This is a genomic window from Variovorax ureilyticus, from assembly GCF_037889935.1.
In the GTDB taxonomy this organism is placed as follows: domain Bacteria; phylum Pseudomonadota; class Gammaproteobacteria; order Burkholderiales; family Burkholderiaceae_C; genus Variovorax; species Variovorax ureilyticus.
Genome location: NZ_JBBKZU010000001.1, coordinates 617,914 through 841,735, shown reverse-complemented (window position 1 = coordinate 841,735; position 223,822 = coordinate 617,914). Strand labels below are relative to the sequence as shown.

The window sequence follows — 223,822 nt, the reverse complement described above, 5'->3', positions numbered from 1 at the left end:
TGGCTGGACGAACAGCACGTGCAACTGCACACCCGCGCCTATGTGCCGACTCGCAGCGCCTCCGACAAGCTGGGCATTCTGGGCCGTGACGTGCCCGAGCTCATCGCCACCATCGACCACAACATCGAGCACGGCGCCGGCGACGCGCGATTCCAGCGCAAGGTGATGTACGACGCCATCCCCCGAAGCGACCTGCCGGCCTTCCGCAAACTGAGCGCCACCCAGGCGCAGGCGCTGCTGGAGCGGATGGATCGCTGGCTTCAGGTGCGACACAGGGTCGCCGCTGCCGGCAACGACGCCGAAGCCGCCGCAACGCCGCGCAGGCGCGTGGGCCTGGGCATCTACTACTTCGAGGAGCCGGCGGCTCCCCCATCTCAAGGAGAAACACGATGAAGATTCAGAGTTTCCTGGCCGCGGGCGTTGCCACGTGTGCCTTGCTCCTCGCCGCCTGCGGTGGCGGTGGTGGCGGCGGCGCGGGCGTCGTGGGTGGCGGCGGCATCGGCGGGTCGGGCGTGACGGCCGACAAGGGCACCATGCGCGTCTCGATGACGGATGCGCCGGCCTGCGGCTACGACGCGGTCAACGTCACCATCGACAAGGTGCGCGTGAACCAGAGCAGCGATGCCGCGGACACCGCCAGCGGCTGGGTGGACATCCCGCTGGCAAGCCCCCGGCGCGTGGACCTGCTCACGCTGACCAACGGCGTGCTCTTTCCGCTGGGCGAGGCGCCGCTTCCGGCCGGCAAGTACCAGCAGATGCGCCTCGTCCTGGCGGACAACACGCAGGCCAATCCTCTGGCGAATTCCGTCAAGCCCACGGGGGGCAGCGAGACGCCGCTGGATACTCCCAGCGCCCAGCAAAGCGGCCTGAAGCTCAACATGAACGTCGATGTGCCGGCCGGACAGGTGGTGGACGTGGTGCTGGACTTCGACGCCTGCAAGTCCGTGGTGAAGCGCGGCAACTCGGGCCGCTACAACCTCAAGCCGGTGATCACCGTGGTGCCTTTCGTCAACAGCGGCGGACAACGCGTCGAGGGCTGGGTCGATACGTCGCTGGCTGGCAGCACCACCCTTGTGTCGCTTCAGTCCCAAGGGGTCCCGGTCAAGAGCAGCATCCCGGACAGCCTCGGCCGCTTCGCTCTCTTTCCGGTTCCGACAGGCAACTTCGACCTGGTGGTGACATCGGCGGACCGTGCCACGGCGGTGATCACGGCCGTGCCGGTCAGCGCCACTGCAGTCACCAGTGTGGGTAGCGAGAGCGTGCGAATCAACCCGCCGGGCACGTCCATGCGATCGGTGCTCGGCACGGTGAACCCGGCCAGTGCAACGGTGCGCGCATTGCAGAACCTCACCGGTGGGCCCGCCATCGAAGTGGCGTCACCGCCGGTGGATGCATCGAGCGGCGGGTTCGGCATGAACCTGCCCATCGGAGCGCCGGTGCGTGCGCCGTTCGTGGCCAATGCGTCCTCGTTCGGGTTCTCGGCCGACGCAGCGGTCGCAGGCCTTTACACCGTGCAGGCGAATTCCAACGGCAATCTGCAGAACACGGCCGTCAATGCCAACAACCCGGTGCCACCCCTGAGTTTCAACCTGCCCTGAACCGGCCTTCGCGCAAGCGCTGGTGGGCAGGGTCTTCCCATGCAATGGGTTGCTGATTCTTCGCCCGCAGATAGTGGTGGGTGAAGACCGCGAGATAGGCCTCCAGCGTTTGCCCGGCAATGCGTTCGCCTGCCAGGTGCATGCACAGGGCGGCCACCTCGCTGGTGCAGAAATGGTCGTCGCGGCCGGAGCGGCGCAGCGTGTATTGCGAGGCCTGCTCGGGCTCCAGGCTCAGCACCGGGAACGGATCGAGGTAAGGACTTCGGCGAAACATCTTGCGAGCCTCGGTCCATGTCGCGTCCAGAAGGATGAACAGCGGCCGCTTACCGCCATCGCCATGAAGGCTGCCCGGCGGCTGCACGGTGTGCACGACTCGCTCGGGCGCGACGTACTGGCCCGGAAACACGACATACGGTTGCCACTGCGGGTCGGCCAGCAGGGCCAGGAGAGCGGGGTCGGCTTGGGTGCGCGACCAGCCGAAGGCAAAGGTATCGGGCACCACGTCGGCGACCAGCCAGCCGGTGTTGGTCGGCTTGAGCGGCTCGATGTCGGCCATGATCAGGCACACCCCTGCGCGCGTGGTCAGCGAGGGGCGCAGGGCACACATGCAGTGGCTGGGAACCAGCCTGCAGCCCGCGCAGCGCTCGCGCTTGAAGCCGCCACGGGCGAGAAAGGGTTTGGCGCTGCGCGCGAGACGCGCGGCGCGCAGGCGGGATACGGCATGCGGCATCCAGGGATTCTCGGGCAGGCCCGCCATCCGGCAGCCAGACGGTCGAGTACGCTCGGCTCCGATCAATTTCCCTGAAAACATGCTTTCTGCCGATTCCAGCCGCCGCGGCTTTCTCCTCCAATCTTCAGCGCACGGAGCCGTCGCGCTGCTGGCGACAGTGTCCGGCTTCGCGCACGCTGCAGCCGAGAAGAGCGGCCGGGCCGCGGCCCGCATGCCCACGATCTTCATCGGCCACGGCAGCCCGATGAACGCGCTGCGGGACAACGAGTTCACGCGCCGACTGGTTGCGTGGGGGAAGGCTTTGCCGGCCCCGACGGCCATCCTGAGCGTCTCGGCGCACTGGCTCACGCAGGGGGTGACCGGCGTGGGCATCCAGGAGCGGCCCAAGACCATCCACGACTTCGGGGGCTTTCCGCAGGCCCTGTTCGACATCGAGTACCCGGCGCCCGGTCACCCGGCCATCGCGCGCCTCGCTGCCGGCCTGGTGACCCAGGGCCGCGTCGTCACCACGCAGCAGTGGGGCCTGGACCACGGCACGTGGACTGTTCTCAAATACCTCTACCCCAAGGCGGACGTGCCGGTCTTCCAGCTCTCGGTCGACTACGACAGGCCGGCCGCCTTCCACTACGCCGTGGGCCGCGAGCTTGCAGCGTTGCGGGACAAGGGGGTTCTCATCCTCGGCAGCGGAAACATCGTGCACAACCTGCGTGCGACGGACCGGGGCGTTCCCGATGCCCCGTCCGCGAGCCGCCCCTGGGCTCAGTCTTTCGACGATGCGGTGAAGTCCGCCCTGCGCGGACGGGATGACAAGGCGCTCATCGACTTCGACAAGCTCGAAGGCGCTTCGGTGGCCGTTGCGACGCCCGACCACTACTACCCCTTCCTGTACCCCCTGGGCGCCGCGGGCAGTGGGGAGCGTGCGCAGACCATCTACGAAGGCTTCCAGTCTGGAACGCTCAGCATGCGCTGCGTCCAGTTCGGATAGGGCGTCAACGGGCGGCCCACCACACCCACGTACCGTAGGCAATCGCCAGCCAGATGAGCACGATGACCACGGCTCCTGCCTTGCTGGACGGCTTCTGCCCCTGCGTCGCGAGCCACTCCTCCGCTCGCAGGCGGCTGTCCGCGGTGACGGAGGCCGGGAGCAACCAAACCGCCAGCCAGATCAGGCCAGGCAGGAGCAACACATCGTCGACGTAGCCCAGGACGGGGATGAAGTCCGGGATGAGGTCGATCGGGCTGAGTGCATAGGCAACCACGAACACGCACAGAGCCTTCACGGCCCAAGGCGTGCGCGGGTCGCGACAGGCGAACCAGAGAGCGACGGCGTCGCGCTTGACCCGGCGGGCCCAGCTCTTGATTTCGGCAAACATGTTCAAGTGGGAAGGCTTACAGCAGGAAAGGCACGAAACGCCGTGTACGGCCCATGTAGCAGCGATAGGCATCGCCGAAATGCGCCAGGCATTCCTGCTCCTCGCGGTGGGCGGTGACGAAGAGCAGCGCGGTCGACGCCAGCACCAGCAGCAAGGCGAGCCAGGTGAAGCGCTGCAGGAAGACACCCCAGGCCAGGCACATCAGCGCCGCGTACATCGGGTGGCGGATGTACCTGAAGGCCCCGGTCGTCACCAGCCGGGTGGTCTTCTCGAATCCGAGCAGCGCCTCGTCCTGGCGAATGCCGCCCGGCTGACCCACCCGCCTCAACCGGCGCACCGCGTGCAGCGGCAGCCACGCCGAGGTGGCGAGCAGCACGAGCGCCAGCGACTGGCTCGGCGACAGCGCGGGATCGTCGCCCCAGACCGGCAGGTTGATCCAGATCAGGCCGAAGATGCACTCCACCGCGAAGAAGCGATAGAAGCCATGCGAGCGCGGCCGCGTGATCGCGCCGCGCGAGAAGTAGAGCACGATCGAACTGGCGATGACGAAGGTGGCGGGATAGGCCTGGACGGGCAGAAGCATCGGGCAACCTGCATGCAGGGGCGTTCCGCGCGGGCGCTAGTAGAACAGGCGGGTCATCGCGTCGAGGCGATCGCTGATCTTGGCGCAGGTCAGTGCGGCGGGCTCGCCGATCAGCGCGCGCAGCTGCCCCTCGGTCGTGACGAGCCGTGAAGTGAGCGGGTGTGCTGGAGTGATGGCGGTCATCTGTTCCTCTGGCGGCTTGATCGGGACCGGCCATTGTGCAGGCCCCATGGCCAGCGCGCCTGCAGTCGCCTAGGCATGCGCCGTTCGATCGGAACGAAGCGGCAGCTCGATCGAGCCTGAAAGCGGGACTTCGTCGATTCGCGTCGCGCTTGCGACGACGATGGCCCGGTCGGTCCCCTCGGCAAGCGAGGCGAGCGAGCCCCACAGGAAGCGGATCGATGCGGCGTCGAGTGCGGCGGCGGGTTCGTCGAGCAAGGTGAGCGCACGGCCCGATGCAAGCGCCGCCGCGAGCCAGACCTTGCGCTTGGAACCCGTCGAAAGCATGTACATCGGCTTGTTGAGATGGGGCGTCAGGGAGAAGCCCTCGACGAAGGTGCGCCAGCCCGCTTCGCTGAAGTGCGCATCGCCGGCGCGGAGCGATGCCGTGCACTCGATCGCGGTGACCTTGTCGAACGCGTCGGTCTCCGGATCGCAGAAGAAGACGTTGCGCCGATAGGCGTCGGGCTCGCGATCGTTGCCTGCGCCCGCGACCCTCAGGCGACCCCTGGCGGGCAGCTGGCCTGCGATCAATCTAAGAAGCGTCGACTTTCCGCTGCCGGTGTCGCCGTACAGCAGCGTGACCCCGGCGCCGATGGAGGCGCTCCATCCAGCCGCGAGCGCCGGCTGCCCGGGGTGCGCGAAGTGCAGGTCCGTGACGTCGAGGATGGGAGAGGGTGCCGCAGGGTTCATGCCGCAACCCTACAGCAACCTGCCGCAGCGGCCGGGGTTGACCGCACTGATCGGCCATCGCATATTTGCGCAGGCATCGAGGGAGACCAAGCGCCGGATCCATGCACCGGCTCGCGCAGGAGGAACCCGCGATGTGCAGCGTTTCGTTAGGCGCACAAGCGTGCGAGGCTCGCCATGACGACTGAGCGCGTCGAAACCCTGGTGATCGGCGGTGGTCAGGCAGGCCTGGCGATGAGCTACCACCTGGGGCGGCTGGGCGGCGAGCACCTCGTGCTCGAGCGCGGCGAGGTCGCGGAACGCTGGCGCAGCGAGCGCTGGGATTCGTTGCATTTCCAGTCGCCGAACTGGAACATGAATCTTCCGGGTTGGCCGCGCATGGCAGCCGATCCGCACGCGGACCCGGACGCCTTTTCTCCACTGCGCGAGGTCACCGGCTACCTCGAACGCTATGCGGCGGCCATTCGCGCTCCCGTGCGCACCCGGTGCGCCGCGCTTTCGGTCCGGCGCAGGCCGGGATCGCGCGAACTGCAGGTGCAGACCGACGGCACGCTCTACGTCGCCAACAACGTCGTCGTGGCGACGGGCCCGTACCAGGTGCCGCGCGCGGCACCTTCTTTGGGCGCGGGCGTGTTCGCGCTGCATTCGACCCAGTATCGCCATCCGATGCAGCTGCCGGGCGGCGCCGTGCTCGTGGTCGGCACCGGCAACTCCGGCGTGCAGATCGCCGAGGAGCTTTGCCGCGCGGGGCGGCGCGTGTTCCTGTCGGTCAGCTCGCACGAGCGGATCCGGCGTCGCTATCGCGGCAAGGACTGCATCTATTGGCTGATCGCGACGGGCTCGGCCGATTCGACGCTCCGGGAGTGGAAGGGCGCGCGCCTGTCCCGCCTGATGACCGGCGTGAACGGCGGGCACGACATCGACCTGCGCCGGCTGGCGGCCGAGGGGATCGTGCTGACCGGCCGCGTCAAGGCGGCCGAGAACGGCCGGATCGCCATCGCCGACGATCTCGCCGCCAGCATCGCGCACGGCGATGAATCGCTGAAGGCGTTCGACCGTCGATGCGACGACACGGTGCGCGCGCAGCAGCTGGATCTGCCTCCGGCGGATCCGCCCGAGGACCCGTTGCCCGACCCGCCGGCGCTCGACACGCCCCTCCGTACCCTCGATCTCGCCCGCGAGGGCATCGCGTCGGTGATCTGGGCCAACGGCGCCCACGCGGACTTCGGCTGGATCGACTTGCCCGTGTTCGGCCCGTCACCGGAATCGAAGAGGGCGCCCGTGCACGAGCGCGGCGTGACCTCCGAAGCCGGCCTGTATTTCCTGGGCCTGCCCTGGCTGCACAAATGGAAGTCGGCCTTCCTGTTTGGGGCCGACGAGGACGCGGCCTACCTCGCGGCGCATATCGTGGCGCAGCGGCGCTGATCGGCCGGCGGGCGCCGGACCCTCGAACGGAGAGGCCGGCTGCGGCTTGCAGAATTTGCCGCTGGCGGGGAAGCCGCGCCCTGATGGCGCTCGCGCAATCGCGAAATTCCCGAAAAAAACCTCACAAACCGGATGAACGGTGGCCGATAGGCGCCAAACGGCATCTGACAGTGCCGGATCCAATGTGAGAAAGTCACATTTGCAATATATAGTTACGACTATTGCAAGCCGCTCGCCCTGTCGAGCGGGCCAACAAGGGTCCATGGAGCGAGGTTTTGAAAAAGCCATCCCGTTTTTCGGTCGCGCCCAGCCGTCAGGCAAAGGGCTTCACGCTGGTCGAACTGATGATCGTGGTCGCGGTCGTCGCGATCCTGGCCGCCATTGCCTATCCCTCCTACACGTCGTACGTCCGCAAGGGAAAGCGGGCGACCGCGCAGGCCGCATTGATGGACCTGGCCGGCAAGCAGCAAACCTATCTGCTCGACCGGCGCGTGTACACGACCGTGCAGACGGACATCGGTTTTGCGGTACCCGCCGAGATCCAGGGGGCCTATACGTTCACGATCACTTGCTCTCCGTCGGACTGCACGGGCTTCTCGGCGACGGCCGCGCCGGCCGGGGGTCAGGCAGTGTCGAGCGAGCAGTCGCTGACGATCGACAACACGGGCGCCAAGACGCCGGCGAACACCTCGGGCTACTGGGGCAAGTGACGCAATGGACAACCAGGAGGCATTGACCCAATCACAGCGCGCGCAGGGGCGTGCTCGGCATGGCGGCTTCACGGCCGTCGAATTGATGGTCACCCTGGCGGTGGTCGCCGTCCTGGTGGCGCTGGCTGCGCCCGCATTCCAGAACCTGATCGCCACTCAGCGCATCAAGTCCGTCGCCTCGGCGCTGAACGAATCGCTGTGGGTCGCTCGCAGCGAAGCGCTCAAGCGCAACGACAAGGTGTCCTTCAGGTTCGTGAATTCGGGAGGCGGCACCGTCGTCGGGGACTGGAAGGTCACCCAGAGCAGCGACGGAAGCGGTACCGCGATCCTCCAGCAGATGGGCTCCCCCGCCGTCGTTTCGACGACCTCGACGGGGGGCAATCTGCTGTTCACCTTCAACTCCTCGGGCCGGCTGACTTCCGGCGGCCAGTCCTCGATCCAGCTCAGCTCTGCCAACGTCAATCGTTGGGTCTGCATCTCCGCCAGTGGCCGGGCCATCACCCAATCGACTTCAACATGCCCTCCCTAGCTGACCTTCGTCGATGCCGGACGCGAGCGACCGGCGAGCGCGGCTTCACGCTGATCGAAGTGCTGGTGACGATCGTCATCATGCTTCTCGGCATTCTGGGTGTGATCGGAATGCAGGCCAGGTCCACCGTCGTCGAATTCGAGTCGTACCAGCGCGGCGAGGCGCTCTCGCTGGTCCGCGAAATGCAAGGCCGACTGACCGATTCGCGAACCATCATCAGCGGGTATCTCGATCCCGCGGTCAGTTCCACCGTCGGCTCCCAGGGTGCGAGCGTCTACGTGGGTTCGGGTACGAGTGCCAAGGACTTCAGCGCCAGTTCCGCATGCGTCCCGGGAGCAGGTGTCCCGCTGGCGGAAGCGAAGTACGAGATGTGCCAGTGGGGGCAGACGCTGCAGGGTGCGGCATCCCTGGAGGGCAGCTCAAAGGTCGGCGCCATGATCGGCGCGCGGGGTTGCCTGATCCGGGTCGTCCCGGCGGAAGGCAATGCGCTGGCCGACATCTACGTCACGGTGGTGTGGCAAGGCAGATCGAAGGGCGCCGAACCCGATCCGGATTCTCCAGCAGGCCAGAACAACTGTGCCGGCGATGTGAACTTCGGCAACGGGTTGCGGCGCGGCGTATCGGTCCGCGTCCTGGTCCCGAACCTCACCAAGTCATCTTGAGGACCGACATGGACCGCCGAGCACGCGCGCCGATTTCACGAACCCCTCGCAGTCGCCAACGAGGGCTCACCATCATCGAGTTGATGATCGCGCTCGCCATCGGCCTGCTGATCATCGCGGCGGTGAGCATTCTTTTCGCCAGCAGCAGCCGGTCCCGCCAGGAGATCGAATCCAGCGCGGAGGTGAACGAGAACGGGCGCTATGCGCTGGACGTCCTGACCCGCGAGTTGTCGCAGACCGGGTTCTATGGATCGCTGGTCACGCCGACAGCCGCCGCCACCGCGATTCCAAGCGGCACCATGACCGTGGCGAACGCCATGTGCCTGACCGGGCTCGCGAACCTTGCCGCCTGGCAGGATTCGTTGACGTACTACGTCCTGGGGCTGGCCAGCGCAGCAGGCGCCAATGTCGATGTCGATCCGACTTGCATTGCACGCAAGGCCGGAACCGATGCGATCTTCATCCAGCGGGCGAGCACGTGTGCCGTCGGCGACACGGATTGCCCGGCCGAGGCGAATGCAGACGCCTATTTGCAGGTGTCCGAGTGCGGCAGCGAATACAGCGCGACGCCCATCGTGCTCGCACAGGGCGGGGCATCGACCTTCACCCTCCAGACCAAGACCTGCGCCGGTACGGCGGCACCGAAGCGCAAGCTCGTTCGCCGCATCTACTTCATCAGCGCGGCGAATGCGCTGAGCTATCAGGACATCCCGCTCACCGGCGCGCTCCCGGACCCGGTGGTGCTGGCCGAGAACATCGAGCAGATGCAGATCGAATACGCGTTCGACACCGGCGCGGACGGAACGCCCGACGTGTTCGCGGCTGCGCCCAACCCGCCGCCGGCCCCGGCGCCCAACACGGATTGGACGCAAGTCATCGGCGCGCGGATCTGGCTGCTGGCCCGCTCCACCGATCCGAGCCAGAACACCAGGAACGCCGCGACTTTCGTACTCGGCGCCGACACCACCGTCAGCGTTGCCGCCAATGCCGCTGGCAATCCGAAGCGGCGCGTGTACAGCACCTACATCTCGTTCGTCACTCCGAAGGCACGCCGCGAATCATGAAGTCAGGAAAAGTCCGTGGAGCGCGCAGCGACCAGGCCGGCGCGGTGCTGTTGATCGGCATGGTGATGCTGCTGATGGTCAGCCTCATCGCGGTCAGCGTGATCCGGCTTTCCACTCGTCATACGCAGGTCGTCAGCAACGAGCAGGTGCGAAGCGAGGCGGTGGCCGCCGCGAACTACGCACTCGACGTGGTGTTGAACCAGCCCTACACCACCTGGGACCCCTACAAGGCGGCGGGCACGACCACCAGCGTCAATCTGGGCACGAGCAAGGCCGACGACAGCGCCGCCGATAGCGCTTCCGGTTCGATGAACGTCAAGGTCGACAACCTCACCTGCAAGCGGGGCCGCGTGCTCAAGAACTCGGAACTGCTGCACCAGAATGCGGCCGGCATCTACTACGTGTCCGCCACGGACACATCCTGCTTCGGCGGACCGGGCCCGGCCGGTCTGACGATCGTCGATCCGACGAAGGTGGGTTCGCCGTCCGACGATTCGCTGTGTGCAACCGTGCTGTACGACCTTCAAGCGCAAGCAAACGATCCGAAGCTGCTGAATGCCGCTCCGGTCGTCCAGCAAGGCGTGGAGGTTCGTACCGACATCACGGCGCTCGCCGGAAGCTGCTCCTGATCGCGAAACAGCCAGAAAGAACATCGATGAACTCCCTTGCCTTTCGACTTTTCCTGGCGATCCTTGCCGCTCTCGTGCTGCATTCGCGCGCTGCGGCCGAAGACATCGACCTGTACGCGGGCAGCGGGGCAGGGGGAGCGCCCAATGTTCTCTTCTATCTCGACAACAGCTCGAACTGGTCGAACAACGCCCAGGCTTGGAGCTATTCGACCGTCTACGGGAAATGCACCACCAACTACAGCGGCTCGACGCGAACGACCTGCCAGAGCTATGTGAACCAGGTCTTCTGCGGCTCCACGTCGGCCTGCAGCGGGAATCCGAGCCTGGTGCAAGGGCAGGTCGAAGTCCGTGCACTGAAGCTCGTACTGAATCAGCTGGTCTGCAGCCCTCCGAGCGGAACCCCCGCACTGGACATCAATGCCGGCCTGATGATGTTCAACACGAGCGTCGGATCGGTGGACGGCCCCAGCGTCATGCCGGGCTACATCCGCCATGAAATCAAGCCACTGAGCGTGCAGTGCACCGACACCAACGTGGCCACGTCGATCCTGGCCGATCTGACCAACATCGACACCAAGATCACCACCCCCGACTTCAAGGGCGCTTCTTCCGCCGAATACGGCGCGGGCCTGTACGAAGCCTTCAAGTATTTCGGTGGCTGGTCTCGGCCGGACCTCGTGGTTTCGGGCTCCGGCGGTACGGCCGGATCGCCCACGGGTGCCACCGGTTTCGGTCCCACCCGCTACAGCACGGCCACGAGCCTGGAGGATGTCAATGCCTTCACCGACGCTTCGAAGACGACCTACAAGAGTCCGATCACGGGCGCGAACACCTGCGGCAAGAATTTCATCATCCTGATCGGCAACACCTGGCCGAACCAGGAATACGGAACCAATACGAATTCGTCGCCGAATCCCACGAACACCCTGATGTCGCGGCTCGGCTACAACCCGGGCCCGCAGATCTACCCGGTGCCTTTGCCCAATAGTCAGAAGTCCAACGTCCGGTTCGCCGACGAATGGGCCGGGTTCCTCTACAGCACGGACGTGAGCTCCATGGACGGCCAGCAGAACGTCCAGACCTTCACGATCGACGTCTACAACCAATCGCAGGACGCCAAGCAGGCGAAGCTGCTTCAGACCATGGCGGCGGTCGGCCGGGGACAGGCACCCGACAACTACGCCGGCGGGTACTACTCCGTCGGGGGCGATCTGCTGGCGCTGATCAACGCGCTGAAGGAAACCTTGACGCAGATCGCATCGGTGAACAGCGTGTTCGCGTCCGCTTCGCTGCCGGTGAGCGTGAATGCCCAGGGCACGTACCTGAACCAGGTGTTCATGGGCGTCTTTCGCCCGCAGGAAAACGCCTACCAGCGCTGGGCCGGCAACATGAAGCAGTACCAGTTCGCGCTCAATGGCAACTCGCTCTACCTCGCCGACGCCACGAAAGCGCCGGCAGTCGACACCTCGAGCGGCTTCATCCTGAATTGCGCGGCGAGCTTCTGGTCGCATGACAGCGGGACGTATTGGCAAAGCGTGACCGGGACCGCGTCGAGTTGCGGAAGCGACACCTATTCTTCCTACAGCAAGTTCTCCGATCTGCCCGACGGCCCGCTCGTCGAACGGGGGGCCAGCGGCCAGAAGCTGCGCGATCTCGGGTACGCCGCGCGCAACATCCGGACCTGCACGGACACGACCTGCAGTTCCGTCGTGGACTTCAACACGACGAACGTGACGATCCCCAGCACGGGCCTGAGCAAGGGCACCACCAGCGCGAACCTGGTCAACTGGGCGCGGGGCCAGAACGTCGGCGATGGCAACAATACCTTCGACTCGTCGAACGGCAATCTGGTCACCACGACCTACTCGACGACGGACAGCGCGGGCGCCACGGTCGCGGGCCCCACCACCCGCCCGACAGTGCATGGCGAAGTGGTTCATTCACGGCCGCTCGCGGTGAACTACGGCTCGGGCAGCACGAACGACGTCGTGGTGTTCTACGGTGCCGGCGACGGAATGTTGCATGCGGTGAGCGGCAACCAGACCGGCACCGGGGCCGGCAACGAACTCTGGGCCTTCATCGCGCCCGAGCATTGGAGCGGCACCGACAGCACGAACTCCTGGAATCTGCTCGATCGCGTGCATTCGAACTATCCGCTGATCAGCTTTCCCGGCGTGACGGCGACGGGCGCCGCACCGAAGACCTACTTCTTCGACGGTTCCATCGGCGGCTACCAGGAAGTGTCCGGCGGCGCGCTGAGCAAGCTGTGGATCTACCCGACCATGCGCCGCGGCGGTCGCGCGATCTATGCATTCGATGCAAGCAGGAAGCCCGGCACCGGCGGCAATCAACCGACGCTGATGTGGAAGTTCAGCAGCACCGACAGCAGCAGCCTGGGGCAGACCTGGTCCACGCCGGTCGCCATCCGCGTGAAGATCGGAACGGCCACCAACACGCTGGTCGCCTTCGGTGCCGGCTACGACAGCTGCGAGGACGGCATCGCCACCGCCTGCGATACGGTCACTCAGGGGCGCGGCATCTTCGTGATGGACGCCGCAAACGGCAAAACCGCAAACTATCGATTCTTCGATCCGGGTACGACGGCAGGACGCTTCGTCGCCGACCTCACGGCGGTGGACGTCAATGGCGACGGCATCGTCGACCTGCTGTATGCGGTGGACACGCGCGGCAACATCTGGCGCATCAACACTTCCGACCCGAACAACGGCTACTCGAGCTACGCCACCATCGCAAGCTGGCCGATCAACAAGATCGCGACGGTGAGCGACTGGAGCATCGCCTCGGAACAGCGCAAGTTCATGTACGCACCGAGCGTGGTCATGCTCGGCAAGCAGGCCACCATCCTGGTGGGCACGGGCGACCGTGAAAAGCCGCTGGCTTCGGGCGCTGCCGCATCGGTCAACAACCGCTTCTATGGCATTCGCGACGACATCACCAAGACCGGCGCAACGGTGTCTACCACGCCCACGGTCGTGAACGGCTACGGGTCCGATGCATCGCTGGCCATTGCCAATCAATTGACCAACGTCACCAACGTCACCACGACGCTCGACCCGACCGCGCTGGCGGCAAAGGGTTGGTACATGAATCTGTACACCACGAGCACGCCGTACGAGCAGGTCGTCACTGCGCCGCTGACCATCGGCGGCCAGACCTACTTCAGCACCTTCCAGCCGAAATCGAGCACCACCAGTTCCAATCAGTGTTCGAACCTCGGCACAGGACGCGCCTACGCGGTGGACTTCCAGACGGGTGTGATGACGCCGAACTCGAATGGGGTCTACGCACCGAACACGTTCAGCTCCCAAGGCATCCCTCCGTCGCCCGTGGGCGGCCTTGTTTCCATCGACGGGAAGACCGTTCCGTTCTGTATCGGATGTTCGGGTCCGACCGTCCTGTCACCGAACAAGATCACGCCCAAGGTCAAACCTGATCGCAAGCCCGTCTACCGGTTTCAGAAGATCGACAGCTGAGTGTGCGACGCCGGACGCTTGACGCCCCGGAGGTCTGCATGGACGAAATCCAATGTCACGCTTGTTACATTAGCGCCTGATCCATTCATCGCACCACCCAACGCGTCACACCATGGACAACCGACTTGCATGGGCCCAGGCCGCCTGCGCACGCATCATGCGTCCGGTGGTCAGGCTCGCGTTGGCCATGGGGCTCAAGCATCCTCAAATGGAGGAGCTGCTTCGCGATCTGCTGCTGGACGAGGCGCACCGCCTGTGGCGCGGCCAGGGCGTGGCCGAGCCCAACATCAGCCAGCTGTCGATCACGACGGGCCTGAACCGCAAGGCGGTGACCAGCAGGGTGCGCGAACCCGCGGACGCGCTGCCCGGCACCGAGAGCTCGGCTGCGGCCAGGACCTTCACCTCCTGGCTGCAGATGCAAACCGACGATCCGGCGCTGCGCCGACTGCCGGTGGTCGCCAACGGGGATGCGGTGAGCTTCGAGACGCTGGCGCGCGCCGCCGGCCGGGGCAACTGGCATCACCGGTCGATCCTCGACGAGCTGGTGCGCCTGAAGCTGGTGAACGAAGAGGACGGCCATGCCGAACTGACCGCCGAGGCCTTCGTGCCGCAGGCGGACCTGCGCTCCATGCTGGCCTTCCTGGGCGACAACGCACGCGACCATCTGCAAGCCGCCGTGTCCAACGTGACCGGCGAGCGGGCGCCGATGCTCGAGCGCGCCGTGTTTGCCAAAGGGCTGTCGCTGGAGGACTGCGAGGCCATCCAGGCGCTGGTGCGCCAGCGCTGGACCGCGCTGCACCATGAACTGACCGGCCACATGACCCGCGCGGTGGAGGCCGCCGACGGCGCCGCCTCCGGGCGCATCCGCGTGGGCATCTACACCTATATCGAGGACGCGGGCGAGAGTGCCCGCGATCCGACCCCACGATGACCATCCACAAGCTCTTGCGCCTGGCGCTCGTGCCGCTTTCGCTGGCGCTTCTACTTTCTTGCGGCGGCGGGAGCAGCACGCCGGACGGCATGTCCGTCGCGGGCGGCGCCGGCATCGGCACCACCGGCGCGCCTGGTTCGGGGGCCAGCAGTGATGCCTCCCCGGCCGGTGACGGCTCCACGAGCGCGTCTTCCGGCAGCGGCGACGACGGCTCGACGAGCACGGCGTCCAACGGCAATGGCGATTCCGGCGTGGGCTCGGGCGGCACGGGCGTGAGCACCGCCGACGCCGGGACCAGCGTGGGCAGCGTGGACGGCATCGGCAGCATCTTCGTGGGAGACCTGCGCTACGACACCGATCAGGCGCAGCTCGACCTGCGCGACGCGACGCAATTGCAGATCGGCATGACCGTCGTGGTCACCGGCCCCGTGAATGCGAGCTTCACCAGCGGCACCGCGCGGCAGGTGAGCTCGATGGCCCAGATGCGCGGCGTGGTGGATTCGGTCGATGTCGCCGCAAGCACTTTCCAGATGCTGGGCAGCACGGTCAGCGTGGACGACGATACGGCCTGGGCCGACCTGCCCGGCCTGCCGGCCCTCTCGGCGGGCATGCAGGTGCAGGTGTGGGCGCTGCCGATCGGTTCAGGGGCACTGCGCGCCACGCGCATCCAGTCCCAGGCCGTGGTCGCGACACCGCTGGTCACGGGCGTGGTGTCCCAGCTCGATGCCGCCAGCAGCACCTTCCAGCTCGGCAGCCTCGTGGTCGACTATCGCTTGGCCACCTTACCGGCAGGCGGGCTGGCCAACGGCCGCATCGTGCGCGTGTCAGGCGCGCTGCCGCCCGTGGCGGGCCGCCTGGACGCGAGCCAGATCGACGGCTGGTATGCCCTCTCCAGCGTCAAGGGCGCGCCGGTTCAGCTCGAAGGCGTGATCGGCAACTTTGCGTCGACGGCAAGCTTCAGCCTGATGGGCACGCCGATCGACGCCTCGGCGGCGCAGGTCACCGGCGGGCAGGCGCAGAAGCTGGGCAATGGCGTCACGGTCGTTGCCAGCGGCACGCTTTCCGACGCGGGCGTGCTGGTGGCGAGCAAGCTCAAGATCCGGCACATCCCGGGAGGTGGCGCGCTGCCATCGTTCAGCCTGATCGGGCCCATCACCAACTTCAACTCGCTGGCGGACATGACGGTCAAGGGCCAGCGGGTCGACGCGAGTGCGGCCACCATCGTCGGCACCGGACAACCGGCCAACGGCGTCACGGTGTCGGTGCAGGGCTCGCAAGTGGTGGGCGGCGTGCTGTTGGCGACCCAGCTGGCGTTCCAGTAGCGTCGCTGTCAGCTTCGCGTCGCCTGAACGCTCGCCAGCCGCTCCAGCGTCGCAAGCTGCCAGGACTTCTCCGGAACGAACGATTCCGGGTCGGAGACCGCGCCGTATCCGCCTTCTCCGTAGACGATCGCATAGGCGGCGTAGTCGGCCGCCTGAACCGCACGGCCGGCCAGGGCGTTCGCCACCGCATAGCTCGCCGACACCGCCGCATGACCCACGCCGTCCAGCGAACGGGAGCCCGGGTGCCGATTGGCCAGCGCGGCGGCGTCGGATGCGGCGCGATGGAGAGCCTCCCGATCGACCCGACCCGCGACGTAGCCGGCCAGCGTGTCGAGGCACCGGACCACAGGTTCATCCTCGAGCAGGTGGCGAACCCGCTCGACGCAGGCGCATGCGAAAGCAAATCGCAGCGCGGCGGACGCCGCCAGCCGCTCCTCGTAGTCGGCAAGGGTCGAAGACAAGGGACCGATGCGCTACGCGAGCGGCAGTTCACGCATCAGATTGCTGCGCACCCACGTGAACGCACCCGCCTGCACATTCGCCGCCTGCCACTTCCTGAACTCGGGGTCGGCGGACAGCGGATCGGTCACCTTGGCGTATTCAGTGGCGTTGTCGAAGCGCAGTTCGAGGACGTAGTTGCCCAGTTCGCCGGCCGCGACGACCCACAGCCGCGCGCTGGTGGCGCCGTGCCGTTTCCAGAGCGCTGCGCCCCGCTGTATCGCTTCCATGACGACGCCGAGGTCGGCGCCCGGATTCGGTCTGAAGACATATCGGGCTTCGTAGGCCATGACATCCTCCTGGCGTGGTGAAGAAGCAGGGCCGCTATTCAAGCACCACGGCAGGCAAGTGGCAATCGGGCCGGGTAGGCGCTTTCCGGCAAGGAATTTGGTCGCCCGCCGGGTGGCCGGGCGAGCGGGCCGGATCTAGTCTGCCTGTACGGATTCGGCAAGACCCCAAAGGTAATCCGAGACCGCGAAGGCCCTCCGATCAGACGCACGTCGTCGGAGGGTCTTTGTCACTGCATGGTCCCCTGATGCGACGAATGAAACATGCGCATGGCGCACATCATCAATGCTGCACCGCCGGCCGCTGCGATCAGCGTGGCGCGTACCGGCTGCTCCGCGATGTTCGCCTTGGTGCGAGCGGTGTAGACATCCAGCGTATGCCTCAATCCGTCCGGCGAGCGCTCGTTCCGCTGTGCCAGGGGTACGGTTGCCTCGAGTGCCGCCACATCGGCGTCGGTCAATGGCGGGGTGAGTGGTTGAATAGCCAATTTGGTCTCCTGATGCGGTGCGAAAAGCATCTCAGCAGGGCGCGCTGCCCGGATGTCGTCGACTTGTCGGGTTTGCTGTAGGAGGAGGAGAGGGGTCATGATCCGCACCCCTGACGAAGAATCGTCGATTCCCGTTGTCCGTGATCCGAGTTTGAACAGGAGAACCCAATTGGCCAGCAAGAACACGATCTGCCTCTGGTACGACGGCACTGCCCTGGAAGCCGCCGAGTTCTACGCAAAGACATTTCCTGACAGCGCCGTGAAGGCCGTGCACCATGCGCCGGGCGACTATCCCTCCGGCAAGCAGGGGAATGTGCTGACGGTGGAGTTCACCGTCATGGGCATTCCGTGCATCGGCCTGAACGGGGGGCCGGCGTTCAAGCACAGCGAGGCCTTCTCGTTCCAGGTCGCGACCGATGACCAGGCCGAGACCGATCGGTTGTGGAATGCGATCGTCGGCAACGGTGGACAGGAGAGCGCCTGCGGCTGGTGCAAGGACAAGTGGGGCCTGTCGTGGCAGATCACGCCTCGCGTGCTGATCGATGCCGTCTCCGACCCGGATCCGGCGGCGGCCAAGCGGGCGTTCGAAGCCATGATGCAGATGCGCAAGATCGACATCGCGACCATCGAGGCGGCGCGCCGGGGCTGAACCCCGCGCTTCTCAGGGCGCCGTGAGCGCAGAGACGGCGCCCGCAGCGACCACCCGCGGCACCTTGCCGCTGCGGCCGGCAAGGCCGGGCTCGCCCGCGCGGCATTCGATCTGCACGCCCGTGACGCCCTGCGAGCGCAGGAAATCGCAGAGCGCGCGGTGCGCCTTGCGCAGCGCCTGCTCTCCCTCGCCGCCCTGCAGTCCGGTGCGCATCAGCAGCTCGCGCGGTCCCTGCTGCACCAGCTGGAAATCGAAGAGGCCGGCGCCATCCTCGATCGCCGTGCTCAACGCGAGCGGAAGCAGCTGGACCGAAGCGGCGCCGTCGCCCTCGATGCGAAGCGTGTCTTCGCAGCGGCCTTCCACTTCGATGACCGGAAGTCGCGAACCGCATGCGCAGTCCCGCGCGCGCAAGGTCACCCGGTCGCCGAGGTCGTAGCGGATCAGCGGCTGCAGGTGGTTGGCCAGGTTGGTCAGCAGCACCGTCGCGCCGGGCTCGCCGCGCGGCACCGGACGCTGGCGCTCATCCACGGTTTCGAGGATGGCCCAGTCGCTGTTGAGGTGGAGGGAGCCCCGCTCGCATTCGAACGCAAGGGACAGGAACTCGGAGGCGCCGTAGCTGTCGGCCACCGCGCAATGGAAAGCCTGCCGGATGAACGCGCGCATGGCGGGATCCAGGTTCTCTCCGCCGGTCCACACCTCGCGAGGCACCGTGCGCATGCGTCCATGCTGGCGCTCTTCGGCCAGCAGGACGGCGGCGCTGGGATAGGTCGCGATGACGCTCGGGGCCATCGCATCGATCGCCGCGACCATCGCTTCCACCGGCTGCATGAACGAAATGCAGCGCACGCGCTGCGCGAGCGCAGGATTGAGCCGCCGGAGCCGCTCGATCGACACCGTGCTCGCGAAGTGGCCGCCGGTCGCGCCGACGAAGGCGATCTGCTCGCCCCAGCCCCACGGGTCGAACAGCCGCCGTGCCGGACGCAGCATCGGCCGGCGTATCGCCTCGAGCGCGTCGAAGACGGCCAGCGAGAGATCGTCCTGGACGAAGATGCCGGGCTCGCCGCTGCTGCCGGAGCTTTCCCAGACGACATAGCTGCCGAGGTAGGGCTCGGCGATGCGGCGCGGGTCGGCCACGAAGCGGCGCAACTCGCCCAGGCGGATCGCCGGATCGGCGACCCACTCGTCGAAGTGATGCATCAGCTCGGCCTTGTGGACGACCGGCAGGTCGCCGAGGCGGACATGGTCGCAGTCGCAGTCTTGCAGCACGCGGCCATAGAACGGCGATCGTTCCTTCGCGGAGGCGAGCAGTCGCGCAAGCCGCTGCCTCTGGCGCGCCGCCAGTGCGTCGCCATCGGCGTACGAAGCCACCGCCACGTCCGTGGCCACGGTGCCCCAGAGCCAGCCATCGGGCGTCATGCGGCGATCCTGGTCCTTGGCCGCCGTGGGAAGGTCAGGACTCGTCGGTCAGGCGCATCACCACCCGGCCTTCGATGCTGCCTTCCCGCATCCGGTCGAGGATCGGATTGATGTTCTCGATCCGGTCTTCGGTGAACACGGTGTGCACCTTGCCTTCGCCGGCGAAGGCCAGTGCTTCCTGCAGATCCTTGCGCGTGCCGACGATCGATCCGCGCACGGTCTTGGCATTGAGAACCACATCGAAGATCGGCAGCCCGAAGTCGCCCGGCGGCAGGCCAACCATCGACATGGTGCCGCGCTTGTGGAGCATGCCCAGGCCCTGCGCGAAGGCGCTGCGCGCGACGGCCGTCACCAGCACGCCGTGTGCGCCCTTGAGCTCGCGCTGCAGCCGCTTCACCGGATCGTCCTTGGCGGCGTTCACCACCATGTCGGCGCCGACTTCCTGCGCCAACTGGAGCTTGGCGTCGTCCACATCCACCGCCGCCACGTGGAAGCCCATCGCCTTGGCATATTGCACCGCCAGATGCCCGAGGCCGCCCACGCCGGAGATCGCCACCCAGTTGCCCGGCGCGCAATCGAGCATCTTGAGTCCCTTGTAGACGGTGACGCCCGCGCACAGGATCGGCGCGATCGCGGAGAAGCCGATGTTGGCGGGCAGGTGGCCCACGTAGCCCGGGTCGGCCAGCACGTATTCCGCGTAGCCGCCATTGACCGTGTAGCCGGTCATCTGCTGCGAATCGCACAGCGTCTCCCAGCCGGTGATGCAGTGCTCGCAATGACCGCAGGACGTGTGCAGCCACGGGACGCCGACGCGGTCGCCTTCCTTCACGTGCCTGACCCCGGCGCCCACGGCGGCCACATGGCCCACACCCTCGTGGCCGGGAATGAAGGGCAGCGAGGGCTTGACCGGCCAGTCGCCTTCGGCGGCGTGCAGGTCGGTGTGGCAGACGCCCGAGGCGGCCACCTTCACCAGGACCTGGCCCGGCGTGACCTCCGGCACCGGCACCTCCTCGATCTTCAGCGGCTTGCCGAACTCGTGCACCACTGCAGCCTTCATCGTCTTCATGGTCGCTCCGTCGTTGCGAGGGGAGGCCATTGTGGGGATGCGCGCGCCGTGCGGGGAAGGAACGTTTCACGCCGATACAGACTGCCCAGGCAAGGCGCGGCACGCCGCCGCCGTCAGGTGTCGGTTCGCGCCGAGGCATGATCGGCGCTCCCGGCGCGGTTCGCGCGCATGCCTCGACACCTTCCGCCTCCATGACTTCGCAGCCTCTCGCTTCCCGGTCTTCGTCACACGCCAACGGCCGTGCCATCGCCACGATGGTCGGCGCCATGGGCTGCTTCGTGTTCAACGATGCGACGGTCAAGCACGTCAGCCAGTCGCTGCCTTCGGCACAGCTCATCTTCGTGCGGGGCGTGATCGCCACGGTGCTCGTGCTGCTGGTCGCGTACCGGTTGGGCGCGCTGCGGCAGGTGGGTGCGGTGCTGCATCCGCGCGTGGCGCTTCGCGGTGCGGTCGATGCGTGCGCGACGATGCTGTACCTGCTGTCGCTGTTCCAGCTACCGATCGCCAACGCGACGGCCATCAACCTCGCGGCACCGCTCTTCATGACGGTGTTCGCGGTGCTGTTCCTCGGAGAGCGCGCGAGCCGGGCGCGCTGGATCGCCGTGGTCCTGGGGTTCGCGGGCGTGGTGTGCATCGTACGGCCCAGCGCAGAAGGCTTGAACGCCTGGGCGCTGCTGTGCCTGCTCGGCACGCTGTTCCACGCCACCCGCGACCTGATGACGCGGCGCATCGATTCCTCGATCCCGTCGATCATCATCACGCTGGCGACCGCGTTGTCGGTGACCTTGCTGTCCGGCGCGCTGACGCTGGCGAGCGGCTGGAAGCCGTTCGCACTGCGCGAGCTGGGCCTGCTGGGCGTGGCGGCGGCGTTTCTCGCGTCGGGATACTTCCTCCTGGTGCAATGCATGCGCGCGGGGGAGGTGTCGCTGACGGCGCCGTTCCGCTATACGGCGGTGCTCTTCGCCACGCTCCTCGGCTACACGATCTGGGACGAAGTGCCGGCCCTGTCGGCATGGGTCGGGATCGCGCTGCTGGTCGGCTCCGGGCTGTACATGCTGCACGACGAGCGCGGGCGCCGCCGCGTGGAGGTGCTGGATGCGCAGCCGGAGTGAGCCGGCAGGATCCCGGCGTCGGCCGCCCTCGAACCCCTCGCCGACTTGGCTTGCCCGCGATGTGCTACTTTCGTCGATGTAAGTGGCGCGCATCGCGCCTTGGAGTCACCCCCATGAAAGCAACCTGGAACGGCGTCACCCTCGCCGAAAGCGACGACACCGTGCTCGTCGAAGGAAATCACTACTTTCCGGCCGCATCGCTCAATCGCGAGCACGTGAGCTTCAGCAACCACAAGACCACCTGCCCCTGGAAGGGCACTGCGAGCTACTACTCTCTGCTGGTCAACGGCGAGCTCAATCCCGACGCGGTCTGGTACTACGCGGACCCGAAGCCCGAAGCCGAGATGGTTCGCGACCGCGTCGCCTTCTGGAAGGGCGTGAAGGTGACCGAGTGAGCGCGGCCTTCAGCCCACCCTTCACACCTCCGGATCGGCTCGTCCCCACCTTGCGCCAGGACGGCTATGCCGTGCTGAGTCCGGAGGGTGTGTCCGAGTGGCTCGGCGTGCCGCTTTCGGAACTCGACGCCTTGCACGCCGACTGGTTCAACCTGCCGCCCGACGACTACCTGAAGGACGGCGGCCGCTACCGCACGCGGCGGCATGCCTGCTTCACCGTCGATGGCGCCGAACTCGTGCAGGTGCCGCATCGTGCGCACTGGCAGCCGGTCGAGTACAACGCGCTGCACGGCGGCATGCAGCGCTGGTTCGCACCGATGCAGGAAGCCACCGTGGCGCAGCCCGTGTGGCAGCGGCTGATGCATGCGCTCGCGGATGCGGCGAGCGGCCTGCGCGGCGCGCAGCGCTGGTACGTCGAGGCGCACCAGTTCCGCATCGACACCGCCGACGGCATCGGTCGCCCGACGCCCGAAGGCGCCCATCGCGATGGCGTGGACCTCGTGGCGGTCGCGCTCGTCGGCCGGCACAACATCAAGGGCGGCGAGACGCGCGTCTTCGAGGCCGCCGGCCGGCGCGGCGAGCGCTTCACGTTGACGGAACCGTGGTCGCTGCTCTTGCTCGACGACGCGCGCGTGATCCACGAATCGACGCCCATCCAGCCGCTGATCGAAGGCGAAGGAGGCTGGCGCGACACGCTCGTCGTGACTTGCCGCGCAGGCGAATTCCAGGGCGAGTGAAGCTCCCGGCGGACCGTAGACGTCCTACATCCGCACGCCTTGCCTTGGATGTACATTCGGGGCCGGTTCGCCCGCGAACCTGGAGTCTGTACGCTTCGATCAAGAGGTCTGCCATGTTCAATCACATCCTGGTGCCCATCGACGGTTCCGAAACCTCGATGCTGGCGGTCAGCAAGGCCAGCGGGCTGGCACTTGCTTTCGGCAGTCGCATCACGCTCATCCATGTGGTGGATAACTATCCGTTCATCGGGGTGGGCGCGGACTACGCGCTCGGCCAGAACGAATACCTCGCCGCCGCCACCAGCAGCGCCAATGCGGCGCTCGCGCGCGGCGTCGCCGCACTGGCGGCCGAAGGCCTGCACAGCGACCAGCGCGTGATCGACGGCCATGTGGTGCACGAAGGCATCGTCGACACCGCGATCGCCGTCGGCGCGGACCTCATCGTGATGGGCTCGCACGGGCGCACGGGCATCGAGAAACTGCTGCTCGGCAGCGTCACCCAGCGCGTGCTGCAGGATGCGAAGTGCCCGGTGCTTGTGGTGAAGGGACCGCTCTAGTCAGGCTGCATCGAAGGGCGGCGCACTCTCGAAACGGCACACGCGCCCGTCGGCCGGGTGCGCGAATTCGAGCAGCGTCGCATGCAGCAGCAGCCTTGGTGCGCGCTCGCGCACGTCGTCGGTGCCATAGAGCGCATCGCCGAGGATCGGATGTCCGATCGACAGCAGGTGCACCCGAAGCTGGTGGCTGCGACCGGTGAGCGGTTCCAGCCACACATGCGTGGCGTTGCGCTCGGGCAGCAATGCCTTCACGCGCCAGCGCGTCTGGCTCGGTTTGCCCGCGGCATCGATCTTCTGCAGTGGGCGACGCGGCCAGTCGGCCATCAATGGCGCGTCGATCAGGGACCATTCTTCGCGCACGGGCATCGATCCGTCGACGATGGCTTCGTAGCGCTTGTTCACCTGCCGGCCGGCGAACAGATCGCCCAGCGCGCGCTGCATCGAGAGGCTGCGCGCCATCAGCACGAGGCCGCTGGTCGCCATGTCGAGCCGGTGCACGACGAGCGCATCGGGCCAGCGCCGCTGCGCGCGTGCGCTGAGGCAGTCCTGCTTGTCCTCGCCCCGACCGGGCACGCACAGCAGGCCCGCGGGCTTGTCGAGCACGAGCAGGTGAGGGTCTTCGTGGACCACGTGCAGGTCAGTCATCGGGCACCGAGTCTAGAAGACCTCGCTCGGCTATCCTCGACCGAATGTCCGTCGCCGCCGCTCCCGATCGAAGTTCCAGCTTTTCAGACCTGACGCGCGAACGGCCCTTCATGCGATTGTGGTTCGCGCGCCTGTGCGGCACGGCGGCGAGCCAGATGCTCCTGGTGGCGATCGGCTGGCACATGTACGACCTCACGCACAGTGCGTGGGACCTGGGGCTCGTCGGGCTCTACCAGTTCGTGCCGGCGCTGCTGCTGGCACTGTGGGCGGGGCACGTGGTCGACAACCATCATCGCGGCCGCATCGTCGCGGCCTGTTTCGCGGTGCAGGGCGCGGTCGCGCTCGTGCTTCTTCTCTCGGTCCAGGGTGGCGAGGGTTCGCGTGCGCTGCTGCTGGGGCTCTCGCTGGTGCTCGGCGGGGTGCGTGCGTTCCAGATGCCGGCCCAGCAGGCGCTGACGCCGCTGCTGGTGTCGCCGATGATGCTGCCGCGTGCGATGGCGTTCAGCTCCGCCGGCATGCAGGGCGCGATCATCGGCGGGCCGGCGCTCGGCGGCATGCTGTTCGTGGCCGGCATGGGCGTGGTGTACGGCGCGGCCTTGCTCTTCTTCGTGCTTGCGTCCGCGCTCGTGGTGCAACTGAAGTACAGCTTCACGATCACGCCGCGCGAGCCCGTGACCGCGAAGACGCTGCTGGCTGGCGTCGAGTTCATCTGGAAGCGCAAGCCGGTGCTCGGCGCAGTGTCGCTCGATCTGTTCGCGGTGCTGCTCGGCGGCGCGGTGGCGCTGCTGCCGATCTATGCCAAGGACATCCTCCACACCGGTCCGTGGGGCCTCGGGCTGCTGCGCGGCGCGCCGGCGGTGGGCGCGCTGGTCATGTCGATCTATCTCACGCGCCACCCGGTCGAGCGTCGCATCGGCCGCACGCTGCTGCTGGCGGTGGCGATGTTCGGCGTGTGCATGATCGTCTTCGGCCTCTCGCGCACTTTCGCCGTGTCGCTGGTTGCGCTCGCGGTGTCGGGCGGCGCGGACATGGTCAACGTGGTGATCCGCCAGACGCTGGTGCAACTCGAAACGCCGGATGCCATGCGCGGCCGGGTGAGCGCGGTGAACTCGATCTTCATCGGCGCGAGCAACCAGCTGGGCGAATTCGAGTCCGGGGCGACCGCCGCGCTGCTCGGTCCGGTCGGCTCGGTGGTGGCCGGCGGGATCGGCACGGTGCTGGTGGCGGCGTGCTGGTTCCGGCTGTTCCCGTCGCTGGCGCAGCGCGACCGGCTCGCGAAGGCCCACGAGGCCTAGAACACCGCGAAGGCGTAGGGGACGTCGAGCGTGACGTCGCCCTCCGGCTCGGCCACGCAGGGCAGGATCCAGCCCTCGGCCTTTTCCTCTGCGCTGACGCCGGGCCATTCGATGCGATAGCGGATCCGGCCCGACACCAGCTTGCACAGGCAGGTGCGGCAGGTGCCGTTGCGGCACGAGCTCGGCAGCTCGATGCCGCCGGCTTCGGCGGACTGGAGGAGGGTGCGGTCGGCTTCGATCTCGAAGTGGAAACCGCCGGGTTGAACGATCGCTTTCATCGGCAGCGACAATACGCCCCTTTACCGTTCGTTTCTCTCCCTGCATTCATGTCCGATTTCGAAGTTCGCCCCGCCACCCTGCGCGACGCCAAGGCCGTCGCCGAAGTCCACGCCGCCTCCGCACAGGCTGCTTACGCGGGCATCCTCCCCGACGACCAGCTGCGCGCACTGACGCCCGCCACCCGCGAGGCCAAGTGGCGCGAGGCGATCGAATACGCCGAACCGCAGGTGCATGTGGTCGAGCTCGGCGGCGAAGTGGTCGGCTTCGTCGGCTTCGACCGTTCGCGCGACCCCAAGACGCCGTCCACCACTGGCGAGATCTGGTCGCTCTACGTCAAGCCCGAGCATTGGGACAAGGGCCTCGGCGTCGCGCTGTGGGACGCCGCGCGCGAGGGCCTCGAGGAAGAGGGCTGCACCGTCGTCACCATCTGGGTGCCGCTGCGCAACGACCGCGCGATCCGCTTCTGCGAACTCGCCGGCTTCAAGCGCGAGATGAAGACCGCCAAGACCACCGCGATCGGGACGGTGAAGATCGAGGAAATCCGCTTGAAGCGAAATGTTTGAGCTCGCCCCCAGTCTTGCCCACTTCGTGTGGCCGCCCACCCCCGACCGGGGTTTGGCCTGGGGCTCCCCAAATCGATAGGTCGATCAACAAGAGATGGCCACCAGCCTCCTGCTGCTTCTCGATGACATCGCGACGGTGCTCGACGATGTGTCGGTGCTCACCAAGGTGGCGGCCAAGAAGACGGCCGGGGTGCTCGGCGACGATCTCGCGCTGAATGCGCAGCAGGTCGCCGGCGTGCGCGCCAGCCGCGAGCTGCCGGTGGTCTGGGCGGTGTGCAAGGGATCGTTCGTCAACAAGGCGATCCTGGTGCCGGCGGCCCTGCTCATCGGCACCTGGCTGCCGTGGCTGGTCACGCCGCTCCTGATGGTGGGCGGCGCGTTCCTGTGCTTCGAGGGCTTCGAGAAGCTCGCGCACCGCTTCCTGCACAAGGCCGAGCACGCGATCGAGACGCAACGCCACGAGCAGGCGGTCGCCAACGAGGCGATCGACCTCGTCGCGGCGGAGAAGGCCAAGGTCAAGGGTGCGGTGCGCACCGATTTCATCCTGTCCGCCGAGATCATCGCGATCACGCTCGGCACGGTGCAGGGTCAGCCATTCCTCACGCAGCTCACCGTGCTGGCGGGCATCGCGATCGTGATGACCATCGGCGTCTACGGCCTGGTCGCCGGCATCGTGCGGCTCGACGACATGGGCTTCTATCTCAGCCAGCGCGACAACGCCGCGGTACAGGCGCTGGGCCGCGCGATGGTCGACGCGGCGCCTTGGCTCATGAAGGCGCTGTCCGTTCTCGGCACGGTCGCGATGTTCCTCGTCGGCGGGGGCATCCTCGTGCATGGCGTGCCGGCTGTCGGGCATGCGATCGAGGCATGGGGCCCGCTGGCCTCGCAGGTCGGCAACGCAGGCGTCGGCGTGATCGCGGGCGCGGTCGTGTTGGCGGCGGTCGAGGGCTTCAGGCGGCTTCGCCTGCGGCGCTGAAGCGCCGCCGCGTTCAGCGCCGTCCGCCGGAACGGACGCGCCCGACCAGATCCACCACCACCAGGGCCACCCCCAGCACCAGGGCGAACCAGCCGACCAGATAGGCACCGCCGATCGTCTCGCGCCACGTGGGCGAATCCAGGAAATGCGGCGAAATCAGCACCGCCGCGCCGATCAGGATGCACAGGATGCCGCGTTCGATCATGCGCGGTGCTCGGTTCGGTCGGGAGGGCATCGGCCGAGTTTACGGCCGCCGCTGCCTCGGCCGGCTATGCACCGATCCGGGGCGGACAGCACTGAGATCCAGCTTAGTTTTGTAACGTTTTCGTTGCAAAACTGCGATTACGCACCGATTCCGTGACTTTCTCCCAACGGAAATGAATACAAGAGCATTACAGTCGTAAGTATTCATTTTCATCGTTCGGGTCCGTCGAAGGGAGCACAAGCTCGTGAATCGCGTTTTCAGGGTGGTTTGGAATTCGTCGCAACAAACGTGGGCAGTGGCCTCCGAACTGGCCGCGACCGCCGGCAAATCGACCGGCCGGGCCGTTTCCACCGGAACGGCGCTGCTCGTGCTTTCTGGCGCGGCGTCGGCCGCCTGCTCGCTGACGGGCACTGACTACGTCTGCACGAGCGGCGGGGGAGCCCAGACCGCCACGATCGGCTCGGGTTACGGCACCGCCCCGGGAACGACGGTCGACGTGAAGCAGAACGCGGTCATCAGCACCGGCGGCGACCCGGCGATCAGTCTGCTGAGCAACGGCAGCATCACCGTGCGCAGCGGCGCGACGGTCGAGAACAACGCGGTCGGCCTGACCAACGGCCTGTACGGCACCGGCGCCAACACGGTGGAGTTCCTGCACAACAACACGCTGACGATCGAGCAGGGCGCACAGGTGCTCTCCAGGGGCACGGCAGGCGACGCGGAGGCGGTCAATCCGATCGGCGCCGGCAACACCATCATCAACAACGGGACCATCGACTCGCAGGCCGGGGGCGGGGCGATATGGTTCCAATCGACGAGCGGCGGCAACACCGTGGTCAATGGCGACACCGGCGTGATCCGCTACAAGGACGGCACCAACGGCAACATCATCGGTGTCGCCGGGACGATGGCGCTCAACTTCACGAACAAGGGGCAGATCCTCGGTTCGCTGAACTTCGCCGACGGCGACGACACGCTCAACCTGTACGAGCACGGCACGATCTCCGGGGCCATCAACGGCGGCGCCGGCCACAACCTGCTGACGCTCAACGGCACCGGCACGGCCACCTTCAACCACGCGATCTCGAACTTCCAGTCGCTGGTGAAGAACGACAGCGGCAGCTGGAACCTGGGCATCTCGCTGCAGGATTCGGGCTTTACCAGTGCGCGCGTCGCCGGCGGCACGCTGGTGCTCGCGACGGACACCAGCAACTACACCGGCAGCATGACGGTCGATCCGGCCGGCACATTGCAGACCCCCGCCGAGTTCGCGCCGCTGGCCGTGACGGACAACGGCCTCGTGCGTTTCGCGCAGCCGACGGATGCGACGTACAGCGGGCTGCTGAGCGGCACCGGCGGCCTCGAAAAGACCGGCGCCGGCACGCTGACCCTTGCGAAGGCGCAGGCGATCACCGGCACGACCACGGTCAGTGCCGGCACGCTGAAAGCCGGCGCGGCCGACACCTTCAGCGCGGGCTCGGCGCATGTGGTCGCGGCGAGCGCGACGCTCGACACCGCCGGCTTCAACCAGACCGTCGCGTCGCTCCGGAACGCGGGCACGGTGAGCCTGCTGAGCGCCGTGCCGGGCAGCACGCTGACGGTCAACGGCGCCTACGTCGGCCAGAACGGCGTGCTCAGCCTGGGCACGGTGCTCGGCGGCAGCAACAGCCTGAGCGACCGGCTGGTGCTGAACGGCCCCGCCGCGAGCGCGAGCGGCACCACCACGATCCGGATCAGCAATCTCGGCGGCCTCGGCGCGCAGACCAACGGCAACGGCATCGAAGTGGTGAGCGCGCAGGATGGCGCGACGACCACCGCGCAGACCACGAAGAGCGCCTTCACGCTGGCCAATGGCCATGTCGATGCCGGCGCCTTCGAGTACCGGCTCTACGCGGCCGATGCCCAGGGTGCGGGCGAGAACTGGTATTTGCGCACCGATGTGCCGGTCACGCCGCCCGCCAACCCCGAGACGATCCCGAAGCTGCCGACGGCGACGACGCCCGTCCCGACGCTGCCTGCCTATCGCGCGGAAGTGCCCCTCTTCGCCGCGCTGCCGGCGCAACTGCGCCAGGCGGACTTCGCGATGCTCGGCAACCTGCATCGCCGCGTGGGCGACGAAGCCGCACCGTCCGCGGCGGTCGCGGGCTCGGGGGACGCGGGCCGCCAGGCCTGGGCGCGCGCTGTCTATGCCGATCTCGACATCCACCAGGACGGCGTGGCCGACGCCGCCAGCAAGGGCCACGTCAGCGGCCTGCAGGCGGGAACCGACCTGTTCGTGGCGGGCAACTGGCGCGGCGGCATCTACGTGGGCTACCTTGACGGCGGCGCCGACGTGGGCGGCAATGCGCGCGGCACCATCGGCCGCGTCGGCAACAACGATCTGCAGTCGCGCTACGTCGGCGGCTATGCGACCTGGATGGACGGCAGCGGCTGGTACGCCGATGCGGTGCTACAGGGCGGCAGCCATCGCTACACGGTGCGCCCGGACCTGAACCCGAGCGCCTCGGGCAAGGCCGACAGCCTCACGGCATCGATCGAGACGGGCAAGGCCTTCGCGCTGACCGAGCGCTGGACCATCGAGCCGCAGGCCCAACTCGCCTGGCAGCGCAGTAGCTTCGACAACGTGCTCATCAGCGGCGCCTCGGTGCGCCAGGATGCCGACAGCGGCTGGATCGGCCGCCTCGGCGTTCGCGTCAAGGGCGACTTCGCGACCAGCGCCGGCCGCCTGCAGCCCTACGGCCGGGTGAACCTGTACCGCGCGGGTTCCGGCACCGACGTGGCGACGTTCATCGCCCCCGCGGCGAGCACGCCGATCGCCAGCGCCACCGGCTACACCTCGGCCGAAGTGGCCGGCGGCGCCACGCTGGCCCTGTCGCCATCGACCACGCTGTACGGCGAAGTCGGGCATGTCTTCGACGTCGGTGGCGATGCGCGGGTGAAGTCGTCGGTGCAGGGCTCGGTCGGCGTGCGCCTGAGCTGGTAGGGGGCCGGCTTTCGGTTCAAATAGGGGGTTGTCGCGGACCGCGAGGGCGCGGCAGCTGCCACCTGACGTCACACACGAAAGCCCATGGAATTTGTCCGCCACCGCGTCCTTCCGTTCACCGCGCGCGCCATTGCGCCGCTGCTGCTGGCCCTGTCCGCGTCCGGCGCGCTCGCCCAGGACGCACGCGAATTCCCAGGTGCCGCGATGCGCTTCCTGAACGTCGAACTGCCGCAGATGGAAAACGCGATCAAGGAGCGCGATCGCGACTACTTCGAGAGCGCGATGTCGCGCATGCTCGATTTCTCGGACCAGTGGGGCTTCAAGGTGCGCGACAACCCGCAGCTCGCGCGCTACCCGATGTGCACCGACGCGGTGTCGGATTTCCTCGTCGTCGGCATGTGCCGCATCATGACCACCGCAGCCGCCTGCGAACCGGGAATGCAGCAGCGCTTCGACACCAACCTGCAGAAGTGCCGCGAGCTCGCGCAGTAGGCGCGCCCCCGGCCTGGCCGGTCCCCGAGGCCGGAGTCGCGCACGTTCTGATACAGGCTGTTCTGCGGTAACGTCGGGGCCATGTCACTCCCACCGATCGAAATCGAAACCGGCCCGAATCCCAAGGCCGCCATCATCCTCATGCACGGCCTCGGCGCCGACGGCAACGACTTCGTGCCGATCGCCAACGAGCTCGACCTGTCGCCGGTGGGCCCGGTACGTTTCGTGTTCCCCAACGCGCCGGTGATTCCGGTCACCATCAATGGCGGCTACCGCATGCCGGCCTGGTACGACATCCTCGGTCCGGGCAACCCGGAAGACGAGGCGGGGCTGCGGCGCTCGCAGGCCGCCATCGAGGCGCTGATCGCCAATGAAAAGGCGCGCGGCATACCGGCCGGCCGCATCGTGATCGCCGGTTTTTCGCAGGGCTGCGCGTTGACTTTCATGACCGCGCTGCGCCATCCCGAGCGGCTCGCGGGCATCGTCGGCCTCTCGGGCTATCTGCCGGTGGCGCAGACCGTCGCCGCCGAGCGCCATCCCGCCAACCAGGGGACGCCGATCTTCCAGGCCCACGGCACGCGCGACGGCGTGATCACGATCGCCCGCGCGGTCCAGAGCCGCGATGCGCTGGCGGCCCTGGGCTTCCAGGTCGAATGGCATGAATACCCCATGGAACATTCCGTCTGCATGGAGGAAATCGCCGACCTCAACCGCTATCTGCTGAAGGTGCTCGCATAGCGCCTGTGTGAACAGGGCCTAGCATCCGGCCACGCATTCATGTGGGTTGCCGGCGAATTGAGCCGCCGGCGCCGGGGACAACCGTCCGCGGCCAGCAACAGTCTTTTCGGCGTGCTACCTTCCTGCCCCACGAAAAAAGATGGGTCATATCCATATGAATAATTTGAAGGAGCGCATCGAAGCGCTCTCGGCTGCGCGGCTGAGGGGCGTGCGGCGGGGGGTCGAGAAGGAAAGCCTGCGTGCCCAGCCCGATGGCAAGCTCGCACTGACGCCGCATCCGGGCGCCCTGGGATCGGCATTGACGCATCCGCACATCACCACCGATTTCAGCGAGTCGCAGGTCGAGCTGATCACCGGCGCGCACAAGGACGTCGAGACGGTGCTCCAGGAACTGGTGCAGATCCACCAGTTCACCTATCACGTGATGGATGAAGCCGGCGACGAGCGCCTCTGGGTGTCGAGCATGCCCTGTGGCCTGCCGACCGATGAAACCATCCCGATCGGGCGCTACGGTTCCTCCAACGTCGGCCGTGCCAAGAGCGTCTATCGCATGGGCCTGAGCCATCGCTACGGCCGCCGCATGCAGACCATCTCGGGCATCCACTACAACTGGTCGCTGCCGGAGGTGTCCAGCGAGCAGTACTTCGCGCTGATCCGCAACTTCCGCCGCCATGCCTTCCTGCTCCTGTACCTGTTCGGCGCCTCGCCGGCCTTGTGTTCGAGCTTCGTCGACGGCCGGCCGCACGAGCTGCTGCCGCTCGGCGAAGGCAGCATGCACATGCCCCACGGCACCTCGCTGCGCATGGGCCGCCTGGGCTACCAGAGCGAAGCGCAGGCATCGCTCGCGGTGAGCTACAACAGCCTCGACGGCTATGCCGCCTCGCTGCAGGACGCGCTGACTCGCCCCTGGCCTGCCTACGAAGCGATCGGCATCCGCAACCTCGGCGGCGACTACAACCAGCTCGCCACCACGCTGCTGCAGATCGAGAACGAGTTCTACGGGACCATCCGTCCCAAGCGCGTGATCTACCCTGGCGAGCGTCCGCTGCATGCGCTGCGCGAGCGCGGGGTGGAATACGTCGAAGTGCGGCTCATGGACCTCGACCCGTTCGAGACGGTCGGCATCAATGCGCAGACCATGCGCTTCCTCGATGTGTTCCTGCTGCATTGCCTGCTGACCGACAGCCCGCCGGATACGCGCGAGGAGATCGCCGATCTCGCGCACAACCAGCACCTTACCGCCGCGCGCGGCCGCGAACCGGGCCTGCAGTTGCGCCGCGCCGCACAGCCGGTGCTGCTCGCCGACTGGGGTGCCGAACTGCTCCAGGAGTTCGCGCCGGTCGCCGACGCGCTCGATGCGGCATACGGTGGCTCCAGGCATGGCGAGGCGGTCCAGGCCGCTGCTGCGGCACTGAAGGACCCTTCGACCCTGCCTTCCGCCCGCGTGCTGGCGGCGATGAAGGCGTCGCACAACGATTCCTTCGTGAGCTTCGTGCGCGCGCAGTCCGCACAGACGCGCGAAACCCTGCTGGCCCTGCCGTTCCCGGCCGAACAGCGGGCCGGATTCGAGCGCCTCACGCGTGAATCGCTGGACGAGCAGAAGCGGATCGAGGCCAGCGACACCATGCCGTTCGAGATCTACCGTGAACAGTACGTGTCGCCTGCCCGACTCGGCTTCAAGAACCATTGGCCGGAATTGGCGACCGGGCCGGTGAGCCAGAGCGCGGCGCTCTGAGCGCCACGGCCGTCATGGCTGGGTAGGTTCCTGCCTACCCGAATTGGCCGCCAAGGCTCACCCGGTTGCGGCATGCGGTGGGGAAGATCGCCATCAAGGCGGTGGAACCGCCACCCTCTACAACCGACTGCCCATGCATGCCATGCCCTTCAAGACCTATCTGGTCGAAGACAACCCCGTCATTCGCGAGAACCTGACCGGGTTCCTCGAGGACATCGCCGACGCCGTGGTGGTCGCCCACGCGAGCGGCGAGGACGAGGCGGTCCGCTGGCTAGAGGGGCACCGTGACGCCTGGGACGTCGCCATCGTCGACCTGTTCCTGGGCCAGGGCAACGGGCTCGGCGTGATCGACGCCTGCCGGCAGCGGCGCGCGGACCAGAAGGTGGTGGTGTTGAGCAACTACGCCACGCCGGACATGCGTGCCCGCTCCAAGGCCCTGGGCGCCGACGCCTTCTTCGACAAGTCGGCCGAGATCGAACAGCTGCTGGACTACTGCGAGCGATTGAGTCACACACACGACTGAGCCGGGGATGTCACCGGGCCGGGCCGTCCGCTTTCTGGGGTAAAACGCACCGCGTCAACGACTTCCTCCGAAAGCATTTCCAGCATGAGCAATCTCGATTTCAAGGGCCGCGTCGCCATCGTCACGGGCGCTGGCAACGGTCTGGGCCGCCAGCATGCGCTGGCCCTCGCGGCGCGCGGCGCCAAGGTTCTGGTCAACGACCTCGGCGGTGCGCGCGACGGCTCCGGCGGCTCCGCGAGCGCGGCGCAGGCCGTGGTCGACGAGATCAAGGCCGCGGGCGGCGAGGCGATCGCCAACGGCGCCTCGGTGACGGACTTCGAGGCGGTGCAGGCCATGGTGCGGCAGGCGCTCGACGCCTGGGGCCGCGTCGACATCCTGGTGAACAACGCCGGCATCCTGCGCGACAAGAGCTTCGCCAAGATGGACCTCGCCGATTTCCGCCTCGTGATGGATGTCCACCTCATGGGGGCGGTGCATTGCACCAAGGCCGTCTGGCCGATCATGAACGAGCAGAAGTACGGCCGCATCGTGATGACGACGTCGTCCTCGGGCCTGTACGGCAACTTCGGGCAGAGCAACTACGGCGCCGCCAAGCTTGCGCTGGTGGGCCTCATGCAGACCCTGAGCCTCGAAGGCGCCAGGAACGACATCCGCGTCAACTGCCTGGCCCCGACGGCGGCCACGCGCATGACCGAGGACCTGATGCCGCAGGAAGTGCTCGATGCGCTCAAGCCCGAGGCGGTGGTGCCGGCGATGCTGGTGCTTGCCGCACAGGATGCGCCCACCCGCCAGATCCTCTGCGCAGGTGCCGGCGTCTTCGAGGCCGCGCACATCACGCTCACGCAGGGCGCATGGATCGGCTTCGGCGCCGATGCGCCCGAGCAGCTTGCGGAGCGTCTCGCTGAAGTGACGGACCGCAGCGGCGAGATCGTTCCGCAAAGCGGCGCGGCGCAGGGCAGCAACGAAGTGGGCAAGGCGATGGCGAACTCGCGCCGGGGCTGAGGCCGGCGCGCGCGGTGAGCGCGGCCGGCGCAATCTTGACGCTGGCCGGGATGTCGCCGACCATCCGCTGCAGAGGGAGAGCCCTTCGACCGATTGAGGGAGCCCGGCATCCAACTCGAGCAGCTTGTCACGCGGGTATTGAAGCGGTCACCCTTCTCCGGGCTGGTGCAAAGGGTGGCGGGCGTTCGCGCCTCCGTGCACACCAAGCTGCTGCTCGCTTTCCTGATCATCACGCTGCTGTTCATCGCGATGGTGGTGGCCAGCCTGATGATGCTCGTCAACACCACCGAACAGAGCCGCCTGCTCGACGAGGCGCACGAGCGGGTCAACTGGTCGCAGCAGAGCCAGCACGCGCTCGACCGTCAGATGCACTTCACGGCGCTCGCGATGCTCTCGAAGGACGAGGCGGCGATCGAGCGCATCCTGCGCGAGAACAACCGATTCAATGAATCGCTGGCCAGGCTCGACACCGCGACCGGTTCGGGGCAGAAGGGCCTGATCGACCGCATCCGTGCCTCGCAGGACGATGCCATGGGCGTGGTGGCCGACATCGCGAATGCAATCCGCGACGGCAACCTGGAGCCCATCGCGTCCGATCTGCTCCGGCGCCAGGAGCGGCTCGACGAGCAGATCGCGCTCTACATGGGCCAGCTCGTGGAGGCCGAGCAGGACCGCATGGGTCGCCTGCGCGAGAGCGTGAGCGCGGCGAACCGCCGATCGCTGATCCTGACCTCGGTCTTCGCGGTGAGCGCGGTGCTGCTCGCATGGCTGTGCGGGTTCGTGATCTCGTGGTCCTTCATCCTGCCGGTGCGCGCCGCGCACGTGTTCCTCGACGATGTCGCGGCTGGCAACTTCGGGCGCAAAATCTCGGTGCCCAACCGTGACGAGTTCGGTGTGCTCGCCGACCGGATGAATCACATGAGCCAGCAGCTGCAGCGCTTCGACCAGTCGCAGCGGCAGGCTGCCGCCGAGCTCGTCGACCTCAACGAGCAGTTGTCCAGCGCGAGCAAGGCCAAGTCGGAGTTCCTCGCGAACATGAGCCACGAACTGCGCACCCCGATGAACGCGATCCTCGGGTTCAGCGAGATGATGATGGACGGCATCTACGGCGACGTGCCCTCCGAGCTGAAGGAGCCGCTGGCGGACATCCAGGTGAACGGGCGCAATCTGCTGCGCCTCATCAACGACGTGCTCGATCTCTCGAAGATCGAGGCCGGGCGCATGGATCTCGCGCTCGAGGAGTACGTGGTGAGCGACGTGGTCCACACGGTGCGCACCGCGTTGCGATCGATCGCCGCCGAGAAGGGGCTGGCGTTCGATGCGCATGTGCCGGACGACCTGCCCACGGCCTACGGCGACAGCGGGCGGCTCACGCAGTGCCTCACCAACCTCGCGGGCAATGCGCTGAAGTTCACCCGCAAGGGCAGGGTGGACATCGCCGTCGAACTCGCGGGCGACGAGCTGATCTACAGCGTCTCCGACACCGGCATCGGCATCGCGCAGGACGAGCTCGAGAACATCTTCACCGAGTTCAGGCAGGTGGACACCACCATCACGCGCGAGTTCGGTGGAACCGGCCTCGGCCTGAGCATTTCGAAGAAGTTCGTGGAGCGCCTCGGCGGCCGCATCTGGGTCGAAAGCGAACTGGGGAAGGGCTCGACCTTCCGGTTTTCCGTGCCCCTGCGCGCGGGCGGGGCATCGCGATGAGCCTCCGCCCGGCCGCTCCGAAGGGGGCTCGCACCGCAGTGCAACGCACGGAGGTTGCCAGCCCCCGCCCGGCCGTTCCGAAGGGGGCTCGCACCGCAGTGCAACGCACGGAGGTTGTCAAATGAGCGAACGCAAGATCCTCTACGTCGAGGACAACGAGTACAACCGCAAGATCGTCCGGCAGCTGCTCAGCCGGTCGGCCTGCAAGCTGTACGAGGCGGCCGATGGCGAAACCGGTGTGGCGCTCGCGCGCAGCGAACTGCCCGACCTGATCCTGATGGACGTGCAGCTGCCGAAGATGTCGGGCCTCGATGCGACGAAGCTGCTGACCACGGAAGCGGATACGCGCCACATCCCGGTGATCGTCATCACGTCGTATGCATTGAGTGGTGATCGCGACAAGGCGATGCAGGCCGGCGCATCGAGCTACATGGCCAAGCCTTACAGCCCGAGCGAGCTGCTGAAGATGGTCAAGCAATTTCTCCCGGATCTATGAACACCCCCAGCCTCGCCCACTTCGTGTGGCTCTGTACCCCCTTGCAGGGGGCAATCCCGGCGGCCCGGCAAAGCCGGTTCCTCGGGATTTCTGGCCTTCGCGCGGTCGCAGCGGCCCTGGCCGTTGCGATGGGGCTCGGGGCGGGCGTTGCCGCGCATGGCGAAGAAGACCAGGCCCAGCAGTTCACACCGGAGTTCCGCGAACTGCACAAGGGCTTCGACGGCAAGCACACGCCGAAGATCACGGCGCCCGACAGCGTCAAGCGCGGCGCGTGGTTCACCGTGACCGTCAGCATCGGCGCCGATTCGATGCACCCGTCGCTGCAGGAGCATTTCGTGCGTTACATCGCGCTGTACAAGGATTCGGTGGAGATCGCGCGCGCCTACCTGCATCCCGTGTATTCCGCGCCGACGGTGACCTTCACCGTGGCGCTGGACGAGGGCGGGTTGCTGCGCGCGATCGCCGAGCCGACGCATTCCGCCGCCTGGGAGGCGTCGAAGAAGATCGCCGTCGTTCCCTGAGGCTGTTCGCGCGATCGCAGGGGCTTCAGCGCATCTTCATCTCGACACTGACCTGCGCCGGTTGCTGCTCGCCCACGGTGACGTTCGCCGGCATGGTGCCGAGCCGTTCGTGCCAGATCTGCAGCCTGTATTGCCCCGGCGGCAGGTCATCGAAGGAGAAGCCGCCGTCCGGCCCCGTGACCGCATAGAAGCGGTGCGCCGCCACCACCACCCAGGCGGTCATCCACGAATGCAGGTCGCAGTTGATTCGGACGATCTCCGGCTGCGCGAAGGTGATCGGGATCGTGCGGCCCATCGGCTGGGTGCGGTTGAACGACACGTTGGCCTTGGGCGTCGCATGGATGTTGTGGAGAAGCCGGTCGCTGTTGAGGAAATCGACCGTGCCGCCCGCCGGCACCACCACGACGCGCGGCACGAAGGTGCAGCCCTTCTGGTCCACCTCCACCTTCTGCGCGGCCGCGGGCGCGGCTTCGGCCGGCGCGTTCTCGATCCACACGACCGCGTTGCGGATCTCGCGCGCGGACGAAACCTGCAGGTCGTCCGCAGGCTTCTCGTGGCCGCAGAGGTACTGGTCGATGGTCACCGGGACCTTCGCGCCGGCGGGCGCGGGGCCGGCGATCATCACCTTGCCTTTGATGCTGCCCGCGAACGCGCCGCCCGCCAGGCCGCAGCCCAGCAGCAGCCAAGCCAGCGCCGCCGCTACTTGGAACGCGCGCGGCGCCTGCCTGGCGAGCCTCAAGGGGCGTTCCCCTCGTCGCCCGCCTCCTCGGCACCCGTGCGGATCGAATCGCGGTCGCGATGGTTGTAGAGCCGGCCGAGCGCGTTGTCGAGCGATCGCCTGAGCTTGTCCGACGCGCCGCGGAAGGCCTCGTCGAGGCTGGCGGCGTGCTGGGTCACGGCCAGGGGCTCATGATGGGCAAGGCGCGCTTCCATCACGCAGCGCTTGTCCATGCCGCCGCCCTTGGTGTGGTTCTCGTCGCTGAGATGGACCTCGACGCGCGTCACCGTGTCGGCGAAGCGGACGAGGCTCTGCCGCAGCTGGCCGTCGGCCCATCGTTCCAGTTTTTCCTTGTTCTCGACGCCGTTGCTCGTGTTGACCTGGATCTGCATGGTGTGCGCCTTTCGCTGCGGGTGGGCAAGCCAATAGCATGCGTGTTGCGGCGCCCGGGTTCAAATGCCCACAATGGCGGTGCTTCCATTGGGCAGTGCCTGCGGCGGAGCGCGGCGCGGCAACCCGAAGAGCGGGCGCAGCCAGCCGAGGCGTCGGATCAGCACATCCGTCAGCGCCCAGCATCCGCCGGCCGTCAGGGCGACGATGGCAGCGGTTTCGAGCACCGGCCCCAGCCGCATCGGCGCCAGTGCGACAGCCGCCACGATGATCAGCGTCTGGTGCAGCATGTGCCAGGGATAGACCGACTCGTTGGCCCAGCGCAGCCAAGGCCAGGGCCGGTTGAGGTGACGGTGCGCGAATCCGAGGATCGCGACGATCGCCGTCCAGAGATACGCGGCGCGCAGGGCATGGGCGACCCAGGCGGGCGCAGCCGCACCGAAGCCGAAGAGGCGCAGCGAGAGGTAGGCGGCTATGCACGACGCCGCGAGCGCCAGCGCCGGACGGCGAAGCCGCTCCAGCTCGCGCCAGATCTCCTCATGGACGCCCATCCAGTACCCATAGAGGAACACGGTGAAGTACAGCGCGTGCAGATACCAGTCATGGACCATGTCGTGCGTCGCGGGGAAGCGCGGGGACAGCCAGAGCGTGGACAGCAGGAGGGGCACCGTCGGCACGGCGATCAGCCGCCAGCCGCGAAGGCGCAGAAACGCCGAACGCAGCCGGAGCCCGGCCGAAGAGCGCAGCACCGGCAGCAGCAAGGCCAGGATCGCCGTGTAGACGAAGAGGTAGGCCAGATACCAGAGATGATTCCAGGTCATCGGAAAGTCCGACCCGTCGAAGGCACCCTTCGGCCATGGGCCGCCCGAGAGGTAGCGCAGCATGAAGGCACCGAAGCCCGGTGCCACCAACCCGTTCGCGACGCCCTGGGCGTAGGCCTGGTAGGGCACGACAACGGCCATCCCGAAGACGAGCGGCAGCAGAAGCCGGACCGTCCGATGGCCGATCAACGACATCGGCCCGCGGCCGCGGCTCAGGAAGCCGAAGGCGACGCCGGAGATCAGGAACACCAGGTCCATCCGCCAGACATTGACGACCACCATCGGCCAGCGAAGCCATTCCGCCGCGTGCGGGCTCTTGATGTGCCAGGGCCAGCCGGCCACGTAATACATGCCCACGTGATAGAGGATGAGCAGGGCGAAGGCCAGGGCCCGCAGTGCATCGATGTCGTGTCGTCGTTCGGTTGTCATGGGGTCGCTCCTTGGTTCGACCGGATGGTGTGAGCACGCACCGGGCAGGGGAGGACCGAGGGGACGACCCGCGGCCGTTTTGTGACGAGCGGCGGCCGGGAGGGATGAAAAAAGCCGCCGCCCGGCCGGATTCGTGAGAATCCGGGCGATGTCCGATCCCGCGCAGAACCTCTTCGAGCGCTACCAGCCCTACCGGCGATGGGCCGAGGCTGGCTTCTGGGTCGTGGTCATGGCGGTTCAGGCGGCGATCAGCACCGTGATCGCGGTGATCGACGTCCGCCAGTCCGGCCGCGACATCGCCACCTGGCAGCCGGTGGCCTGGGAACTGAGCAGCCACCTCGCGCTGCTGGCGCTGGTGCCGGCGGTGGTGGCCTTCGAGCGGCGGTTTCCCCTCAGGCGAGGCGCCTGGCGGCGCAACCTCGGCTGGCATGTGCTGGGCAGCGTTGCATTCAGCCTGCTCCATGTGGCGCTGATGGTCGGCCTGCGGCACCTTGTGTATTTCTGGGCCGGCACGCGCTACGACTTCGGCGACTGGCCGTCGAAGTGGCCCTACGAGTACCTGAAGGACGCGCGGACCTATGTGCTGATCCTCATTGCGCTCTGGAGCTACCGGGTCTTCATGCTGCGGCTGCAGGGCGAGGCGCGGGTGCTGGATCCGCCTGAAGGCCCGCCGGAGCCCGAGCCGGACGCGGAGCCGTCGCCTGACGCGCCCGGCCCACCGCCGCAGCGGCCCGACCGCTTCCTCGTGCGCAAGCTGCGCCGCGAATTCCTGATCGCGGCCGCCGACATCGACTGGCTGCAGGCGCAGGGCAACTACGTCGGCCTGCGCGTGAACGGCCACGACTACCTTCTGCGTGCGACGCTGACGGACTTCCTCACCCAACTCGATCCGGCGCGCTTCGTGCGCGTGCACCGGAGCTACGCGGCCAACCTGGACCGCATCGCGGAAATCGAGCCCCTGGACGGCGGCGAGGCCCGGCTGCATATGCGCGACGGCACCCACATCCCGTGCAGCCGGCGCTACCGGCCCGCTCTCAGGGCCTGACCGGGGGCGCGACAATCCGCGGTCCGTTCACCGACAAGAGAGAAAGACATTCGCGATGGCCATCCAGTGGTTCCCCGGTCACATGCACTTGACCAAGAAAGCCATCGCCGAGCGCATCAAGGAGATCGACGTCGTCATCGAGCTGCTCGATGCGCGGCTGCCCGGCTCCAGCGCCAATCCGATGCTGGCCGATCTCACCGGACACAAGCCAGGTCTCAAGATCCTCAACAAGCAGGACCTCGCCGATCCGGCGCAGACGCAAGCCTGGCTGGCGCACTACAACGCCCAGCCCGCCACCCGTGCGATCGGCCTCGATGCGAGCCAGACCGCGCCGGCGCGCCAGCTCATCGACGCCTGCCACGCGCTCGCGCCGAACCGCGGCGGCATGGCCAAGCCGATGCGGGTGCTGATCTGCGGCATCCCCAACGTCGGCAAGTCGACGCTCATCAATACGCTGACCGGCGCGCGCAAGGCGAAGACCGGTGACGAGGCCGGCATCACCAAGCTCGAGCAGCGCATCGTGCTGGCCGACGACTTCTACCTGTGGGACACGCCCGGCATGCTGTGGCCGCGCATCATCGTCGCCAAGAGCGGCTACAACCTGGCCGCGAGCGGCGCCGTCGGGCGCAATGCCTTCGACGAGGAACTGGTGGCGCTGGAGCTGCTTTCGTACCTGAAGGACCACTACGCCGCGCTTGTCGAGGCGCGCTTCAGGATCGACCCGATCGCGGGTCTCGCCGACGACGAAGTGCTCGACGCGATCGGCCGCAAGCGCGGCGCGCTGCTCGGCAAGGGCAAGGTCAACATGCAGAAGGCCGCCGAGATCGTGATGCATGAATTCCGCAGCGGCAACATGGGTCGCATCACCCTGGAGACGCCCGAGGAGTTCGCGCAATGGCTCGCGGAAGGGCAGCGGCTGGATGCTGAGCGGCAGGCGAAGAAGGATGCCCGCGCTGCGCGCAAGAAGGGCGCGAAGCCGGCGGAGGGCAAGGCGCCTTCCGAGGCGCCGTAGCCGATTGTCATCGGCGCAAGGACTCGACTGCGAAGGTGCTGAGGACGGCGATGCTAGTGCAGCCCCGCCGCCTGTACCGCGTCGCCTTGCCCCGCACCGCGCGCAATGTCGAAGGCCGTGAGGCCGCGGTCATCGCGCATGTCGGCCTTCGCGCCGCGCGCGAGCAGCAGACGCACCGTGTCCGCATGCCCTTGCCCCGCGGCCCACATCAGGAGCGTGAGGTTGTGCTCGTAGGTCGCGTTCACGTCGACGCCCGCGCCGAGCAGCGCATCGAGGGCCGCCGTGTTGCCCTGGGCGGCGGCGTACACCGGCGCTGACTTGTTCATGCGGTCCACCGGATCGGTGCGCGCGCCGGCGGCGAGCAGGCGCTTCACGAGTTCGGCTTCGCCGCTGTAGCTGGCTGCCATCAACGGTGTGACGTGTGCGGTCGATGCGAGATTGACGTCGGCGTTGGCCTCGATCAGCACCAGGCCGAGCGCGGTATTGCCTTTCTCGCAGGCGATGAAAAGAGGGGTCTTGCCCACGGGGTTGCGGGCGTTGACCGAAGCGCCGTTGGCGAGCAGCTCCTTCACACGCTCGACCTTGCCTTGTCGGGCCGCGACGAGCAGCTGCGCATGGGGACTGGGGTCGGACTCGGCCTGCGCGGCGGCATCGCCGGGCGATGCGCAGAGCGCGATCGCGAAGGCCCAGGTCAACAGTGAATGCAGCGCGTGGCGGAGCAGTGAGGCGGATCGATTCATGGCTGTTTCTCCAGTCGTCGAATGCTGCGGTGCACCGAAAGAATCCGCTATTCAGTGGACCTGAATGTGGCTACGCTTGCAAGCGAGGCGAGGCAGGACCGCCATCTCCGAGCGGTTGCAGCCTCTCGCGGGCGCGCATCCACCGGCGCCCCGCATGCGCCTTGCGACGCCGGCTCCCGGGTCGCCGCGGTGGCCAAAGAGGCTCGTCACAAGCCTGAGGAGACCCGCGATGAAGAAGACCAGGTTCCCGCATCATCTCCTGCGCCGTACGCTCGTTGCCGGGCCGGTGCTCGGCTTCGTCTCCCTCGGCGCCTTCGGCCAGGGCGAAGTGCCGAACCAGGGCGCGACCGGCTCGCCCGTGCCCAAGGCGATCTCGGTGCCGCAGTCGAAGCTCGACGCCGCGGACAAGGACGCGAACAACTTCCTGCACTCGAACATGAGCTATGCGCAGACCCGGTTCCATCCGGCGAAGCAGATCAACACGGCCAATGTCTCCAAGCTGCATCCGGTCTTCACCTTCCAGACCGAAGTGATCGAGTCGATGGAAACGGCGCCGATCGTCGTGGACGGCGTGATGTTCCTCACCACCTCGTACAACCACGTCTACGCGATCGATGCGGTCACGGGCAAGGAGTTCTGGCACTACAAGCACAAGATGGGACCGGTCACGACCTTCTGCTGCGGACCGAACAACCGCGGCGTCGCCGTCATGGGCGACAAGCTCTACATGGGCACGCTCGATTCCAAGCTGGTCGCCCTCGAGGCGAAGACCGGCAAGGTGCTCTGGTCCTCGCAGATCGCGGATCCCGAGCAAGGCTACTCGGAGACCATGGCGCCGGTGGCGGTCGACGGCAAGGTACTCATCGGCACCAACGGCGGCGAGTACGGCGTGCGCGGCTTCGTGAAGGCCTTCGATGCGAACGACGGCAAACTGCTGTGGACCTTCAACACCATTCCCGAGAAGGGGCACGAAGGCGTGTGGGCGCAGAACGATGCGACGCAGCGCAACATGCTGCGCGATATCGCGGCCGAGAAGGCGCAGTTCGAGAAGGCGGGCGGCGATTTCTACAAGACGCTGGGCGGCGGCGTGTGGATGGCGCCCGCGATCGACAAGGAAACCAACTCGGTGATCTTCGTGGTGGGCAATCCGAGTCCTGATCTCTACGGCGCCGAGCGGCCCGGGGACAACCTCTATACCGACTCGATCGTGGCGATCGATCTCAACTCCGGTGCCTACAAGTGGCACTACCAGTACGTGCCGCACGACGTGTGGGACCTCGACGCGGCATCGCCCGTGATCCTGACGGAGGCGAAGGGCAAGGACGGCAAGATCCGCAAGGTCGCGATCCACGGCGGCAAGACGGGGCACGTCTATGTGCACGACCGCGCCACCGGCGAGCTGATCCGCTACAGCGAAGCGATGGTGCCGCAGGAGAACATGTGGGTGCTCCCGACCAAGGACGGCGCGCGCATGCTGCCCGGCGCGAACGGCGGTGTCGAGTGGAGCCCGATGGCGATCAACCCGAACCTGCGCATCGCCTACGCGGCGAACCTGCATCAGCCGATGACCTACCACGTCGAGGAAGCCAAGTACCCCGGCGGCAGCAAGCTGTGGCTCGGCGGCGCGTTCAAGGTGATTCCTTCCGAGAAGCAATGGGGGCGGCTCGCCGCCGTGAATCTCGACACCGGCAAGCTGGCGTGGAAGTTCGACACCGAGCAACCCCTGATCGGCGGCGTGCTCGCGACCGGCGGCAACCTGGTCTTCAACGGCGAAGGCAACGGCCTGTTCCGTGCCTTCGACGCGAAGACCGGCAAGAAGCTCTGGGAGTACCAGTGCGGCGCGGGCGTGAATGCACCGGCGGTGTCGTACACCGTGAACGGCAAGCAGTACATCGCGGTGGCGGCGGGTGGCAACACGCAGCTCGACTTCAAACGCGGCAACTCCGTGGTCGTGTTCGGAATGTAGATGAGAACACCCCCAGCCTCGTCCCCTTCGTGTGACTCGGACACCCCCTCGAGGGGGCGCACCCAGCGGCCCGGCGGAGCCGGATCCGCGGGTGCCCCCGGTTTCACGGCGCTGGTTCTTGGGGCTTGGATGGTCTTCGCTGGCGTTCCTGTCAGGGCACAACAACCGGCGGTGCCCGCGAAGGCGGCGGCGTGTGCGGCATGCCATGGGGCTGACGGGCAGCCGATCATGCCGGTCTATCCGATCATTGCGGGGCAGACCTCGCGCTACATCTATCTGCAGTTGCGCGACTTCCAGGAAGGGCGGCGGACCAACGAAGTCATGTTGCACACCGCCATGAGCCGGGACGACATGCATGAGCTCGCCAGCTACTTCTCGGCGCAGAAGCCGCCGCGCCAGAAGTTCGTTCCCAATGCCGACAAGGCGAAGCTCGGCAAGCTCAAGGCCGAAGAGACGCTCTGCACCATGTGCCACCTCGGCGGCTTCGCCGGGCAGAACGAGATTCCGCGCGTGGCGGGGCAGAACTACGACTACATCGTCAAGCAGCTCGGCGATTTCAAGGCCAGGAGGCGCACCAACGACGCCGGCAACATGACCAGCGTGGCGAACACGCTGAACGCGCAGGACATCGAGAACCTCGCGCACTTCCTGACGGGTCTCTGAGATGCATGGGCATGTCGATTCAAAGGCACGGTATATCATCAATATCGATCAAGACTCCGCAGGTGCGGTCCTCCGCGCGCTATACGCGTACCGCCGTATGGCTGCACTGGCTGCTGGCTGCGGCGCTGCTTGGACAGATCGCCTTCGGCTTCCTGCTGGACGAGATCGCGCCGCGCGCCACGCCGGCGCGTTCCGGCGTGGTCAACCTGCACAAGTCCTTCGGAATCGTGCTGGGCCTGCTGATTGCCGCACGCCTCGGCTGGCGGATCTCGCATGCACCGCCGCCCTGGCCCGCAACGATGAGGGAGGTCGAGCGACGGGCTGCGCGATCGGTGCATGTGGCGCTCTACGTCTGCATGGCGGTGATGCCGCTGTCGGGCTATGTGGCGTCGAACTTCAGCCGCTTCGGCATTACCTTCTTCGGCATCGCGTGGCCGCCATGGGGGCCGCCGCTGCCCTCGGTGTATGCGTTCTTCCACGGCGTGCACGTGACGACGGCATGGATTTTCTGCGCGCTCATCGCGGGGCACGTGCTCGCGGCGCTCAAGCATGCGGTGGTGGATCGCGACGGCGTCTTTGCGCGCATGCTGAACTAGCGTGCGCATCTAGAGGGGAGGAGGTCGCATGAAGTTCAGGTTCTCGTGGCAACCGTGGCTTGCCTGTGTTTTCGCCGCACCGCTCCTGGCCGCAGCGGCTCCGTTCGCCTATGTACCCAACGAGGGATCGGGCACGCTGAGCGTGATCGACACGGCCACCGACAAGGTGGTTGCCGACATTGCCGCGGGCAAGAAGCCGCGCGGGACGGCCATCAGTGCGGATGGGCGCACCGCCTACGTGAGCGACCAGCCGAACAACCGGCTGGTGCTGATCGACCTCGCCGGCCGGCGGATGACCGGAAGCATCGATCTGGGCGAATCGCCGGAGGGCGTCGGCATCTCGCCGGATGGCCGCTGGGTGGCGGCGGCGGTAGAGGAGTCGAACGACGTCGCCTTCGTCGACACGCGCAACAACCGCAAGGCATTCATCGTGAAGGTGCGCGGCAAGAACCCCGAGCACGCTGTCTTCTCGCCCGACGGCAAGATCGTATTCGTGAGTGCGGAAGACGGGGGGGCGGTCGACATCGTCGATGTGCAGAAGCGCCAGCAGGTCGCGCAGGTGCCCGTGGGCGCGCGGCCGCGCGGCATCGGCTTCTCGCCGGACGGTCGGCGCGCATACGTCGCCGCGGAGAATTCCAACGAGGTCTTCGTCATCGACGCGATCACGTTCGGCGTGCTGAAGAAGATCGGCGCCGGCCTGCGCAGCAACGGCATCGCGGTGCATCCGAACGGCAGGCGCGTCTTCGTGTCGAACGGCGGCGACGCCAGCGTGTCGGTGATCGACACCGCCACCGACACGGTCGTCGCGACCATCCCGGTGGGGCAGCGGCCCTGGAACATGGCGCTCACGCCCGATGGCCGCAAGCTCTACGTGGCCTGCGGCCGCTCGGGCAGTGTGTCGGTCATCGATACGGGAACGAACACCAGGATCGCGGACGTGCCCGTCGGCAAGCTGCCCTGGGGCGTGGCGGTCCGCTGATCGCCTCCGCGCCCGAGATTCAGCGCGCCAGCACCCACCCTGCCTCCTGCGCGATGTAGGGCACGTAGCGATAGTCGCGAATGGCGATCAGCAGCCCATCGCGCCATTGGAGCTCGATGAAGTAGCCGGGCCGCGCCGCCGCGGGGTCGCGCATCACTGCCAGCACCTCGCGGCCGTCGAGGTGGGCCGGCACCAGGTGCCAGTCGCTCACCCGGCCATCGTTACCGAAATAGAGGCTGACCTCGCGCCGACCGGCGGCCTTGCGCCGCGAGACCAGATCGAGACGCACGTCGTCCGCCAGCATCGCGCGCACGCCGTCCCAGTCGTGCGCGTTGAAGAGCGTCGCATAACGTGCCAGTTCAGGCGAGACGGATGGCTGTGCCGGTGGCGACTCGGTTGCGGGCGGCGACAGCGCGCGCAGGAGCCGCCGGCCGCGATGCAGCGCGGCCTTGACCGCCTGCACGCTCAACTGGAGCTCGTCGGCGATCTCCTCCAGCGAGTGGTCGAGCACGTCCTTCAGGATCACGCAGCCGCGCTGTGCCGGCGCGAGTTGCAGGAAGCAGGAGAGCGCCGCATGCACCGCCTGGTTGCGCGCGAGCGCCTGGTCGGGCTCCTGGTCTTCGCGATCGGCGAGGTCCAACGCGAGATCGATCGGCTCCGAATTTCGATGCGCTTCATGCCGGATGTGGTCGATGGCGCGGTTGTGCGCGATGCGGAACAGCCAGGGCCGCAGCGGCGGCAGCTCCTTGAGCTCGGGCAGCTGGTAGTAGGCGCGCGCGAGCGTGTCCTGCACCACGTCTTCGCCGTCGGCGACCGAGCCGGTCATTCGCGTGCAGTAGCGATGCAGCTCGGGGCGGATGTCGCCGACCAGCGCCAGGAAGCGCCGGCGAGCCCCGTCGAGCGCCGCGATGATCGAGTCCGGTTCATCGTTCGAAGAAGCCATAGGAGCCGATCTCCTTCAATTCGGTAGTGACCGGCGGATCTTCGCAGCGATCGCGAACGCCTGCCGTGAAGGCCTTGAACGACGGGAGCGATGTCAGGACGTCGGGCGCGGTGTTCTCGTCGTATGACACGAGGTGGACGAAGCTCACGCCATCGTCGAGCCGGAAGGTGGCGTAGCGCAGGCCTGCGGGCCTGACGTGCCGCAGCTCGTCGTACACGGCAGCGGCCAGGTGCTCGTTCTCCGTCACGCGGTCGGCCTTGAGACGGTATCGGATCATGCGCTTCATGGGGGTTCCTTTCTCCGGCCGCGCCGGATGGGTGCATGTGACATCCACATGACGATCCAGACCTCCGAAAGGATGCGGTCGCCCGCCTGCAGGATTCCGCGCGGCCGCCTATGCTGGCGGGTTCGCTTCAAGGAGATCCTTTCCATGCGTTACCTACCACTGGGCCGCAGCGGCCTCTTCGTGTCCGAACTCTGCCTGGGCACCATGACCTTCGGCGGCGGCGAGGGCATCTGGTCCCAGATCGGCGATCTGCAGCAGGCGGATGCCGAGCGGCTGGTCGGCTCCGCGCTCGACGCCGGCATCAATTTCATCGACACCGCCGACGTCTATTCGAGCGGCCTGTCTGAGCAGATCACCGGTCAGGCATTGAAGAACCTCAAGGTGCCGCGCGAGAACGTGATCGTCGCGACCAAGGTCTTCAGCGAAATGGGCCCGGGCCCGAACGCGCGCGGCGCTTCGCGCGGGCACATCATGGACGGCGTGAAGGCGAGCCTCGCGCGCCTGCAGCTCGATCACATCGACCTCTACCAGATCCACGGCTTCGACCCGGCCACGCCGATCGAGGAGACCGTGCGTGCGCTCGACCAGCTCGTGCGGCAGGGCCAAGTGCGCTACGTCGGCGTTTCGAACTGGGCCGCCTGGCAGATCGCGAAGGCGCTGGGCGTGGCCGAGCGGCTGGGTCTCTCGCGCTTCGAATCGCTGCAGGCCTACTACACGATCGCGGGCCGCGATCTCGAACGCGAACTGGTGCCGATGCTCGCGAGCGAAGGCGTCGGCCTGATGGTGTGGAGCCCGCTGGCGGGCGGCCTGCTCAGCGGCAAGTACGGACGCGAGCAGCAGGCGGAGCAGGGCAGCCGCCGCACCACCTTCGACTTTCCCCCGGTGAACAAGGAGCGCGCGTTCGATTGCGTCGATGCGATGCGCCCGATCGCCGAGGCGCATGGCGTGTCGGTCGCGCAGATCGCGCTGTCGTGGTTGCTCCATCAGCCGCAGGTGACGAGCGTCATCATCGGCGCGAAGCGACCCGACCAGCTTGCCGACAACATCGCGGCGACGAAGGTGGCGTTGAGCGCCGCCGAACTCGAAACGCTCGATGCGGTGAGCCAGCTTCCGCCCGAATACCCCGGCTGGATGTTCACGCGGCAGGGCGAGTACCGGCGCAAGCAGCTCGCGGAAGCGAAGCATAGATTTTCACAATGAGACTGGAATTCCGAATCGAGAGTTCGTTCTTGTAATGAGATTTTTGTCTCATTCCGGGCGATCAGCCGAAGAACTTCGCCAGCAACGAAGCCAGCGTGGCTTCCGCGTTGGAGATCATCTGCGCCTCGATCCCCCTGGCCGATGCGGTGAAGTCGGCATAGCGTGCGAAGGGGGACTGCCTTTCCAGGGGCGGCAGCATGATCGGCACCGTCTTCAGGTCCGTCTGGTTCAGGCTCGCCTGGTTCACCGCGCGCTTGGCGTTCCGCAGGAAGTGCTGTCGCGTGCGCGTCGTCTGCAGCGCCGATGCGACATATTGCGGAAGCGCCCGCTCCGGATCGACGACCAGCCGCATCATGTTCGACTCGAACACCGTCGGCTCCGGCAGCGCGCGGATCAGCACGCTCTTGCCCAGATGCTCCGCGCTGTTGACGCGGTTGACCAGGATGTCCCCTTCGGAGAGCGTGTACTGCCGCGCCTCGCTGTCGTCGAGGCGAAGGCGCTTCAGGCGCGCCGGTTCGCAGAGGTCTGCGTCGCGGAAGCTGTCGATCCGCACGATCGGAGTGCCGTCGCCGTAGGTCGACCTGTGCTTGTACAGCCCGTTCTGCGGCGGCGTCTTGAGCAGGCTCTCGAGCGGCACCACCGGCCATCCCTTGGGATTGGCGAGCGAGTCGCCGAAGGTGCTGGCATACAGCGCTGGCATCAGTCGCTTCGTCCGTTCCCGTATGTCGCGGCGCAGGCGCAGCGCGCGCTGCGAACACAGCAGCATGTCGGCGATGCGGCGCTGCTGGTCGATCGACGGTAGCGGCATCGCCTGGTCGAACACGCACGCTTCGGTCACGGCCGGGTACAGCGCGCCTTTCGCGAGCCGTTCCAGGCCGCCGACGAAGCTCGCCGACTGGACGAAGAAGTAGAGGTACTCGGGCAGCACCCGCGGCGTCGCACGCAGCACGCAGAAGGCGGTGCTCGCCACTTCGCCGTCGAGCGATTGGGGTACCAGCGCCACCGCGTTGAGGGCGGGTCGTACGGTGGAGACCAGCACGTCGCCGGTGCGCAGCAGCCTGCGCGCGCGGCTCGGCGCTTCGGCACCGCGCATCGTCCGCGCGCCGGTGATGGTCTTGGTCCTGTTGTCGACGGCCGTGACGTCGATGTAGGTGACCGGATCGTCGGGCCAGGCGGACGGGTTCATGGTGCCCGTCTTCGCCTCGACCACCTCCCGCAGCGCAATCCGGGGCGCTCTCACGCCCTGTACTCCCTGACCATGTCCCGCAGCGTCTCCATCACCTTGACCAGTTCGAGTTCCCTCGCGATCACGTCGTCGAGCAGTTCGAGGAAGTCTTCGTGTTCGGCTTCGCTGCTGCCCAGCGGGCGATAGCGGCTCGCCGTGAGGTTGTAGCTGTTGTCGCGCAGCGCGGCTGCATCGGCGAACCACCACTTCTCGTGCCAGTCGGCGTCGCTCTCGCGAGCCTCCCAGCGCGAGAGCGAGGCCTCGCGCTGCGCGTATGCCGCGGCCAGACGCGGCAGATCGTCGTCCTCGTTGGGCGTGTCGTGATTGGCGTCGAACTGATAACCGTCTTCGTCGACATGGAGGTAGAGCACTTCCCGTGTGGTCCCGCCCTTGCGGAAGAAGAGCACCGAGGTCTTCACCCCCGAGTAGGGCTGGAAGACGCCGCCGGGCAGGCTGAGGACGGCATCGACCTGGTTGTTCTCGACGAGCTGCCGCCGCAGCTCCAGGTGCGCGCTCGACGAGCCGAACAGCACCCCTTCGGGCACCACGACCGCTGCGCGGCCCCCGTCGCGAAGGCTGTCCTGCAGGTATTTGAGGAACAGAAGTTCGGTGCTGCTGGTGTTGCCCACACGCACCGAGTCGACGATGCGCTCCTTGTCGACGCGGCCGGAGAAGGGTGGGTTCGCCAGCACGATGTCATAGCCTTCGGTCGGCAGGCCGAGTTCCTCCTTGCTGGCGTCGTCGAGGACCGAGGTCAGCACGTTGCGCTGCAGGATGCGCACGTTGTCCAGTCCGCGCAGGCGGAGATTCATCGTGGCGAGCCGCACCATCTTCGGGTCGACGTCGTTGCCGTAGAAGGTCCTGTTGCGCAGGACGTCGAGGTCCTCGGGCGCGAGCAGGTCGCCGAGTCCGCGCCGCTGGGACTTGCCATCCACATCGACCTCGACGATCTGACCGGGCGAAGAATGCGCAAGCCGGATGTGGTTGTAGGCCGCCACCAGAAAGCCCGCGGTGCCCGCGGCCGGGTCGTAGATGGTCTCGCCGATGGTCGGGTCCACCATCTCGACGATGCGCCGGATGATGTGGCGCGGCGTGCGGAACTGGCCGAGCTCGCCGGCCTGCTTGATCTGCCGCAGCACGTGCTCGAAGAGATCGCCCTTGGTGTCGGAATCGGCATCGGCCAGGCCCAGCCCGTCTACGAGCCGCACGACCTGCGTGAGCACCGTCGGGTCCTGGATGCCCAGGCGCGCGCCGCGCATGAAGTCGTGTGCGCCGGCCGCGCCGATCTCGGCGAAGAAGGGGAAGACCTGGTCACCCACGAAGTCCACGAGTGCCTGGCCTCCCATCTCGCGGGCCCAGAGCGTCCAGCGGAAGCGGCTGCGCGGGATCGTCCGGGAGGCGGTTCGCAGGACGGTCGCCATGCGGCTGCCCTCGCGCGCGGAAGTCTCGGCGCTGCGGAGCGTCCATTCGCCATCGAAGATGCTCCGGAAAGGCTCCTGCAGGACCTCGGCGCGCTTCCGGTTCTCGTCGTCGATGGTCTCGAGCAGGAAGAAGAAAAAGAGAAACGACAACTGCTCCGCATTGCTGACGGGATCGGGATAGCCGCCGCCGAAGAGGTAGTCGCGAATCTGGTCGATCGACCGTCGCATGTCAGCGGTCAGGGGCATGGATGGATTTTTGGATGCGGGTTCTCATGGATGGCCCGCGAGTCTACGACCCAAGATGGCCGTCCGGCCGCCCGTCTGCGCGCGGTCGCAAGGTGTAGCAAACTGGCGCTCCCGGCGACGCTGCCGTTCCTCATCCGAGAAGACCGAATCAATGACACAGACTCCCGATCTCGAAGTGCTCCCGCGCGACATTTCGGCCTACCGCCAAGGCAATACCGGCATCGACTACGTCCACCGTTTCGAATCCGGCAAGCCGGGGCCGCATGTACTGATCAACGCGTTGACCCACGGCAACGAGATCTGCGGGATGGTGGCTGCGACCCATCTGCTCGACACGGGTGTCCGGCCCCTCATCGGCACGCTCACCGTGAGCTTTGCGCATGTGGAGGCCTACAACGCCTTCGATCCGGCCAAGCCCTTCGACAACCGGCAGATCGTGCACAACCTCAATCGCGTCTGGTCCGACGAATGGCTCGACGGGCCGGAGGACAGCCCCGAGCTGCGCCGTGCGCGCGAGATGCGCCCGGTGGTGGCGGCGGCGGACCATATCCTCGACATCCATTCGACCAGCCAGGACGTCGTGCCGTTCTGGGTGTACCCGGCATACGAACGCAATGCGAAGGTGGCGATGGCGATCGGCCTGCCGCCGGTGCATCTGGTGATGCCGGCCGGGCTTGGCTCGGGCACGCCGCTGATCCAGCACGGGCTGCACGCGGGCGCGGATGCACCGGGCGCGGCGGTGGTGGTCGAGTGCGGCCAGCACTTCAAGCAGTCGGCGGCCGAACTCGCGACCGAGGTGACGCTGCGCTTCCTCGCGCATTTCGGATTGATCGAACGGGCGCCCGTGGCGCCGCCTGCGCCGCAGCAGCGCTACGAGCTGCTGCAGACTCACGTCATCCAGTCGGAGGACTTCCGCTTCGTGCGGCCGCTCATCGGCTTCGAGACCTTTGCCAAGGGCGAACTCATCGCCAACAACGGCCCGGACGAGATTCGCGCGCCGTGCGACGACTGCACCGTGTTCATGCCGGCGCAGCGCGTGATCGTCGGGCGCGAAGCGGTCTATCTCACGAAACCCCTCTGAAGAGGCGAGGGGCAGCGGCCGTCTATTTGCCCCAGCTGTCGCGCATGCCGGCGGCGCGGTTGAACACGCGCTGGCCGTTCGCGCCCACGTGCGAATCCAGCACGAAGTAGCCGTGCCGCTCGAACTGGTACGGCGCGCCTTGCACGGCGGTGGCCAGTGACGGCTCGGCGTAGCCCTGCGTCACGACGAGGCTGTCGCGGTTGAGCTCGTCGATCAGTTCGCCGGTGCCGGGCTGCGCTGCCGCGAAGAGGCGCTCGTAGAGCCGCACCTCGGCCGGCAACGCATCGGCGACCGCGACCCAGGTGATGTTGCCCTTGACCTTGATCGCATCGGCGCCGGGCGTGCCGCTCTTGGTGTCGGGCACCAGCCTGGCCTGCACTTCGACCAGTTGGCCGTCGGCATCGCGCGTCGCGCCGGTGCATTCGATCACGTGGCCGTACTTGAGGCGCACCTTGTTGCCGGGGAAGAGGCGGAAGAATCCCTTGGGTTGAACGTCTTCGTAATCGGTGCGCTCGATCCAGACTTCGCGGCCGAGCTTGAAGCTGCGCCGGCCCATCTCGGCGTGGTGCGGGTGCACGGGCGCCGTGCATTCGTCGAGCACGTCGTCGCCGCCCATCAGCTCGCCCCAGTTGGTGATGACGAGCTTCACCGGATCGAGCACCACCATCGCGCGCGGCGCAATCGGGTCGAGCGTGTCGCGCAGGGCGGCTTCGAGGCTCGCGTAGTCGATCCAGCCGCCGGACTTGGTCACGCCGGAGCGCTCGCAGAAGAGCTTGAGCGCCTCGGGCGTGTAGCCGCGGCGGCGCAGGCCGGCGAGGGTGGGCATGCGCGGATCGTCCCAACCGTCGACGTGGCCGTCTTCCACCAGTTGCCGCAGCTTGCGCTTGCTGGTGATGACGTGCGTGACGTTGAGCCGCGCGAATTCGTACTGGCGCGGATGCGGCGAGGCGATCAGGCCGCCTTCGGCGAGGCGGTCGAGCAGCCAGTCGTAGAACGGGCGCTGGTCCTCGAATTCCAGCGTGCAGATGCTGTGGGTGATCTGCTCGAGCGCGTCCTCGATCGGATGCGCGAAGGTGTACATCGGATAGATGCACCACTTGTCGCCGGTGTTGTGGTGCGTCGCGCGGCGGATCCGGTAGAGCGCCGGGTCGCGCATGTTGATGTTGGGGCTCGCCATGTCGATCTTCGCGCGCAGCACCGCGGCGCCGTCGGCGAGCTTGCCGTCGCGCATTTCGCGAAAGCGCGCGAGGTTCTCGTCGGGCGTGCGGGCGCGGAAGGGGCTGTCGGTGCCCGGCGTGTTGAAGTCGCCGCGGTTGGCGCGGATTTCTTCCGCGCTCTGCTCGTCGACGTAGGCATGACCGGCCGTGATCAGGTATTCGGCCGCGCGGTACATGAAGTCGAAATAGTTGCTCGCGAAGTAGACGTGGTCGTTGCGCGCACCCGGATGCGCAGGGTCGTCGGCCATCACGGGCTCGTAGCCCATCCACTGCACGGCGTCGCGAATCGCGTCGACGTATTCCTGCTCTTCCTTTTCGGGGTTGGTGTCATCGAACCGCAGGTGGCACACGCCGCCGTATTCCTTGGCGAGTTCGAAGTTCAGCCAGATGCTCTTGGCGTGGCCGATGTGCAGGTAGCCGTTGGGTTCGGGCGGAAACCGCATGCGGACCTTGGCCGGGTCCTGCATGCCTTGCGCGTGATGGGCGGCATCGCCGGGGTCGCCGCCCCATTGACGGCCGGAATAGGTGCCCTGCTCGAGATCGTTTTCGATGACGTGGCGCAAGAAATTGCTAGGCTTGGCGGTATCGTTGTCGGCTGCGGCGGAAGTCATTCACGCATTCTACGTGCCGCTGGAGGGTCGTTACCTTTGGCAACCTTCTTCACAGAGCGGCGTACACCACATTGACACTCGCCGCGTTGAATACGTACATGGGCGCTCGATACGCCCGCTTCAACAGGAGTCCAGACATGAGCAGAACTCGATCCACACTCTTCAAATGGGCCGCTGCAGGCGCTGTTGCCGCAGGTGCGCTCTTTGCCGCAGGGTCGGCGAGCGCAGCCAATGTGGCCTGGTCGGTGGGTGTCAACGTCCCCGGCGTCGCAGTGGGTGTGGCGTCTCCGCAGCCGTATTACGTCGCTCCGGCGCCCGTGTACTACCCGCCGGCGGCCTACGTGGCCCCTGCCCCGGTCTACGTCCGTCCTGCACCTGTGTATTACGCACCGGCGCCGCGCTACTACCGTCCGGCGCCCGTGTACTACCCGGCGCCTTACTACTACGGACACGGCCATCGCCATTGGCGCTGAGCCAGCGCTTCGCGCGACAAATAGCCTGCTGTCACATGAAAAGGCCGGCCCCTCGACAAGGGGCCGGCCTTTTCTTTTTCCACTGGCCTCGATCTTGCGGTGTCGGACCGGGACTACATGGCCCTGAAGAGGTGCGCATACAGCCGGCTCACCGGGATCTTTTGGGCGCTGCCCCGCAGCACCAGATGCTGCTTGCCGGCCTCGTCGCGGTGCACCGATTCGATCGCCTCGGCACGCACCACGACCGCCCGATGAACCTGCCAGAAGACCTGCGGATCGAGCTGCGGCAGCAATTGCTTGAGCGGTGTACGAATCAGGTATTCATTCTGCGCAGTGATCACCCGCACGTACTTGTCGGCGGCTTCGAAATACTGCACTTCATCGATCGGCACCATGCGGATCGAGTTGCCTGACGAGCCGGCGTGGCTTGCCGGGATCAGCTTCAGCGGCGCGGCGGCACCCGGCGCGGATTCGGCGGCGCCGAGCACCTTTCGCCATTGCGCGAGCGTGCTGGCGAGCGCATCGTCGGCCGGCAAGGGCGACGATGAACGCAGATCCAGCGCAGCGCGCACCCGGCTCACCGTACGCCGCAGCCGCTCGGACTGCACCGGCTTGAGCACATAGTCGATCGCCTGCGCATCGAAAGCGCGCGCGGCGTATTCGTCGTAGGCCGTGACGAAGACGAGCTGCGGCATGGGCGCTTCGTCGATCGGCCACGCATCGGCGAGCTCCGCGGCCACGCCCAGTCCGTCGAGGCCGGGAATGCGGATGTCCAGGAAGAGCACCTGGGGGAGCTGTTCGAGCGCTTCGCGCACTGCGCTGCGGCCGTCACCGACCGTGGCGATCACCTGCAGTTCAGGCCATGCGGCGGCGAGTTCGGCACGAAGGGCTTGCGCGAGCAGCGGCTCGTCTTCGGCGATGAGTGCGGTTGGATTCATTCAGCTCATGCGGACAGGGGAAAGCGGATGGCCGCGCGCGTTCCGCCGGCCGGAAGGGGCGCCATGGTCATGACGCCTTGCGGGCCGTAGACAGTCTGGAGTCGTTCGCGCACCTGTGCGATTCCGAATCCGCCGCCATTGGGGGACTTGCCTGGCTCTGCATCGATGCCTACGCCGGTGTCGGTCACTTCGATCAGCAGGCCTTCACCGTCGCGCCGGGCGCGCACGACGATCTCGCCGCCTTCGACGCGCGGTTCCAGGCCATGGCGAATGCTGTTCTCCACGAGGGGCTGCAGCAACAGGGGCGGAACGGGCTGATTTCGCAGGGCGTCGGGAAGATCGAGCGAGTAGCGCAGGCGCGGCCCCATGCGCACCGACATGAGTTCGAGGTAGTCGCGAAGCCGATCGAACTCCGAAGCCAGCGGATGAGAAGTGGCACGCGAGCCGGCGAGGGTGACCCGCAGGAAATCGTTGAGATGGTCGAGCATCTCGACCGCGCGCGGTGGATCGACCGTGATCAGCGCGCGCAGGTTGGCCAGCGTGTTGAAGAGCATGTGCGGCTCGAGCTGGGCCTCGAGCAGCTTGAGCCTGGCTTCGCCGGCGTCGCGTTCGGCGGTCGCGATCTTGGCCGTCAGCGCGGCGGCCCGGCCGCGCGCATGGAAGTAGAAGCTCGCGGCAGCGCCGGCGACGATGGTGATGACCAGGCTGATGGCGTTGTCGCGCGGCGAAGAGACATTGGTGTAGCCGAACAGGTAGTCGCCCACGCGGTCCCCGACCAGGAAGCCGGAGCCGATGCCCACGACCGTCAGCATGAGGCCGCGCCAGCCCTTCGGCCAGCCGTGGCCGCCGGTGCTGTCGGTATGGCAGTGACGCTCGTCGACGAGATAGCGCCCGAACTCGATCACGGCCCAGATGACGGTGCCCACCGACAAGGCATAGCCGACCTGCATCAGGTAGGTCTTGTTCGGCCAGATCGCGGTGGTCAGCACCGCCACGACGCAGCAGAACGCAATGACTTGCAGGTAGTGCCGGCCGGCACTGGACCAGTGAATCTTCATGGCGCCAGATTCTGGATGAAGAAGCGGGCGATGGCCGCGTAGACGCCGGGCAGGCTCGCCCGGTCGAAGCCCGGCGGGTCGTTCAGGAGCCGCGCCGCGCGCTCGGGCAGGTCCGGAACCTGCGGCGACAGGATCGAGCCGTGGCCCGCGGCGGGCATGTCGGCAATCAGCGTGCAGTGCTCACCGCAGGCGGCGCGCACCGCATCGATGTGCCATTGCGGGGCGAGCCACTCGTCGTGTCCCGCGCGCACGAGGCCCAGCGGAATCCGGGGCTTCGCGAGCGAGTTCATCTCGATGGTCGCGGCCATGGGCACGGCCGCGACCGCCGCAGCGATCCGCGGGTCGGTCCAGGATTCGAGCGTGTTTTGGCTGCCGAGCTTCCAGTCGATCACGCGGCGGGAAGCGGCGAGGCGAAAGCTGTCCAGCATCCCGCCCGAAAGAGAGGTCGCAAGACCCACGCAGGCCGGGAAGTCCTGCGCCAGGTGCGCCTGGCAATGGGTGTTCAGCAGGGCCGGCGACCAGCGCGCGCCGGCCAGTGTCAACGCAGTGAGGCCGCCGGCGGACATGCCGTAGACGCCGACACGGCCGAAGTCGAGCAGCGGCGAGAAACGCGCGTCGGCGGCCATCGCATCGATCGCTTGGGACACCTCCCTCGGGCGATGGCGCCAGGTGGCCGGGCCGACATCGCGCATGTCGCGGTAGTTGTCGCCCGCATGCTCCGGCATCGCGACGGTGAAGCCGGCGTCCACCAGCGTGATCGCGAGATCGGCCTGCGGCCACGGCGAGCCGCCGGAGCCGTGGGACATCACGACGAGGCGCCCGTTGCCGCGCAGCGGGACGGCATCGGCGGCCAGATCGAAGGAGAACGGGCCGCGGGTGAAGCGGGCCGGCGCGGCAGCGGTCGGGTAGAACACCGTGACCGGGCCGGTGTCCGGCGGGGCCGGCAGCACCGCCACGCCGGTGGCCGCCGATGCGGCATGGCCCAGCAGGCCGAGCAGGGCCAGGGCCAGCAGGCGTCGTGCGCCCGCCTTCACCACGGGTCTCCCTTGGCGCCGCGGGCCAGACGGGACCGTTCGCGCTCGGTCATCCGTTCGAGCAGCGCGCCGCCGGGCGGCAGCAGCCAGACCGAGATCCCATGGGCCAGCAGGCCGACGCCCCAGCCGAGCAGCGGAAAGACGGCCCACGCCCGGCCGTTGGCCGCCGACAGCGCGACCAGCCCGAGGTTGACGCTCGCATAAATGGCCGCATGGATGAACCAGCCCATCTTGGCCTTCGCTCGCTTGCGGGCCAGGCGATCGATGTCGTCAGTGGTCATGATGAAACTCCTCTGTGTGTGGCTGTTCAGGCGGCGAGCACCGCGGATTCGGTACGCATCGCGAGGCGCCAGAGCCGGATGGCGCGGCCGATGAAGATGCCCGTGAAGGCACCATACAGCGCGCTGATCCCTGTGGCGAAGTTCGGCTGGTGCATGAGTCCGGGATGCATGACGAGCAGCACGCCCACGATGTACTTGGTGAAGAAGATGCCCATCATGAGCATCAGCGGCACCGCGGTCCCGGCCACGTGGAAGCGGCGCGCTGCCGCGTCATAGCGCGTGCCCGCCGGCAGCCCGCGCTGCAGCACCAGAGCGAGGGTCGCGAAGACGACGGCGGCCCAGGCCAGGAGCGACACGATCGAGTCGCCGAACGCCGAGGCGACGCCGTAGATCGACAGTCCGCCCATCACGATCGGCATCAGCGTCATGCGGCTCATGCCGAGGCTCGTGGCGGTGAGCTGGCGGGCGCCGAGCCACAGCAGCAGCGCGAAAAGGCCGAAGACCCACTTGGGGGTGTGAAGAAGGATCTGCATCAGCATGGTGTGCTCCGTGGGAGTTGGGAGAAAAAGAGGCGAGTCGAAGGAAAAAGCGTCAGGCCAGGCCCAGCCACTGGCCCCAGAGGAGCTGGCCCAGGTAGCGGCTGGGCAGCAGCGTGAAGCCTCCGGCGACGATGCAGGCGCTGATGTAGGTCACCTGCATCGCGAGGCGGTGCCCACGGATGTCGCCGCGGAAGAGCTTCCAGAACGCGCGTCCCAGGCCGTAGAAAACCGCCGGCACCATCAGGTGGATCAGCGTGAAGCCCGAGATGTTGGGCAGCCTGAAATCGCGAATGAAGATGGCCGAGACGGCGGTCATCACCATCAGGGTGACCCAGGCATAGCCCAGCGCGCGATGCAGGCGGGGGCGTTGCGTGCGGCCACGGCGGGCCCAGAGCACCACGGGCCCGAGGACCAGCGCGCTGACGGCGGCGGTGAGGTGGACGGCGATGATCGGGGACATCTGCATGGACGGGCTCCTGAATCGATGGGCGGACTGTGCGCGTGGCCCGCTGCGCCCGCCATGGCGATGCGACGAAGCGCATCCCGGCGGCGCCAGTTGCAGACCGCTGTCGCCAGATGCAGATGTCAACCTGGGCTTTACCGAGGCTTTACGGTTTGTATCAAGCGGGCGCTACGATTCCCGGCTCCACTCAGAGGCACACGTCAACGCCTGACTCCAACAATGTCGTCACCCAACGCCGAGCCCACCCTTTCCATCCATCCTGAACCTCGGCCTCCCTCGCGCGGACGGCGTTGGCTGGGCGCCTTGCTGGCGCTGATCCTGGTGGTGGGCCTGGCGGTGGGTGCGTGGTATCTCATCAAGCGCTCGGGCGAGCCGGCCGGCGGTCGTCCGGGCTTCGGTGCGGGTGGCATCAGCCAGACGGTCGGCCATGCGGCAGCCCGGCGCACGGACCTTCCGATCCTGATCGACGCCCTCGGCACCGTGACGCCGCTGGCGACGATCACGCTGCGGCCGCAGGTGGGCGGCGTGCTGACCGAGGTGCTCTACACGGAAGGGCAATCGGTCACCAAGGGGCAGCTGCTGGCGCGGATCGATCCGCGTCCCTACGAGCAGGCGCTGGCCCAGGCGCAGGGCACGCGGGTGCGCGACGAAGCGCAGCTCGAAGCCGCGCGCGTCACGCTGGCGCGCTACCGTACGCTGCTCGCCCAGGACTCGATCGCGCGGCAGGACGTCGATACGCAGACCGCGCTGGTCAAGCAGCTCGAAGGCGCGGTGATCACCGACCGCGCCGCCGAGGCCGCCGCCAAGCTCAATCTCGACTACACCCGGATTACCGCACCGGTGACGGGCCGCATCGGGCTGCGCACGGTCGACCCGGGCAACAACGTGACGGCCAACGCGACCACCGGCATCGCGGTCATCACGCAGATGAACCCCATCGACGTGCAGTTCGCGGTGCCGCAGGACCGCGTGCCCGACATCCAGGCCCAGCTCGCCAAGGGCGAGTCGCTGCAGGTGAAGGCCATGGACCGCGTGCGCAGCTCGGTCCTCGACACCGGCACCTTCTCGACGCTCGACAACATCGTCGACACCAGCACCGGCACGGTCAAGGCCAAGGCGCGCTTCGCGAACCAGGGCGCGCCGCTGTTCCCGAACCAGTTCGTCAACGTGCAGATGACGCTGCGCACCGTCAACGCCGTGGTGGTGCCCGTCACGGCGGTGCGCACCGGGCCCAACGGCACTTTCGTCTACGTGATCAACGAGGACCGCACGGTGTCGATGCGCGCAGTCAAGCGCGGCGAGGCGACGGTCGATCTGGTGGCGATCACCGACGGCGTGAAGGAAGGCGAACTCGTGGTCACCGAAGGCGGCGACCGCCTCAAGGATGGGGCGCGCGTGATGCTGCAGGGGGAGAAGCCGACGCCGCCTCGCCAGGGTGCGAACGGCCAGCGCGGCGAAGGTCAGCAGCAACAGCGCCGCCAGCGTCCGCCGCCGCAGTAAGGGACAGGGAAGAAGATGAGTCCTTCGCGCGTCTTCATCGAGCGGCCGGTCGCGACCGCGCTGCTGATGCTCGCGATCGTCCTCGCGGGCCTGGTGGGCTTCCGGTTCCTGCCGCTGGCCGCCTTGCCGCAGGTCGACTACCCGACCATCCAGGTGCAGACGCTCTATCCGGGCGCGAGCCCGGAGGTCATGAGCCGCACCGTCACCGCGCCGCTGGAACGCCAGTTCGGCCAGATGGCGGGGCTCGACCGCATGAGTTCGACCAGCGCCACCGGCGTGTCGATCATCACGCTGCAATTCGCGCTCGACCAGACGCTGGACGTGGCCGAGCAGCAGGTGCAGGCCGCGATCAACGCCGGTGGTTCGCTGCTGCCGGCCGACCTGCCTGCGCCGCCGGTCTACGCCAAGGTCAATCCGGCCGATGCGCCGATCCTCACGCTGGCGGTCAGCTCCGAAACCATGCCGCTCACCGAGGTGCAGAACCTCGCGAACACGCGGCTCGCGCAGAAGATCAGCCAGGTCGGCGGCGTCGGGCTGGTGACGCTCAACGGCGGCCAGCGGCCGGCGGTGCGGATCCAGGCCAATACCAATGCGCTGGCCTCGGTGGGCATCGGCCTGGACACGCTGCGGCAGGCGATCGCGGCGGCCAACTCCAACAGCGCGAAAGGCAGCTTCGATGGCCCGAAGCGGGCCTACACCATCAACGCCAACGACCAGCTCGTCACTGCGGCCGACTACAAGAACCTGATCGTCGCGTGGAAGAACGGCGCGCCGGTTCGCATGAGCGACGTCGCCCGCGTGATCGATGGCGCCGAGAACACCCAGCTCGGCGCGTGGGCGGCAGTTCGGTCGGACGATGAGTCGAAGGCGGATCGCGAGATACCGCAGAACCGGCTCTGCCGGGCTGCTGGTATCGCCCCCGGAGAGGGGGGTGGCGAAAGCGACACGGAGTGCGCGAAGCCTGGGGGTGAACTCTTGTACCCGGCGATCATTTTGAATGTGCAGCGCCAGCCGGGCGCGAACGTGATCGGTACGGTCGATGCCATCAAGAAGCAACTGCCCGAACTCGAATCCTCGCTGCCCGGTTCGGTGAAGGTCGAGGTGTTGAGCGACCGCACCACCGGCATCCGCGCATCGGTGAGCCACGTGCAGCTCGAACTGGCGCTCGCGGTGGTGCTGGTGGTGCTGGTGATCTTCCTTTTCCTGCACAGCCTGCGCGCGACGATCATTGCCAGCATCGCGGTGCCGATCTCGCTGATTGGCACTTTCGGGCTGATGTACCTGCTCGGCTACAGCCTCAACAACCTGAGCCTGATGGCGCTGACGATCGCGACCGGCTTCGTGGTGGACGACGCGATCGTGATGATCGAGAACATCGCCCGTTATCTGGAAGACGGCGAGCCGCCGTTCCAGGCGGCGCTCAAGGGCGCGACGCAGATCGGCTTCACCATCATCTCGCTGACGGTGTCGCTGATCGCGGTGCTGATTCCGCTGCTCTTCATGGGCGACGTGGTCGGCCGGCTGTTCCGCGAATTCGCGGTGACGCTCGCGATCACCATCCTGATCTCCGCGGTGGTGTCGCTGACGCTGGTGCCGATGATGTCGGCGCGTTGGCTCAAGCCAGCATCGGAAGAGGGCGGTCGTTTCGGAGCGAGCGTGCAGCGCTTCTTCGAGCGCGTGATCGCTCGCTATGACGACCAGCTGAAATGGGTGTTCCGCCACCAGACGCTCACGCTCGTGGTGGCGGTGTTGACGCTCGCGCTCACCGTGGTGCTCTACATCGTCATCCCCAAGGGCCTGTTCCCGACACAGGACACCGGCCAGCTCAAGGCCCGCATCGAAGCAGCGCAAGAAGTGTCGTACGCGCGCATGGCCGACTTGCAGCAGTCCGCCGCGAACGCGATCCTGGCCGATCCGGACGTGCAGAGCCTGAGCTCGGTGGTCGGCGTGGATGCCGCCAACAATACCGCGCTGAACATCGGCAGCATGCTGATCAACCTGCGCAAGGGGCACGATTCGCAGGCCGCCGTGATGCAGCGCCTGCGCGAGCGCGTGCGTGCCAACGTGGCCGGCACCACGCTGTACCTGCAGCCGACGCAGGACCTGACCATCGACGCCGAGACCGGCCCGACCGAATTCCGCGTGGCGCTCGAAGGCGTGGACACCGCGACCGTGAATACCTGGGCCGGCAAGCTGGTCGAGCGCCTGCGCAGCGAACCGCTGGTGCGCAATCCGACCACCGATGCGGGCGCGCAGGGGCTGGCCGCCTACGTGGACATCGACCGCAACACCGCGTCGCGGTTGTCGGTCACCGCCAGCTCGGTGGACGACGCGCTCTACAGCGCCTTCGGCCAGCGCATCGTCTCGACCATCTTCACCGAGACCAACCAGTACCGCGTGATCCTCGAAGCGCAGCGCGAGCCGCTGTCATCGCCCGAAGCGCTGGGCAACCTGCAGTTGCGCACCGGCTCCGGCACCGCGACGCCGCTGTCCTCGCTCGCGACGGTGCGCGAGCAGTACGCGCCGCTGCAGGTCACGCGCGTGGCGCAATACCCGGCGGCGACCATCGGCTTCGACACCGCGCCGAACGTGGCGCTCGGCAAGTCGGTGGCGGCGATCCGCGCGGTGTCGAAGGAGATCGGCATGCCCGGCAGCGTGAACATGACCTTCCTCGGCGCGGCGGGCGCCTACGAGAAGTCGCTCACCAACCAGCTCTGGCTGATCCTCGCGGCGGTGGTGTGCGTGTACATCGTGCTGGGCGTGCTCTACGAGAGCTACATCCATCCGCTGACGATCCTCTCGACGCTGCCTTCGGCGGGCGTGGGCGCGCTGCTGGCGCTCATGGTGACCGGCAACGACCTCGGCGTGATCGGGATCATCGGCATCATCCTGCTGATCGGCATCGTGAAGAAGAACGCGATCATGATGATCGACTTCGCGATCGATGCCGAGCGGCACCAGGGCAAGTCGCCGCTGGAGGCGATCCACCAGGCCGCGCTGCTGCGCTTCCGCCCGATCCTGATGACGACGCTGGCCGCGCTGTTCGCCGCACTGCCGCTGATGTTCGGCTGGGGCGAGGGCGCCGAGCTGCGCCGGCCGCTGGGCCTCGCGATCTTCGGCGGACTGGTGGTGAGCCAGGTGCTGACGCTCTTCACCACGCCGGTGATCTACCTGGCCTTCGACCGCATGGGCCGCAGGCTGGGCGGCGGCCGCAAGGGCGGTACCGATGCCGACTCGCACACGGACGGCGGCGGCGTGACCGCGTGAGCGAGGGCTGGACATGAATCTTTCCAGGCCATTCGTCGAGCGCCCGGTCGCCACGGTCCTCTTGACCATCGGCATCGCGCTGGCCGGGATCATTGGCTTCCTGGTGTTGCCGGTCTCGCCCCTGCCGCAGGTCGACTACCCGACGATCTCGGTGCAGGCCAGCCTCGCCGGCGCGAGTCCCAGCACGATGGCCTCCAGCGTCGCGACGCCGCTGGAGCGCAGGCTGGGCATCATCCCGGGCGTCAACGAGCTCACGTCCACGAGTTCCAACAGTTCGGCGCGCATCACCCTGCAGTTCGACCTGAGCCGCAACATCGACAGCGCCGCGCGCGAGGTGCAGGCCGCGATCAACGCCGCGCGCGTCGATCTTCCTGCGACGCTGCGCAGCAATCCCACCTACCGCAAGCGCAATCCGGCGTCGGCGCCGGTCATGATCCTCGCGCTTACCTCGAAGACGCGCACGCCGGGCCAGATCTACGAAGAGGTCTCGAACATCGTCAGCCAGCGCCTCTCGCAGGTGGAAGGCGTGGGCGAGGTCGAGATCGGCGGCGGCTCGCTGCCCGCGGTGCGGGTGGAACTGGAGCCCTTCGCGCTCAACAAGTTCGGCATCAGCACCGAGGACGTGCGCGCCGCGATCCAGGCCAACAACGCCAATCGGCCGAAGGGCGCGATCGAAAGCGCCGACCGCAAGCTGCAGATCTACACCCCCGCACCAGGCCGCAAGGCGGTCGACTACCGCGACCTCGTGATCGCGTGGCGCAACGGCGCGGCGGTGCGCCTGAGCGACGTGGCGCGGGTGATCGACAGCGTCGAGAACACGCGCACCCTGGGCCTCTTCAACGGCGAGCCGGCGGTGGTCGTGCTGCTCACCCAGTCGCCCGGCGCCAACATCATCGAAACCGTCGATGGCGTGCGCAAGCTGCTGCCCGAACTGCGCGAGCAGTTGCCGCAGGACATCAATATCGAGGTCGCCTCGGACCGCACCAACTCCATCCGCGCGTCGCTGCACGAGATCGAGACCACGCTGATGATCTCCGTCGCGCTGGTGGTGCTCGTGGTGGGCCTCTTCCTGCGCAAGGCGCGCGCGACCATCGTGCCGGCGGTCGCTACCGTGGTGTCGCTGCTCGGCACCTTCGGCGTGATGTACCTGCTGGGCTACAGCCTGAACAACCTGAGCCTGATGGCGCTCACGGTCGCCACCGGCTTCGTGGTCGACGACGCGATCGTGGTGCTCGAAAACACCATGCGCCATGTCGAAGCCGGCATGAACCGCGTGGAGGCCGCATTGCGTGGTGCACGCGAAGTGGGCTTCACCGTGCTGTCGATCAGCCTGTCGCTGGTGGCGGTGTTCATCCCGCTGCTCTTCATGGGCGGACAGGTGGGGCGGCTGTTCCGCGAGTTCGCGGTCACGCTGTCGGTGTCGGTGCTGATCTCGCTGGTGATTTCGCTCACCACCACGCCAATGCTGTGCGCCATGCTGCTGCGCAGCGAGGCGGAGGAAGGCGGCAAGCCGCCCGGCAAGGTGCGCGGCTTTTTCATCCGCCTCACCGAGAGCGCATGGAACCGCACGCTGGTCGCCTACGCCCACAGCCTCGACTGGGCGCTGGCGAGCAAGGGCGTCGTGGTGGCGGTGCTGCTCGCGGTGATCGGGCTCAACGTCTATCTCTTCAACGCGATTCCGAAGGGCTATTTCCCGCAGCAGGACAACGGCCAGCTCAACGCCGGCCTGCGCGCCGACCAGAGCATCTCGTCGGCGGCCGTCGCGGAGAAGCTCAAGCAGGCGGTGGACATCATCCGCAAGGACCCGGCGGTCGATACGGTCGTAGGCTTTTCGGGCGGCGGCCGCGCGGGCGGCGGCTTCATGTTCGTCAACCTGAAGCCGGTGTCGCAGCGCACGGACCGCACGCAGGCGGTGATCGACCGGCTTCGCCCGCAGCTCAACCAGTTGACCGGGCTGCGCGTCTTCCTCTTCCCGGTGCAGGACCTGCGCATGGGCGGGCGGTCGAGCAACTCGACCTACCAGTACACGCTCAAGAGCGACAACCTGGGCGACCTGCGCGCCTGGTCGACCAAGCTCGCCGATCGCCTGCGGCAGGAAACCTCGCTGACCGACGTCGACAGCGACGATGCGGACAACGGCGTGGAGACCTTCGTCGAAGTCGACCGCGATGCGGCCGCGCGGCTGGGCGTCAATTCGAGCGCGGTGGACGCCGCGCTCTACAACGCCTACGGCCAGCGCTCCGTCGCGACCATCTACGACGAGCTCAACCAGTACTCGGTGATCATGGAATGGGCGCCGCGCTTCCAGCGCTCGCCGATCGTGCTGAAGGACCTCTACGTGCCTTCGACGCTGGCCGCCACCACCAATGCCAGGGGCGACACCATCGTCAGCTCGGTCGAGGACAACAAGGACACGAGCACCGGCACCTCGACCCTCGTGTCGGCCAACCCGTCGTCGCGCACCGCCTCCACCGGCCAGCAGATCGCGACCGACACCACGCTGTTGGTGCCGCTGTCGGCCTTCGCGAAATTCAGCGAACGCGCGGTGCCGACCTCGATCGACCACCAGGACACCGAGCTCGCGAGCACTGTGTCGTTCAGTCTCGCCGACGGCGTGAGCCTGAGCGATGCGAAGCGCGTCGTCGCGCAGGCCGAGGCCGACATCGCGATGCCGGTCAACGTGCGCGGCAGCTTCCAGGGCACGGCGCTCGCGGCGCAGCAGTCGCAGGGGCAGCAATGGTTCCTGATCGTCGCGGCACTGGTGGTGATCTATATCGTGCTCGGCGTGCTGTACGAAAGCCTGGTCCATCCGATCACGGTGCTGACCACGCTGCCTTCGGCCGGCGTCGGCGCGGTGCTGGCGCTGCTGATCTTCCGCATGGAGTTCTCGATCATTGCGCTGATCGGCGTGTTCCTGCTGATCGGCATCGTGAAGAAGAACGCGATCCTGATCATCGACTTCGCGCTCGAAGCCGAGCGTGCGCGCGGCCTCACCGCCGCGCAGGCGGTGCGCGAGGCCTGTCTGCTGCGCTTCCGCCCGATCCTGATGACCACGCTGGCCGCCGCGCTGGGCGCGCTGCCGCTCGCGATCGGTTTCGGCCTGGGGGCGGAGCTGCGCCAGCCGCTGGGCGTGGCGATCATCGGCGGGCTGATCGCGAGCCAATTGCTGACGCTGCTGACGACGCCGGTGGTGTATGTGTTGCTGGACAAGCTGCGCCGCCGCACCTCCAACGAGAGAAACCTGAGCCGCGCGGCCGACGTGAATCCGACATCATGAGTGCTTTGAATCGATCGACTTTCCGCAACCCCCGGCGAGCGCTCGCGCGCTCGGCCATGGCCCTGTCCCTGGCCGCCGCGCTGGCCGGATGCGCGGTGGGCCCTGAGTACGTCCAGCCCGAATCCGCAAGCCCGCCCGCCTGGAAATCCGCGCCCGCCGCCGAAGGCTGGCTGCCCGCCGCGCCCGCGGATGCCCTGGAGCGCGGCGAGTGGTGGAAGCTCTTCTGCGACGCGACGCTCGACGAGCTCGCCTCGCGCGTGCAGGTGTCGAACCAGAACATCGCCGCCGCCGTCGCCAACTACGCCCAGGCGCAGGCCCTGGTGCGCGGGCAGCGGGCCGCGCTGTTCCCGTCCGTGACGGTCGACGGCAGCGCGCGCCGCAGCGGCGCGCGCAACGCCACGCCGTCGAACGCCATGGCCGCGTCGCTCAACGCCGACTGGGCGCCGGACGTCTGGGGGCGTCTGCGCAAGGCGGTCGACAGCGCGCAGGCCAGCGCGCAGGCGAGCGAAGCCGATCTGGCGCTGGCGCGCCTGTCGGCCATCGGCGATCTCGCGACCAACTACTTCTCGCTGCGCGAAGCGGATGCCGAGCTGCGCATCCTCGACGTCACGCTCGAGGGCTACGAACGCAGCCTGCAGATCACGCGCAATCGCTACGAAGCCAGCATCGCCGCACAGAGCGACGTGCTGCAGGCCGAGACGCTGCTGGTCACCACACGGGCCGAGCGCGTGGCCCTCAAGCGCACGCGCGACACGCTGGAGCATGCGATCGCGGTGCTGATCGGCGCGGCGCCTGCGGAGTTCTCGCTGCCGGCCGCGGACTGGAAGCCGGTCGTGCCCGGCATCCCCTCCGGCGTTCCGACCACCTTGCTGCAGCGCCGCCCCGACATCGCGGCCGCCGAGCGGGACGTGGCTGCCGCGAATGCGCAGATCGGCATCGCGCGGGCCGCCTATTACCCGAGCTTCACGCTCAGCGGGGCGGTCTCCAGCAGCACGAGCCGCGTGGGCGACCTCTTCAATGCCTCGAACACGCTGTGGTCGCTCGGCTTGTCGGTGGCGCAGGTGGTGTTCGACGCGGGCGCGATCGGCGCGAGCGTCGATGCGGCCAAGGCGAGCCATGAAGCCTCCGTCGCGCGCTATCGCCAGACGGTGCTGACCGCGTTCCAGAACGTCGAGGACCAGCTCACCGCCGGTGCCAGCCTCGCCGAGCAGGAAACGATGCGCCGCCAGGCCTCGGCCGCCGCGGACCGCACCGAGGAGCAGTTCCTCAACCGCTACCGCGCGGGCACGATCGACTACACCAGCGTCGTGGTGGCGCAGGTGTCGGCGCTCAATGCGCGGCGCACGCTGCTGCAGGTGCAGGTCAACCGCCAGACCGCGGCGGTGGCACTGATCCAGTCGCTCGGCGGCGGCTGGCATGCGGACTGGATGCAGGACGCCGCGCGCCCTGTCGCAAGCAGCGGCTCCTGAGCTACGCTCAGGGGGATGACACGCATCGTCCTGATCCACGCCCTGAGCCATTCGATCGCTCCGATCAACAGCGCGTTCGAGCGCGACTGGCCCGAAGCCGTCCGCATGAACCTGCTGGACGACAGCCTTTCCGCCGACCTCGTGCGCGTGGGCCGGCTCGACGAAGCCATGCACGAGCGCTTCCAGCGCCTGGCGCAATATGCGGTCGACACCGGCGCGAGCGGAATCCTGTTCACCTGCTCGGCCTTCGGACCGTGCATCGAGGCGGTCGCGCGGCGGCATGCCGGCATTCCGGTGCTCAAGCCCAACGAGGCGATGGTGGCGGAGGCCGCGCAAGGCACGGGCAGGCTCGGGCTGATCGCCACGTTCCAGCCGACGCTGGACACGATGCCGTCGGAGTTTCCGGCGAGCGTCGAGCTCGTAACGGCGCTTGCTGCTGGCGCCCTGGAGGCGCTGAATCGCGGCGATGCGCAACAGCACGACGCGCTGGTCGCTGCGCAGGCGCGCGCGTTGAAGGAACGCGGCTGCGCCCGCATCGCACTGGCCCAGTTCAGCATGGCGCGCGCGCGTGGGGCCTGCGAGGACGCTTCGGGACTGCCGGTGATGACCACGGTGGACAGTGCCGTGCGGGCGCTGCGCGAGCGCGCATGAGAATGATCCAGCTCCTCGAAAACATCGCCTGGAATGCGCTTTCCGGCCCGCATTCGAAGTTCGCGTCCGGCAACTTGCGGGCGCGGCGTTACGCATCGGGCTTCTCCCCGATCGCCGGATTCGTCGATGCACGGCATCCCGATCTCGATGCGCTTGCGCCGCTTTGCGAGCCCGGCGAGCACGTCTACTGCATGGACTGGACCGGCGCCGCGCCAGCGGGATGGAACATCGACGTCGATGCCACGATGTACCGGATGGTCTGGGACGGCGCGATGCCGGGCGACGACCCGGCACTCGATGCCGTGCCACTGAGGCCGGTACATGCCGTGCAAGCGGTCGAGCTCGCAGCCCTGACCCGGCCCGGCCCCTTCGGTCCACGCACGCCCGAGCTGGGGGAATACTTCGGCTGCTTCGAAGATGGCCGCCTCGTCGCCATGGCCGGCGAACGCATGCAGGCCGGCACGCTGCACGAGATCAGCGGCGTGTGCACGCATCCTGATTTCCAGGGGCGAGGACTCGCTCGCCGGCTGATGGAAGCGCTGATCCGCCGCCAGTTGCTGCGCGGAGAAACGCCGTTCCTCCATGTGATGAAGGACAACGACAGCGCGCACCGGCTGTACCTGCGCATGGGCTTCCGGGACCACTGCGAAGCGGCAGTCCGCGTGATTTCGCGGCGCTGATCTGAACGACACCTGACTTGTTCCATCGCGATAATCGACGCTCTTTCAAGGAGCGCGCGTGGATATCGTTTTGCTGGTCAAGGCCGCCATCATGGGCATTGTCGAAGGGCTGACCGAATTTCTTCCCATCTCGTCGACCGGCCACCTCATCCTCGCGGGCTCGCTGCTCGGGTTCGATGACGACAAGGCGAAAGTCTTCGACATCGCGATCCAGACCGGCGCGATCTTCGCGGTCATCCTGGTGTACTGGCAGAAGATCCATTCGACCATCGTCGCGCTGCCGCGGCAGCCGAAGGCGCGGCGCTTTGCCCTCAACGTGCTCATCGCGTTCCTGCCGGCCGTGGTGCTGGGCCTGCTCTTCGGCAAGGCGATCAAGGCGCACCTGTTCATCCCGGTGGTGGTGGCGAGCACCTTCATCATCGGCGGCTTCATCATCCTGTGGGCCGAGAAGCGGCCGCCGGGCTCGGTGCGCATCGAGCACGTGGACGACATGACGCCGTGGGATGCGCTCAAGGTCGGCCTCGTGCAGTGCTTCGCGATGATCCCGGGCACCAGCCGCAGCGGCGCGACCATCATCGGCGGCATGCTGCTCGGGCTGTCGCGCAAGGCCGCGACCGATTTCTCCTTCTTCCTGGCGATCCCGACGCTGATCGGCGCGGGTGTCTACAGCCTCTACAAGGAGCGCGCGCTGCTGTCGGTGGCCGACATTCCGCTGTTCCTGGTCGGGCTCGTGTTCTCGTTCGTGAGCGCCTGGCTGTGCGTGCGCTGGCTGCTGCGCTACATCAGCACGCACGACTTCATCCCGTTCGCCTGGTATCGCATCGCGTTCGGGATCGTGGTGCTTGCAACCGCCTGGAGCGGCCTCGTGGTCTGGGCTGAATAGGGCTCGCGCCCAGGCTGCGCGCACTTCGTGTCGCTTCGCCAACCCCCGTCCGGGGGGCGATACCGGCGGGCCGGCGGAGCCGGTTCCGCGGCATCCCTGGCGAGGCGTCCGGTCAGCGCGCTAGGGGAGCATGTTGCGCAGCGATGCTTCCACCGCCGCCGCGGTGGCGATCGGCTTTTCCATCGGGAAGAGATGGGTGCCGTCGAGCATCGTGATGCGGCCCTTGGTCACTTGCTGCGTCATCGTCATGCCGACGCGCCGCATCTCGACCGACTGGCGGCCGCCGATGAAGGCGGCGGGGCACTTCAGCGGATGTGCGCGCAACAGGCCGCTGAGGTTGTGCGGAAGGGTGTTGTAGATCGCGGTTTCCACATCGCGATCGAAGCTGAGCGTGCGCGAATCCTCGGCGTCGAAGGTGCCGTGCTCGATGTAGTCGCGCAGCACGCGCTCATCCCATTTGGCGAAGGCCTTCTTGCTGCGGAAGTGCTCGAACACGGCATCGCGGTGTTCCCAGGTGTTCTTGCGCTTGCGGCTGATCACGCCCGGCGAGACGCTCTTCATGAGCGGCGTGCGCTTCATGAGGTTGATGGTGCCGGCCCGCCAGCCGCCGATGATCGGTGAGTCGATCAGCACCACGCCGCGCGCGAGTTCGGGATGAAGCGCAGCGCACATCAGGCTCAGGAAACCCCCGAGCGAATGCCCGACGAGGAACACCGGACCGCCCAGCTTCTTCGTCCGCTCGCGCGTGAAATCGGCGAGCTGCTGCACGAGGTGCGGCCAGTTGTCGGTGACCGGGTACTTCGGGTCGTGGCCGAATTTCTCGACCGCGTCGACGTCGAAGCCGCGGTTGCGCAAGCTGTCGAGCATCACCCGATAGGTGCTCGCCGGAAAGCTGTTGCCGTGGGAAAAAATGACAGGAGGAAGCATGGGATGCGCGGAATAAGGCAAGCCGGCCAGCGAAGCGAAGCCCGTTCGCGAGACCCCGCGGAGCCGGCTTGCCGGGCCGCCGGGGTCGCCCCCGGTAGGGGGTGCCCGAGCCACACGCAGTGGGCGAGGCTGGGGGCGAGCCGAATCTAGATCAGTTTTTCGTCGGGCGTCGAGATCTTGCGTAGCGCACTGTGCCGCGTGGCGGGCATCTTGAGCGGATGCTCGGTGAAGGCGTCGTCCCAGACCGGGTCCTCGATGCTGTCGAACACCTCGCGCAACTTCTGGCCCCAGCTGTTGTGCATCATGCGGTAGTAGGGGTTGTCGGCGTCGATGCAGATGATCTTGTCGGTGTGCAACTGGTTGGCCTCGTACACAACGAGGTCCAGCGGCAGGCCGACGGAGAGGTTCGACTTCATCGTCGAATCCATCGACACCAGCGCGCACTTGGCGGCTTCGTCCAGGGGCGTTTCGGGCGTCAGCACGCGGTCGAGCACCGGCTTGCCGTACTTGGATTCGCCGACCTGGAAGTAGGGCGTCTCGGTGGTGGCCTCGATGAAGTTGCCGGCCGAGTAGACGAGGAAGAGGCGCATGCCTTCGCCCTTGACCTGCCCGCCGAAGATGAACGAGACGTTGAAGTCCAGCCCCGCATGCTTGAGTGCCTCGGCGTCGCGATCGTACACATGGCGCACCGCCGAGCCGAGCACGCGTGCGGCGTCGAACATGCTCTTGGCGTTCCAGATGGTGATCGGATCGCCTTCCCCGCCGTCCTCGCGCACTTCTCGCAGTTCTTCGATCTGCAGGATCTCGCGCACCGACTGCGAGATGCTGAGGTTGCCGGCCGACAGCAGCACCATGAAGCGATCGCCCGGCTTTTCGTAGACGATCATCTTGCGGAAGGTGCTGATGTGATCCACCCCCGCATTGGTGCGCGAGTCGGAGAGGAACACCAGTCCGGCGTTGAGTTTGATGCCTACACAGTACGTCATGAGGTCTTGTTGCGCGAATAAAGCCATCAGCCCTGTTCGCGCGTCTGGAGTTTTTTCAAGGTGTAGAGCGCTTCGAGCGCCTCCCGCGGACTCATTGCATCGGGGTCGAGCGCGGTCAGCGCGGATTCTACGGCGCTGACCATGGGCGCCTCGGCCGCGGGCGGCGGTGCGAAGAGGTCGACCTGGGCGCGCGTCTGCGTCTGCTGGGCTTCGAGCGCCTCGAGCGCCTGGCGTGCGTGATTGACCACCGCGGCAGGCATGCCGGCGAGCCGGGCGACCTGGATGCCGTAGCTCTTGCTCGCGGGGCCCGGCTGCATCTCGTGCAGGAACACGATGTCCCTGCCGGCCTCGGTCGCGCTCACATGCATGTTGACCGCGCCATGGTGCGTGGCCGGGAATTCGGTCAGCTCGAAGTAGTGCGTGGCGAAGAGGGTGAAGGCGCGGGTGCGGTCGTGCAGCTGCGCCGCAATGCCGGCGGCGAGCGCCAGCCCGTCGAAGGTACTGGTGCCGCGGCCGATCTCGTCCATGAGCACCAGCGAATGGGCGGAGGCGCTGTGCAGGATCTGCGCGGCCTCGGTCATCTCCAGCATGAAGGTCGACTGCGCGTTGGCCAGGTCGTCCGCCGCGCCGATCCGCGTGTGGATCGCGTCGATGGGCCCGAGCCGGCAGGCGTCGGCCGGCACATGCGAGCCGATCGATGCCAGCAGCACGATGATCGCCACCTGCCGCATGTAGGTGGACTTGCCGCCCATGTTCGGCCCGGTGATGATCTGCATGCGCTGCTGCGGTCCCATGCGCGTGTCGTTTGCAATGAACGCGCCCGATGATTTTTCGGCAAGGCGCGCTTCGACCACCGGATGGCGGCCCTTGTCGATCTCGATGCAGGGATGCGCGACGAAGCCGGGGGCGCGCCAGTGCAGCGTGTGCGAACGCTCGGCCAGCGCGCACAGCGCATCGAGCGTCGCGAGGCCGCCGGCAAGGCGATTCAGCTCGGCGACGAAGGGCTGCAGCGTGTCGAGCAGTTGCTCGTACAGCCACTTCTCGCGCGCCAGGGCGCGGTCCTGCGCCGACAGCGCCTTGTCCTCGAAGGCCTTGAGCTCGGGCGTGATGAAGCGCTCGGCATTCTTCAGCGTCTGCCGGCGGCGGTAGTTGTCGGGCACCTTGTCGAGCGCGCTCTGCGTGACTTCGATGTAGAAGCCGTGCACGCGGTTGAACTGCACCCGCAGGTTCGAGATGCCGGTGCGCTCGCGCTCGCTGGTTTCGAGCTTGAGCAGGAAGTCGTCGCAGTTCTCGCTGATGGCGCGAAGTTCGTCCAGCTCCGCATCGTGTCCCGATGCGATCACGCCGCCATCGCGCACCAGTGCGGCCGGTTCGGGGCTGATTGCTGCCACGAGCGCTTCCACGCAACCTGCGGGCGGCGCGAGCCGCGCGGCGATCGACGCCAGCAGGGGCGCGGAGGCCGGCAGCGCCGGCGCGAGCTGCTCGGCCTTCGCGAGCGCCATCCGCAGCGCGACCAGTTCGCGCGGGCGCACCTGCCGCAAGGCAATGCGCGCGGCGATGCGTTCCACGTCGCTGGTGTTCTTGAGCCGTTCGCGCAAGGTGCGCCACGGCGCGGAGACCCCGCCGGTCGGGGTGGCCTGCAGCGCATCGATCGCGTCGAGCCGCGCCTGCGCGTCCGTCCGCTCGCGGCGCGGCGCGAGCAGCCAGCGCTTGAGCAGGCGGCTGCCCATGCCGGTCATGCAGGTGTCGAGCAGCGAGAAGAGGGTGGGCGAATCTTCGCCGCGCAATGTCTGCACGAGTTCCAGATTGCGTCGGGTGGCGGGCGGCAATTCGATCAGGTCGCCGTCGCGCTCCACCGACAGGCGCTGCACGTGCGATAGCGCACGGCCCTGCGTGTGCTCGGCGTAGCCCAGAAGCGCGGCCGCGGCCGCATGGGCATTCGAGAGCGATTCGGCATTCCACGCCGCGAGGCTGTTGCTGCCCATCTGCTCGCACAGCTTGCGCTCGCCGAGGCCGCCGTCGAACTGCCATGCGGGCCGCACCGAAAGCGTGAACGACGACGCCCCGTTGCGCATCGCCTTCAGGCGCTGCTCGAAAGCCGGCGTGACTTCTGCGCTGTAGAGCACCTCGCTCGGGCCGATGCGCGTTATCCATGCATCGAGCGCATCGGCCGGACACTCGGCCAGCCGCAGTTCGTCGCCTGTCACGCTGAGCCACGCCAGCCCGCAGAAATTGCGCATGCCCGCATGCACCGTGAGCAGCAGCGAATCGCTCTTGTCGTTGAGCAGCTCGGCGTCGGTCAGCGTGCCGGGCGTGACCACGCGCACCACCTTGCGCTCCACCGGCCCCTTGGACGCACCGACTTCGCCCACCTGTTCGCAGATCGCCACCGATTCGCCCAGCTTGATGAGCCTCGCGAGGTAGGTGTCGACCGAATGGAACGGCACGCCGCACATGATCACCGGCTGCCCCGCGGACTGCCCGCGCTGCGTCAGCGTGATGTCGAGGAGGCGCGCCGCCTTTTCGGCGTCGTCGTAGAAGAGTTCGTAGAAATCGCCCATCCGGTAGAAGAGCAGGGTGTCCGGATGGTCGGCCTTCAGGCCCAGGTACTGGGCCATCATGGGCGTATGCGCCGAATTCACGGCCTTCGCAAGCTCCTGGCCTGCAAGGCTTTTTGTTCGTATCCCGCTGAATGCATCGGGATTCTTGGTGGCTGAGGCAGTTTGGTTCACCTGAAGGAGACCTATCGAAACTTGGCTTCACTCTCGCGCGAAAAGCGCAGGTTTTTTTGAGCTTGCTGTCCTCGAAAGCTACGACTGACGTCGACAGCGGCTTTCAGGAAAGCTGCGCCGGCAGCGGGAAAACATGCGCTTTGACGCGCGCGCCGCAAGGGCGCTGCAGCCGGGCCAGCACATTATGGTCGACGGCCACCCGGGGCTGGTGTTCGAGCGGATGACGTTGACGCGCTTGCGGTGGCGGTGCTTCACTCAATCACGTGGTCGGCGCGCAGCAGCACGGCCCGGGGAATCGCCAAGCCGATCGCCCGCGCCGTCTTCAGGTTGACGACAAGCTCGACCCTCGTCGGCAGTTCCACAGGCAGGTCCGCCGGCTTGGCGCCGCGGCCGATCTTGTCGACGTAGGCAGCCAGACGGCGGTACACCTCCTCGATGACCGGGCCATAGATCATCAGGTTGCCCTGCTGCGCAAACTCAGCCCAACCATCGATGGCCGGAATCCGGTGCCGCAGCGAGAACTCGGCGATGCGCGAGGCGAAGCTCATCGTGAAGCCGTCGGCAAAGGCCACGATGGCGTCGTCGCCCTCCCGAACAATTTCGGCCAGAGCAACGTCGAGTTCCGCCTGGTCCTTCACGGGGAAGTAGTGCACCGCAATTCCGAGCTGGGCCGCCGCTGTCCGGGTCGCGTCGAGTTCCTGCGACTCTCCCGGATGCTGCGGATTGGCGATCAGCGCGATCTTGCTCGCGTTCGGCAGGATCTTCTTCAGGAACTCCAGGCGCTTGCCGACCAGTGCCAGCGTGAACAGGCTGACGCCGGTCATGTGGCCGCCCGGCCGCGAGAAGCTCTGCACAAAGCCGGCTGCAACGGGGTCGGCGCTGACACTGAACACGATCGGCAGCTTGACGTCGGTGCGGATCAGCGCGCCGAGCGCCAGGCCGCCGGAGGCGAGCAGCACATCCGGCTGTGCACGCAATATTTCCGGCACCGATTTTTCGAGTCGATCGCGCGAGCCTTCGCCCCACCAGCTGTCGATGTGCAGGTCGCGCCCTTCGACGTAGCCCAACTCGCGCATGCCGGAGCGAAAAGCCTCGTAGGTCAGCGATGGGCGGCCCTTGCGCTCGGTGGACACCCAGGCGACGCGCAGGGGCCGCTTGGCCTGCTGCGCAGGCGCACCAATCGCCATGGAGACCGGGATTGCCGCCAATGTGAAGTGGAATGCCCTTCGTTTCATTCGAGTCCCTCATCGCATCGCCTGGCAGGCCGATATGCAGAAGAGGAAGCATCCGTGAGAGCGTTCGCCTCCGCAAGTGCCGCCGAAGACAACCGGCTGGCTCTGCCCGCAGGCCGGTGCTGGAGGATGCTCCGCGATTCGGGCCTCCGACACATCGGGCGATCAAGGCCTCGGGTCGAGGACCATCAACACCGCCAGGATCAGCACCAGCGCCAGGAGCGCGAGAGTTGCGAACTTGAGCATGCAAAGTGCCCTTTTCGTGTGCTCGATGCATCAAGTCTGCGCATGGCGTATCGATTGGCAATCCTCAGCAGGAGGGAGGACTGGAGGTGCGCGCAGTGAACCGGCGCGCCGCACGCCGACGTACTCTTCAGGCGTGCCCGCGACGCCGTCGTGCGACGCGTACCGCCTCGACCCAGGTATCGACGTTGAAGCGCTGCCCCGTCTCTGCGACGCGCGCCGAATGGATGCGATGGAGCGGCACGCGGCGGACTTCGCCGGGCATTTCGCCGTGGCCCGTGATGATTTTTTTCTGCAGATCGAGGTTGTCCACCTGGATCACGCATTCGATCTTCTTGTCGTGCGCGTCGATGTAGCGAACGCGGATGCGCGGGTGTTCGTCGACGATCGCGTGCTCGCCCTTGCCCTGGATGAACCATTCGGGCAGCGTGTCGGGCACCGAGTCGCCGCCCGAGGGATTGATGCTGCCGCGCACCGTCGGGATCTCGAGCGGCACATGCCCCGAGCGAATGCGCGCTGCCTCGATGCGGCGCTGCGATTCACGCCGCCCGGCGGCTCGCCGCCATACCCACATCACTGCGAGCAGGAGCAGGACGCCGGTCAACAAGGCCGCGAAGAACTGCCACTGCGCCATGCTGAGTCCCATCCGTACACCCCAAGAGTTACTTCCTAAGTACTCAAACGGCAGAATTTTCAAACGCGCCCCGGCGGTCGTAAACCGGTCACGCGGCATAGCGCTTTCGGTGGGTCGGGGCACTTCAGCTGTCGTGAGTGTCGTGCGTGGCTGCGGCACCGCGGCGCCAGTAGCCCGAGGCTCGGATCCATTTGGGGTGCGCCCCGCGCTCGTCGACGAGGTGCGCGCGCAGGGCCTTGGCGGCGCCCGATTCGCAGCCGACCCAGGCGTGGAAATCCCCCTTCGGCAGCTTCAGACCACGCAGCGCATCGAGCAGCGGTGCGCCCGCGCCGGGCTCGGCGCCGCGGCGGTGCACCCAGTGCAGTTCGACATGGGCCGCGGAGGCGAGCGGGATCTGGTCGGTCTCGCCGTCCACCTCGGCCAGCACCACTGCGCGAGCGCCGGCCGGCAGCTCCGCCAGGCGGCGCGATATCGCGGGGAGGGCGGTGTCGTCGCCGATGAGCAGGTGCCAGTCGAAGGCGGTGGGCACGATGAACGAGCCGCGCGGACCGCCGACGCCGATGACGTCCCCGGGCCTGGCGGATTCCGCCCATCGCGTGGCGGGGCCGGCGTCGTGCAGCGCGAAGTCGAATTCGAGCGTGCCCGCCACAGCATCGTGCCGCAGGGGCGTGTAGTCGCGCATCGTGGGCCGGATGCCGTCCGGCCACACCGGTCCATCGGGGCCGGCAGTCGGCAGTTTCAGCACGCCGGTGTCCGCATCGGGGAAGAAGAGCTTGGCGTGATCGTCGAAGCCGGGGCTGGCGAAGCCCGCCAGCTCGTCGCCTTCGAGCGTGACGCGGATCAGGTGCGGTGTGACACGCCGCACCGCGCGCACCTGCAGTTTGCGGAAGCGCAGTTCGTGGCGCACGCGGCGCGGCAGGCGATCAGGCGAAGTGGTGTCGGTGTGTTGGGCAGATGTCATGAATGTCAGATGCGTTCCAGTTGTTGGGCGGCGCTGTCGAGCACCGCGGCGAATTCGTGGGCTTGTTGTTCGGTGAGGGGTGCCGCGAGGCGCATGCGCATCGCGAGCTTGAGGTTCTCGAGCGCGCGGACGACCTGGGGCGGACGGCCGGCGCGCATGCCTGCGCCATCCATGCCCCCTTGCATGCGGGCCATCAGCTCGTCGGTCGTCGCGCGGTTGGCGCCCAGGAATTCGCGCCCCGCATCGGTGGCGGTGTAGCGCTTGCGATTGCCGCCTTCCGGGGTGTCGACACTGACGTAGCCGAGTTCTTCGAGCAGCGTCAGGGTCGGATAGACGATGCCGGGGCTCGGCGCATAGCGGCCGCCGAGGCGTTCCTCGATGGCCTTGATGAGTTCGTAGCCGTGGCTGGGTTTGTCGGCAATGAGCTGCAGCAGCACGAAGCGCAGGCCGCCGTGGCCGAAGATCCGGCCGCCGCCGCGGCCGGTGCGCAGGCCGCGGTGCGAGCCGCCATCGTGCCGGCCGCCGCCGAGTCCGTCGTCGTGTTCATCGCGGCGGGTGCCGTGTACAAAGTGTCTGAAATGGCGCATGGATGTGAACCTCGAATTTGATATCTGATTAGCAAAAGATATATCTGAATCATGTCGAAGTCAAGCCTGGTCTCGCGGCACACCTACCTCGCGCGCATCAACCGCGTGGTCGACCACATCGATGGCCACTTGGCGGACCCGCTGGATCTCGCCGCGCTGGCGCAGGTCGCGCACTTCTCTTCGTGGCATTTCCACCGTGTGTTCCAGTCGATGACCGGGGAGACGCTCGCGGACCGGGTGCGGCGCCGCCGGCTCGAAGTGGCGGCCGGGCGGCTTCTGTTCCTGCCGCCCGAGCCGGTGCTCGCGATCGCGCTGGATGTCGGGTTCGGCTCGGCGCCGGTGTTCACGCGGACCTTCAGGGCGCACTTCGGCGTCACGCCGACGGAATGGCGGCGCGGGGCGTTCCGCGCGTGGGCGGACGACCGGCGCATGCAACTCAGCAAGATTCATCAAGCGGACCGCAAGCGCTATCAAGCCGTGATCGACGCATTTCGCGACGATGTGGGTTCCTGGCCCAAGGGCCACGTTTCAGGAGACGAAACCATGAAAGTCGAGATCAAGACCCTGGCACCGGCGCGCGTCGCCTACATGCGCCACGACGGCCCGTACGGCAGTTCGGGCATCGGCCAGCTCTGGCAACGCTTCGCAGCCTGGTGTGGCGAGCACGGGCTGATGGCGCCGCGCCGGGTGATGTACGGCATCAGCCATGACAACCCCGACGTCACGCCACCCGAGAAATGCCGCTACGACGCCTGCATCGAGGTGGGCGAGGATTTCAAGCCGCAGGGCGAGGTCGGCGTGCAGAGCCTGCGCGGCGGGCGCTTTGCCTGTGCACGTTTTTCAGGCACATCGGCCGATATCCACGACGCCTGGGTGCAGTTGTGCGACTGGCTGCCCGACAGCGGCTACCAGGCCGACGATGCGCCGCCGGTCGAGGTGTACGGCAAGGATTTCGCGATGGACGAGAAGACCGGCGCCTTCAACTGCGAGCTCTGCATGCCGGTCCGCGCGCTCTAGCGGCCTGGTGTGACGGAATACCGGGTTGTGGGGGGAATTCCAGGCGGCGCCTGCAGGAGATAGGGTAAACCCTTAGAATAGCGGGCATGACTGCTTCGACCTCGTACTTTCCCCGCAACCCCAAGTTCACGGACTCGTTCGAGCGCGCCCTGGCGAACGACGATGTCCGTCATATCGGCCGCGATGAGCCGTCCCTGCTGGCGCCGGCATTCAAACGCATCGCCGACGCCTTTGCCGCGCTGATGCGCGGCGCACGGCCGAACGCCGGGCTCCAGGCCCGCTGAGGCCCTGATGCCGACCCCAAAAAAAGCCCCTCGACGAGGGGCTTTTTGCTGTCTGCTCAACGCTGCGGCATGTCCTTGACCGAATAGCCGAGGCTGATGGTCGCGTCTTCCGGAATCGGCGGCATCGTCGCGTTCCACGCCAGCCACGCTTCGCGCATGCGGGCGAGGCGCTCCGGCTCCTTCTTCGCCTGGTTGGCCCGCTCGCGCTCGTCGCCCGGGATGTTGAAGAGGTATTCGTTGCCGTCGACCTGCAGGTACTTCCAATCGCCCTCGCGCATCGCGCGCTGGTCGCGGTGGTTCATGCGCCAGTGCAGGGGGCGGGCAAAGCTGTGCTTCGCATCGCGCAGGACCGGCATCAGCGAGACGCCGTCGAGCGGGTAGTCCGGATCGGCCTTCACGCCCGCGGCGTCGAGCATCGTCGCCGACCAGTCCATCGTCATGCAGTGCTGGGCGCTTTCGCCGCCCGCGGCGATCGCCTGGGGCCAGTGCGCGATCCATGGCACGCGGATGCCGCCTTCGGTCAGGTCCATCTTGCCGCCGACCAGCGGCCAGTTGTCCGAGAAGCGCTCGCCGCCGTTGTCGCTGGTGAAGACGACCAGCGTGTTGTCGGCCATGCCGTGCCTGTCGAGCGCGTCCATGATCCAGCCGATGCCTTCGTCCATGTGATGGATCATGCGGCGGTAAGTGTGGATGTTGCCGCCCGAGAGATCGAACAGGTTGTCCTTCACCGCGGGCGCCTTGGCCGCGTCGTCGCGCGTTTCCCAAGGCCAGTGTGGCGCGGTGTAGTGCAGGCTCATGAAGAAGGGTGCGTCCTGCGTCGCCATGCGCTCCACGTAGTCGACTGCGCGGCGCGAGAGCACGTCGGTGAGATAGCCGTCTTCCTGGTGATCCTCCTCGCCGGACCACAGGTCGTGCCGGCCGGCCGAATCGCAGTGGGTGAAGTAGTCGACCCCACCCGACATCGGCCCGAAGAACTCCTCGTAGCCCGAGCGCAGCGGCCCGAATGCCGGCGGATAGCCCAGGTGCCACTTGCCGATGAGCGCGGTGCGATAGCCCGCGCCGCGCAGCAGCGAAGGCAGCGTCGGATGCTCCGGCGGCAGGCCGAGCGTCGTGCTGCCGCGGCTCCTGCTGTTGATCGGCTCCTCGGCCGCGCCGCGCAGGCGGTACTGGTAGCGCGCCGTGATCATCGCGAAGCGCGTGGGCGAGCACACCGGCGAGTTCGAATAGCCCTGCGTGAACTTGATGCCGCGAGCCGCGAGCCGGTCGAGCACCGGCGACACCGGGCCGAAGTGCGCGTCCCGGCCGCCGTAGCAGCCGAGGTCCGCATAGCCGAGGTCGTCGGCGACGATGAAGATGATGTTGGGTCGTTGCATGGATTTCAGGGTTGGTAGCCGGATTTCTGGACCACGGGCGCCCATTGCGCGCGGTAGGCCTTGAGCATGGCGGCCGTCTGCTCCTGCGTGCTGACGACCGGCGTCATCAGTGCGTCCTTGAAGCGGCGCTGCGTGTCGGGGTCCTGCATCACCGCGTGGATGTCCTTCGACAGCCGCGCGACTTTCTCGCGCGGCATGGTGGCCGGCGCGAAGAACGCGTTGAAGCCGGTCGCGACGAGGTCGAGGCCGGATTCCTTGAAGGTCGGGATCTCCGGCGCGAAGGGCGAGCGCCTGGCGCCCGACACGGCGAGGATGCGGATCTTGCCGGCCTGGTGCTGCGGAAGGTCGACGTCGAAGGTGTCGAAGGCGATCGGCACCTGGCCGCCCACCAGGTCGGTCAAGAGCGGGCCGGAGCCGCGGTAGCCGACCACCTGCGCCTGCACGTTCGCCTTCTCGCCCATCATCAGGCCGAAGAAGTGCGGCAGGCTGCCGGTCGCGGGCACGCCGAAGTTCGACTTCTCGGGATTGGCGCGCATCCACGCGATCAGGTGCGACAACTCGCGCACCGGCACGGCGGTCGAGACGGCGAGCGCGAACTCGTAGTCGTTGACATGCGACACGGGCACGAAGTCGCGCTCCGCGTCGTAGCCGTTGTCCTTGAAGACCAGCGGCGCGACCACCATCACGGCGGGGTTGGCGACCATCAGCACGTTCTGCCCGGCCGGCGTGGCCTTGACCTGCTGCGCCGCGAGGCGTCCGCCCGCGCCGGCCTTGTTGTCCACGATCACCGGCACGCCGACCTTGGCCTGCAGCTTGTCCGCCACGATGCGCGCCACGCGGTCGGTGGCGCCTCCGGCTGCGTAGCCGACCACGATGTGCAGCGGCCCGCCTTCGAGCGTCTGGGCCTGCGCGGCGAGACCCGTCGCGGCCAACACCAGCGTGCCCGCAATGCGCGAAATCAACTGAATAGACATGAAAACCCTTTCGTAAGTAATGCGCACCACTCGCCAACAGCTGTCCGTCTCAAAGCCAGGAACCCCGCGGAACCGGCTTGGCCGGTCCGCCGGGGTTGCCCCCGGAGAGGGGGTGCCAGAGCCACACGAAGTGGGCGAGGCTGGGGGTGAGCTAGTCACTGGCCTGGAAGTTCACGGCCTTCATGATCACGGCCCAGCGGGCAGTGTCTTCGCGCATTGTCTTCAGAAGCGTGTTCGCGTCGTCGTTGACGGCATACATCCCGTTCTGCAGCAGCTGCTGCCGCACCTCGCGCGAATTGACCGCGCGAGTGAACTCGGCGCGCAGCTTGTCGACGATCGGCTGTGGCGTCTTCGCGGGCGCATAGAAGGCGAACCACGCCGTTGCGACCACGTCCTTCAGGCCCGCTTCCACGAAGGTCGGAAGATCGGGCATCAGCGGCGAGCGCTTCTCGCCACTCGTCGCGAGCACCTTCACGCGGCCGCCGGACTGCATCTGCAGCGCGCCGCCGACGGTGTCGAAATACACCGGGATCTGCCCACCCATCACGTCCTGCCGCGCCGGCGTGGAGCCCCGGTACGGCACGTGCACCATCTTGAGCCCCGCCGAGCGATTGAGCATCTCGCCGAGGAAGTGTGATGGCGTGCCCGCGCCGTACGAGCCGAAGCTGACCTTGTCGCCTTGCGCCTTGGCCCAGGTGATGAACTCGGCCAGCGTGTTGGCCGGCACGTCCTTGCTCACCACCAGCGCGAGCTCGAAGCGTGCCGCGTTGATGATCGGCACGAAGTCCCTGATCGGGTCGTAGGAGAGCTTCGGGTAGGCACTCGGGTACATCGTCATCATGCTGGCGGTGCCCAGCAGCAGCGTGCGTCCGTCGGGCGCCGCGTGTTTCACCGCCTCCACCGCGATGCGGCCCGAAGCGCCGGAACGGTTGTCGACGATCAGCGGGCCGAGCGAGTCGCGCACTTCCTGCACGATGGCGCGCGTCAGCACGTCCTGCGTGCCGCCGGCCGGCACGCCGATCAGCACCCTGATCGGCTGGCCGGGCGTGAAGGCCGTTTCGGCACCTGCGAGCGGGGAAAGTGCCAGGGCGCAGAGGCCGGCGATCAGGCTTCGGCGGTCGAGGTCGGTGCGGGGCATGAAAGTCTCCTGGAATGTGTTCGTGCAGCGGGCCTTCGAGGCGACCCTGCCTTGGATGACTTTAGAGTTGCGGCATTCGATTGATCAAATCAACCATTCTCCGGACTAACCCCAGATGACCCCGACGCCAGCATCGCGCCGACCCCTCGACGACCTGCTGCTTTACCGGCTGTCGCGCCTGCTGTCGGTCGCGGGCAGCATGGTCATCAGGATCTGCGAGGGCCGCTTCGGCATCACGCGGCGCGAGTGGCGCCTGATCGCCACGCTGGCGAGCCATGGCGAGCTGAGTTCATCCGGGCTCGCGGAGCATGCGCAGCTCGACCGCGCCCGCACCTCGAAGGCGGTCGGCTCGCTGGTGACGAAGGGCCTGATCGCGCGCTCGCACCCGGCGGGCGACCGGCGGCAGGTGCTGCTGTGCCTCACCGAGCGCGGCCGCGGTGTGTACGACGAACTGTTCCCGCTGGTGACCCGCATCAACGCCGAACTGCTTGGCGCGCTGGACTCGGACGCCGTGATGCAACTGCACGAGTCGCTCGCGCGCCTGCAACGGCATGCCGAGCAGATGGTCGCCGAGGCCGTGCTGCCCAAGGCGGATCGCCGGCGCCGCGGCGCGAAAGGGGATTGAGCGCCGGCCGGCGCTCGCATCGCTTCAGGCCGGCTTCGCCTCGCCGGTCCCGCCGTCGATCCGCACCTTCGGCAGGCACTGCGGGTACTCGCGCTGCATGAAGTCGATGAGCCCTTCGCGCACCGTGCAACGCAGGTCGAAGGCGAGCGATGACGACGCGGCCGTGCAGAGCACGCGGATCTGCATCGTGCGCTCGGTCGCGTCGGTCACGCGCAGGTTGAAGAAGCGGCCGTCCCATTCGGGCGCGGCCTTGACGATGCGCTCCACTTCCTCGCGCAGGGGCGCGAGCGGCATGCCGTAGTCGGCGTAGACGAAGACCGAGCCCAGCAGCTGCGAGTCGTGGCGCGTCCAGTTCTGGAAGGGCTTCTCGATGAAGTAGCTCAGCGGCAGGATCAGCCGCCGGTCGTCCCAGATCCGGAGGACCACGAAAGTGCCGGTGATCTCTTCGACGCGGCCCCATTCGCCCTCGACCACCAGCACGTCGTCCATGCGGATCGGCTGCGCGAGCGCGATCTGCAGTCCCGCGATGAGGTTGCTGAATACCGGCTTGGCCGCGAGACCGGCCACGATGCCGATCACCCCGGCGGATGCGAGCAGGCTCGCGCCCACCTGCCGCGCGCCGGGAAAGGTCATGAGCATGAAGGCGCCGCCCGCCACCACCAGCACCGCATTGGCCGTGCGCGCCAGCACGCGCGTCTGCGTGAGCACGCGCCGCGCATGCAGGTTGTCGGTCACGTCATACGGGTTCTGCTTGACGATGCCATCGGCCAGGCCATTGACCGCCTGGATCAGCAGCCACGTGGAGACCGCGATCAGGGCCAGGCCGTTGAAATGGCGGATCTTGTCGATGAGGTACAGGTCGTCGGGCGAGGCCTGCCACACCAGTTCCATCGCGGCCAGCGGCAGCAGGAACAGGGCCGGTCGGCGGATGTGGGCCAGGATCGAATTCAGCACCGGCATCGAACGGGTCACGCGCCGCAGGACGAAGCCACCGAGGGCGTGGACGAGCAGCGCCAGCGTCGCCGCGACGATCGCGGCGACGATCGGACCGACCCAGGGGTGGTCGAGCACTTCCTTGATCATCGGACCGTCCCGGTCTGCGTAGGCGCTTCGGTCCCGGTCTCGGCAAGCGATTGCAGGATGCGCGACGCGTCATCGCGCAACTGGGCGGCAATGCCCGTCGCCATGTCGAGCCGGCGCAGCAGCCAGGGCGTGATGTCGTTGTTGAAGGGATCGGGCAGCGAGAACGGGCCGGCGATGGTGGTCGCGGGCGGGCTCTCGGGCATCGCGGGGCCGCCGGTCGGCGCGCTTCCGATGGCTGCCTCGATGCGCTGGATGGTGCGGGCCAGCGGCCCTTCGATGTCGGCCACGGTGAGGCGGTCGCGCCGCAGCACCAGCATCGACTTGACCGCGCTCAACTGTGCGAGCAGCTGGTAACTGTGCGCCTGCAGGTGCTCGAGCGGCTCCAGCGGCGGGCGCACCGCGCGCGGCTCCGAAAGCGAGCGCTGGGTGGCCTGCACCAGCGCGGAAAGGCTGTCGAAGGCCTCGCGCCGGGCGAGGCGCCAGTCGAGTTCGGGCGTGGCGTCGACCGAGCGGAACTGCCCCAGCCCGAGCGCCAGGCGCGCATGCCGCGCCTGCGCCTTGAGCGTGCGTGCGACCAGCGCCGGGATCTGCCCCCGTTCCCACGACGGCAGCACGTAGCAGAACGCCCATGCGAGCGCAGCGCCGATCAGCGTATCGGCCACGCGCTCGAACAGCGCGAACGCGGTGCTCACGCCCGTATTGAGCATGTGGGCCTGCACCAGCCCGAGCACCGTGGCCGCGACGGCGGTGATGAGGTAGCGGCGGACCGCGAAGCCGTGCGCGATGGCCTGCGCGAGCGTCATGCCGATCAGCAGGGCCAGCGGCGAGAGATGGGCCGACAGCAGGCCGACCGCGAACACGCAGCCCAGCAGGGTGCCGGCGACCCGGCTGTTGCGCCGCTCCAGCGTCTGCGAGAGGCTGCCCCGCAGCACCACCACGATGGTCAGCAGGATCCAGTAGTCGTGCGATCCCCAGGGCATGGCGAGCGCGACGCCGTAGCCGGCGGCGATCGCGAGCGTGGCGCGGATCGCATGGCGCAGCGGCGGGGCATCCCAGTTCCACAGCGCCAGGAAGGGGCGAAGCGACCAATCGGTGGGGCTCACGAACACCTGCCAGCTCGCGCGCACCACCGCGAGATCGGGCTCGCGGTCGCCCCGTGCGAGTGCCGACAGCCGCAGCACTTCGTCGTTGATGTGGCCGATCCGATTGGCGAGCCCGCGCGCGAGCATGGCCGGCGTGGGGCCGGTGTAGCTGCCGGGGGCGGCGTCTTCCTGCAGTCGGATGGCCGCGAGGCGCGGGCGCCGGTCGACCATTGCGTCGGGCTTGCGCACCAGCAGCAGCGCATCCGCCAGCGCCGTCGTGTCCTCGGCCAGCCCCTGAAGGATGTCGCGCATCTCGGTGAGCGCGGGCGCGTGGTCGGGATGCGTCTTGAGTGCGTCGAGATCCAGCTCGCTCGCCAGCAGCAGGTCGCGAAGTTCGAGCACCGTCACCAGCATCCCGGCCAGCTGCTGACGGCGCGGGGTGCGCGGCGATTCGAGCACGATGTCGCGCGCCGCCTGCAACTGGTCGGCCAGCGCGGCCTGTTCCCGCAGGAGCTGGCCGAGCAGCGACGGCGGTATCTCGCGTATGTCGCCGGATTCGTCGATCGGCATGAACTGGCGGGCCTCGGTGCGCATCAGCGCGGCCAGCGAGAGCAGCAGGTCGGCCGTCACCTGCACGCGGTAGCGTGCGTTGAGCACCGAATTGGCGATGACCGCATAGACCACGTAGAGCCCGGCGCCGAGGCCGAAGTACATCGTGCGCTGCATCGCTTCCGCCATGCCGGTCGGCGTGGGCGTGGCCATCGAGAAGATCATGGAGAACATGACCGCGATGGCGATCGGAATGCCGCGCTTGCCCCAGGCCATCGCGAGGAACGCCAGAAAGGTCGCCGGCACCAGCAGCAGCCCCAGCTGCAGCGGCGCCGCATGCAGGTTCTGGACCATGAAGAAGAGCGGCAGCCCGATCAGCGGCGCCGGCAGCATCTGGAAGAACTTGCCGCGCCGCGGCGCCGCGAGGTCCGGCGGCGCCGTCACGATGACGCCGACCGATGCGGCCGAGGCCGCGAGCGCGCCGAGCGCGAGATGCACGCCCCCGGAAATCAGCAAGAGGCCGAAGGCGACCGCGATCCCGTTGAGTACGTAGTGGCTGAGTGCCACGCGCAAGGCAGCGCGGCCCCGCTGGGTGGCCGCGCGCTGCGATGGCATCACCGGGCCGGCGCGTCGCCCTCGCTGGGCGCCGCAGGGGCGTCACGGCGGACGCGGGTCAGCTTGCGGGGCTGCGGCGCGGCCTCGGCGGGGGCTGCAGGCGCCTCGTCCTCGGCCTTTTCCTCCGACAAGCCGACCGTGCTGCGCGCGTAGAGGTCGGCGTGCGAACGCGAAGGATCGACAGCGCGGATGCGGTCGCTGGCGCGCAGCTTGTCGTCGACGTTCGCGAATTTCGAGTATTGGGAGAGCAGCGGCACGATCTGGCCGTAGATGCGCGGCGCGCCCGCGAGGCATTCGCGCTGCTCGAGGAAGTCGGGCTCGCCGGTGAAGTTGCCGATCAGGCCGCCGGCCTCGGTGACGAGCAGCGAACCCGCCGCCACGTCCCAGATGTTGAGGCCGGTCTCGAAGAAGGCATCGCTGAAGCCGGCCGCCACGTAGGCGAGGTCGAGCGCGGCGGCGCCGGGGCGGCGCAGGCCGGCGGCGCGCGGCATCAGGTCGGCCATGATGGCCAGGTACTGCTTGAAGTTGTCGCCCGTGCGGAAGGGGAAGCCCGTGGAGATCAGGCATTCGGCGAGCCGGGTGCGCTTGCTCACGCGGATGCGGCGCTCGTTCATGAAGGCGCCGCGGCCCTTGGTGGCGGTGAAGAGGTCGTTGCGCGTCGGGTCGTAGACCACGGCCTGCTCGATCTTGCCGCGCACCGACAGCGCGATCGAGACGCAATAGACCGGGAAGCCGTGGATGAAGTTGGTGGTGCCGTCGAGCGGATCGATGATCCAGACGTAGTCCGAATCCCTGGCGCCATGCTGGGTGCCCGATTCTTCGGCGAGGATGCCGTGCCCCGGATAGGCGGTGAGCAGCGTTTCGATGATCGCGTGCTCGCTCGCGTGATCGACTTCGGTCACGAAGTCGTTGACCTGCTTCTGGGAGATGCGCACGGCTTCGATATCGAGCGCGGCGCGATTGATGATGGCGCCGGCGGCGCGGGCGGCCTTGATGGCCACGTTGAGCATGGGGTGCAGGTTCGGGGACGACATGAATTGTGCGAAGAACGGAACGGGAGCGACGACGACGTTTGCATGTGGCCCCCTGGAATGCGGCCCGGCGATGCGGGCGGCGAGAATCGGGGGATTTTACCGGCTCCGCGCTTCCGTGCCTCCATGCGTACCCGATTCATCCTGATCCAGACCAGCCACGCCGGCAACGTCGGCGCCGCCGCGCGCGCCATGAAGACCATGGGCTTCGACGACCTGGTGCTGGTCGCGCCGCGCTGGGCCAACGTGCTGCGGCGCGAGGAAACCATCCAGCGTGCGAGCGGTGCGCTCGACGTGCTGGCGAATGCGCGCATCGTCGACACGCTCGACGAGGCGCTCGACGGTGTGACGCATCTCTGTGCCACTGCAATGATCCCGCGCGACTTCGGCCCGCCCACGCGGACCCCGCGCGAACACCTCGAACCGCTGTCGAAGGGAGAGGCGCAGCATGTTGCCTTCCTCTTTGGCTCCGAGCGCTTCGGCATGCGCAACGAGGATGTCTACCGCTGCAACGTCGCACTGAGCATCCCGACCGATCCGCAGTTCGGCTCGCTCAATCTCGGCGCGGCGATCCAGGTGATCGCCTATGAATGGCGGCAGGCGCTGGGCGGCTTCGCGGTGCGTGACGCGACCGCGCCGGTGCGCGCGGCCGATGCGCAGGCGGTGGCGGGCATGCTGGACCATTGGGAACGCGCGCTCGTGCAGATCGGATTCCTCGACCCGCAGGCGCCCAAGAAGCTCATGCCGCGGCTGCAGCAGCTTTTCAACCGGGCGCAGCCCACGCAGGAGGAAATCCACATCCTGCGCGGGATCGCCAAGGCCATGGCGGACGCCGCCAAGGGCGGTGGAGGCGGCGGACCCGGCAAAACCCCATCCGCCGTGCGTAAAGAGCCGGGGTAATAGACTGCCTGCCCCATATCGATATAACAACAACCGATGTTCTCCCGGCTGCGTTCCGACATCCAGTGCATCCTCGACCGCGACCCGGCGGCCCGGTCGCGCTGGGAAGTCCTGACCCTGTATCCCGGCTTGCATGCGGTCGTGCTGCACCGATTCGCGCACTGGTTCTGGACCCACGGCTTCAAGTGGGTCGGTCGCTTCGTCTCCCAGTTCTCGCGCTGGTTCACCGGCATCGAGATCCATCCCGGCGCGATCGTCGGCGAGCGCGTGTTCTTCGACCACGCGATGGGCGTGGTGGTCGGCGAAACCGCCGAGATCGGCGACGGCTGCACGATCTACCAGGGCGTGACGCTGGGCGGCACCTCGCTCTACAAGGGCACCAAGCGGCACCCCACGCTGGGCCGCAACGTGGTGGTGAGCGCCGGCGCGAAGGTGCTGGGCGGCTTCACGGTGGGCGACGGCGCCAAGATCGGCAGCAATGCGGTGGTGATCAAGCCCGTGCCGGCCGGCGCGACCGCCGTGGGCATCCCGGCGCGGATCATTCCTTCCAAGGCGGGGGAGAGCGCCGACGTCACCCAACCCGCGGCCGCGAAGTTCTCGGCCTACGGCGTCACGCTGGAGGACGACCCCTTGAGCCAGGCGATGAAGGGGCTCATCGACCACACCGCGAGCCAGGAGCACCAGATCGCGCTGCTCTGGCAGGCGCTCGAATCGCTGTCGAAGCAGCCGGGCAAGAAGGACTGCGTGCCCTGCGACGCGGCGAAGGACGAGTCCTTCGAGGCAGAGAAGCTGACCCAGTTGATCGGCAAGTGATCCGGGCGATGATCGGGCCCTCGCGTCCCGACATCGAAGCAGCCCGGACATGAACCTGCGATTCGTCGAAGCCTTTCACTGGGCGGTTGCGCTCAAGAGCGTCACCCGCGCCGCGGAGAAACTGCACCTCACCCAGTCGGCGCTTTCCAGCCGCATCGCGGCGCTGGAGCGCGAACTCGGCGTGCTGCTGCTCGACCGGCGCGACAAGCAGTTCCGCCTCACCGTGGCGGGCCAGCGCTTCCATGCCTTCGCGCAGCGGCTGCTGGAGATGCAGATGCACATCAAGGCCGAGATGGGCTCGGGCACCGCGCGCGAGACGGTGCTCCGCGTCGGCGCCATCGAATCGGTGGTGCACAGCTGGCTCACCGGGTGGCTGCAGCACATGCGCGAGACCTATCCCGACTTCGAGCTCGAACTCACCGTCGAAACCACGCCCGTGCTGGTCGACCAACTCCAGCGCGGCAAGCTGGATCTCGTGTTCGCCGCGCTGCCGGCCGCCGGTGATGGCGTGCGCACCCGTGCCGTGCCCGCGATGCCGATGTGCTTCGTCGGCCACCGCGAACTGCACGTGCGTCGGCGCTACCGGATGGCGGACCTGCTCTCGTTCGACCTGCTGACCTTCCAGCGCGGTTCGCAGCCGCATGTGGCGCTGCTCGAATTCTTCCGGGAGGCGGGCTATCCCGCGCCGAGGGTGCACGCGATCTCCTCGATCTCCGCGATGGCGCAGCTCGTCGAGGCCGGGTTCGGCGTCGCGACCCTGCCGCGTGCGGTGGTGGAGCCTCTGGCGCGCAGGCTTCCGCTTCGCGCGTTGCCTTGCGATGCCACCCTGGAGCCGCTGCCCATCTATGCGAGCTATCGGGAGGACCCTTCGTCTCCCTTGCTGGAGGCGGCGCTGGGCTCCGCCGTGGTGCACGCTTCGCACCGGTCGGGCTCATCGAAAAAATCGATGACCTGAGCAAGAAACTTTGCGTTGGCGTTCGAGGCGGCGGATTCCCAAAATCCGCCCTCATGCAACACCCTGAAGTCCTCCACGAAATAGTCGACGGCGCGAGCAGCGCGCTCGACGTTCGACTCGCCGCCCGCAGCGGCGCACTCAGCAGCCACACCAGCGGCCTGGCGAGCGCCCATGTGCAGGGCAACCTCGTGGTCCTGCCGCAGGCGCACGCGGGCGACTTCCTGCGCTTCTGCCAGGCCAATCCCAAGCCTTGTCCGCTGCTGGGCGTCTCGGAAGTGGGCGACCCGTCGTTGCCCGCGCTCGGCAAGGACATCGACATCCGTGCGGACCTGCCGCGCTACCGGGTGTGGCGCCACGGCGAACTGATCGACGAGCCCTGCGACGTTCGCGCGCTGTGGACCGACGACATGGTCAGCTTCGTCATCGGCTGCTCGTTCACGTTCGAGCATGCGCTGCTGGCCGAGGGGATCGCCTTGCGCCATGTCTCGCAGGGGCGCAACGTCGCCATGTACCGCACGAACATCCAGACGGCGCGCGCCGGGGTGTTTCACGGACCGATGGTGGTCTCGATGCGCCCGCTGCGCGCGGCCGACGCGATTCGCGCCGTCCAGATCACCTCGCGCTTTCCGGCGGTGCATGGCGCGCCGGTCCACATCGGCGATCCGGCATGGATCGGCATCCGTTCGATCGGCTGCCCGGACTATGGCGAGGCCGTCGAACTGATGCCCGATGAACTGCCCGTCTTCTGGGCCTGCGGCGTCACGCCCCAGGCTGCGCTGGCTGCCGCGCGCCTGCCGTTCGCGATCACGCATGCACCAGGGGCGATGCTCGTCACCGACCTGCTGCACCACCGCCTCGCGGCGTTCTGAACGCCTTCTTTCATTCGCATCCATCCAAAAAGGAGACAACATCATGAAGAACACGCTCGGTGCCGATGAGCTGGCCGATGCGAGTCCGTCGCAAGGCAGCTGGCTGACCACGCTCGACCGCAACGAGAAACGCGCGCTGGCGGCTTCGTTCAGCGGCTATGCGGTCGATGCCTTCGACTACTACACCTTGCCGCTGGTCACGCCGATCCTTCTCTCGCTATGGGGCATGAGCAAGACCGAGGTAGGGCTGATCGGCACCTCCACGCTCGTGGCCTCCGCGATCGGCGGCTGGATGGCCGGGGTGCTCGCCGATCGCTACGGCCGGGTGCGCGTGCTCCAGCTCACGATCCTGGTGTTCGCGATCTTCACCTTCGCCTGCGGCCTGGCGCGCTCGCCGCAGGAACTGCTCATCGCCCGGACCCTGCAGGGCCTCGGCTTCGGCGGGGAATGGGCCGTGGGCTCGGTGCTGATCGCCGAGATGATCCGGCCTGCCTACCGCGGCAAGGCCGTCGGACTGGTGCAGAGCAGCTGGGCCATCGGATGGGGTGCGGCCGTGCTGGTGTCGATAGCGCTGTTCTCCCTGCTGCCGCCGGAGGTCTCGTGGCGGGTGATGTTCCTGCTCGGCCTGCTGCCGGCACTGCTGATCGTCTTCATCCGCCGCTCGCTGCACGAACCCGAGGTCTACATGCAGACGCGCGCCGCCGTGGCCCGGGGCGAACGCAACGGCAACTTCCTTGCGATCTTCAAGCCCGGCATCCTCGGCACCACCGTGCTCGCGAGCCTGATGTTCACCGGCATGCAGGGCGGCTACTACGCGATCGGCGTCTGGCTGCCGACCTTCCTGAAGAACGAGCGGCACCTCACCGTGCTGGGTTCGGGCGGCTACCAGTTCATGTTCATCGTGGGCGCCTTTGCCGGCTACCTGTGCGGTGCCTATCTGTCCGACCGGCTGGGGCGCAAGCTTGCCTTCATCCTCTTTGCAATCGGCGCCGGATCGCTCGTCTATGCCTACACGCTGCTGCCGATCACCGACAGCGTCATGCTCGTGCTCGGCTTTCCGCTCGGCTTCTTCATGTCGGGCATCTTCAGCGGCTCCGGCGCTTTCCTGGCGGAGCTGTTCCCCAACGAGCTGCGCGGCTCGGGGCAGGGCTTTTGCTACAACTTCGGACGCGGTATCGGCGCCACCTTCCCGGCGGTCGTGGGGCTCCTGAGCGACCGCACCAGCCTCTCACTGGGCTCTGCGATCGGCATCTGCGCAGCCGTCGCCTATGCGATCGTGATCGTCATGGCCCTGTGCCTTCCCGAGACCCGCGGAAGGAAGTTCTAGCTCACCCCCAGGCTCGATAGCCAAGCTCACCCCCAGGCTCGCGCACTTCGTGTCGCTCTCCACCCCCTTCAGGGGGCACCACCGGCGGCCCGGCAGAGCCGGTTCCGCGGTGGTCCTGGAAAGGGTGGCGTTGCGGCGTGGCTCGTTCAATTCCCCTCTATCTCTTTCATCATGAATATGCAGACTTCTTTCTCCTCCCGCTGGCAGTTCTGGATCGACCGGGGCGGCACGTTCACCGATCTCGTGGGGCGCGATCCCGGAGGGCGGCTGCATACGCTCAAGCTGCTGTCGGAGAACCCGGAGCAGTACCGCGATGCGGCGGTCGAGGGCATCCGGCGGCTGCTCGGTCTTGCGGCCGGCGAGGCCATCACGCCGGAGCGAGTCGAGTGCGTGAAGATGGGCACCACCGTGGCCACCAACGCGCTGCTGGAGCGCAAGGGTGAGCCGACGGTGCTCGTCACGACCACCGGCTTTCGCGATGCACTGCGTATCGCCACCCAGGCGAGGCCGCGCCTGTTCGACCGCCGCATCGTGCTGCCGGAGCTGCTCTACCAGCGCGTGATCGAGGCCGACGAGCGCATCGATGCGCAGGGCGGCATCGTGCAGCCGCTCGACGAGGCGGCGCTGCGCACCGCGCTGCAGGGCGCATTCGACGAGGGCCTGCGCGCCTGCGCCATCGTCTTCATGCACGGCTGGCGCTACACGTCGCACGAGCTGGCGGCCGAGCGCATTGCCCGCGAGATCGGCTTCACGCAGGTGTCGGTGTCGCACAAGACCAGCCCGCTCATGAAGCTGGTGCCGCGCGGCGACACCACCGTGGTCGATGCGTACCTGAGTCCGATCCTGCGGCGCTATGTGGACCAGGTGTCGCAGCAGATGCCGGGCGTTCCGCTCTTCTTCATGCAGAGTTCGGGCGGATTGACGCAGGCCAGCCGCTTCCAGGGCAAGGATGCGATTCTCTCGGGGCCCGCGGGCGGCATCGTCGGCATGGTGCGGACCGCGCTCGATGCCGGCCATCCGCGCGTGATCGGCTTCGATATGGGCGGCACGTCGACCGACGTGTCGCATTACGCGGGCGAGTTCGAGCGCTCCTTCGAGACGCAGGTGGCGGGCGTGCGCATGCGCGCGCCCATGATGAGCATCCACACCGTCGCGGCCGGCGGCGGCTCGGTGATCGGCTTCGATGGCGCGAGGCTGCGCGTGGGGCCTGAATCGGCCGGCGCCAACCCTGGTCCCGCGAGCTATCGCCGCGGCGGACCGCTGACCACGACCGATGCCAATGTCATGCTCGGCAAGCTGCAGCCGGCGCACTTCCCGCATGTGTTCGGCCCTGGGGCAGACGAGCCGCTCGATCTCGCTGCGGTTCAGCGTGGCTTCTCGGAGATGGCCGGGCTGATGTCACAGGCCACCGGCCGCACGGTCAGCGCCGAACAGGTGGCCAGCGGCGCGCTGCGGATCGCGGTCGAAAGCATGGCCAACGCAGTCAAGCGCATCTCGGTCGCGCGGGGATACGACGTGACCCAGTACACGCTTCAGTGCTTCGGCGGCGCGGGGGGCCAGCATGCCTGCCTCGTGGCCGATGCGCTGGGCATGCGCAGCGTCTACCTGCATCCGTTCGCGGGCGTGCTTTCCGCGTTCGGCATGGGTCTGGCCGATCAGCTCGCGATGCGCGAGATGGCGCTCGAACGCCGGCTCGACGCCGAGGGCCTGTCGGCCGCGCGCGAAGCGGCGACGTCGCTGGCTTCGCGGGCGGTGGAAGAACTGCGAGGGCAGGGGGTGGCGCGCGGCGGCATCGAGGTCGTGCATCGCGTGCAACTGAGATACGACGGCACCGACACCGCGCTGCCTTGCATGCTGCCCATGGGGTCGGATCCCGCCGCGGCCATTGCGGCGCTGCGCGACGAATTCGAGCAGGCCTATCGCCGCCGCTTCGCCTTCCTGATGGATGGTCGCGCGCTGGTGATCGAGGCGGTGTCGGTCGAGGCGATCGGTGCGGGCGAGCGACCGGGTGGCGGTGCGCCGGCTGCGCCGGCCGCGCCCCATGCGCCGGAACCCCTTGCGACGGTGCGCATGTACTGCGAGGCGGACGAGCAGCCCGCCGGATGGCGCGATGCGACCCTGCACGACGAGGGTGCATTGGCCGCGGGTGCCGTGATCGACGGCCCGGCGATCCTCGCAGGCCGCAACGCCACCACCGTGGTCGAGCCCGGCTGGCAGGCGCGGGCCTCGGAATCCGGCGTGTTGCTGCACCGCGTGCGGCCGCGCATCGCCGGGCAGTCGGTGGGCACCAGCGCCGATCCGGTGATGCTGGAGGTGTTCAACAACCTCTTCATGAACATCGCGGAGCAGATGGGCCTGCGGCTGCAGAACACCGCCTACTCGGTGAACATCAAGGAGCGCCTGGACTTCTCGTGCGCGGTGTTCGACGTGCAGGGCAACCTCATCGCCAACGCGCCGCACATGCCGGTGCACCTGGGTTCGATGAGCGAGTCGATCAGGACCGTCATCGACCGCAATCCGTCCATGGCACCCGGCGACGTGTATGTGCTCAACGACCCCTACCACGGCGGTACGCACCTGCCCGACATCACGGTGGTGACGCCGGTCTATCTCGACGCGGGCGATGCGCGCCCCTCCTTCTACGTCGCCTCGCGCGGTCACCACGCCGACGTGGGCGGCACCACGCCGGGCTCGATGCCGCCGTTCTCGAAGACGATCGAGGAAGAGGGCGTGCTGATCGACAACTTCAAGCTGGTCGATGGAGGCCGGCTGCGCGAGGCCGAACTCCGGTCATTGCTCGCGAGCGGGCCGCACCCTTCGCGCAACCTCGAGCAGAACCTGGCCGACCTGCGTGCGCAGATCGCCGCGAACGAGAAGGGCGTGCAGGAACTGCAGGCCATGGTCGCCCAGTTCGGCCGCGACACCGTCGCCGCCTACATGGGCCATGTGCAGGACAACGCCGAGGAGTCGGTGCGCCGCGTGATCACCGCGCTGAAGGACGGCGAGTACGCGCTGCCGCTCGACAACGGGGCCTGCATCCGCGTGCGGGTGAAGGTCGATGCCGCTGCGCGCTCCGCAACGGTGGACTTCACCGGCACCAGCGCGCAGTTGCCCAACAACTTCAACGCGCCGGGCGCGATCACCATGGCGGCAGTGCTCTACGTGTTCCGCACGCTGGTGGACGACGACATTCCGCTCAACGCGGGCTGCCTCAAGCCCATCGAGGTGATCGTGCCCCCGGGATGCATGCTCAACCCGCTGCCCCCTGCGGCGGTGGTGGCTGGCAACGTCGAGACGTCGAGCTGCGTGACCAATGCGCTCTACGGTGCGCTCGGCGTCATGGCGGCGAGCCAGTGCACGATGAACAACTTCACCTTCGGCGATGGGGATCATCAGTACTACGAGACGATTTCCGGCGGCTCGGGCGCCGGGCCGGGCTTCGACGGCACGAGCGTGGTGCAGACCCACATGACCAACTCGCGCCTGACCGACCCCGAAGTACTGGAGTTCCGCTTTCCCGTGCGGCTCGAGAGCTACAGCCTGCGGGCCGGTTCGGGCGGTGCGGGCCGCTGGAGCGGCGGCGACGGCGGTGTGCGGCGGGTGCGCTTCCTGGCGGAGATGACCGCCTCGATCCTGAGCAACGGCCGGCACGAAGGCGCATTCGGAGGCAACGGGGGATCGGCTGGCGCGGTGGGCATCAACCGCGTCGAGCGCGCGGACGGAACGGTCGAGGCGCTGGACCACATCGGGCAGGTACGCATGCGACCCGGCGACGTGTTCGTGATCGAGACCCCGGGAGGTGGCGGCTGGGGCGAGGTCGGGGACGCCCAGGCGTGACAATGAAAAAGGCGCCCTGGGGCGCCTTTTTTCATGTGCGGGCCTTACATGCCCACGTAGTTCGGCCCGCCGCCGCCTTCGGGCGTGACCCACACGATGTTCTGTGTCGGATCCTTGATGTCGCAGGTCTTGCAGTGCACGCAGTTCTGCGCGTTGATCTGCAGGCGTTCCTTGCCGCTCGATTCGTCCGGCACGAACTCGTAGACGCCGGCCGGGCAGTAGCGGCCCTCGGGGCCGGCGTACTCCGGCAGGTTGATCTGCGTCGGCACGGCCGCGTTCTTCAGCGTCAGGTGCGCGGGCTGGTTCTCTTCGTGGTTGGTGTTGCTGATGAACACCGAGGAGAGCCGGTCGAAGGTCAGCTTGCCATCGGGCTTGGGGTAATTGATCTTCTTCGAGGCCGAGGCGCGCTTGAGCCGTTCGTTGTCAGGCTGGTTGCGGTGGATGGTCCATGGCACATGGCCGCGCAGCAGGAACTGCTCGATGCCGGTCATGATCGTGCCGACCGCGATGCCCTTCTTGAACCACTGCTTGAAGTTGCGTGCCTTCTTGAGTTCGGTGTGCAGCCAGCTGCGCTCGAAGGCGGCCGGGTAGCCGGTGAGTTCGTCGTGCTGGCGGCCGGCCATCACGGCGTCGTAGGCGGCTTCGGCGGCGAGCATGCCGGTCTTGATGGCGGCGTGGCTGCCCTTGATGCGGCTCGCGTTGAGGTAACCCGCGTCGCAGCCGACCAGCGCGCCGCCCGGGAAGATCGTCTTCGGCAGCGAGAGCAGGCCGCCGGCGGTGATCGCGCGTGCGCCGTAGCTCAGGCGCTTGGGCGCCTTCAGGCCCTTGTCCTGGCCTTCGAAGTACCAGCGGATGTTGGGGTGCGTCTTGAAGCGCTGGAATTCCTCGAACGGGCTCAGGTACGGGTTCTGGTAGTCGAGGCCGACCACGAAGCCGACGACCACCTGGTTGTTCTCCGCGTGATAGAGGAACGAGCCGCCGTAGGTGTCCGACGGCAGCGGCCAGCCGGCGGTGTGCACCGCGAGACCCGGCTCGTGGCGCGCGGGGTCGATTTCCCAGAGTTCCTTGATGCCGATGCCGTAGCTCTGCGGGTCCTTGCCTTCGTCGAGCTCGTACTTCGCGATGAGCTGGCGGCCCAGGTGACCGCGCGCGCCTTCGGCAAAGATCGTGTACTTGCCCAGCAGCTCCATGCCGAGCTGGAAGTTCTCGGTGGGCTCGCCGTCCTTGCCGATCCCCATGTTGCCGGTGGCGACGCCGCGCACCTTGCCGTCCTCGGTGTAGAGCACTTCGGCCGCCGGGAAGCCAGGGAAGATCTCGACGCCGAGCGCCTCGGCCTGCTGCGCCAGCCAGCGCACCACATTGCCGAGGCTGACGATGTAGTTGCCCTCGTTGTGGAAGTTGTGGGGCAGCATGAAATTGGGGGTGCGCGTGGCGCCCGTCTCGGTCAGCATCAGGAAGGTGTCCTGCGTGACCGGCTGGTTCAGCGGTGCGCCCATCTCTTCCCAGTCGGGAAGGAGCTCGTACAGCGCACGCGGGTCCATGATCGCCCCCGAGAGGATGTGCGCGCCGGGCTCGGACCCTTTCTCGAGCACGACGACCGAGATCTCCTTGCCATGCGACGCGGCGAGCTGCTTCAGCCGGATGGCGGTCGAGAGGCCCGCGGGGCCCGCGCCTACGACCACCACGTCGTATTCCATGGATTCGCGGGGGCCGAACTGGGCAAGTATTTCGTCGTTCGTCATGTGGGTCTCGTCGATAATGATCTGGGGGTGCGAGGCACCGCTGCGGCCGGGCCATTTTATGCGGCGGTTGAGCGGTTCCCGAGCCGTCGCGTTGGCGACTCCCAGAGGATCTCTCCATGGCGTACAGCATCGATCTATCCGGCAGGGTGGCTTTCGTCACCGGCGCGTCGAGCGGCCTCGGCGCGCAGTTCTCCAAGGCGCTGGCGCGCGCCGGGGCAGCGGTGGTTCTCGCAAGCCGCAGCACCGACCGGCTCAAGGAGCTTCGCGCCCGCATCGAAGGCGAGGGCGGCGATGCCCACGTGGTGGAGCTCGACGTGACCGACCAGGACAGCATCAAGGCCGCCGTGGCCCGCGCCGAAACCGAGGTCGGGCCGATCGACATCCTGGTCAACAACTCCGGCGTCAGCACCACGCAGCGCCTGCAAGAGGCCTCGGTCGAGGACTACGACTTCATCTTCGACACCAACGTCAAGGGCTCCTTCTTCGTGGCGCAGGAGATCGGCAAGCGGATGCTCGCGCGTGCCAGGGGCGCTGCGCCGGGCACCTACATCGGCGGGCGGATCATCAACATCGCCTCGGTCGCGGCGCTGAAGGTGCTGCCGCAGATCGGCGTCTACTGCATGAGCAAGGCGGCCGTGGTGCAGATGACCAAGGCGATGGCGCTCGAATGGGGCCGCTTCGGCATCAACGTCAACGCGCTGTGCCCGGGGTACATCGCGACCGAACTCAACGAGGAGCACTGGGTCACCGACGGCGGGCAGAAGCTCGTGGGCATGCTGCCGCGCAAGCGCGTCGGCAAGCCGGAGGATCTCGACGGGCTCATCGTGCTGCTCGCCAGCGGCGAGAGCCACTTTGTGAACGGCGCGGTCATCGCGGCGGACGACGGCTTCGCGCTCTAGACAAGGATCACTGATGCGGATCGAAATCCCCGAGAAGAAGAAGCTCGTCTACGAAACGTCCATCCCCATCCGCTGGGGCGACATGGATGCGATGGGGCATCTCAACAACACCACCTATTTCCGTTACCTGGAAATCGCTCGCATCGACTGGATGCACTCGCTCGGCCACGAGCCGATGCCGGAAGGCCAGGGCATCGTGATCGTCAATGCGTTCTGCAACTTCTACCGGCAGATCGAATACCCGGGCGACGTGCTGCTGAAGATGTACGTGAGCGACCCCGGCCGCACCACCTTCGAAAGCTGGGCCACGATGGCGCGCGCCGATGCGCCCGACGTGATCTGCGCAGCGGGCGGCGCCACGACGATCTGGATCGACGTCGCCAGGCAGAAGGCGCTGACGCTGCCTGACTGGCTGCGGGAACTGGCGACGGTGTAGCCCGCCTCGTCAGGCCGGCCGCAGCACGATCCGCGCTTCGAAGCCGGTCGCCGCGCCCGGCGGCGGCGAGACCAGGTCGAGGTGGCCGCCGAGCTTCTCGACGATGGTGTTCACGATCGACAACCCGAGTCCGTAGCCTGCATGGTCCGAGACGTGGCGCACGTGGCGCTGCTGCAGCGTGTGCAACTCCTCGGGGCTCACGCCCGGCCCGAAATCGCGCACCGCGAGCGTGCAGGGCGGCATCACTTCGATCGAGACGCGGCCCTTGCCGTAGCGCAGGGCGTTTTCCACCAGGTTGCGCAAGGCGATGGCCAGCGAATCGACGTCGCCGAGGGCGATCGGCGGCTCGCTGTCGGGCACCTTGAGCTTCAGGCGCTCGTTCACACGCGGGTCCTGCCAGAACTCCTGCGCGACGGTGCCCGCGAGCTGCACGAGGTCGATCCGCGCGCGCGTCAGCGAAGCGCCGGATTCGGCCCGCGAGAGCTGCAGCAGCTTTTCGGTGCGGTGGCCGAGCACCTGAAGCGCCTCGATCGCGGCCACCACTTCCTCGCGCTTGAGGTCGTGTTCGAGCGCGGTCTGCAGCCGCAGCCGGGCCGCGGCGAGCGGCGTGCGCAACTCGTGGGCGGCATTCGCGGCAAGCGCGCGTTCGACGTCGAGCGAATGCGACAGCCGCTCCAGCAGCTGGTTCACATGGTCGCCGACCGATCGCAGCTCCTTGGGCAGGCCCGGCAGGCGGATCGGGCGCAGGTCGGTCACGCTGCGCTGTTCGATCTCGGCGGCGAGCGCCTGCAGCCCGCGAAGCTCGCTGCGCGCGACATTGCGCAGCACCAGCGCGAGCAGCGGCAGCACCGCGACCAGCGGAATGATGAGACCGAGCAAGGTCCGATTGAGGGCGGAGCGGCGCTCGTCGAGCGGGTCGGCCACCTGGAAGTACAGGTTGCGCGTGGGGTGATGCACGGTATAGATCCGCCACGGCTCCGCGTTCGCGAAGCCGGGCGCCAGCGGCACGTCGAACGAGGTGTCGGCCGCCTCGGCCGAGCGCAGCAGGATGTGCTCGCCCGGATCGACCACCTGGTAGATCACGGCGTCCGACGAGAAGAGTTGCGGCCGGGCGATCAGGGGCTTGGGCGCATCCGGGCGGGTGGCCTGCAGCTTGTCCAGCTCGATCAGCGCCATGTCGAACATCCGGTGCGAGACCTCGATGAGCTCGTTGTCGAAGTTGTGGTTGATCTCGCGGTCCACATACCAGACGACGCCGAGCACGCACAGAACCCAGACCCCGCCGACCCACACGATCAGGGTGCGCGTCAGCCGGCCGGCGAGCGAATCGCGCTTGTCGAATGGCTCGGCCGTGATCAGGCGCAGCAAACCGCGGCTCATTCGTCCTCGTCTTCGGGGCTGAACGACAGGCGGTAGCCGAGTCCGCGCAGCGTCTGGATGTGGCTGCGGCCGAGTTTGCGGCGCAAGCGGCTGATGAACACTTCGAGCGTGTTGCTGTCGGCTTCGTCGCCGAAGCCGTAGAGCGCATCGGCGAGGTTCTCTCGCGTGTGGATGCGGTCGGGCCGGGTCGCCATCACCCGCAGCAGCGCCCATTCCTTCTGGGTGAGCGTGACCGGGATGCCGTCCTTGCGCACCAGGTCGCGCGCGAGGTCGATCTCCAGCTTGCCCAGTTGAAGCACCGGCGAACTGCTGGCGCTGCGCCGCCGCTCGACCGCCCGCAGTCGAGCGAGCAGTTCCGCCGGGTCGTAGGGCTTGATCAGGTAGTCGTCCGCGCCCGCGTCCAGCCCGCGGATGCGGTCGGTCACCTGGTCGCGGGCGGTCAGCACGATCACGATCGGCCGGTCGCGCAGCGCACGCACGCTCGGCAGGAGCGACAGACCGTCCCCGTCGCCCAGATGCAGATCCAGCAGGACCGCGGCGTATTGCACCGCGGCGAGCGCCGCGCGCGCTTCCGCGATGCTGGGTGCGACATCGACCACGAAGGCCTTGGCCACGAGATAGCTGCAGAGCGCGTTCGCGAGGGCGGCGTCATCTTCGACCAGCAATATGCGCACCTCGGCCGTCCTTTCCTTGTGACAAAAGCGGGAGTCTAGTGCCAGCGCCCGCCGGTGCGGGCCGAGCGCCGGAGGGGGAATGTCACGCGCATTGGCTGCGCAAGCTGAATGGAACCTGATTGAAACATTCAGCGATCTTTCAGTCCTGATTCCTAGCCTTGCAGGATGTTCGGCCTCCGTGCGCATTCCGCCTCTCTTTCGCCTGGTCTCGCCGCACCGGGCTGCGCGGAAGATCCACAGCCGGCGCCCACGCCATGGCGAGCACTGGGCGACTGGTTCGCTCGTCCGCGTTCGGCGCGCAGCGTCGTCATCGGGCTGAGCCTCTATCTCGCCGTGGCCGCGAACTGGCCGCTCTGGAACGAACTGGCGCGGATCGGCGGCGCGCCCAGCGTGTATCTGCCGGTGACCGGGCTGATGTTTCTGCTGCTGGTCTGCGGCCTGGTCGCGATGCTCTCGTTCACCGCCTGGACGCGATGGATGAAGCCGCTGTGGTTCGTTGTGGTCATGCTCGCCGCGGTGGTGCAGCACTACATGCTGACCTACCACGCGGTGATGGACCCGACGATGATGACCAATGCCCTGCAGACGGATGCGAGCGAGGTGCAGGACCTCCTGAGCTGGCGCCTGCTGTTCAATGTGCTGTGGGTCGTGGCGCTGCCGGCCTGGGGACTCTGGCTCGTGCGCCTCGTTCCTGCACCGCCGTTGTCGCAGCTCTGGCGCAATCTCGTGCTGCTGACGATCGTGGCTGCCGTCGCTGGCGCCGCGGCCTTCGCGATGAACCGGCAGCTTGCACCGCTGATGCGCAACAACGTCCATCTGCGCTACATGATGAACCCGCTCGCGAGCATCTACTCGACGACCGCTGTGGTGGTCAAACCGATGCTCGGCCATGGGCGCAGACTGATTCCGGTGACCGGCGGCACCGTGCTGGGTGCCAGCTACGCGAACCAGGCAAGGCCGCCGCTCTTCGTGCTGGTCGTGGGCAAGACCGCACGCGCCGATCACTTCGGGCTCAACGGCTATGCGCGCAACACGACGCCGGAACTCGCCGCGCGGCACGTGCTGAGCTTTCGCGACGTCCGCTCCTGCGGCACCAACACGCTGGCTTCGGTGCCCTGCATGTTCTCGCCGCTCAGCAAGGAGGCATTCGAGGCGCGCGAGGATGATTTCGAGAACCTGATGGATGTGCTGCAGGCCTCGGGCCTTGCGGTGTTCTGGCTCGACAACCAGGCCGGCGGGTGCAAGGGCGTATGCGACCGCGTGCCGCACGCGTCGGCCTTCGACCAGCTGGACCCGGCGCTCAGGAGCGCGCTGTGCGAGGCCGACGAGTGCCTCGACGAGGTGATGCTGCGCGGCCTGGACGAGCGCATCGCCGCGCTGCCCGCCGAGCGCCGCCGCAAGGGCATCGTGCTCGTGATGCATCAGATGGGAAGCAACGGCCCGGCCTACTACAAGCGCTCGTCGGCGGATCTGAAGCACTTCAAGCCCGAGTGCCGAACGAATGCGCTGGCGGAGTGCACCCACTCCGAGCTGATCAACGGCTACGACAACTCGATCGCGTACACCGACCGATTCCTTGGCAAGACCATCGACTGGCTCGAGGGGAAATCCGGGACATTCGATCCGTCGCTGCTCTACGTGAGCGACCACGGCGAGTCGCTCGGCGAGTACGGCCTGTTCCTGCATGGTCTGCCCTACGGCTTCGCGCCCGATGTGCAGAAGCGCGTACCCATGGTCGCCTGGTTCGGCGACGGCATGATCGAGCGCGACAAGCTCTCGCGCGCATGCATGGAATCCGGGCTCGACAAGCCGCTCACGCACGACAACCTCTATCACATCGTCCTGGGTCTGCTGGACGTGCGGACGCCGACCTACCTTCCTTCGCTCGATGCGCTGGCGGGTTGCCGCAGCCCGGCGGCCGCTGCGAGCGGCTGATCTCCGAGCCCTGGCGGCGGGCTGCTGCTATTTCTTGTCGCGCGGCAATCGCCCGAGCAGGTAGAACTCCGGATTCGGCAGCATCCCGCTGAAGCTCGCCATGCGATTGGAGAGCCCGAAGAACGCTGTGATCGCCGCGATGTCCCAGATGTCCTCGTCGCTGAAGCCATGGGCATGCAGCGGCGGGAAATCGCCTTCGTCGATCTCGTGCGAACGCTCGCACACCTTCATCGCGAATTCGAGCATCGCGCGCTGCCTGGCCGTGATGTCGGCCTTGCGCCAGTTGACGGCCACCTGGTCGGCCACGAGCGGCTTCTTCTCGTAGATGCGCAGCAGCGCGCCATGCGCGACGACGCAATAGAGGCACTGGTTGGCCGCGCTGGTGGCCGTCACGATCATCTCGCGGTCGCCCTTGGTGAGCGAGCCTTCTTCCTTCAGCATCAGCGCGTCGTGGTAGGCGAAGAAGGCGCGCCATTCAGCGGGCCGCCGGGCGAGCGCGAGGAACACGTTGGGCACGAAGCCGGCCTTCTCCTGCACTTCGAGCACCGCGGCGCGGATGTCGTCGGGCAGGTCCTTGATCTCGGTGAGGGGATAGCGCTCGGTCATGGGATCTCCTGATGAATCGCAACGCCGCCGATCATAGGGAGCCGCCTTCGTCTACCAGCGCCAGATGGCTTTCGTCCTTCAGTTCGACACCGGTGATGCCGCGCCGCAGCGATTCGCGGATCAGCCATGCGAGCTTGAACGCGGCCGCCGCGTACGCCAGCCCTTCGGGGCGGATGTTGGAGATGCAGTTCCGTTCGGCATCGTGCCGCCCGCGACGCGGCGCATGCGTGATGTAGACGCCCAGGCTGTCCGGCGAACTGAGGCCAGGGCGTTCGCCGATCAGGATGATCGACAGGCGCGCGCCGAGGTCCTCGGCGATCTCGTCCGCCAACGCGACGCGAGCTTGGGTGGCGATCACGACCGGCGTCAGTGAGAGCCCAGGCGGCAGCTTCGGCCGCAGTTCCGCGAGGAGTGGCGCGGCATGCCGTTCGACGGCCATCGAGGACAGCCCGTCGCCGATCACGATGCAGAGGTCCTTGGGCGCGCCGGCCCGCGAGCGCAGCCGCGACGAGTCCTCGGGCGCGAGTTGCCGCCCGAGGTCGGGGCGCCGCAGATAGTACGCCCGGTCGCCCGCGCGGCTGTGGACCTGTTCGGTGTCCCAGCCCTGCACGTTCAACGTGTTCACGAGCGCCTGCACGTCCAGCGCCGCGTGGATCGCATCGCGCGCCATCGCGTGTGCCCAGCCGAAGCGCAGCACTTCGTTGGTGGGCATGCCCGCGCCGGCGCGGCCGAGCGCGATGCGCGCGGGCGTGGCACCACGCCAAGGGTCCAGCGGGTTGTGGGTGACGAGCGAATCGTTCATCCCGCGAGCGCCTTCAGCGAGCCCATGTCCGAGAGCATGGCGTTGGAGGAGGGCGGTGCGATGCGCCCCGCGACGTCGGTGATCCGCATGCGCTGCAGCCAGGCCTCGAACTCGGGGGCCCGCTGGAGACCCATCGTCTCGCGCAGGAACAGCGCATCGTGGAAGGATGTGCTCTGGTAGTTCAGCATCACGTCGTCCGCGCCTGGCACACCCATGATGAAGTTGATGCCGGCGGTGCCGAGCAGCACCAGCAGCGTGTCCATGTCGTCCTGATCAGCTTCCGCATGGTTGGTGTAGCAGACGTCGCAACCGAGCGGCAGGCCCAAGAGCTTGCCGCAGAAATGGTCCTCGAGTCCGGCGCGAATGATCTGCTTGCCGTCGTAGAGGTACTCCGGCCCGATGAAGCCCACCACGGTGTTGATCAGCAAGGGCTTGTATCGCCGCGCGAGGCCATAGGCACGGGCTTCGCAGGTCTGCTGGTCGACGCCGAAATTGGCATTGGCCGAGAGCGCGCTGCCCTGGCCGGTCTCGAAATACATGACGTTGTCGCCGACGGTTCCTCGCTTCATCGCGAGCGCGGCTGCGCAGGCTTCGTCGAGCAGCTCCGGCGTGACGCCGAAGGAGCGGTTCGTCTTCTCGGTGCCGCCGATGGACTGGAACACCAGATCGATCGGCGCGCCGTACTCGGCCAGCTTGAGCGTGTTCGTGACGTGCGTGAGCACGCAGCTCTGCGTGGGGATCTGGAAGCGCTGGATCACCTCGTCGAGCATGCGCAGCAGGTTGCCGAGCACCTGCATGCTGTCGGACGCGGGGTTGATGCCGATCACCGCATCGCCCGCACCCAGCAGCAGTCCGTCGAGCAGCGACGCCGCGATGCCGCGCAGATCGTCGGTGGGGTGGTTGGGCTGCAGCCGCACTGCCAGGTGGCCGGGCAGGCCGATGGTGTCGCGGAACCGCGTGACGACGCTGCACTTGCGCGCGACCGCCACGAGGTCCTGGTTGCGCATCAGCTTGGACACTGCGGCCACCATCTCCGGGGTGAGACCGGGCGCGAGCGCGGTCAGTGCGTGCGTGTGCGCCTGCTCCGACAGCAGCCAGTTGCGGAAGTCGCCCACTGTCAGGTGCGCCACCGGCGCAAAGGCCTGCGCGTCATGGCTATCGATGATCAGGCGTGTGACGTTGTCTTCTTCGTACGGAACCAGCGCTTCGGTGAGGAACTGCTTCAGCGGCGTCTCCGCAAGGACGTGTCGCGCGGCGAGCCGCTGCTGCGCCGTGGCGGCCGCGATCTCCGCGAGATAGTCGCCCGAGCGGGCCGGACTTGCGCAGGCCATGACCTGCTTCAGATCGGCGAAGTCGAAGACGTGCGATTCGATCGTGGTTCGGTAGCGCATGGACGTGAACCTGCAAGAGGGGTGCCAGGCGGGTTGGCGGCGCGGCAATAATGAACCGGTTCATTCAAACATCAAAGGGGTTCTCCGTGCGATCCATTCTCTGTACCGCCATCGTTTCGATGTTCATGCTGCCGGCCGCCTTTGCGCAATCGGCGCCAGTGACCAAGCCCAGCGGGCTGATCTTCGAGTCGCTCGTGGACGGCAAGGGTGCATCGCCGGCTGCCACGGACGTCGTGCGGGTGCACTACCGCGGCACCTTCCCCGACGGCAAGGAATTCGACAGCTCCTTCAAGCGCGGCGAGCCGGCGGAGTTTCCGCTGGGCGGCGTGATCCCGTGCTGGACCGAGGGCGTGCAGCTCATGAAGGTCGGCGGCAAGGCCAAGCTGACCTGCCCGCCGGGGATCGCTTACGGCAAGCGGGGAGCGGGCGGGGTGATTCCGCCGGATGCAACCCTCAATTTCGAGATCGAGTTGCTCGCGATCAAAGGGAAATAACGAGTTTCGCCAGGAATACCGCGGAACCGGCTTCGCCGGGCCGCCGGTATTGCCCCCGGTAGGGGGTTGGCGAAGCGACACGCAGTGCGCGCAGCCTGGGGGCGAGCAACAGTCAAAACGGCTGAAACTGATAAAGCCAGGTCTCCGTCAACGTCTGATCCCCGTTCTTCATATAGAGCCGCATATCCACCGGATCGGCCCCTTCGGCGGCGAAGTCGAACTGCGCCCGCCAATGCCCCGGCACTCCGTTCGGCACTGCCTCCGCAAAGATGTACGAGAACTTGCCGCGCGAAGCGGTCAGCACCAGTTCGGGCTTGACGCCGAAGGGCAGTGATTCGAGCGGCTTGCCGATGAACTCGACCATGAACTTGCGCACCCCCTGAGGCCGCTGCGTGCCGGGCTGTCCGCCGCGCCCGATGCGTGTCGCCACGCAGCGCGCCAGGGGCGACGGAAAGGGCTCCTCCGCCGACCAGTGCAGGCGGTACTTGAGCTCGAAGTTCGAACCCGCCTTGGCGGGCGTCTTGGGCACCCAGCAGGCCAGGACGTTGTCGTGGATCTCGTCGTCGGTCGGGATCTCGATGAGCTGCACCGAGCCCTCGCCCCATTGACCGAGCGGCTCGACCCAGAGGCTCGGGCGCTTGTCGTAGTAGACGCCGTCCTGGTAGTGGTCGAAGGCGCGGTCGCGCTGCAGGAGGCCGAAGCCGCGCGGGTTGTTGTCGCTGAAGGCCGATGCGCGGGTCTGCGGCGGGTTGTTGAGCGGACGCCAGATGCGCTCACCCGCGCCGTTCCACATCGCGAGGCCGTCGGAGTCGTGCACCTCGGGGCGCCAGTCGATGCCGGTGGGCTTCACGGTCTCCGAATACCAGAACATCGAGGTCAGCGGCGTGAGGCCGAAGCGGCCGATGTCGCGGCGCAGGAAGAGGCGCGCGTCGATGTCCATCAGCACCGCCTTGCCGCGCTGCATGACGAACTTGTAGGCGCCGGCGATGCTGGGCCCTTCCAGGAGGGCGTAGACCGTCACGGCGTTCGACGAATCGTTCGCGGGCGGCTCGAAGTAGAACTGGGTGAAGGTGGGGAATTCTTCGGCGCGATCGGGCATGGCCGCATCGAGCGCAATGCCGCGAGCCGAAAGCCCGTACTGGAACAGCTCGCCGATGGCGCGGAAGTACGAAGCGCCGAGGAAGGCCGCCCAGTCGTTGGTTTGCCACGGCAGCTTCTTCTGGTCGCCGAGCCGGCTTTCCTGCAGGCGGAAGCCCGCGAAGCCGACGCCGTCAGGCAGCTGGCGCGCGGGGCTGTCGGGCGGCATCGTGAAGTACGCCGGGTCATAGACGATCTCGCGCGCAAAGCTGTCGCCGCCGGCGGTTTCCAGCACGTGCATGTGCACGGGCACCTGGAAGTAGCGGCCCAGGTGGAAGAAAGTGACGGGAAACTGCCCCGGTCCGTCGCGGAAGAGGGCGTTGTCGGTGTTGAACTTGATCTTGCCGTGGGCGTCGTAGTCGATCTTCTCCAGGATGTCCGCGGGCAGGGACTTGTCGGCGACGTACGGTTGGCTGCCCAGCGTCTTCGCGTACGCCACGAGGCGCTCGAAGGAGAAGGGCCGCGGCTGGCTCAACTGGAGCCCGGCGGCCGCGAATGCATCGGCGGAAATGCCCAGGGATGCGAGCGCCAGCGAGGCGCCGCCTGCGGTGAGGAGTGAGCGTCGATCGATCATTGGCGCAAATGTTAACGATGGCCCGGCACCGGCACCGTAGGCGGATCGCTGAAATGGCACCACGGTGTCGGCGCCGTCCTACGCGGCGAATTCGAAAGCAAACGGCGGAGTGCCCCTTCCGGCCCCGATCCCTACAGTGGATGCACCGATCAACGACACTGAAGGACGCAGGAAATGAACATGCGCAATGACGACGAAATGCGCGCGCTCGCCACGGTGAGCGATCCGCGCTGGGCCGCGGTGACGGCGCGCGATGCGAAGGCCGACGGCAGTTTCTTCTATTCGGTACGCAGCACCGGGGTGTACTGCCGGCCGTCCTGCGCGTCGCGCCGTGCGCGGCCGGAGAACATCGATTTCCACGCCACGGCGGCGGATGCGGAACGCGCGGGCTTCCGTCCGTGCAGGCGTTGCCGGCCCGACGCGCCTGCGCGGTCGAGCGAGCAGGCGGATCTGGTGGCGCGGCTGTGCCGCTACATCGAGGACTCGGAACAGGCGCCGGCGCTCGACGAACTCGCCGGGCGCGCCGGGCTCAGTCCCTGGCACCTGCACCGGCTCTTCAAGGAAGTGACCGGGTTGACGCCGAAGGCGTATGCGGCCGCGCATCGCGCGAAACGGGTGCGCCGCGAGCTTGCGCGCAGCGACACGGTGACCGAGGCGATCTACGACGCGGGCTACAACTCGAACGGCCGCTTCTACGCCGATTCGAACGAGATCCTCGGCATGACGCCGACCGCCTGGCGCTCCGGCGGCGCAGACACCGAGATCCGCTTCGCGATCGGCCAATGCGCGCTGGGCGCGATCCTCGTCGCGCAGAGCGAGCGCGGCATCTGCGCGATTTCGCTGGGCGACGATCCCGACGCACTGGCCCGGGAGCTGCAGGACCGCTTCCCGCGCGCGAGACTCGTCGGCGGCGACGCCGGATTCGAAGCGCTGGTCGCGAAGGTCGTCGGCTTCGTCGAGGCGCCGCGTGTCGGGCTGGACCTGCCACTGGACGTTCGCGGCACGGCCTTCCAGCAGCGCGTCTGGCAGGCGCTGCGCGAAATCCCAGTGGGGGAGACCGCGAGCTACAGCGCGATCGCGGAACGCATCGGTTCGCCGAAGTCGGTGCGCGCGGTGGCACAGGCTTGCGGCGCGAACGCCCTCGCCGTGGCGATTCCCTGCCATCGCGTGGTGCGCAGCGACGGCGGCGTCTCGGGCTACCGCTGGGGCGTCGAGCGCAAGGGCACGCTGCTGCGCCGGGAGGCCGGGCCGGCATGAGTTCATGGAAAGAACGGGTGGCGCAGGTGAACTGGGTTCAGGCCGAAACCGATCTCGACGACCAGGGCTGCGCGCTGCTGCCGTCGCTGCTCGCGCCCGGCGAGTGCGAGTCGCTCGCCGGGATGTATGCGGCCGACAAGTCCTTTCGCAGCCGCGTGGTGATGGAGCGGCACGGCTTCGGTCGCGGCGAGTACAAGTACTTCGCCTACCCCTTGCCGGCGGCCGTCGCCGCCCTGCGGGAGCGGATCTACCCGCGGCTGGTGCCGATCGCGAACCGATGGAACGAGATCATGGACATCGACGTGCGCTATCCGGCGCGCCACGCCGAGTTCATCGACCGCTGCCATGCGGCGGGCCAGTTGCGGCCGACGCCTTTGCTGCTGCAATACGACACCGACGACTACAACTGCCTGCACCAGGACCTGTACGGCGAGCATGTGTTTCCGCTGCAGGTGGTCATCCTGCTGTCCGAACCGGGCCGCGATTTCACCGGCGGCGAGTTCGTGATGACGGAGCAACGACCGCGCATGCAGTCGCGCCCGATGGTGCTGCCGCTGCGACAGGGCGATGCAGCGGTGATCGCGGTACACCACCGGCCGGTTCAGGGCACGCGGGGCACGTATCGCGTGAATCTGCGCCACGGCGTGAGCCGCGTGCGTTCGGGCCGGCGGCATACGGCGGGGATCATCTTTCACGATGCCCAGTGAGCCATGACGCAAGACCTTTTCGACGATGAAGCCGCATCCGGACCGCTGCCGCTCGCTCCCGGCGCCGTCGTGCTGCGCCGCTTCGCACGGCCGTATGACGGTGCGCTGCTGGATGCCGTCCGTGAGGTGATCGCGCAGGCGCCGCTGCGCCATATGGTCACGCCCGGGGGCTTGCGCATGTCGGTGGCGATGGCCAACTGCGGCGATCTCGGCTGGGTGAGCGACCGCACCGGCTACCGGTACGACCGGCTCGATCCCGAAAGCGGCAAGCCCTGGCCGCGCCTGCCGGATGTGTTCAGGCGCCTCGCGGCCGAAGCAGCGTCGCGAGCCGGCTTCGAGGGCTTCGTGCCCGATGCGTGCCTCGTCAATCGCTACGAGCCGGGCACGCGGCTCTCGATGCACCAGGACCGCGACGAACGCGATTTCAGCCAGCCCATCGTGTCGGTGTCGCTCGGCCTCTCGGCGGTGTTCCTCTTCGGGGGACCGAAGCGTTCGGACATGGCGCGCCGCGTTCCGCTGGACCATGGCGATGTGGTGGTCTGGGGCGGGCCGGCGCGGCTGCACTACCACGGCGTGCTGCCTCTGAAGGAGGGGGCGCACCCGTTCTGGGACGGATGCCGGATCAACCTCACCTTTCGCAAGGCGGGTTGAGCGGAGGCTGGGCGATCACCGGCGCGGCGGCAGGCGACGTGTCTCGCCGACTGCGACGGCGAAGAATTCCTCCTCCGGAATACCTTGCGCGTCGCGCACTTCCGCCAGCTTGCGCGGCGGCTCGTCGATCGCTTCGTCGCTCAGCTCGAAGACGCCCCAGTGGATGCCGAGCGAACGCTTGGCGCCCACGTCGGCATGGATGCGCAGGGCCTCTTCGATATCCACGTGCTGCGACTTCATGAACCAGCGCGGCGCATAGGCGCCGATCGGGATCAGCGCGATGTCGAAGCCGCCGCCTTGCTCCGGCGTCTGCCGGTCGCTGAAGTGCCGGCGGATGTCCGCGAAGTCGCGCGAGTAGCCGGTGTCGCCGGTGTAGAGCAGATGGCAATCCGGCGCGAGCACCGCGAAGCCGCCCCACAGCGTCGCCATCGCGTCGCGGGGGCTGCGCGACGACCAGTGCTGGGCGGGGACGAGCGCGATCTCCAGGTCGCCGTGTGCGCCACGCACGGCGTGCCGTTCCCACCAGTCCAGCTCGACGGCGTGGTGGATCCGCCGACTCGCCAGCCAGGGCCGGATGCCCAGCGGCACCACGAACAACGGCGGGCCGCCGGGCTGCCGGTTGAGCGCGTCGACCGACGGCGCGTCGAGATGGTCGTAGTGGTTGTGCGACACCAGCACCAGATCCACGCGCGGAAGCTGCGACAGCTCGATGCCCGGCGGCGTGTGCCGCTTCGGCCCCGCAAAGCGCAGCGGCGATGCGCGCAGCGAGAACATCGGATCGGTCAGCATCGTGAGCCCGCCCATCTGCACCATCACGGTCGCATGGCCGATCCAGGTGAAGCAGGGAACCATGGCGCTGCCGGCGCGCGCGTTGGCATGCAGCCATTCCAGCTCGGGCGTCACGCGCGGCGTCGGCGCGAGCGGTCGCGGCGGCAAGCGGTCGCGGAAGGCCTGCCGACGCCAGCGCAGCAGCTCCGACAGGCTCTTCGGCTGGAACTCCTCGTAGTTGTTCTGAAAGCCGCGTTCGCGGTGGTGCGGCCGGGCGGGGTCGGGGTGGCGGTTCATCGGTGCCGCAATCTATCCCGCAATCAGCTTCTGGACCAGCTCGGCGGTCGTGGCCGCGGTGTACTTGCGCATCAGGCGGGCGCGGTGAATCTCGACGGTGCGGTGGCTGATCTGCAGCGCCTTGCCGATTTCCTTCGACGTGCGTCCCTGCATCACCTGCGCCGCCACCTCGCGCTCGCGGGGCGTGAGTTCGGCCTTGACCGAGCGCCGCGAGCCCAGGTCCTCGAAGGTCCAGATGCCCGCCTCGTGCGGCGCATCGCGATTCAGCGCCTGGCCGCTGACGTGGCACCAGAAGGTCTCGCCCGCGAACATGCCGTGCAGGTTGCCCAGCCGCTTCATCATGCGGTTGTCGGCATAACGGCCGCTGGCGTTCAGGATCGGCTCCATGCGCTTGCCGATCCGCTCGAATTCGGCGACGCTCGGGTAGAGCACCTGGAAGGATTGGCCGACGAGCGCATCGCGCGTGGCGCCGAACATCTCGCACACGCGGGCGTTGCAGTCCACGATGATGCGGTGACGCGACAGCACCATGCCCACCGGCGCCAGCTCGAAAGCCAGCCGGTAGTCGACTGCCGGCAAATTTCCTTCGGGTGTCTCCATTACGAAATACTACGTATGCCAGTACGTAGTATCGTCGCGGGATCGAATTTGAGTCGGATTCAACCACCCTAACCACCGAACGAGGAACCATGGCGAACAAGATCTACCCCTCCGCCGACGCGGCGCTCAAGGGCGTCGTGGCTGACGGCCAGACCCTCGCCGTCGGAGGCTTCGGCCTCTGCGGCATCCCCGAAGCCCTGATCGATGCACTGCACGATTCCGGCGTCAAGAACCTCACCTGCATCTCGAACAACGCGGGCGTCGACGGCTTCGGCCTCGGCAAGCTGCTCGAGACGCGCCAGATCAGGAAGATGGTCGCGAGCTACGTCGGCGAGAACAAGGAGTTCGAGCGCCAGTACCTCGCGGGCGAACTCGAACTCGAGTTCACGCCGCAGGGCACGCTCGCCGAAAAGCTGCGCGCCGGCGGCGCGGGCATCCCGGCCTTCTTCACCAAGACCGGCGTCGGCACCCAGGTCGCCGAAGGCAAGGAACTGCGCGAGTTCGACGGCGAGACCTACGTCATGGAACGCTCGCTGGTGCCCGACGTCGCGCTGGTCAAGGCCGACGTGGCCGACAAGTCCGGCAACCTGCGCTTCCGCCTGACGGCGCGCAACTTCAATCCCGCCGCCGCGATGGCCGGCAAGATCTGCATCGTCGAAGTCGAGAAGATCGTCGAGGTGGGCGAGATCGCCCCGGACGACATCCACCTGCCGGGCATCTACGTGCACCGCATCGTGCTCAACGCGACGCCCGAGAAGCGCATCGAGAAGCGCACCGTGAGCGCGTCGGTCGATGCCGCCGCCGCCAAGGTCGAGGCCCAGGCCGCCATCGCACAGGCCGCCGCAGGCAGCGAAGTGCCCGCGCCCATCAAGAACACCAAAGGAGCCTGACATGCCCTGGACCCAAGATCAGATGGCCGCCCGCGCGGCCCAGGAACTCGAAGACGGCTTCTACGTCAACCTCGGCATCGGCATTCCCACGCTGGTCGCGAACTTCGTCGGCGACAAGGAAGTCTGGCTGCAGAGCGAGAACGGAATGCTCGGCATCGGCCCGTTCCCGACCGAGGACCAGGTCGACGCCGACCTGATCAACGCCGGCAAGCAGACCGTGACCACCATTCCGGGCTCGGCCATCTTCGGCAGCCACGAGAGCTTCGCGATGATCCGCGGCGGCAAGATCAACCTGTCGATCCTCGGCGCGATGCAGGTGAGCGCCAAGGGCGACCTGGCCAACTGGATGATCCCCGGCAAGATGGTCAAGGGCATGGGCGGCGCGATGGACCTCGTCGCGGGCGTCAAGCGCGTGATCGTGCTGATGGAGCACGTCGCCCGGAAGAAGGACGGCACCGAGGACCTGAAGATCCTCGACAACTGCTCCCTGCCGCTGACCGGCGTGGGCGTGGTCGACCGCATCATCACCGACCTGGGCGTGATCGACGTCACGTCGGACGGCCTGAAGGTCGTCGAACTGGCGCCGGGCGTGAGCTTCGACCAGATCCAGTCGAAGACCGGGCCGAAGCTGATCCAGTAATCGGCCGCAGATGAAAGCCGGGGGCGAAGCGAAGGTCGCGATCTACTGGGATTTCGAGAATCTGCACGCGGTCCTGACCGACCAGCAGAACGGGCAGGACTACTACCGCGACCACCGCATGAGCGTGCAGGCGCCGGTGGTCGACGTGGACCCGGTGCTCGACTACGCTGCGTCGTTCGGCGATGTGATCATCCATCGCGCCTACGGCAACTGGCAGTTCTTCTCGCGTTACCGCGATGCGCTCAATGGGGCGGGCATCGACCTGATCCAGATGTTCCCCCGGGGCGCGAACATGAAGAACAGCGCCGACATCCGCATGGCGCTCGACGCGCTGAGCGACATCCACGCGCATCCGCACCTGACGCACATCGTGGTCGTCTCCAGCGACAGCGATTTCATCAGCCTTGCGCAGAAGGCCAAGCAGGCCGGCCGTTTCGTCGCCGGCGTGGGCGTCGAGAACAACAGCAACCGCTTCTGGATCGCGGCCTGCAACGAGTTCAAGTTCTACCGCGCGCTGGTCGAACTCAACGAAGCCAGCGAGCTGGCGGCGTCGGCCGCTGCAGCGCCGGCAGTGACCGCGACCTCCGCCGGACCCTCGCCCGAATCCGAAGCGATGCCGGTCGAACCGCAACTGCCGACACTTCTTTCGGTCGATGAGGCGCGCGAAACGCTGACCAAGTCATTGACCCAACTGGTCGCGCGGCAAGGCGAGAACTACGTGCACCGCGGTACCCTCAAGTCGCTGATGAAGCGACTGATGCCGGCCTTCGACGAACGGGCACTGGGTTGCGGCAGCTTCACGAGTTTTCTCGAAAAGTTTCCCGATATCGTGCGAATCGTGGACGCCGAGGGCGGCGGCCATGTGGCACTCGTCGATGCGGCCCCGGCCGAGCCGGATTCCGGCGCAGGCTGATCATCCGGGCCGACTTTGCATGGAGAGTCGGACATGAATGCAAACGACGCGCTGCGCGGCATCTGGCAGACGGCCGGACTGCCCTCGGATGCACTGGCTTGCGCGCGACTGAGTGGTGCGGACCCGGTGCTGCCGTCGTCCTTCGCCGTCGGCGCAGCCGCGCAGAGCACCATCGCGGCGGCCGCGCTCGCTGCCTGCGAACTGGGGCATGTTCGCGGCGCGACGCGCCAGGAAGTCGCGGTCGACATGCTGCACGCGGCGCTCGAATGCACCGCCTGGTTCAGCATCGACGGCCGTGTGCCGGATCTGTGGGACGCGTTCTCGGGCCTCTATCGCGCGGCGGATGGCTGGGTGCGCATCCACGCGAATTTCGCGCATCACCGCGAGGGTGCATTGCGGCTGTTGGGGCTCGATCCCGTCACCGCGCAGCGCACCGATGCCGAGGCCGCCATGCGGTCATGGAGGGCGATCGATTTCGAAGATGCGGCCGCCGCACGAGGTCTCGTCGCAACCGCGATGCGCACCTTCGACGAATGGGACGCCACGCCGCAGGGCAGGGCGATCGCGTCGCAGCCGTTGTTCACCATCGACCGCATCGGCGACGCGCCGCCTGCGAGATTGCCGCCGCTCGAAGCGAACGACCGACCTCTGAGCGGCGTTCGGGTGCTCGATCTCACGCGCATCCTGGCCGGCCCGGTCGGCGGTCGTGCATTGGCCGCCTATGGGGCGGACGTGATGCTGGTCAACTCGCCGAAGCTGCCGAACGTCGAGGCCATCGCAGACACCAGCCGGGGCAAACTTTCCGCGCATGTCGATCTGCAAACCGAGGCGGGCCGCGCCGCACTTTCGCATTTGCTGACGGACGGGCATGTCTTCGTCCAAGGCTATCGTCCGGGGGGCATCGAGGCGCTGGGCTTCGGCGCGATCGATACGGCGCGCATGCGCCCGGGCATCGTCCACGTATCGCTCACCGCCTACGGCACGCAGGGCCCGTGGGCATCGCGGCGCGGTTTCGATTCGCTCGTGCAGACAGCCATGGGCTTCAACCATGCCGAGGGCGAAGCGGCGGGCGGCGGCAAGCCCCGGCCCCTGCCGATGCAGATCCTCGACGAGGCGACCGGCTATCTGATCGCCATGGGCGCATCGGCCGCGATGTGCCGCCAGCAGCGCGAAGGCGGAAGCTGGCACGTGCAGGTGTCGCTCGCGCAGACGGGCCACTGGCTGCGCGGGATGGGTCGCGTGCCCGATGGCCTGAAGGTGGCGGTGCCCGACAGGGCGCCGTTCCTCGAATGCTCGCCTTCCGGTTTCGGCGAACTGGCGGGTCTGAGCCACAGCGCGCAGTTGTCCCGCACGCCGGCCGCATGGCCCCGGCCTTCGATGCCGCCGGGGAGCCATCCGCCGGCATGGCCCTAGTCATCCCCTCGGCGAACGATTCGCCGTTCGACATCGCCTGCTAGTTTCATCCTGCCGGTCGGCTTCGACGGATCGGCTCTCAGGAAGGAAGGTGATCGTCATGAACAAGCGATCAGCAGGGGGCTCTTTTCCCAGATTCGGAAGGCAATGGTTCGTCGCGCTGGCGCTGCTGGCGGCGATCGTGCTCGGTACGTCGATTGCGGAAGGACCGATCCGATCCCATCCGTCGCACGATGCCCCGATCCCGGCTTCAGGCACGCCGGCCGCGGCTTCGGAGGGCTCCAGTTTCCCGGTGCCCGCCGCGAGCGAGGTGTTCTCGAACGCGCCGTCGCCGTCGTCCGTCGAGGTGATCCCGAGCTTCTGAAGTGCCCGCAAGGCAGTAAGGCCCTAATCGCCTCTGGCCGTATCGAGCGACTCGATCAACTGCTGCGCTCCCTGAGACGCACTCTCGGCCCATCGCAGCGACTCGAGCGCGGATGCGGCCGTCGCCGCCGGCACGCGGCGCAGGGCGACTTCGCCGAGAAGCCGCTCGCGTTCGGCTTTCCGTTCATGGACGAGTTGCGCTCTGGCTTCCTCGACGGGTGAGGTGATCGCCGTGCCGGCGGCGCTTTCGGGATCCTTCGTTGCGTCGAGCCAGGTGGCCAGCGCACGGGCGCCTGCCGCGTAGCCCGGCGGAGGCTGCCAGTCGCCGACGGCGGCCGGAATGCGCGCGAGTTCCCGCTGCAGCGTCGAGAGGTCATCCAGCGCGTGGCAGATGCGCACGAGGCGCGCCTCCCCGAGGCTGGGGTCGATGGTGTCGAGCGACACGGATTCGAGGAACTGCTCGATCTGCTGGATTGCCTGGGTCGGCGGGACATAGCCGGCCCGCTCCCCCGCCAGGGTGGCGCGGACGGCGTCGACCGCGCCGCGCGCCACTTCGAGGATCGCTCGCCACGCGGCTTCGAGCGCGATCGTGCCGCCCGTTCGCGCGACGGCGGGTTCGAGATGGCTCACGGCGGTTTCGCCACCGCTGCCGGCGATGCGGCTGATGAACTGCGCGAACCGGTCGAGCCACGGGTAGAACACCAGCACGCCCGCGAGCTTGAAGATGCTGCTGAAGGCTGCGAGCGCCAGCACGCCGTCGAGGTCGCCGAGCCGCCCGCCCAGCCATTCCGCCGCATGGACCAGCGGGCCCAGAAACACGACGCCGAGCACGCCGACGACGAGGCTGAAGGTGACATGGGCGATCGCGGTGCGCCGCACCGCCAGGCCGCCGCCGAGCGCCGCGAGGGCGCTCGTCGCCGCCGTCCCGATGCTCTGCCCCACGACCATCGCACACGCCTGCTCGAACGTGAGCGAGCCCGCGTCGAGCGCCACCAGCGTCGTCGCCGCGGCGGCGCTCGAACTCTGCATCACGATCGTCATCACGATGCCGATGCCGGCCAGCACCCAGCGTGCGAAGAGGCCGGTGCCGGCGAACGCTTCGAGGTTCCAGGTCACGCCTTTCATCCCGGTCTGCAGAAAGTCGATCCCGGTGAAAAGCAGCCCGAAGCCGGCGAGGATCGCGCCGAGCGACCGCAGCCTGCCGCTCGCGACCAGCCAGAGCAGCGCGCCGACGCCGAGCAGCGGCAGCGCGCCATCCGCGATCCGGACGCGAAACCCGAAGACCGCGATCAGCCATGGCGTCGAGGTGGTCCCGAAGGTGGCGCCGATCGTGACCCCGATGGCCTGCGAGAAGGTGATGAGCCCGGCGCTGACGAAGCCGATGACGGTCAGGATCGTCGCGGTCGAGGACTGGATCGCCGCGGTGAACAGCGCCCCGGAAACCACGGCGCTGAAGCGCCCGGACACCGCGGTCTGGAGCGCCCGGCGAAGCGAGTCGCCCGCGAAGCTCTTCAGGCCTTCGGTGAGATGGTGGATTCCCAGAAGGAAGAGGCCCAGTCCGCCGAGGACCTTCAGGGCGACGTCTGTCTCCATGTGCTAGCCCCCATGCCGGTCGCACCCGGCGTTGTGCGTACCGCTTTTCAGACGACGGTAAGGGAAGGGTGGAGTGGGTGTCAACGCCATGAGACTTGTCGCACTGCAGCAAATGGCCGGTCTTCAGGACACCCGGGCGCTATGCCATCAGGACATCCCGCTGCGCTTCGACGGTCTCTTTCAGGAAGTCCCACACCGCCTTCACCCTCGCCAGGTGCCGCGTCTCCGCCGGCACCGACATCCAGAAAGTCCGCGTGAAGTTCGCTTCATCGGGCAGCACGCGCCGCAGCGACTTGTCGCTCTCTGCAATGAACGCCGGCAGCACCGCGATGCCCGCGCCCGCCGCGGTGGCCCGATGCTGCGCGAGGATGCTGGTGCTGCGCAGCGCGAACGAATCGGGCTTGTACAGCTCGTCGAGGTACTGGAGTTCCTTGCTGAACAACAGGTCGTCCACGTAGCTGATGAAGGTGTGGCCGCGCAGGTCCTCGCGGGTGCGGATCGCGCCGTGCTTGGCGAGGTAGTGCTTCGACGCGTACAGGCGCAGCACGTAGTCGGTGAGCTTGGTGACGACCACGGGCCCGCGCGCCGGACGTTCGAGCGAGATCACGATGTCGGCCTCGCGCCGCGACAGGTGCACCAGGCGCGGCATCGCGAGCAGGTCGATCACGAGCTTGGGATGCTGCTGCGCGAACAAGGCGAGCTGCGGGGCCAGCACCACCGTGCCGAAGCCTTCGGTCGCGCCGATGCGCACCAGCCCCGACAGCCCTTCGTTGGATGCGGGCGCGGTGCTCTCGACCGCGCGGAAGGCACTCTCCATCGACTCGACTTGCGGCTGCAGCCGGCGACCCGCTTCCGTCAGCCGGTGGCCGTCGGATTCGCGCGAGAAAAGAGCGGTGCCGATCTCCTTTTCCAGTGCCTGGATGCGCCGCGCGACGGTGGTGTGATCGACAGCCAGTCGCCGCGCCGCGCCGACCAATGTGCCCGTGCGCGCGAGCTCCAGAAAGAAGCGCAGGTTGTCCCAGTCCATGCGTTGCAATTATGCAGATCGGGCATGCGTATTTGTCTATTGCAACCGCAAAAGTGCAAAGCTAGCATCCTTGCTCGCACCCCATTCAGGAGACAAGTTTCATGGACGCCACCACCACCCCCGCGACGAAGGTCGCCACCGTCAAGCTGCTCATCGGCGGCAAGTTCGTCGAGTCGAAGACCACCGAGTGGCGCGACATCGTCAATCCGGCCACGCAGGAAGTGCTGGCCAAGGTGCCGTTCGCCACGCAGGATGAAGTCGATGCGGCGGTCGCCTCCGCCAAGGAAGCCTTCAAGACCTGGCGCAAGACGGCCATCGGCGCACGCGCACGCATCTTTCTCAAGTACCAGCAGCTCATCCGCGAACACATGGGCGAACTGGCCGCGATCCTCACGGCCGAGCAGGGCAAGACGCTGCCCGATGCCGAGGGCGATGTGTTCCGTGGCCTCGAAGTGGTCGAGCACGCGGCCGGCATCGGCAACCTGCAGTTGGGCGAGTTCGCCAACAACGTCGCTGGCGGTGTCGATACCTATTCGGTGCTGCAGCCGCTGGGCGTGTGCGCGGGCATCACGCCGTTCAACTTCCCCGCCATGATCCCGCTGTGGATGTTCCCGATGGCGATCGTCACCGGCAACACCTTCGTGCTGAAGCCTTCCGAGCAGGATCCGATGGTCACGATGCGTTTGTGCGAACTCGCGCTCGAAGCCGGCATTCCGCCCGGCGTGCTCAACGTGGTGCACGGCGGCGAAGCGGTGGTCAACGCGATCTGCGACCACAAGGACATCAAGGCGATCTCCTTCGTCGGATCGACCAAGGTCGGCACGCACGTCTACAACCGCGCATCGCTCGCGGGCAAGCGTGTGCAATGCATGATGGGCGCGAAGAACCACGCGATCGTGATGCCCGATGCGAACAAGGAGCAGACGCTCAATGCGCTGGCCGGAGCGGCGTTCGGTGCGGCGGGACAGCGCTGCATGGCGGTGTCGGTCGCGGTGCTGGTGGGGGATGCGCGCAACTGGGTTTCCGATCTGGTCGAGAAGGCCAAGACGCTCAAGGTCGGCGCGGGCGTGGACAAGGGCGTGGATGTCGGCCCGCTGGTCTCGTGCGCGGCGTTTGACCGCGTCACCGGCCTCATCGAACGCGGCGTGGCCGATGGCGCGACACTCGCGCTCGACGGCCGCAAGCCTACGGTGCCCGGCTACGAGAAGGGCAACTTCGTCGGCCCGACGGTGTTCGCCGACGTGAAGCCCGGCATGTCGATCTACGAGCAGGAAATCTTCGGCCCCGTGCTGTGCCTCGTCGGCGCGGACAACATCGACGACGCGATCGAACTGATCAACGCCAACCCGAACGGCAACGGCACCGCGATCTTCACCCAGTCCGGCGCAGCGGCGCGGCGTTTCCAGGAGGACATCGACGTCGGGCAGGTGGGCATCAACGTGCCGATCCCGGTGCCGGTGCCGATGTTCTCGTTCACCGGTTCGCGCGCGTCGAAGCTCGGCGACCTCGGGCCCTACGGCAAGCAGGTCGTGCTGTTCTACACGCAGACCAAGACGGTGACTTCGCGCTGGTTCGACGACAGCACTGTCTCGCACGGCGTCAACACCACGATCGCGCTCAAGTAAGCTCGTCCGCATGGACTTCGAGCTGACCGAAGAGCAGCGCGCCTTCGCGCAGACCGCGCGCGAATTCGCGCTTGCCGAATTCGCGCCGCATGCGGCCCGGTGGGACGCCGAGGCGATCTTCCCCAGGGAAGCGATCGCCAAGGCCGGTGAACTGGGCTTCTGCGGCCTCTATGCCCCCGAGAGCATCGAAGGGCTCGCGCTGCCGCGCCTCGATGCGACGCTGGTATTCGAAGAGATGGCAGCGGTCGATCCCTCGACCACCGCCTTCATCACGATCCACAACATGGCGACGTGGATGCTCGGCACCTGGGGAGGCCCCGCGGTGCGCGAGCGCTGGGGCGCCGATCTGACCAGCGGGCGCAAGCTCGCGTCGTACTGCCTGACCGAACCCGGAGCGGGCTCCGATGCCGGATCGCTCAAGACGCGCGCCGAGCTGCAGGGCCACGAATACGTCATCAACGGCGGCAAGGCCTTCATCTCCGGCGCGGGTTCGACCGACGTGCTGGTGCTGATGGCGCGCACCGGCGGTGGCGGCGCGAACGGCATCTCCGCCATCGCAGTCCCGGCCGATGCGCCCGGCATCAGCTACGGCAAGAAGGAACACAAGATGGGCTGGAACAGCCAGCCCACGCGCACGATCAACTTCGACAACGTGCGCGTGCCGGCCGAGAACCTGCTCGGACAGGAAGGCGAGGGCTTCCGCATCGCGATGAAGGGGCTCGACGGCGGGCGCATCAACATCGCGACCTGCTCCGTAGGCGCGGCGCAAGGTGCGCTCGATGCCGCGCGCCGCTACCTGCACGAGCGACAGCAGTTCGGCAAGCCGCTCGCGAGCTTCCAGGCGCTGCAATTCAAGCTCGCCGACATGGCGACTGAACTGGTCGCCGCGCGGCAGATGGTGCGCATGGCCGCGAGCAAGCTCGATGCGGCTCATGCCGATGCGAGCACCTATTGCGCGATGGCGAAGCGCTTCGCGACGGATGCGGGCTTTACCGTCTGCAACGACGCGCTGCAACTGCACGGCGGCTACGGCTACCTGAGCGAATTCCCGCTGGAGCGGTTGGTGCGCGATGCGCGCGTTCACCAGATCCTCGAAGGCACCAACGAAATCATGCGAATGATCGTCGCCCGCAAGCTCCTAGAGGGCGACGCCGACATCCGATAACCAGACAGCCAATGACCGATCCCGTCGTTCTCTTCAACGAAATCAAGACTGCCAACGGCAAGCGCTTCGGCGTTGCCACGCTCAATTCGCCTGCATCGCTCAACTCGCTGTCGGTGGCGATGGTGCGACTGCTCATCCCGAAGCTGCGCGAATGGGCGCGGGACGACGGCGTGATCGGCGTGCTGCTCGATGCATCGGGCGAGAAGGCCTTCTGCGCCGGCGGCGACCTGCGGCAGCTCTACCAGACGCTGCTTGAATGCGGGCCCGCGCGCAACACCTACGCGGAGGAATTCTTCAGCGAGGAGTACGAACTCGACTACCTGATCCACACCTTCCCCAAGCCTTTCCTGTGCTGGGGGCACGGGATCGTGATGGGTGGTGGTGTTGGCTTGATGTCGGGCGCGTCGCACCGTGTCGTCACGCTGCAAAGCCGCGTCGCGATGCCCGAGATCAACATCGGCCTGTATCCCGACGTCGGCGGAAGCTGGTTCCTGCGCCGCGCGCCTGGGCGGGTGGGGCTCTTTCTCGCGCTGACGGCGGCTCCACTGAACGCGGCCGATGCGATCTTCTGCGGGCTCGCCGACATCGTGGTCTTGCACGAGCGCAAGTCGCAGGTGCTCGACGGCATCGCGGGCGCGGCCTGGCAAGGCGAACCGAAAGCGGATCGGGCATTGCTGTCGCGCCTGCTCGCGAAGGCGGGCGAGGGCGCGGAGAAGCAATCATCGAAGCTGCGCGAGCATTTCGACACGATCAACGATCTGATGGCTGGCGACGATCTGCTCGACATCGCGAATCGCCTGCGCACGCTGAAGTCGGACGATGCATGGCTGCAGACCGCCGCCGCAACGTTTATCAAGGGCTCGCCGAGTTCGGCAGCGCTGTCCTTTGCGCTCTGGCAGCGCGTCACCCGCATGTCGCTCGCCGAGGTGTTCCGCCTCGAGTACTGGGCCTCGCTCGGCTGCTGTGCGCACAAGGACTTCGCCGAAGGCATTCGCGCGCTGCTGATCGAGAAGGACCGCAACCCGCGCTGGAGCCCGGCGACGCTCGAAGAGATCACGCCCGAGTTCATCGAAGACCACCTGCGCGTGCGCGCGCCGGGGCCGCATCCGCTGGCCGCGCTCGTCTGAACCTCTTTCATCGCCAACAAGACAACGGAGACATCCTATGAAGATCGCATTCATCGGCCTCGGGAACATGGGCGGCCCGATGGCCCTGAACCTGAAGGAGGCCGGCCACGAGGTCCGGGGCTTCGACCTCTCCAAGCCCGCTTGCGAGAAGCTCGCGGCCGATGGGCTGGGCATCGCCGCATCGACGGCCGATGCGATCGCCGGCGCCGACGTCGTGATCAGCATGCTGCCCGCGAGCCAGCATGTCGAATCGCTCTACCTCGGCAGCGACGGCAAGCCCGGGCTCATGGAGCAGATCCCCGCCGACACGCTGGTGATCGACAGCAGCACCATCGCTGCCGCAACGTCGCGCAAGGTGGCCGAGGCCGGTGCGAAGCGCGGCGTGGCGGTGATCGATGCGCCGGTCTCCGGCGGCACAGGCGGTGCGATCGCGGGCACGCTGACCTTCATGGTCGGCGGATCGGAAACGGACCTCGAACGCGCGCGTCCCGTGCTCGAAAAGATGGGCGCCAACATCTTCCACGCCGGTGGCGCCGGTGCAGGGCAGACCGCGAAGATCTGCAACAACATGCTGCTCGGCATCCTGATGATCGGCACCTCGGAAGCCATCGCGCTGGGCGTCGCCAACGGGCTCGATCCGAAGGTGCTGTCGGAAATCATGCGCCGCAGCTCGGGCGGCAACTGGGCGCTCGAAAAGTACAACCCGCTGCCGGGCGTGATGGAAGCCGCGCCCGCTTCAAAGGGCTACGCGGGCGGTTTCGGCACCGACCTGATGCTGAAGGATCTCGGCCTCGCACAGGAGAACGCGGCTGCCGTGCGTGCGGCCACGCCGCTGGGTGGGCTCGCGCGCAATCTCTATGCAGCGCACAGTCTTGCGGGGCATGGCGCGCTCGATTTCTCGAGCGTGATCAAGCTGGTGCAGGCCAGGTCCACGTAGAGCGCGCCGCGCGCGCGGCGCGCGCCGTCGTTACTGCGGCACGACGCGGGCCATGTGGCCCTGGCCCTGGATGAACACGCGCTGACCCACACGCAGGCCCGGCGTCGTAGGCTGGGTCACTTCGACGAGCACGCCGCTGTCCGTGCGAACGAAGATTTCCTGGCCAGGCTGCGAACCTGCGGCGTTGTTCGCGACCTGCGCGCCGGCCATGCTGCCGCCGATCGCGCCGGCCACCATCGCCACATCGCGTCCCGTGCCGCCGCCGATCAGGCTGCCGAGGCCGACGCCGGTCAGGCCGCCGACCACCGCGCCCACGCCCGTATGGGCTTCGCTGCGAATGGTGGTGGGAGTGATCTGCTCGATCTTGCCCTGCGTGATCGCCATCGGCGCCTGCTGTTGCGGTGCCGCGCAAGCGGTCAGCATGAGAGCCGTGGCGACGGCGGCGATGCGGGTGTGCAACTGGAATGCCATGATGAACGTCGCTCCTTCGTCGAGATGGGTTGTCGTTTCGAGACTGCGATGCGGAGTCTGACGCGATTCGCCACCGACGCCAAGGCTGTTCGGGGCGCTTCCTTCCCCGCTCGGCTTCTGCTAGGACGCGACGAAGCCGTTCGGCCTGGCGTCAGAAGGCCAGCGTCGGGTTGCGGTGCAACTCATCGCGTTTGCGCTGCTGGCGGACGAGGTCGCAGCGAGGATGACTGGCGTACTGAGGCTTGTCGCAGTGCGCCGCTTCGCAACGGGCGGCAAATACGAAGTTGAGCGTCTCGCAGCCGCTGCGCGGGTCGAGCGCGCCGACGCGCGCGGGAGGCGCGGCCCGGGGCGCCTGCCTGCGTTCTGCCGGTGGAGGCGAGGGGGTCAATGCCGCGACCGGCGGAGACGCCGCTGCCGGAGGCGCGTCCGCACCGGCGACTTGCGCTGCGCCGCTGGATGGGGCGACCGCCGCCTCGCCGGGTGCCAGCGATGCGCCTAGCGACACGATCTCCGGCGCCGGTGTCGAGGCCTTGGGTTTGTCCGCCGCGATGGCGGCCGGTGGGACCGCAGCGGCTGGCTTCGCGACATGGGCGGGGGCGTTCGCCGAGGACGTGGACGATGCGGGCGGCCGCAGCAGGTGCGCGTACCACGCAGCGATGCCCCCCAGCAGCACCAATACCGCCACGCCGACCCCGATCCACAGCCCGATCAGCGATCGGGGCTCGATCTCCACCGGCATGGCCACGGCCGCCGTCGAGGCGACGGAGCGAGCCGGCATCGCCCGCATCGTTTCCAGCATCGACGGCTGCGTCGGCGTGAAGTGCGGCAGCTTGCGCGCGCAGCCGTGGCAGAACATCGCGGCGTCGCGGTTCTCCGTCTGGCATGCGGGACAGATCACTGACATGGGTCACTCCGAGTGCGTCGGCGACGCGAAGCATCCACTCTCGGTCGGCTCCGGGGCAAAGTCTGCCAGCCGCCGCCTACTTTGGAGCGGTCAGGCCCCGAGTTGGTCCTTGAAGAAGTCCATCGTGCGCGACCACGCCAGCCTGGCGGCCTCCGCGTCGTAGCGGGGCGTGGTGTCGTTGTTGAAGCCGTGCTGCGTACCCGGGTACTGATAGACGTGGAACTTCACGTTGGCGGTCTTGAGCGCGGCTTCGTAGGCAGGCCATGCGGCATTGATGCGCTCGTCGACGCCGGCCTGATGGACCAGCAGCGGGGTCTTGACCTTGGCCGCTTCGGACGGCGCCGGCGTGTTGCCGTAGAAGGCGACCGCGGCGTTGAGTTCGGGCATTCGCGTGGTCAGGGTGTGGACCATGCCGCCGCCGTAGCAGAAGCCGACGGCGCCGATCTTTCCGGATGAATCCGGCCGGTCCTTGAGCCAGTTCGCGGCCGCGACGAAGTCCTCGCGCGCGCGGCTCTGGTCGAGCTTGGCGAAGGCTTCGCGCGCCTTGTCCTCGTCGCCGGGATAGCCGCCGAGCGGCGTCAGCCCGTCGGGCGCGAAGGCCATGAATCCATCGAGCGCGAGGCGGCGCGCGATGTCCTCGATGTGCGGGTTCAACCCGCGGTTCTCGTGGATCACCAGCACCGCGGGCAGCTTCCTGGAACCCGCGTTCGCAGGCCGCACCAGATAGCCGTTGACCGTGCCGTTGCCGGCCGTCGAGGGGTAGCTGACGCGCTCGGCCTTGAGACGCTGATCGCCGGGCGGCACCTGCTGGCCGGCCGCGTAATCGGGGCTCAGCGCCGCGAGCAGTCCGGCCGCGGTGACGCCCGCCTTCGCGAACTTCTGTGCCTGCGAAAGGAAGCCGCGGCGGTCGAGGTTGCCATGCACGTAGGCGTCGAAAAGAATGAGCAGTTCCTGGTCGAAATCCTTGGCGGTGAGACGTGGCTGCATCGGTAGCTCCTTGAGATGGGAATTGACGTGGCGATTCAGATCTCGCGGCCGAGCCCCTGTGCGCGCAGCACGGCCTTGAGTCGGCGCACCTCGTGTTCGAGGTCGAGGATCAGTGCGGCGGCATCGACCTGCACGCCGAAGTCGCGTTCCAGGCGGCGGACTTCGAGTGCGCACTGCAGGTCGCTGCTGTGAAAGCGCCATTGCTCGGGCTGCTCTCCCGCTTCGCGCGATTCGATGATCCCGACCTCGACGAGTTGAACCACCCAGTCGATCTCGGCGCCGCAGGCGTGGGCGAGTTCCTCGGCGGCGAGGGGATGCGAAGCGCTGAGCGCGGTCGTCGTGACAGTCACGGTAGCCATGGTCGTCAAACTCCAAGATGGCGGCGCGGGTTGAAGGGCGCGGCCTGTGCCAACTGTTCGTAAGCCTTGCGGGCGGCCTCGGAATCGGCCGGCGGCAGCGCGATCTCGAGCAACAGGTAGAGATGGCCCGGCGGCTTGCCCGGCAGGCCGCGTTCCTTGAGCCGCAGCTTGAGGCCGTTGCGCGCGTTCGGCGGCACGGTCACCTCGACGATGCCGCCGGTCGGCGTGGGCACCTGCACCTTCGCGCCGAGGGCGCCTTCGGTCGGCGTGACCGGCAGCGTCATGTAGAGATCGCGGCCCTCGATGCGGTAGAGCTTGTGCGGCGCGATGCGCACTTCGAGGTAGAGGTCGCCCGGCGGCTCGCCGCCGTGGCCCGGCATGCCCTGGCCCGCCAGGCGGATGAACTGGCCCGGATGCACGCCTGCCGGGATCTTCACGCTCAGCGTGCGTGTCTTCCATTGCGGGCGGCCCTGCTCGTCGATCTCCTGCGAGCGCAGCGTGATCTCGCGTTCGGCGCCCTTGATCGCGTCTTCGAGCGCGATCTCGATGGCGGCGTGGTGGTCCTCGCCGCGCGCGCGGTAGTTGCGCCGCTGGGCACCGCGCCGCTCCGCCGCACCGAACAGCGACGAGAAGAATTCGCTGAACTCGGCGTGGTCGGCCGGCCCCGCATTGGGGCCGCGATGGAACTCGAAGCCTTCGTCCCATCCGGGCGGCGGCTGGAATCCGCCATCCGGGCTGCCGCCGCGCGCGACGTGATCGGCCAACTGATCGTAGGCCGCACGCTTTTCCTTGTCGCGCAGCACGTCGTTCGCCTCGTTGATCTCGCGCATGCGCGCATCGGCGTCGGCTTCCTTGCTGACGTCGGGGTGGTACTTGCGCGCGAGCTTGCGATAGGCCTTGCGCACATCGTCCTCGGAGGCGCCGCGTTCGAGGCCGAGGATCTTGTAGTAGTCCTTGAAGTCCATGGCGATGGGTTCCGGAAGAATGCGGCGAATGGCGCGATCAGGCCAGGGCGGCCCCGCCATCCACCTGCTGCAGGAGGGGTTTCAGGCGCCATGTGGTGCCGCTGCGCTCGAATCGCAAGGGCTGCGCATTGCCGAGCACACCGAGATCGACCGGCACGCCCAGCAGCGCCGCGAGCACGTAGAGCGTGCCGCCGTGCGCGACGACGAGCACCGGCCCGGGGTGCGTCAGCGCATGCTCGAGCGCAGCGCGCGAGCGCTCGATGAACGCCGGCAGGGTCTCGCCGTTCTCGGGCTCGCAGGCCCAGTCGATGTGGGCCGAGGATGTGCCGATGAGCGCGCCGAAGTTGCGCTCGCGCAGCCCCTCGACCACCAGCGGCGCGATGCCGTGCGGCACCGAGACCGTGTGCGCGGTTGTCAGCGCGCGCACCACGCCGCTGCTGAGGATGCTGCGCACCGGCTCGCCGGCGAGGATCGCCGCCGCGTTGTGCGCCTGCTGCACCCCGAGTTCGCTCAACGGCTCATCGGTGGCCTGGAAGATGCGGCGTGCGTTGCATGCGGTCTGCCCGTGGCGCAGGAAATAGAAGTGGTCGCACGCGGGCGAGAGCGGCTGCCGGGCAGCCAGTTCGGCGAGGAGTTTGAGGCCTGTCGTCATGGGGGTCTTGAATCGGCAATCAGAGCAGCCACTCGATGGGAAGGATTTCCAGGAAGTCGATCCACAGTCGCTTGACCGGCCCCGCGCCGGGTTCGGAGGAATAGCGCGTCTCGCCCGTGGGATCGACGTCGATCCATTCGAGTCCGCGCCCGTCGGATTGCCGGCGCACGAGATAGGCGCGCGTGGGGATGGTGGTGTCGAACTGCTGCGAGAGGTGGCCGGCCAGCGCCGGGCTTTCGATGACCACGCCCATCTCGGTGTTGAGCTTGGCGGAACGTGGATCGAGGTTGTAGGAGCCCACGAAGATGCGTTCGCGGTCCACCGCGAAGGTCTTCGCATGCAGGCTCGCGGCCGAGCTGGCGCGGCTGCCGCTGCCCGGGAGCCCGCGTGCCCTGTCCTCGTCCTTGCCCTTTTCCTTGTCCGGGGGCGGCACAGCCGAGCCCGACTTCAGCTCGTAGAGCACCGCACCGCCCGCGAGCAGCTCGCCCCGGTACTTGGAATAGCCCGCATGCACCGGGCTCACGTCGGTGGCCGAAAGCGAGTTGGTCAGCACGCGCACCTTCACGCCGGTCTGCGCGAGTTCGACGAGTGATCTGGTCCCATTGGCGCCCGGCACGAAGTAGGGCGACACCAGGTCGAGTTCGCGCTTGGGCTGCCCCATGGCCTGGAGCAGCTTCGGCAGCATCTGCAGGTCGCTGCGGTCCATCGGCTGCAGCACCTTCGACGGATCGTCATGCAGCACGCGCGCGGTGGTCCACTCGAAGTCGAGCTTCTCGCCCGCCAGTTGCGCCATCAGCGGCGTGTTGCGCACCGCTTCCAGGTATCGCAGGGCGTCGGGATTCTGGTGGACCTTGTCCCATGCCTCGCGCAGCATCGCGGCGCTGTCGGACTTCGCGGGCGCGAGCACGGTGCCTGCGGGGTAGGCGGAGGCGCTGTTCCAGAACAGGTCGAACTCGTCCGAAACCTGCTGCACCACAGGGCCGATGCCCAGCACGTCCAGGTCCTGGAAGCCCACTTCCATGTTGGCCCCGTAGTACTCGTCGCCGATGTTGCGGCCGCCGACGATGGTCGCCTTGTTGTCCGCGGTGAACGACTTGTTGTGCATGCGCCGGTTGACGCGAGAGAAGTCCGAGACGAAGTCGCCCGCCCGGAAACCGCGGTTCGCGAACGGGTTGAACAGGCGGATCTCGATGTTTGGATGCGCATCGAGCGCCGCGAGCGTCGCATCGAGCCCGCCGGTGTTCGCGTCGTCCAGCAGCAGCCGCACGCGCACGCCGCGCTCGGCGGCCTCCCAGATCGCCTGCCAGAGCAACTGGCCGGTGGTGTCGTTGTGCCAGATATAGTACTGGAGATCGAGGCTGCGGTCCGCGAGCTTTGCCAGGACCACCCGCGCCGCGAAGGCATCTTCCGCGAGGACCAGAGGATGGATGCCGGACTTGCCGGGATGTGCCGACGTCAGCGGCCGGGTTGCCTGGCCCAGGCGCGTATCGGCGGTGTCCGTGAGCGCGGTCGTCGGCGTCCGTTCGACGCTTGCCGGCAGACTTGCACAGCCGGTGAGCAGCAGTCCGAGGATGAAGGCGACGATTGCGCGTGAAGCGGTCATGGTCACGATGCCGGCAATGACGATGCGGGCATTCTAGGGACCTGCTGCCAGGGCACGATTACAGCTTCGGGATGCGCAAGGTCTTGCTGATCATCAGGGTGCCCGAGAGCCCGAACAACAGGGCCAGCGGATGCAGCACCCACGGGCCGAGCGTCCATGCGCCGCCCCAGATGTCGCTGCCGATGCGGCCCTGCCAGGCGGCGAGCGCGAGGATGCCCACGAGCACCACGCTGGTGGGAATGGGCGTGCCCTCGAAGTACTTGACCTTGTCCGCGCCCTCGGAGAGCGCTTCGGCCGTCACGTTGTAGCGCGCGAGCCGGCTCACGCCGCAGCAGACGAAGTAGATCAGGACCACGCAATCCCAGCCGCCGTTGAGGCCTGCCGCGAAGCCGAGCGATGCGGGCAGCACGCCGAAGGAGATGACGTCCGCCAGTGAATCCAGTTCCCGGCCCAGCGCGGAATGCGTCTGCCGCCAGCGTGCGATGCGGCCGTCGAATACATCGAATACGAATGCGGCCGGCGCGAGCGCCGCAGCCCAGAGGAAGTAGGCGACCGACTGGCTGGCGATGAAGGCCATCGCAAGGAAGATCGCCCCGACGCCGCACGCCGCGTTGGCGAGGGTGAAGAAGTCCGCGAGGTGGAAGCCGCGGATCATCGAGAAGTGCTTCGGGGCGGGGCGCGTGCCGGAGGCTGGGTTGGGCATGGGCTGTTCCTTGGTCGGACCTGCGGGACACCTTAGCGCAAGTCGGGGCCGCGGGGTGTAGTTGCTACGCGGAAGGTGCCGCCGCCGTCACCGATCGCGCCTCGACGATGCGCGCGAAGCGTCCGAGCAATCCCGCGGCTGCAGGCGTGGGCTTCACCCGCGCTTCGACGGCGCCGGGGTCCGCGCCCTCGGCGCGAATCGGCTCGGCGAGGTGCTCGACATAGCCGCGCATGATCTCGTCGTCGAATTCGGGGTGGAACTGCAGGCCCCAGGCGCTGTCGCCGATGCGGAAGGCCTGCGTCGACTCGAAGTCGTTGCCTGCGAGGCGCACTGCATCCTTGGGGAGGCGCAGCGCGCTTTGCCGGTGCACCACATGCGCATCGAAGCGCGGCGGCAGTCCTTGCGTGAGCGGATCGTCCGCTGCCTCGGGCTGGAGTTCGACCTGCACCGTGCCGATCTCCATGCCTGCCGGATGGTCGCCGGCCTCGCCGCCGAGCGCATCGGCCAGGAGTTGGTGACCGAAGCAGATGCCGAGTACCGGCGTGCGATGCGCCACGAGCTGCCTGAGCCATTGGCCGGTGCTTTCGCTCCACGGTTCGCGGTGCGACACCATGGCATGCGAGCCGGTCACGATGGCGCCGGAGAGCGTGGCGGGATCCGGCAGGGTGTCGCCGCGGCGTGGATCGAGCACCACGACGGGCAGGGGCGTGTCGCCGAGTCCGGCGGCGATCCAATTTTCGAAGTCGCCGCGGCGTTCGCGCAGCGGCTCGAAGGTGTCGCCGACCTTGATGATCGCGAGGGGACGGGGTTCGAGGTCTTCCATGCCTTCGATCATGCCGGAATCACGCCGGTGCGCCATCGGCGGCCTGGATGGCCTCCCGCAGCCCTCGCGCCACATGCGACGTCAGCTCCTGCCGCTGTGGTGCCTCGCGCCAGCGCAGGCGGTTGCCGGATTCCCAGTCCGGATGGCTGCGCGCCGGCTGCGCGGTACGCACCACGTCGGCCAGCGCGTGGCGGTCGATGCCGACCGGGCCATCGGCGCCGATACGATCCACCGCCGCGTGCCCGCGGTATTCGAGCGCGCGAAGAAGCCGCACCTGCCAGCCCATCAGCACGAACAGCACCCGGTCTTCCACCGTGAGCTCGTGCACGTCGCGCAGCTTGTTGGCGAGTTTGCGTCCGAGCGGGCCGAGCCCCTGCGACATGGCGCCGCCGATCGCCCCGCCCAGCGCGGCGCCGGTGCCGAGCGACAGGCCGGCCAGCGCGAGATCGGCCACCACGCCCACCGCCGCGCCCACGGCCACACCTTTGCCGAGAAGAATGCCTGCGTCTTTCATGGCCTCGGGATGGAAGAAGTCCATGGTCCAGCGGCCTTCGATCGCAGGAAGCGGCGCTTCGTCGGCATCACCTTCGCGGAAGCCATGCAGAGTCAGCAGGTCGTCGGCACAACGCTGCGCCTTGTCGAAAAGCGACTTCTGCAATTCGGCGACGAGACGATGACGCCCGTGTTCGTCGGCGAATTCGGCGGCGCTCGCGGTGCGGCGCATCGCGGTGGCATCGACGAGCAGTTCGGCGATGCGCTGGCACGCGGCCGTCCGGCGCTGCGAGAACTCGGCGTCGAGCGATGCGGCGACCTTGTCGAGTTCGGCCCGCCGGTCGCGCAGCAGCGTCGAGAGATCGCGGTACAGCTCGCGTTCCGCGCCCACGAAAGGGGCGGCCGCGTCGAAGCGCACCACCACGTGCAGGCCGTAGGCGGACAGCAGGTCCTTCCATGCGTTCTCGCGGTGCGCGGCGCCGTGCAGGAAGTTCAGCACCGGCAGCACCGGGCGGGCGCAGGCATTGAGGAGTTCGACCTCCGCGCGGAACTTGGGCAGCACCGGCTCGCGCGCGTCGATCACGAGAAAGGCCGCATCGATGTCCAGCATCGCGCGAAGGACCTTCGCCTCCTGCTCGAACACGCCGTGCGCCTCCGGGCTCCGGAGAAAGCCGCGGATGCGATCCGGCGGCGTCAGGCCCTTGTCGAAGGCTTCGAGATGCTCGCGCAGCGCGACGGCGTCTTCGAGGCCCGGCGTGTCGAAGAAGCGCACGGCCGTCCGGCCGCCGACGTCGAGGTCGACCGATTCGACGTGCCTCGTGGTGCCGGGTCGCTCCGACACCTCGCCGAAGTTCACACGCCGCGTGAGGGTGCGCAGCAGCGAGGTCTTGCCGGCATTGGTGTGGCCGACCACGGCGATGCGGATGGGTCTGTCGGGGGTCATGTCCAGTCCTGGAGCATAGGCTCCAGCGCGTCGCCGGCGCCGAGGCCGTCGAGCCCGGAATCGGCCAGCCAGGTGTGCCAGCGGCGGCGCGCTTCGTCGCTGGCCGTCCCGAAGAGCCAGAGGCGGCATTCGCCACAGAGGGCCAGCACCTCGCGCAGGAAGCGCTCGGTGCCGCGATCGGGGCTGGAGGCGGCGTGGCAGCCGACGAGCACCCGCCGCGGCCGCAGCTGCGACAGCGTGTCGAGCAACTGGCGTCGCGCCGCGGCGCTGCCGTCGATGCGCATCGCGCGCGCACCTCGCATGTCGAGCGCGGCGGGCGGCCAGGGGAGTTCGTCGGGCAGTTCGAAGCCGACGGCCATCAGTGTGTCGGTCGTGTCGCCCTGTGGCAGCCGTCGCAGCGCGGGATGCGGCGAGGAACCGGGATCGGCGTCCACGATGCTCGGGAGCGCGAGCGCATCGAAGCGCGCGATCAGCTTGCGGTAGTAAGGCAGCGAAAGATCGGGCGACAGCGCGTTCCGGCGAATGCGCCAGACGGCGGCGCAAAGCAGCGCGAAGGCCAAGCGCGGAATCAGCCCGTAGACCACGATGCAGCCCGTGAGCCACAGCGCCCAGTCGCGCTGGCTCGATGCGGCCGCCGTCGGCGAGCGCACCGCCTGCGCATCCGGCACCGGAAAACCAAGCTGCGCCGGCCCGTGGCCCAGCCACCGGACGGCCCGCACGAAGAAATCGGGATCGAGGATCGTGGTTTCCCAATTCAGCGTGTAGTTGCGAAACGCCAGCGCGAACAGCATGGCCGCGATCACCACCGCGAACGACAGCGACCAGATGGCATGGCTGACGAATCCCAGCGCCCAAGGCAGCAGCCGGGCCTGTCCGAGCAGGCGTGTGACGCCGCGCAGCAGCACCGGCGCCTGCCCCCGCTGGCCGCCAGCCACCCGGGCGGTGAGCGCCATCCAGATCCACCCCAGGGATGCATTGAAGGAACCGAGCGGCGCCAGCAGTCCGATCAGCCAGAGCAGCAGCGTGAAGAGATGCAGGCCCAGCAGGCTCGCGAGCGCGACGACGATGTTGATCCGGCGCTCGCCGCCGCCGAGCACATTGCCTGCGAGCGACAGTCCCGCGATGACGATGATCGCCACCAGCGCGAGCAGCACCCAAGGCGCCCAGGCGCGGGCGCGTGCGAGTTCGGAGGCGAGTCCCGTGCGGTCGGCGAGCATGCGTGCGCGCTGCGCGATCCGGTGCGCGACATCGGTGCCGGCCCCGGCCGCCTCGCGCATGGCCTGCGAGTCTTCGAGCGGCCCCGTCTCTTCGATCGACCGCACCGCCTCGGTGAGCGTTGCGTCCAGGAACGAAGAAGGTTGCGCCACGGGGTTCGACTGCTTTCTTGTTTCGCGGCTCGGAGCACTCCGGCCGGAGGGGAGCAGGAAATTATGCCCGTGGCGACCGGGAGCAACGCCCACGAAATGTCCGCGGCTACGGCCTCATCAACTTCACGCGCAGGGGAAGGGGAGAGTCTTCAGCGAAGGCCGCGAAGCAGGCCCCTTTGCAGGCACCCGCGGAGCCGGCTCCGCCGGGCCGCCGGGTGCGCCCCCTTGAGGGGGGAGGCGGCTACACGAAGTGAGCAAGCAACGGGGGTGGTTTCATCTCAGGCCGAAGAACGACAGCACGGCGACCACGACGACGACCAAACCGACGATGTAGATGATGGAATTCACGGTTGAAACTCCTCTGTTGAAGACGGTTCCAGACTGCCCATCGCACCGTCCCGCCGGTGTCGGCGGGGTGCACTGCCCACTGTAGGACGCCCGGGTCAGGCTGTCGACGTCTCCGCCGCTTCGGCGTCCTCGTCCTCGCTGCCGTCGCCGAGGAACCCGCCGCTCTGGTGCGCCCAGAGCCGCGCATAGAGGCCACCCTTCGCCAGCAGCGTCTTGTGGTCGCCTTCCTCGACCACGCGGCCGTTGTCCAGCACCACCAGCCGGTCCATCGCGGCGATGGTCGACAGCCGGTGCGCGATTGCCACCACGGTCTTGCCTTCCATGAGGCGGTAGAGGCTGGCCTGGATCGCCGCCTCGACCTCGGAATCGAGCGCGCTGGTGGCTTCGTCCAGCAGCAGGATCGGCGCATCCTTCAGCATCACCCGCGCGATCGCGATGCGCTGGCGCTGGCCGCCCGAGAGCTTGACGCCGCGTTCGCCCACATGTGCCTCGTAGCCCTTGCGGCCCGCCGGATCGCCCAGTGTCTGGATGAAGGCGTGCGCCTCGGCGCGTTCGGCTGCGGCCTGGATCGCGGCCGCGGTCGCATCGGGCTTGCCGTAGCTGATGTTGTCGGCCACCGAGCGGTGCATCAGCGAGGTGTCCTGCGTGACCATGCCGATGTGGGCGCGCAGGCTGTCCTGCGTGACATGCGCGACGTCCTGACCGTCGACGAGGATGCGGCCGCTGTCGAGGTCATGAAAGCGCAGCAGCAGATTCACCAGCGTCGACTTGCCGGCGCCCGAACGCCCGACCAGGCCGATCTTTTCGCCCGGCGCGACGGTGAGCGTGAGGTCGTCGATCACGCGCCGGCCCGCCTCGCCATAGCGGAAGCTCACGTGCTCGAAGCGGACTTCGCCGCGCGGCACTTCGAGCGTTGCGGCACCCGGCGAATCGACCACGGTGCGGGGACGCGACAGCGTCTTCATGCCGTCCTGCACCGTGCCGATGTTCTCGAACAGGCTGGTCATCTCCCACATGATCCAGTGCGACATGCCTTGCAGCCGCAGCGCCATCGCGGTCGCCGCGGCCACCGCGCCGACGCCGATCGTGCCCTGCGCCCACAGCCAGAGGCCCATGCCCGCCATGCCCGCGGTCAGGCCCATGCTGAGCGTGTGGTTGGTCATCTCGAAGGCGCTCACCAGCCGCATCTGCGCGTAGCCGGTCTGCATGAACTCCTGCATCGCCGCGCGCGCGAAGCCCGCCTCTCGGTGCGCGTGCGAGAAGAGCTTGACCGTCGCGATGTTGGTGTAGGCGTCGGTCACGCGGCCGGTCATCGATGCGCGCGCATCCGCCTGCGCCTTGCCGATGTGGCCGAGGCGCGGCACGAAGAAGACGAGCTGCGCGACGTAGAGCGCCAGCCAGATGACGAAGGGCAGCATGAGCTGCCGGTCGAGCACTGCCGCCAGCACGATCATCGTCGCGACGTACACGCACATCGCCACCAGCACGTCGGCCAGCACGAAGATCGTGTCGCGCACCGCGAGCGCGGTCTGCATCACCTTGGCCGTGATGCGGCCCGCGAATTCGTCCTGATAGAAGGCCATGCTCTGGCCGAGCATCAGGCGGTGGAAGTTCCAGCGCAGCCGCATCGGCAGGTTGATCGCGAGCGTCTGGTGCTTGACGATGGTTTGCAGCGCGACCACCGCGATGCTCGCGACCAGCGCGAAGCCGAGCCAGGCCAGCGTGGTGCCTCGGTCTTCCCAGAGCCGCGCAGGATCCTGTCCGCCGAGCCAGTCGACGATGCGGCCGAGGATCGCGAACAGCAGCGCCTCGAAGGCCGACATCGCCGCAGTGAGCAGCGCCATCGCGGCAATCGCGCCGCGCAGCCCCTGCGTGCACGACCAGACGAAGGCCAGGAAGCCGTTCGGCGGCAGCCGGGGTTCGTCGGGTGGATAGGCGTCGAGGCGTTTTTCGAAGAAGCGGAACAAGGCGGACGGTCTCCAGTGAGGGGCCGACTGTACCGGCGCGCACGGTCCTGCGTGTGGCGGCTAGACCTTGCCCAATCGCGCGCCGAGGAAATCGATGAAGCTGCGCAGCTTGGGCGCCATGTATTGCCGGCTGGTGTAGACGGCGAACAGGGTTACCGGCGGAGCGGCATAGTCCGGCACCAGGCGCACCAGCCGGCCCGCGGCCAGATCGTCGTCGATCAGCCATTCGGGCAGGAACGAGATGCCGATGCCGGCATGCACCGCATGCAGCGTCAGGTTGGTGTCGTCGGACTTCATGACCGGCTGCAGCCGCAGCGGCGCCTGCCGGCCGCCCGGGCCCTTGAGCGCGAATCCTTCGAGGTTGACGTAGCTGGGCACGATCGCATCGAGCTTTGCGAGATCGGCCGGCGTGGCGGGCAACTCGCCGCGTGCAATGCACCCGGGCGCGGCCACCAGATGGAACTGCAGCTTGCACAGCGGCCTGGCGATCAGCGCAGGGGAGGGCTCCTGCGTCGCGCGCAGCGCGAGGTCGTAGCCATCGGCGGCGAGGTCGACCTTGCGGTTCTCCAGATGCATGTCGACCACGACTTCGGGACATTGCGCGCGATAGCCCGCCAGCACGCGCGCGAACCGCGGCGTGGCGCACCACACGGGCGCGCTCACCTTGAGTTGCCCGCGCGGCGTCGCGCTTGTCTGTCCGATGGCGGCCTCGGCCGCATCGAGCAGGTCGAGCGCGCGACCGCTCTGCTCATACCAGGCCTGCCCGGCTTCGGTGAGGCTCAGGTGGCGGCTCGATCGGTGCAGAAGGCGCGCGCCGAGCGACTTTTCGAGCTGCGCCACATGCTTGCTGGCCATCGGCGCGGAGATCCCGATGCGTTCCGCCGCGGCGGTGAAGCTGCCGGATTCGACCACCTCGCGGAAGACGCGAAGGCTCGTCAGACGGTCCATGTCGATTTCCTGTGGAGAAACGAATCGATGCATCGTAGCCCATCGATTTCTTTGGCGGAAATCTTTAGACTCGACTCAAGGAGTCATCCATGAGCAACACCACCCCACGTCTTCCCACCTATTTCATCTCGCATGGCGGCGGCCCCTGGCCGTGGATGAAGAAGGAGATGGGCCACGCCTACGACAAGCTCGAGGCCTCGCTGGCCGACATGCCGCGCCAGATCGGCCGCACGCCGGCCGCGATCCTGATGGTGTCCGCGCACTGGGAGGAGCCTGCCTTCACCGTGATGGGCAATCCGCGCCCGCCGATGATCTACGACTACGGCGGCTTCCCCGCGCACACCTACGAGGTGCACTACGATGCCCCCGGCTCGCCCGAACTCGCGCGCCGCGTGCAATCGCTGATCGAATCGGCCGGGCTGCCGGTGCGCATCGATCCGGAGCGCGGCTTCGACCACGGGATGTTCTCGCCGATGGCTGCGATCTATCCCAAGGCCGATGTGCCCGTCGTGCAACTGTCCCTGCGGCGTGGACTCGACCCGGCGGAGCACATCGCGCTCGGCCGCGCCATCGCACCGTTGCGCGACGAGAACGTGCTGATCGTCGGCAGCGGCTTGAGCTATCACAACCTGCGTGCCTTCGGTCCGCAGGCGCGCGACGTGTCGAAGGCGTTCGACGACTGGCTTGGCGACACCGCGTTGCGCGCGACCGGCGAGCGCCGCAACGAGCGCCTGCTGCAATGGTCCGCCGCGCCCGCCGCGCGCATCGCGCATCCGCGTGAAGAGCATCTGATCCCGCTGATGGTCGCCGTCGGCGCGGCCGAAGATGAAGCGGGCGAACTCGTCTATCACGAGGAAGGCTTCATGGGCGGCATCGCCGTCTCCAGCTACAGGTTCGGATAGCCCGCACCCTGGCGCGGCCGGCGCGTCACAATGCGTCGGTGCCTTACTTCTCCACCTACGAACCCCGCGCGGAAGCCGAAGCCGTCCGCCTGATCGAGCGCGTCGATGCGCTTGCCACCCACCACGACGTCGAGCACGGCGGCGTCCGCGTGCGATGGCGCCGCTTCGGCACCGACACGTCGAATCCGCCGCTGGTGCTGCTGCATGGCGGCCATGGCAGCTGGATGCACTGGCTGCGCAACGTGGAGGCGCTCTCGGCCACGCGCTCGCTGTGGCTGCCCGACATGCCGGGCTTCAACGATTCCGATGCGATGGCCGAACCGGCGCCGGGCCAGTCGCTGATCGATGCCTTCCTCGACACGCTGTGCGCGACGCTCGACGAACTGGTCGGCGCCGAAACCCGCATCGATCTCGGCGGTTTTTCCTTCGGCGGCCTGATCGCGTCCAAGCTCGGCGCGAGGCGCGGCCGCATCCGCCGGATGATCCTGATGGGCAGCGGCGGCCACGGCACCCTGCGACGCATGACGGTCGAGATGATCAACTGGCGCGCCGCCGAAGATCGCGACGAGGAGCGCGCCGCGCTGCTGCACAACCTCGCCGCGCTGATGGTGCATGACAGGGCATCGATCGATGCGCTGGCCTTCGCGATCCACGACATCTCTTGCCACGGCACGCGCTTCCGCAGCAAGGAGATTTCGCTTTCGGGCGGCTTGCAGGCGGCGCTGGACACCATCGGCGGGCCGCAGCTGCTGGTCTGGGGCGAGCACGATGTCACCGCCGATTCGCGGCCGCTGGTGGCACAGCTCGTCAAGGATCATCCGCTGCGCGAAGGCACGGTCATCGAGGCGGCGGGACATTGGGTGCAGTTCGAGCGCGCCGACGAAGTCAACGCGCGGATGCTGCGCTTCCTGTCGGAGCCGCCGCACCCATGACCCCCGTGATCGCCACCTATTCGGATGGCATTCATCGCGCCGGTGTCGTCGCGCTCTGGCGCAGGACCTTCGACTACGGCACGCCGCACAACGACCCGGACTACTCGCTCGACATGAAGCTGCTGGCCGATGACGGATTGCTGTTCGTCGCGCTGGAAGACGGCGCCGTGATCGGCACCACGATGGCCGGTTTCGACGGCCATCGCGGCTGGATCTACTCGGTGGCGGTCGATCCGGCCTTTCGCCGCCGCGGCGTCGGGGCCGCGCTGGTGCGGCGTGCCGAGCAGGCGCTTGCAGCGGCCGGCTGCCCCAAGATCAATCTCCAGATCGTCAGCGGCAACGAGCAGGTGGTCGGCTTCTATGAAGCCTTGGGTTTCAGCGTCGAGCCGCGCATCAGCATGGGCAAGCGGCTCCCGTGGCGCGAACGTCGTGTCTTGGCGAAGGGCGAGTAGCGGCGGGTCCCGCATGCGAAAGCTCAGCGGCCGGTTGCCCTGGTGGAGACCGCATTCGCCGAGCCGGCGCTATACGGCCAGAGACGCAGCATTCCTCCGCCAGAACGCCGCATCCGGCATGGTCCCCGCGCCGGCCGCCGCGTTGTCCACCATGTGCTCCGGCCGGCTGGTGCCGGGGATGGTGCAGGTCACGGCCGGATGGCTCAGCACGAACTTGATCAGCACCTGCGCCCAGCTCGTGCAGCCGATCTCGGCGGCCCAGTCGGGCAGCGGCTTGTCGCGCAGCCGGCGCAGCAGCCCGCCGCCGCCGAACGGCATGTTGACGATCACCGCCACGCCGCGTTCGGCGGCGAGCGGCAGAAGTCGTTTCTCGGCGTCGCGCGCATCGATCGAATAGTTGATCTGCAGGAAGTCGAGCTTCTGCGCGCGCAGCACCGATTCGACTTCGCCATACGCCGAGGCGGTGTAGTGCGTGATGCCGATGTAGCGCACGCGGCCCTGGTCCTTCCAGCCGCGCAGCGTGGCGAGGTGCGTGCGCCAGTCGACGAGGTTGTGCACCTGCATCAGGTCCATGCGCTGGGTGCGCAGCCGGGCGAAGGACTGCTCCATCTGCGCAATGCCCGCGTCGCGGCCCGAGGTCCAGACCTTGGTCGCGAGAAAGGCCCCCACGCTCGGCACTTCGTGTCCTCGCTGCCCCCCGCGGGGGTGCTTTCCGTCTTGGGGCGGCCCGGCGACAGAAAAGGCCCTGGCGTGCTGGTTCGACGCGGCCAGCAGCTCGCCGGTGGTTTCCTCGGAGCGGCCGTACATCGGCGAGCTGTCGATGACCGAGCCCCCGGCCGCGAACAGCGCATCGAGCACGCCCGCCAATCGCCCGTATTCGGGCGTGCCGGGGCGCTGGTCGAAGCCGAGCCAGGTGCCGCAGCCGACCACCGGCAAGGCTTCCTGCGTGGAGGGAATGGGGCGAGTGTTCATGCGGGGCCTGCCTGGCTGCTGTGGCTGCTGCGCGAGCGTGGGGGACGCGGGAATGGCGGCGCCGGCACACAGCGCCACGCCCAGCCGCAGCAGCCGGGCGCGCGTGAGGAGGAGGGCGCCTGCATCGGTCATCGGACGCAGTATCCGGAACGGACTGCACGCCCGCGCAGGCTTCGCGCGGTTCCCGGGATGGCCGTCCGGGATTACAAGAAAATTCTCTTAACGGGTGCGGAAATGCTGTATAAAAATACAGTAAAACTGCATCATGGGCCTGCCTTTCCTCGACTCCTTTTCCGCTGCCGCCCGCCATGGCGTCTGGCATGCCGACGAACTCGGCAGCGCCGACGCGCAGGTCATCGGCACCGGCCACGCCTCACTCGATGCCGAGCTGCCCGGCGGCGGCTGGCCGGTCGGTGCGATGACGGAACTGCTGCAGACCGAGCCGCAGGACCCGATCTGGCCGCTGTTGCTGCCCGGCCTCGTGCAGGCGGTGCAGGCGCGGGGCGGGCCGGTGGTGCTCATCGGCGCGCCTTGCGAGCCCTTCTGCGCTTCGCTGGCCGCGCATGGGCTGGCGCCCGAGTCGCTGATGTGGGTCCGCAGCGACGCGCCGGCCGCGCGCCTGTGGGCTTGCGAGCAGGCTTTGCGCTGCGCCGACGTGGGTGCGGTGCTGGCTTGGCTGCCGCAGGCCCGGGTCGGCGAACTGCGTCGGCTGCAACTGGCGGCGGCGCAGCACGACGCACTGCTTTTCGTCTGCCGGCCCGAGACGGTGGCGCAATCGGCTTCGCCCGCGCGGCTGCGGTTGCACATCGTGCGCAGCGCGGCCGATGCGGGGCAGGTCGAACTCCACCTCCTCAAGCGGCGCGGTCCGCCGCTCGGCACGCCGGTGATTGCCCCGGCGCGCAGCGCGCGCATGAGCGCCTTGCTCGCCGCTGCACGTGTGCGTCGCAAGCTGCGCCTGCAGCAGAGCGCGTCGGTGCCGGAAGCGGCCGATTCGGCCACCGTGGTCCACATCGACGCGTGGAAGGAAGGACGCCATGCACTGGATCGCCTTGTGGTGGTGTGAAAGTCCACCCCCAGCCTCGCCCACTTCGTGTGGCTCGGACACCCCCTCCAGGGGGCGCACCCAGCGGCCCGGCGGAGCCGGTTCCGCGGGTGCCCTGGCTCCCGCCGCGTCGCTGTTGCCGTCCCGTGAAGCCTTGAGCTGGTGGGCGCTGCAGTTCACGCCGCACGTCGCCTGGCAGGACGAAGCCCTGATGCTCGAAGTCGCCGCCTGCGAGCGGCTCTGGGGCGGGCGGCTGAGTCTCCTGCGCCAGCTCTCCGGCACCAACCCGGCGCCCGGTGCCCGCCTGCTGGGCGCGCAGGGCGCCACCAGCCTGGAGGCGCTCGCGCGATTGCGGCTCATGGTGCGCGGCGAACGCCGGCCCGACGACATGCCGGGCGGCCTGCCGCTGGACACGCTCAGTGCCGCGCGCGATCACCTCGACCTGCTCGCGCGCCTGGGCTGCCGAACCTGGGGCGACGTGGCCGCCTTGCCGCGCGGCGGGTTCGCGCGGCGCTTCGGTGCGGCGCTGCGCGAGGCGCTCGACGTGGCCTGGGGGCAGCGCCCCGAAACCCATGTCTGGCTCCAACTGCCCGACGTGTTCGAGCAGAAGCTGGAGTTGCCCGCGCTGGCCGAGAACGCCCATGAACTCATGTGGTCGGCCAACCGCCTGCTCGCGGCGCTTTCGATCTGGCTGCGCGCGCGCCAGCGTGGCGCACGGGCGCTCGAGCTGCAATGGACGCTCGACCTCAAGCGCTTCAACGGCGTCGACCTGCCGCCGCACCAGCACATCACCGTGCGCACCGCCGAGCCCACGCAGGACATGGCGCACCTGCGCCGTCTCCTGGCCGAGAAACTCGCGCTCACCACGCTGGCCGCGCCCGCGAGCTGGCTGCGGCTGCGCTCCCTCGAAACCGATCCATGGGCCGGCGCCAGCACCAGCTTCCTGCCGGAGGACAACCGCAAGGGCGACAAGCTCCACGAGATGGTCGAGCGGCTCAGCGCGCGGCTCGGCCCGCAGCAGGTGCTCGTGCCGGTGCCGCATGAAGATCACCGCGCCGAGCGCATGCAGACGTGGCGGCCCGCAGTCCAAAGCCCGAAGCCTCCCGCCGACCCCGGCCGGCGCAGCCGGGCCCGTTCGGGAAATGCCGTGGAACCGGCTTCGCCGGGCCACAGGCGTTGCCCCCTGCAAGGGGGTGGAGAGCGACACGAAGTGCGCGAGCCTGGGGGTGTGCTTCCAGCCTGGCTGCTGTCCGAACCGCTGCGACTCGACATGGACGGCGAGCGCCCCTGCTACCGCGGCCCGCTGCGCAAGCTGATCGGACCGCAGCGCGTCGAGGCCGGCTGGTGGGGCGGCACGAAAGACGGGGGCCAACCGGCGGTGCGCGACTACTACGTCGCCGAAAGCCCCGAGGCCGGCCTCGTGTGGATCTATCGCGAGCGCGTGCCGACCCGCTTCGCCGATACCGAAGTGCGCTGGTATCTGCAGGGCCTCTATGCCTGAACTCAGCGACAGGAAGCAGCGCTCCCTCGTGCTGGCCGAGGTGCATCCGTTGCCGCAGCGGCCGCAACCCATGCCGGGCCTGCCCGCCTACGCGGAACTGCACTGCGTCACCAACTTCAGCTTCCAGCGCGGCGCCTCCACGCCCGAGGAAATGGTGGAACGCGCCTATCAGCTCGGGTATTCGGCGCTCGCGATCACCGACGAATGCTCGGTGGCCGGCATCGTGCGCGCGCACGTGGGCTTGCGCGAACTGCCGGCCAAGCTCGATGCCTACGAGAAGGAACATCCCGAAGAGCCGCCGATCCCGCGCAACCCGGATTTCCGGCTGCTCTTCGGCAGCGAGTTCCGCTTCGAGCGCTTCCGGCTCGTGGTCATCGCGAACGACACCGAAGGCTGGGGCAACCTCTGCGAATTCATCACCGCCGCGCGCAACACCGAACTGCCCAAGGGCGACTACCGCGTGCGTTGGGACGAGAGCGACGTCGCCTCGCTCGCGCACTGCCAGATCCTCTTCGTGCCCGACCGTCCGTCCGACGGCGCGGTCGATGGCGCCACGCTGCACGAAGACCTTCTCGCTGCGAAAGCACTCTACGGCGACAACCTCTGGCTCGTGGTCGAAATGCTCAACGAGCTCGACGACGACCTCTGGTTCGTCACCCTCGTCGAGGCGGGCGAGCGCGCCGGCGTGCCGCTCGTCGCGGCCGGCGACGTGCACATGCATTCACGCGGGCGCAAGCCGTTGCAGGATGTGCTCACCGCCGTGCGCGAAGGCCGCCCCGTCGCCGAATGCGGCTTCGCGCTGCAAGTCAACGCGGAGCGCCATCTGCGCATGCGCATGCATATCGCGGGTCTCTACACCGGCGAGATGCTCGCCAACACCTTGCGCGTGGCCGACCGCTGCCGCTTCGATCCCGAGGTCATCCGCGAGAACTACAAGTACCCGCTCGAAAGCGTGGGCAGCAACGAAACGCCGGCCGAGACGCTGGTGCGCAAGACCTGGGAGGGCGCGCGCGACAAGTACCCGGGCGGCATTCCGCAGAAAGTCTCCGGGCAGCTGGAGCGCGAACTCGCGCTCATCATCGAGATGAAGTACGAGATGTTCTTCCTCACCGTCGAGGACATCGTGCGCTTCGCCCGTTCGCAGAAGATCCTCTGCCAGGGCCGCGGCTCGTCGGCCAACTCGGCGGTGTGCTTCTGCCTGGGCATCACCGCGATCGACCCCGAAAAGGGCCACCTGCTGTTCGAGCGCTTCCTGAGCCGCCACCGCCACGAGCCGCCCGACATCGACGTCGACTTCGAGCACCAGCGGCGCGAAGAAGTCATCCAGTACATCTACAGGAAGTACGGCCGCGAGCGCGCCGCCATCGCCGCCGTCGTCATCTGCTACCGCGCCCGCAGCGCGCTGCGCGACGTGGGCAAGGCGCTCGGCATCGATGCGCGGCTGGTCGACGAATTCGCGAAGGACCACTACTGGTTCGACGATGCGGTGCTCGGCGAACAGCTGCGCACCGCCGCCGAGCGCGTGAACGTGCAGGAAGACGAACTCAAGCTGCGACAGTGGATCGACCTCACGCATCGGCTCCGGGGCTTTCCGCGACACCTCAGCCAGCACGTCGGCGGTTTCGTGCTCACGCACACGAAGCTCACGCGGCTGGTGCCGGTCGAGAAGGCCTCGATGAAGGACCGCTCGGTCATCCAGTGGGAAAAGGACGACCTCGAAGCCATGGGCATGCTCAAGGTCGACGTGCTCGCGCTCGGCATGCTCAGCGCGATCCGGCGCGGGCTCGAACTCATGAACCGCTGGCGTGGCACCGCGATGGAGATGCACCACATTCCCAACGACGACCCGAAGGTCTTCGACATGATCTGCGACGCCGACACCATCGGCGTCTTCCAGATCGAGAGCCGCGCGCAGATGTCGATGCTGCCGCGCCTGAAGCCGCGCTGCTACGAAGACCTCGTGATCGAAGTCGCCATCGTGCGGCCCGGGCCGATCCAGGGCGGCATGGTGCATCCCTACCTCAAGCAGCGCGAGCGCCTGCGCAAGGGGCAGGCCATCACCTACGAGAAGGACGAACTGCGCCCCGCGCTGGAGCGCACGCTGGGCGTGCCGATCTTCCAGGAACAGGTGATGCAGATCGCGATGATCGCCGCCGACTTCAGCGCCGACGAGGCCGACCAGCTGCGCCGGGCCATGGCCGCGTGGAAGCGCAAGGGCGGCCTCGGCAAGTTCCACGACAAGCTCGTGAACGGCATGGTCGGGAAAGGGTACAAGCCGGCCTTCGCGGAATCGATCTTCAAGCAGGTGATGGGCTTCGGCGACTACGGCTTTCCGGAAAGCCATGCCGCGAGCTTCGCGCTGCTGGTCACCGTGAGCAGCTGGCTCAAGCACTACGAGCCGGCGTGCTTCCTCGCCGCATTGCTCGATGCGCAGCCGATGGGCTTCTACAGCCCTTCGCAGCTCGTACAGGACGCGCGGCGCCACGGTGTCGAGGTGCGGCCGGTCGATGCGGGCATGAGCGAGTACGACAGCAGCATCGAGGCCCGCGCGATCGACGCACCGCAAATGCCGGCGGGCACCGATGCGCGCTATGCCGATCGCCTCGGCAACGAGGATCAACCGGCGGTGCGTCTGGGGCTGCGCCGCGTGTCCGGTCTCAGCGAAGCGGGTGCGAAGCGTTTGCTCGCGGCGCGAGCGCAGGGGCCTTTCACCAGCACCGAAGACCTCGCGCTGCGCGCCGAACTCGACGGCAAGGACATGGGCGCGCTGGCCGCCGCCGATGCGCTGATGTCGCTCTCGGGCCATCGCCGCCAGCAGGTGTGGGATGCGACCGCGCAGCGCCGCGCGCCGGCCTTGCTGCGCGGCGTGCCGATCAACGAGCCTGCCCTGCAATTGCCCACGGCGCCTGAAAGCGAGGAGATCGTCGGCGACTACGCCTCGCTCGGCCTCACGCTGCGCCGACATCCGCTGGCGCTGCTGCGTTCCCGGCTGGCACGCATGAACCTGATGAGCGCCGAGCAACTGCGCCCGCTGCCCAGCGGCCAGACCGTGCGCGCCTGCGGCATCGTCATGGGCCGGCAGCGCCCGCAGACCGCCAAGGGCACCATCTTCGTCACGCTCGAGGACGAGACCGGCAACGTCAACGTGATCGTCTGGGGAAGCATGGTCGAGGCCTGGCGCGAGCCGCTGCTCAAGTCGAAGCTGCTGGCGGTGCAAGGCACCTGGCAGCGCGACGAGGAACACGGCGGCAAGGTCCAGCATGTGGTCGCGACCGGTTTCAGGGACCTTACGCCGCTGCTCGGCCGGCTTGCGGAAAGCAACAAGAGCAGGGATTTCCACTAAACCCGGCGAGCATGGGCCACGCCTAAGCTTCGCGACCATGCTTCAGACGGAACAGATCGCGCTCATCCAGCGCGCCATGGCGCTGATCGACAGCAAGGGCAGCGAGCGCGGCGAGCCCGCATCGAGTCCTGTGGAGCGCTACATCGATCCGGTGCGCTATCAGCGCGAGATCGAGATGCTCTTTCGCCGCTATCCGCTCGCGCTGTGTCCCTCGGCCTCGTTGCCGAACGAAGGCGATTCGCTGGCGATCGACGTTGCCGGCTTGCCGCTCCTCGTCGTGCGCGGCGCCGATGGCCGCATCCATGCCTTCGTCAACGCCTGCCGGCATCGCGGCGCGCGGCTGCGGCCGCCGGGTGCTTCGAGCCAGCGCGTACTGGTGTGTCCGTATCACAGCTGGACCTACGGCCTCGACGGCGCATTGCGCGGTCGGCCGCACGGCGAGGATTTTCCGAATGCGCCGTCGCCGGATTGCACGCTGGCGCGCGTCCCGGCCGCGGAAGCGCTCGGCTTCGTCTGGGTCGTGCCGCGCCTCGTCGGGCAGGGGAGCGATGCAAGGCTCGACCTCGACGGATGGCTCGGCCGCTTCGGTGCGGATCTGCGGTCATGGGGCTACGACGGCTGGGTGCCGTTCCACCAGCGCGAATTCCAGAATGCGGCGAACTGGAAGATCCCCTTCGAAGCCAATCTGGAGACATATCACTTCCAGTACGCGCACCGGAACAGCATCGCGCATATGTTCTACGACAACCTGCTGCTCGCGGACCATGACCGGCAGCACCATCGCATCTTCCTGCCCAAGCGCAGCATCGAATCGCTCAGGGACACGCCGACGGATCAATGGCAGGCCGGGCCGCACTCGAACATCATCTACTTCTTCTTCCCGGCGACCTTCATCCTGCACGAAGGCGACCACGCGAACGCTTTCACCGTGCTGCCCGAATCACCCGACCGCTCGCGCGTGCTCGCCACCACGCTGATCCCCGAAATGCCGAAGACGGAGAAGTCGGTCAACTACTGGCGCAAGAACATCGAATCGTTCTGGGGTGCGCTCGACGAGGACTTCGCGCTCGGCGTCTCGGCGCAGTCGACGCTGGCGAGCGGGGCGAACGAGGTGTTGTACTTCGGCGCGGCGGAGTGGTGCTCTGCCAGGTTTCACCGGGATGTGGAAGAGGCGATCGCGCCCGGAGCCTAGCGCGTTGCCGCAACGATCGGCGGCCGCTCCTGCGCTGTCACCGATCGCGTGATGAGCCGGCCATCGCGCAGCACCGACACTTCCACGCTGCGGCCGATGCGGTCTGCGCTCAGGAGCCTCAGCAGATCGTCCGCACCCGCGACCACCATGTCGTCCAGCGCCACGAGGATGTCGCCGACGCGCAATCCTGCCTCCTCCGCCGCGCTGCCGGGTTGCACCTCGCCGATGCGCACCGCGTTCGCGCCCGAGTGGATCGCCAGCGCCACGCGGCGCGACAGCGGCACCGTCTGCGCTGCGATGCCGAGGTGCGCGCGCCGCACGCGGCCATGCGCGATGAATTCGCCGATCACGAAGCCCGCCGTGTTGCTCGATACCGCGAACGCAAGCCCCTGCGCGCCCGCGATCATCGCGGTGTTGATGCCCACCACCTGCCCCGAAGCCGCCACCAGCGCGCCGCCCGAATTGCCGGGGTTCAACGCGACATCGTTCTGGATCACGTCGTCGATCAGATGTCCGCTCTGCGAGCGCAGGGAACGGCCGAGCGCCGACACGATGCCCGCGGTGATCGTCGATTCGAAGCCCAGCGGATTGCCGATGCCCACTACCAGGTGGCCGCGCTTGAGCATCTTCGAATCGCCGAGCCGGGCGGTTGCCGCACCGCGCGGCAGTTCCACGCGCAGCAGCGCGAGATCGGTCGCCGGGTCGTCGCCGATCACCTCCGCCTCGCGGTCGCCGGCTTCGGTGCTGCCTACGCGCACACGGCGTGCACCGGCGACCACATGGCTGTTCGTCAGCACGAGTCCGTCGTTGGCGATGACCACGCCGGAGCCCAGCCCGCCACGCCGGCCCGCCGTGCCGCTCTGCACGCGAACCACCGCCGGGCCGACGCTGTCGGCCACCGTCGCGACCGCGTGCGAGTAGGCGTCGATCAGCGCGCCCTGATCCAGATCCGGAGCGCCGCCTTCGATGGTCGATGAGGAAGAAGTGTCGTCGTCGAACATGTCTGTCTCACAAATGGATGACGCCTTGCCGCACCGCCTGCGCGACCGCGTCGGTGCGGCCGGTCGCGTCGAGCTTGTCGAGCAGCGAGCCCACGTGGAACTTCGCCGTGTGCACCGAGATGCCGAGCCGCCGCGCGATCGATTTGTTCGATGCGCCTTCGGCCATTAGCGCGAGCACTTCGAGTTCCCGCGGTGTCAGCGTTGCTTCGCCGTTGTCGGAGGCGGGCGCCGCTTCGGTCGCTGCCAGCACGATGACATCTGCCGCTTCGCCACGCTGCGCGACGCGCAGGCCGGGTGCATGAGCGAGCGACGCGAAGAGGCGCTCCGACAGCTCGGCGTCTTCGATGTCGATCGCGACCACGATCGGATCCGCAACCTGCGATGCGCTCAATCGGCGGGCCTTTCTCCGATGGTGATCGGCAGTTCGACCGGCTCGCCGGCACGCCGCAGCGACAGCTTCACGACCGTGCCGACGCTCGCCGGCCCGAGCGCGCGCAGCAGCATGTGCACGCTGCGCACCGGTTCGCCGTTCCACGCGAGGATCACGTCGCCTTGCCGAACGTCCGCCGCCGCGCCGGGGCCGTCGCGATCGACGCCCATCACCATCGCGCCGATGCCGTCGGGCAGCACCTTCACCGGCTGAAGCGCGACGCCGAGGTAGCCACGCGGCACGTGGCCCGTCGCGGCCAACTGAGCGGCCACGCGATCGACCGTCGTGCCCGGAATCACGAGCACGCGCCCGCGCGGGCCGAACACGCTCATGCCGATCGCACGGCCGCTTGCATCGAGCGCCAGTCCGCCTTCGACGCTGCGCCGCATCACGAGGCCCAGTTCGATCCGCATGTCGATGTCGCCGCCGCGCAGGCTGCGCCATGCAGGTCCGACGAGCGACACGACGCCCGCCGCCGCGAGGGCGGTGCCGGCCTGCGAGCCCACTGCGAGTGCGATCGAACCGGTGCGAACCGGCGCCGCATCGAAGGCGATCGGGGAGGGCGCCTGGCCCTCGACGCGAAGCAGCGCGACGTCGGTGGCGGGGTCACGCCCGACGATGTTCGCTCGCAGCTTGCCGCCGTCCGGGAGCAGCACCGCGAGGTCGCCTTCGTCGGGCAGCGATTCCTCGGAGGTGACGACCAGCCCGTCGCGCCAGACGAAGCCGCTGGCGCGCGACCGCGCCGCATGCACCGCCACCACGCTGCGCGAGGCGGCAGCCACCGCATCCGCCATGGCGGCGGACAGTTGTTCGAGGGACGAGGAAGTCATCGTGTCGGCCATGGGAAGCTCCTTAGATGGCTTCATTGTGTGAAGCCACAAGGGGGTGGCGCTACTGCCCGGTTGGGCAGGGACGGCGTCGTGCGCAGGCACGCCCGATGTAACAGTGCTCAAGCTTGCTGCCCGGCTGCCGTTATCCGGGGTGCCATGACAAAACCTCAGCAGCCGGCGCCACCAGAGCTCACTTACCACCCGAACCTCGGCGACCGAATCGTCCAGGACGACGGGCAGTACCTGCTCGTTTCGCTGGTCGGAGTGCCTGGCAGCAAAGCCAAGGGGCTGCTCCTGCGCCGAGGGTCACGCAGTTCGAACGCGCCGTATGGCCTCGAATGCCTGGGCCACCACCTCCTGCTCGCCGACGGGCGCTGGTATGCGTCACGGATCGTTGGCGGAGACGGCGAACATGCGAAAAGGACCACGACCGGGATCTTCCAGTCGGAGCTCGACGCTTTGGTCAATCTCTGGGCCAGCCGGCGTTCCCCAGGCCTCGCGCTGATGGTCTGAGCCGTTGCTGAATCGCGATGCGACCGGCATCGGACCGGCGCGTGCACCCGAGAGCAAAATGGCAAGGTCGGATGAAAGAACGGCCATGAAGCTTCTGAAGCTCGCGTGCGTCACGGTTCTGGTCGGGTTGCCGTGCCTGGCAGCCGCGGAGTCGCTGCGGTGCCCTGGAGGCATCGTCGCGGAGGGCGACTCCCGTCTGTCCGTCATCTACAAGTGCGGTCAGCCGGCGCTCACGGATACCTACTGCGCGCCCGTGTATTACGGTGGCACGCTTCATGTGGTGCCAGAGCCTTACGCATCGACCGTGGTGCCATGCCAGCAGATCGAACAGTGGCTCTACGAGCGCGGGCCGGGCGAGATGATGGCCACCGTTTTCCTGCGCTCGGGCGTGGTGCAGTCGATCGAGTACGGGCGGCAGCCGCGATAGCGTTCACGCGCACCCGGGCGGGGATTTCCTCACCGGCCGATGCGCGCGCTCAGGCTCGGCAGGCCGCGCCGAACGAGCCGTCATTGGCGATCGTTGTCGTCGTTGCCGTGCCCGGAGCCATTGCCGCCGCTGGAATGTTCCTCATGGTCGTCGTCATCGTCGCGCATCGCCACGCAGGCGAAGTTCGCCGCGTCCTCGATGCTGCCGTGCCCGGTGTAGCGCGGCTGGGCGGGGTAGGCGCAGATCGGCCGCGTGCGTCCGGGCCATGGCGTGTCTGCCGGTGCGGTGCCGATGAGCGCCGACGGGCCCTGTCCCTGCTCGACCCATTTGACGAGTGCGCCGAAGGCGTCGAACTGCGATGTGGCAGGCCCACCGCCGCAGTGGTTCATGCCCGGCACCACGAAGAGGCGCGCGAACTGCTGCGTGTCGCGCACGCCGCCGGAGCGGTCGATCAGGTCGCGATACCAGCCGATGTGGTATTTCGACGAGAACACCGGATCGGCCTGTCCGCTGTAGACGATCAGCTTGCTGCCGCCCGCACGGAAGCGGCGGTAGTCGGTCGAGCGGGTGCCCATGAAGTCCATCGCCGACTGCGAATAGATGCCGCTGCGCGCGTAGATCTCCGGGGCATCCACGTCCATGTCGAAGCTGAGCAGCCACGGCATGAAGGCGTCGTTGAGCCCCGGCAGGCCCGGCACCGGCCCTGCGGTCGTGATGACGGCGCCCGGGTAGCCCGGCCTGCCGGCCGTCTTCGAATTCGGCGGCGTGGTGAAGACGAAGGGCAAGGCCGCGCCGCCGAGCGTGGTGTTCAGCGACGTGTTGCCCGGCGCAGGGAAGAGCGGCCCGATCTTCCAGATGCGCCAGCCGGGCGCGGCGATGCCCGGGTCCCAGAACCAGCCGGCGTAGAGGGCGCGGCCCTTCGAGTCCCTCGCGCCGTCGAACACGCTGCGCAAGGCGCGGACCTGGCTGGCCGAGAGCAGCCCCGAGCCCTGCGGGCCGAGCGTGCGCGGATCGAAGCGGCAGGCCTGCGGATTGGAGACGATGCCGTCGACGAGGCCGTCCTTGCCGTCGCATTCCTTGAGGATCGCATCGCCGATCGCGCTCAGTTCCGCCGAGGTGAACGAAGTCGCGAGGTCGGGAAAGCCGAAGGGCGTGAGCGAGCGCGCGGCGCTTGCGAAGGCCGGGTGTCCCAGGCCTCGGCGATGGCGGCCTTGGGCAGATCCATGCCGGGGTTGCCGGCGATGACGCCGTCGAAGAGGTCCGGATAGCGTTGCGAGAACATCAGGCCCTCGCGGCCGCCTTCCGAGCAGCCCTCGAAGTAGGCGTACCTGATCTTCTGGCGGTAGTAGGTCCGCGTGATCGACTTGGCGGCCTGCGCGACGCGGGCGGGGCCGTCGTAGCCGTAGTCGAGGCGCGCCTGCGGATCGAAGCCGAACTCGGCGTTGCCCGCGACGGCCGAGATGTTCGTGGCGGCGTCGTGCCCGCTGTCCGTGGAGACCACGGCATACCCCTGGTTGATCTGCGCCGCATCGGCGCCGCCGACGCTGCCGTCAAGCCCGCCGCCGCCCTGGTAGTAGAAGCGTTCGTTCCATGACGTGGGCATGCGCAGATGGAACTTCACCGCGTAGCTCTGGCCATCCGCCCCGGTGTGCTGGCCGATGCTGCCGAACACCTCGCAGTGCTCGGGCAAGGTCGCCGTGGCCACGTTGAGGACGGCGCTCGTGATGGTCGCGCCTTCGATGGTCTGGTTGAGCAGGGCGTTGCACGCGATGGGCGTCGCCGCATGGCTGTAGGCCGTCGCTCCCAGCAGGAGCAGTGCAAGCGGCGCGGGAAGTCGATCCTTGAGGTTCATTCCGAGTCTCCTGTTTGTTGTACTGGAGGAATGCGCGCAAGGTTCTTTTTTATAACTAGATGGTTATGCTCCGCAACTGGTACTTGCGATCTTGCGGGGGCGCCGGGTCGAGCCCAGTCGACTGTCCGGGGCTATTGCTGGCCGCCCTGGAGCATCGCGGCCATCTTCTGGTGGACCAGGTTGATCGCCTTCAGCGGACGGATCATCACCTTGAATTCGGTGATCTTGCCGTCGTCGTTCCACTTGATCATGTCGACGCCGTTCACGGCGATCCCGTCGATCCGGACCTCGAATTCGAGGACGGCATCGTGATCGCTCTTCAGCTCCCGCACGTAGCGGAACGACTCGTTGAAGAAGACATGGAAGGCCGCAGCGAGATACGCCCGGGTGAGGGCGCGCCCCACTTGCGGCGTGTGCACGACGGGTGAGTGGAAGACCGCGTCATCCGAGAGAAGTGCGTCGAGCCCCCGGGCATTGCGGTCCTGCAGGAGTTGATGCCACGCGGCAATCGGATCGGAAGACATCGTGAGTCACCTTTGTGCGACGGATGGAGATGGCCCGCGACGCTACCCGATCGCTCCGGCGCGGGCAACCCGCGCTCGTCAGGTCCGCCAGGGCAGCTCCAGCAGCTGGCCGTCGGGCAGGCAGGTGACGACCGGGCTCGCGCCGAAGATGCCCATCGTCTCCATCGGCACTTCGCCGGTGTTGAAGATCTGATGGTCGCGGCCGCGCGGCAGGATCAGCGTGCTGCTCGGACCGAAGCGATGCACCTCGCCGTCCACGTGCAGTTCGCCGAAGCCCGCCTGGCACAGAACGACCTCGTCGCATTCGTGCCGGTGCGGCGGCGTCGCCGCGCCGGGTTCGAGGGTCTGGCGCCAGATGGAGATCTGGTCCAGGCCTTCGTCATGGCCGGCCCAGGTGGCGTGGGCAACGCCGGGAATGGCCGCGGCGCGCGGGGAAGCTTGTTCGATCACGTACATGTTTCGCTCCAGTCGGAAGAGGGGTTGAAGAGGTGCCGCGGCGCCACGGACGACTGAAGTTTGCGCGGCTCCCGGTTCGCGCGGAAGCAGCGGTGGCGGACTAACATTGCCGACGGAATGTCCGCAATGGAGGTCCGCGATGCATGGCTTGCAAGCGCTTCTGGCTTTCTCGGAAACCGCCAAGCGAGGCGGTTTCGCTTCCGCCGCGCGCGAACTCGGCACCTCGTCTTCGGCGCTCGCCAAGTCGGTGGGGCGGCTGGAGGATTCGCTGGGCCTGCGGCTCTTTCACCGCACCACGCGGCGCGTGACGCTCACCGTCGATGGCGAACGCCTGTTCAGGCGCTGCCAGCGCGTGCTGGCGGAACTCGACGAACTGCAATCCGAAGCCTCGGGCGTGCGCGCCGCGCCGAGCGGCACGCTGCGCGTGAACATGCCGATCGTGTTCGGCCGCATGTTCGTGCTGCCGGTGCTGGCGAAACTCGCGGCGCAATACCCGGGGCTGGAGATCGACGCGCGCTTTTCGGACGCCTACGTGGACCTCATCCAGGACGGCATCGACGTCGCGATCCGTGCGGGCGACCTGCAGGATTCGACCCTCGTGGCGCGCCGCTTCGCGAGCCAGCAGCTCGTGCTGGTGGCCGCGCCCGCCTACCTGCAGGCGAACGGCGAGCCGAAGGCGATCGAGGACCTCAGCGCGCACCGGCACATCCTCTTTCGCATGCCGACCTCCGGGCGCGACCGGCCGCAGCAGTTCACGGTGCGGCGCAAGACGATTTCGCTGCACCCGGCGCACGGCACCCGCCTGAACGACGGCGAAGCCATGGTGCAGGCCGCGGTGCTGGGCATGGGGCTCACGCAGGTGCCCGACTACATGGCGGCCGCCGAGATCGCAGCGGGGCGGCTGGTGGAGGTGCTGGCGCAGCACCGTCCGCCCGCGATGCCGATCCATGCCGTCATGCCCGGCCACCGGATGGTGCCGCCGCGCGTGCGCGTGCTGCTCGACGCCCTGGAGAGGCCTACGACCCCTGCGACTGGTGCACCTCCACCGTGATGTGCGCCAGTTCCTCATGAATGCCCAGCAGTTGCCGGAAGTGCGCCGGTGTCGTGGCCTGCTGCACTTCCACGGCGAGGATGCATGCGTACTTCGCGCGGCCCACGCGCCAGACGTGCAGATCGTGGATGCGCGCGGGCACGGGGCCGGCTGCGATCGCATCCCGGATCTCCTCGACCACCGGCGCGTCCATCTCGGCATCGAGCAGCACCCGGCCGGTGTCGCGCAGCAGGCCCAGCGCCCATACCGCGACCAGTACGGACCCGACGATGCCCATCGCCGGGTCGAGCCAGCCGAAGCCCCAGAGCAAACCACCGAGCAGCGCCGCGATCGCCAAGATCGAGGTGGCCGCATCGGCGAGCACGTGGATGTAGGCTGATCGCAGGTTGAGGTCCTGGTGGCCGTGATGGTGATCGTGCTCGTGAGCATGGTGCTCATGACCATGGTGGTGATGGTGATGCCCGTCTTTCAGCAGCCACGCGCAAGCGAGGTTGACCAGGAGGCCGATGACCGCGATCACGATTGCCTGCTCGTAGTGGATGGCCGCCGGAGAGAAGAGCCTTTCGACCGATTGGTACGCCATCCAGCCGGCGACCAGCAGCAGGAAGATCGCGCTCGTGTAGCCGGCCAGGATCTCGATCTTCCAGGTCCCGAAGGCGAAACGCGCGTTGCCGGAAAGCCGGCGTGCGGTGGCATAGGCGGCCACCGAAAGCCCGAGTGCCAGGGCGTGGGAGCTCATGTGCCAGCCGTCGGCCAGGAGCGCCATGGAGTTGAACCAGTAGCCGCCCGCGATCTCCAGCACCATCATGGCCGCGGTGAGCAGGACGGCGAGCCGGGCATTCTTTTCGCCGAGCGGATTGCCGTCGTCGAACACATGCGAATGGCTGTCTGCTTCGAATCGGGCGGCGTCGGAATTGGTGGAAGCATGGATCATCAAGATACTGTACCCCAGTATCTGCTGCGGCCTAGAATCGCCCCTCATGTCGCATACGGTTCTCAACAAGAAGCCCTTGCTCACGCGCATCCGGCGCATCAAGGGGCAGACGGAAGCCCTGGAGCGCGCGCTCGACGAAGACCGCGACTGCGCCGCCGTGCTCCAGCAGCTCGCCGCCATCCGCGGCGCGGTCAACGGGCTGATGCTGGAAGTGCTCGACGGCCATGTGCGCCACCATCTGGGCGCGCAAGACGCCTCCCGCGAAGAGCGCGCGGAAGACCTCGACGTGGTCGTTTCGGCGCTGCGGTCGTACCTGAAGTAGCCGGGCGCATTTAGACTGGCGAACCCCGTGGCGTCACCCGCTTATCGAGGCTTTCCAGTGACATCGGAAACCCCATCACCAGACAGCGCGGGCGACGACCTGCTGCTGCGGGTCTCGCCGCCGAGGGTGCCTAGGCACCTGCTTTCCCGGCCGCGGCTGCTGGCCAACGACCCGGCATTCCGCGGTGTTCCGGCGATCCTGATCCAGGCGCCCGCCGGCTTCGGCAAGACCTCGCTGCTGGCGCAATGGCGGCTGGAGCACCTTTCGCACGGCCTCGTCGTGGCCTGGGTCTCGGTGCAGCCGCGCGACACGCCGCAGCGGCTCGCGCAGGCGCTGGCGATGGCGGTGCGGCGCAGCTCGGGGCGCTCGACCTTCGGCCACGTGCTGCTCGACGCCGTCGGGCCGAGCAGCCTCGAAGGCATCACGATCTGGCTGGCCGAACTGGCGCAGACGGCACTCGACGTCGTGCTGATCGTCGACGAGGCCGAGCGCCTGCCCGCCGCTTCTCGCGAGGCACTGGCCTACCTGCTGCGCAATGCGCCGCCGAACCTGCGCACCATCATCGCGGCGCGGCCGGACTGCAACCTCGACATCGACGACCTGATCGCCTATGGGCAATGCGTGGTGGTCGGACCGGCGATGCTGCGCTTCAAGCTCGAAGAGACGCTGGAGCTGGTGCACGAGCGCTTCGGCGCGACCATCGACAACGACACGGCCGCGCGCCTGCATGCGCTCACCGAAGGCTGGCCGCTGGGCCTGCAGTTGTCGCTCACGGTGATGGCGCGCGGCGCCGACGTGACGGGCATCGCGGGCATCGGCGGGCAGTTGCGCGACCAGTTCATGACGCTGCTGCTCGCGAACCTCGATGCCGCGGATCGCGAATTCCTCACCCGCATCGCGATCCTCGACCACCTGCATCCGGAGCTGTGCCGCCGGGTCGCGGAGATCGACGACGCCACCGAGCGGCTCGCGCGCCTGAGCCGCGACACGCCGGTGTTCGTGGCGGCGGAGCAGGGCGACTGGCTGCGCATGCACATGCTCGCGCGCGACGTGCTGCGCGAGGCATTCACCGCGCTGCCCACGGAGCAGCAGGAAGGGGCGCATGCACGCGCGGCGGCATGGCTGGCCGAGCGCGGCATGCTCGAAGACGCCGCGCGGCACGCGCTGGTCGCGGGCCAGCGCGAACTGGCCTACGAGCTTGCCGAACGCAGCCTCTACGAAGCCATCGTGAAGCACGGCCGGCAGGGCGTGGTGCTCGAATGGCTGGCGCAGTTGCCCGCCGACGAGCTCGATCGCCGTCCGCGCCTGCTGCTGGCCGCGGCCTGGACGCTGGCGATCAGCGAGCGCCACGAGGACGCCGGCCGCATGGTCGCGCGCATCCAGGCGCACCAGTCCAGCGACAGGCCCGACCCGACGCTGCAATGCGAATGCGCGCTGATCCTGAGCGGCGCGGCGGTGTTCGCCGACGATCCGGATCGCTTTGCCGCGCTGCACGACCCGTGGGCCGAGTCGCCGCCGCTGCGCGATCCGATGCTCCTGCAGGTGCATGCCAATCGCACCGCGTACCGCACGTTGCTCGAAGGCGATCCGGCGCTGGCGCGCCTGCGGCAGCAGCAGTCGCCGCGGGGGGATTTCGGTCGCGGGCAGGGCTTCGTCGGCCGCTGGGGCGAATTCATCATCGGCCTCTCGTACGTGTGGGAAGGGCAGGTGCTGCTGGTCGAGAGCCTGCTGCAGCCGGCCGTCGCCAGCGCCGACGCGGAGCTGGGCCGGCGCAACAGCTTCAGCTGCATGCTCGCGGCGCTCCTGGCCTCGGCGATGTGGGAGCGTGGCCGTCCGGCCGACGCTTCGGCGCTGCTGGCCGACCGGATCGACGTGCTGGAGCGCAGCGGCCTGCCGGAATCGCTGCTGCTGGCCTATCGCACCATGGCGCGCATGGCGATGGCCGAGGGCGCCGAGCACCGGGTGATCGAACTGCTCGGCGCCCTCGACGCCGTGGGCTCGGCCCGCTCGCTGCCGCGGCTGCGGGTCGCCAGCCTGCTGGAGCAGGTGCGCATGCACGCGCGGCGCTACCGTGCCGGAACCTGCCGCGAGCTGTGCCAGCGCATCGACGCCATGCTGGACGACCCTTCGCTGCCGCAGGGCCGGCTCTGGCGGCGTGGCGTCGACGCGCTGCGGGGGCTGGCGCAGGGCTATGCGGCGATCGCCAGCCAGGATTGGCGCGCGGCACTGGAGCCGCTCGCACGCGCCGACGAACTGGCGCAGGCGTTGCGCCAGGGACGTTTCCGCATCGAGATCATGGGCATGCGCGCTTTCGCGCTCGACCGCTGCGGCGAGCGCGCCGGATCGGCGATGTTGCGCGAAGCCATGGATCTGGCGCAAAGTTATGGGCTGGTCCGCGTCTTCGAGGACGCCCATCCGGACCTCGGCCAATGGGTGCGGCAGGTGGCCGAGCAGGGGGGCGAGCCCGGTCGGGCGGCGGCGCCTGCCATGGCGCCCGCGCGTCCGGCCCCGGCCCGCGAAATTCCTCTTCCGACAGCCGCACGCGGCATGGTGCTCACACCCAAGGAGCGCCAGGTGCTGGAGTTGCTGGCGCGCAATCTCTCCAACAAGGAGATTGGGCGCGCGATGCAGGTGGGCGAAACCACCGTCAAGTGGCACGTCAAGAACCTGCTCGCCAAGCTGGACGCCGGCACGCGCAAGGAAGTCGTCGTGCGAGCGCGCATTCTCGGGCTCATTCAGCCGGGGGATTGAGGCGCAGGCGGAGGGGTTCCCCCCTCCCGCAAGGAGGGGGGGTCAATGGCCTCCGCTGCCTATTCTTACGGCCTGAGGAGTCGCGATACATGCGGCTCTATGACTCAAGAGCCGGTAGAGGCCGGCTCACAACGGAGACAGGCCCATGAACACGACAGTCGAAGCAACCCCGCTGCAAGGCGCACCCGCCGTGGTGTCGTCCGCCGCGCTCAAAACCTCCATCCAGGTCGAACAGCTGACCTGCTCCATCGGTGCCCTGCTGGGCAACGTCGACCTCGGCGCCGCTTCGCGCGACGCCGAGACCGTGGCCGAGATCCGCGCCCTGCTGCTCAAGCACAAGGTGCTCTTCTTCCGCGATCAGGACTTCACCCGTGCCGAACATGTCGCCTTCGCACGCCATTTCGGCAATCTGGAGGACCACCCGGTGGCGGGCAGCGATCCCGAGCACCCCGGCCTGGTGCGCATCTACAAATCGCCCGAAGTCCCCAACGACCGGTACGAGAACGCTTTCCACACCGACGCCACCTGGCGCGAGAAGCCGCCGTTCGGCTGCGTGCTGCGCTGCGTCGAGACGCCGGAAGTCGGCGGCGACACCATCTGGGTGAACATGGCCCTGGCCTATGCCCGGCTGCCGGAAGACATCAAGGCGAAGATCGACGGACTGCGCGCCCGCCACAGCATCGAGGCCAGCTTCGGCGCCGCGATGCCGATCGAGAAGCGACTGGCGCTGCACGCGCAGTTCCCCGATGCCGAGCACCCGGTGGTGCGCACGCATCCGGAGACGGGCGAGAAGATCCTTTTCGTCAACGCCTTCACGACGCACTTCACCAACTTCCACACCGCAGCGAACGTCCGCTTCGGCCAGGACCACGCGCCGGGCGCCAGCCTGCTGCTGAACTACCTGGTCAGCCAGGCCGCGATCCCCGAGTACCAGGTGCGCTGGCGCTGGAAGAAGAACAGCGTCGCCTTCTGGGACAACCGCAGCACCCAGCACTACGCCGTCATGGACTACCCGCCGTGCCACCGGAAGATGGAACGCGCCGGAATCATCGGCGAGGCCACGTACTGAAAACAGCGCCCGCATCACCTCGTTCAACACCCGACATCTCAACTGAAAGACCCATCATGAACTTCCTCGACGGCTCCCTCTTCCCGGAAAACCAGGACAAGCTGGTGATCACCGCAGCGCCTTACGGCCCCGAGTGGATTCCTTCGGACTTTCCGCAGGACATCCCCGTCACCATGGAAGAACAGGTGCAGAAGGCGGTCGACTGCTACAACGCCGGCGCCACCGTGCTGCATCTGCACGTGCGCGAACTGGACGGCAAGGGCTCCAAGCGCCTGTCGATGTTCAACGAACTGATCGCCGGCGTGCGCAAGGCCGTGCCGGACATGATCATCCAGGTCGGCGGCTCGATCTCCTTCGCGCCCGAAACCGACGGCGCCAACGCGAAGTGGCTGCACGACGACACGCGCCACATGCTGGCCGAACTCGATCCGAAGCCGGACCAGGTCACGGTCACCGTCAACACGACGCAGATGAACGTGCTGGAGCACATGGAAGCCGAAGACATCGCCGGCACCTCGCTCGCCGATCCGCAGAACAACGCGGCCTACCGCGAAATGATCGTGCCCTCGGGCCCCGGCTTCATCGAGGAGCATGTGCGCCGCCTGAGCGCCGCCGGCATCCAGAGCGCCTTCCAGTTCTACAACATCAACAGCTTCGAGACGGTCGAGCGCCTGATGCGCCGCGGCATCTACAAGGGTCCGCTGGTGTGCAACTGGGTCGCGATCAGCGGCGGCATGGACCAGCCGACCATCTACAGCCTGTCCAACTTCCTGCGCGCCATCCCCGACGGCACCATGCTGACGGTGGAAAGCAGCATGCGCAACGTGCTGCCGATCAACATGATGGGCATGGCAATGGGCCTGCACGTGCGCTGCGGCATCGAGGACAACCTCTGGAACCAGTCGCGCACCGAGAAGATGTCGACGGTCCAGCAGATCGAGCAGCTCGTTCGCATGTCGCGCGAATTCGGCCGCGAAGTCGCCAATGGCAAGGAAGCACGCGAGATCCTGAAGATCGGCGTGTTCTACGAGACCATCGAAGAGACGCTGGCCGCCAACGGCTTCGCACCCAACCCGAAGGGCCGCCAGCAGGGTTACCTGCGCCGGGTGGCTTGAAGATGGAGACTGCAGCCGTGATGCCGACCGTCCTCATCGTCCCGGGCCTGCGCGACCATGTCGCCGGCCACTGGCAGACGCTGCTGGCCGCCGACCTCGCGGCCAAGGGGCGCAAGGTGCGCACCGTGCCGCCGATGGGGCGCACCGACCTCGACTGCGGGGCGAAGGTCGCCGCGATCGAGCGCGAGGCGCAGGCCATCGACGGCCCGATCGTGATCGTCGCGCACAGCGGCGGCTGCGTGATGGTCGCGCACTGGGCGCGGCAGACGAAGCGCGCCATCGAAGGCGCGCTGCTGGCCACGCCGCCGGATTTCGATCGCCCGATGCCCGAGGGCTACCCGACGATCGACGAACTGCGCGCCAGCGGCTGGCTGCCCGTGCCGCGCCTGACGCTGCCGTTCCCGAGCATCGTGGCGGCAAGCCGCAACGATCCGCTCGGCGAGTACGGGCGCGTGGCCCAGCTCGCCCGGGACTGGGGCGGCCGCCTGGTCGATCTCGGCGAAGTCGGCCACCTCAATCCCGCGTCCGGCTTCGGCAAATGGCCCCGCGCGGAACTGTTCATCAACGAATTGACGAAGTAGTCCACACCAGGGCACCCGCGGAACCGGCTTTGCCGGGCCGCCGGGTGCGCCCCCGGAGAGGGGGGTGGCGCAGCGACACGAAGTGCGCGCAGCCTGGGGGAGATTTCTATACAGGAGACAAACATGGCCAAGGCCATTCGCTTTCATGAAACCGGCGGACCCGAAGTCCTGAAGCTGGAAAACGTCGAAGTCGGCGAGCCCGGCCCGGGCCAGGCGCGCGTGCGCCACACCTACATCGCCGTCAACTTCATCGACATCTACTTCCGTACCGGCCGCTATCCGCTGCCGCTGCCCAACGGACTGGGCTCGGATGCGGTCGGCGTGGTCGAGGCCGTGGGCCCCGGCGTGACCGACATCAAGGTCGGCGATCGCGTCGGCTACCTGATCGGCCCGCAGGGCGCGTATTCCGAAGCGCGCGTGATGCCGGCCGAGGTGCTGATCCCGCTGCCCGATGGCGTCTCGGACCGCACCGCGGCCACGCTGATGATGAAGGGCATGACGGCGCAGTACCTGTTCCGCCAGGTCTACCCGCTCAAGGGCGGCGAGACGATCCTCTATCACGCGGCAGCCGGCGGCGTCGGCCTCATCGCCTGCCAGTGGGCCCGCGCGATGGGCGTGACCATGATCGGCACCGTCAGCACCGACGAGAAGGCCGAGATCGCCAAGGCCAACGGCTGCGCCTACACCATCGTGACCTCCCGCGAGAACATCGCCAAGCGCGTGCGCGAGATCACCGACGGCAAGGGCGTGCCCGTCGTCTACGACTCGGTCGGCAAGGACACGCTGATGGATTCGCTCGACAGCCTGCAGCCGCGCGGCTCGCTGGTGAGCAACGGCACCTCCTCGGGGCCGGTGGTGATCGACTCGCAGCTGCTCGCCGTGAAGGGCTCGATCTGGGTCACGCGGCCGGCGATGATGCACTACATCACCCCGCGCTCGCACATGCTCGAGATGGCCGACGAGCTGTTCGGCCACGTGCTGGCAGGCCGCATCGTGAGCGAGCCCAAGCAGAGCTTCGCTCTCGCGGATGCCGCCGACGCGCACCGCGCGCTCGAATCGCGCAAGACCACCGGCGCGACCGTGCTCGTGCCCTGACGCCAAGGGGATTGCCATGGACATGCATGCTCTCGATTCCAAGCAAGGTTCGGACAGCTACCTGTTCGGCCCGCGCCAGGCGTGGTTCGCCTTCGCGATGACGCTCGGCCTGATGATGGTCGACTACATCGACCGCCAGGTGATCGTTTCGCTCTTTCCGCATCTGAAGGAGGCCTGGGGTCTTTCGGACAAACAGCTCGGCGCGCTCGTGTCGGCGGTGTCGGTCACCGTCGCGGTGGGCGGCATCCCGATCGCTCTCATCGCCGACCGCTTCAGCCGTGTCAAGAGCATCGTGGTGATGGCGACCGTCTGGAGCCTCGCATCGATCTCCTGCATGTTCACGCGCAACTTCGGCCAGTTGCTGGCCGCGCGCGCGGCGGTGGGGCTCGGTGAAGCAGGCTACGGCTCGGTCGGCGCGGCGCTCATCGCGAGCCACTTTCCGGCACGCATGCGCGGTGCGCTGATGGCGGCCTTCTTCTCCGCCGCATCGATCGGCTCGGTGCTGGGTGTGATGCTCGGCGGCGTCATCGCCGCGCGCTGGGGTTGGCAGGCCGCGTTCGGCGTGGTCGGCGTGCCGGGGCTGGTGCTGGCGCTGCTCTACATCAAGGTGCGCGACTACCGCACCGTCGAACTCACGCCGCGCATCGAGCAGGCCACGCGCTCCACGCAGGGCGCTGCGAGCGCCATCATCAAGCGGCTGATGCGTTCGAAGACGCTGCTGTGGGTCTGCATCGCCGCACCGGCGCAGCTCATCCTCGTGTCGGCCATCTGGGCCTGGCTCCCGAGCTTCCTCAACCGTGTGCACGGCATGACGCCCGAGCAGGCCGCGATCAAGGCCGCGCTGGTGGTGCTGTGCGGCGCGCTGGGCAGCGTTGTCTGGGGTGCGATCGCCGATCGCGCCGGCAGGAAGCGTCCCGCGGCCAAGCTGCAGGTGACGGCAGTCGTCTGCATCGCTTCGGCGGCAGTGCTCGCGCTCGGCTTCGGTGCCGAGCACGTCGGGCTGGTCCTGTCGAAGCAGGCGCAATTCGCGCTGCTGGCGTTCGGCGGCTTCCTGATGACCTGCTCCGTGGGAGTCGTTGCGGCCGTGGTGATCGACGTGATCCATCCCGGCATCCGTGCCACCGGCGCTTCGGTGCTCTCGCTGTTCCAGAACCTGCTCGGCCTCGCCATGGGCCCGCTGGTCGCCGGCTTTCTGTCGGATGCCTGGTCGCTCGAGCATGCGCTGATCGCGATGCCTGTCTTCGGTCTGCTGGCTGCTGGCGCCTTCATGCGTGCCTCGCGCAGCTACGGTGCCGACCTGCAGCGCGCCTGCGAAACCGAAGTCGAAGCCGGACCTGATTCCGCGCCCGCTGGCGCTCACCGCAGCGTGCCGGCCTGAAATGGGCATCGCCCCCAGGCTCGCGCACTTCGTGTCGCTCTCCACCCCCTGCCGGGGGCAACCCCAGCGGCCCGGCAAAGCCGGTTCCGCGGGGTTCCCCGCCCAATCAAACTGAATCACCGAACGAACGGAATATCGCCATGAACGGATTGATGATGGATCAGCCCCTGCTGATCTCCAGCCTCCTCACCCACGCCGAACGCCATCACGGCGAACAGCAGATCGTCTCGCGCCGCGTCGAAGGCGACGTGCACCGCTACACCTACCGCGACATGGGCCAGCGCGTGCGGCGCCTTGCCAACGCGCTCGCGGCGCGCGGCATCGAGCAGGGCGAGCGCGTCGCCACGCTGGCCTGGAACGGCTACCGCCACATGGAGCTGTACTACGCGGTCTCCGGCTCGGGCGCGGTGCTGCACACGCTCAACCCACGCCTGCACCCCGACCAGGTGGTGTGGATCGCCGACCATGCCGAAGACGAGATCCTCTTCTTCGACCTGACCTTCCTGCCGCTGATCGAGGCGATCGCCTCGCGCGTCTCCACGATCAAGGCCTTCGTCGTGATGACCGACCGCGCACACATGCCGGCGTCGTCCAAGGTGCCGAACCTGCTGTGCTACGAAGACCTGATCGACGACCACACGCCGGACTTCGAATGGCCGGTGTTCGACGAGAAGGCCGCCTCGTCCCTCTGCTACACCTCGGGCACCACGGGCAACCCCAAGGGCGCGCTCTACAGCCATCGCTCGACGATGCTGCATACCTACGCCGCCGCGCTGCCCGATGCGCTGAACTGCTCGGCCAAGGACGTCATCCTGCCGGTGGTGCCGATGTTCCACGTCAACGCCTGGGGCCTGCCGTACATCGCGTGCATGGTCGGTGCCAAGCTGGTGTTCCCGGGCCCGTGGCTCGATGGCAAGTCGCTGCATGACCTCTTCGAAGCCGAAGGCGTGACCGTCTCGGCCGGCGTGCCCACGGTGTGGCAGGGCCTGCTCGCGCATGTCGAGAGCAACGACCTGCACTTCAGCACCATGCGCCGCACGATCATCGGCGGCTCGGCCTGCCCGCCGGCGATGATGCGCGCCTTCCAGGAGCGCTACGACGTGCAGGTGCTGCACGCCTGGGGCATGACGGAGCTGAGCCCGGTGGGCACCGTGTGCACGCTCAAGCCGTGCCACCAGACGCTGAGTGCGGCCGAGCGCCTCGCGATCCAGTCGAAGCAGGGCCGCTCGGTCTTCGGCATCGACATGAAGATCGTCGGCGAAGACGGCGCCGAGCTGCCGCACGACGGCAAGACGGCGGGGGAACTGATGGTGCGCGGCGCCTGGGTGATCTCGAACTATTTCAAGGGCGAGGGCGCGGGCCCGCTGGTCAACGGCTGGTTCCCGACCGGCGACGTGTCGACCATCGACGCCGACGGCTTCATGCAGATCACCGACCGCAGCAAGGACGTGATCAAGTCCGGCGGCGAGTGGATCGGCTCGATCGACCTGGAGAACATCGCGATGGCCCATCCGGCCGTCGAGATGGCCGCCTGCATCGCCGCGCGCCACCCCAAGTGGGACGAGCGTCCGCTGCTCATCGTGGTGAAGAAGTCGGGCCAGGAGCTGACGCGCGATGAACTGATCAAGTTCTACGACGGCCGCATCGCCAAGTGGTGGACGCCGGACGACGTGGTCTTCGTCGATCGCATTCCGCTCGGCGCGACCGGCAAGGTGCAGAAGAACCTGCTGCGCGATGCCCACGGGGATCACCTGATGGCCAACAGCGGATCGAGGTTCGCATGACCAGCCTTTCCATCGCGGCGTGGCCTGCACGCAGCCGCACGCTGTTCCCGGGCGTGCTGGCCTGTGCGGTGGTGGCTGCCGCATCTACGTTCCTGTCGCAGCACTACGGTGCGCCGGTGATGCTGTTCGCGCTCATCCTGGGCATGGCGATGAACTTCCTCTCGGCCGAAGGCGCCTGCAAGCCCGGCATCGAGTTCACCGCGCGGCAGGTGCTGCGCTGGGGCGTCGCGCTGCTGGGCCTGCGCATCACGGCCGCACAGGTCGTGGCGCTGGGATGGCATCCGGTGGTGCTCGTGCTGATCTCGGTGGTGGTGACCATCGGTGTGTCGATGCTGGTCGCGAAGCTCATGGGCTTCAACACGCTGTTCGGCCTCCTGAGCGGCGGCGCGACCGCCATCTGCGGCGCATCGGCCGCGCTCGCACTGGCTGCGGCGCTGCCGTCGCATCCGCAGAAGGAAAAGGCGACGCTGTTCACCGTGGTGGGCGTTTCGGCGCTCTCGACCTTCGCGATGATCGCCTACCCGATGATCGCGCGCGCCTTCGGTCTCGACGACCATGGGTCGGGCGTGTTCCTCGGCGCGACCATCCACGACGTGGCGCAGGTGGTCGGCGCGGGCTACAGCATGTCGAAGGAAACCGGCGACATCGCCACCGTTGTCAAGCTGATGCGCGTGGCGATGCTGCTGCCGGTGATCGTCTTCGCCGTGATGTGTGCACGGGCCAGCGGCATGCAGACGGGCGGCGCGCGTCCGCCGCTGCTGCCGTGGTTCGCGGTCGCCTTCGCGCTGCTGGTGGCGGTCAACAGCACCGGCTGGCTGCCGACGGCGGTCACCGAGCTGGGCAGCGATTTCTCGCGCTGGTTCCTCGTGGCCGCCATTGCCGGCATCGGCATGAAGACGCAGCTGCGCGACCTCGCCACCGTCGGCCTCAAGCCCGTCGCGTTGATGCTGGGCGAGACCGTATTCCTGGCCATACTCGCGCTCTTGCTTCTGCGCTGGGCGGCCTGATTCACAAGATAGGAGAAGGAACATGAACCCCAACTACTCGCGCCGCAAGATGATCCAGGCCGCGTGCCTTTCCTGCCTCGGCATTGCGGGCCTCGCCGCGCATGCCCAGCAACCCGCCAAATGGCCTGACAAGGTGGTGCGCATCGTCGTGGCCGGCCCGGCCGGCGGCACGGCCGACATCGTCGCGCGCCTCCTGGGCGACCAGCTCACCAAGGACACCGGCCAGCCTGTCGTCGTCGACGCCAAGCCCGGCGCCGGCGGTGCGCTCGCGGTCAACGAACTCTCGATCGCGCCGCATGACGGCTACACGCTGCTGGTCGGCGTCAGCTCGCTCGTGAGCGAGATCCCGCACATCGTCAAGCTGCGCAACGACATGTCCAAGGAGATCCGCCCCGTGGCCGAGCTCGGACGCGGCGGCCTCGTGATGGTCGGCGCGCCCTCGGTGCCGGCGAAGAACTTCGCCGAGGTGGTGAGCTGGGTGAAGGCCAATCCGGGCAAGGTGAGCTATGCCTCGTACAGCCCGGGCACCGTGTCGCACGTCATCGGCCTGCAGCTCAACAAGGCGGCCGGCATCGACATGACGCACGTAGGCTACAAGGGCTCGACACCCGCGCTCACCGATGTGATGGGCGGGCACGTTCCGCTGATGTTCGACGGCATGGCGACCTCGCTGCCGATGATCAAGGCCGGCAAGATCAAGGCCTTCGCGGTCAGCACGCCCAAGCGCTCGCCGCTGCTGCCGGATGTGCCCACTTTCGCGGAGCTCGGCTATCCGCAGCTCGAAACGGTCTCGTGGATGGGCCTGTGGGCCAAGCCCGACGTGCCCGCCGCGGTGCAGGCGGCCGTTCGCGATGCGGCGCTCAAGGCCATCTCGCAGCCGGCCGTGCGTGCGCGCCTGCTCGATGCGGGCCTCGAAGCGGGCAGCGGACGCACGCCCGACGAGCTGGTGACTTCGCTGAACAGCGACTACAAGCGCGTGGGCGAGGTGCTGAAGTCGATCGACTTCAAGCCGGAGTGAGCCTGCGGTGGCTCAGGCCGCCGGAGACTCCAGCGCATAGAGCGGCACGTCCGACCGGTCACTCAGCCAGACGCCGCCGCCCATTTCCTTGAAGTGGCGCGACAGCCCGCGCCGGTACACCTCGGCGCGGTGGCGAAAGAGGTTCGGGTCGGTGAGCTTCTCGTCCACGATGTCGCGTTCGTAGTCCTCGCGCGTGACGACCTCCACGTAGAGCGCACCTTCGCTCAATGCGCCGAGATTCGTCAACGCGCGTTTCAGGTCCGATGGATTCAGGTACGCGAGCACGCCCTGGCAGATGACGAAATCGAAGGGCTGCCTGGACCGGAAGTCGACCACCGAGCCGCGCTCCCAGCCGTAGCGCTCGCAGAGGTACTCGCTGACCTCCACGCCGTGATAGCTGGCCTGCGGGAAATGCCGCGCGACGATCTCGCGCCACAAGCCGATGCCGCAGCCCACGTCGAGCACGCGATGCACCGGCACGCGCAGGTACTTCAGATAGGCGCAGACGAAGTCGCCCAGCCGTTCGACATGCTGCGGGTCGGCGACCTTGGTCTTCTTGTCGAAGTAGTAGCGCTGGTAGTAGGACTCGTCGAACGCGTCGGCGCTCACTGATTCCATCCGTGGATCCTTTCCGGGCTTGGGGCTCCGAGGGTTCGAGCCCGGGGCGATTCTCGCCTGCTCGCATGCGCCCCGGAGCCTCGGCGGCGACCCGTTGCTGCTGCTGAGTCCAGAATGTGGGTTGGCGCCCCGGCGCCGCGGCGACACCCGTCGGAGAAAGCATGAACGCTAACGCCATCGAACGAAACGAGGCCACCCAGCTGGGGGCCTGCACCTATCTGCTCCACATCCTGCTGGAGGAAGCGGAGCGCCGGCAAAGCGGCTTCGTCCGCGCGACGATCGAGCATGTCCTGAAGGACCATTCGGGCATTCCCGCGGATGTTCCGGACAGGGGCTTCGTCGATGCGTTGTTCTCGGAAGTCCTCGACATGCTGCGGCGTGCCGACCCCGCCATGCCGGCGCTGCCACCCGCCCCGCGGCCCCGCGCCACCGTCGCTGCGGCGCCCGAACTCTCAGCCGACTGGCGCCAGTGGATCGCCGAAAGCCGCCTCAGGGATTGCACGCCGGAATCCATGCTGGAGACCATGAAGGCGGCCGGGCTCGATACGGCGCAGGCCGGGGCCGCGATCAGGGCGATGGAGAACGAGCCCGCGTTCCTCGCGGCGCGCCGCATGCAGCAGCTTCAACGCAAGCTCGAATCCGTCGCCGGCAACCTGCAGAAGCTGTGGGCGTCCGCGCCGCACTACGACCGCGTTGAGAAGCGCAGCTCGCCATCGCGCGAGGAATTCATCGAACGCTACGTCCGCGGCTGCCGTCCCGTCGTGCTCACGGACGTCACCCGCGACTGGCCGGCGATGAAGCGCTGGTCTCCCCAAGACCTGAAGCAACGCTTCGGGCAGTTCGACGTGGAGATCCAGGACGGCCGCGACGCCGATCCCAACTACGAGGAAAACAAGCTCGCGCATCGCCGCGTCGTGCCGCTCGGGCCCTTCGTGGATCGCGTGCTCGCGGGTGGTGCGACCAACGACTACTACCTCACCGCCAACAACGAGGCGCTGCGCAGCGCGGCGTTCTCGCCGCTGCTGGCGGACATCGGAAGCCTGCCGCCGGTCTGCGACCGGTCCCAACTGGGCGAGAGGTCGTCCTTCTGGTTCGGCCCGGCGGGCACGAAGACACCGCTGCACCACGACACCCTCATGCTGTTCCACACGCAGGTGGTCGGGCGCAAGCGCTGGCGCCTCATCTCTCCGCTGGAGACGCCGAAGCTCTACAACTTCAACAACGTGTTCAGCCCGGTCGACATCGACGACCCGGACCTGGGCCGCTATCCGCTCTTCAAGGACGCCACCATCCTCGACGTGGTCGTCGAACCGGGGGAGACCATGTTCCTTCCGCTCGCCTGGTGGCACCAGGTGGTGTCGCTCGACCTCAGCATGTCCCTGTCGTACTCGAATCTGGACGTGCCGAACGACTTCTCGTTCCGGAACCCCGACATCCGCAACTGGTAGGTTCCGGCGCCGCTGGCATACTGTTCGTTTGCCATGAACCAGCGCCTGAAGACCCGTGAACGTTGCGAACGCGAGGTCCGCATCGACCTCGCGGCCGCCTACCGCATGGCGGCGCAGAACGGCTGGGACGACACGGTCTACACCCACCTGTCGGCGAGCGTTCCGGGTGAACCCGGTCACTATCTGCTGAACCCCTTCGGCGCCACCTTCGACGAGATCACGGCCAGCAGCCTGGTCAAGGTGAACGTGCGCGGCGAGGTGGTCGACGGCTCGGGCGCGCGGGTGAATCCGAGCGGCTTCGCGATCCACGGGGCGGTGCATGCGGCGCGGCCCGACATCGAATGCGTCATCCACCTGCACACGCCGTGGGGCGTGGCCCTGTCGATGCTGCCGGACGGCTTGCAGGCGACGTCGCAGTACGCTATGCGGCTGCATGGCCGGCTGGGCCGCCATGCCTATGAAGGCCTCGCGCTCGGCGCGGACGAGCAGCGGCGGCTGGTCGCGGAACTCGGCGCGCTCGATGGCCTGATCCTGGAGAACCACGGCACGCTGGTGGTGGGACGCACCGTCGCCGAAGCCTGGATGCTGATGCACCTGCTCGAGCGCGCGGCCCAGGCGCAGCTTCGCGCCATGGCGGCCACGGGCGGCGCGGTGCGCATCGCGAGCGCCGCACTGGCCGCACGCACCTACCGCGAGTGGGTCGGCGACGGCAGCGAGTGGGACGGCGACGTGGAATGGCCGGCGCTGCTTCGGCGGCTGGATCGTTCCATGCCGGGTTATCGCGACTGAATCAACTGGAGGTGCAACCATGCCAACCATCCGCGTCGAGCTTTTCGAAGGCCGCACGGTCGAACAGAAGCGCGAACTCGCGCAAGCCCTGACGGACGCGACCGTGCGCACGCTCGGCGGATCGCCCGACGGCGTCGACGTCCTCTTCTTCGACGTCGCACGGCACGACTGGGCCACCGGGGGCAAGCTCTGGAGCGACCCCGCGCCGCCGCCCTCGGGCAACGGCTGAGTTCATCGATCCTGTCCAACGGAAAGCGGGGAAGACCGCTGCGCCGCGCATCGCGGCCCTCGGGCCAGCATGGGCGATGTCCGAATCGAAGGTCGCCGTCTACGGGGCGATCGCGGCGAATGTCGCGATCGCGGCGACGAAGTTCACCGTGGCCGGTGCGACGGGCAGTTCCGCGATGCTTTCCGAGGCGATTCACTCACTGGTCGATACCGGCCACGGAACGCTCAATCGCCCAGGGCCAGGTCGGTCGGCTCAGGCACGCAGATGCCGAACTCGCAGCGCAAGGTGGCGCGTTGTCCGTTCGCGCACACGACGCTGTGCCGCTCGAAGCCCGGGCCCTTGCCCGCGAGCACGGCCTGCGCGGGGCCGTGGCAGACATTCGCCTTGGCGTAGCTCTCGGCCACATAGGTGTCGCGCCCGGTGCGAACTGCCTTCGGCTGTGGCGGCTGCGGCACGTAGGCGACGGTCACACGCGGATCGAGATTGCGATAGCCCTTGCGGGCCATGCAGTTGACCAGCGTCTTCTGCTGGAGCGATGCGTCGGCGGGCCGGGGCTTGTTCTCGTCGTTCAGGCCGGAAGCGATGCCGGAAAACACGGCCATTCCCACGAAGCCGAACGGCACGACGATGCCCACGCCCAGTGCCACCGCATCGGCCACCTCGCTGCTTCCCTGGCCCTTGACCGGCAGCACGCGCACGTTGGATGCCAGGGTGCGGCATGCGGCGACGTCTGCCGTGAGCATGTCGAGGTCCACGCCCTGCATGTCGACCATGGGCATGTACGACGCACCCGAGCCGGTGCCCGGGATCGTCGTGGGCTGCGTGGCGCAACCGCAAACCAGCGCTGTCGCACAGACGAGCGCCAGACTCTTGCCCATGGATGCCCTCCTGTGTCGGATTGCAGCGGGGCCGAATTTGAGCACACGATTCGTTACTTGGGAACAGGCTGAGCGTCAGGCAGCCGAGGCGTGCTGATCCATGAACGCCTCGACCCGACGCGCCGTCTGCGCTGCGCGGGTGATCACGAAGAGATGCCCGCAATCGACTGTCTCCAGCGTGGCCTTGCGCAGGCCGGACGCGAGGATGCGGCCATTGATGGGCGGCACGATCGGGTCGTCGTCGCCCATCAGGACCAGGGCGGGCGCCTCGACGCGGTTCAGCCGCGGCCAGCTCGTCCAGCCCACGGTGGCGAGCAACTGGTAGAGGTAGCCGTGGCGGCTCGGGCTGCGCATCGATTCGGCATGCAGTTGCAGCAGTTCCGTTTCGAGCCGCAGTTCGCCTCCGTAGAGATCGCCGCCGATCTGCATCAGGTAGGCCGGGTCGGTGTAGCGCCGCGGGCTCAGCATCTTGAACAGCACGTTGAGCCGGCCAGGGACCATCACGATGCCGGCGCACGTGGCCGCGAGTGTGAGGGTCTTGCAGCGGCGCGGATGGTTGATCGCGAACTCCTGTGCGATCGCGCCGCCCCACGAGACGCCGAACACATGCGCGTCCTTGACGTCGAGCCGGGCGAGCACGTCGGCGCCCAGCCGCGCGATGTCGCGCGGCCGGTAGGGCAGCAGCGGCGCGGGCGATTCGCCGACACCGGGCGCATCGAAGGTGATGACGCGCGTGCGGGTGAATCGCGCCATGAAGGGCGCCATCGTCTCCACGCTGGCGCCGATGCCGTTGAACAGCAGGAGGGTGCGTTCCGCCTGCGGCGCGCCGCCGACGGCGACGCGCACGCGCTGGCTTCCGATGCGGAGCGGGAAGGTCTCCAGGGGCTTGCTCGTCCTGCTCATTCAGCGGCCGCCGATTCGCTTCCCGCCAGCACGTAGGTGCCCGGCGCATCGCACAGCGGCGGATGCTTGCGCGAGCCTTCGCGCGCAGGCGCACGCCGCTCTGAATCCGAGCGTTCGGCCAGCCACGCCGAGAGATGCGGCCACCAGCTGCCTTCGTGCGTCTTCGCGCCGGCCTCGAAGCTTTGCGGCGAATCGTGCTCGCCGGCGTTGGTCATGAACGAAGCCTTCTTGCCACCCGGCGGAGTCACGATCGATTGCACGTGCCCGCTGGAAGTCAGCACGAATTCGCTGTGCCCGCCGAGCATGTCGCGCGTCTGGTAGCAGCCATCCCATGGCGTGATGTGGTCGGTGCGGCCGGCCACGATGTAGCTGTCGCAGGCGACATCGGAGAGAGTCAGCGGGTGCTCGCCGATCGACAGTCCGCCTTCGTGCGTGAGCGCGTTGGTCTCCAGCAGCGCGATGAAGTCGGCATGCAGCTGCGCGGGCAGGCGCGTGGTGTCGGAGTTCCAGTAGAGGATGTCGAAGGTCGGCGGCTTCTCGCCCATCAGGTAGTTGTTGACCCAGTAGTTCCAAACCAGCTCGTTCGGCCGTAGCCACGCGAAGACCTTGGCGAGGTCCTTGCCTTGCAGCACGCCGGTGTTGCCGCTCGCGGTGCGCGCCAGTTCGAGCGTCTCCAGGTGCGCGAAGAGACCCATCGAGCTGTCGGCGATGCTGCCGATGTCGAGCAGCGAGACGAGCAGCGTCAGGCTGCGCGCCCAGTCGCTGCCCTTGGCCTGCAGGTAGGCCAGCAGCGCCGCCGAGGTGATGCCGCCCGAGCACGCGCCGAGCACATGCATCTGCGGCGAGCGCGAGATCTCGCGGACCGCCTGCATCGCGTCTTCGAGCGCGAGCACGTAGTCCTGCAGGCCCCATTCCGACTGCTCCGCACCCGGATCGAACCAGCTCACGACGAAGACCTGGAAACCCTGTTGCACGAGGTACTCGATCAGGCTGCGGCCGGGCGCGAGATCCCAGATGTAGTACTTGTTGATCTGCGGCGGCACGATGAAGAGCGGCGTGCCGTGCACCGTCTTCGTCTGCGCCTTGTACTCGATCAGCTCCAGCATCGCGTGGCGATGCACCACCGCGCCGGGCGTCATCGCGAGGTTGCGGCCGACGCCGAACTGCGAGCCGTCGACCATCGCCGGCAGGCCGCCGTTGTCGCGCCAGTCGGCGGCGAGCTGCTTCACGCCTTCGAGCAGGTTGCGCCCGCCCGTTTCCAGCGTGCGGCGGATCGCCGCGGGGTTGCCCACGAGCGTGTTGGTCGGTGCGAGCGTGTCGGCGACCATGCCGAGCGCCATGTGCGCGCGTGCCTCGTCGCGTGGCGAGAGCTGGAGTTCGCCGGCGAGCCGGTGGGCTTCCTTCACGAGCGAGAGGTGGCTCTGCATGAGCGCGTGGTAGACCGGATTGCGGGTCCACGTCGGGTCGTCGAAGCGGCGGTCGCCCGCGGCGGGTTCGATCTTCGACAGGCCGGTGCCTGCCTTCAGCAGCGCCGTGCTCGAGCGTTGCAGGCTCTGTATCGTCTCGAGCGGATGCCGGCAGACCGCCGCGGCCAGCGAGATGAACGAATCGCTGAGCCGCGAGCCGCTGCGGACCAGGTCGGACCGGATGCGAACGCCGGTGCTCATGACACCACCATCGCGAGCGATTCGGCCACCATCACCGGGCGCCAGCTGTCGCCGCCCGCATAGGCCGTGTTCTTGCAGCGCACCAGCCATTGGCCGGGTTGCTTCTCCGTGACTTCGACCAGTTCGACGTGCAGGCGGACATAGGTGCCGCTCGGAACCGGGGAAAGGAAGCGCACGCGGTCGAAGCCGTAGTTGAGCACGCCCTTGGCGTCGCCGGGGTACACGCCCAGCTCGAAGTGCGCGGAAGGGACCAGCGAGAGCACGAGCAGGCCGTGCGCGATGGTCTGGCCGAAAGGGCTCTCCGTGCGGGCGCGCTCGGCGTCGACGTGGATCCACTGGTCGTCGCCGGTGCAGCCCGCGAAGCGGTCGATGCGCCGCTGGTCGAGCAGGGTGGGAGCCGAGGCGCCGAAGTCGTGGCCGACGTGGTCCTTCAGCGTCGCGATGCTGTAGTTCTTGAGGGGTGTCATTTTCGTGAAGACGTATTCGTTGGAATTCAGGCCGCGTTCGGCGCGGCTGCGGGCGTGGGCTGCGACGCGGGCGCGTTCGCCCGGGGGCGCAGCAGGAAGTGCGACAGGGCAGGGATCAGGAGCACCGCGCCGACCATGTTCCAGATGAACATGAACGCGAGCAGGATGCCCATGTCGGCCTGGAACTTGATGGGCGACAGGGCCCAGGTCAGCACGCCGGCGGCCAGCGTGACGCCGACCAGCGCGACCACCTTGCCGGTGAAGCGCAGTGCGCGTGCGTAGGCTTCGCCGAGCGTCGCGCCCTGGCGTTGTTCCGCGAGTTGCACGCTGAGCAGGTACAGCGCGTAGTCCACGCCGATGCCCACGCCGAGTGCGATCACCGGCAGGGTCGCGACCTTGACGCCGATGCCCAGGCACACCATGAGCGCCTCGCACATCACCGAGGTGATGATGAGCGGCACCACCGCCACGACCACCGCGCGCCAGCTGCGGAAGGTGACGAAGCACAGCGCGATGACGGCGGCGTAGACCAGCACGAGCATCTCGTTCCAGGCCTTGTGCACCACGATGTTGGTCGCGGCCTCGATGCCCGCGCTACCGGCGGCGAGCAGGAACTTGCGGTCGTCGTTGCTGTGCGCATCGGCGAAGGCGGCGCTCGCGGCGACCACGCGGTCCAGCGTCTCGGCGCGGTGGTCGGAGAGATAGGCGATCACCGGCATCACCGAGCAGTCGGTGTTGAACAGCTCGGGGTTGTTCACGCTGGCCTGTTGCGCGCCGTAGTTCAGCACGTCCTGGTTGCGCGCGATGGTCAGCCACTTGGGGCTGCCTTCGTTGCTGCCGGCGGTGATCTGCCGAACCGCGTTGGTGAGCGAGACCGTGGTCTGCACGCCCGGCACCTGCTGCAGGGTCCAGGCGAGGCGGTCGGCCTCCACCAGCGTGCCGTACTGCAGGCAGCCTTCCTTGGCGGTCTTGACGATCACCGCGAAGGTGTCGCTCGACAGCGAATAGTTCGCCGTGATGTAGGCGTTGTCGCGGTTGTAGCGCGACTGCGGACGCAACTCCGGCGCGCCGGGGTCGAGGTCGCCGATCTTCAGGTGCGTGCTGGCGACGAAGCCGATCGCGAGCAGCGCGGCGGCGGCGCCGATCGTGCGTACCGCCCACTTGCGCTCGGTGAAGTGGCCGAGCCATGCGTTCAGGCGCGAGGCACCGGCGTTGTTGTCGGCACGCAGGCTGCGCGCGGCAGCGGCCGGACTCACGCCGATATACGACAGCAGCACCGGCAGCAGGATCAGGTTGGTGAAGATCAGCACGCCTACGCCGATGCTGGCGGTGAGCGCAAGGTCCTTGATCACGGGGATGTCGATCACCATAAGCACCGCGAAGCCCACCACGTCGGCCACCAGCGCCGTGAGGCCTGCGAGGAAAAGGCGGCGGAAGGTGAATCGCGCAGCGACCAGCTTGTGCGCGCCGCGGCCGATGTCCTGCATGATGCCGTTCATCTTCTGCGCGCCGTGCGAGACGCCGATCGCGAACACGAGGAAGGGCACGAGGATCGAATAGGGGTCGAGCTCGAAGCCCAGCCCGGCCACCAGACCGAGCTGCCACACGACGGCCACGAGCGAGCACGCGATCACGAGCGCGGTGCTGCGCAAGCAGCGGGTGTACAGATAGATGATGGCCGCCGCGACCAGCGCCGCGATGGCGAAGTACAGCGCCACCTGATGGAGGCCATCGATCAGGTCGCCCACGAGCTTGGCGAAACCGACGGTGTGCACCTTGATGCCGGTGGGCTTGCCGCTGGCGTCCTGCTCGTAGGTGGCGGCGAGTTTGTCCAGCGTGTGCGAGAGCGCGCGGTAGTCGATGCGCTGGCCGGTGGTCGGGTCCTTGTCGAGCAGGGGCACGACGATCATGCTCGACTTGAAGTCGTTGCCCACGAGGCTGCCGGAGAGGCCGGCACGCGCGATGTTGCCGCGCAGCTGCTCGGTGGCGCGTGGCGAGCCGTCGTAGTTGTCGGGCATGACCGGGCCGCCGCGGAAGCCTTCCTCGGTCACTTCGGTCCAGCGCACGCCGGGGGCCCAGAGCGACTTCATCCAGGCGCGGTCCACGCCGGGGGTGAGGAAGAGTTCGTCCTGCAGGCGCTTGAGCGCGTCCAGGTACTTGGGCTGGTAGATGTCGCCGTCGGTGTTCTCGACCACGATGCGCAGCGAGTTGCCGAGGCCGCGAAGGTCGGCGCGTTGCTCCAAGTAGTTCTGGATGTACGGGTGGCTGCGCGGGATCATCTTCTCGAAGCTGGCGTTCAGGCCCAGCTTCGTGAAGGCCAGCAGGCCGAGTGCGATGGTGATCAGCGCGCAGGCGACGACGACCACGAGCCGGTTGTTGAACACCAGCCGTTCCAGCCGCGAGCCGGAACGGAGGTCGAAGGAGTCGAGCGAGATCGGCGCGGCGTCTTCCGCGCGCGTGGGTGCATGCATGTCATGTCTCCGTTTGCCCATCAGCAGCCCATGCCAGGGCACCCGCGGAACCGGCTTGGCCGGGCCGCTGGGTGCGTCCCCCGTAAGGGGTGCAGGGGCCACACGCAGTGGGCGAGGCTGGGGGTTACTTCAGCGCCACCGCCCCGCGGGGGCCTGCGACGACCAGGTTGCCGTGGGCCGCGACGATGACGGCCGCCGCGGGCAGGGCGCCGGTGACAGGCACCGGCTTGAAGCTCGCGCCGTCATCGCGGCTGGCGAGGACGTGGCCGGCCTGGCTCACGATGACGAGGCGGCCGTCGCTGTCGCGCGTGCTCGCCGTCAGGCCGACCTGCAGGCCCGTGGGGACCTGCTGCCATTGGTGTCCGCCGTCGGTGCTGCGCAGCACGGTGCCGCGCAGGCCGTGGACGACGACGGTCTGTCCGCTGCCGCTCACGCCGAAGAGCGTGCCCTTGTAGGGGAGCTCCAGTGCGCGGAACTGCGTGTCGCCTTGCGCGAGCTTGAGCAGCAGCCCTTGCTCGCCGACCATGTAGACGTCGGAACCGATGCCGCGCACCGCATAGAGGTGCTGGGCCTTGGGGTTCTCGACCGCGTGCTGCAGCGGCTCCCAGGTCGCGCCGCCGTCGGCGGTGCGGAACACGAGGCCGAACGCGCCGACGATGTAGCCGTTGCTGGCATCGCGGAACCACACGTCGAGGAACGGGTTCTCCGCGCCCTGCGCCTGGAAGCGCTTGGCTTCCTCGACCAGCAGCGCGGCGCGCTTCGGGTCGTCGGTGAGCGCAGAGGCCGACTTCGAGTAGTACTCGAACATCACCTGCCCCAGGCGGCGGCCGTCGAGCTGGGTGGTCCAGCTCTGGCCGCCGTCCTTCGAGTGCAGGACGATGCCGTCGTGGCCCACGGCCCAGCCGTCGGTGGCGGTCGGGAAGCTCACGGCGACGAGGTCGGAGCTCACCGGCACCTCGGCCTGGCGCCAGCTCTTGCCGTCATCGTCGGAGATGACGACGTGGCCGCGCTGGCCGACCCCGACGATGCGGTCGCCGGCCCGCGCCAGCCCGTTGAGCAGGGCGCGTGATGCCAGGTTGCTTCGGGCGGCCGGCGTGTCGAGCACGTCGCGCCAGCCCTTGTCGGCCGCCGCCTGCGCTCCCCACGCGGCGGCGCAGGCAATCGCCAAGGCGGCAATGCTTGCTCGCTTCGCGTTCATGTGCAGGCTCCCGCTTCAGCGCACGCCGCTGCCGGCGAGCGAATCGGCGGTCCACTCGCGGTCTGCGAGCGGCTTCGTGTGGCGCAGGCCGCCCGTCTCGGCGATGTAGCCGGTCAGCGAGTAGACGCGCGAGACGAAGTCGTAGTGGCCGAACATGTCGGTGTACGGGGCCGGCAGGTCATAGCTCGGCGCCATGTAGGCGAAGCCGGCGCGGTAGAGCTGGCCGCGTGCGTCGTAGTTGTCCGACGCCAGCGCCGCCCACGAGTCCTCGTCGAGGTAGAAGGTGCGCTTGCTGTAGACGTGGCGCTTGCCTTCGCGCAGCGTGGCTTCCACCACCCACACGCGGTGCAGTTCCCAGCGAACCGCATCGGGGTTCAGGTGGTTGGCCTTGAGCAGGTCGTCCTGCTTGGTTCCGTAGACCGCGGCGTAGGTGTTGTAGGGGACCAGCATCTCCTTCTTGCCGACGAGCTTGAAGTCGAAGCGGTCCATCGAGCCGTTGAAGATGAAGGTGTCGTCGAACGTCGTCGCGCCGGCGGTGCCGGGGTTCGGCGTGTCGAACGACAGGTCCGGTGCGACCTTCACGCGGCGCTGGCCGGGCAGGTAGCTCCAGGCGCGGCGGTCCTTGTTGCCGACGTCGAGCGGGTCCACGATCATCAGCGCCTCGCCGGCGCGGCGGGCGGGACCGGTGTAGGTCAGCTTGATGCGCCAGTAGGTGTCGGCGTCCGCCTTGGCCGTGTCCCAGAACGGGAAGTCCTGCACGCTCACGCCTTCGGTGGCGAGGGCCGGGCGGCCGCTGGCATCGACGTTGATGTTGCGGTACTTGGCTTCATACGACTGGCCGTTGAAGCGCACGAGGTGGTTCCACATCGCTTCGTAGCCGGTCTTCGGGATCGGGAACGGGAAGCCCGCGTGCACGCCCTCGATCGAGCGGCCGTCGTTCGCGGTCTTGGCGTTGACAGCGCTCTTGGCGGTGTTGTCGGTCACGAACTTCGGGAAGGCCACCGTGCGGTGCGTCGGGTAGACGTCGACGCGGAAGCTCGGGTAGGTCTTCAGCAGCGTCTTCGTGCCTTCGGTCAGCTTGTCGGCGTACTCGCCCATGTTCTTGGCGTCGATCACGAGGCGCGGCTTCTCGCTGGCGAACGGGTCGGGGCGGATGCCGTCGCCGGCCTTGAACTCGGCAGGGGCCTTCGTCAGGCCGCCGGTGTAGGCGGGGATGGTGCCGTCCTTGTTGCCGGCCTTCTCGGCGCCGACCGGGGTCAGCGTGGTGCCGAGCGCCTTGGCTTCATCGGCGCTGACCGCGGCATGCGCGAGGATGCCTGCTTGCGCCGCGACGAATCCGGCGATGACGACGCGCTTGAGTGTGAACTTCATGTCTTGTCTCCTGGGGTGAGGGATCTGGAAAGGGCTAGAAGGTGGTCTTGAAAGTCAGGCTCACGAAGCCGCGGTCCTTCAGCAGCGTGGTGAAGCCGTTCTGGCTCGTCACCGCGGTGCCGTTGGTGCTGCGGTAGCTGCCGAGGTAGTCGATGTACTTGATGTCGAAGCGGTACTTCTGGCGGACATCGACACCCAGGCCAACGCTGTAGTTGCCGTTGCCCTGGTTGCCGCCGAAGACCGTGGGAGCGTTGCCGCTGAGGCCCACCGCATAGGTGATGGGCATGGAAAGGTCGATGCCGGGCCACACCTGGAACCAGGTGGGCGTGAAGGCCATGCCGGTGCCGAAGTAGTTCTTGGTGGTGCAGCCGTCCCACTTGTCCTTGCCGGCGCAGGCCGCGAAGCCTTCGGCATAGAAGAGGTTGGCGCCGCTGGTCACCTTGGCCCATTGCGCCCACACCATTTCGACGGCCCAGGTGGCGGTGTCGAACAGGGCGGTCTTCGGGATCACGCCGACTGCGTTGATGAGGCCGTGGTAGGTGTCGCCGCGCGGGCCCTTGGTGTTGCCCTCCGTAGGCAGGCCCGGGGCGATGCCCAGCACGGTGCTGTTCAGCGGCGTGTTGTGGCGATAGGAGAGCTCGCTGCCGAAGCTGATGCCGGCGATGTTCTTCGCGAAGCTCACGCCGTACATGTCGATGTTGTCGGCGTAGATCAGGTTGTAGCGGCTGATGTTGCGGCCGACCTGCGTGAGGAAGGTCTGCGGCAGCTTGTCGGCGTAGTTGCGCCAGTAGAAGCCCATCGTGCCGTCCATCCATTCGGGGCTCCAGCGCGCGGCCAGGCCGCCTTCGCCATGCTGCTTGGGCTCGGACGGGTTGCCGCGCTGGGCGAAGCCGAGCTGGCTCGAAAGGAACTGGCGGTCGGGGCCGTTGAAGGCGAAGTCCACCGGGCCGAGGTAGGTGCCGCCTTCGGGGTAGCGGAAGGAGTCCCACTCCAGCATGTACTGGCCCGCGATCGAGAGGTCCTGCGTGATCTGCGACTGCGCCGAGATCTGGTTCAGCGGGCGGAAGAGCTCCTTGGCTTCCACGCCCGGCGTGGCGAAGCCCTTCTGCAGGTCGAGCGGGTTCTGCGCATAGGCAATGCCGTTCAGGTTGCCGTTGAGAAACAGCGACTCGCCCCAGTACAGCGAATGGCGGCCCAGCTTGGCATTGACCGGCACGTTGCCGATGTCGGCGCCGCCGAACACGAAGGCATCCAGCCACTCGCCGGAGGGCCCCCGGTAGTAGCGCTTCGTGTAGTCGCTGTACTGATGATTGACGTAGCTGGGGATGTTGCTCAGCGGCGGCAGCGGATTGGAGTGGCTGGTCGACCCATAGGCGCCGTCGGCCCAGCCGGCCGCGCTCACGCGTGCGCCGAAGCGCTTCTGATAGGTGATGTCGAACTCGCTCAGCAAGTCGAGGCGGTTCGCCACCGTCTGGCCACGGTCGAAGCTGTAGGTGCCTTCGTCGGACACGGCGGAGTTGCCGATCTTCGGATCGCGGCTCTCGACCCGGTTCGCATAGTTGTAGCGGACGGTGTTGTCCCAGCGGATCGCGACGTCGGGGTTGCCGGTGTCGATCTCGAACGCCCGCGCGTTCGACGACAGGGTGGCGAGCACGGCTGCGAATGCGGTCGCTGCGAGCCGGAAGGACGGACGGTCTGTCAGGGAAGCCGTCTTGTTGTTGAGCTGAGGCACGAGGTCTCTTCTTTCTTTGTCTGTGGGGCGGTGGGGGAGGTGTTCCCCGCCTGCGGGCAGCCGGGAACAGGATGGAATTCTGGGAGCGGGGGTGCGCCGGGCACCCCTCCTTGGCGGAGGGGGCGGGGGCGGGGGAAGGCCCCCGATGGAGGGGGCGCGCCGCGCTCGTCGGCGCGCTTTTCGCTAACCTAGCGCGATGAATGCTTTCGCCATGCCGGGGGCCGTGGTGGGCGCGCCCATCGGGCCGCCGCCACCATCGCCCGATCTTCCCGTGCCGCCGACACCGCCCGCCCCGCATTCGCCGGCGCCGGTAGTCGATCCCACACCCACGGACCCGCCATTGGTCGAGCCCGGCAAGCCGCCGCCGGTGGCCGATCCGCCGCCGGGCGCATTCGTGCCCGGGCGCATGCACGCGCGGCGCTTGCGCGAGGTCTATCGCTCAGCCGGCTGGCCCTGCTGCGATCCGATCGAGGTGGATCTGCTGGCCGCCGGGCTGCTGGAGCGCGTCCGCTCCACGCATGGCCACGAAACGCTGCGCGTCACCGACGCCGGCATCGCGCACATCGCGTCGTCGCTGGTGGTGAACCGCGCGGCCCTGTCGCGCCACGAGGCGCTGGTGGAGCGCGTCGCGCGCGAGATGACGCGCGCCGGCCGCGTCGCCTGGCGCGGACTCACGCTGCGGGCGCAGCTGCCGCCGGCCGCCGAGGGCGACAAGCCGCGCTGGTGTATCGCGCGGCCGGACGTCTTCTCGATCCGCAACACCAGCGTGGAAGCCTACGCGCAGCCGATCGTCCACGAGGTCAAGGTCAACCGCGCCGACCTGCTCGGCGACCTTCGCAAGCCCGACAAGCGCGCCGCCTACCTCGACCTGGGCGGAGAGTGCTGGTACGTGCTCGGCAGCGACGCGCGCGGCCGGCCCATCGGCGAGCCGGACGAGATCCCGTCGGAATGCGGCGTCATGGTCGCCCAGGGCGACCGGCTGGTCGTGGCCCGCTCGGCGGTGCACCGCGCCCTGCCGCGCCTGCCGTTCGCGGTCTGGATGGCGCTGGCCAAGGCGCAGCCTGTCGGGGGCTTCGATGACGATGTGCAGGACCTGCTGCCGGGCCTCGAAGCCTGAGTGGCGCCGGCACACTGGCCGGAAGTTGTAGGCGGTTGTCAGCGCTGCGACGGAACGTAAACTACCTCGCCCGCCAGTTTGGCGCCATTCGCCCAGCGCCGTCTGAAGAGGAGTCCGCGATGCAGCCAGTTCTCGAAATCCGCAAGCTCGGGGAGCGCTCCTATACCTACGCCGTGCGCGCCACGCGGCCGGCCGGCAGCCCGGCACCGGAGGCCTGCTACGAGGACCGGGGACTCACGTCCTTCGTGGAGTGCATTCGCGATGCCGCGGAGGCGCTGACCTACTTCCCGCGCGTCTACGTCCGTTTCCAGGGCCGCTGCGTCGGCGAGCAGTTCGTCTCGCGGCTCGAAAGCCATCCCGAGGCCGTGGCGCGCGATCTGCTGGTGCGCTATCTCGAAGGAAGCCTGCCTCCCCAGACAGCGACGGCGCAGCGCGCCGATGCCACTCAGGCGTCGGTGGTCTCGTAGCGCGCGAGCCAGCTCCACAGCTCGAAGCGCGCGCTCGTCGTGTCCCGCAGGAAATTCCGGTAGCCGATCAGGGCGGCAAGCGATGCCTCGGCGCGCAGCACGAGGCGGTCGCCCTGGGGGTCCTCCTCGACCAGCGCAGCGCCGCGGCGCAGCAGTTCCTCCCGCACATGCGCGGCGTGTGCGCGGGACACCTGCACGCGCACGTACATCACGGGTTGCAGTCGTGCGCCGTCGTGCGGGCGAGTGGCGCAGTGCGCGCGCGGCGTGCCGAATCGCGCCGATGCGCCGAGCGCTGCGGCGACGAGCGGCGCGGCTTCCTCCAGCGCCTGCTCGTTGGCGGCGCAGAGGGTGAGCTGCTCGCCGTCATCCACCAGCAGGTAGTGGTCCGGCTTGGAGATCCACTCGGTCGCGGCGCTTTCGCGCAGCGATGCGAGCTTCTGCTCGTTGACCGAGAGCGTCTGCCGCAGCGGATAGGGCTCCAGCGCGCGGTCGTCGAGGTGCGGTTTGCGGGGCGGGTTCGTGCCCATGTCCGACCGGTCCGCTCAGAGCGTGTATTCGCCGCTGGCCTCGGGCTGGTAGAGGATCTCCTCCACCCGCGCGCTGCGTTCCTCGCCGCCGGGCGTCTTCCAGTGTGCGGTGGCGCCGAGGCGAAGCCCGATCAGGCCCATGCCGACCGGCGAAAGCACCGACAGAAAGCCCTTGGCCGGATCGGCTTCCGGTGGATAGCTCAGCGTCATCTGGTCGCGCTGGCCGGTTTGCGTGTCCACGAGGGTGATCCTCGAATGCATGGTCACGATGTCGGCCGGCACTTCGCGCGAGCGCATCACCTCGGCGAGGTCGAGCAGGGATTCCAGCGCCGGATGCGCCCTGGCGTCCTGCAGCTTGGTGAGGCGGACGTGATCGAGTTCGGTGAGCACGCGCTCGCCGTGAATGGTTGCGGTCATGAAAGAAGCTCTCCAATCGAATGCGGCCGCGTGCAAGTGACGGCCGCTGTCGCGCGGGGCGGGAGCCCGGCGATCGATGGTTGCGCTAAAGAGGTGGGAGAGGGGATCGCCGGGCGGAGGAGGGTGCGTCCGGCTGGCGCAGTCCCGCCATGCCGGCGATGGTCGCATCGGCCTGGTGATTGGCGTGGAACGGAACGGAAGCGCGCATCGGCCCATTGTAGGCGCCCAGGAATACCAGGAACCCCCGCGGAACCGGCTTTGCCGGGCCGCTGGGGTTGCCCCCGGAAGGGGGTGCCCGAGCCACACGAAGTGGGCGAGGCTGGGGGAGAGTTCAAGAACAGGGGAGAATGAACAATGCCTTGCCCAGCCTGCGGGTTCGAAGCCGACGCCACGTTCGCCTTCTGTCCGAAGTGCGGTCAGCGTCTGGAGGTGGCGGCCCCCGAGCCCGAATCGGACCGCCGCCCGGTCACGGTCATGTTCGCGGATCTGTCGGGCTTCACCTCGCTGAGCGAATCATTGGACCCCGAAGTCGTGCGCGCGCTGCAGAGCGAGTTGTTCGCGGAGATGGCCTCGAGCATCCAGCGCCTCGATGGCTTCGTCGAGAAGTACGTCGGCGACGCGGTGATGGCGGTGTTCGGCGCCCCCGTCGCGCACGACGAAGACCCGGCGCGCGCGGTGAGCGCGGCGCTTCTGCTGCATCAACGGATCGCCGCCCTGAGCGCGCGCTGGCAGCCCAGCATCGGCCGCCCGCTGTCGCTGCACATCGGCATCAACACGGGGCCTGTGGTGGCCGGGCGCATCGGCTCGAATCCGGCCGCCACCTATGCAGTCACGGGCGACACGGTGAATGCCGCCGCGCGACTGCAATCCGCGGCGGGCGCGGGCGAGACGCTGGTGAGCCGCTCGACCTGGCTGCTCACGCGGCATGCCTTCGCCTTCGAGGAAATGCCCGCACTGGCGCTCAAGGGCAAGAGCCAGCCGGTGATCGCGTACCGCCTGGGCGCCGCGCTGGCGGCGCCGCTGGCCTCGCGCGGGTTGCAGGCGCATGGCCTGGCGACGCCGCTCGTCGGCCGGGACGCGGACCTCGACGCGCTGGTCTGCGCTTTCGAAGCCATGCGCAGCGGGCAGTGCCAGCTCGTGAGCCTCGTCGCCGAGGCGGGCACCGGCAAGAGCCGCCTGGTCGCGGAGTTCGTCGCGCAGCTGCGCGCCTTCGGCAGGCTGGACGGCGTGGCGGTGCGCAACGCCGCCTGCTCGTCCCTCGGCGAGCGGACCTACGGCGTGCCGGCGGCGCTGCTGCGCGATGCCTATGGCCTTTCGGAGCGGGAGGGCGCCGTGGAGGCACAGCGCAAGATCGCCGCCGCGCTCGTGGAGCTGGGCGTGGACGCGCAGGAGCGCGAGCAGGTCGCGTCCTACCTCGGTTGCGTGCTGGGCCTCGAGGGCGACGATGCCCGCACGCGCTATCTCGATCCGGAGCAGCTCAAGCGGCAGATCTTCTCCGCCGTGCTCGCGGTCATCCAGCGCCGCCTGCAGCGCGAGCCGGTGATGCTCATCGTCGAAGACCTCCACTGGGCCGATGCGGCATCGCTCGACGTGCTGCGCTATCTGCTCGACCAGCTGGGCGGCAAGCCCTTCATGCTGCTCGTCACGCATCGGCCGGTTCCGGAAGTCGGCGTGCTGGCCGGCGGACCCGCGGCGCACACGCGGATCGCGCTGGAGCCGCTCTCGCCGGCATGCAGCGCGACGCTGCTCGACGGCCTGTTCGGCACGTCGCGGCGCACGCTGCCCGATGACTTGCGCATGCGCATCGTCGAGCATGCGGGGGGCAACCCGCTCTTCCTCGAAGAGATGGTGCGCGCCTTGATCGCCGACGGCGTGCTGCGCCAGCAGGAAGGCGCCTGGATCTGCAGCCCGGGCGCTTCGGCGGAGCAGGTGCCGCTGACGATCCACGGCCTGCTGCTTGGCCGCATCGACCGCCTGCCGGTCCCGGTGCGCCAGACGCTGCGCGAAGCGGCGGTCATCGGGCCGGTCTTCGCCGAAGCGCTGCTGCGGGACGTTGCGACCGCACGCGCACGGGCACTGTCCGATGCGCTGGATGCGCTCGTCGGCGCCGGCCTGCTGTCGTTGGCGCCGCTCTTGCCCGGCGCGCCGGCCTCGCCGGGCCAGGACCGGCAGTTCCGTTTCCGCCATGGCCTGTTCCAGGAGGTGGCCTACGAGACGCTCCTGATCAGCCGCCGCACCGAGCTGCACACCCGCATCGGCGAAGGACTGGAGCGCCTGTGCGGCGGCGCGCCGCGGCATCTGGAGGAACTGCAGGCGCTGGCCCATCACTTCCGCCTCGGCGCCGACAAGCCGCGCGCGGTGCACTACCTCTCCGCCGCGGGCGACTGGGCGCGCAAGACCTATGCGAACGCGGATGCAATCCGGCATTACGAGTTCGCGCTGGAGACGCTCTCGCAGGCCGGCAACGGAGATGAAGGCCAGTCGCTGCGGATCCGCGAGCGGCTCGCCGACGTGCTCGCGCCGGCCGGGCGGATCGCCGATGCGACGGCGCATCTCGAAGCGGTGCGCGAGGGCCATGCGCGCGCGGGCGACCGCATCGCCCAGGCGCGCGTGCTGCGCAAGATCGCCGCATTGCGCTGGGAAGTCGGCCAGCGCGACGAGGCGCGGCAATGCCTGGAAGCGGGCCTGGCGCTGATGAACGAAGCGGCGCCGCACCCCGAGCTGGCGTGGCTCTTCCAGAAACGGGGCGAGCTGGCTTTTCGCAGCGGCGACAGCCACGGCGCGCTCGAGTGGACGGAGCGCTCGCTTGCGCACGTCCGCCGCCTCGATGGTGCCGCCGACGGACCTGGGGGTCCCCAAGGGAGCCGCGCGGCGGTCGCGCTCGCGCTCAACATCCAGGGAGTTGCACTGGCGCGGCTCGACCGCATCCATGAGGCGGTCGAACGGCTGGAGCAGAGCATCGACGTTGCACGCGCCGCCGACCTGCCGCAGGTGGAATGCCGTGCGTTGTCGAACCTCGGCGTGCTCTACAGCTCGAGCGATCCGCAGCGCGCCATCGACGCCTGCGAGCGCGGGCTGCAGACTGCCCACCGCATCGGCGACCTCGGCCTGCAATCGCGCCTCTCGGCCAATCTGGCGGTCGCCTACTGCACGCTGACCAACCGCTGCGACGAGCGCGGCATGGTGGCGGCGCACGATGCCATCCGCATCGACCGGAGCACCGGGCAGCTCGATCACCTGGCGGTCTCGCTGGTGGTGCTGGCGCAGATCTACCAGTGCCACGGCGATCCGCTGCGCGCGCTGCGCTACTACGAGGAAGCGCTGGCGCTGGCCGAGAAGTCGGGTGAGCCGCAGTTGCTCTTTCCCTGCTACGACGGGCTGGCGACGCTGCACCTCGACCTGGACAAGGGGGAGGAAGCCGAGCACTACATGGAACTGGCCAGCGATCTCTGCGAGCGAGCCGGGCTCGATCCCGATGCGCTGGTCGTCTTGCCGTTCCTGGCTTAGGTCCCGAAGGGTTTCCCTCGCGTCAGTCGGCCTCGATGCCGGTCGCCTTCACCACGTCGGCCCACTGCGCCGTCTGCACCTTGATCGCATCGGCGAACTGCTGCGGCGCCATGTAGTCGGCCACCGCGCCTTGCTCCAGCGCCTTCTGTCTGAACGACGGCGATGCGACGACCTTCGCGATTTCGGTCGTCAGCTTGTCGATGATCGGCTTCGGCGTCTTGGCCGGCGCGAAGACGCCGAACCATGAAGTCGCGTCCAGCTTGGGCAAGCCCGCCTCCGCAGTAGTGGGCACGTCGGGCAGGCTCGGCAGGCGGGTCTTGCCGGTGGTGGCGAGCACGCGCAACTTGCCGGACTGGATGTGCGGCACGAAGGGCGGGGCGGTGCCGAAGGTCAGGTCGACGGTGCCCCCCAGCAAGTCCTGCAAGGCAGGGCCCGTGCCCTTGTACGGAACGTGCGTGAGCTTGATGCCGGCCTGCTGTTCGAGCATCGCGCCGGTCGCGTGCTGCAGCGAGCCGTTGCCCGAGGATGCGTAGTTGAGCTTGCCCGGGTGGGCCTTGGCGTAGGCGACGAGCTCCGCCATGTTCCTGATCGGCAGGTCCGCGCGGATCACCACGATCTGCGGCGCAGACAGCACGTTCGCGACCGGCGTGAGGTCACTCATCTGCCATTGGGGCGGCTGCTTGCTGACCAGCGGCGTGATGACGTGGTAGCCCGAGTACTGCATCAGCAGCGTGTAGCCGTCGGGCTCGGCGCGCTTGACCGCCATCGCGGCGATCGCGCCGTTGGCGCCGCCCTTGTTGTCGACCACGATGGTCTGGCCGAGCGCGGTGCCGAGCTGCACGCCGAGCATGCGCGCCGCGATGTCGGTGGTGCCGCCGGCAGCCGTGGGCACCATGAGCATGACGGGACGAGTCGGGTAGCTGCCGGCGGCGCTCTGCGCGTGCAGCGGGACCGCGAGCGCGAGCGCCATCGCCCCGAGAGCGCACGTGGCGATGGCGCGGCGCGAGAAGCGGCAGGTGTAGGGGGATGTCATGCAATGTCTCCTTGTCGTATCGAATGCGTGCAAAAAGCGGCCGTCAGCGCGCCAGTGCGCGGTCCCGCCAGATGGCGAAGTCCTTCGGCGGCTGATGCAGATCGAGCCGCCGCCCGGCCTTCACGATCTGGCTCGGAATGTCATGGCCGACCAGCGCCGGCAGGCGCTCTGCCGCGTCGATCAGCGCCTTCAGGTCGCAGCCGGTGTCGAAGTCCATGAGTTCGAGCGCCTGCACGATCTCCTCGGTGCACACGTTGCCGCTCGCGCCCGGCGCATAGGGGCAGCCGCCGAGGCCGCCGAGCGACGCATCGAAGCGGTCCGCGCCGGCCTCGATGGACGCGAGGACGTTTGCGAGACCCATGCCGCGCGTGTTGTGGAAGTGCAGCGTGGTTTCGAGCGACCCGAAGCGGCTGCGGAAGTCGCGCACCAGCGCCGACACCTGCGTCGGATAGGCCATGCCCGTGGTGTCGCACAGCGTGATGCCGCGCGCGCCGGCATCGGCGAAGCGTGCAGCCCAGTCGAACACCACCTGCGGATCGATGTCGCCTTCCATCGGGCAGCCGAACACGCACGAGAGCGACACGTTCACCGGCACGTTTGCCTGCCGCGCGAGCGCCATGACGTCGCTGAGCGCGTTGAAGGACTGCTCGCGCGTCATGCGCAGGTTGGCGATGTTGTGCGTCTCGCTGCACGACATGACGAGGTTGAGCTCGTCCGCCTTCGCATCGATCGCGCGTTCGGCGCCGCGCACGTTGGGCACGAGGCAGGTGTAGACGATCCCGGGCTTGCGCCGGATCTCGCGCAGCACGATCTCCGCATCGCGCAGCGCAGGGATGGCCTGCGGCGACACGAACGCGGTGGCCTCGATCTTTGCGAGGCCCGCATCAGAGAGCGCATCGATCAGCGCGATCTTGTCGACCGTCGCGACATAGGCGGCTTCGTTCTGCAGGCCGTCGCGCGGGCCGACTTCCTGCATGTGGATGCGGCGGCGCGCGCCGGTCCAGACGTTCGGGGTGCTCATGCCACGGCTCCCTTCTCGCGCAACGCCGCAATGTCGCCGGAGGCCAGTCCCAGTTCGGCAAGCACGCTGTCGGTATCGTCGCCCAGGTGCGGCGCCGCGCTGCGCACCGTGCCCGGCGTGAGGGACAGCTTGGGCACGATGCCCGGCACGTCGATCTCGCGGCCATCGCGCGTGGTCTGGCGCAGGATCATGTCGCGTGCGCGGTAGTGGGGGTCTTCGTGGATGTCCTTCGCCGTGTAGACGCGGCCCGCCGGAACGCGTGCCTCGCCGAGCTTGCCGAGCACTTCGGCGATGGTCCGCGGCAGCGTCCAGTCGCCGATCGCGGCATCGAGCTCGTCAACACGCGCGGCGCGGCCCGCATTGCTCTGCAGATCGGGCGCGCTGCCGAGTTCGGGGCGGCCGATGACGTCCATCAGGCGACGGAAGATGCTGTCGCCGTTGCCCGCGATCAGCACGTAGCCGTCGGCGCAGCGATAGGCGTTCGACGGCGCGATGCCGGGCAGGGCGCTGCCGGCCGCCTCGCGCACCGCGCCGAAGGCGCTGTATTCGGGGATGAGGCTTTCCATGACGTTGAAGACCGCCTCGTGCAGCGCGACGTCGATGACCTGCCCCGGGCCGCCGTGCACCGCGCGGTGATAGAGCGCCATCAGCACGCCGATCGTGCCGTGCAGTGCGGCGAGCGTGTCGCCGATGGAGATGCCGGTGCGCACCGGCACACGCCCGGGTTCGCCCGTCAGGTGCCGCAGTCCGCCCATCGCTTCGCCGATCGCGCCGAAGCCGGGCAGGTCGCGGTAGGGGCCGGTCTGCCCGTAGCCCGAAATGCGCAGCATCACAAGGCGCGGGTTGAGCGCATGCAGCGTCTCCCAGCCCAGGCCCCAACCTTCGAGGGTGCCGGGGCGGAAGTTCTCGATCAGCACGTCGGCTTCGGCGATCAGCCGGCGTGCGATGTCCTGGCCCTCGGCGTCGCGCAGGTCGAGCGCGATCGACCGCTTGTTGCGCGACTGCACCTGCCACCAGACGGAGGTGCCGTCCTGCAGCATCCGCCAGTTGCGCAGCGGATCGCCGCCGTTCGCGCCGGGGCGGGCCGGATCGGCCGGCGGCTCGATCTTGATGACGTCCGCGCCGAACTCGCCGAGCGTCTTGCCGCAGAAGGGTCCGGCGATGAGCTGGCCCATCTCGATCACGCGCAGTCCGGACAGGGCGCCCTGGATGGAGGCAGCGCCGGGTTGGGGATGTGGTGCTTTCATGTGCATCGTCCGTGTGGGTGAGCCAATGATGCGAGAGGGCGTCCGGGCCGCAAAGCGTTCATTGGCGAGGCTGCCATCGCGAAACGCGATGGCAGGCGGGCGCCGGGTGTCTAATGCGGCGCATGAAGCTCGACCCGGTCTCGCTGCGCCTGTTCGTCGCGGTGATGGAAGAAGGCACGATCGCCGCCGCCGCCCAGCGCGAACACATCGCGCCGGCGGCGGCCAGCAAGCGCATCAGCGAACTCGAAGCCGCGCTCGACACCCTGCTGTTCGAGCGCAGCAACCGCGGCACCCGGTCCACGCCCGCCGCGCACGCGCTGCTCGGGCTGGCGCGCAACGTGCTCAACGGGCTGGACGACATCGCCGAGCAGATGGCCGGCTTCGGCACCGGGCTGCGTGGTCATGTGCGCGTGTTCGCGAACATCTCGGCCATCACGCAGTTCCTGCCGGACGACCTGCGCAGCTTCATGGCGGCGGCGCCGATGGTGCAGGTGCATCTGCAGGAGCGCATCAGCACCGCCATCGCGCGCGCCGTGGCCGACAGCACCGCGGACATCGGCATCCTCAACGCCGGCGACTATGGTGAATCGCTCAACTTCCTGCCTTATCGCACCGATGAACTCGTGCTGCTGGTGCCGAGCGGCCATGCGCTGGCGCGGCGGCGCAGGGTGAGGCTGCGCGAGGCGCTCGCGTACGAATTCGTCGGCGCGCATCCGGGCAGCGCGGTGAACGCCATGCTGCACCGCGCGGCGAGCGAGGCCGGCCTGCCGCTGCGGCTTCGGATCCAGGTCAGCGCATATGACGCGATGGCGCTGATGGTCGCCGCGGGACTCGGGGTGGGCGTGCTGCCGCGGCTGAGCGCGAGGCTCTACCTGTCATCGCTGGGGATCCGGACGGTGTCGCTCGATGAAGCCTGGGCGAGCCGTCAACTGGTGCTGGCAGTGCGTTCGATCGACGCGCTGTCGCCTGCTGCGCGCATGCTGGTCGATCATCTGGGCGCTGCCCGGAGTGAAAACGAGGCGCAGACTGCTCGCCTTGCCCGGCCGCGTGGGCCATGAGTCACGTGCGTCAGCTTCTGCCGAGGCTGCGCCGGACGAAGGCCTTGAGCGGGCTGGCACCGAACACCAGTCCCGACAACTTGAGGAACCAGGACTGCGGCAGGCAGGTGCTGCTGTAGAGGTATACCCGTTGCTGCAGCGGCGCTGTACGCGTGTCGGGGTGCCGCAGCACCTTCATGAGCAGGCCGAAGTCGCGCCCCGAGCCTGCGAACCAGCCTTCGAGGAAGCGCAGCCAGTTGTAGCCCGGCTGTTCGTCGAGCCCGCGCCACTGGGGGAGGGCGGCGGGCATCCGGCGCTGGATCAGCGCGCGCAGCCACGTATCGATGATCTCCGTTCGCTCGCGCGTGAGTTTCACCTTGGGCAGGCTCGACAGCATGCCGCCGAAGGATTCAGACACGCCGTGGGCGCGGTAGCCCCCGAGCGGCTCCGGAATCCAGGCCACCGGGCTCAGAAGCGCGGCGGCGACCCAGAACTGCATGTCCTGCACGAGACGGCGGTCTTCCGCGATGGGCCCGATCGCCTCGAGCAGTTCGCGGCGGAAGGCCAGCCCCGAAGTGATGGTTGCGACGGGGCTCTGGGAGCGCGCCAGCACCGTCGGGCCGAACCAGCCCTCGGGAGGCGTGTGGTAGTGGGGCGTGAGACCCAGGTCGTCGTGCGTCTCGGAAAACCGTCGCAGGGGGTGGTGTGCCCAGCCGGGGACGCGGCCGTCCACGGTTCGCCGCAGCGCGGCCAGGATGCGTTCGACGCGATGTTCGGACGGCAGGTCGTCCGCATCGAGCAGCACAACCACGTCGCCGGTGGCGGCCGCGATGCCGGCGTTGGTCGCGGCGCAGACGCCGCCGTTCGGCTGGCGGATGCCGCGCACCTGCGGATGGCGCGCCATGTACTCCGAGAGCAGCTCCCAGGTGTTGTCTTTCGAACCGTCGTCGATGACCACGATCTCGTCCGGCGGCCGGCTCTGCCCCACGCAGGCATCGAGGCATTCGACGAGAAAGCGCCCGTAGTTGTAGCTCGCGATGACGATGCTGACGCGAGGCTGCGCCGGCAGTTCGGTCAGTGGGAGAGGTTCTATGGTGATGGACAAGGCAATTTCGCGCAGCGGGAGTCGGTGCGCCGGGAAGTGAAATGGCAGTCTAGCGGCGGCTCGTTACCGCGTGAAGTGGTCATGCGGCTTATCCGGCCTATCCGACAGGATGCGCGGCAGCAGGACATCGCGCTGGCCGGAATCAGCTCCTGCCGAGGCTGCGCCGCACCAGGGCCTTCAGCGGGCTCGCGCCGAACACGAACCGCGAGAGCGCCGCGAACCAGGACGGCGGCAGGCAGATGCTGCTGTAGAGGTACACGCGCTGCTGAAGCGGTGCCAGGCGGGTATGGGGGTCGCGCAGCACCTTCATGAGCAAAGTGAAATCCCGTCCCGATCCCGCGAGCCAGCCTTCGAGGAAGCGCAACCAGTTGTAGGCGGGCTGCTCGTCGAGCACGCGCCAGTGTGGCGCGGCCGCCGGCCATTGCCTTTCGAGCAGCTGGCGTATCCACGCATCCACGAGCTCGACGCGCCTGCGCATGAGTTGCACCTTGGGCAAGGTCGAAAGCATGCCGCCGAAGGACCGCGAAACACCATGGGCGCGGTAGCGTCCGAGTGGCTCCGCGATCCAGACCACCGGGCTCAGCAGCGCGGCCGCGAGCCAGTACTGCATGTCCTGCGACAGGCTGCGGTCTTCCGCGATCGGTCCGATCGCATCGAGCAGTTCACGCCGGAACGCGAGGCCCGAGGTCAGGGTGGCCACCGGGCTCTGGGCCCGCTCCAGGACCTGTCGGCGGAAACAGCCCTCGGGCGGCGCGTGGTAGTACGGCGTCAGTCCCAGGTCGTCGTGGGTGTCGGAGAAGCGCCGCAGTGGATGATGCGCCCAGCCGGCCACGCGGCCATCCACGCGCCGCCGCAGCGCGGCCAGGACGCGTTCGACGCGGGTCGTGGCCGGGAGGTCGTCCGCATCGAGCAGGAGCAGCACATCGCCCGTCGCGGCCGCGATGGCGGTGTTGGTGGCGGCGCACACGCCGCCATTGAGCTGGCGAATGCCGCGCACCTGCGGATGACGCGCCATGTAGCCCGAAAGGACTTCCCAGGTGTCGTCGGTCGATCCGTCGTCGACGACGACGATCTCGTCCGGCGGCCTGCTCTGGTCCAGGCACGCATCAAGGCATTCGCCGAGAAAGCGCCCGTAGTCGAAACACGTGATGACGATGCTGACGCGCGACCGCGACGGCAGTTCAGCCAGTAGCAGGGGTTCGATGGCGAGGGGCAAGGCAGCTGCGCGGGGCGGCACGCGCCGACGCGTAGAAAGTAGACCGGGGCAGTCTAGGGGCGCGTGATCTCCTCCGAACGGAGGAGGTTCTGCGTATTCCGGCCTTGTGCGGAGAAGTTCTCGCTGCCCTCGGGACTAGTCTGACGACCGCCTGACCAGGTGGCGACGGCAACCAAAGGGAGGTGGAGCGGGCGAAGGGAATCGAACCCTCGTATGAAGCTTGGGAAGCTGCCGTTCTGCCATTGAACTACGCCCGCGCAGGTCCGGATTCTAGCGTCGTGGAAGCGGGCTCTCGCCCCGAAGCGCAAGGTCGGGAGCTTCGGTTCGACAGCCTACGCGCTGGCCTGGGTGCGCGAGTACATCACCCGCCGGCGCGCCTGCCACAGTCTGATGGGCACCCGCACCGCATTCGACGCGACGGCCTTGGCGTGATCCAGCGCTTCGTTTTCACCGATCGGTTGGGGCGACATGCGCAGGCGCCTCAGGACCTCGTTGAAGCTGTGGGCCTTGGTGGCCACGTCGGACTTCAGGGTGCGGAAGGTGAACGCCAGTGAAACCGACAAGCCGTCGAGGGTGTGGACTCGATGCGGCGCGATGAACGGGTGATGCACGCCGAGCCCCGGACGGAGGTCGAAGTGCATCGCCTTGGCCTCGAACGACGGCTTGTAGATCGGCCGCCAGGCGCCGAAGCCGGAGAGCAGGTGGTCCTTTTCCGCGGGGCTGAGGATTTCGTCGTCGGCGGGGTCCCAGAGCAGCACTTCCTTGTCCCCGCGCACCTGGAGCAGGAAGTTCATCTCGCGGTCCATGTGATAGGGCGTCACCGCGCCGCTCGTCGAGACGAATATGTAGGTCGAGAACCAGGTGACGACCGGATCGGTGTCCGCGATGGCCGCGGCGATTTCGCCCAGCAGGCTGTCGATGAGCGGCCGATAGATCGGATCGCGCTCCGGGTTGTAGATGCAGATATAGGCCTTCAATTCCTCGAAGTGCTCGAGCGTTTCCTCCAGCGAGAGGCCGTCCCGGTAGCGGTCGTAGGACGAATCGAAGTGGGCATTGCCGGGAATCACGCCGCGCCGGATCTTGACGTAGTCGCTCGGCAGCCGCCGGCACAGCGAGAACAACGCCTGCGGGGTCAGCAGCGGGTGTTCGGTCAGCCTGTGCCTGAGGATGAAGGGCCGGCGGTTATATGCGTTGCCGACCTCCTCGGGATCGAACTGAAGCAGGCCCTCGGCGCCCGGCCCTCTGCCCCGGGCCAGCGCAGCGGCGCGTTCGCGCGGGACGAACTCTCCAAAAAGCATCGTGACCTCCTCCCTTGGAAGAGTGGTATTCGTGCATCGCCTGCACGCGGGAGTTTGAAAACAAAAGGTTACTCCGTTGTCGAGCTGGCGACTACGGGAAAACCCTTGAGGTAGGCCGTTCGGCAGAGGTCAGGAACCGTTTCGGCGTGCCGCCCGGGCGTTCAGATAGACCGCGTAGAGCGAGGTCGTCGCGCAGATGAAGAGCCGGTTGAGCTTCGGCCCACCGAAGCACACGTTGGCGACGACCTCCGGCAGGCGGATCTTGCCGATCAGCGTGCCGTCCGGCAGGTAGCAGTGCACGCCGTCGCCCGCGCTGCTCCACAGGCGGCCTTCCGTGTCGATGCGAAAGCCGTCGAAGAGGCCGTCGGCGCAGGTCGCGAATACTTCGCCGCCACCGAGGCTGCAGCCATCGTCCGCGACCCGGAAGCGCCGGATGTGGCGCGGCCCGTTCGCGACATGCGTTGCGCCGGTGTCGGCCACGTACAGCAGCCGTTCGTCCGGCGAAAAGGCCAGGCCGTTGGGCTGCACGAAGCCGTCGGCCACGCGTGCCACCGGGCCGCCTTGGGGATCGATGCGATAGACGCAGCGATCGCCGATCTCGCTCGGCGCAGCGTCCCCTTCGTAGTCGCTGTCGATGCCGTAGCTCGGGTCCGAGAACCAGATGCTGCCGTCGGACTTCACCACCACGTCGTTCGGCGAGTTGAAGCGCTTGCCTTCGAAGTGCGAGGCGAGCACCGTGCGCGAGCCGTCGTGTTCGACGCGCGACACGCAGCGCCCGCGATGCTCGCAGGAAACGAGCCGGCCCTGCAGGTCCACCGTGTGGCCATTGGTGTTCAGCGCGGGCTGCCGGAAGATCGAGACCGATCCGTCGGTTTCGTCCCAGCGCATCATGCGGTCGTTCGGGATGTCGGACCACACGAGGTAGCGGCCGGCGGCGAACCACGCCGGCCCCTCGGCCCAGCGGCAGCCGGTGTAGAGCTTGTCGACGTGCGCCGTCGGGAAGATGAGCCGGCCGAAGCGGGGGTCGAGCACCTCGTAGCTGGCTGCGGATTCGATCGTCATGGGTTTCCTCGCGTTGGATGTTGTTCGTCAGCCCGACTGGCGACGGCCGCGGCCGTACACCAGCAGCATCGTGATGATGACGACGCCGTAGATGACCTGCCGGCCCATCTCGGGAATCTGCATCACCGAAAGAATCGATTGGAGCAGGGTGATCAGGATCACCCCGACAACGGTGCCGAGGTAGGAGCCCTGGCCGCCGAGGATGTTGGTGCCGCCGAGCACCACGGCCGCGATGGCCGGCAGCTGGTAGGCGTCGCCCATAGCCTGGTAGGCCTTGGTCGAATAGCCGGTCAGCAGCACGCCGGCCGCCGCCGAGCATGCGCCCGCGATCACGAAGCACAGCAGCGTCACGCGGCGGGTGTCGATGCCCGAGAGGTAGGCGGCGCGCTCGCGGTTGCCCACCGCATAGATCGCGCGGCCCAAGGTCGTGCGGTGCAGCACGAACATCGTGGCCGCGCCGACCGCGATCCACACCAGCAGCGCATTCGGGATGCCGAGCAGCGAGCGGCCGGTCGCGATCAGGTGCATGGCCGGCGTGGCCCGATCCTGCGGCGCGAAGCCGCCGGTCTGCACCACGATCAGGCCCTGCGCGACCGCGTTGATGCCGAGCGTGAAGATCATCGACGGCACGCGCAGATAGGCCACGCCGATGCCGTTGACCAGCCCGAGCGCCGCCCCACACAGGATGCCGAAGGGAATCGCGATCGCCGCCCCGGCGCCGCCCCACCAGCCCGCGGCGGCGGCCGACATCATGCCGCCCGCCGTGACCAGCCAGGGCACGGAGAGATCGATGCCGCCGAGCAGGATCACCAGCATCGCGCCGGTCGCGATGACGCCGAGGAAGGAAGCGATCTGCAACTGCAGCAGCAGGTAGTCCGGCGACAGGAAGTTCTTCGAATAGAGGCTGCCCACCAGCAGGAGCGCGACCGTGCACAGCGCGCCGGCGAGCACCGGCAGGTGGCCCGATCGCCTGAAGCGCAACGCGAGGGCGCTCATTGCGTGCCTCACCGGAAGATCTCGAGCCGGTTGTCGACCTTGAGCAGCCGCAGCGACCCGAAGCTCACCGCGGTCAACAGGATCACGCCCTGGAACAGCGGCTGCCACAGCGGTTCGAGGTCGAACACGAAGAGCAGGTCGCCGATGGTGCGCAGCACGAGCGCGCCGAAGATCGAGCCTATCGCGCTGCCCGAGCCGCCCGCCAGCGAGGTGCCGCCGATCACGACCGCGGCGATCGAGTTGAGTGTGTAGACGCCGCCGATGGCCGACGAGGCTTCACCCGAGTAGGTGACGAAAGTCAGCAGCAGGCCGCCGATGGCCGCCAGCAGGCCCGCGAGCGTGTAGGTCACGATCTTCGCGCGGCCGATCGCCACGCCGGACATGTAGCTCGCGTTTTCCGACGACCCGATCGCCAGCGCCGCGCGCCCGGTCACCGAGCGGCGATAGGGCACCCACACCACCAGCACCACCGCAACGAGCACCACCAGCATCGTCGGAATGCCGCCGGGCAGCGCGCCCGTGAGTGCATCGGCCAGCCCCGCATGCACGTCGCCGCCGGGCACCGGCCGAAGGCCCAGTGCAAGGCCGAAGTAGATGATGCCGGTCGCCAGCGTGGTGATGATCGGCTGCAGGCGGCCGTAGACGATGATGATCCCGTTGATGAAGCCGCACAGCGCGCCGGCCGCCAGCACCGCGATCACGCCGAGTCCCGCCTGCAGCGGCGTGCCGACCACGAGGTGCGAGGCCAGGCAGTTCGCGAGCACGAAGACCATGCCCGCGGAAAGATCGATGCCGGCGGTGAGCACCGGCAGCGTCTGCGCCATCGCGACGATCGCGAGCAGCACGCCTTTGTTGGCCGCCGTGGTCAGCACCGGCGTGCTCCACCCGACCGGATGCTTGGCAATGTAGAGCGCGAAGATCAGGACGAACATCGCCGCGGTCGCGAGGACGGCGCGGTGCTCGCGCAGGTGAAAGCGCCAGTCGGCGTGCATCATGCTGCGGCCCGTTCGAGGTTGAGGGCGCTCGACACCAGCGCCCGTTCGGTGAGTTCCGCGCCGGCCAGCCAGCGCACGATCCGGCCGTCGTAGAACACCGCGACACGGTCGCAGCAGCCGATCAGCTCGGCGTAGTCGGTCGAATAGAGCATCACCGCGGCGCCTTCGTCGGCCAGCGTCCGCACCAGCGCGTAGATCTCCTGCTTGGTGCCAACGTCGATGCCGCGCGTCGGGTCGTTGAGCAGCAGGATGCGCGGCGCGTTGATCAGCCACTTGCCGATCACCACCTTCTGCTGGTTGCCGCCCGAGAGCGTGGCGACCGGGTCGCCGAGGTCCGGCGCCTTGATCGACAGGCGGCGCACGATCTGCGAGACCGCCTGCGCTTCGTCGGCCGAGGCCAGCACGCCGGCGCGGCTGAGGCGGTCGAGCGCGGCGAGACTCAGGTTGTCCTTGACCGACATGGGCAGCATCAGGCCGTCGGTCTTGCGGTCTTCGGGCACCAGCGCGATGCCGAAGCGCGTGCTCTTGGCTCGTCGCGGATCGCGTACAGCCGCGGGGTGGCCTGCGAGCCGAACCTCGCCGGCCACCCCGCGCAGCACGCCGAAGAGCGAAAGAAAGAACTCGCGCTGCCCCTGGCCGTCGAGCCCGCCGAGGCCGACGATCTCGCCGGGCCAGACCGCCATGTCGATGTCGTGCAGGCGGTTGTTCCACGACAGGCCGCGCGTCTCCAGCGCCGGTGCGCCGACCGCGTCCGCGGCACGCGGCGGCGGCTTGGGTGGAAAGGCATGCGCGATGTCGCGTCCGATCATCATCTCGATGGTTTCCGCATCGCTGCGCGTGCCGGCCTCGAAGGTCGCGACATGGCTGCCGTTGCGGAAGACCGAGCAGTCGTCGGCGAGCTCGGCGATCTCCTTCATGCGGTGCGAGATGTAGATGATCGCCAGCCCTTCGCGGCGCAGGCGCTTGAGCAGCGAGAAGACGCGCTCCACATCCGCCGTGGTCAGCGCCGAGGTCGCTTCGTCGAGGATCAGGATCTTCGGATCGCGCGCCAGCGCCTTCGCGATCTCCACCATCTGCCGGCGCGACAGCGTCAGGCTCTCGACCGGCGCCAGCGGATGGATGTCCTCCGCGCCGGCGCGCGCCAGTGCGGCCTCGGCGATGCGGCGCTGCGCTTTGCGGTCGATCAGCCCGAAACGGCGCGGCGGATTGGTGATGCAGATGTTGTCCGCCACGCTGAGGTCGGGCATCAGCGACAGCTCCTGGAAGATGCACGCGATGCCGGCCGCGACCGCCTCCTGCGGATGCGAGAAGCGGCGCTCCGTGCCTTCCAGCACGATGCGCCCTTCGTCGGGCAGCACCACGCCGGCCATGATCTTGATCAGCGTCGACTTGCCCGCGCCGTTCTCGCCGAGCACCGCATGGATGCGGCCGGGCGCGCAGGCGAAGCTGGCGCGCTCCAGCGCGCGCACTCCGCCATAGCGCTTGGAGACGTCGACCAGCCGCAGGATCGGTTCCAAAGCCAAAACGGTCGTGCTGCCGATCAGTTGTTCTTCTCGTCCTTCGACATGATGTCCGTCGCCTTGAGGTTCACGTCGCAGGGCGGGAAATCATTCGTGGTGAAGAAGTTGTCGGTCAGGTCGGGGAAGTAGTTCTCGCCCGCCTTGAAGTTCGGATGCGTCGCCATCGGGATCGGCACCGAGATCATCTGCGGCATCACCTTGCCCTGCAGCGCGGCCACGGCCGCCTTCATCGAGATCGCGACGAGCCCCGGCGACTGTCCGAGCGAGGCGCATACCAGGCCTTCCTTCGCGTGCTCCACGCAGAGCTTGCGGAAGCCGTTCTCGGCCTCGCCCGCCACCGGGATCATCTTGTGCTTGGCGTCGATCAGCGCGCGCACCGCGCCGGTGGAGCCGCCCTGCACGAACATGCCGTCGAAGTTCTTGTGCACCGCCACCGCATCGGCGACCGCCTTCTGCGCGGTGCCGTCGTCCCAGTTGCCGACCACTTCGACCACCTCGAACTTGTTGCCCGGCGCTTCCACGACCTTGCGGAAGCCGAGGTGACGATCGCGGTCCACCGAGTTGCCCGGCACGCCGCGCACTTCGAGCAGCTTGCCGCTCTTGCTCGGGATGTTGCTCACCACCCATTCGCCGGATTGCTGGCCCATGGCGAGCTGGTCCTCGTTGACCATCATCACCTGGTCGCTGTCGAGCACGTTGTCGAAGGGCACCACTACCACGCCGGCCGCGTTCGCGCGCTTGATCACCGGCGCGAAGGCGGTCGGGTTGACCGCGATCGTCACGATCGCGTCGTAGCCCGAGTTGATGAAGTTGTCGATCGCCGCGATCTGCGCCGCGACGTCGGTGCCGGTGGAGACGATCTTGAACTCCTTGATGTTGGACTTCATCTCCGGCGTCGCCGCGTAGGCCTTCGCCATCTTGATCATCTGGATGCGCCAGGTGTTGCCGACGAAGCCATTGGCCAGCGCGATGCGGTACGGCCCCTTCTTGGCCGGCCACTGGAAGTACTTGGTGTTGGCGTCCCAGGGCTTGAAGCAGGCCGGGTTCTCGCCGGGGCCGTTGACCACCGAGGGGCCTGCCGCCAGGGCGGAAGCGCAGGCGAATGCCGCGGCCGCGGCGACGATGCGGGTGCGAAAGATCATTGCTGTCTCCTTGTTCTGGACGTGGGGCCCGCCTGAACGTGACCGCCCAAGGGGCGAGAACAATGCCGCGCACACCTGCACATCGTCCTTTGGGCAGGTTGCACGATCATCATACAAATCAGGGTTTGTGCCGGTGGCTCGGGAATTACCCTTGCCGCGGCTTCGATGCGCGGGAAGCACGTAACCTCGCGCGGCAGATGAATGCCTTGCACGAACCGACGCGGCGTCTCTTCATCGGGCTGTTCCCGGACGCGGCCGCGCGTGCCGCTATCGAGGCGCATCGCAAGACGTGGTCCTGGCCGGCCGGCGTCCGCCTGACGAACCCGGCGCGCATCCACATGACGCTGCACTTCCTGGGCGATGTAGAGCGCTCGCGCGAATTGCAGCTCGCGCAGCGCCTCGCGGATGTGCGCATGCACGCCATGACCTTGCGGCTCGGCACGCCGCAGGCGTGGCGCAACCCGATCGCGGTGCTGATGCCCGACGAACACGAAGGCCTGCGCGCGCTGCGCGAGGACATCGTGCGGCAGGTCGAAAGCGCCGGCTTCGTCGTGCCGCCGGAGCGCTGGGTGCCGCATCTCACCCTCGCGCGCAGGACGCGTGGGGCGGTCCCGCCGGCCGGGATGGCGCCCATCGCCTGGCCAGTGAATGAATTCGTACTGGTCTGCTCGCACACGGCGTATCCGTCGCGCTACGAGTTCATCGCGCGCTACCCCTCGCACGGCTGAGCGTCAGGGTGCTTGCGGCAAAATTCACCGATGAAGAAATTTCCGGTGGAGGCGAGCCTTCTTCTCGTCGATGACGATCCCAACATCATCCAGGTGTTGAGTCGGATACTTTCTGATTACTCGACCCTTCGCTTTGCCACCAGCGGCGCCGACGCACTGCAACTCAGCAAAGAGGCGACGCCCGATCTGATCCTGCTCGATGCGCAGATGGGCGACATGAGCGGCCTCCAGGTCTGCGAGGCGCTGAAGGCCGATCCTGCGCTGGCCGACATCCCCGTGATCTTCGTCAGCAGCCACCAGGAATCCGAACTGGAAGTCGCTGTGCTGCAGATGGGCGCGGTGGATTTCATCCGCAAGCCGTTCAATGCGCAGCAGGTGCTCGCGCGAGTGAACACGCAACTCAAGCTCAAGCGGCTGTCGGACGACCTGCGCCGGCTGTCGCGCATCGACGGTCTCACCGGGCTCGCGAACGAAGCCGCCTGGGCCGAGACGCTCGCCCGCGAAAGCGCCCGCGCGGCGGAAGCGGGGCAGGCCGTTTCCGTGGTGCTGGTCGAGATCGATTTCTTCCACTCCTTCGAGGCGCTCTACGACCGCAAGGCGACCGACGCTTGCCTCACGGCGGTCGGCGATGCGTTGCGCCGCAGCGCGCGGCGCCCGGGCGATGTCGTCGCGAGGCTCGATCGCGAGCGCTTCGCGCTGGTGCTCCCCGACACGTCCGCCGACGATGCACTCCATGTGGCCAATCGCGCGCTGCGTGCGGTCGAAACGCGCGACATCGGCCACCAGGGCTCGACGGTTTCGCGCCATGTCACCTGCAGCGCGGGCGTGGCGTGCCTCGATGCGGCGCGGCGCGGCGAACTGACCGCCGCCGGTGTGTCGGTCGTCGATGCGCTGGACGCCGCGGCCGCGAGGGCGCTCGAAGCGGCCATTTCCGCCGGCCGCGCGCAGGCCGCGGTGGCGGCTCCCGAACTTCCGACGGCGACCGCCGCAGACGTGGGCTGAACACGCCCGTGGGGATTCGTGAGTCCGCGCGGTCCCTGGTCTGGCTGATCGTCGGCCTGTGCGGCGCGGTGGGCGCCGCGCTCCTGCAGCTCCAATCCAACGAGTCGCTGGCGCAGGAGCGCTTCGACGCGCTGGCCCACCGCGCGGTCGAACAGCTCGCCGCCCGCATGAACACCTACGAGACCGGCCTGCGCAGCACGCGCGGCGCGGTCATCGCCGCCGGCGGAGAAAGCGGGATCACCCGGTTGCGATTCGCCCAGTTCATGGCGTCGCGCGATCTCGAGCGCGAGTTCCCGGGCTCGGGTGGCTTCGGCTACATCCGGCGCGTGCCGGCCGGGCAGGAGGCCGCTTTCACCGCTGCGGCGCGGCTCGACGGCAAGCCGGATTTCCACGTTCACCAGCTCGGCCCCAACGATGGCGAGCGCTTCGTCGTCCAGTATTTCGAGCCGGGCGATTCGACCAGTCCGGCCATCGGGCTCGACATCGCATCGGAGCCCAAGCGGCGCGCGGCGGCGGAACGGGCGATGCGCAACGGGCAGGCCACGATCACCGCGCCGATCACGCTGGTCCAGTCGGAATCCGAGAACGTCAGGTTGCGCTCGGTGCTCATGCTGCTGCCGATCTACCGGGCCGAGGCCCAGCTCGGCAGGCTCCAGCAGCGGCAGCGGCGCTCGTCGGCGGCGCACGGCACGCCGGACGATGTCTTCGGCTGGGCCTACACCCCGCTTCGGATCGACGAGGTGCTCAAGGGCTTCGATTTCCAGGATGGCGAGTTCGCGATGTCGCTGGTGGACGTGACATCGGGCGGCCGGCCCGAGCGCTTCTTCACGTCGCCGCGGCAGCTCGGCGCGCAGGATACCGAGCTGCAGGCGACGCTGCCGCTCTCGCTCTACGGGCGGACCTGGCAGGTCGACATCAAGGCCCAGCCGCGTTTCATCACCCAGCTCAACCTGCGCAGTCCGTGGGCGATCTTCGCGATCGGCGTGGTGTTCGCGCTGCTGCTGGCGCTCCTGTCCTTCGTGGAGCAGATCGTCCAGCGCCGCAAGGCACGTGAAGGCGAGCAGCGCTCCCGTCTCGCGGCCATCGTGACCAGCTCCAACGACGCCGTCATTGGCTGCCGCCTCGACGGCCGGATCACCGACTGGAACGCCGCGGCCGCGAAGATCTTCGGCTACAGCGCGGAGGAGGTGCAGGGCCAGTCGCTGCAGTCGCTGCTGCTGCCTCCCGACTACGTGCAGGAAGAAGTGACGCTGCTGCGGCACATCGCCGACGGCAAGTCGGTTGCCGCGTTCGAGACCTTCCGGCGGCATCGCGACGGCTCGCCGGTGGCGGTGTCGGTGGCTGCCGCGCCGATCCGTGCGGCGGACGGCCGCGTGATCGGCGTTGCAGAGACGATGCGCGACATCACGCACGAGAACGCGACCAAGGCGCGCATCCTCGAACTGAACGCCACGCTGGAGCAGCAGGTGCAGGCGCGCACCGCCGAACTGGCCGCGCTGTCGCAGCGCGAGCGGGCGATCCTCGACGGCGCCGCGAGCGCCATCATCGCGACCGACGTGCGGGGCGTGGTGACGCTGTTCAACCCCGCGGCGGAGGCACTGCTCGGCTACTCGGCCGCCGAGGTCGTCGACCGGATGGAGATGAACAGTTTCCACGATGCGTTCGAGGTCCACGGCAGGGCGATGGCGCTCACGACCGAGATGGGCCGTCCGCTCGGACCGGGCGAGGTCTTCGCGCCCGCGCCCGGCACCGGCCGCGCGCAGGCGCGGGAGTGGACCTACGTGCGAAAGGATGGCAGCCGCGTCCCGGTGCATCTGAACGTGAGTCCGCTGCGCGATGCCGGAGGGATTGTGGTCGGCTTCATCGCGATCGCGGCCGATCTTTCGGAGCGCAAGGTGGCGGAACAGCGTCTGCGTTCGAACGAGCGCTTCATGCGCATCGTGACCGACAACATCCCGGGCGTGGTGGCCTACTGGACGCCGTACCTGACATGCACCTTCGCCAACAACGCGCACGAGCGCTGGCTGGGCCGCAAGTCCACGGAGATGGCCGGCATCACGATGGAGGAGCTCCTCGGGCCGGTGCGTCTGGCGGAGAACCGGCCGTTCATACGGGCCGTGCTGGCCGGCGAGGACCAGCGCGTGATGCGCACCCGCGAGATGGCCGACGGGTCCGTCGTGCACTACTGGCTGCACTTCATTCCCGACCGGGACGACGCCGGCGTGGTGCAGGGCTTCATCACGGTGGCGGTGGACGTGACCGACATGCGCGAGGCGCAGGCGCAGCTCGAACGGCTGAACGAGACGCTCAACGAGCGCAGCGCGCAGGCGGAGTCGGCGAGCCGGGCCAAAAGCGAATTCCTCGCCAACATGAGCCACGAGATCCGCTCGCCGCTCAACACGGTGCTGGGGCTGGCGTACCTGCTGCGCCAGACCGAGCTGGACGAGCGTCAGCGGGAACTGCTCAAGCGGATCCAGACTGCCAGCACCGCGCTGCTCGGCGTGATCAACGACATCCTCGACATCTCGAAGATCGAAGCCGGCGAGATGGTGATCGACGAGACCGAGTTCGGCGTGCGCGAGCTGCTCGAAGGCGTGATCGAGATGGCGGCGGTCGCGGTCGGCAGCAAGGACATCGCGCTGCGGCTCGATGCGGATGAAGACCTGCCCGATCGCCTGCGCGGCGACGTCACGCGCATCCGCCAGATCCTGGTCAATCTGCTGAGCAACGCGGTCAAGTTCACCGCCAGGGGATCGGTCCGCCTGACCGTGCACGTCTTGGCGCGCGACGAGCACCGGGTACGCTTGCGGCTCGCGGTGGCCGACACCGGCATCGGCATCGAGCCCGCGTTGCTGGATCGCCTGTTCGCGCCCTTCATGCAGGCTGATTCATCGACCACGCGGCGCTTCGGCGGCACGGGGCTGGGCCTGTCGATCGTCAGGCAGCTGGCCGAACTGATGGGCGGAGAGATCGGCGTGAGCAGCACGCCGGGCGTCGGCAGCGAATTCTGGGTGGTCCTGCCGCTCGGTGTCGCCGGCGACGACGATGCATTTCCGACGCCCGACGACGCGCATCCGCTGCGGCGGCTCGAGGATGTCCGCGTGCTCGTGGTGGATGACAGCCCGATCAACCTGGAGGTGTGCCGCCACATCCTCGAAAGCGAGGGCGCGCGCGTGGGCCTGGCGTCCGACGGCGTCCAGGCGATCGAGCAGTTGCGCGATGCGCCCGATGCCTTCGATGCGGTGCTGATGGATGTGCACATGCCCGTGCTGGACGGCAACGAGGCGACGCGGCGCATCCGTGGCGAGCTGGGATTGCGTGATCTGCCCGTGATCGGCTTGACCGCGAGCGCATTGATCTCCGAGCGCGACCGCGCGCTGGAAGCCGGCATGACGGACTTCATCAGCAAGCCGTTCGAGGTCGAGGCGCTGATCAGGACGGTGCGCCGATGCGTTGAGCGTGTGCGCGGCGTGCAGTCCCTGGAGCCGGCCGAAACGGCCCGGCCGACGGTACAGCCGCCGCCGGATTGGCCTCGCATCGAGGGCATCGACGCAGCGGATGCCTTCGCGCGGCTGGTGGGGGACAGGGCGCTGCTGCTCAGCGTGCTGCGCGGGCTCCTCGGCGAGTACGCCGATCTGGCCGCGAACGCGCCCGCGGTGGACGAGGGCAGCATGGACGGCCCGCTGCGGGGGCGGCTGCACAAGCTTCAGGGCAGCGCGGGCGTGATCGGCGCCCGGGACGTGAGGCAGGCCGCGCTCGACGCCGAGGTGGCGCTGAAGGCCGGCGACCGGTCGGCGGCGGGGCGTGCATTGCATGAACTGAGTGCGGCGCTGCGCACGCTCGAAGAGTCCGCGCGTCCGTTGCTCGATGTCGTCCCCGACGCGCTCGAAGCGGGAGAGCTTCCGACGCTCGATTCCGAAGGGCTCGCTCTGCTCGTCGAGGCGCTGGACCGGCAGGACCTGGCCGCCACGCCGTGGTTCGAGGAACTCGGCCCCGCGCTGCGTGCCGCGCTCGGAGACGAGCGCTTCGCGCAGCTCGATGGCGCGATGCGATCACTCCAGTTTCGCCGCGCCGCCGCAATGCTCCGCGACACCTTGCCGCTCATCGACGCAGAAGCAGCCGCGCGTACACGATGAGGTTGAGCAGCAGGGCGAATCCGCCCAGCCCGATCTGCACGCCGCGCGTGAGCCCCTCGGGATAGATCGCCCCGAGCAGGTAGTGCTCGATGAAGCCGCCGCCGAAGCCCGCCAATCCAGCCGCGCGACGGAACTGGTTCTCCAGGGGCGTGAGCGGGCAGATCCCGCCTGACACTTCGATCCATATCGCCCAGGCGACGGCCGGCAGGTGCAGCCATGCAAGACGCGGCCAGCGCCAGACCAGCGCGCCGCCGGCCAGCACGAAGAGGATGAAAGCGCCGTGCAGCAGGAGCACGGCATCGGCCAGGAGGCGATCCTGCATGGGGTGAGATTCTTCCCCAAACCTATAATCGAATGTTCAAGCAGATCAAGCAGTTAGGTGGGTTCGATGCGGGGCGCTGCGCGCCAGCTTCACGACGCAGGCCGCCTCTGCAACAAGCCAATTCCAAGATGAGCCAGCCCACCTTCAGCGTTGCCGACATTCGCAAGACGTTCCTCGAATTCTTCGAGGGCAAGGGCCACACCGTGGTGCCCTCCAGTTCGCTGGTGCCGGGCAACGACCCGACCCTGATGTTCACGAACTCCGGCATGGTGCAGTTCAAGGACGTGTTCCTCGGCACCGACAAGCGCCCCTATGTGCGCGCCGCGTCCGTCCAGGCGTGCCTGCGCGCCGGTGGCAAGCACAACGACCTCGAGAACGTCGGCTACACCGCGCGCCACCACACCTTCTTCGAGATGCTGGGCAACTGGAGCTTCGGCGACTACTTCAAGCGCGAATCGCTCAAGTGGGGCTGGGAGCTGTTGACCGAGGTCTTCAAGCTGCCGGCCGATCGCCTGCTGGCCACCGTCTACCACGAGGACGAAGAGGCCTACGACATCTGGACCAAGGACATCGGCCTTGCGCCCGAGCGCGTGATCCGCATCGGCGACAACAAGGGCGGCAGGTACAAGTCCGACAACTTCTGGATGATGGCCGACACCGGCCCCTGCGGCCCGTGCAGCGAGATCTTCTACGACCACGGCCCCGAGATCCCCGGCGGCCCTCCGGGCAGCCCCGACGAAGACGGCGACCGCTTCATCGAGATCTGGAACCATGTGTTCATGCAGTTCGACATGAAGGAAGACGGCAGCGTCGTGAAGCTGCCCGCGCCCTGCGTCGACACCGGCATGGGCCTGGAGCGCCTCGCGGCCATCCTGCAGCACGTCCACAGCAACTACCAGATCGACATCTTCGATGCGCTCATCAAGGCCGCCGCGCGCGAAACGGGTTGCGCCGATCTCGGCAACAACTCGCTGAAGGTGATCGCCGACCACATCCGCGCGACCGCGTTCCTGGTGGCCGACGGCGTGATCCCGTCGAACGAAGGCCGCGGCTACGTGCAGCGCCGCATCGTGCGCCGCGCGATCCGCCATGGCTACAAGCTCGGGCAGAAGAAGCCCTTCTTCCACAAGCTGGTGCCCGACCTCGTGGCGCTGATGGGTGGCGCCTATCCCAAGCTGCGCGCCGATGCGCAGCGCATCACCGAGACGCTGAAGGCCGAGGAAGAGCGCTTCTTCGAGACGCTCGCCAACGGCATGGAGATCCTCGACGCGGCCCTTGGCGACGGCGCGAAGGTGCTGCCGGGCGACGTGGCCTTCAAGCTGCATGACACCTACGGCTTCCCGCTCGACCTCTCGGCCGACGTGTGCCGCGAGCGCGGCGTGGCGGTGGACGAGGCCGGCTTCAACGCCGCGATGGAACGGCAGAAGGCCGCAGGCCGCGCAGCGGGCAAGTTCAAGATGGAGCGCGCGGTCGAATACACCGGCGCGGGCAACGTCTTCACCGGTTACGAGCATCTGGAAGAGAAGGCGAAGGTCGTCGCGCTGTACTTCGAAGGCGCGCCGGTGCAGCAGCTGGGCGAAGGCCAGCCGGGCATCGCGGTGCTCGACACCACCCCGTTCTATGCCGAGAGCGGCGGCCAGGTCGGCGACCAGGGCGTGCTCGTCGCCGAGGGCGTGCAGTTCGGCGTGGCCGACACCCAGAAAATCAAGGCCGACGTGTTCGGCCACCACGGCACGCAGACGCAAGGCACGCTCAAGGTCGGCGATGGCGTGACCGCGCGCGTCGACACGCGGCTGCGCGCTGCGACCATGCGCAACCACAGCGTGACCCACCTGATGCACAAGGCGCTGCGCGAAGTGCTCGGCGGCCACGTGCAGCAGAAGGGCTCGCTGGTCGACGCCGACAAGACGCGCTTCGACTTCACGCACAACGCGCCGGTCACGCACGAGCAGATCACCGAGATCGAGCGCCGTGTGAACGCCGAGATCCTCGCCAACGAGGCGACGCAGGCGCGCGTGATGGACATCGAATCGGCACAGAAGACCGGCGCCGTGATGCTCTTCGGCGAAAAGTACGGCGAGACCGTCCGCGTGCTCGACATCGGCACGAGCCGCGAGTTGTGCGGCGGCACGCACGTCGCGCGCACCGGCGACATCGGCCTGTTCAAGATCGTGAGCGAAGGTGGCGTGGCTGCCGGCGTGCGCCGTATCGAGGCGGTGACCGGCGCCAATGCGCTCGCCTACCTGCAGCAGCTCGAAGCCACCGTGAACAGCGCGGCGGCGACCCTGAAGGCGCCGGTGTCCGAACTGCAGCCGCGCCTGTCGCAAGTGCTCGAACAGGTCCGCGCGCTGGAGCGCGAAGTGGGTGCGCTCAAGGGCAAGCTTGCGTCGTCCAAGGGCGACGAACTGGTGGCCCAAGCCGTTGACGTCAACGGCATCAAGGTGCTCGCGGCCAAGCTCGACGGCGCCGATGCCAAGACGCTGCGCGACACCATGGACAAGCTCAAGGACAAGCTCAAGACCGCGGCCATCGTGCTCGCGGCCGTCGACGGCGCGAAGGTGCAACTCGCGGCCGGCGTCACGTCCGACACCATGGGCAAGGTCAAGGCGGGCGAGCTGGTGAACTTCGTCGCGCAGCAGGTCGGCGGCAAGGGCGGCGGCAAGCCCGATATGGCGATGGCGGGCGGCACCGATGCCGCCGGCGTTCCGGCTGCGCTGCAGTCGGTGCAGGGCTGGGTGGCGGAACGGCTCCAAGCCAAGGGATGAACGAGGAGTCGGCGGTCGACGTCCTCGTGATGGGGGCGGGCGCGGTCGGGTGCTACATCGGGGGCAGTCTTGCGGCAGCGGGCGTTCGCGTCGGCTTCGTGGGGCGTCCGCGGGTGATCGGTGCGCTGGATTCTCGCGGCCTCACGCTGACCAACATCGAAGGCATCCGCCACCACGTGCCGCCCGGGCTGATCCGGGTCTACGAACAGGTTCCCTCGGGGGTTCGTCCGGCGCTGGTCCTCCTGACCGTCAAGAGCGGTGCGACCGCCGAGGCCGCAGCCGAGCTCGCGGCACAACTGCCGAGAGGCACCGCGGTGCTGTCGCTGCAGAACGGCATCTCGAACGCCGAGGTCGCAGCCGAAGCCGCGCCCCGGCTCAACGTCCTGCCGGCCATGGTTCCCTACAACATCGCCGAACTCGGCCCCGGCGCCTTTCACCGGGGCACGGTCGGCCGCCTCGCCGCGAAGGACGATCCGGTGCTCCGGCGCTGGGTCGCCGTGTTCGAGCGCGCGGGCGTGCCCATCGACCTGCACGCGGATCTCGTGCCGGTGCAGTGGGGCAAGCTGCTGATGAACCTCAACAACCCGGTGAATGCGTTGTCGGGGCTTCCGCTGCGCGACGAACTGCTGGAGCGTGGCTACCGGCGCTGCCTCGCCGCGCTGATGGACGAGGCGCTGGACGCGCTCGGCAAGGCCGGCATCCAGCCGGCGCAGCTCGCGGCGGTGCCCGCCCACAAGCTGCCCGGCATCCTTCGCCTGCCGACCCCGCTGTTCCGCTTCGTGGCCGCGCGCATGCTGCGCATCGATGCGAAGGCGCGTTCGAGCATGGCGGACGATCTCGCGCTCGGCCGCCGCACGGAGATCGATGCGCTCTGCGGCGAGGTGGTGCGTCTCGCGCGCAAGCACGGCGGGGAAGCGCCGCTCAATGCCAGGATGGTCGAACTGCTCGAAGCCTGGCCGCAGCGCAAGGAGCGCTGGCCGGCCGCCCGGCTCGTCGCCGAATTGGGCCTGTAGTCCGGAGGCTCAGGTCGTGCGGCCCGGCTGCCGGCCCTTTCGATAGAGCGCGAGCGTCGCGCCCAGCCCGCACACCGCGGCCACGCTGAGCCAGTACGCCGGCGCCGCCTTGTCGCCGGTGGTCTCGATCAGCCAGGTCGAGATCGCGGGCGTGAATCCGCCGAACACGGCCGTGGCCAGGCTGTAGGCGAGCGAGAAGCCCACCACGCGGACCTCGACCGGCATCACTTCGGTCAGGGCCACGACCATCGCGCCGTTGTACATGCCGAAGAGGAACGAGAACCACAGCAGCACGTCGAGCATGCGGCCGAAGCTCGGCGCCGCGGCGAGCCAGTGCATCGCGGGATAGGCGGTGAGGATGGCCAGCACGGTCACCGCGAGCAGCAGGGGCTTGCGGCCGATGCGATCCGACAGCGCGCCGCCGATCGGCAGCCAGATGAAGTTGGTCACCGCGACGAGCAGCGTCACGATGAGGCTGTCGCGCGCGCTCAGGTGCAGCACGGTCTTGCCGAAGGTCGGCGTGTAGACGGTGATGAGGTAGAAGGTCGTGGTCGTCATCGCCACCAGCAGCATGCCGGCCAGGACGATTCGCCAGTTGCGCGCCATCGACTGGAACACTTCGCGGGTGCTCGGGTGGTGCTTGCGGGCCTGGAAGGCTTCGGTCTCCTGCAGCGAGCGGCGCAGGACGAAGATGCAGGGAATGATCATGCAGCCGACGAAAAACGGAATGCGCCAGCCCCACGCGGAGAGCATGGCCGGATCGAGCATCTCGTTGAGCGCGAAGCCCAGCGCGGCAGCCAGCACGATCGCCACCTGCTGGCTCGCGGACTGCCACGAGGTGTAGAAGCCCTTGTGGCCGGGCGTCGCCATCTCCGACAGGTAGACCGACACGCCGCCGAGCTCGGCGCCCGCCGAAAAGCCCTGCAGCAGGCGCCCGAGCAGCACGAGCACCGGGGCCACGAGGCCGATGGTCGCGTAACCCGGCACGAACGCGATCAACACGGTTCCGCTGGCCATGATCGCCAGCGTGACGATCAGGCCCTGGCGCCGTCCCACCTTGTCGATATAGGCGCCCAGCACGATGGCGCCCAGCGGCCGCATCAGGAAGCCGGCGCCGAACACCGCGAAGGTCAGCATCAGCGACGCGAACTCGCTGCTGGCGGGGAAGAAGGCCTTCGAGATGTAGGTGGCGTAGAAGCCGAACAGGAAGAAGTCGAACTGCTCGAGGAAGTTGCCGCTCGTCACGCGCAGCACCGCGCCGAGCCTGGATGTGTCGTGGTGGGGCGCGGTGTTGCCGGGCGCCAGGGTTGCCGTGGTCATTGCGTGTCTCCGGAGTAAGCGGTTTGCGTATCTGCTCATCCTAGGAATCCAAGCTGTCGAACAGCCGTCCGCACGCTCGGGGTTTGTCCCGCCCGCGAAAGTCAGGCGGGAATCAGGCGTGCGGGTGCTGAAGCAGGGCGACCGAATGACGTCAGGCGCGTGACATCGCCTGTAAGCGGACGTAAGAGCTAGGGTTTTTACCTATGTGTACGGATGGTTTTCGTCATATTCTTCGTTTCGTCGTTTCACCAATAGATCGCCGTTTAATTAGTGAAACGAACCCAGCGCAAGCAAGGCAGGCATTCCGACCCGCTCATTTGCATCTGGAGTGGAGGCCGGTTCTCAGTTTCAACCTCGTACGGATTGCAGACCACCATGATGAAGCAGACACGTCGCCAAGCCCTCGCTCTCGCTCTTTCGCTCGCGGCCGCCACTGGCGCCGGGCCGCTCTGGGCGCAGAGCTATCCGACCAAGCCGATCACCATCGTGGTGGCCTATCCGGCCGGCGGCGACACCGATGCGCTGGCCCGCCTCTACGCCGAAAAGCTGTCCACCCGCATCGGGCAGCCGGTCGTGATCGACAACAAGCCGGGCGCCAGCGGCGTCATCGGCAGCAGCATCGTCTCGAAGGCCCCGGCGGACGGCTACACGCTTCTGTTCGCGCCGAGCACCTTCTCCATTGCCCAGCTTGTCCTGAAGGCCGGTGCGGGCGGCTATGACGTGCTGAACGGCTTCACCCCGATCATCCAGACCGGCACGCTGCCGCTGGCACTGGTGTCGACCTCGGCCTCCGGCATCAAGAGCTTCAAGGATCTCGCGGCCGCCGCGAAGTCGCAGCCACTGACCTACGCCAGCCCGGGCAGCGGCTCGCCGATGCACATCCTTGGCGAGATGGTCAACAAGGCGACGGGCCTCAAACTGGCCCATGTGCCCTACAAGGGCGTCGCGCCGGCCGTGAACGACCTGTTGGGCGGCCATGTCCCCCTGACCTACATCACGCTGGGCCCGGTGGCGCCGTACCTGCAGGGCGGCAAGCTGAACGTGTTGGCCATCGCCGACACGAAGCGTTCGCCGCTCGCGCCGAACGTGCCCACCTTCCAGGAACTGGGTGTCAAGGACGTGGAAGTCACCGCCTGGCACGGCCTCTTCGGTCCCAAGGGCATGCCGCCTGAGGTCGTCAAGACGCTCAACGCCCACTTCAACGAAATCATCAAGATGCCCGACGTGGTGGCACGCATGGAGACGCTCGGTGCGTTGCCGCTCGGCGGCACGCCCGAGACGCTGGCGAAGACCAACGCCTCGGATTTCGCGCGCTTTGGCCGGATCATCAAGGAACAGGGCATCCAGGCGGATTGAACACTCGGGATCCTGAAGGACTGATCTAACCATGACCGCTGTTTTGAACACCACCGCCGATCCCGCCAGCCTGAACGCGCTGCTCGCCGAACTGCCGGCCGACCTGCTCAAGGGCCGCCGCGTGCTCGTGACCGGCGCTGCGCGCGGCCTCGGGCTGGCATTTGCCAAGTGCATCGCCAAGTCCGGCGCGAGCGTGGTGCTGGCCGACATCCTCGCGGACCTCGCGCAGACCGAAGCGCAGGCGATGCGCGAGGAGGGCTTCAACGCGCACGGTCTCGCGATGGACCTGTCGGACCCGGCATCGATCACCGCCGGCGCCGACGAAGCCGTGCGGCTGCTCGGCGGCCTCGACGGCCTGGTCAACAACGCCGCGATCACCAATTCCGGCGGCAAGGATGCCCACGCGCTCGAGATCGAAATGTGGGACCGCGTGATGAACGTCAACGTGCGCGGCACCTGGCTCATGAGCCGCGCGTGCCAGCCCGCGCTGGCGAAGAGCGGCCGCGGCGCCATCGTCAATCTCGCGTCCGACACCGCCCTCTGGGGAGCGCCCAACCTGCTCGCGTATGCGTCGAGCAAGGGTGCCGTCATCTCGATGACCCGCTCGCTGTCGCGCGAGTGGGGTGGCGATGGCATCACGGTCAACGCCGTGGCGCCGGGCCTCACGCTGGTGGAGGCCACCGAATACGTGCCGATGGCACGGCACCAGAAGTACCTCGAAGGCCGCTCGATTCCGCGCGAGCAGCAGGCGGTCGACGTCTGCGGCGCGGTGCTGTTCGGCCTGTCCGGCCTGTCGCGCTTCGTGACGGGCCAGTTGCTGGCCGTCAACGGCGGCTTCGTCATGCATTGATTTTTTCGACAAAGGAGTAAACGCGATGAGCGATCTGTCCGAGCAAAAGAGCATCGACAACGAACAACCGAGCTGGGCCCGCCCCGAAGGCGCGAGCTTCGAAGAGTGGATGACCAGCCGTGTCGCACGCTTTTCCACGCGCAAGTACGACTGGGACGCGCTGAAGTTCCAGGCCGACCACGACCCCAAGTTCCGCCGCGCACAGATGCGCTACATCGGCACCGGCGGCACCGGCGTCGCGAGCGACATGAACACCATCCCGTCGGAGAACTTCACCTTCTCCACGATGGTGATCCCCGCCGGCCATGAAGGCCCGCCGCACCTCCACGTCGACGTGGAGGAAGTGTTCTTCGTCATGCGCGGCAAGCTCAAGGTGGTGCTGACCACGCCCGACGGCGAGCGCTACGAGACCGTCCTGACGGACCGTGATGTCGTGTCGGTGCCCCCGGGCGTCTACCGCGAGGAAATCAACATCGGCGACGAAGACGCGCTGATGTGCGTGATGCTCGGCTCGAAGAAGCCGGTCACGCCGACGTACCCGGCCGACCATCCCCTCGCCAAGATCAAGAGGTAAGCGGCACTCCCCCAGGCTTGCCCGCTTCGCGTAGCCGCCGACCCCCTCGCCGGGGGCGATACCGGCGGCCCGGCGAAGCGGTTCCGCGGTATCCCTGAAACAAAGAGACCATGACCAACGCATCAACGATCGAACTACCGAGCCTGCCGCAGTCCGAAGTGGACCGCCTCGACGCGCGCTTTCCAGCGCGCAGCGTGCAGGTGCGCGGCGGTGTCGTCTCGGTGCGTGAATGCGGCGCCGGCCCTGCGCTGGTGTGCCTGCATGGCATCGGCTCGGGGGCTGCGTCGTGGCTCGACATGGCGTTACTGCTCGAATCGGACGCACGATTGATCGCATGGGATGCGCCGGGCTACGGTGCTTCCACACCGCTCACGCCCGACGCGCCCAAGGCGGCGGACTATGCCGAGCGCCTGCTCGGCCTGCTCGACGCGATGGAGATCGAATCCTGCGTGCTGGTCGGCCATTCGCTGGGCGCGCTCACCGCCGCCTCGGCGGCCCGCCCGGGTTCGCCGCTGGCTGCGCGCATCCGTCGGCTGGTACTCATCAGCCCGGCCGCCGGCTACGGCACGCGCCCGGAAGCCAGCCAGCGCGTTCGCACCGAACGGCTCGACACCCTCGACAAGCTCGGCGTCGCCGGCATGGCCGCCCGCCGCTCGGGCCGCCTCGTGTCGGAGAACGCCAGCGAACTCGCGCGCCAATGGGTGCGCTGGAACATGGCCCGGCTGAACGACCGCGGCTATCGGCAGGCCGTCGAGCTGCTCTGCGGTGCCGATCTGCTGGCCGACCTGCCGCCCGCGATGCCGGTGCGCGTGGCCTGCGGCGAGCTCGACGTGGTCACGACGCCGGCAGCGTGCGAGGAGGTCGCGCGCAAGTGCGGCGTCGCACTCGAACTGCTCCCCCGCGCGGGCCATGCCAGCTACGTGGAGCGGCCCTCGGTGGTGGCGCCGCTGCTGCGCGAAGCGCTGGCCGCCTGATCCGAACAACAAGCAACAGAACCAGAGACCTATGACCACCCCTGGCAATGAAGTGATCGAAGAGGGCTCCGACCGGTACAACGTCCCGGCGCTGGAGCGCGGCCTTCGCGTGCTGTGCGAATTCAGCCGCGAGAACCGCTCGCTGTCCGCTCCCGAACTGGCGCGCCGGTTCGACCTGCCGCGCTCGACGGTCTTCCGTCTGCTCACGACGCTCGAGAACATGGGCTTCCTCGAGAAGACCGAGGGCGGCCGCGACTACCGGCTCGGCCTCGCGGTGCTGCGCCTGGGCTTCGAGTACCTCGCGTCGCTCGAACTCACGCAGCTCGGCACGCCGCTCCTGCAGCGCCTGTGCGAGGACCTGCGCACGCCCTGCAACCTCGTGGTGCGCGACGGCCGCTCGATCGTCTACGTGGCCAAGGTCGCGCCGCCGACGCCGTTCGCGAGCTCGGTCACGGTCGGTACGCGCCTGCCCGCGCATGCCACGGTGCTCGGCCGCATCCTTCTGGAAGATCTGAGCCTGCCGCAGCTGCGCGCGCTCTACCCCGAAGAGAAGCTCGAGACCTTCTCGCCGAGCACGCCCAAGACGGTCACCGAGCTGTTCGACATGGTCCAGGCCGACCGCTCGCGCGGCTACGTGCTGGGCGAAGGCTTCTTCGAATCGAACATCTCCACCATCGCCGCGCCCGTGCGCGACCACAGCGGCCACATCGTGGCGGCGCTGGGCGTCACCATCACCTCGGGCCACATCGAGGAGAACCGCATGGACGAAATGGTGCAGCGCGTGCGCGACACCGCCGATGCCATCTCCGGCCTCCTGAACTATTCGCCCGCGGCTTCCGCCAAGGTGGTTCCGCTGCGGAACGGCAGCCGCGCCGACGACCGGGCTTGAGACGATCATGACCACGCCAACGATCTCCACTCCCTTTTTCGCGCCCGATGCGCTCGCAGGCCGCGTCGCGGTCGTGACCGGCGGCTCCTCCGGCATCGGCCTCGCGACTGTCGAGCTGCTTCTCGAATGCGGCGCGTCGGTCGCGCTGTGCGGCCGCAACGCCGAGCGCCTCGACGGCGCAGTGGCCGGCCTTCGCGCCAAGTTCCCGAAGGCCGAACTGTTCGCCCGCACCTGCGACGTCCTCGACGCCGAATCGGTGCAGAGCTTCGCGGCCGAGAGCGAGGCCGCGCTCGGCGCCGCGTCGATGCTCGTCAACAACGCGGGGCAGGGCCGCGTCAGCACCTTCGCGAACACCGAAGACTCGGCGTGGACCGAAGAGCTGCACCTGAAGTTCTTCTCGGTCATCAACCCCACGCGCGCCTTCCTGCCGCAGCTCGCGGCCCAACGCGTCGTGGTCGGCGACGCGGCGATCGTCTGTGCCAATTCGCTGCTCGCACGCCAGCCCGAGCCGCACATGGTCGCGACTTCGGCGGCACGTGCCGGTTTGCTGAACCTCGTTCGCTCGATGGCCACCGAGTTCGCGCCGCAGGGTGTGCGCGTCAACGGCATCCTGATCGGCCTGATCGAGTCCGGCCAATGGCGCCGCCGCTTCGAGGCGCGCGAAGACAAGAGCCTGGACTGGCCCACCTGGACCGGCCAGCTCGCCAAGAGCAAGCACATCCCCATGGGCCGCCTGGGACTTCCCGTCGAAGCCGCGCGCGCCATCCTTTTCCTCGCTTCGCCCCTCGCGTCCTACACGACGGGCGCCCACATCGACATCTCCGGAGGCCATTCCCGAAATGCATGAGCCCACCCCCAGCCTTGCCCACTTCGTGTGGCTTCTGCACCCCCTCGAGGGGGCGACACCAGCGGCCCGGCTGAGCCGGTTCCGCGGTGTTCCGTGCCTCCATCGCGCCAGTTGAAGCGCTCCGTCCATCAAAGACCCAAGTGAGAACAGATATGCAAAACACAGTCACCGTCGGCGCAGTCGTCGCGGCCTTCCTCGAACAGTGCGGCGTCAAGGCTGCGTTCGGCGTCATCTCCATCCACAACATGCCGATCCTGGACGCCTTCGCCCAGCGCGGTGCGGTCCGGTTCATCTCGGCGCGCGGCGAAGCGGGTGCGGGCAACATGGCCGACGCCTATGCGCGCTCCACCGCCAGCCTCGGCGTGGCGATCACCAGCACCGGCCCGGCCGCAGGCAACATCGCCGGCAGCATGGTCGAGGCGCTGACCGCCGGCGCGCCGGTCCTGCACATCACCGGCCAGATCGAGACGCCCTACATCGACAAGGGCATGTCGTACATCCACGAGGCGCCGGACCAGCTCACCATGCTCAAGGCCGTCTCGAAGGCCGCCTTCCGCGTGCGCAGCGTCGAGAACGTGCTCGGTACGCTCAAGCGCGCGGTGCAGGTCGCGCTGACCGCGCCGACAGGCCCGGTCAGCGTCGAGATCCCGATCGACATCCAGTCCGCGCTCGTCACGATGCCCGAAGACCTGTCGCCGCTGCCGATCGAGGCCGCCCTTCCGTCGAAGGCCGGCCTCGACGCGCTGGCCGCGAACCTCGCGAAGGCCAAGCGCCCGATGCTCTGGATCGGCGGCGGCGCACGCCACGCCGGCGCGGCCATCAAGCGGCTGCAGAAGCTCGGCTTCGGCGTGGTCACCACCACGCAGGGCCGCGGCACGGTGCCCGAGGACGATCCAGGCTCGCTCGGCGCCTACAACATCCAGAAGCCGGTCGAGGCGCTCTACCAGACCTGCGACGCGATGCTCGTCGTCGGTTCGCGGCTGCGCGGCAATGAAACGCTGAAGTACGAGCTGAAGCTGCCGCGCCCGCTCTACCGCATCGACGCCGACGGCGCTGTCGAGGGCCGCTGCTATACGACTGACGCCTTCGTCTGCGGCGATTCGGCCCTCGCGCTCGAAGGCCTGGCCGACCGTCTCGAAGCCGCCCGGTACAAGGCCGACCCGAAGCTGTTGACGGACCTGCGCGCCGCGCACGACGAGGCGGTCGCCACGCTGCGCGACGGCCTCGGCCCCTACGCCGAACTCGTGAGCCAGATCCAGGCTTCGGCCGGACGCAACTTCAACTGGGTGCGCGACGTGACCGTCTCCAACAGCACCTGGGGCAACCGTGAGCTGCGCATCTTCGAACCCAGCGCGGGTGTGCACGCCACCGGCGGCGGCATCGGCCAGGGCATGCCCATGGCGATCGGTGCGGCCATCGGCGCAGCGGTCACCGGCTCGGGCCGCAAGACCTTCTGTCTGGCCGGCGACGGTGGCTTCATCCTGAACCTCGGCGAACTCGCCTGCATGGTTCAGGAAAAGGCACCGATGGTCATCGTGCTCATGAACGACAAGAGCTACGGCGTCATCAAGAACATCCAGGACGTGCAATACGGCGGCCGTCGCTGCTACGCCGAGCTGCACACGCCCGACTACGACCTGCTGTGCAAGTCGATCGCGCTGCCGCACGCCCGCGTGACCGGCCTCGACCAGCTGCCGGCGCGACTGGACGAAGCCCTGTCGACCGACGGCCCGTTCCTGCTCGAAATCGACATGCTCACGATCGGCAGCTTCAAGAGCACCTTCGCCGGGCCGCCGGTCAACAAGATCACGCAGATCCCGGCGCTCGGCGGCGGCAAGTGAGCAGCGCACAGGAAAGGCCAGACATGTCCGTTCGCATCGCTCTGATCGGTTGCGGCGCCATCGGCACTGCAGCGCTGGAACTGCTGCGCGAAGACGCGGGAATCTCGGTGGCTGCCATCGTGGTGCCTGCCGATGCCTTCGCAGCGACGAAGGATGTCGCCGCGCGGCTCGCGCCCGGCGCCCAGGTGGTGTCGGCCGTGCCGGCGCAAGGCATCGACCTCGTCGTCGAAGCGGCGGGCCATGCGGCGATCGAGGCGCATGTGCTGCCCGCGCTGCAGCGCGGCACACCTTGCGTCGTGGCATCCGTCGGTGCGCTGTCGGCTCAGGGCTTTGCCGAGAAGCTGGAAGCCGCCGCCGTTGCCGGCAAGACGCAAGTCCAGCTCATCGCCGGCGCGATCGGCGCCATCGATGCGCTGGCCGCGGCACGCATCGGCGGCCTCGAGACCGTGCGCTACACCGGCCGCAAGCCGCCGCACGCCTGGAAGGGTACGCCCGCCGAGCAGGGCCGCGATCTCGGCGCGCTCGCCGGTCCCACCGTGATCTTCGAAGGCAGCGCACGCGAAGCCGCGACGCTCTATCCCAAGAACGCCAACGTCGCGGCCACCGTGTCGCTCGCCGGCCTCGGTCTCGACCGCACCAGCGTGCGCTTGATCGCCGATCCAGCCGTCACTGAGAACGTCCACACGGTCGAAGCCGAGGGCGCCTTCGGCAACTTCGAGCTGACCATGCGCAACAAGCCGCTGGCGGCCAATCCGAAGACTTCGGCGCTGACCGTCTACAGCGCGGTGCGCGCGCTGCGCAACCGTGTCGCGCCTCTCAGCATATGAAGTTCATCCCCAGCCTCGCCCACTTCGTGTGGCTCGGACACCCCATCTCCGGGGGCAACCCCGGCGGCCCGGCTAAGCCGGTTCCGCGGGGTTCCTGGCATCGCGCGGTAAGGCATTGAAGAGAGTTATTCCATGATTTCCACCGAACTGCTCCCCATCAACGTCGGCGGCGAATGGCGCCTCGGCGGCGCCGATGTCTACGAGAGCCTCTATCCCGCCACCGGCGAGCCGATCGCGCGCCTGAAGGCGGCGAGCCTGGCCGATGTCGAAGAAGCGATCCAGCGCGCCGACCACGCCTTCCGCACCAGCGGCTGGGCACAGAAGCTGCCGCACGAGCGTGCCGCCGTGCTGCACCGCGTGGCCCATCTCATCCGCGAGCAGGCCGAATCCCTCGCGCAGAAGCAGCGCCTGGACAACGGCAAGCCGATCAACGAAACCCGCGCGCTCGTGGCCAGCGCTGCCGGCACCTTCCAGTTCTTCGCTGCCGCACTCGAAACCCTCGAAGAAACCATCACGCCGTCGCGCGGCCCGTTTGTCACGATGAGCGTGCACGAGCCCATGGGCGTCGTCGCCGCGATCACGCCGTGGAACTCGCCGATCGCGAGCGAGGCGCAGAAGCTGGCGCCGGCCCTGGCCGCCGGCAATGCGGTG

At 67.9% G+C, this 223,822-nt stretch carries 209 protein-coding genes, 1 tRNA gene and 2 pseudogenes (2 of these 212 running past the window's edge); 112 read left to right on the top strand and 100 right to left on the bottom strand.

Translation table 11 applies throughout. The annotated features are described in order from the left end of the window. Together WKW77_RS04035 and WKW77_RS04030 are read left to right on the top strand one after the other, a co-directional pair. Positions 1-393: the 3' end of a DUF6502 family protein gene (locus tag WKW77_RS04035; RefSeq protein ID WP_340355516.1), read on the top strand. The gene continues 465 nt to the left of window position 1, outside the view; only the last 393 of its 858 coding nucleotides appear in the window; the start codon falls outside the window, past its left edge; its stop codon occupies positions 391-393. Further along, on the top strand, positions 390-1,598 hold the full coding sequence (locus tag WKW77_RS04030; RefSeq protein WP_340355515.1) for a DUF4382 domain-containing protein: 1,209 nt from the start codon (positions 390-392) through the stop codon (positions 1,596-1,598). Before WKW77_RS04035 ends, WKW77_RS04030 begins: the two co-directional genes overlap by 4 nt. Here WKW77_RS04030 and WKW77_RS04025 read toward each other — a convergent pair. Next, complete coding sequence (locus WKW77_RS04025) at positions 1,585-2,328, bottom strand: tRNA-uridine aminocarboxypropyltransferase (RefSeq protein ID WP_340355603.1); 744 nt, start codon at positions 2,326-2,328, stop codon at positions 1,585-1,587. The genes WKW77_RS04030 and WKW77_RS04025 overlap by 14 nt on opposite strands. A 211-nt stretch (positions 2,329-2,539) precedes the next feature. Between WKW77_RS04025 and ygiD the strand changes: the two genes are divergently transcribed. Next, positions 2,540-3,313, top strand: a complete 774-nt coding sequence (ygiD, locus tag WKW77_RS04020) for a 4,5-DOPA-extradiol-dioxygenase (RefSeq protein ID WP_340355514.1) — start codon at positions 2,540-2,542, stop codon at positions 3,311-3,313. 4 nt (positions 3,314-3,317) lie between these two features. On the opposite strand, the gene WKW77_RS04015 is transcribed toward ygiD, so the two are convergent. From WKW77_RS04015 to WKW77_RS04000, 4 genes are read right to left on the bottom strand one after another with little or no spacing between them, the layout of a single operon-like run. Beyond that, positions 3,318-3,707, bottom strand: a complete 390-nt coding sequence (locus WKW77_RS04015; protein ID WP_422823115.1) for a YkvA family protein — start codon at positions 3,705-3,707, stop codon at positions 3,318-3,320. A gap of 10 nt (positions 3,708-3,717) precedes the next feature. Continuing rightward, positions 3,718-4,284 carry a methyltransferase family protein gene (locus WKW77_RS04010; protein WP_340355512.1) on the bottom strand — a complete coding sequence of 189 codons (567 nt, stop codon included), beginning with the start codon at positions 4,282-4,284 and terminating at the stop codon, positions 3,718-3,720. Between the two features lie 36 nt (positions 4,285-4,320). Then, a complete protein-coding gene (locus tag WKW77_RS04005) occupies positions 4,321-4,515 on the bottom strand; it encodes a hypothetical protein (protein ID WP_340355511.1) in 195 nt (64 codons plus the stop codon). Positions 4,516-4,536: 21 nt separating this feature from the next. Continuing rightward, positions 4,537-5,196 (bottom strand): ABC transporter ATP-binding protein, encoded by a 660-nt coding sequence (locus WKW77_RS04000; RefSeq protein ID WP_340355510.1) that lies wholly within the window; start codon positions 5,194-5,196, stop codon positions 4,537-4,539. Positions 5,197-5,370: 174 nt separating this feature from the next. Here WKW77_RS04000 and WKW77_RS03995 point away from each other — a divergent pair, with 174 nt between their 5' ends. From WKW77_RS03995 to WKW77_RS03955, 9 genes are all read left to right on the top strand, one after another. After that, on the top strand, positions 5,371-6,618 hold the full coding sequence (locus WKW77_RS03995) for an NAD(P)-binding domain-containing protein (protein ID WP_340355509.1): 1,248 nt from the start codon (positions 5,371-5,373) through the stop codon (positions 6,616-6,618). Between the two features lie 275 nt (positions 6,619-6,893). Continuing rightward, entirely contained in the window at positions 6,894-7,328 is a 435-nt protein-coding gene (locus WKW77_RS03990) for a type IV pilin protein (protein WP_340355508.1), read from the top strand. Positions 7,329-7,332: 4 nt separating this feature from the next. Next, a complete protein-coding gene (locus WKW77_RS03985; protein WP_340355507.1) occupies positions 7,333-7,857 on the top strand; it encodes a GspH/FimT family pseudopilin in 525 nt (174 codons plus the stop codon). Beyond that, positions 7,845-8,519, top strand: coding sequence for a prepilin-type N-terminal cleavage/methylation domain-containing protein (locus WKW77_RS03980; protein ID WP_340355506.1), 675 nt, complete (start codon positions 7,845-7,847; stop codon positions 8,517-8,519). Before WKW77_RS03985 ends, WKW77_RS03980 begins: the two co-directional genes overlap by 13 nt. An 8-nt stretch (positions 8,520-8,527) precedes the next feature. After that, on the top strand, positions 8,528-9,583 hold the full coding sequence (locus WKW77_RS03975) for a PilW family protein (RefSeq protein ID WP_340355505.1): 1,056 nt from the start codon (positions 8,528-8,530) through the stop codon (positions 9,581-9,583). Further along, positions 9,580-10,212 carry a pilus assembly PilX family protein gene (locus tag WKW77_RS03970; RefSeq protein WP_340355504.1) on the top strand — a complete coding sequence of 211 codons (633 nt, stop codon included), beginning with the start codon at positions 9,580-9,582 and terminating at the stop codon, positions 10,210-10,212. Before WKW77_RS03975 ends, WKW77_RS03970 begins: the two co-directional genes overlap by 4 nt. 26 nt (positions 10,213-10,238) lie before the next feature. Continuing rightward, the gene (locus WKW77_RS03965; RefSeq protein ID WP_340355503.1) at positions 10,239-13,706 is read left to right on the top strand and encodes a pilus assembly protein; all 3,468 of its coding nucleotides are present in this window, start codon (positions 10,239-10,241) and stop codon (positions 13,704-13,706) included. A 112-nt stretch (positions 13,707-13,818) separates the two neighbouring features. Next, a complete protein-coding gene (locus tag WKW77_RS03960) occupies positions 13,819-14,637 on the top strand; it encodes a DUF6502 family protein (protein WP_340355502.1) in 819 nt (272 codons plus the stop codon). Next, positions 14,634-15,959 carry a DUF5666 domain-containing protein gene (locus tag WKW77_RS03955; RefSeq protein WP_340355501.1) on the top strand — a complete coding sequence of 442 codons (1,326 nt, stop codon included), beginning with the start codon at positions 14,634-14,636 and terminating at the stop codon, positions 15,957-15,959. The genes WKW77_RS03960 and WKW77_RS03955 overlap by 4 nt, the downstream gene beginning before the upstream one ends. Before the next feature lie 8 nt (positions 15,960-15,967). Here WKW77_RS03955 and WKW77_RS03950 read toward each other — a convergent pair whose 3' ends face one another. The 3 genes from WKW77_RS03950 to WKW77_RS03940 form a co-directional block, all read right to left on the bottom strand. Continuing rightward, positions 15,968-16,420, bottom strand: a complete 453-nt coding sequence (locus WKW77_RS03950) for a putative immunity protein (RefSeq protein ID WP_422823114.1) — start codon at positions 16,418-16,420, stop codon at positions 15,968-15,970. Positions 16,421-16,432: 12 nt separating this feature from the next. Next, a complete protein-coding gene (locus WKW77_RS03945) occupies positions 16,433-16,747 on the bottom strand; it encodes a hypothetical protein (protein ID WP_340355500.1) in 315 nt (104 codons plus the stop codon). A 227-nt stretch (positions 16,748-16,974) separates the two neighbouring features. Further along, a complete protein-coding gene (locus WKW77_RS03940; protein ID WP_340355499.1) occupies positions 16,975-17,331 on the bottom strand; it encodes a hypothetical protein in 357 nt (118 codons plus the stop codon). A gap of 70 nt (positions 17,332-17,401) precedes the next feature. Here WKW77_RS03940 and WKW77_RS03935 point away from each other — a divergent pair, with 70 nt between their 5' ends. Beyond that, positions 17,402-17,881, top strand: coding sequence for a VOC family protein (locus WKW77_RS03935; RefSeq protein WP_340355498.1), 480 nt, complete (start codon positions 17,402-17,404; stop codon positions 17,879-17,881). Positions 17,882-17,893: 12 nt separating this feature from the next. Here WKW77_RS03935 and WKW77_RS03930 read toward each other — a convergent pair whose 3' ends face one another. Next, positions 17,894-19,297, bottom strand: coding sequence for a phenylacetate--CoA ligase family protein (locus WKW77_RS03930; RefSeq protein ID WP_340355497.1), 1,404 nt, complete (start codon positions 19,295-19,297; stop codon positions 17,894-17,896). A gap of 34 nt (positions 19,298-19,331) precedes the next feature. Beyond that, positions 19,332-20,363, bottom strand: a complete 1,032-nt coding sequence (gene adhP, locus WKW77_RS03925) for an alcohol dehydrogenase AdhP (RefSeq protein WP_340355496.1) — start codon at positions 20,361-20,363, stop codon at positions 19,332-19,334. Between the two features lie 191 nt (positions 20,364-20,554). Between adhP and WKW77_RS03920 the strand changes: the two genes are divergently transcribed. The 4 genes from WKW77_RS03920 to WKW77_RS03905 all read left to right on the top strand — a co-directional run bounded on the left by WKW77_RS03920 (position 20,555) and on the right by WKW77_RS03905 (position 23,164). Further along, positions 20,555-21,475, top strand: a complete 921-nt coding sequence (locus tag WKW77_RS03920) for a DMT family transporter (RefSeq protein WP_340355495.1) — start codon at positions 20,555-20,557, stop codon at positions 21,473-21,475. A gap of 113 nt (positions 21,476-21,588) precedes the next feature. Continuing rightward, positions 21,589-21,870 carry a DUF427 domain-containing protein gene (locus WKW77_RS03915; protein WP_093160121.1) on the top strand — a complete coding sequence of 94 codons (282 nt, stop codon included), beginning with the start codon at positions 21,589-21,591 and terminating at the stop codon, positions 21,868-21,870. Continuing rightward, a complete protein-coding gene (locus WKW77_RS03910; protein ID WP_340355494.1) occupies positions 21,867-22,607 on the top strand; it encodes a 2OG-Fe dioxygenase family protein in 741 nt (246 codons plus the stop codon). The genes WKW77_RS03915 and WKW77_RS03910 overlap by 4 nt, the downstream gene beginning before the upstream one ends. Before the next feature lie 113 nt (positions 22,608-22,720). Beyond that, positions 22,721-23,164: a universal stress protein gene (locus WKW77_RS03905; RefSeq protein WP_340355493.1), complete on the top strand. Its 444-nt coding sequence runs from the start codon at positions 22,721-22,723 to the stop codon at positions 23,162-23,164. Here the strand turns inward: WKW77_RS03905 and WKW77_RS03900 are convergent, their stop codons facing one another. After that, complete coding sequence (locus WKW77_RS03900) at positions 23,165-23,809, bottom strand: RluA family pseudouridine synthase (protein WP_340355492.1); 645 nt, start codon at positions 23,807-23,809, stop codon at positions 23,165-23,167. A gap of 110 nt (positions 23,810-23,919) precedes the next feature. Between WKW77_RS03900 and WKW77_RS03895 the strand changes: the two genes are divergently transcribed. Beyond that, entirely contained in the window at positions 23,920-25,104 is a 1,185-nt protein-coding gene (locus WKW77_RS03895) for an MFS transporter (RefSeq protein ID WP_422823113.1), read from the top strand. Here WKW77_RS03895 and WKW77_RS03890 read toward each other — a convergent pair. Next, on the bottom strand, positions 25,101-25,382 hold the full coding sequence (locus tag WKW77_RS03890) for a 2Fe-2S iron-sulfur cluster-binding protein (RefSeq protein WP_340355490.1): 282 nt from the start codon (positions 25,380-25,382) through the stop codon (positions 25,101-25,103). The two genes, WKW77_RS03895 and WKW77_RS03890, sit on opposite strands and share 4 nt — an antisense overlap. Before the next feature lie 48 nt (positions 25,383-25,430). Between WKW77_RS03890 and WKW77_RS03885 the strand changes: the two genes are divergently transcribed. Further along, on the top strand, positions 25,431-25,946 hold the full coding sequence (locus WKW77_RS03885) for a GNAT family N-acetyltransferase (protein ID WP_340355489.1): 516 nt from the start codon (positions 25,431-25,433) through the stop codon (positions 25,944-25,946). Between the two features lie 94 nt (positions 25,947-26,040). After that, complete coding sequence (locus tag WKW77_RS03880; protein ID WP_340355488.1) at positions 26,041-26,922, top strand: DUF808 domain-containing protein; 882 nt, start codon at positions 26,041-26,043, stop codon at positions 26,920-26,922. Between the two features lie 13 nt (positions 26,923-26,935). Here the strand turns inward: WKW77_RS03880 and WKW77_RS03875 are convergent, their stop codons facing one another. Continuing rightward, positions 26,936-27,127 carry a hypothetical protein gene (locus tag WKW77_RS03875; protein ID WP_340355487.1) on the bottom strand — a complete coding sequence of 64 codons (192 nt, stop codon included), beginning with the start codon at positions 27,125-27,127 and terminating at the stop codon, positions 26,936-26,938. Positions 27,128-27,371: 244 nt separating this feature from the next. Here WKW77_RS03875 and WKW77_RS03870 point away from each other — a divergent pair, with 244 nt between their 5' ends. From WKW77_RS03870 to WKW77_RS03830, 9 genes are all read left to right on the top strand, one after another. Next, entirely contained in the window at positions 27,372-30,110 is a 2,739-nt protein-coding gene (locus tag WKW77_RS03870) for an autotransporter outer membrane beta-barrel domain-containing protein (RefSeq protein WP_340355486.1), read from the top strand. A gap of 84 nt (positions 30,111-30,194) precedes the next feature. Further along, on the top strand, positions 30,195-30,602 hold the full coding sequence (locus WKW77_RS03865) for a hypothetical protein (RefSeq protein WP_340355485.1): 408 nt from the start codon (positions 30,195-30,197) through the stop codon (positions 30,600-30,602). Between the two features lie 81 nt (positions 30,603-30,683). After that, complete coding sequence (locus WKW77_RS03860; RefSeq protein ID WP_340355484.1) at positions 30,684-31,340, top strand: alpha/beta hydrolase; 657 nt, start codon at positions 30,684-30,686, stop codon at positions 31,338-31,340. Between the two features lie 154 nt (positions 31,341-31,494). After that, positions 31,495-33,075, top strand: coding sequence for a glutamate--cysteine ligase (gshA, locus tag WKW77_RS03855; protein WP_340355483.1), 1,581 nt, complete (start codon positions 31,495-31,497; stop codon positions 33,073-33,075). A gap of 142 nt (positions 33,076-33,217) precedes the next feature. Beyond that, complete coding sequence (locus tag WKW77_RS03850) at positions 33,218-33,598, top strand: response regulator (protein ID WP_340355601.1); 381 nt, start codon at positions 33,218-33,220, stop codon at positions 33,596-33,598. Positions 33,599-33,682: 84 nt separating this feature from the next. Continuing rightward, complete coding sequence (locus WKW77_RS03845; RefSeq protein ID WP_340355482.1) at positions 33,683-34,600, top strand: SDR family oxidoreductase; 918 nt, start codon at positions 33,683-33,685, stop codon at positions 34,598-34,600. 195 nt (positions 34,601-34,795) lie between these two features. Continuing rightward, on the top strand, positions 34,796-36,307 hold the full coding sequence (locus WKW77_RS03840) for a sensor histidine kinase (protein WP_340355481.1): 1,512 nt from the start codon (positions 34,796-34,798) through the stop codon (positions 36,305-36,307). A gap of 121 nt (positions 36,308-36,428) precedes the next feature. After that, complete coding sequence (locus WKW77_RS03835) at positions 36,429-36,803, top strand: response regulator (RefSeq protein WP_340355480.1); 375 nt, start codon at positions 36,429-36,431, stop codon at positions 36,801-36,803. Beyond that, positions 36,800-37,324, top strand: coding sequence for a desulfoferrodoxin family protein (locus WKW77_RS03830; protein WP_340355479.1), 525 nt, complete (start codon positions 36,800-36,802; stop codon positions 37,322-37,324). Before WKW77_RS03835 ends, WKW77_RS03830 begins: the two co-directional genes overlap by 4 nt. Positions 37,325-37,349: 25 nt before the next feature. Here WKW77_RS03830 and WKW77_RS03825 read toward each other — a convergent pair whose 3' ends face one another. From WKW77_RS03825 to WKW77_RS03815, 3 genes are read right to left on the bottom strand one after another with little or no spacing between them, the layout of a single operon-like run. Further along, on the bottom strand, positions 37,350-38,063 hold the full coding sequence (locus WKW77_RS03825; protein ID WP_340355478.1) for a carboxypeptidase regulatory-like domain-containing protein: 714 nt from the start codon (positions 38,061-38,063) through the stop codon (positions 37,350-37,352). Continuing rightward, the gene (locus tag WKW77_RS03820) at positions 38,060-38,434 is read right to left on the bottom strand and encodes an HPF/RaiA family ribosome-associated protein (RefSeq protein WP_340355477.1); all 375 of its coding nucleotides are present in this window, start codon (positions 38,432-38,434) and stop codon (positions 38,060-38,062) included. The genes WKW77_RS03825 and WKW77_RS03820 overlap by 4 nt, the downstream gene beginning before the upstream one ends. Before the next feature lie 60 nt (positions 38,435-38,494). Continuing rightward, a complete protein-coding gene (locus tag WKW77_RS03815; protein ID WP_340355476.1) occupies positions 38,495-39,682 on the bottom strand; it encodes an acyltransferase family protein in 1,188 nt (395 codons plus the stop codon). A gap of 148 nt (positions 39,683-39,830) precedes the next feature. Between WKW77_RS03815 and WKW77_RS03810 the strand changes: the two genes are divergently transcribed. Continuing rightward, entirely contained in the window at positions 39,831-40,727 is an 897-nt protein-coding gene (locus tag WKW77_RS03810; RefSeq protein ID WP_340355475.1) for a LytTR family DNA-binding domain-containing protein, read from the top strand. 55 nt (positions 40,728-40,782) lie between these two features. After that, on the top strand, positions 40,783-41,739 hold the full coding sequence (gene ylqF / locus WKW77_RS03805) for a ribosome biogenesis GTPase YlqF (RefSeq protein ID WP_340355474.1): 957 nt from the start codon (positions 40,783-40,785) through the stop codon (positions 41,737-41,739). A gap of 53 nt (positions 41,740-41,792) precedes the next feature. Here the strand turns inward: ylqF and WKW77_RS03800 are convergent, their stop codons facing one another. Then, positions 41,793-42,479 carry an ankyrin repeat domain-containing protein gene (locus WKW77_RS03800; RefSeq protein WP_340355473.1) on the bottom strand — a complete coding sequence of 229 codons (687 nt, stop codon included), beginning with the start codon at positions 42,477-42,479 and terminating at the stop codon, positions 41,793-41,795. 229 nt (positions 42,480-42,708) lie between these two features. Between WKW77_RS03800 and WKW77_RS03795 the strand changes: the two genes are divergently transcribed. The 4 genes from WKW77_RS03795 (at position 42,709) to WKW77_RS03780 (ending at position 46,683) form a co-directional block, all read left to right on the top strand. Then, on the top strand, positions 42,709-44,445 hold the full coding sequence (locus WKW77_RS03795) for a pyrroloquinoline quinone-dependent dehydrogenase (RefSeq protein WP_340355472.1): 1,737 nt from the start codon (positions 42,709-42,711) through the stop codon (positions 44,443-44,445). A gap of 228 nt (positions 44,446-44,673) precedes the next feature. Then, positions 44,674-45,108, top strand: coding sequence for a c-type cytochrome (locus tag WKW77_RS03790; RefSeq protein WP_479694165.1), 435 nt, complete (start codon positions 44,674-44,676; stop codon positions 45,106-45,108). A gap of 62 nt (positions 45,109-45,170) precedes the next feature. Further along, entirely contained in the window at positions 45,171-45,704 is a 534-nt protein-coding gene (locus tag WKW77_RS03785) for a cytochrome b (RefSeq protein WP_340355470.1), read from the top strand. Positions 45,705-45,732: 28 nt separating this feature from the next. Beyond that, a complete protein-coding gene (locus WKW77_RS03780; protein WP_340355469.1) occupies positions 45,733-46,683 on the top strand; it encodes a beta-propeller fold lactonase family protein in 951 nt (316 codons plus the stop codon). Between the two features lie 19 nt (positions 46,684-46,702). On the opposite strand, the gene WKW77_RS03775 is transcribed toward WKW77_RS03780, so the two are convergent. Both WKW77_RS03775 and WKW77_RS03770 read right to left on the bottom strand, forming a co-directional pair. After that, a complete protein-coding gene (locus WKW77_RS03775; RefSeq protein ID WP_340355468.1) occupies positions 46,703-47,626 on the bottom strand; it encodes a sigma-70 family RNA polymerase sigma factor in 924 nt (307 codons plus the stop codon). Further along, the gene (locus WKW77_RS03770; RefSeq protein WP_340355467.1) at positions 47,607-47,912 is read right to left on the bottom strand and encodes a hypothetical protein; all 306 of its coding nucleotides are present in this window, start codon (positions 47,910-47,912) and stop codon (positions 47,607-47,609) included. The genes WKW77_RS03775 and WKW77_RS03770 overlap by 20 nt, the downstream gene beginning before the upstream one ends. A 144-nt stretch (positions 47,913-48,056) precedes the next feature. Between WKW77_RS03770 and WKW77_RS03765 the strand changes: the two genes are divergently transcribed. Further along, positions 48,057-49,112 carry an aldo/keto reductase gene (locus WKW77_RS03765; protein ID WP_340355466.1) on the top strand — a complete coding sequence of 352 codons (1,056 nt, stop codon included), beginning with the start codon at positions 48,057-48,059 and terminating at the stop codon, positions 49,110-49,112. A gap of 61 nt (positions 49,113-49,173) precedes the next feature. Here the strand turns inward: WKW77_RS03765 and WKW77_RS03760 are convergent, their stop codons facing one another. Next, complete coding sequence (locus WKW77_RS03760) at positions 49,174-50,352, bottom strand: restriction endonuclease subunit S (RefSeq protein WP_340355465.1); 1,179 nt, start codon at positions 50,350-50,352, stop codon at positions 49,174-49,176. Further along, positions 50,349-52,004, bottom strand: a complete 1,656-nt coding sequence (locus WKW77_RS03755) for an HsdM family class I SAM-dependent methyltransferase (protein WP_340355464.1) — start codon at positions 52,002-52,004, stop codon at positions 50,349-50,351. Before WKW77_RS03755 ends, WKW77_RS03760 begins: the two co-directional genes overlap by 4 nt. A gap of 151 nt (positions 52,005-52,155) precedes the next feature. On the opposite strand from WKW77_RS03755, the gene WKW77_RS03750 reads away from it, so the two are divergent. Continuing rightward, positions 52,156-53,085: a M14 family metallopeptidase gene (locus tag WKW77_RS03750; RefSeq protein WP_340355463.1), complete on the top strand. Its 930-nt coding sequence runs from the start codon at positions 52,156-52,158 to the stop codon at positions 53,083-53,085. A gap of 22 nt (positions 53,086-53,107) precedes the next feature. Here WKW77_RS03750 and WKW77_RS03745 read toward each other — a convergent pair whose 3' ends face one another. Beyond that, positions 53,108-54,913 carry a glutamine--tRNA ligase/YqeY domain fusion protein gene (locus WKW77_RS03745; RefSeq protein ID WP_340355462.1) on the bottom strand — a complete coding sequence of 602 codons (1,806 nt, stop codon included), beginning with the start codon at positions 54,911-54,913 and terminating at the stop codon, positions 53,108-53,110. A 137-nt stretch (positions 54,914-55,050) separates the two neighbouring features. Between WKW77_RS03745 and WKW77_RS03740 the strand changes: the two genes are divergently transcribed. Beyond that, complete coding sequence (locus WKW77_RS03740) at positions 55,051-55,386, top strand: hypothetical protein (protein ID WP_340355461.1); 336 nt, start codon at positions 55,051-55,053, stop codon at positions 55,384-55,386. A gap of 113 nt (positions 55,387-55,499) precedes the next feature. Here the strand turns inward: WKW77_RS03740 and WKW77_RS03735 are convergent, their stop codons facing one another. Genes WKW77_RS03735 through WKW77_RS03710 form a run of 6 tightly spaced genes read right to left on the bottom strand, consistent with a single transcriptional unit; the run spans position 55,500 to position 59,702 of the window. Beyond that, positions 55,500-56,324, bottom strand: coding sequence for a LytR/AlgR family response regulator transcription factor (locus WKW77_RS03735; protein WP_340355460.1), 825 nt, complete (start codon positions 56,322-56,324; stop codon positions 55,500-55,502). A gap of 5 nt (positions 56,325-56,329) precedes the next feature. Next, on the bottom strand, positions 56,330-57,382 hold the full coding sequence (locus WKW77_RS03730; protein ID WP_340355459.1) for a sensor histidine kinase: 1,053 nt from the start codon (positions 57,380-57,382) through the stop codon (positions 56,330-56,332). Continuing rightward, on the bottom strand, positions 57,379-58,416 hold the full coding sequence (locus tag WKW77_RS03725) for an alpha/beta hydrolase family protein (RefSeq protein WP_340355458.1): 1,038 nt from the start codon (positions 58,414-58,416) through the stop codon (positions 57,379-57,381). The genes WKW77_RS03730 and WKW77_RS03725 overlap by 4 nt, the downstream gene beginning before the upstream one ends. After that, positions 58,413-58,697 (bottom strand): 2TM domain-containing protein, encoded by a 285-nt coding sequence (locus WKW77_RS03720; RefSeq protein WP_340355457.1) that lies wholly within the window; start codon positions 58,695-58,697, stop codon positions 58,413-58,415. The genes WKW77_RS03725 and WKW77_RS03720 overlap by 4 nt, the downstream gene beginning before the upstream one ends. 26 nt (positions 58,698-58,723) lie before the next feature. Then, a complete protein-coding gene (locus WKW77_RS03715; RefSeq protein WP_340355456.1) occupies positions 58,724-59,236 on the bottom strand; it encodes a DUF6622 family protein in 513 nt (170 codons plus the stop codon). Between the two features lie 52 nt (positions 59,237-59,288). Next, positions 59,289-59,702 carry a DUF2306 domain-containing protein gene (locus tag WKW77_RS03710; RefSeq protein WP_340355455.1) on the bottom strand — a complete coding sequence of 138 codons (414 nt, stop codon included), beginning with the start codon at positions 59,700-59,702 and terminating at the stop codon, positions 59,289-59,291. 300 nt (positions 59,703-60,002) lie between these two features. On the opposite strand from WKW77_RS03710, the gene WKW77_RS03705 reads away from it, so the two are divergent. From WKW77_RS03705 to WKW77_RS03675, 7 genes are read left to right on the top strand one after another with little or no spacing between them, the layout of a single operon-like run. Further along, entirely contained in the window at positions 60,003-61,199 is a 1,197-nt protein-coding gene (locus WKW77_RS03705) for an efflux RND transporter periplasmic adaptor subunit (RefSeq protein WP_340355454.1), read from the top strand. Between the two features lie 15 nt (positions 61,200-61,214). Then, on the top strand, positions 61,215-64,466 hold the full coding sequence (locus WKW77_RS03700; protein ID WP_340355453.1) for an efflux RND transporter permease subunit: 3,252 nt from the start codon (positions 61,215-61,217) through the stop codon (positions 64,464-64,466). A gap of 13 nt (positions 64,467-64,479) precedes the next feature. After that, complete coding sequence (locus WKW77_RS03695) at positions 64,480-67,743, top strand: efflux RND transporter permease subunit (protein ID WP_340355452.1); 3,264 nt, start codon at positions 64,480-64,482, stop codon at positions 67,741-67,743. Then, positions 67,740-69,212 carry an efflux transporter outer membrane subunit gene (locus tag WKW77_RS03690; RefSeq protein WP_422823112.1) on the top strand — a complete coding sequence of 491 codons (1,473 nt, stop codon included), beginning with the start codon at positions 67,740-67,742 and terminating at the stop codon, positions 69,210-69,212. Before WKW77_RS03695 ends, WKW77_RS03690 begins: the two co-directional genes overlap by 4 nt. A 15-nt stretch (positions 69,213-69,227) precedes the next feature. Next, positions 69,228-69,863, top strand: a complete 636-nt coding sequence (locus WKW77_RS03685) for an aspartate/glutamate racemase family protein (RefSeq protein ID WP_340355451.1) — start codon at positions 69,228-69,230, stop codon at positions 69,861-69,863. Then, entirely contained in the window at positions 69,860-70,543 is a 684-nt protein-coding gene (locus WKW77_RS03680) for a GNAT family N-acetyltransferase (protein WP_340355450.1), read from the top strand. The genes WKW77_RS03685 and WKW77_RS03680 overlap by 4 nt, the downstream gene beginning before the upstream one ends. 58 nt (positions 70,544-70,601) lie before the next feature. Continuing rightward, positions 70,602-71,426: an undecaprenyl-diphosphate phosphatase gene (locus WKW77_RS03675; protein WP_340355449.1), complete on the top strand. Its 825-nt coding sequence runs from the start codon at positions 70,602-70,604 to the stop codon at positions 71,424-71,426. Between the two features lie 120 nt (positions 71,427-71,546). On the opposite strand, the gene WKW77_RS03670 is transcribed toward WKW77_RS03675, so the two are convergent. The 7 genes from WKW77_RS03670 to WKW77_RS03640 form a co-directional block, all read right to left on the bottom strand. After that, positions 71,547-72,353, bottom strand: coding sequence for an alpha/beta fold hydrolase (locus WKW77_RS03670; RefSeq protein WP_340355448.1), 807 nt, complete (start codon positions 72,351-72,353; stop codon positions 71,547-71,549). Between the two features lie 146 nt (positions 72,354-72,499). Then, on the bottom strand, positions 72,500-73,339 hold the full coding sequence (locus WKW77_RS03665; protein ID WP_340355447.1) for a proteasome-type protease: 840 nt from the start codon (positions 73,337-73,339) through the stop codon (positions 72,500-72,502). 26 nt (positions 73,340-73,365) lie between these two features. Then, entirely contained in the window at positions 73,366-75,960 is a 2,595-nt protein-coding gene (mutS, locus tag WKW77_RS03660) for a DNA mismatch repair protein MutS (protein WP_340355599.1), read from the bottom strand. A gap of 362 nt (positions 75,961-76,322) precedes the next feature. After that, entirely contained in the window at positions 76,323-77,306 is a 984-nt protein-coding gene (locus WKW77_RS03655) for an ABC transporter substrate-binding protein (protein WP_340355446.1), read from the bottom strand. A gap of 370 nt (positions 77,307-77,676) precedes the next feature. After that, positions 77,677-78,192: a hypothetical protein gene (locus WKW77_RS03650; RefSeq protein WP_340355445.1), complete on the bottom strand. Its 516-nt coding sequence runs from the start codon at positions 78,190-78,192 to the stop codon at positions 77,677-77,679. A gap of 112 nt (positions 78,193-78,304) precedes the next feature. Next, the gene (locus tag WKW77_RS03645) at positions 78,305-79,141 is read right to left on the bottom strand and encodes a siderophore-interacting protein (protein ID WP_340355444.1); all 837 of its coding nucleotides are present in this window, start codon (positions 79,139-79,141) and stop codon (positions 78,305-78,307) included. A 5-nt stretch (positions 79,142-79,146) separates the two neighbouring features. Next, entirely contained in the window at positions 79,147-79,728 is a 582-nt protein-coding gene (locus WKW77_RS03640) for a PadR family transcriptional regulator (protein WP_340355443.1), read from the bottom strand. Positions 79,729-79,779: 51 nt separating this feature from the next. On the opposite strand from WKW77_RS03640, the gene WKW77_RS03635 reads away from it, so the two are divergent. Both WKW77_RS03635 and WKW77_RS03630 read left to right on the top strand, forming a co-directional pair. After that, positions 79,780-80,745 carry an AraC family transcriptional regulator gene (locus tag WKW77_RS03635; protein ID WP_340355442.1) on the top strand — a complete coding sequence of 322 codons (966 nt, stop codon included), beginning with the start codon at positions 79,780-79,782 and terminating at the stop codon, positions 80,743-80,745. Between the two features lie 86 nt (positions 80,746-80,831). Further along, positions 80,832-81,029, top strand: a complete 198-nt coding sequence (locus tag WKW77_RS03630; RefSeq protein ID WP_340355441.1) for a hypothetical protein — start codon at positions 80,832-80,834, stop codon at positions 81,027-81,029. A 56-nt stretch (positions 81,030-81,085) separates the two neighbouring features. On the opposite strand, the gene WKW77_RS03625 is transcribed toward WKW77_RS03630, so the two are convergent. From WKW77_RS03625 to WKW77_RS03615, 3 genes are all read right to left on the bottom strand, one after another. Beyond that, positions 81,086-82,402, bottom strand: a complete 1,317-nt coding sequence (locus WKW77_RS03625) for a sulfatase family protein (RefSeq protein WP_340355440.1) — start codon at positions 82,400-82,402, stop codon at positions 81,086-81,088. A 5-nt stretch (positions 82,403-82,407) separates the two neighbouring features. Continuing rightward, the gene (locus tag WKW77_RS03620; protein ID WP_340355439.1) at positions 82,408-83,376 is read right to left on the bottom strand and encodes a Bug family tripartite tricarboxylate transporter substrate binding protein; all 969 of its coding nucleotides are present in this window, start codon (positions 83,374-83,376) and stop codon (positions 82,408-82,410) included. A gap of 151 nt (positions 83,377-83,527) precedes the next feature. After that, positions 83,528-84,514, bottom strand: coding sequence for a Bug family tripartite tricarboxylate transporter substrate binding protein (locus tag WKW77_RS03615; protein WP_340355438.1), 987 nt, complete (start codon positions 84,512-84,514; stop codon positions 83,528-83,530). 115 nt (positions 84,515-84,629) lie between these two features. Here WKW77_RS03615 and WKW77_RS03610 point away from each other — a divergent pair, with 115 nt between their 5' ends. Continuing rightward, positions 84,630-85,139, top strand: a complete 510-nt coding sequence (locus WKW77_RS03610) for a MarR family winged helix-turn-helix transcriptional regulator (protein WP_340355437.1) — start codon at positions 84,630-84,632, stop codon at positions 85,137-85,139. A gap of 24 nt (positions 85,140-85,163) precedes the next feature. Here the strand turns inward: WKW77_RS03610 and WKW77_RS03605 are convergent, their stop codons facing one another. Genes WKW77_RS03605 through WKW77_RS03595 form a run of 3 tightly spaced genes read right to left on the bottom strand, consistent with a single transcriptional unit; the run spans position 85,164 to position 89,502 of the window. Then, positions 85,164-86,222 carry a mechanosensitive ion channel family protein gene (locus tag WKW77_RS03605; RefSeq protein WP_340355436.1) on the bottom strand — a complete coding sequence of 353 codons (1,059 nt, stop codon included), beginning with the start codon at positions 86,220-86,222 and terminating at the stop codon, positions 85,164-85,166. Further along, complete coding sequence (locus WKW77_RS03600; RefSeq protein ID WP_340355435.1) at positions 86,219-88,468, bottom strand: FUSC family protein; 2,250 nt, start codon at positions 88,466-88,468, stop codon at positions 86,219-86,221. Before WKW77_RS03600 ends, WKW77_RS03605 begins: the two co-directional genes overlap by 4 nt. Next, positions 88,468-89,502: an inositol monophosphatase family protein gene (locus WKW77_RS03595; protein WP_340355434.1), complete on the bottom strand. Its 1,035-nt coding sequence runs from the start codon at positions 89,500-89,502 to the stop codon at positions 88,468-88,470. Before WKW77_RS03595 ends, WKW77_RS03600 begins: the two co-directional genes overlap by 1 nt. A 123-nt stretch (positions 89,503-89,625) precedes the next feature. On the opposite strand from WKW77_RS03595, the gene WKW77_RS03590 reads away from it, so the two are divergent. The 6 genes from WKW77_RS03590 to WKW77_RS03565 all read left to right on the top strand — a co-directional run bounded on the left by WKW77_RS03590 (position 89,626) and on the right by WKW77_RS03565 (position 98,200). Further along, positions 89,626-90,399 (top strand): RNA methyltransferase, encoded by a 774-nt coding sequence (locus WKW77_RS03590; RefSeq protein WP_340355433.1) that lies wholly within the window; start codon positions 89,626-89,628, stop codon positions 90,397-90,399. 36 nt (positions 90,400-90,435) lie between these two features. Further along, positions 90,436-91,212, top strand: a complete 777-nt coding sequence (gene cysE, locus WKW77_RS03585; protein WP_340355432.1) for a serine O-acetyltransferase — start codon at positions 90,436-90,438, stop codon at positions 91,210-91,212. A gap of 49 nt (positions 91,213-91,261) precedes the next feature. After that, a complete protein-coding gene (locus tag WKW77_RS03580; RefSeq protein WP_340355431.1) occupies positions 91,262-92,167 on the top strand; it encodes a LysR family transcriptional regulator in 906 nt (301 codons plus the stop codon). A 53-nt stretch (positions 92,168-92,220) separates the two neighbouring features. After that, complete coding sequence (locus WKW77_RS03575) at positions 92,221-93,036, top strand: putative hydro-lyase (protein ID WP_340355430.1); 816 nt, start codon at positions 92,221-92,223, stop codon at positions 93,034-93,036. Positions 93,037-93,079: 43 nt separating this feature from the next. Next, complete coding sequence (locus tag WKW77_RS03570) at positions 93,080-94,363, top strand: MFS transporter (RefSeq protein ID WP_340355429.1); 1,284 nt, start codon at positions 93,080-93,082, stop codon at positions 94,361-94,363. Positions 94,364-94,534: 171 nt separating this feature from the next. Next, a complete protein-coding gene (locus WKW77_RS03565; protein WP_422823111.1) occupies positions 94,535-98,200 on the top strand; it encodes a hydantoinase B/oxoprolinase family protein in 3,666 nt (1,221 codons plus the stop codon). Positions 98,201-98,244: 44 nt separating this feature from the next. Here the strand turns inward: WKW77_RS03565 and WKW77_RS03560 are convergent, their stop codons facing one another. Beyond that, a complete protein-coding gene (locus tag WKW77_RS03560; protein WP_340355427.1) occupies positions 98,245-99,942 on the bottom strand; it encodes an electron transfer flavoprotein-ubiquinone oxidoreductase in 1,698 nt (565 codons plus the stop codon). A 116-nt stretch (positions 99,943-100,058) separates the two neighbouring features. Between WKW77_RS03560 and WKW77_RS03555 the strand changes: the two genes are divergently transcribed. Then, positions 100,059-100,841, top strand: a complete 783-nt coding sequence (locus WKW77_RS03555) for an SDR family oxidoreductase (protein ID WP_340355426.1) — start codon at positions 100,059-100,061, stop codon at positions 100,839-100,841. Positions 100,842-100,854: 13 nt separating this feature from the next. After that, positions 100,855-101,277, top strand: a complete 423-nt coding sequence (locus WKW77_RS03550) for an acyl-CoA thioesterase (RefSeq protein ID WP_340355425.1) — start codon at positions 100,855-100,857, stop codon at positions 101,275-101,277. A 9-nt stretch (positions 101,278-101,286) separates the two neighbouring features. Here WKW77_RS03550 and WKW77_RS03545 read toward each other — a convergent pair whose 3' ends face one another. Beyond that, complete coding sequence (locus WKW77_RS03545; RefSeq protein ID WP_340355424.1) at positions 101,287-102,657, bottom strand: sensor histidine kinase; 1,371 nt, start codon at positions 102,655-102,657, stop codon at positions 101,287-101,289. Then, positions 102,654-103,331, bottom strand: a complete 678-nt coding sequence (locus tag WKW77_RS03540; protein WP_340355423.1) for a response regulator — start codon at positions 103,329-103,331, stop codon at positions 102,654-102,656. The genes WKW77_RS03545 and WKW77_RS03540 overlap by 4 nt, the downstream gene beginning before the upstream one ends. A 165-nt stretch (positions 103,332-103,496) precedes the next feature. Here WKW77_RS03540 and WKW77_RS03535 point away from each other — a divergent pair, with 165 nt between their 5' ends. After that, positions 103,497-105,266 carry a phosphoethanolamine transferase gene (locus WKW77_RS03535; RefSeq protein WP_340355422.1) on the top strand — a complete coding sequence of 590 codons (1,770 nt, stop codon included), beginning with the start codon at positions 103,497-103,499 and terminating at the stop codon, positions 105,264-105,266. Positions 105,267-105,293: 27 nt separating this feature from the next. Here WKW77_RS03535 and WKW77_RS03530 read toward each other — a convergent pair whose 3' ends face one another. Genes WKW77_RS03530 through WKW77_RS03520 form a run of 3 tightly spaced genes read right to left on the bottom strand, consistent with a single transcriptional unit; the run spans position 105,294 to position 108,065 of the window. Further along, positions 105,294-105,872 carry a peroxidase-related enzyme gene (locus tag WKW77_RS03530; protein ID WP_340355421.1) on the bottom strand — a complete coding sequence of 193 codons (579 nt, stop codon included), beginning with the start codon at positions 105,870-105,872 and terminating at the stop codon, positions 105,294-105,296. Between the two features lie 31 nt (positions 105,873-105,903). After that, positions 105,904-106,674, bottom strand: coding sequence for an ethanolamine ammonia-lyase subunit EutC (gene eutC, locus WKW77_RS03525; RefSeq protein WP_340355420.1), 771 nt, complete (start codon positions 106,672-106,674; stop codon positions 105,904-105,906). Further along, a complete protein-coding gene (locus WKW77_RS03520; protein WP_340355419.1) occupies positions 106,671-108,065 on the bottom strand; it encodes an ethanolamine ammonia-lyase subunit EutB in 1,395 nt (464 codons plus the stop codon). Before WKW77_RS03520 ends, eutC begins: the two co-directional genes overlap by 4 nt. A gap of 119 nt (positions 108,066-108,184) precedes the next feature. Here WKW77_RS03520 and WKW77_RS03515 point away from each other — a divergent pair, with 119 nt between their 5' ends. Next, positions 108,185-108,559: an FKBP-type peptidyl-prolyl cis-trans isomerase gene (locus WKW77_RS03515; protein ID WP_422823121.1), complete on the top strand. Its 375-nt coding sequence runs from the start codon at positions 108,185-108,187 to the stop codon at positions 108,557-108,559. A 112-nt stretch (positions 108,560-108,671) separates the two neighbouring features. On the opposite strand, the gene WKW77_RS03510 is transcribed toward WKW77_RS03515, so the two are convergent. Then, positions 108,672-110,270: an OpgD/OpgG family glucan biosynthesis protein gene (locus WKW77_RS03510; RefSeq protein ID WP_340355417.1), complete on the bottom strand. Its 1,599-nt coding sequence runs from the start codon at positions 110,268-110,270 to the stop codon at positions 108,672-108,674. A 174-nt stretch (positions 110,271-110,444) separates the two neighbouring features. Here WKW77_RS03510 and ada point away from each other — a divergent pair, with 174 nt between their 5' ends. Genes ada through alkB form a run of 3 tightly spaced genes read left to right on the top strand, consistent with a single transcriptional unit; the run spans position 110,445 to position 112,885 of the window. Continuing rightward, positions 110,445-111,527 carry a bifunctional DNA-binding transcriptional regulator/O6-methylguanine-DNA methyltransferase Ada gene (ada, locus tag WKW77_RS03505; protein ID WP_422823110.1) on the top strand — a complete coding sequence of 361 codons (1,083 nt, stop codon included), beginning with the start codon at positions 110,445-110,447 and terminating at the stop codon, positions 111,525-111,527. Further along, a complete protein-coding gene (locus WKW77_RS03500; RefSeq protein ID WP_340355415.1) occupies positions 111,524-112,234 on the top strand; it encodes a 2OG-Fe(II) oxygenase in 711 nt (236 codons plus the stop codon). Before ada ends, WKW77_RS03500 begins: the two co-directional genes overlap by 4 nt. A 3-nt stretch (positions 112,235-112,237) precedes the next feature. Beyond that, complete coding sequence (gene alkB, locus WKW77_RS03495) at positions 112,238-112,885, top strand: DNA oxidative demethylase AlkB (protein ID WP_340355414.1); 648 nt, start codon at positions 112,238-112,240, stop codon at positions 112,883-112,885. A 15-nt stretch (positions 112,886-112,900) separates the two neighbouring features. Here the strand turns inward: alkB and WKW77_RS03490 are convergent, their stop codons facing one another. Both WKW77_RS03490 and WKW77_RS03485 read right to left on the bottom strand, forming a co-directional pair. Then, entirely contained in the window at positions 112,901-113,950 is a 1,050-nt protein-coding gene (locus WKW77_RS03490) for an MBL fold metallo-hydrolase (RefSeq protein ID WP_340355413.1), read from the bottom strand. Between the two features lie 12 nt (positions 113,951-113,962). Next, positions 113,963-114,529 carry a LuxR C-terminal-related transcriptional regulator gene (locus tag WKW77_RS03485; RefSeq protein WP_340355412.1) on the bottom strand — a complete coding sequence of 189 codons (567 nt, stop codon included), beginning with the start codon at positions 114,527-114,529 and terminating at the stop codon, positions 113,963-113,965. 110 nt (positions 114,530-114,639) lie between these two features. On the opposite strand from WKW77_RS03485, the gene WKW77_RS03480 reads away from it, so the two are divergent. From WKW77_RS03480 to WKW77_RS03460, 5 genes are all read left to right on the top strand, one after another. Next, positions 114,640-115,440 carry a CoA transferase subunit A gene (locus WKW77_RS03480; protein ID WP_340355411.1) on the top strand — a complete coding sequence of 267 codons (801 nt, stop codon included), beginning with the start codon at positions 114,640-114,642 and terminating at the stop codon, positions 115,438-115,440. Between the two features lies 1 nt (position 115,441). After that, positions 115,442-116,080, top strand: coding sequence for a 3-oxoacid CoA-transferase subunit B (locus tag WKW77_RS03475; RefSeq protein ID WP_340355410.1), 639 nt, complete (start codon positions 115,442-115,444; stop codon positions 116,078-116,080). Between the two features lie 10 nt (positions 116,081-116,090). Next, positions 116,091-116,993 (top strand): NYN domain-containing protein, encoded by a 903-nt coding sequence (locus tag WKW77_RS03470; RefSeq protein ID WP_340355409.1) that lies wholly within the window; start codon positions 116,091-116,093, stop codon positions 116,991-116,993. A 33-nt stretch (positions 116,994-117,026) separates the two neighbouring features. Continuing rightward, positions 117,027-118,406 carry a CoA transferase gene (locus tag WKW77_RS03465; protein ID WP_340355408.1) on the top strand — a complete coding sequence of 460 codons (1,380 nt, stop codon included), beginning with the start codon at positions 117,027-117,029 and terminating at the stop codon, positions 118,404-118,406. A 100-nt stretch (positions 118,407-118,506) separates the two neighbouring features. Then, positions 118,507-118,770: a hypothetical protein gene (locus WKW77_RS03460; RefSeq protein ID WP_340355407.1), complete on the top strand. Its 264-nt coding sequence runs from the start codon at positions 118,507-118,509 to the stop codon at positions 118,768-118,770. Positions 118,771-118,793: 23 nt separating this feature from the next. Here the strand turns inward: WKW77_RS03460 and WKW77_RS03455 are convergent, their stop codons facing one another. Then, entirely contained in the window at positions 118,794-120,362 is a 1,569-nt protein-coding gene (locus WKW77_RS03455) for a Na/Pi cotransporter family protein (RefSeq protein WP_340355406.1), read from the bottom strand. A 139-nt stretch (positions 120,363-120,501) separates the two neighbouring features. Then, positions 120,502-121,389, bottom strand: coding sequence for a LysR family transcriptional regulator (locus WKW77_RS03450; RefSeq protein WP_340355405.1), 888 nt, complete (start codon positions 121,387-121,389; stop codon positions 120,502-120,504). A gap of 101 nt (positions 121,390-121,490) precedes the next feature. Between WKW77_RS03450 and WKW77_RS03445 the strand changes: the two genes are divergently transcribed. From WKW77_RS03445 to mmsB, 4 genes are read left to right on the top strand one after another with little or no spacing between them, the layout of a single operon-like run. Beyond that, the gene (locus tag WKW77_RS03445; RefSeq protein ID WP_340355404.1) at positions 121,491-123,014 is read left to right on the top strand and encodes a CoA-acylating methylmalonate-semialdehyde dehydrogenase; all 1,524 of its coding nucleotides are present in this window, start codon (positions 121,491-121,493) and stop codon (positions 123,012-123,014) included. A 10-nt stretch (positions 123,015-123,024) separates the two neighbouring features. Beyond that, positions 123,025-124,179, top strand: coding sequence for an acyl-CoA dehydrogenase family protein (locus WKW77_RS03440; protein WP_340355403.1), 1,155 nt, complete (start codon positions 123,025-123,027; stop codon positions 124,177-124,179). 11 nt (positions 124,180-124,190) lie between these two features. Beyond that, positions 124,191-125,306 carry an enoyl-CoA hydratase/isomerase family protein gene (locus WKW77_RS03435; RefSeq protein ID WP_340355402.1) on the top strand — a complete coding sequence of 372 codons (1,116 nt, stop codon included), beginning with the start codon at positions 124,191-124,193 and terminating at the stop codon, positions 125,304-125,306. A 37-nt stretch (positions 125,307-125,343) separates the two neighbouring features. Continuing rightward, positions 125,344-126,243 carry a 3-hydroxyisobutyrate dehydrogenase gene (gene mmsB, locus WKW77_RS03430; RefSeq protein WP_340355401.1) on the top strand — a complete coding sequence of 300 codons (900 nt, stop codon included), beginning with the start codon at positions 125,344-125,346 and terminating at the stop codon, positions 126,241-126,243. A gap of 30 nt (positions 126,244-126,273) precedes the next feature. Here mmsB and WKW77_RS03425 read toward each other — a convergent pair whose 3' ends face one another. The 13 genes from WKW77_RS03425 to WKW77_RS03365 all read right to left on the bottom strand — a co-directional run bounded on the left by WKW77_RS03425 (position 126,274) and on the right by WKW77_RS03365 (position 139,775). Next, positions 126,274-126,714 (bottom strand): outer membrane lipoprotein, encoded by a 441-nt coding sequence (locus tag WKW77_RS03425; RefSeq protein WP_093159865.1) that lies wholly within the window; start codon positions 126,712-126,714, stop codon positions 126,274-126,276. A gap of 151 nt (positions 126,715-126,865) precedes the next feature. Then, positions 126,866-127,618 carry a hypothetical protein gene (locus tag WKW77_RS03420; protein WP_340355400.1) on the bottom strand — a complete coding sequence of 251 codons (753 nt, stop codon included), beginning with the start codon at positions 127,616-127,618 and terminating at the stop codon, positions 126,866-126,868. Between the two features lie 90 nt (positions 127,619-127,708). Beyond that, the gene (locus WKW77_RS03415) at positions 127,709-128,605 is read right to left on the bottom strand and encodes a dienelactone hydrolase family protein (RefSeq protein ID WP_340355399.1); all 897 of its coding nucleotides are present in this window, start codon (positions 128,603-128,605) and stop codon (positions 127,709-127,711) included. A gap of 35 nt (positions 128,606-128,640) precedes the next feature. Next, positions 128,641-128,964 carry a chaperone modulator CbpM gene (locus WKW77_RS03410; protein ID WP_340355398.1) on the bottom strand — a complete coding sequence of 108 codons (324 nt, stop codon included), beginning with the start codon at positions 128,962-128,964 and terminating at the stop codon, positions 128,641-128,643. A gap of 5 nt (positions 128,965-128,969) precedes the next feature. Beyond that, on the bottom strand, positions 128,970-129,929 hold the full coding sequence (locus tag WKW77_RS03405) for a DnaJ C-terminal domain-containing protein (protein WP_340355397.1): 960 nt from the start codon (positions 129,927-129,929) through the stop codon (positions 128,970-128,972). 37 nt (positions 129,930-129,966) lie between these two features. Beyond that, the gene (locus WKW77_RS03400) at positions 129,967-130,581 is read right to left on the bottom strand and encodes a histidine phosphatase family protein (protein WP_340355396.1); all 615 of its coding nucleotides are present in this window, start codon (positions 130,579-130,581) and stop codon (positions 129,967-129,969) included. 19 nt (positions 130,582-130,600) lie between these two features. After that, positions 130,601-132,184, bottom strand: coding sequence for a phospholipase D family protein (locus WKW77_RS03395; protein WP_340355395.1), 1,584 nt, complete (start codon positions 132,182-132,184; stop codon positions 130,601-130,603). A gap of 58 nt (positions 132,185-132,242) precedes the next feature. Then, on the bottom strand, positions 132,243-132,887 hold the full coding sequence (locus WKW77_RS03390) for a CDP-alcohol phosphatidyltransferase family protein (RefSeq protein ID WP_340355394.1): 645 nt from the start codon (positions 132,885-132,887) through the stop codon (positions 132,243-132,245). A 64-nt stretch (positions 132,888-132,951) separates the two neighbouring features. Beyond that, positions 132,952-133,710, bottom strand: coding sequence for a glutamine amidotransferase (locus tag WKW77_RS03385; protein ID WP_340355393.1), 759 nt, complete (start codon positions 133,708-133,710; stop codon positions 132,952-132,954). Positions 133,711-133,729: 19 nt separating this feature from the next. Beyond that, positions 133,730-135,145 carry a GTPase/DUF3482 domain-containing protein gene (locus WKW77_RS03380; RefSeq protein WP_340355392.1) on the bottom strand — a complete coding sequence of 472 codons (1,416 nt, stop codon included), beginning with the start codon at positions 135,143-135,145 and terminating at the stop codon, positions 133,730-133,732. Then, the gene (locus WKW77_RS03375; protein WP_340355391.1) at positions 135,142-136,512 is read right to left on the bottom strand and encodes a DUF2868 domain-containing protein; all 1,371 of its coding nucleotides are present in this window, start codon (positions 136,510-136,512) and stop codon (positions 135,142-135,144) included. Before WKW77_RS03375 ends, WKW77_RS03380 begins: the two co-directional genes overlap by 4 nt. A 443-nt stretch (positions 136,513-136,955) precedes the next feature. Then, entirely contained in the window at positions 136,956-138,827 is a 1,872-nt protein-coding gene (locus tag WKW77_RS03370; protein WP_340355390.1) for an ABC transporter ATP-binding protein, read from the bottom strand. A 60-nt stretch (positions 138,828-138,887) separates the two neighbouring features. After that, entirely contained in the window at positions 138,888-139,775 is an 888-nt protein-coding gene (locus WKW77_RS03365) for a LysR family transcriptional regulator (protein WP_340355389.1), read from the bottom strand. Positions 139,776-139,864: 89 nt separating this feature from the next. Here WKW77_RS03365 and WKW77_RS03360 point away from each other — a divergent pair, with 89 nt between their 5' ends. From WKW77_RS03360 to WKW77_RS03350, 3 genes are read left to right on the top strand one after another with little or no spacing between them, the layout of a single operon-like run. After that, positions 139,865-140,677 carry a DODA-type extradiol aromatic ring-opening family dioxygenase gene (locus tag WKW77_RS03360; protein ID WP_340355388.1) on the top strand — a complete coding sequence of 271 codons (813 nt, stop codon included), beginning with the start codon at positions 139,865-139,867 and terminating at the stop codon, positions 140,675-140,677. A 38-nt stretch (positions 140,678-140,715) separates the two neighbouring features. Next, positions 140,716-141,609 (top strand): alpha/beta fold hydrolase, encoded by an 894-nt coding sequence (locus WKW77_RS03355; protein ID WP_340355387.1) that lies wholly within the window; start codon positions 140,716-140,718, stop codon positions 141,607-141,609. Continuing rightward, the gene (locus tag WKW77_RS03350) at positions 141,606-142,061 is read left to right on the top strand and encodes a GNAT family acetyltransferase (protein ID WP_340355386.1); all 456 of its coding nucleotides are present in this window, start codon (positions 141,606-141,608) and stop codon (positions 142,059-142,061) included. The genes WKW77_RS03355 and WKW77_RS03350 overlap by 4 nt, the downstream gene beginning before the upstream one ends. Positions 142,062-142,130: 69 nt before the next feature. On the opposite strand, the gene WKW77_RS03345 is transcribed toward WKW77_RS03350, so the two are convergent. Next, complete coding sequence (locus tag WKW77_RS03345; protein ID WP_422823109.1) at positions 142,131-143,165, bottom strand: aldo/keto reductase; 1,035 nt, start codon at positions 143,163-143,165, stop codon at positions 142,131-142,133. A 133-nt stretch (positions 143,166-143,298) separates the two neighbouring features. Here WKW77_RS03345 and imuA point away from each other — a divergent pair, with 133 nt between their 5' ends. The 4 genes from imuA to WKW77_RS03325 are packed head-to-tail and all read left to right on the top strand — an operon-like array spanning position 143,299 to position 150,111. Then, positions 143,299-144,096: a translesion DNA synthesis-associated protein ImuA gene (gene imuA, locus WKW77_RS03340; protein ID WP_340355385.1), complete on the top strand. Its 798-nt coding sequence runs from the start codon at positions 143,299-143,301 to the stop codon at positions 144,094-144,096. Beyond that, positions 144,068-145,576: a Y-family DNA polymerase gene (locus tag WKW77_RS03335; RefSeq protein WP_422823108.1), complete on the top strand. Its 1,509-nt coding sequence runs from the start codon at positions 144,068-144,070 to the stop codon at positions 145,574-145,576. The genes imuA and WKW77_RS03335 overlap by 29 nt, the downstream gene beginning before the upstream one ends. Next, complete coding sequence (locus WKW77_RS03330; protein WP_340355383.1) at positions 145,569-148,919, top strand: error-prone DNA polymerase; 3,351 nt, start codon at positions 145,569-145,571, stop codon at positions 148,917-148,919. Before WKW77_RS03335 ends, WKW77_RS03330 begins: the two co-directional genes overlap by 8 nt. A gap of 37 nt (positions 148,920-148,956) precedes the next feature. Beyond that, on the top strand, positions 148,957-150,111 hold the full coding sequence (locus WKW77_RS03325; protein WP_340355382.1) for an aromatic ring-hydroxylating oxygenase subunit alpha: 1,155 nt from the start codon (positions 148,957-148,959) through the stop codon (positions 150,109-150,111). Here WKW77_RS03325 and WKW77_RS03320 read toward each other — a convergent pair. The 3 genes from WKW77_RS03320 to WKW77_RS03310 are packed head-to-tail and all read right to left on the bottom strand — an operon-like array spanning position 150,108 to position 152,384. Then, positions 150,108-151,112, bottom strand: a complete 1,005-nt coding sequence (locus tag WKW77_RS03320) for a S1C family serine protease (protein WP_340355381.1) — start codon at positions 151,110-151,112, stop codon at positions 150,108-150,110. The two genes, WKW77_RS03325 and WKW77_RS03320, sit on opposite strands and share 4 nt — an antisense overlap. Positions 151,113-151,119: 7 nt before the next feature. After that, positions 151,120-151,503, bottom strand: a complete 384-nt coding sequence (locus tag WKW77_RS03315) for a helix-turn-helix transcriptional regulator (RefSeq protein ID WP_340355380.1) — start codon at positions 151,501-151,503, stop codon at positions 151,120-151,122. After that, positions 151,500-152,384: a S1C family serine protease gene (locus WKW77_RS03310; RefSeq protein WP_340355379.1), complete on the bottom strand. Its 885-nt coding sequence runs from the start codon at positions 152,382-152,384 to the stop codon at positions 151,500-151,502. Before WKW77_RS03310 ends, WKW77_RS03315 begins: the two co-directional genes overlap by 4 nt. 144 nt (positions 152,385-152,528) lie before the next feature. Here WKW77_RS03310 and WKW77_RS03305 point away from each other — a divergent pair, with 144 nt between their 5' ends. Beyond that, a complete protein-coding gene (locus tag WKW77_RS03305; protein ID WP_340355378.1) occupies positions 152,529-152,885 on the top strand; it encodes a hypothetical protein in 357 nt (118 codons plus the stop codon). Positions 152,886-152,970: 85 nt separating this feature from the next. Continuing rightward, positions 152,971-153,312, top strand: a complete 342-nt coding sequence (locus WKW77_RS03300) for a DUF2845 domain-containing protein (protein WP_340355377.1) — start codon at positions 152,971-152,973, stop codon at positions 153,310-153,312. A gap of 80 nt (positions 153,313-153,392) precedes the next feature. On the opposite strand, the gene WKW77_RS03295 is transcribed toward WKW77_RS03300, so the two are convergent. From WKW77_RS03295 to WKW77_RS03280, 5 genes and pseudogenes are all read right to left on the bottom strand, one after another. Further along, positions 153,393-154,256: a tannase/feruloyl esterase family alpha/beta hydrolase gene (locus WKW77_RS03295; protein WP_479694166.1), complete on the bottom strand. Its 864-nt coding sequence runs from the start codon at positions 154,254-154,256 to the stop codon at positions 153,393-153,395. Between the two features lie 9 nt (positions 154,257-154,265). Continuing rightward, positions 154,266-154,397, bottom strand: a pseudogene (locus WKW77_RS35150) (tannase/feruloyl esterase family alpha/beta hydrolase); the annotation flags it as partial. Positions 154,398-154,414: 17 nt separating this feature from the next. Further along, positions 154,415-155,164 (bottom strand): tannase/feruloyl esterase family alpha/beta hydrolase, encoded by a 750-nt coding sequence (locus WKW77_RS03290; protein ID WP_340355376.1) that lies wholly within the window; start codon positions 155,162-155,164, stop codon positions 154,415-154,417. A gap of 131 nt (positions 155,165-155,295) precedes the next feature. Then, positions 155,296-155,688 (bottom strand): nuclear transport factor 2 family protein, encoded by a 393-nt coding sequence (locus WKW77_RS03285; RefSeq protein ID WP_340355375.1) that lies wholly within the window; start codon positions 155,686-155,688, stop codon positions 155,296-155,298. Between the two features lie 78 nt (positions 155,689-155,766). Further along, complete coding sequence (locus WKW77_RS03280) at positions 155,767-156,144, bottom strand: cupin domain-containing protein (protein WP_340355374.1); 378 nt, start codon at positions 156,142-156,144, stop codon at positions 155,767-155,769. 139 nt (positions 156,145-156,283) lie between these two features. On the opposite strand from WKW77_RS03280, the gene WKW77_RS03275 reads away from it, so the two are divergent. Beyond that, positions 156,284-157,195: a LysR family transcriptional regulator gene (locus WKW77_RS03275; RefSeq protein ID WP_340355373.1), complete on the top strand. Its 912-nt coding sequence runs from the start codon at positions 156,284-156,286 to the stop codon at positions 157,193-157,195. Here the strand turns inward: WKW77_RS03275 and dmeF are convergent. Further along, on the bottom strand, positions 157,161-158,129 hold the full coding sequence (gene dmeF, locus WKW77_RS03270) for a CDF family Co(II)/Ni(II) efflux transporter DmeF (protein ID WP_340355372.1): 969 nt from the start codon (positions 158,127-158,129) through the stop codon (positions 157,161-157,163). The genes WKW77_RS03275 and dmeF overlap by 35 nt on opposite strands. Positions 158,130-158,175: 46 nt before the next feature. On the opposite strand from dmeF, the gene WKW77_RS03265 reads away from it, so the two are divergent. The 10 genes from WKW77_RS03265 (at position 158,176) to WKW77_RS03220 (ending at position 170,249) form a co-directional block, all read left to right on the top strand. Beyond that, positions 158,176-158,451, top strand: coding sequence for a metal/formaldehyde-sensitive transcriptional repressor (locus tag WKW77_RS03265; RefSeq protein WP_184522274.1), 276 nt, complete (start codon positions 158,176-158,178; stop codon positions 158,449-158,451). Between the two features lie 57 nt (positions 158,452-158,508). After that, complete coding sequence (locus WKW77_RS03260) at positions 158,509-161,202, top strand: winged helix-turn-helix domain-containing protein (protein ID WP_340355371.1); 2,694 nt, start codon at positions 158,509-158,511, stop codon at positions 161,200-161,202. Between the two features lie 145 nt (positions 161,203-161,347). Continuing rightward, entirely contained in the window at positions 161,348-162,271 is a 924-nt protein-coding gene (locus tag WKW77_RS03255; protein WP_340355370.1) for a TauD/TfdA dioxygenase family protein, read from the top strand. A gap of 56 nt (positions 162,272-162,327) precedes the next feature. After that, on the top strand, positions 162,328-163,386 hold the full coding sequence (locus WKW77_RS03250; RefSeq protein WP_340355369.1) for a beta-keto acid cleavage family enzyme: 1,059 nt from the start codon (positions 162,328-162,330) through the stop codon (positions 163,384-163,386). A 20-nt stretch (positions 163,387-163,406) separates the two neighbouring features. Further along, positions 163,407-163,967, top strand: coding sequence for an RBBP9/YdeN family alpha/beta hydrolase (locus WKW77_RS03245; RefSeq protein ID WP_340355596.1), 561 nt, complete (start codon positions 163,407-163,409; stop codon positions 163,965-163,967). A gap of 123 nt (positions 163,968-164,090) precedes the next feature. Further along, the gene (locus WKW77_RS03240; RefSeq protein ID WP_340355368.1) at positions 164,091-165,062 is read left to right on the top strand and encodes a quinone oxidoreductase family protein; all 972 of its coding nucleotides are present in this window, start codon (positions 164,091-164,093) and stop codon (positions 165,060-165,062) included. A gap of 16 nt (positions 165,063-165,078) precedes the next feature. Beyond that, entirely contained in the window at positions 165,079-166,440 is a 1,362-nt protein-coding gene (locus WKW77_RS03235) for an MFS transporter (protein ID WP_340355367.1), read from the top strand. A gap of 140 nt (positions 166,441-166,580) precedes the next feature. Then, positions 166,581-168,224 (top strand): 3-(methylthio)propionyl-CoA ligase, encoded by a 1,644-nt coding sequence (locus tag WKW77_RS03230; protein WP_340355366.1) that lies wholly within the window; start codon positions 166,581-166,583, stop codon positions 168,222-168,224. Beyond that, positions 168,221-169,231, top strand: a complete 1,011-nt coding sequence (locus WKW77_RS03225) for a YeiH family protein (protein WP_340355365.1) — start codon at positions 168,221-168,223, stop codon at positions 169,229-169,231. The genes WKW77_RS03230 and WKW77_RS03225 overlap by 4 nt, the downstream gene beginning before the upstream one ends. 22 nt (positions 169,232-169,253) lie before the next feature. Next, a complete protein-coding gene (locus WKW77_RS03220; RefSeq protein ID WP_340355364.1) occupies positions 169,254-170,249 on the top strand; it encodes a Bug family tripartite tricarboxylate transporter substrate binding protein in 996 nt (331 codons plus the stop codon). Between the two features lie 12 nt (positions 170,250-170,261). On the opposite strand, the gene WKW77_RS03215 is transcribed toward WKW77_RS03220, so the two are convergent. Further along, positions 170,262-170,867 (bottom strand): class I SAM-dependent methyltransferase, encoded by a 606-nt coding sequence (locus WKW77_RS03215; protein WP_340355363.1) that lies wholly within the window; start codon positions 170,865-170,867, stop codon positions 170,262-170,264. A gap of 161 nt (positions 170,868-171,028) precedes the next feature. On the opposite strand from WKW77_RS03215, the gene WKW77_RS03210 reads away from it, so the two are divergent. The 4 genes and pseudogenes from WKW77_RS03210 to WKW77_RS35145 form a co-directional block, all read left to right on the top strand. Continuing rightward, entirely contained in the window at positions 171,029-172,315 is a 1,287-nt protein-coding gene (locus WKW77_RS03210; protein WP_340355362.1) for a cupin-like domain-containing protein, read from the top strand. A 33-nt stretch (positions 172,316-172,348) separates the two neighbouring features. Continuing rightward, positions 172,349-173,104: a class II aldolase/adducin family protein gene (locus tag WKW77_RS03205; protein ID WP_340355361.1), complete on the top strand. Its 756-nt coding sequence runs from the start codon at positions 172,349-172,351 to the stop codon at positions 173,102-173,104. Between the two features lie 19 nt (positions 173,105-173,123). Next, on the top strand, positions 173,124-173,333 hold the full coding sequence (locus tag WKW77_RS03200) for a 4-oxalocrotonate tautomerase (RefSeq protein WP_340355360.1): 210 nt from the start codon (positions 173,124-173,126) through the stop codon (positions 173,331-173,333). A gap of 76 nt (positions 173,334-173,409) precedes the next feature. After that, a pseudogene (locus WKW77_RS35145) lies at positions 173,410-173,532 on the top strand (cation diffusion facilitator family transporter); the annotation flags it as partial. A 25-nt stretch (positions 173,533-173,557) separates the two neighbouring features. Here WKW77_RS35145 and WKW77_RS03195 read toward each other — a convergent pair. The 8 genes from WKW77_RS03195 to WKW77_RS03160 form a co-directional block, all read right to left on the bottom strand. Next, the gene (locus WKW77_RS03195; protein WP_340355359.1) at positions 173,558-174,211 is read right to left on the bottom strand and encodes a hypothetical protein; all 654 of its coding nucleotides are present in this window, start codon (positions 174,209-174,211) and stop codon (positions 173,558-173,560) included. Between the two features lie 75 nt (positions 174,212-174,286). Then, positions 174,287-175,114, bottom strand: a complete 828-nt coding sequence (gene phaZ, locus WKW77_RS03190; protein ID WP_340355358.1) for a poly(3-hydroxyalkanoate) depolymerase — start codon at positions 175,112-175,114, stop codon at positions 174,287-174,289. After that, the gene (locus WKW77_RS03185) at positions 175,111-176,781 is read right to left on the bottom strand and encodes an alpha/beta fold hydrolase (protein ID WP_340355357.1); all 1,671 of its coding nucleotides are present in this window, start codon (positions 176,779-176,781) and stop codon (positions 175,111-175,113) included. The genes phaZ and WKW77_RS03185 overlap by 4 nt, the downstream gene beginning before the upstream one ends. Next, positions 176,778-177,248 carry a MaoC family dehydratase gene (locus WKW77_RS03180; protein ID WP_340355356.1) on the bottom strand — a complete coding sequence of 157 codons (471 nt, stop codon included), beginning with the start codon at positions 177,246-177,248 and terminating at the stop codon, positions 176,778-176,780. Before WKW77_RS03180 ends, WKW77_RS03185 begins: the two co-directional genes overlap by 4 nt. A 26-nt stretch (positions 177,249-177,274) precedes the next feature. Then, positions 177,275-179,719, bottom strand: a complete 2,445-nt coding sequence (locus WKW77_RS03175) for an efflux RND transporter permease subunit (protein WP_340355355.1) — start codon at positions 179,717-179,719, stop codon at positions 177,275-177,277. A 124-nt stretch (positions 179,720-179,843) separates the two neighbouring features. Next, positions 179,844-180,917 (bottom strand): WD40/YVTN/BNR-like repeat-containing protein, encoded by a 1,074-nt coding sequence (locus WKW77_RS03170; protein ID WP_340355354.1) that lies wholly within the window; start codon positions 180,915-180,917, stop codon positions 179,844-179,846. A 15-nt stretch (positions 180,918-180,932) separates the two neighbouring features. Next, complete coding sequence (locus WKW77_RS03165) at positions 180,933-182,288, bottom strand: DUF1329 domain-containing protein (protein ID WP_340355353.1); 1,356 nt, start codon at positions 182,286-182,288, stop codon at positions 180,933-180,935. A 34-nt stretch (positions 182,289-182,322) separates the two neighbouring features. Then, positions 182,323-184,020, bottom strand: coding sequence for a DUF1302 domain-containing protein (locus WKW77_RS03160; protein WP_340355352.1), 1,698 nt, complete (start codon positions 184,018-184,020; stop codon positions 182,323-182,325). 196 nt (positions 184,021-184,216) lie between these two features. Here WKW77_RS03160 and WKW77_RS03155 point away from each other — a divergent pair, with 196 nt between their 5' ends. Together WKW77_RS03155 and WKW77_RS03150 are read left to right on the top strand one after the other, a co-directional pair. Continuing rightward, positions 184,217-185,137 carry a hypothetical protein gene (locus tag WKW77_RS03155; protein ID WP_340355351.1) on the top strand — a complete coding sequence of 307 codons (921 nt, stop codon included), beginning with the start codon at positions 184,217-184,219 and terminating at the stop codon, positions 185,135-185,137. A gap of 119 nt (positions 185,138-185,256) precedes the next feature. After that, entirely contained in the window at positions 185,257-185,604 is a 348-nt protein-coding gene (locus WKW77_RS03150) for a hypothetical protein (protein ID WP_340355350.1), read from the top strand. On the opposite strand, the gene WKW77_RS03145 is transcribed toward WKW77_RS03150, so the two are convergent. Continuing rightward, the gene (locus WKW77_RS03145) at positions 185,583-186,131 is read right to left on the bottom strand and encodes a hypothetical protein (RefSeq protein ID WP_340355349.1); all 549 of its coding nucleotides are present in this window, start codon (positions 186,129-186,131) and stop codon (positions 185,583-185,585) included. The genes WKW77_RS03150 and WKW77_RS03145 overlap by 22 nt on opposite strands. Before the next feature lie 15 nt (positions 186,132-186,146). Further along, complete coding sequence (locus WKW77_RS03140; protein ID WP_340355348.1) at positions 186,147-186,548, bottom strand: GreA/GreB family elongation factor; 402 nt, start codon at positions 186,546-186,548, stop codon at positions 186,147-186,149. Positions 186,549-186,902: 354 nt separating this feature from the next. Here WKW77_RS03140 and WKW77_RS03135 point away from each other — a divergent pair, with 354 nt between their 5' ends. After that, positions 186,903-190,055, top strand: coding sequence for an adenylate/guanylate cyclase domain-containing protein (locus tag WKW77_RS03135; protein ID WP_340355347.1), 3,153 nt, complete (start codon positions 186,903-186,905; stop codon positions 190,053-190,055). Positions 190,056-190,077: 22 nt separating this feature from the next. Here WKW77_RS03135 and WKW77_RS03130 read toward each other — a convergent pair whose 3' ends face one another. From WKW77_RS03130 to WKW77_RS03120, 3 genes are read right to left on the bottom strand one after another with little or no spacing between them, the layout of a single operon-like run. Further along, positions 190,078-191,088 (bottom strand): Bug family tripartite tricarboxylate transporter substrate binding protein, encoded by a 1,011-nt coding sequence (locus WKW77_RS03130; RefSeq protein ID WP_340355346.1) that lies wholly within the window; start codon positions 191,086-191,088, stop codon positions 190,078-190,080. Between the two features lie 43 nt (positions 191,089-191,131). Beyond that, positions 191,132-192,109, bottom strand: a complete 978-nt coding sequence (locus tag WKW77_RS03125; protein ID WP_340355345.1) for a hydroxymethylglutaryl-CoA lyase — start codon at positions 192,107-192,109, stop codon at positions 191,132-191,134. Next, positions 192,106-193,356 carry a CaiB/BaiF CoA transferase family protein gene (locus WKW77_RS03120; protein WP_340355344.1) on the bottom strand — a complete coding sequence of 417 codons (1,251 nt, stop codon included), beginning with the start codon at positions 193,354-193,356 and terminating at the stop codon, positions 192,106-192,108. The genes WKW77_RS03125 and WKW77_RS03120 overlap by 4 nt, the downstream gene beginning before the upstream one ends. 122 nt (positions 193,357-193,478) lie before the next feature. Here WKW77_RS03120 and WKW77_RS03115 point away from each other — a divergent pair, with 122 nt between their 5' ends. Continuing rightward, on the top strand, positions 193,479-194,414 hold the full coding sequence (locus WKW77_RS03115) for a LysR family transcriptional regulator (RefSeq protein WP_340355343.1): 936 nt from the start codon (positions 193,479-193,481) through the stop codon (positions 194,412-194,414). A 10-nt stretch (positions 194,415-194,424) separates the two neighbouring features. Here the strand turns inward: WKW77_RS03115 and WKW77_RS03110 are convergent, their stop codons facing one another. The 9 genes from WKW77_RS03110 to WKW77_RS03070 all read right to left on the bottom strand — a co-directional run bounded on the left by WKW77_RS03110 (position 194,425) and on the right by WKW77_RS03070 (position 203,727). After that, positions 194,425-195,498 (bottom strand): glycosyltransferase family 2 protein, encoded by a 1,074-nt coding sequence (locus WKW77_RS03110; RefSeq protein WP_340355342.1) that lies wholly within the window; start codon positions 195,496-195,498, stop codon positions 194,425-194,427. Positions 195,499-195,640: 142 nt separating this feature from the next. Then, a complete protein-coding gene (locus WKW77_RS03105; protein WP_340355341.1) occupies positions 195,641-196,714 on the bottom strand; it encodes a glycosyltransferase family 2 protein in 1,074 nt (357 codons plus the stop codon). A 183-nt stretch (positions 196,715-196,897) separates the two neighbouring features. After that, positions 196,898-196,971: transfer RNA gene (locus WKW77_RS03100), tRNA-Gly, on the bottom strand. Between the two features lie 75 nt (positions 196,972-197,046). After that, the gene (locus WKW77_RS03095) at positions 197,047-198,012 is read right to left on the bottom strand and encodes a cupin-like domain-containing protein (RefSeq protein ID WP_340355340.1); all 966 of its coding nucleotides are present in this window, start codon (positions 198,010-198,012) and stop codon (positions 197,047-197,049) included. Positions 198,013-198,141: 129 nt separating this feature from the next. After that, complete coding sequence (locus WKW77_RS03090; RefSeq protein WP_340355339.1) at positions 198,142-199,074, bottom strand: SMP-30/gluconolactonase/LRE family protein; 933 nt, start codon at positions 199,072-199,074, stop codon at positions 198,142-198,144. Positions 199,075-199,101: 27 nt separating this feature from the next. Next, complete coding sequence (locus tag WKW77_RS03085) at positions 199,102-200,070, bottom strand: ABC transporter permease (RefSeq protein ID WP_340355338.1); 969 nt, start codon at positions 200,068-200,070, stop codon at positions 199,102-199,104. Between the two features lie 8 nt (positions 200,071-200,078). Next, complete coding sequence (locus WKW77_RS03080) at positions 200,079-201,065, bottom strand: ABC transporter permease (RefSeq protein WP_340355337.1); 987 nt, start codon at positions 201,063-201,065, stop codon at positions 200,079-200,081. Then, positions 201,062-202,588: a sugar ABC transporter ATP-binding protein gene (locus WKW77_RS03075; protein WP_340355336.1), complete on the bottom strand. Its 1,527-nt coding sequence runs from the start codon at positions 202,586-202,588 to the stop codon at positions 201,062-201,064. Before WKW77_RS03075 ends, WKW77_RS03080 begins: the two co-directional genes overlap by 4 nt. 17 nt (positions 202,589-202,605) lie before the next feature. After that, positions 202,606-203,727, bottom strand: coding sequence for a sugar ABC transporter substrate-binding protein (locus WKW77_RS03070; RefSeq protein WP_340355335.1), 1,122 nt, complete (start codon positions 203,725-203,727; stop codon positions 202,606-202,608). A gap of 197 nt (positions 203,728-203,924) precedes the next feature. On the opposite strand from WKW77_RS03070, the gene thpR reads away from it, so the two are divergent. From thpR to WKW77_RS03055, 3 genes are read left to right on the top strand one after another with little or no spacing between them, the layout of a single operon-like run. Further along, on the top strand, positions 203,925-204,455 hold the full coding sequence (gene thpR, locus WKW77_RS03065; RefSeq protein ID WP_340355334.1) for an RNA 2',3'-cyclic phosphodiesterase: 531 nt from the start codon (positions 203,925-203,927) through the stop codon (positions 204,453-204,455). Positions 204,456-204,485: 30 nt separating this feature from the next. Next, on the top strand, positions 204,486-205,457 hold the full coding sequence (locus WKW77_RS03060) for a diguanylate cyclase domain-containing protein (RefSeq protein ID WP_340355333.1): 972 nt from the start codon (positions 204,486-204,488) through the stop codon (positions 205,455-205,457). 8 nt (positions 205,458-205,465) lie between these two features. Then, a complete protein-coding gene (locus WKW77_RS03055) occupies positions 205,466-209,593 on the top strand; it encodes a PAS domain S-box protein (RefSeq protein WP_340355332.1) in 4,128 nt (1,375 codons plus the stop codon). Here WKW77_RS03055 and WKW77_RS03050 read toward each other — a convergent pair. After that, the gene (locus tag WKW77_RS03050) at positions 209,559-209,915 is read right to left on the bottom strand and encodes a DUF2784 domain-containing protein (RefSeq protein WP_340355331.1); all 357 of its coding nucleotides are present in this window, start codon (positions 209,913-209,915) and stop codon (positions 209,559-209,561) included. The genes WKW77_RS03055 and WKW77_RS03050 overlap by 35 nt on opposite strands. Positions 209,916-210,043: 128 nt before the next feature. Here WKW77_RS03050 and alaS point away from each other — a divergent pair, with 128 nt between their 5' ends. Both alaS and WKW77_RS03040 read left to right on the top strand, forming a co-directional pair. Then, positions 210,044-212,680, top strand: a complete 2,637-nt coding sequence (alaS, locus tag WKW77_RS03045; RefSeq protein ID WP_340355330.1) for an alanine--tRNA ligase — start codon at positions 210,044-210,046, stop codon at positions 212,678-212,680. After that, a complete protein-coding gene (locus WKW77_RS03040; RefSeq protein ID WP_340355329.1) occupies positions 212,677-213,693 on the top strand; it encodes a 2-dehydropantoate 2-reductase in 1,017 nt (338 codons plus the stop codon). Before alaS ends, WKW77_RS03040 begins: the two co-directional genes overlap by 4 nt. Before the next feature lie 9 nt (positions 213,694-213,702). Here the strand turns inward: WKW77_RS03040 and tcuC are convergent, their stop codons facing one another. Beyond that, complete coding sequence (gene tcuC, locus WKW77_RS03035; protein WP_340355328.1) at positions 213,703-215,013, bottom strand: MFS transporter; 1,311 nt, start codon at positions 215,011-215,013, stop codon at positions 213,703-213,705. 378 nt (positions 215,014-215,391) lie between these two features. On the opposite strand from tcuC, the gene WKW77_RS03030 reads away from it, so the two are divergent. From WKW77_RS03030 to WKW77_RS02990, 9 genes are all read left to right on the top strand, one after another. Beyond that, positions 215,392-216,369, top strand: coding sequence for a Bug family tripartite tricarboxylate transporter substrate binding protein (locus tag WKW77_RS03030; RefSeq protein WP_340355595.1), 978 nt, complete (start codon positions 215,392-215,394; stop codon positions 216,367-216,369). Positions 216,370-216,400: 31 nt separating this feature from the next. After that, positions 216,401-217,219 carry an SDR family oxidoreductase gene (locus WKW77_RS03025; protein WP_340355327.1) on the top strand — a complete coding sequence of 273 codons (819 nt, stop codon included), beginning with the start codon at positions 216,401-216,403 and terminating at the stop codon, positions 217,217-217,219. A 25-nt stretch (positions 217,220-217,244) separates the two neighbouring features. After that, positions 217,245-217,793 carry a cupin domain-containing protein gene (locus WKW77_RS03020; RefSeq protein ID WP_340355326.1) on the top strand — a complete coding sequence of 183 codons (549 nt, stop codon included), beginning with the start codon at positions 217,245-217,247 and terminating at the stop codon, positions 217,791-217,793. Between the two features lie 110 nt (positions 217,794-217,903). Continuing rightward, complete coding sequence (locus WKW77_RS03015; RefSeq protein WP_340355325.1) at positions 217,904-218,767, top strand: alpha/beta fold hydrolase; 864 nt, start codon at positions 217,904-217,906, stop codon at positions 218,765-218,767. A 31-nt stretch (positions 218,768-218,798) separates the two neighbouring features. Next, a complete protein-coding gene (locus WKW77_RS03010; RefSeq protein WP_340355324.1) occupies positions 218,799-219,656 on the top strand; it encodes an IclR family transcriptional regulator in 858 nt (285 codons plus the stop codon). Between the two features lie 7 nt (positions 219,657-219,663). Continuing rightward, positions 219,664-220,503, top strand: coding sequence for an SDR family oxidoreductase (locus WKW77_RS03005; RefSeq protein ID WP_340355323.1), 840 nt, complete (start codon positions 219,664-219,666; stop codon positions 220,501-220,503). Positions 220,504-220,655: 152 nt separating this feature from the next. Then, positions 220,656-222,344 carry a thiamine pyrophosphate-binding protein gene (locus WKW77_RS03000; protein WP_340355322.1) on the top strand — a complete coding sequence of 563 codons (1,689 nt, stop codon included), beginning with the start codon at positions 220,656-220,658 and terminating at the stop codon, positions 222,342-222,344. 23 nt (positions 222,345-222,367) lie between these two features. Continuing rightward, positions 222,368-223,171: an aspartate dehydrogenase gene (locus tag WKW77_RS02995; RefSeq protein ID WP_340355321.1), complete on the top strand. Its 804-nt coding sequence runs from the start codon at positions 222,368-222,370 to the stop codon at positions 223,169-223,171. 132 nt (positions 223,172-223,303) lie between these two features. Continuing rightward, positions 223,304-223,822: the 5' end (the start) of an aldehyde dehydrogenase gene (locus tag WKW77_RS02990; RefSeq protein WP_340355320.1), read on the top strand. The gene runs 957 nt beyond the window's last position; 519 of the gene's 1,476 nt are visible here — the first part of the coding sequence; the start codon lies at positions 223,304-223,306; its stop codon lies off the right edge, out of view.

What these genes read in the sequence shown, in the direction of transcription:
- WKW77_RS03310 (WP_340355379.1), bottom strand. Translation starts at nt 152,384, where the DNA reads ATGGCCGACACGATGACTTCCTCGTCCCTCGAACAACTGTCCGCCGCC.
- WKW77_RS03610 (WP_340355437.1), top strand. Translation starts at nt 84,630, where the DNA reads ATGACCCCGACGCCAGCATCGCGCCGACCCCTCGACGACCTGCTGCTT.
- WKW77_RS03975 (WP_340355505.1), top strand. Translation starts at nt 8,528, where the DNA reads ATGGACCGCCGAGCACGCGCGCCGATTTCACGAACCCCTCGCAGTCGC.
- WKW77_RS03490 (WP_340355413.1), bottom strand. Translation starts at nt 113,950, where the DNA reads ATGAACCGCCACCCCGACCCCGCCCGGCCGCACCACCGCGAACGCGGC.
- WKW77_RS03470 (WP_340355409.1), top strand. Translation starts at nt 116,091, where the DNA reads ATGAAAGCCGGGGGCGAAGCGAAGGTCGCGATCTACTGGGATTTCGAG.
- WKW77_RS03800 (WP_340355473.1), bottom strand. Translation starts at nt 42,479, where the DNA reads ATGAATCGATCCGCCTCACTGCTCCGCCACGCGCTGCATTCACTGTTG.
- WKW77_RS03920 (WP_340355495.1), top strand. Translation starts at nt 20,555, where the DNA reads ATGACTTCGCAGCCTCTCGCTTCCCGGTCTTCGTCACACGCCAACGGC.
- WKW77_RS03795 (WP_340355472.1), top strand. Translation starts at nt 42,709, where the DNA reads ATGAAGAAGACCAGGTTCCCGCATCATCTCCTGCGCCGTACGCTCGTT.
- WKW77_RS03895 (WP_422823113.1), top strand. Translation starts at nt 23,920, where the DNA reads ATGCGATTGTGGTTCGCGCGCCTGTGCGGCACGGCGGCGAGCCAGATG.
- WKW77_RS03390 (WP_340355394.1), bottom strand. Translation starts at nt 132,887, where the DNA reads ATGCCCAACCCAGCCTCCGGCACGCGCCCCGCCCCGAAGCACTTCTCG.
- WKW77_RS03620 (WP_340355439.1), bottom strand. Translation starts at nt 83,376, where the DNA reads ATGTCTATTCAGTTGATTTCGCGCATTGCGGGCACGCTGGTGTTGGCC.
- WKW77_RS03565 (WP_422823111.1), top strand. Translation starts at nt 94,535, where the DNA reads ATGAATATGCAGACTTCTTTCTCCTCCCGCTGGCAGTTCTGGATCGAC.
- WKW77_RS03095 (WP_340355340.1), bottom strand. Translation starts at nt 198,012, where the DNA reads ATGCTTTTTGGAGAGTTCGTCCCGCGCGAACGCGCCGCTGCGCTGGCC.
- WKW77_RS03690 (WP_422823112.1), top strand. Translation starts at nt 67,740, where the DNA reads ATGAGTGCTTTGAATCGATCGACTTTCCGCAACCCCCGGCGAGCGCTC.
- WKW77_RS03140 (WP_340355348.1), bottom strand. Translation starts at nt 186,548, where the DNA reads ATGACCGCAACCATTCACGGCGAGCGCGTGCTCACCGAACTCGATCAC.
- WKW77_RS03665 (WP_340355447.1), bottom strand. Translation starts at nt 73,339, where the DNA reads ATGACGTACTGTGTAGGCATCAAACTCAACGCCGGACTGGTGTTCCTC.
- mmsB (WP_340355401.1), top strand. Translation starts at nt 125,344, where the DNA reads ATGAAGATCGCATTCATCGGCCTCGGGAACATGGGCGGCCCGATGGCC.
- WKW77_RS03765 (WP_340355466.1), top strand. Translation starts at nt 48,057, where the DNA reads ATGCGTTACCTACCACTGGGCCGCAGCGGCCTCTTCGTGTCCGAACTC.
- WKW77_RS03850 (WP_340355601.1), top strand. Translation starts at nt 33,218, where the DNA reads ATGCCCTTCAAGACCTATCTGGTCGAAGACAACCCCGTCATTCGCGAG.
- WKW77_RS03265 (WP_184522274.1), top strand. Translation starts at nt 158,176, where the DNA reads ATGTCGCATACGGTTCTCAACAAGAAGCCCTTGCTCACGCGCATCCGG.
- WKW77_RS03010 (WP_340355324.1), top strand. Translation starts at nt 218,799, where the DNA reads ATGACCACCCCTGGCAATGAAGTGATCGAAGAGGGCTCCGACCGGTAC.
- WKW77_RS03775 (WP_340355468.1), bottom strand. Translation starts at nt 47,626, where the DNA reads ATGGCTTCTTCGAACGATGAACCGGACTCGATCATCGCGGCGCTCGAC.
- WKW77_RS03150 (WP_340355350.1), top strand. Translation starts at nt 185,257, where the DNA reads ATGCAGCCAGTTCTCGAAATCCGCAAGCTCGGGGAGCGCTCCTATACC.
- WKW77_RS03225 (WP_340355365.1), top strand. Translation starts at nt 168,221, where the DNA reads ATGACCAGCCTTTCCATCGCGGCGTGGCCTGCACGCAGCCGCACGCTG.
- WKW77_RS04025 (WP_340355603.1), bottom strand. Translation starts at nt 2,328, where the DNA reads ATGCCGCATGCCGTATCCCGCCTGCGCGCCGCGCGTCTCGCGCGCAGC.
- WKW77_RS03450 (WP_340355405.1), bottom strand. Translation starts at nt 121,389, where the DNA reads ATGGACTGGGACAACCTGCGCTTCTTTCTGGAGCTCGCGCGCACGGGC.
- WKW77_RS03210 (WP_340355362.1), top strand. Translation starts at nt 171,029, where the DNA reads ATGAACGCTAACGCCATCGAACGAAACGAGGCCACCCAGCTGGGGGCC.
- WKW77_RS03425 (WP_093159865.1), bottom strand. Translation starts at nt 126,714, where the DNA reads ATGGCATTCCAGTTGCACACCCGCATCGCCGCCGTCGCCACGGCTCTC.
- WKW77_RS03085 (WP_340355338.1), bottom strand. Translation starts at nt 200,070, where the DNA reads ATGAGCGCCCTCGCGTTGCGCTTCAGGCGATCGGGCCACCTGCCGGTG.
- WKW77_RS03145 (WP_340355349.1), bottom strand. Translation starts at nt 186,131, where the DNA reads ATGGGCACGAACCCGCCCCGCAAACCGCACCTCGACGACCGCGCGCTG.
- WKW77_RS03980 (WP_340355506.1), top strand. Translation starts at nt 7,845, where the DNA reads ATGCCCTCCCTAGCTGACCTTCGTCGATGCCGGACGCGAGCGACCGGC.
- WKW77_RS03600 (WP_340355435.1), bottom strand. Translation starts at nt 88,468, where the DNA reads ATGCCATCGCAGCGCGCGGCCACCCAGCGGGGCCGCGCTGCCTTGCGC.
- WKW77_RS03865 (WP_340355485.1), top strand. Translation starts at nt 30,195, where the DNA reads ATGGAATTTGTCCGCCACCGCGTCCTTCCGTTCACCGCGCGCGCCATT.
- WKW77_RS03900 (WP_340355492.1), bottom strand. Translation starts at nt 23,809, where the DNA reads ATGACTGACCTGCACGTGGTCCACGAAGACCCTCACCTGCTCGTGCTC.
- WKW77_RS04000 (WP_340355510.1), bottom strand. Translation starts at nt 5,196, where the DNA reads ATGAACCCTGCGGCACCCTCTCCCATCCTCGACGTCACGGACCTGCAC.
- WKW77_RS03440 (WP_340355403.1), top strand. Translation starts at nt 123,025, where the DNA reads ATGGACTTCGAGCTGACCGAAGAGCAGCGCGCCTTCGCGCAGACCGCG.
- WKW77_RS03955 (WP_340355501.1), top strand. Translation starts at nt 14,634, where the DNA reads ATGACCATCCACAAGCTCTTGCGCCTGGCGCTCGTGCCGCTTTCGCTG.
- WKW77_RS04030 (WP_340355515.1), top strand. Translation starts at nt 390, where the DNA reads ATGAAGATTCAGAGTTTCCTGGCCGCGGGCGTTGCCACGTGTGCCTTG.
- imuA (WP_340355385.1), top strand. Translation starts at nt 143,299, where the DNA reads ATGGGCCTGCCTTTCCTCGACTCCTTTTCCGCTGCCGCCCGCCATGGC.
- adhP (WP_340355496.1), bottom strand. Translation starts at nt 20,363, where the DNA reads ATGAAGACGATGAAGGCTGCAGTGGTGCACGAGTTCGGCAAGCCGCTG.
- WKW77_RS03710 (WP_340355455.1), bottom strand. Translation starts at nt 59,702, where the DNA reads ATGCAGATGTCCCCGATCATCGCCGTCCACCTCACCGCCGCCGTCAGC.
- WKW77_RS03385 (WP_340355393.1), bottom strand. Translation starts at nt 133,710, where the DNA reads ATGGAAGACCTCGAACCCCGTCCCCTCGCGATCATCAAGGTCGGCGAC.
- WKW77_RS03205 (WP_340355361.1), top strand. Translation starts at nt 172,349, where the DNA reads ATGAACCAGCGCCTGAAGACCCGTGAACGTTGCGAACGCGAGGTCCGC.
- WKW77_RS03220 (WP_340355364.1), top strand. Translation starts at nt 169,254, where the DNA reads ATGAACCCCAACTACTCGCGCCGCAAGATGATCCAGGCCGCGTGCCTT.
- WKW77_RS03115 (WP_340355343.1), top strand. Translation starts at nt 193,479, where the DNA reads ATGAAGCTCGACCCGGTCTCGCTGCGCCTGTTCGTCGCGGTGATGGAA.
- WKW77_RS03000 (WP_340355322.1), top strand. Translation starts at nt 220,656, where the DNA reads ATGCAAAACACAGTCACCGTCGGCGCAGTCGTCGCGGCCTTCCTCGAA.
- WKW77_RS03845 (WP_340355482.1), top strand. Translation starts at nt 33,683, where the DNA reads ATGAGCAATCTCGATTTCAAGGGCCGCGTCGCCATCGTCACGGGCGCT.
- WKW77_RS03400 (WP_340355396.1), bottom strand. Translation starts at nt 130,581, where the DNA reads ATGACGACAGGCCTCAAACTCCTCGCCGAACTGGCTGCCCGGCAGCCG.
- WKW77_RS03335 (WP_422823108.1), top strand. Translation starts at nt 144,068, where the DNA reads ATGCACTGGATCGCCTTGTGGTGGTGTGAAAGTCCACCCCCAGCCTCG.
- WKW77_RS03570 (WP_340355429.1), top strand. Translation starts at nt 93,080, where the DNA reads ATGAAGAACACGCTCGGTGCCGATGAGCTGGCCGATGCGAGTCCGTCG.
- WKW77_RS03135 (WP_340355347.1), top strand. Translation starts at nt 186,903, where the DNA reads ATGCCTTGCCCAGCCTGCGGGTTCGAAGCCGACGCCACGTTCGCCTTC.
- WKW77_RS03395 (WP_340355395.1), bottom strand. Translation starts at nt 132,184, where the DNA reads ATGACCGCTTCACGCGCAATCGTCGCCTTCATCCTCGGACTGCTGCTC.
- WKW77_RS03215 (WP_340355363.1), bottom strand. Translation starts at nt 170,867, where the DNA reads ATGGAATCAGTGAGCGCCGACGCGTTCGACGAGTCCTACTACCAGCGC.
- ygiD (WP_340355514.1), top strand. Translation starts at nt 2,540, where the DNA reads ATGCCCACGATCTTCATCGGCCACGGCAGCCCGATGAACGCGCTGCGG.
- WKW77_RS02995 (WP_340355321.1), top strand. Translation starts at nt 222,368, where the DNA reads ATGTCCGTTCGCATCGCTCTGATCGGTTGCGGCGCCATCGGCACTGCA.
- WKW77_RS03125 (WP_340355345.1), bottom strand. Translation starts at nt 192,109, where the DNA reads ATGAGCACCCCGAACGTCTGGACCGGCGCGCGCCGCCGCATCCACATG.
- WKW77_RS03300 (WP_340355377.1), top strand. Translation starts at nt 152,971, where the DNA reads ATGAAGCTTCTGAAGCTCGCGTGCGTCACGGTTCTGGTCGGGTTGCCG.
- WKW77_RS03170 (WP_340355354.1), bottom strand. Translation starts at nt 180,917, where the DNA reads ATGAACGCGAAGCGAGCAAGCATTGCCGCCTTGGCGATTGCCTGCGCC.
- WKW77_RS03650 (WP_340355445.1), bottom strand. Translation starts at nt 78,192, where the DNA reads ATGGGACTCAGCATGGCGCAGTGGCAGTTCTTCGCGGCCTTGTTGACC.
- WKW77_RS03420 (WP_340355400.1), bottom strand. Translation starts at nt 127,618, where the DNA reads ATGTCAGTGATCTGTCCCGCATGCCAGACGGAGAACCGCGACGCCGCG.
- WKW77_RS03615 (WP_340355438.1), bottom strand. Translation starts at nt 84,514, where the DNA reads ATGCCCCGCACCGACCTCGACCGCCGAAGCCTGATCGCCGGCCTCTGC.
- WKW77_RS03630 (WP_340355441.1), top strand. Translation starts at nt 80,832, where the DNA reads ATGACTGCTTCGACCTCGTACTTTCCCCGCAACCCCAAGTTCACGGAC.
- WKW77_RS03520 (WP_340355419.1), bottom strand. Translation starts at nt 108,065, where the DNA reads ATGCGCTACCGAACCACGATCGAATCGCACGTCTTCGACTTCGCCGAT.
- WKW77_RS03940 (WP_340355499.1), bottom strand. Translation starts at nt 17,331, where the DNA reads ATGACCCCTCTCCTCCTCCTACAGCAAACCCGACAAGTCGACGACATC.
- WKW77_RS03915 (WP_093160121.1), top strand. Translation starts at nt 21,589, where the DNA reads ATGAAAGCAACCTGGAACGGCGTCACCCTCGCCGAAAGCGACGACACC.
- alkB (WP_340355414.1), top strand. Translation starts at nt 112,238, where the DNA reads ATGACGCAAGACCTTTTCGACGATGAAGCCGCATCCGGACCGCTGCCG.
- WKW77_RS03410 (WP_340355398.1), bottom strand. Translation starts at nt 128,964, where the DNA reads ATGGCTACCGTGACTGTCACGACGACCGCGCTCAGCGCTTCGCATCCC.
- WKW77_RS03970 (WP_340355504.1), top strand. Translation starts at nt 9,580, where the DNA reads ATGAAGTCAGGAAAAGTCCGTGGAGCGCGCAGCGACCAGGCCGGCGCG.
- WKW77_RS03435 (WP_340355402.1), top strand. Translation starts at nt 124,191, where the DNA reads ATGACCGATCCCGTCGTTCTCTTCAACGAAATCAAGACTGCCAACGGC.
- WKW77_RS03880 (WP_340355488.1), top strand. Translation starts at nt 26,041, where the DNA reads ATGGCCACCAGCCTCCTGCTGCTTCTCGATGACATCGCGACGGTGCTC.
- WKW77_RS03550 (WP_340355425.1), top strand. Translation starts at nt 100,855, where the DNA reads ATGCGGATCGAAATCCCCGAGAAGAAGAAGCTCGTCTACGAAACGTCC.
- WKW77_RS03605 (WP_340355436.1), bottom strand. Translation starts at nt 86,222, where the DNA reads ATGATCAAGGAAGTGCTCGACCACCCCTGGGTCGGTCCGATCGTCGCC.
- WKW77_RS03445 (WP_340355404.1), top strand. Translation starts at nt 121,491, where the DNA reads ATGGACGCCACCACCACCCCCGCGACGAAGGTCGCCACCGTCAAGCTG.
- WKW77_RS03245 (WP_340355596.1), top strand. Translation starts at nt 163,407, where the DNA reads ATGCCGACCGTCCTCATCGTCCCGGGCCTGCGCGACCATGTCGCCGGC.
- WKW77_RS03680 (WP_340355450.1), top strand. Translation starts at nt 69,860, where the DNA reads ATGAGAATGATCCAGCTCCTCGAAAACATCGCCTGGAATGCGCTTTCC.
- WKW77_RS03695 (WP_340355452.1), top strand. Translation starts at nt 64,480, where the DNA reads ATGAATCTTTCCAGGCCATTCGTCGAGCGCCCGGTCGCCACGGTCCTC.
- WKW77_RS03030 (WP_340355595.1), top strand. Translation starts at nt 215,392, where the DNA reads ATGAAGCAGACACGTCGCCAAGCCCTCGCTCTCGCTCTTTCGCTCGCG.
- dmeF (WP_340355372.1), bottom strand. Translation starts at nt 158,129, where the DNA reads ATGATCCATGCTTCCACCAATTCCGACGCCGCCCGATTCGAAGCAGAC.
- WKW77_RS03200 (WP_340355360.1), top strand. Translation starts at nt 173,124, where the DNA reads ATGCCAACCATCCGCGTCGAGCTTTTCGAAGGCCGCACGGTCGAACAG.
- WKW77_RS03480 (WP_340355411.1), top strand. Translation starts at nt 114,640, where the DNA reads ATGGCGAACAAGATCTACCCCTCCGCCGACGCGGCGCTCAAGGGCGTC.
- WKW77_RS03580 (WP_340355431.1), top strand. Translation starts at nt 91,262, where the DNA reads ATGAACCTGCGATTCGTCGAAGCCTTTCACTGGGCGGTTGCGCTCAAG.
- WKW77_RS03165 (WP_340355353.1), bottom strand. Translation starts at nt 182,288, where the DNA reads ATGAAGTTCACACTCAAGCGCGTCGTCATCGCCGGATTCGTCGCGGCG.
- WKW77_RS03040 (WP_340355329.1), top strand. Translation starts at nt 212,677, where the DNA reads ATGAACGAGGAGTCGGCGGTCGACGTCCTCGTGATGGGGGCGGGCGCG.
- WKW77_RS03365 (WP_340355389.1), bottom strand. Translation starts at nt 139,775, where the DNA reads ATGGACCGTCTGACGAGCCTTCGCGTCTTCCGCGAGGTGGTCGAATCC.
- WKW77_RS03640 (WP_340355443.1), bottom strand. Translation starts at nt 79,728, where the DNA reads ATGCGCCATTTCAGACACTTTGTACACGGCACCCGCCGCGATGAACAC.
- WKW77_RS03255 (WP_340355370.1), top strand. Translation starts at nt 161,348, where the DNA reads ATGAACACGACAGTCGAAGCAACCCCGCTGCAAGGCGCACCCGCCGTG.
- WKW77_RS03180 (WP_340355356.1), bottom strand. Translation starts at nt 177,248, where the DNA reads ATGACACCCCTCAAGAACTACAGCATCGCGACGCTGAAGGACCACGTC.
- WKW77_RS03745 (WP_340355462.1), bottom strand. Translation starts at nt 54,913, where the DNA reads ATGACTTCCGCCGCAGCCGACAACGATACCGCCAAGCCTAGCAATTTC.
- WKW77_RS03890 (WP_340355490.1), bottom strand. Translation starts at nt 25,382, where the DNA reads ATGAAAGCGATCGTTCAACCCGGCGGTTTCCACTTCGAGATCGAAGCC.
- WKW77_RS03820 (WP_340355477.1), bottom strand. Translation starts at nt 38,434, where the DNA reads ATGCAGATCCAGGTCAACACGAGCAACGGCGTCGAGAACAAGGAAAAA.
- WKW77_RS03965 (WP_340355503.1), top strand. Translation starts at nt 10,239, where the DNA reads ATGAACTCCCTTGCCTTTCGACTTTTCCTGGCGATCCTTGCCGCTCTC.
- WKW77_RS03730 (WP_340355459.1), bottom strand. Translation starts at nt 57,382, where the DNA reads ATGAAGATTCACTGGTCCAGTGCCGGCCGGCACTACCTGCAAGTCATT.
- WKW77_RS03810 (WP_340355475.1), top strand. Translation starts at nt 39,831, where the DNA reads ATGTCCGATCCCGCGCAGAACCTCTTCGAGCGCTACCAGCCCTACCGG.
- WKW77_RS03535 (WP_340355422.1), top strand. Translation starts at nt 103,497, where the DNA reads ATGTTCGGCCTCCGTGCGCATTCCGCCTCTCTTTCGCCTGGTCTCGCC.
- WKW77_RS03625 (WP_340355440.1), bottom strand. Translation starts at nt 82,402, where the DNA reads ATGCAACGACCCAACATCATCTTCATCGTCGCCGACGACCTCGGCTAT.
- WKW77_RS03720 (WP_340355457.1), bottom strand. Translation starts at nt 58,697, where the DNA reads ATGACCACTGACGACATCGATCGCCTGGCCCGCAAGCGAGCGAAGGCC.
- WKW77_RS03455 (WP_340355406.1), bottom strand. Translation starts at nt 120,362, where the DNA reads ATGGAGACAGACGTCGCCCTGAAGGTCCTCGGCGGACTGGGCCTCTTC.
- gshA (WP_340355483.1), top strand. Translation starts at nt 31,495, where the DNA reads ATGAATAATTTGAAGGAGCGCATCGAAGCGCTCTCGGCTGCGCGGCTG.
- WKW77_RS03500 (WP_340355415.1), top strand. Translation starts at nt 111,524, where the DNA reads ATGAGTTCATGGAAAGAACGGGTGGCGCAGGTGAACTGGGTTCAGGCC.
- WKW77_RS03050 (WP_340355331.1), bottom strand. Translation starts at nt 209,915, where the DNA reads ATGCAGGATCGCCTCCTGGCCGATGCCGTGCTCCTGCTGCACGGCGCT.
- WKW77_RS03465 (WP_340355408.1), top strand. Translation starts at nt 117,027, where the DNA reads ATGAATGCAAACGACGCGCTGCGCGGCATCTGGCAGACGGCCGGACTG.
- WKW77_RS03780 (WP_340355469.1), top strand. Translation starts at nt 45,733, where the DNA reads ATGAAGTTCAGGTTCTCGTGGCAACCGTGGCTTGCCTGTGTTTTCGCC.
- WKW77_RS03360 (WP_340355388.1), top strand. Translation starts at nt 139,865, where the DNA reads ATGAGCAACACCACCCCACGTCTTCCCACCTATTTCATCTCGCATGGC.
- WKW77_RS03235 (WP_340355367.1), top strand. Translation starts at nt 165,079, where the DNA reads ATGGACATGCATGCTCTCGATTCCAAGCAAGGTTCGGACAGCTACCTG.
- WKW77_RS03885 (WP_340355489.1), top strand. Translation starts at nt 25,431, where the DNA reads ATGTCCGATTTCGAAGTTCGCCCCGCCACCCTGCGCGACGCCAAGGCC.
- WKW77_RS03240 (WP_340355368.1), top strand. Translation starts at nt 164,091, where the DNA reads ATGGCCAAGGCCATTCGCTTTCATGAAACCGGCGGACCCGAAGTCCTG.
- WKW77_RS03905 (WP_340355493.1), top strand. Translation starts at nt 22,721, where the DNA reads ATGTTCAATCACATCCTGGTGCCCATCGACGGTTCCGAAACCTCGATG.
- WKW77_RS03195 (WP_340355359.1), bottom strand. Translation starts at nt 174,211, where the DNA reads ATGGGCAAGAGTCTGGCGCTCGTCTGTGCGACAGCGCTGGTTTGCGGT.
- WKW77_RS03280 (WP_340355374.1), bottom strand. Translation starts at nt 156,144, where the DNA reads ATGTACGTGATCGAACAAGCTTCCCCGCGCGCCGCGGCCATTCCCGGC.
- WKW77_RS03815 (WP_340355476.1), bottom strand. Translation starts at nt 39,682, where the DNA reads ATGACAACCGAACGACGACACGACATCGATGCACTGCGGGCCCTGGCC.
- WKW77_RS03175 (WP_340355355.1), bottom strand. Translation starts at nt 179,719, where the DNA reads ATGCATGCACCCACGCGCGCGGAAGACGCCGCGCCGATCTCGCTCGAC.
- WKW77_RS03830 (WP_340355479.1), top strand. Translation starts at nt 36,800, where the DNA reads ATGAACACCCCCAGCCTCGCCCACTTCGTGTGGCTCTGTACCCCCTTG.
- WKW77_RS03985 (WP_340355507.1), top strand. Translation starts at nt 7,333, where the DNA reads ATGGACAACCAGGAGGCATTGACCCAATCACAGCGCGCGCAGGGGCGT.
- WKW77_RS03275 (WP_340355373.1), top strand. Translation starts at nt 156,284, where the DNA reads ATGCATGGCTTGCAAGCGCTTCTGGCTTTCTCGGAAACCGCCAAGCGA.
- WKW77_RS03560 (WP_340355427.1), bottom strand. Translation starts at nt 99,942, where the DNA reads ATGACGAACGACGAAATACTTGCCCAGTTCGGCCCCCGCGAATCCATG.
- WKW77_RS03715 (WP_340355456.1), bottom strand. Translation starts at nt 59,236, where the DNA reads ATGCTGATGCAGATCCTTCTTCACACCCCCAAGTGGGTCTTCGGCCTT.
- WKW77_RS03960 (WP_340355502.1), top strand. Translation starts at nt 13,819, where the DNA reads ATGGACAACCGACTTGCATGGGCCCAGGCCGCCTGCGCACGCATCATG.
- WKW77_RS03510 (WP_340355417.1), bottom strand. Translation starts at nt 110,270, where the DNA reads ATGATCGATCGACGCTCACTCCTCACCGCAGGCGGCGCCTCGCTGGCG.
- WKW77_RS03735 (WP_340355460.1), bottom strand. Translation starts at nt 56,324, where the DNA reads ATGAATCCAACCGCACTCATCGCCGAAGACGAGCCGCTGCTCGCGCAA.
- ylqF (WP_340355474.1), top strand. Translation starts at nt 40,783, where the DNA reads ATGGCCATCCAGTGGTTCCCCGGTCACATGCACTTGACCAAGAAAGCC.
- WKW77_RS03995 (WP_340355509.1), top strand. Translation starts at nt 5,371, where the DNA reads ATGACGACTGAGCGCGTCGAAACCCTGGTGATCGGCGGTGGTCAGGCA.
- WKW77_RS03595 (WP_340355434.1), bottom strand. Translation starts at nt 89,502, where the DNA reads ATGTCGTCCCCGAACCTGCACCCCATGCTCAACGTGGCCATCAAGGCC.
- WKW77_RS03875 (WP_340355487.1), bottom strand. Translation starts at nt 27,127, where the DNA reads ATGATCGAACGCGGCATCCTGTGCATCCTGATCGGCGCGGCGGTGCTG.
- WKW77_RS03060 (WP_340355333.1), top strand. Translation starts at nt 204,486, where the DNA reads ATGAAGAAATTTCCGGTGGAGGCGAGCCTTCTTCTCGTCGATGACGAT.
- WKW77_RS03080 (WP_340355337.1), bottom strand. Translation starts at nt 201,065, where the DNA reads ATGATGCACGCCGACTGGCGCTTTCACCTGCGCGAGCACCGCGCCGTC.
- WKW77_RS03655 (WP_340355446.1), bottom strand. Translation starts at nt 77,306, where the DNA reads ATGAAACGAAGGGCATTCCACTTCACATTGGCGGCAATCCCGGTCTCC.
- WKW77_RS03350 (WP_340355386.1), top strand. Translation starts at nt 141,606, where the DNA reads ATGACCCCCGTGATCGCCACCTATTCGGATGGCATTCATCGCGCCGGT.
- WKW77_RS03740 (WP_340355461.1), top strand. Translation starts at nt 55,051, where the DNA reads ATGAGCAGAACTCGATCCACACTCTTCAAATGGGCCGCTGCAGGCGCT.
- WKW77_RS03130 (WP_340355346.1), bottom strand. Translation starts at nt 191,088, where the DNA reads ATGACATCCCCCTACACCTGCCGCTTCTCGCGCCGCGCCATCGCCACG.
- WKW77_RS03230 (WP_340355366.1), top strand. Translation starts at nt 166,581, where the DNA reads ATGAACGGATTGATGATGGATCAGCCCCTGCTGATCTCCAGCCTCCTC.
- WKW77_RS03120 (WP_340355344.1), bottom strand. Translation starts at nt 193,356, where the DNA reads ATGAAAGCACCACATCCCCAACCCGGCGCTGCCTCCATCCAGGGCGCC.
- WKW77_RS03530 (WP_340355421.1), bottom strand. Translation starts at nt 105,872, where the DNA reads ATGACCGAGCGCTATCCCCTCACCGAGATCAAGGACCTGCCCGACGAC.
- WKW77_RS03090 (WP_340355339.1), bottom strand. Translation starts at nt 199,074, where the DNA reads ATGACGATCGAATCCGCAGCCAGCTACGAGGTGCTCGACCCCCGCTTC.
- WKW77_RS03415 (WP_340355399.1), bottom strand. Translation starts at nt 128,605, where the DNA reads ATGCAGCCACGTCTCACCGCCAAGGATTTCGACCAGGAACTGCTCATT.
- WKW77_RS03380 (WP_340355392.1), bottom strand. Translation starts at nt 135,145, where the DNA reads ATGACCCCCGACAGACCCATCCGCATCGCCGTGGTCGGCCACACCAAT.
- mutS (WP_340355599.1), bottom strand. Translation starts at nt 75,960, where the DNA reads ATGATGGCCCAGTACCTGGGCCTGAAGGCCGACCATCCGGACACCCTG.
- WKW77_RS03700 (WP_340355453.1), top strand. Translation starts at nt 61,215, where the DNA reads ATGAGTCCTTCGCGCGTCTTCATCGAGCGGCCGGTCGCGACCGCGCTG.
- WKW77_RS03590 (WP_340355433.1), top strand. Translation starts at nt 89,626, where the DNA reads ATGCGTACCCGATTCATCCTGATCCAGACCAGCCACGCCGGCAACGTC.
- WKW77_RS03750 (WP_340355463.1), top strand. Translation starts at nt 52,156, where the DNA reads ATGACACAGACTCCCGATCTCGAAGTGCTCCCGCGCGACATTTCGGCC.
- WKW77_RS03860 (WP_340355484.1), top strand. Translation starts at nt 30,684, where the DNA reads ATGTCACTCCCACCGATCGAAATCGAAACCGGCCCGAATCCCAAGGCC.
- WKW77_RS03015 (WP_340355325.1), top strand. Translation starts at nt 217,904, where the DNA reads ATGACCAACGCATCAACGATCGAACTACCGAGCCTGCCGCAGTCCGAA.
- WKW77_RS04010 (WP_340355512.1), bottom strand. Translation starts at nt 4,284, where the DNA reads ATGCTTCTGCCCGTCCAGGCCTATCCCGCCACCTTCGTCATCGCCAGT.
- WKW77_RS03930 (WP_340355497.1), bottom strand. Translation starts at nt 19,297, where the DNA reads ATGACGCCCGATGGCTGGCTCTGGGGCACCGTGGCCACGGACGTGGCG.
- WKW77_RS03250 (WP_340355369.1), top strand. Translation starts at nt 162,328, where the DNA reads ATGAACTTCCTCGACGGCTCCCTCTTCCCGGAAAACCAGGACAAGCTG.
- alaS (WP_340355330.1), top strand. Translation starts at nt 210,044, where the DNA reads ATGAGCCAGCCCACCTTCAGCGTTGCCGACATTCGCAAGACGTTCCTC.
- WKW77_RS03685 (WP_340355451.1), top strand. Translation starts at nt 69,228, where the DNA reads ATGACACGCATCGTCCTGATCCACGCCCTGAGCCATTCGATCGCTCCG.
- WKW77_RS03290 (WP_340355376.1), bottom strand. Translation starts at nt 155,164, where the DNA reads ATGAACCTCAAGGATCGACTTCCCGCGCCGCTTGCACTGCTCCTGCTG.
- WKW77_RS03770 (WP_340355467.1), bottom strand. Translation starts at nt 47,912, where the DNA reads ATGAAGCGCATGATCCGATACCGTCTCAAGGCCGACCGCGTGACGGAG.
- WKW77_RS03285 (WP_340355375.1), bottom strand. Translation starts at nt 155,688, where the DNA reads ATGTCTTCCGATCCGATTGCCGCGTGGCATCAACTCCTGCAGGACCGC.
- WKW77_RS03645 (WP_340355444.1), bottom strand. Translation starts at nt 79,141, where the DNA reads ATGACATCTGCCCAACACACCGACACCACTTCGCCTGATCGCCTGCCG.
- WKW77_RS03325 (WP_340355382.1), top strand. Translation starts at nt 148,957, where the DNA reads ATGCTTCAGACGGAACAGATCGCGCTCATCCAGCGCGCCATGGCGCTG.
- WKW77_RS03555 (WP_340355426.1), top strand. Translation starts at nt 100,059, where the DNA reads ATGGCGTACAGCATCGATCTATCCGGCAGGGTGGCTTTCGTCACCGGC.
- WKW77_RS03755 (WP_340355464.1), bottom strand. Translation starts at nt 52,004, where the DNA reads ATGCCCCTGACCGCTGACATGCGACGGTCGATCGACCAGATTCGCGAC.
- cysE (WP_340355432.1), top strand. Translation starts at nt 90,436, where the DNA reads ATGTTCTCCCGGCTGCGTTCCGACATCCAGTGCATCCTCGACCGCGAC.
- phaZ (WP_340355358.1), bottom strand. Translation starts at nt 175,114, where the DNA reads ATGAGCAGGACGAGCAAGCCCCTGGAGACCTTCCCGCTCCGCATCGGA.
- thpR (WP_340355334.1), top strand. Translation starts at nt 203,925, where the DNA reads ATGAATGCCTTGCACGAACCGACGCGGCGTCTCTTCATCGGGCTGTTC.
- WKW77_RS03025 (WP_340355327.1), top strand. Translation starts at nt 216,401, where the DNA reads ATGACCGCTGTTTTGAACACCACCGCCGATCCCGCCAGCCTGAACGCG.
- WKW77_RS03405 (WP_340355397.1), bottom strand. Translation starts at nt 129,929, where the DNA reads ATGGACTTCAAGGACTACTACAAGATCCTCGGCCTCGAACGCGGCGCC.
- WKW77_RS03185 (WP_340355357.1), bottom strand. Translation starts at nt 176,781, where the DNA reads ATGAGCACCGGCGTTCGCATCCGGTCCGACCTGGTCCGCAGCGGCTCG.
- WKW77_RS03670 (WP_340355448.1), bottom strand. Translation starts at nt 72,353, where the DNA reads ATGCTTCCTCCTGTCATTTTTTCCCACGGCAACAGCTTTCCGGCGAGC.
- WKW77_RS04005 (WP_340355511.1), bottom strand. Translation starts at nt 4,515, where the DNA reads ATGGGGCCTGCACAATGGCCGGTCCCGATCAAGCCGCCAGAGGAACAG.
- WKW77_RS03575 (WP_340355430.1), top strand. Translation starts at nt 92,221, where the DNA reads ATGCAACACCCTGAAGTCCTCCACGAAATAGTCGACGGCGCGAGCAGC.
- WKW77_RS03835 (WP_340355480.1), top strand. Translation starts at nt 36,429, where the DNA reads ATGAGCGAACGCAAGATCCTCTACGTCGAGGACAACGAGTACAACCGC.
- WKW77_RS03515 (WP_422823121.1), top strand. Translation starts at nt 108,185, where the DNA reads ATGTTCATGCTGCCGGCCGCCTTTGCGCAATCGGCGCCAGTGACCAAG.
- WKW77_RS03020 (WP_340355326.1), top strand. Translation starts at nt 217,245, where the DNA reads ATGAGCGATCTGTCCGAGCAAAAGAGCATCGACAACGAACAACCGAGC.
- WKW77_RS03635 (WP_340355442.1), top strand. Translation starts at nt 79,780, where the DNA reads ATGTCGAAGTCAAGCCTGGTCTCGCGGCACACCTACCTCGCGCGCATC.
- WKW77_RS03005 (WP_340355323.1), top strand. Translation starts at nt 219,664, where the DNA reads ATGACCACGCCAACGATCTCCACTCCCTTTTTCGCGCCCGATGCGCTC.
- WKW77_RS03790 (WP_479694165.1), top strand. Translation starts at nt 44,674, where the DNA reads ATGCCGGTCTATCCGATCATTGCGGGGCAGACCTCGCGCTACATCTAT.
- WKW77_RS03155 (WP_340355351.1), top strand. Translation starts at nt 184,217, where the DNA reads ATGAATGCTTTCGCCATGCCGGGGGCCGTGGTGGGCGCGCCCATCGGG.
- WKW77_RS03460 (WP_340355407.1), top strand. Translation starts at nt 118,507, where the DNA reads ATGAACAAGCGATCAGCAGGGGGCTCTTTTCCCAGATTCGGAAGGCAA.
- WKW77_RS03330 (WP_340355383.1), top strand. Translation starts at nt 145,569, where the DNA reads ATGCCTGAACTCAGCGACAGGAAGCAGCGCTCCCTCGTGCTGGCCGAG.
- WKW77_RS03320 (WP_340355381.1), bottom strand. Translation starts at nt 151,112, where the DNA reads ATGTTCGACGACGACACTTCTTCCTCATCGACCATCGAAGGCGGCGCT.
- WKW77_RS03545 (WP_340355424.1), bottom strand. Translation starts at nt 102,657, where the DNA reads ATGAGCCGCGGTTTGCTGCGCCTGATCACGGCCGAGCCATTCGACAAG.
- WKW77_RS03945 (WP_340355500.1), bottom strand. Translation starts at nt 16,747, where the DNA reads ATGGCCTACGAAGCCCGATATGTCTTCAGACCGAATCCGGGCGCCGAC.
- WKW77_RS03305 (WP_340355378.1), top strand. Translation starts at nt 152,529, where the DNA reads ATGACAAAACCTCAGCAGCCGGCGCCACCAGAGCTCACTTACCACCCG.
- ada (WP_422823110.1), top strand. Translation starts at nt 110,445, where the DNA reads ATGAACATGCGCAATGACGACGAAATGCGCGCGCTCGCCACGGTGAGC.
- WKW77_RS03475 (WP_340355410.1), top strand. Translation starts at nt 115,442, where the DNA reads ATGCCCTGGACCCAAGATCAGATGGCCGCCCGCGCGGCCCAGGAACTC.
- eutC (WP_340355420.1), bottom strand. Translation starts at nt 106,674, where the DNA reads ATGAACGATTCGCTCGTCACCCACAACCCGCTGGACCCTTGGCGTGGT.
- tcuC (WP_340355328.1), bottom strand. Translation starts at nt 215,013, where the DNA reads ATGACCACGGCAACCCTGGCGCCCGGCAACACCGCGCCCCACCACGAC.
- WKW77_RS03070 (WP_340355335.1), bottom strand. Translation starts at nt 203,727, where the DNA reads ATGATCTTTCGCACCCGCATCGTCGCCGCGGCCGCGGCATTCGCCTGC.
- WKW77_RS03345 (WP_422823109.1), bottom strand. Translation starts at nt 143,165, where the DNA reads ATGACCGATGCAGGCGCCCTCCTCCTCACGCGCGCCCGGCTGCTGCGG.